Below are 230,686 nucleotides of genomic sequence, written 5' to 3' on the forward strand. Positions count from 1 at the left end.
CATATTTGTTCACGGTTGTGACCTTGTTGGGATGAGGCCAGCAAGGGATCGATAAAAATCCATTCTTGGGCCGCGCTTAGATGATCGCCCTCAATGGCAAATAAGCTGGCTCTAAGCTGACTGAACTGAAGTTGGCGGGGTAGCGGAGCATCGATGATGGCGCTTTGTACTAGAGGGTCCGAGAGTTGCTGCAAGGCTTCTTGGAATTGAGCGTGGCCTCTAAAAACCCGCGCTCTAACAAGTGAAAGGCGCACTGCTTGATTGGGGGCTAGCTCGGGTATAATTAGCTCTCTGACGATATCGTCTGCGCGGTCCAGTTCTCCTTCTCGGAGCAGAACCTCTGCGGCGCGAAGTAGCAGCTCGGCAGATTGCTCAGGCGAGGCAGATTCTGCTTCACTAATCCATTGCTCGGCCATCGCGGCATCTGCGGTAGCTGGATTAAATACCATTTTGGGTCTTGGGTGCTTGCTCGGTGCAGGCATTTTGAATATAGGCGCCGAGCCTGCGCTGTCCTGCGCTTTGGGGGTGATTTTGGCTGTTTGCTCCGGCGTGCCCGGTGTTGGAGTGGGGCCAGCACAGGCTGCCAAGAGGCTAAGGCCGAGCAGGCTTGCAAAAAGTCTTGTCTTCATTGATCCGCCGTTGTTAGTCTGCGCGAGCCTAATATAAGAGAGAGGATCGCTACCGTGGGATTATCCACCCCCAGTCTATTTGTCGTTGCCACGCCTATTGGGAACTTGGGCGATATGGTACCCCGAGCGATAGAGGTCCTACAATCTGTGTCATTGGTTGCGGCTGAAGATACTCGCCATAGCCGTCAGTTGTTAAAGCATTTTGATATCTCAGTGCGCTTGCAAGCCTATCACGACCACAGTAACGATGCTGATTTAGACGGTGTATTGGCGATATTGCGCGGAGGTGGGAGTGTGGCGCTGGTGTCAGATGCGGGGACGCCGTTAATTTCCGATCCGGGTTATCGCTTGGTAGATGCTGCGCTGAGTGAAGGCTTTGCCGTGGTACCTATTCCGGGGCCGTGTGCGATGGTGGCGGCATTGAGTGTATCGGGCTTGCCGTCTAACCGTTTTATTTTTGAAGGATTTTTAGCGGCAAAACAACATGGTCGCCTGCAGCAGCTGCAGGCTCTGCAGCGCGAACCCCGCACCTTGTTGTTTTACGAAGCCCCTCATCGTTTGCTGGCTTCTTTGCAAGATATGCAAGAAGTGTTTGGTGGTGAGCGACGGGTGACCTTGGCTAGAGAGCTCACCAAACTATTTGAAACGGTAAAGCGACTGCCGCTGGCCGAGCTTTGCGAGTGGGTTGCAGCGGACTCAAATCAGCAGCGCGGCGAGTGTGTTCTGGTGGTTGAGGGCTATGCTGGGGACGGCCAAAAAATTTCAGCAGAGGCCTTGCAGGCATTGACGGTGCTGACAGAAGAGTTGCCCTTGAAGCAGGCGGCAGCGCTGGCCGCTAAAATCAGTGGTGCAAAAAAGAACGCCTTGTATAAGTATGCGCTGGAAAATCTGCAATAAGTTCGTAGCAATGCTTGCGTTAGTTTAAACTACTGGTTATTCTTACAGTTGAGTCGGCCGGGCGACCGCGTGCAGCGCAAGCTGTGGGAGGAAAGTCCGGGCTCCGCAGGGCAAAGCGCCAGGTAACGCCTGGGAGGTGAAAGCCTACGGAAAGTGCAACAGAAAGGAAACCGCCTAAGCAGCGTGCTGCCGGTAAGGTTGAAAAGGTGCGGTAAGAGCGCACCGCGTGACTGGCAACAGTTCACGGCGATGGTAAACCCCGCTTGGAGCAAGGCCAAATAGGAATCCAATGCTGTGGCCCGCAGTGGATTCGGGTAGGCCGCTAGAGGTTTGTGGTGACGCAAATCGCAGATGAATGGTCGTCCAAGACAGAACCCGGCTTATAGGCCGACTCATTTTTTTACTTCCCCCTTCCTTTTTATCTCTATTCCCTTCTCGTCTTAAGGTTTTACTTTAAGTGCGATTTCCATCCTGTTGTTTTGGTAAATTTAATCTTCTTTTCTGAAGGTTTGGTTTCTCATGATGCCTGCAAGTTATTGGTATTTTTGAGAAAAATGCCTGCAATTCGCCGCACGTTCACCTTGACACCTTGCATGCGGTGTTCCTATAGTGTCGCCTAGTGGAGAAAAGTGGGTATTAGTGGTTTTTTGCGGTTTAACTGAGCTCTCAGGTGGGAAAACGTGTTTCTTGGCAGTCATGCAATCACAATGGACGCAAAAGGGCGTATGGCGATTCCAGCCAAAATACGCGACGCCCTGTCGTCTCTCTGTGAAGGTCGCTTGGTGATCACTGCCGACACCGAAGAGCGCTGCTTGCTTGTTTATCCAGAGCCTCAGTGGGCGGATCTTTTACCCAAAATAGAGGCGCTACCTAACTTCAACCGCAAAGCGCGGATGGCTCAACGTTTATTGTTGGGTTATGCCACGCCATTGGAAATGGATGGTAATGGTCGAGTGCTGTTGCCGCCGCCGTTGCGAGATTACGCCGGTTTGGAAAAAAAGTTGTTGTTGGTTGGGCAGGGTAAAAAATTAGAGTTGTGGAGTGAGTCCAGTTGGTTTGACTGTCTTGCTACAGCCAGCGAAAGCGATGACATGCCTGATGAAATGCTCAGCTTGTCGCTATAGAGCCATTGATAATGACTGAACACCTAACCGTGCTTAAAGATCAGGCCGTAGAGGCTCTGCTTTGGGAACCTTCCGGGTATTACGTGGATGGAACCTTTGGTCGAGGCGGCCATAGTCGCGCGGTGTTGGCGGGGCTTGGTAATCAGGGGCGGTTGCTGGGGATTGATAAAGATCCGCAGGCTATTTTGCAGGGGGTGGCGTTGATGGAAGAAGACCCACGTTTTGCCATTGCGCAAGGCTCTTTTGCAGAATTTAAAAACTTGGCCGGCGCTTCTAGGCTGGGTGATCCTGACGGTTTTTCGGGCGTGTTGCTGGACTTGGGTGTCTCTTCTCCGCAGTTGGATCAGGCTGAGCGAGGCTTTAGTTTTTTGCGCGACGGCGCCCTCGATATGCGGATGGATACCAGTCAGGGGCAAAGTGCCGCGCAATGGTTGGCTACCGCAAAAGACTCAGAAATTGCCGCAGTGCTGAAGGAATATGGCGAAGAGCGTTTTGCTAAGCGCATCGCAAGGGCCATTGTTGAAGCCCGGGAAGAGACGCCAATTACCACCACGCTGCAATTGGCAAAAATAGTGACAGAAGCGAATCCAGCTTGGGAAAAACATAAGCACCCTGCAACTAGAGCGTTTCAGGGCATTCGCATCCACATCAACAACGAGCTTGGCGATCTGGAGGATTTGTTGGCGCGAGTCGTGGACAGTCTTGCGGTTGGTGGTCGTTTGGTGGTGATCAGTTTTCACTCCCTGGAAGACCGGCTGGTAAAGCGGTTTATGCGACGTCAGGCCAAGGGTGATGACTTGCCATCTTATTTGCCAGTGACGGAGTCTCAGCGCAATTGCCGAATGAAATTGATAGGCAAAGCGATAAAAGCCAGCGCTGAAGAAGTTGCCCAAAATCCTCGCGCTCGCAGCGCGGTAATGCGGGTGGCCGAGAAAATAGCATGAGTGAGCGGCGGGCCAGAGCTAAAGCTGCTGGAGGCAGCGCCGGAAGCCAACGTTCTACTGAGTTGCCGCCTGCACCGTTGGGTGGATTATTGGTGCCGGTAACACTGTTTTTGGTGTTGGCATCGTGCATTGCGCTGGTTCAGACCTCTCATAAAGGCCGGCGGATGTTTAGTGAGCTGCAAGATTTGCGTCGGGAGGCGATGCAGTTGGAAGAGGAGTGGGGTCGCTTGTTGTTGGAGCAAAGTACGTGGGCTTCCCCTGATCGTGTACAGCGGTTGGCCGAGAAAGAATTAAATATGCAAGCACCTGATATGCGAGAAGTCATCATGGTTAAGGGATATGGCAAAGCAGATTAAAGCGCCAATCTCGCCCTGGCGGTTTCGCCTGGTCGTGGCCGGTCTCTCTGCTCTTGCGGCGGTGCTGGTATGGCGCGCCCTGACGTTACAGGTTTTGGATGTAGACCGAGGCTACCGGTTTTTGCAGGGGCAAGGTAATGCCCGTACTAATCGCACAGAAGTTATTCCCGCGCATCGGGGCATGATCTCGGACCGTAACGGCGAGCCTTTGGCGGTGAGCACTCCGGTTGCGTCTATTTGGGCCAATCCGCAAGAATTACTGCAAGCCCAAGGTCAGTGGAGCGTACTGGCAAACTCATTAAATATGAATTTGGCTGACTTAAGCAGTCGAGTGAAGCGCTACGGCAATAGCCAATTTATGTATTTGCGCAGACATGTTGCACCGGCAGAGGCTGACGCTATCTTGGCTAAGAAAGTGCCGGGTGTGTATGTGCAGCGCGAATATCGCCGCTTCTACCCGGCGGGAGAGGTAACGGCACATTTACTTGGTTTTACTAATATTGATGACCGAGGGCAGGAAGGTCTTGAGCTGGCATACAACGACTGGTTAATGGGGCACCCCGGAAAAAAACGGGTATTAAAAGATCTTTACGGCAATATCATCCGAGAGATCGATGCTGGGGAGGCAGCCCGGCCGGGCAAAGACCTTAAGTTGAGCATAGATCTTCGGCTTCAATACTTAGCCTACAGAGAACTGAAATCAGCACTTAATCGAACCGGCGCGAAAGCCGGTTCGGTGGTTATTATGGACAGCGAAACAGGTGAAGTGTTGGCGTTAGTGAACCAGCCTTCTTATAACCCGAATAACCGCAGCCAAATTAATAGCAGTGCACTACGCAACCGTGCTTTAACAGATATGTTTGAGCCCGGTTCGACCATGAAGCCGCTGACGTTGGTTGCGGCATTGGAGAGTGGTAAATATCAGCCTGATACACCAATCAACACCCATCCGGGTTACATCAAAGTAGGCTCAAAACTCCTTAAAGACCATCGTAATTACGGTGTGCTAACGGTTTCTGATGTGCTTAAAAAATCCAGTCAGGTAGGCACGACCAAAATTGCCCTTTCCCTTGATGAGCACGATGTTTGGGATGTGTTTAATCGCTTCGGCTTGGGTCGTTCCACTGGTTCAGGTTTTCCTGGTGAGAGTACCGGCGTGTTGCCTAATCGTGCAAGTTGGCGCGCAATTGAGCGAGCCACCTTTGCATTTGGTTACGGTATGACCGTCACTCCGCTGCAATTAGCGCAGGCTTATTCCGTGTTTGCCAATCACGGCGTTTTTCAGCCGGTTTCTCTGCTTAAGCGCGATGAGTCGGATGAACGCAAACAAGTGATTTCTGCCAAGATCGCTCGGCAGGTTGTCGACATGTTGGAAACGGTCACGGAAACCGGCGGCACTGCGACCAGAGCGCGAGTCGATGCTTATCGTGTTGCGGGCAAAACGGGGACTTCACATAAAGCAGAAGCGGGTGGCTATGCCGAGGATCGCTACTTCTCTATCTTTGCCGGATTAGCGCCTGCCACCAATCCTCGGGTAGTGGCCATCGTCACTATTGATGAGCCCGATGGCGATTACTTTGGTGGTTTAGTGGCCGCCCCGGTGTTTTCTAAAGTGGTGGCGGATGCCTTGCGCTTATTGAATATTGCCCCAGATGATATTGCCACAGATGGCCTGGATGGTACGCAGTCAAAAGATTCTACTGCGAAGGGTGGTGCTGCGTGATGGCAATGGAAAAAACTTACCCCTCTGCACCAAAATCTTTGGGCGATCTATTGCAAGGCTTGCCAATAGAGGTGGCCGCCATACCGGTGACGGGTTTGGCACTAAACAGTCGAGATGTTCAACCCGGTGACGTGTTTCTTGCCGTTAAAGGGTATAGCGTTGATGGCCGAGCTTACATTAATGATGCCATCAGTCGAGGGGCGATTGCTGTTATTGCCGATGCGCCGATTGATGGCTCTCTGTATTCGTTGCCGGTTGTGGAAGTGAGTGATCTCGCTTTGCGCTTAAGTGGCATTGCGGGGGAGTTTTTTGCACACCCATCGCGGGAACTGAAGTTAATTGGCGTGACCGGCACTAACGGTAAAACCAGCTGTGCCTGGACTATCGCTCAGTTATTAGAGCAGTTGGCAGAACCTTGCGGCTTAATTGGCACCTTGGGTAGTGGTCGCATTGGTCGGCTTAGCGTGGACGGCATAAACACTACACCAAATGCGGTGCTAACCCAGTCACTGCTACGCGATTGGGTTGACGGTGGCGCTCACTGGGCGGCAATGGAAGTGTCTTCTCATGGTATTGCGCAATCCCGGGTTGCGGCCCTGAAGTTTGATGCAGCGGTATTTACTAATTTAAGCCAAGATCATTTAGATTTTCATGGCAGCATGGAAAGCTATGCTGGCGAAAAGGCGAAATTGTTTTCATGGCCCGATCTCGGTCTGGCGGTCATTAATCGCGACGATTTTTATGGCCGTAAACTCTTGGCCAAATCCAGTGCCCAGAGAGTGCTGGATTACAGTCTTTCTGATCGAAAAGCGGCGGTGTTTGCTGACCAAATTGAATGCGATATCCACGGTAGTCGTGGTGTGTTGCGCAGCGAGTTTGGCGATGTCACCTTGGCATCGCCGTTACTCGGCAGTTTTAACCTTTCTAATCTGCTTGCCTCTTGTACCGTATTGCTGGGCTTGGGTGTCGAGCCTTCGCTGTTAGAAAACGCTATTCCGAAATTGCGGCCTGTTCCCGGTCGCATGGAATGCTTCCAGTCTACTGACGGCACCTTGTATGTGGTGGACTATGCCCACACGCCAGATGCTTTAGATAAGGCGCTCAGTGCGCTTAGGCCATTGGCTAAAGGACAGTTATTTTGCGTGTTTGGCTGCGGCGGTGACAGGGATCGCAGCAAGCGTTCGATTATGGGTGAGGTTGCTAGTCGACTGGCTGACCAGCTTATTATTACCAGCGACAATCCTCGCAACGAAGATCCAGAAAGCATTATTAGCGAAATTTGCAAAGGCTTACAGGGTGCTAATTATCAAGTTGAAGTGGATCGGGATCGGGCTATTCGCTTAGCGGTTGATTCGGCTAACGCAGGGGATATTGTTCTTATCGCCGGTAAAGGTCATGAAGACTATCAGGAAGTACATGGCCAGCGTTTTCCGTTTAGTGATGTGCAGTGCTTAAGGTCTGCCTTGGCGGTGGAGGATTCGCAATGACACCGCTGTCCTTGGGTCAAATCGCAGCCATAACTGGCGGCCAAATGCTCGGCGCCGACGTGACGGTAAGCGGGGTTTGTACAGACAGCCGCAAGCTGAAAACCGGCGATCTGTTTGTGGCATTGCGCGGCGAGCATTTTGATGGCAATGGTTTCGTTGCTCAAGCGGCGCAGCAAGGTGCGGTTGCCGCCATCGTTAACGAACATAACGATAGTCTACCGTGTGTGATGGTAGAGGATAGCTACCAAGCACTTGGTCTGGTCGCTCGAGAAAATCGCCGCCGTTACTCAGGACCTTTGCTGGCCATTACCGGAAGCAGTGGTAAAACCAGCACCAAAGAAATCTTGGCCAGTATTCTCAAGCAGTGCGGCAAGGTGTATTTCACTCAAGGTAATTTTAATAACGAGGTGGGCGTACCCTTAAGTTTGCTAGATATTAATAGCGAGCATCAGTACGCCGTTATCGAAATGGGCGCGGCTAAAAAAGATGATATTCGCTATCTATGTGATTTTGCCGAACCCAATGTTGCAATCCTCACCAACGCTCAAGCTGCACATCTTCAAGGCTTTAAAAGTTTGCAGGGTGTGGCCGAAACAAAGGGCGAAATTTTCCAGTCACTAAGCCACGACGGTGTTGCTGTTATCAATGCCGATGATGGCTATTGCTCCCTGTGGCAAAAAATGGCGGCAGAGGCTAAACAGCTGTTGTTTGGTTTGGAAGCGACTAATGCAGATGTTTGGGCAAAAGATATAGATCTTTCGGCCCCGGAATCCAGCCGTTTTACTTTGGTGTCGCCGCAGGGTGAGGTTGCCATTGAGTTGCCGTTACCCGGTAAACATATGATCGCCAATGCCTTGGCGGCATCAGCAGCGGCATTGGCGGTAGGCGCAAGTCTTGCTCAGGTAGCGGCGGGTCTACTTGCTGTTAAGAGCACTAGCGGTCGCTTAAATCGACAGTCGGTGAATGGCGTAACTATTATTGACGACAGCTATAACGCTAATCCAGGTTCGGTAAAGGCAGCAATAGATGTGCTGGCAGCCTACCCACAGCGTCGGGTGTTGGTGCTAGGTACCATGGCGGAGTTGGGCGATGGCGCTTGCCAGTCGCATGTCGATGTTGCTGCATACGCTAAAAGACAGGGTTTAGATGCGGTGTTTTTTAGCGGTGATTGGGCTGAAAAAATGGCCGATGCCTTCGGCGCAAGTGCAAAAAGTTTTTCTGATCGGGACGCTTTAACAATTGCCCTTGAACAATTCATTGAAAGTGGAGATACCGTTTTGATCAAGGGTTCGCGTAGCGCGGGAATGGACCACGTGGTGGCTGCTCTAGCGCAAACACTGACTGGAGAGGCTCGGTAAAATGTTGCTGCTACTTTCTGAATACCTGAGTCAACACATCAGCGGCTTTGCGGTATTCCAGTATTTAAGTTTTCGTGGGATTTTAGGTGTTCTTACTGCGATGGCTATTTCCTTGTTGGTGGGGCCGGGGATGATCCGGCGTTTGAATTTCCACCAGATTGGTCAGGCGGTAAGAGACGACGGCCCCAAGTCGCATTTGAGTAAATCCGGCACCCCAACTATGGGCGGCGCATTAATACTGGTTGCCATTTTTGCTAGTACTTTGCTCTGGGCTGATTTGCGTAATCCCTATGTGTGGACGGTATTAATTGTAACTGCAATCTTTGGTGCAGTGGGTTGGGTCGATGATTATCGCAAAGTCATTCAGCGTAACTCTCGGGGCCTGCCTGCCAAGTGGAAGTACTTCTGGCAAAGCGTTGCCGGCTTAGGTGCAGCGATTTATTTGTACAGCATTGCCGATAGTCCGGTTGATACTCAATTGTTTTTTCCCTTCTTTAAAAACCTGAGTTGGGAAATGGGCGCATTTTCTATTGTGCTGACATATTTTGTCATTGTGGGCTCTAGTAACGCGGTCAATCTCACAGACGGCTTAGACGGCTTGGCTATTTTGCCTACCGTGATGGTAGGTAGTGCATTGGGTCTAATCGCTTACTTAAGCGGCAATGTGAAGTTCGCAGATTACCTGCATATTGCTTATGTTGCGGGGGCTGGTGAACTCATTGTTATTTGTGGGGCCTTAGCCGGGGCAGGTTTGGGGTTTCTTTGGTTTAACACTTATCCCGCACAAGTATTTATGGGTGACGTTGGGGCGTTGGCACTGGGGGCTACGCTTGGCACCATCGCAGTTATCACTCGACACGAAATCGTATTTTTTATTATGGGTGGCATCTTTGTACTCGAAACGGTCTCGGTTATTTTGCAAGTGGCATCTTTCAAACTAACCGGTCGACGAATTTTTCGAATGGCACCCATTCACCATCATTTTGAATTAAAAGGCTGGCCTGAACCTCGGGTGATTGTTCGTTTTTGGATTATCACTGTCATGCTGGTTTTGTTTGGTCTAGCAACCTTGAAATTGCGTTAGGAGACGCGGCGATTGTGGCTTTGATTGCAACGGACAATAAGCGAATCGTAGTCGGTCTGGGACAGACCGGGATATCGCTCGCCCGTTTTTTTGCTCGTCAAGGGCTGCCTTTTGCCGTTGCGGATAGCCGTGCAGCACCTCCAGGGGTTGAGCTGTTTAAACAAGAATTTCCCGATGTTGAATTGGTGTTGGGTGCATTCTCCCAAGATCAATTTAGCTCTGCGGGAGAGTTGGTGTTGAGCCCAGGGATTCCCTTACGTGAACCAGCCATTGCTGCAGCCAAAGACGCGGGCGTAAAAATATCTGGGGACATCAGTTATTTTGCCGAACACGCGAAAGCGCCGATTGTTGCCATTACTGGATCAAACGGAAAAAGCACGGTGACCACCCTGTTGGGTGAAATGGCCGTTAAAGCAGGTAAAAACGTTGCGGTGGGTGGCAACCTAGGGACGCCCGCGCTGGATCTGTTGAATGATGAGGTCGAGCTTTATGTGCTTGAACTGTCGTCCTTCCAGCTGGAGCGCTGTGACAATATTGGTGCTGAAGTCGCGACAGTGTTGAATGTCAGCGAAGATCATCTGGATCATCACGGCAGTATGATTGCTTATCATCAAGCTAAGCACCGAATTTTTAGAGCGTGCAAAAAAGCGGTCATCAATCGTGATGATGCCTTGAGTTCGCCGTTGCTTCCGGATGATGTACAACGCTGGGAATTTAGATTGGGTCGTTCTGATTTTCGATGTTTTGGTCTTTTAGATGTCGACGGTCAAGAGTATATCGCCTTGGCGGGTGAAGCCGTCATGCCCGTTAAAGATGTGATGATTCCAGGGCGCCATAATCTTAGCAATGCATTGGCGGCATTAGCGCTGGGAAGTGCCGCGGGTTTGGCTTTACCACCAATGCTTGAAGCGTTGCAAAGGTTTAAAGGCTTGGCGCATCGCTGTGAATTTGTTGCTGAGTGCCGGGGGGTTACATTTTATAACGACTCGAAAGGCACCAATGTTGGAGCTGCCGAGGCGGCCATTATTGGGCTGGCAGATAAAGGCAGGGTGGTGTTGATTGCCGGAGGCCAAGGCAAAGGCGCCGATTTTAAATCTCTTGCTGAGGTGCTGGTTAAACATGGCAGAGCTGCAGTGCTTATCGGTGAAGCCGCAGATAACATCGCGCAGGCCATTGCGGGTCGAGTCCCTTCTGTACACTGCGCGGATATGGCCGAGGCAGTACAAACAGCCTTTGATATGGCTGAAAGCGGTGATGTGGTGCTGCTATCACCTGCGTGCGCCAGCTTTGATATGTTTGACGGCTATCCCCATCGTGGCCAGTTGTTTTTTGAGGCGGTGAGCCAGCTCACGAGTGAGGTGGCCAATGACTAGTATGGTCTCTCAAACGTGGCGGGAATTGCAAAGCGTTGACCGGGTTCTGCAGCTATTGCTGGTTGCCTTATTGTTTGTGGGTTTTGTGGCGATGGTCTCGGCGTCGGTAGAACATGCTGCGGGTCGTTATGGCGATGCCTTCTTTTTTGCCAAGCGTTACTTTTTTCATTTTTCCATCGCGTTGGTGGTGAGTGTAGTGATGTACCTTACCCCCATTGATGCCTGGGAGCGCAGTAGCTGGCTTTGGCTGCTTATCGGTTTTGTGTTGCTGGCATTGGTACTGGTTCCGGGTGTGGGCCGTGAGGTGAATGGCAGTCGGCGCTGGTTGGCGTTGGGACCGTTGACGCTTCAGGCTTCAGAGTTCGTTAAATTATTTGTCATCTTCTATCTGGCTGGCTATTTGGTGCGCCGAAAAGATGAGGTGCAACAACGTTGGTCGGGCTTTATTAAGCCTATGGCAGTGTTGTTTGCCGTGACGCTGTTATTGATGCTTGAGCCCGACTTTGGCGCTACGGTTGTTACCGCGGGCACCGCGTTTGTCATGATTTTTCTGGGTGGCGTTAAGCTGGGCCAGTTTATGCTCGTTATCCTCAGCTGTGTGGCTGGCGCGGTGGCTATGGTTATTTTTGAACCCTACCGCATGCAGCGCCTCACTGCTTTTACCGACCCTTGGGCCGATCAGTTTAACTCGGGTTATCAGCTTACCCAGTCACTTATTGCTTTTGGCCGCGGTGAAATTATTGGTGTTGGATTGGGTAATAGCGTTCAAAAATTATTTTATTTGCCAGAAGCCCACACCGATTTTGTGTTTGCGATTTTTGCAGAGGAATTTGGTTTTCTCGGCACCTTATTAATGCTGGGTTTGTTTGTGGGTTTGATCGGCCGGATTTTGCACATTGGTCGCCATGCAGAAATGGCTGGTAAGCATTTTCATGCCTATGTTGCTTATGGCATTGCGGTGATGATCAGCGGTCAAGCCTTTATCAATATGGGCGTCAATATCGGTTTGCTGCCAACCAAAGGCCTGACTTTACCGTTTATTAGTTACGGCGGTAGCAGCTTGATCGTGTGTCTGGCGATGGTGGCCATCGTGGCGCGAATTGAACGTGAGTGCAGGGGGAAGTATGGCCGCTGAACCCACAATATTAATTATGGCAGGCGGTACTGGCGGGCATGTGTTCCCGGCATTGGCCGTTGCTAAAGTCCTGGCTGATCGGGGTGTCGCCGTTCATTGGCTGGGAACAGATGCGGGCATTGAGGCGCGCCTGGTACCCGAGGCCGGATATCCTCTGCACAAGTTAGATATGACGGGTGTGCGAGGTAAGAACCCTTTGTTCCGTTTGTTGGCCGTGGCCAAAGCCGGCATGGCAGTACTGAAGAGCATGGCGCTGATTAGAAAGCTCAAGCCCTTCTGTGTTTTAGGTATGGGGGGCTATGCATCGGGTCCTGGTGGTTTGGCTGCCCGGCTTTTGTCAGTGCCGGTATTAATTCAAGAACAGAATGCCGTGGCCGGTACCACCAACCGTATGCTGGCTAAATTAGCCACGGTTTGCATGACTGGCTACCCCATCGAGTTGGGCGGCGCTAAAGCCAAGTTTATCGGCAACCCGGTGCGGCTTGATATCGCAACCTTGGCTGCTCCGGCACAACGCTGGCAAGCGCGGGAAGGTGGTTTACGAGTATTAGTACTGGGCGGAAGCCTGGGCGCGAAAGCCATAAACGAGGTGGTGGTTGAGTGCTGGAAAAGCTTGTCAGAAAGTCAGCGCCCCGCGCTTTGGCATCAGACCGGCAAGCTTCACGAAGAGGCTGTTCAAACGGCATATCGCGATGCCGGTGTCGATGTCAAAGCTGAGGCATTTATTGCGGATATGGCGGGCGCTTACGCCTGGGCCGATGTGGTGATTTGTCGAGCTGGTGCGCTCACCGTTGCAGAGTTGGCGGCAGCGGGTGTGCCTGCCGTGCTAATTCCGCTGCCCAATGCCATCGACGACCATCAGCGGGCCAATGCCGCTTGGTTTGCCAATGGCGGCGGTGGAGAAATTATTGATCAATCCGAGTTTACGGTGTCTAGATTAAAGAATTATTTAATGTCGCTGGAAGGGAATAGGAATCTGTTGCTGGAAAAAGCTGAGGCAGCTCGTCAGTTAGCCAAAGCCGACGCTGCAGAAGTGGCCGCAGACGAATGTATGGAGTTTGCCCATGGCCGATAAACACTCATTTGTAGTGCCAGAAATGCGCCGCGTTAAGTGCATTCACTTTGTGGGCATTGGCGGCGCAGGCATGTGCGGTATTGCTGAAGTGCTGCTTAACTTGGGCTACCGAATCAGTGGTTCTGATTTAAAAGCAGGCCCAACTACAATGCGTTTGCAGCAACTGGGTGCCAAGGTGGCTATTGGTCACAGCGGTGAGCATATTGCCGATGCTGATGTCGTTGTTACGTCGACGGCGGTCAGTGAGCAAAATCCAGAAGTCGCTGCAGCCAGAAGCAAACGGGTGCCCATTGTGCGTCGGGCAGAAATGCTGGCTGAGCTAATGCGTTATCGCCACGGTATTGCGGTGGCAGGTACCCATGGTAAAACCACCACCACTAGCTTGATTACCTCTATTTTTGCTGAGGCAGATTTAGATCCCACCTTTGTGATTGGCGGCTTGGTTAACAGTGCAGGTACTAACGCGGCATTGGGTGAAAGCCGTTATCTGGTGGCGGAGGCGGATGAGAGCGATGCTTCCTTCTTACACCTTCAGCCGATGGTGTCGGTGGTAACCAATATCGAAGCCGATCATATGGCGACTTATGACGGTGATTTCTCGAAACTGAAGCGTACCTTTATTGAGTTTTTGCACAACCTGCCATTTTACGGCGTGGCGGTGGTCTGTATTGATGACCCCGTGGTACGGGAATTGTTGCCAGACATTGGTCGGCAAACCCTGACCTATGGTTTTAGTGAAGATGCCGATTACCGCATTGATAGTTTTAGTAAACATGGCTTGAAGAGCTGCTTTAAAGTTCATCGTCCTGATAACAGTGTGCTGTCGATGTGTATCCATCAGCCGGGTGTCCACAATGTATTAAATGCTACCGCTGCAGTGGCAGTGGCCAGTGATGAAGGTTTGGACGATGGCGCCATTCAACGCGGCATTGAAAACTTTCAAGGTGTAGGGCGTCGCTTTCAACGCTATGGCGAAATGGCGATGGATGAAGGCAGCTTTATGCTGGTGGATGATTATGGTCATCATCCCACCGAAGTGGCCGCGACAATTGCGGCTACCCGTCAGGCCTGGCCAGACCGCCGTTTGGTCATGCTTTATCAGCCCCATCGTTTTACCCGCACCAAAGATTTGTACGAAGACTTTGTCAAAGTATTGTCCTCTGTCGATAAGTTGTTGTTGCTCGATGTGTATTCAGCTGGCGAAGAGGCGATTCCTGGTGCGGACAGTCGCAGTCTTTGTCGTAGCATTCGGCTGCAGGGCGGAATGGAACCGGTTTTTGTCGGGTCGCCGGAAGCCGCTGCCAGTATTTTAAAAGCGAATTTGAACAGTGACGATGTGCTGTTAACCCAGGGCGCTGGGAACATTGGCGCTCTTGCCCAGCAGTTGGCCGCAGAGAATTGGAGGTCTGCTGATGAGCAATAAACTTGACGTTAATGCCCTGCGCAATGCAATTGGCGGCAAATTGGCCGTGCTGTTAGGTGGTGAATCTTCCGAGCGTGAAATCTCCTTAAGAAGTGGGGCGGCAGTACTGGAAGCGTTTGCGCGATTAGGGCTTGAGGCCATCGCGGTTGATGTCGCTGACGCGGATTGGCAGCAACAGTTGAGCGATATATCCCATGTGTTTATTGCCTTGCACGGTCCGGGTGGAGAAGACGGTACGGTTCAGGGCGCGCTTGAATGCATGGGTAAGCGCTATACCGGCAGTGGCGTGATGGCGTCTGCTTTGGGCATGGATAAGTTGCGCTGCAAATTATTGTGGAAGGGCGCAGGTTTACCCAGTGCCACGTTTACAGAATTAACGGCCGCCAGTGATTGGCAGGGCATTATTGACGCCTTGGGGCAGGTCATTGTTAAGCCGGCTTGCGAAGGCTCCAGCATTGGTATGGCAAGGGCAAAATCTGCGGATGAGTTAGAAGCCGCTTGGCGCGCTGCCAGCGATTATGGTCGGGTATTTGCGGAGCAGTGGATTAGTGGCGGCGAGTATACCGTTGCGGTATTGGGGGATAGCGCGTTACCGGCTATCAAGCTTGAGACCGATGCTGAGTTTTACGATTTTAACGCCAAATATATTTCTAACGAGACGCGCTATCTCTGCCCTTGTGGTTTAAGCAATGAGTTGGAAGCGAGTTTAAGAGCATTGGCCTTAGAGGCATTTAACAGCGTGGGTTGTCACGGCTGGGGCCGGGTCGATGTGATGCAAAATCAGCGCGGTGAGTTTTTTCTCTTAGAGGTAAATACAGTACCGGGAATGACCGATCACAGCTTGGTGCCCATGGCTGCCCGACAGGCGGGAATGAGTTTTGACGACTTGGTGTTAAATATTTTTACCCAATGCGTGTTTGGAGATCGCTGAGTCATGAGCGCCAAACAAAACCGATTTAAACAATCAAAAAAACCGCGCCGTGGTGATGTTATGCCACGGCTGCAGTGGGGACGAATGCTGAATCGTCTGCTGTTGGTTTTGGTAGTGATGGGTTTTGTGTATGGCGTAGAGCGTTTGGGTCATCAGTTGGAATCGATTCCGGTTGAACGGGTGGTGTTTGCCGGTGACTTACTCCATGTGAGTCGTGATGTGTTGGTTGAGCGGGTAACACGGCATTTAGCCGTGGGCTATATCGGCTTGGATCTGGAGGCGATTCAAGTTGAGTTGGAAGAAGAGGCTTGGGTATACCGCGCCGAGGTTGAACGCTTATGGCCGCGGCAGCTGAAAATTACCATTGTTGAGGAGTCGCCCATTGCGATATGGGGAGAGGGTGGCTTGCTTAATCATCGCGGCAAAATCTTTGAGCCGACTGGTGCACAAGATGAAAGAACAGATTTGCCGGTATTGGAAGGCCCAGAGGGCAGCGCAATAGAAATTATGCGCCAGTACCGTTTGATGAGTCAGCTGCTGGGTGATCAGCAACTGAAGTTGGTCCGCTTGCAGATGAGCCCCAGAGGAAGCTGGACGGCAATATTAAGCGGTGGCACAGAATTGGTGATGGGGCGACAGGAACCGCTGGAAAAGTTACGGCGTTTTTTATGGGTCTATCAACGCACATTAGTGGCGGATTTTGATCGAGTTAAACGTGTCGATACCCGCTATGTAAACGGCCTCGCGGTTGCGTGGCGAGAACAGCAGGCAGACAGCAATGGTTAAAACAAATCAATGCCAGATGTATGGGCAGGCACGGAGGGGAAAGCACAATGCCTAATGCAAACTCAGGCAGGATGATCGTGGGACTGGATATTGGCACCTCGAAGGTGGTGGCAATTGTCGGCTCGGTCAATGATGAAGGTAAGTTGGATGTGGTGGGCATTGGCTCTCATCCTTCTCGTGGACTTAAGAAAGGCGTGGTGGTGAATATTGAATCCACCGTTCACTCCATTCAGCGTGCGGTGGAAGAGGCCGAGCTGATGGCGGGCTGCGAGATCCACAGCGTTTATGTGGGCATTGCTGGCAACCATATTCGCAGCCTGAACTCCCACGGCATTGTCGCGATTCGTGACCGGGAAGTGTTTCAACTGGACTTGGATCGGGTAATCGACGCGGCTCAAGCGGTAGCGATCCCGGCTGATCAGAAAGTGCTGCACATTCTTCCCCAGGAATTTGTCATCGACGATCAAGAAGGCATTAAAGAGCCGCTGGGAATGTCTGGTGTCCGGTTGGAAGCCAAGGTGCATTTAGTGACCTGTGCCGTTAACGCCGTCCAAAACATCGAAAAATGTATTCGCCGCTGTGGTCTGGAAGTGGAAGACGTCATCCTCGAACAACTGGCCTCCAGTTACTCGGTGTTGACTGACGATGAAAAAGAGCTGGGCGTGTGCATGGTGGATATTGGTGGTGGCACGACGGACATCGCCATTTTCACCGATGGTGCAATTCGTCATACCGGTGTCATCCCTATCGCCGGTGATCAGGTGACCAATGACATTGCCATGGCATTGCGCACCCCAACTCAGTACGCCGAAGAAATCAAAATTAAATACGCCTGTGCCCTGACCCAGCTGGCTGGCGAAGGCGAGACCATCAAAGTGCCCAGTGTGGGTGAACGGGCGCCTAGAGAGTTGTCCCGACAGTCTTTGGCCGAAGTGGTAGAGCCACGTTACGACGAGCTTTTCACCTTGGTGCAGGCCGAGCTTCGCCGCAGTGGGTATGAAGATTTATGCGCCGCGGGCATCGTGCTGACAGGAGGCACCTCCAAAATGGAGGGGGTGACCGAATTGGCAGAAGAGATTTTCCATATGCCTGTGCGCATTGGGGTGCCTCAAGATGTGCGCGGTTTGACAGACATTGTCCGCAACCCGATTTACTCCACCAGCGTGGGTTTGCTGCAGTACGGCATTAAGCATCAAAGCGAACATCAGGGGCACGGCAGAGTAAAGCGAGATGGCTTTTTGTCTCGGCTGACCCAATGGGTAAAAAACAATTTATAAATTTTTAACACTTCAATTTTTAACGATGTAGTAGACGGTTGCGTGTGGCCACGCAGCCTAAAATGCAAAAAGGGAGAAAACCATGTTTGAACTAGTTGATAACGTTCCACAAAATGCTGTCATTAAAGTAGTTGGAGTTGGCGGTGGCGGCGGCAACGCTGTGAAACACATGATCGCCAGTCAGGTAGATGGGGTGGATTTTATCTGCGCCAATACTGATGCTCAGGCGCTGACCGACGTGATGTCGAAAACCGTGTTGCAGCTCGGTACCTGTATTACCAAAGGCTTGGGCGCGGGTGCAAACCCTGAAGTGGGTCGCCAGGCTGCGATGGAAGACCGAGACCGAATCGCCGAGGCGCTTGAAGGTGCCGATATGGTGTTTATCACGGCCGGTATGGGCGGTGGTACTGGCACCGGGGCCGCTCCTGTGGTTGCCGAAGTCGCGAAAGAGCTGGGTATTCTGACGGTGGCGGTTGTCACCAAACCTTTCCCTTTTGAGGGTAAAAAGCGGATGGCCATTGCTGTAGAAGGCATGAAAGAGCTGCGTCAACATGTTGATTCGCTGATCACCATCCCCAATGAAAAACTGTTGCCAGTACTGGGCAAGGGCACCAGCTTGCTGGATGCGTTTAAAGCCGCCAATGACGTACTTTTGGGCGCAGTCCAAGGGATTGCTGACCTGATTATTCGTCCGGGCATGATCAACGTCGACTTTGCTGACGTACGCACGGTGATGTCTGAAATGGGTATGGCGATGATGGGTAGCGGTGTTGCCAGCGGTGATAATCGCGCTAGAGAAGCCGCCGAGGCCGCAATTCGCAGCCCACTACTAGAAGATGTGAACTTGCAAGGCGCGCGGGGCATTTTGGTTAATATTACCGCGGGTTTGGACCTTTCCCTAGGCGAGTTCAGCGAAGTGGGGGATACTATCGAGGAATTTGCATCTGAGAACGCAACAGTTGTGGTTGGCACAGTTATCGATCCCGAAATGAGTGATGAACTCCGGGTGACTGTTGTTGCCACAGGTCTTGACGGCATCGGCCAGGAAGCGCCCCTGCAAGTAGTGGAAAACAAAGTCGTCGAGCCCCGCAGTAACACGGATTATCGCAAACTGGATCGCCCGACCGTTATGCGCGGCGCTTCTCACGGAGCCGCAGCACGGGAAGTCGCTCCAGCGCCTATGGAAGATAAAGATATGGAATACTTAGATATTCCTGCTTTCTTACGGCGTCAGGCGGACTAAATACCGGCTGAGACAGGAGTGGTTTGCGGTGACGTGCTGGTTATTCCAGCGCGGCCAGCAGGGCTGACTTTGTGTTTTTGGATGCATGCCTGATCACGGCGGTTTTGGCGCCCAGAAAGTAGAGTAAACGACATGATTAAACAGCGAACTTTACGCAACACTATCCGAGCAACGGGTATTGGTTTGCATACTGGTGAAAAGGTCTACTTGACCTTGAAACCTGCGCCGGTGGATACGGGGGTGATTTTTCGCCGTACCGATTTAAATCCGGTGGTAGAGATTAAAGCGCTGGCTGAAAATGTCGGCGACACGACTCTTTCGACAACCCTTGTTAATGGGGATGTGCGGGTGTCTACAGTCGAGCATTTACTGTCGGCAATGGCGGGTCTGGGCATTGATAATGCCTATGTGGAACTCAGTTCTTCAGAAGTACCGATTATGGATGGCAGTGCCGGTCCATTCGTATTTTTGATTCAATCCGCTGGAATTGAAGAACAGAATGCAGCCAAAAAATTCATTCGTATCAAGAAACCGGTGACGGTGAAAGACGGTGACAAAATTGCCAGTTTTCTCCCATTTGATGGCTTTAAAGTCTCCTTCACCATCGATTTTGACCACCCTGTGTTCAAAGATCGCACCGGCCATGCTGAGTTGGATTTTTCCAGCACGTCTTTTGTGAAAGAGGTTAGCCGCGCGCGGACCTTCGGTTTTATGCATGAAATCGAATACCTGCGTTCTCAAGGCTTGGCTCAAGGCGGCAGTGTTGATAACGCTATCGTTGTCGATGAATACCGTATTCTTAACGAAGACGGCTTGCGCTACGAAGATGAATTTGTAAAACACAAAGTGCTAGATGCCATTGGCGATCTGTATCTTCTGGGCACCAGCCTGGTGGGTGAATTTCGCGCACACAAGTCCGGCCACGGCTTGAACAATGCATCTTTGCGTCAGCTCATTAAGGAAACCGACGCGTGGGAGTGGGTAACCTTTGAAGACCCCGCCGAAGCGCCTATTTCCTACATGGCTGCCGCTGCCAGCGCTTGATTAATATGCCTTTAACTGCCCGGTGCTGCGCCATGACCGGGCATGGTAATCTCCCCCCATCTATGCGATATTGCGCCTCGGTGTTGCACCTTGGCGGCATGGCTATTTCCGCTTTTGGCGATAGTCCTGGCAATCGTCACCCTGGCCTTTTATATCGTTTTTGGCTTGGGGAAGTAGCAACACAACGTCCGTTTGCCATAGGTCCTTCAGCAGTCGCTGGCCGATTCTCCATCGCGGCGAAGTCATTTTCCCGAACATTCGCCGGGGAGACTGTTGGCTAGCATGTTTGGCGAAGGCTCGAGGCATCTCAAATGGATATATGCTTTGTCATGATGATGGTTCTACAGAAAATCTCTAACGTTTTTTCTGTTAGCTATTGTCAGTGGTTGATTAAAGCCCAATATAATCTGGGCGGTAGCTTTCAGTTTGCCGTGTATCAAATCAAACTCTCACCATAAGCAATGAATTACGATGATATCAGCAGTTTTTAAAAAGATTGTCGGCACCAAAAATGATCGCGAACTTAAGCGTATGCGCAAGTCTGTTGCACAGATTAGCGCCCTTGAGGAAAGCTATAGCGCGCTTAGTGATGCTGAACTGCAGGCCAAAACTGGCGAGTTCAAACAGCGTTTAGAGAACGGTGAAACGCTGGATCAAATTTTGCCAGAAGCCTTTGCTACCGCTAGAGAAGCGAGTCGTCGGGTACTGGGTATGCGGCATTTTGACACCCAGCTACTGGGTGGCATTGCCCTGCATGAAGGGACGATTTCCGAGATGCGCACCGGTGAGGGTAAAACCCTGGTAGCGACCTTGGCTGTGTATCTCAATGCCCTGACGGGTAAAGGCGTGTTTCTGGTGACCGTCAACGATTACCTGGCGCACCGTGATGCGAATTGGATGCGACCGTTGTATGAGTTTTTGGGCTTGCGAGTGGGTGTGATCCGGTCGGGCCAAGATGGTGCCGAGAAGCGTGAAGCGTATAAAGCCGATATCACCTACGGTACCAATAACGAATTTGGCTTTGATTATCTCCGCGACAATATGGCCTTTGCGGTTGAAGACCGTTATCAACGCGGTTTGAACTTTGCCATTATCGATGAAGTGGACTCCATCTTGATTGATGAGGCCCGAACGCCGCTAATTATCTCCGGGCCTGCAGAAGACAGCTCGGCGTTATACAAGCAAATCAATCGCTTTATTCCCAAGTTAAAGCCTGTAGTGGTAGCTGAAGAGGGCGAAGAAGCTGCCGAGGGCGACGTTGAAGGTCACTACACTGTTGATGAAAAACAACGCCAAGCAGAGCTGAACGAAGCGGGCCACCAGTTAGTTGAAGAGTGGCTGACCCGAGAAGGCCTGTTGGAAGAGGGCGACTCCCTTTATTCTGCGGGTAATTTGAGCCTGTTGCATCACGTCCATTCGGCTTTGCGGGCCCATGTGCTGTTTAACCCCAATGTCGAGTATATCGTGCAAGATGATCAGGTCATCCTGATTGATGAACACACTGGCCGTACCATGCCGGGTCGGCGTTTATCTGAAGGCTTGCATCAGGCTATTGAGGCAAAAGAGGGCGTTACTGTCCAGGCCGAAAGCCAGACCTACGCCTCTACCACGTTCCAGAATTATTTCCGGCTGTTTGATAAGTTAGCTGGGATGACCGGCACCGCCGATACCGAGGCCTTTGAGTTTAGACAAATTTATGGTCTAGACGTGGTGGTGATTCCCACCAATAAGCCACCGGCTCGTCGTGACCACAACGATTTGGTGTATCTCACCAAAGAAGAAAAATACGACGCCATCGTCAACGATGTGTCAGAAATCGTGACCACCGGTGCACCGGTACTGGTGGGTACAGCATCGATTGAAACCTCCGAAGAAATGTCAGCGCGCTTTAAACAAGCCGGTATCGCGCACAAGGTGTTGAACGCAAAATACCATGAGCAAGAAGCCGAAATTATTGCTCAAGCGGGTCGTCCTGGGGTGATCACTATTGCCACCAACATGGCCGGTCGGGGTACGGACATCGTGTTGGGCGGCAACGTTGATGTGGAAATCGCCCAGTTAGATAACCCGTCAGAAACCGTCGTGAATGAGCTGCGAGAAGCCTGGAAGTTACGTCACGAAACCGTGATTCAAGCGGGTGGTTTACATATTATTGGTACTGAGCGTCACGAATCCCGGCGTATCGATAATCAGCTCCGTGGCCGGGCAGGCCGTCAGGGCGACCCCGGTGTGTCCCGATTTTATCTGTCTCTAGAAGACAGCTTAATGCGTATTTTTGCCTCTGATCGAATTCGAGGCATTATGCAGGCCTTGGGTTTGGAGAAGGGCGAGGCGATTGAGCACCGCATGGTATCCAACGCCATTGAAAAAGCTCAGCGTAAGGTCGAAGGCCGCAACTTTGATATTCGCAAGCAATTGCTGGAATACGATGATGTAGCCAACGACCAGCGTCAGATTATTTACCAACAACGTAATGAGCTACTTGAAGCGGATGACATCAGTGAAATGCTGCATGTGATCCGTCAGGACGTAGTTGCAGACGTTATCAGCGAATATATTCCCCCTCAAAGCATGGAAGAGCAGTGGGATATTTCCGGCTTGGAGCGTCGGGTTGAGACAGAGTTTGCAGTGAAGTTACCACTGCAAGAAATGCTCGATCAAGATGACTCTTTGCATGAAGAAGGGATCAGAGACAAAATTCTCAGTGCGGTTGAAGAGGCCTATAAAGCCAAAACTGACCGGGTTGATGTGGATATGCGTAAAATTGAGCGTCATATCATGCTGCAGGTACTGGATACGCTTTGGAAAGAGCATTTGTCCACCATGGATCATCTGCGTCACGGCATTCATTTGCGCGCCTTTGCCCAAAAGAACCCTAAACAAGAGTACAAACGCGAAGCTTTTACGATGTTCCAGCAAATGTTGGAAAGCTTGAAGCATGAAGTGGTGCGTTTCCTTTCTCATCTGCAATTACAGCAAGACGAGAGCGCAGAAGAATTGCAGCGTCAGCGTCGTGAGGAAGAAGCCAAACGGGCGATGAACTTTCAGCATGCAGAATCTTCCGCGATGGATGCCGAAGAGGAAAACGCTGAAGCCGCAGCAGCCCCGGCGCAGGCAGCAGCAACACCAGAGACCTATGTTCGGGACGGTAAAAAAGTGGGTCGTAATGAGCCTTGTCCTTGCGGTTCCGGTAAGAAATACAAGCAGTGCCACGGTACGTTAAATTAATTCAGTTAAAGCGCCTTAAGCTAGAGATCTTAATTAGCTAGGTGAGATAGAGCCCTTGAGGTAGAACAAAAAATGGCGGTTGGTTCTGGTGATTTTGGGCCATTGCACCCAGTAAGCGGAGTGCGTATTGGCATAGGCAGTGCGGGTATTAAAAAAGCCGGACGCAAAGACACGGTGGTGTTTGAGCTGTGCGAAGGCAGTGAAACTGCCGGTGTCTTTACCCTTAACGCCTTTTGCGCCGCGCCGGTAACCGTCGCCAAAGCCAATCTTGCCAAGACAGCTGCTCGGTATTTGTTGATTAATACCGGCAATGCCAATGCGGGCACGGGTGATATCGGTATGCACGATGCGCTGGAAAGTTGCCGCCATCTTGCTTCGTTGAGCCAGGTCGAGGCCGAGCAAGTCATCCCTTTTTCTACCGGTGTTATCGGTGAAAAACTCCCCATCGATAAACTCAAATCGGCGATGCCTGATGCGTTAGCCGATTTACAAAGTGACCAGTGGGAAGCTGCTGCTCGCGGCATTATGACTACCGATACCCGCCCCAAGGCGACGTCTCGGCAGTTGCTGCTAGATGGCCACACGGTAACCATTACCGGCATCTCCAAGGGCGCGGGAATGATTAAGCCCAATATGGCGACCATGCTGGGCTTTGTTGCTACCGATGCTGCTATTTCCCAAAGTGTTTTACAGACCTTAGTGTCCAGACTAGGGGATGCCTCTTTTAATCGCATTACCGTGGATGGTGACACCTCTACCAACGACGCTTGTGTATTGGTGGCAACAGCTCAGTCCTCCTTAGAAAAAATAGATTCAGAATCCCATCCTCATTACCCGGCATTAGAAGCGGCATTGCGGTCAGTGTTTATTGAGCTGGCCCAGGCCATTGTTCGAGATGGTGAAGGCGCCACAAAATTTGTCGCGGTGGAAGTGTCCGGCGCGCAATCGGTAAAAGAAGCTCTAAAAGTCGGCTATGCTGTGGCGGAATCGCCCCTGGTTAAAACCGCTCTCTTTGCCAGCGACCCCAACTGGGGACGTATTCTTGCCGCTATTGGTCGTGCGGGAATTGAAGCGTTAGATGTGAGCAAAATCAGTATTCAGCTTGATGATGTCTTAATTGCCGATAAAGGTGGTCGAGCTGCGAGCTATACCGAAGAAGCCGGTGCGGCGGTAATGAAGCAGGAAGAAATCGCTATTCGTATCAATCTGCGCCGTGGCGATGTGGCTGAAACCATCTGGACCACCGACTTCTCATACGACTACGTGAAAATTAATGCCGAGTACCGAAGCTAATAAACCCCTTCATGTCGCGGTGGCAGTAATCCGTCGTGACAATGGCGATATCCTGATTGCGCGACGTAACGCAAACGCCCATCAAGGTGGTTTATGGGAGTTTCCCGGCGGCAAGCGCGAGTCCGGTGAGGATATTCTGCAAGCACTGGCGCGCGAGTTACACGAAGAGTTGGGCATCGACATTGTCCGCTCAGCTTGTCGCCAGCTTACCCATATTCACCACGATTATTCGGACAAATCAGTGCACTTAGATGTGTGGTGGGTTGACGGTTTTACCGGCATTCCAGAAGGAAAAGAAGGTCAGCCTCTGCGCTGGGTTTCTATTGCTCAGCTGGCTGATTACTCCTTTCCTGAAGCTAACAAACCGATTCTAGACGCCATTCTGGCAGAGTGATTGGGTTCCTTTTCTTTTAGTCATACTGGCCCCGAGCTCGTGAGGCCGGGGCAGGCTTTAAGCCGGTATCCAAGGGCTGTCGTGCTGTGAACACATGCCTTGGGTGAATTCGCGCTGGGTAGCTGGATCCCGGCTCGCTAATCGCGTCCGGGATGACTAGAAGTAATGCCCTGAGTGTGAGGGAATAGCATCCGGGATGACGACAGGTTACATTAGCTTTGATCTCTGCCATTTGTCATACCGGCTTTAAGCCGGTATCCAGAAACTGCCGCGCTGTGAACACATGCCTTGGGTGAATTCGCGCAGGGTAGTTGGATCCCGGCTCGCTAATCGCGTCCGGGATGACTAGGAGTAATGTCCTGAGTGTGAGGGAATACCATCCGGGATGACGGCAGGTTTAGAGCTTTGACTTATAATTAGCTTTGATCTCTGCCATTCGTCATACCGGCCCCCGGCTCGTAGGCCGGGGCAGGCTTTGAGCCGGTATCCAGAGACTGCCGTGCTGTGAATACATGCCTTGGGCGATTTTGCGCTGGGTAGTTGGATCCCGGCTCGCTAATCGCGTCCAGGATGACGACAGGTTACATTAGCTTTGATCTCTGCCATTCGTCATACCGGCTTTGAGCCGGTATCCAGAGGCTACCGTGCTGTGAATGCATGTCTTGGGTGAATTCGCGCTGGGTAGCTGGATCCCGGCTCGCTAGTCGCGTCCGGGATGACGACAGGTTAGAGTTTTGACAGTCTCAGGTATGATGGCTTTAAAAGATTGCAATGAGAGCTCTGGGAGATAGTCAGGTAGCTTTAACGGACAAAAGTTGACGTTAAGTGGCCGTGAGTATCATTCATACGGGAGCTGCAGCTTGATGTAAACAAGGGCGAGAGCGTCAATAGCCTACGATAAAGTACCAACACGCGTTAAGAGTTTTCAATATCAGCTGTCAGTACATCATCGTAAATTGGGTTGCCAGCAATGGCATGTTCTTCGTTGGCCCAGGCCACAAAATCGTGATTTTTGCATTTGTCTGAGCAGAATGGCCGCGAGGGGTTGTTGCTGTCCCAGATGATACTGCTTTTGCAGTTTGGGCAGGCATAAACTCTGGCAGAGGGTTGCTTGTTCTCGGCAGCTTTCATTGGGCCTCCTGTTTGGCGAGTTGCAAAAATTGCAGGTGTAATTGCTCAACTTGAGTATTCAGCTGATTCAGGTCACCACTATTATCAATAATATCCGAGGCTGCGGCCAGTCGTATCTGGCGATTGATTTGGCTGGCGAGGATTTTCTCCACTAGCGCCCTGTCGTTGCCATCTCTGGACATGGTGCGCGTGATTTGCTGCTCTTCCGGGACATCGACTACGACAATACGCTGGCAAAATTGTTGCTGTCCACCATCAATCAATAAGGGCGAAACATAGATTACATAGGCGGAGTTGGCTGCCTTCAGCTGCCGGGCTGTTTCGGCATGAATCAGTGGGTGCAATAGCGCCTCCAGCCATTTTTTTTCGTCAGCATTGTTAAAGATGCGTTCGCGTAAGGCGGCTCTGTCCAGTTGTCCATCGGCTAGCAGAATGGCGTCACCAAAGTGTGCGGCGATTTTTGCAAGGGCAGGGCTGCCCGGTTCGACAACTTCGCGGGCGACTACATCAGCGTCAACGATGGTGATTCCCAGTTGTTTAAAAGCATTCGTTGCTGCGGTTTTGCCACTGCCAATGCCGCCGGTTAAGCCAACTACAAACATGGTTCTGCGTTACCTCTTTAATTTCTCAGTCCTTATTTCTCAACGCCTTAGCCCAAACCGGCAAACTGCAGATATTGATCCAGTATTTCCTGGCCCCAGAACATCGCCACCCAGCCGGCAATCGCTAAGTAGGGACCAAAAGGAATCGGTTGGCTTTTAGACTTGCCCGCCAAGCTTAGGCTTATCACGCCTAACACTGCACCGACGACCGACGACAGAATAATGACCAGTGGCAGCATTTGCCAGCCCAGCCAAGCACCAAGGGCCGCTAACAGCTTGAAGTCGCCATAACCCATACCCTCCTTTCCAGTGAGGAGTTTAAACAGCCAGAATACGGACCACAGAGAGAGGTAGCCTGCTATAGCGCCCCAAACGACATCGCTCAACGGTAATAGGCCGGTGATGCTATGGAAAAGCAGCCCCAGCCATAATAACGGCAGCGTAAGCTGGTCGGGCAATAGCTGATGATCGATGTCAATCATCGTTAAAATCAGCAAGATCCAACTAAAAATAACGACGGCAAAACCCTGTGGGCTCAGTCCAAAATGCAGCAGTGAAAATACCGCTAATGCCGAGGTCGCTATTTCAATGGCGGGATAACGTAAACCAATACTTGTTTTACAACTGGCGCAGCGACCCCGCAGCAGTAAAAAACTGACAACGGGAATGTTTTGCCAAGCTTTAACGGCAGCATTGCACTTGGGGCAGTGAGAGTGGGGTAGAGACAAACCGAAGGGCGTTTCTGCTTGCTCAGGGAGTTCTAGCAATAAGCGGCATTCTTGGTGCCAATTCCGCTCCATTATTTTGGGTAGGCGGTAGATAACCACATTAAAAAAACTGCCAAATAACAGCCCAAAACCGCCAATAATTGTGATTAGCAAAAGTGGATGGCTATCCGCCAGTTGCAGGATACTCATTTATTTCTCTCAACAGTCAGGGTTAAAAAGCGTCACATTTCGCAACGCCGAGGGTTAAATTGCGGACCCCAACATAAATATGGGCAGGTACATAGCAATCATCAAGCCGCCGACTAATACCCCAAGCACCGACATAATCAGCGGCTCTAACAGGGATGTTAGTGTATCAACGGCGTTGTCTACGGCTTCTTCATAATGGGTGGCGACCTTGTCCAGCATTTCATCCAGAGAGCCGGATTCTTCACCAATGGACACCATCTGCAACAACATCGATGGGAACAGATTGGTGAAGCGAATCGATGACGTTAGGGTTTGCCCTGTGGTTACGTCGTCTCTAATTTGCAGTATTGCCTTGTTGTATACGGCGTTGCCCGCGGCCCCCGCTACAGAGGTGAGGGCATCTACCAGCGGCACACCAGCGGCAAAGGTGGTTGCCAGGGTTCGTGAAAAGCGCGCTATTACGGCGTTGTAAACAATATCGCCAATGATGGGGATCTTCAGGGTTATTTTATCGACCCAGTCAGAAAAGGGCTTGGAACGGCGCCGTGCCTGCTTAAAGGCGAAGCCAGCAACAATCATTATCCCCAATACAATCAGCCAGTTGGCTTGTGCCCATTCCGACAGCCCCACGACAAACTTGGTAAAGGCCGGTAGGTCTGAGCCAAAACTCTCAAAGGTTTGAGCAAAAGTGGGCACCACTTTAATCAGCAAAATCGAGGTAACAATAATGGCTACGACAATAACGGCAATAGGGTAGGTGAGTGCTTTCTTGATTTTCTTTTTAAGGGCTTCGGTTTTTTCTTTATAGGTGGCCACGCGATCTAACATGATCTCCAAGGTGCCCGATTGCTCACCAGAGTCGACCAAACTGCAAAATAAATCATCGAAATATTTGGGGTGTTTGGCACAGGCTGCGGCAAAGCCGCCACCGGAGGCGACATCATTTTTTATTTCAATGACCAAGTCTTGCAGGGTAGGGTTGCTGGCACCTTCGGCAACAATATCGAAACTTTGAACCAGCGGCACACCTGCTTTCAGCATGGTGGCCATCTGGCGAGTAAAAATGGCGATATCTTCTGGTTTGATCGCCTTTTTACTGCTGAACAGCGGCTTGGGTTTGCGTTTAACCTGCTTGGCCGCAATACCCTGCTTGCGTAGCTGTGCTTTAGCTAGGGCGATTGACGAGGCACTGAGTTCTCCCCGCGTGCTTCGGCCTTGCTTGTCTACACCCTGCCAAACAAAAACCTGGGTCTTTGATGCTGTCGCCATGCCTTAGTCCTTTGTTACCCGGTTGACTTCTTCGAGGCTGGTAACCCCTTGAGCACATTTTTTAAGCGCAGATTTACGTAAATTGGCAAAGCCCTGTTCGGCCGCTTTAGCGGCAATTTCCAGAGAGTTACCATTCTCCATAATAATATGCGAAATCTCAGGGGTAATACGCACAACCTCGTAAATGCCCACCCGGCCTTTGTAGCCGTTATTACACTTATCACAACCCACTGGGGCAAGAATGCTGGCAGACTCAATTTGTTCTAGGGTAAAGCCTTCTTCCAGCAAGGTTTGTTCTGGGATGTCGGCAGGGGCCGCGCAGTCTTTACACAGGCGTCTTGCCAGGCGTTGAGCAATAATCAGGCTCACCGACGTTGCCACGTTAAAAGAAGGCACGCCCATATTCAGCAAACGGGTCAGGGTTTCGGCAGCGCTATTGGTGTGCAGGGTCGATAGCACTAAATGACCGGTTTGCGCCGCTTTAATGGCAATCTCTGCCGTCTCTAAATCGCGTATTTCCCCCACCATGATAATATCGGGGTCTTGACGCAGGAATGAGCGCAGCGCTTCTGCAAAGCCTAGACCGACTTTTGCGTTGACGTGAACCTGGTTAATCCCTTCCAGGTTGATCTCCACGGGGTCTTCGGCGGTGGAGATGTTGCGCTCCTCAGTATTTAGAATATTCAGCCCGGTGTATAGCGAGACGGTTTTACCCGAGCCGGTAGGGCCAGTGACCAATATCATCCCTTGGGGTTGATTCAGGCACTTCATATACAGGGCTTTTTGTTCTTCCTCATAGCCCAGTGCGTCAATACCCATTTGCGCCGAGCTGGGGTCCAAAATCCGTAGCACCACTTTTTCGCCCCACAACGTAGGCAGGGTGTTGACCCGAAAATCGATGGAGCGGGTTTTGGATAGCTTCATCTTAATGCGGCCATCTTGGGGAACGCGGCGCTCGGAGATATCCATTTGCGACATGACTTTTAAACGCGCTGCCAAACGATAGCCTAATGCTGCGGGCGGGCGGGCCACTTCATGAAGAATGCCGTCAGTTCGAAACCGTACCCGATAGATTTTTTCATAGGGTTCAAAGTGCACATCCGATGAGCCGCCGCGTATGGCATCCACCAACACTTTATTAATAAATTTAACGACCGGCGCCTCGTCGGCACCCTTAAGATCCACTTCGGCATTGTTATCTTCGTCGACCGCTTCTATATCGAGGTTTTCAAGGCCGATATCGTCCATGTCGCCAAAGCTGTCAGACAAAGACTCTTCTTGGGAGGCAAGGTACTTATCTATCGCTGCGTGCAGAGCCGATTCTTCAACCACCACCGGCTCGGTATTCAGACCGGTGTGAAACTTGATTTGGTCAAGGGCACCAAGATTGGTGGGGTCAGACATGCCCAGAAACAAGCGCTTGCCCCGTTTCCATAACGGTAAGGCGTGCTGGCTGCGTACCAGCTTGCTATCTACCAACTTTTGCGGTGCCAGTTCTGGGAGGTAAGCCCTGAGGTCTAAAAACGGCACCCCAAACTCATCCGCCGCGGCCTCGGCAATCTGCAGCCCGTCTGCCAGGTTTTTGCTGACAAGATAAGACACCAGCGTTTTCTTTTCTTTTTGGGCAGCCTCCATGGCTTTACGAACATCCTGTTCTTCAAGAACGCCATCGTAGACCAGGCGTCTGGCAAGACCGTTTAGCGGTGGGAGTGCTGTATTCATAAGCTTAGATGTGCCGACATTGTGTATCAAAGATAAATTCTTGCCGGTAACTCTAGCATGAGGCTGGCTTTACATATATCGCAAAATAAAAGGCACGATTTTTTAGTTGAGGGGTAGGAGTTTGGTGCGGAGCACTTTGTGACAAAAAGTGTCAGGAATTGCCAAAATCAACAAGGATAGCCGTGATGGACATAACCTTTCCGTTAAATTGTTTTCAAGGTTCCGGGTGGAAGTTGTTACCTCTGCGCGCCAGGGCAGAAAGCTTAGACTAATTAAGAGTGACGGGCTCTTAGTCTTGGGGCTAACTAGTTAGTCATGATGCGACCTATCGTCAGCACACTGGATGATTGAAAGTTGCCCTGCTTGATATCGTCATACCGGCCCCGGCTCGTAGGCCGAGGCAGTAACCAGGGCGTGAGTCGCGGTTGGCAGCAATCTCTTTAGCGAAAGCACACTTGCCGTGCGACATTTCAATATTACAACGGCAGTTAACTTAATTTGGGTGTGTCTGTGTGAATAGCGATCTAGTTTAAGTTCGGCACTATATTGTGTGATTTATCTTAAGCGCGTTCATCGTGTTGACGATAAGCGTATATCCCTGAATGGCTATTTATTCATCAAGGTTGCTGTTCTGGCATGAAAGATGCTGAACTTACTATCAGATTGTTAACCTCAATCTCAATAAGCTAATTCTTTTAAGATTTGGAGAAGGTTATGAAAAAGACCCAACAAGGTTTTACATTGATCGAACTGATGATCGTGGTTGCGATTATCGGTATTTTGGCTGCTGTGGCACTGCCTGCTTACCAGGACTACACTGTTCGAGCAAAAATGTCTGAAGTAATGGGAGCCCTTGCAGCTGCAAAAACTTCGATGTCTGAATGTTTAGCAACAGAAGGTGTAACTACTGCTTGCGATACTGCAGGGGAAGTTGGAATTGATACGGCGGATATTATTGCGTCCTCTGACTACATTACAGGTTTTGCTGTCGATACAACAACTTTAGGTTTGCAAGCAACTTTAAGCTGGGCTAACTTGGGTGTGGGGACTGCTCCGACAGGCGCGACACGTGTGACTATGGTCCCAACCTTGCAGTCTGGTGGTAGTGTTAGTTGGGCATGTGGTACTAATGCTGATACAGCATTCCAGTATTTGCCTTCAGAGTGCCGAAATACTGGCAGTTTCTAAACATTGCTGGGGTTAGAACCCAAAAGAATAAAAGCTCGCATTCACACCGCGGGCTTTTCTTTTTCTGCATTATTAGTATTAATATTATCGTCAGTCTTGTTGATTGTTGTTACGCAGCGAGCATGGACGCCAGTTTATCTTGGTCCAACAGGACATAATGCTCAACGATTCACAGAGCTGCTAATTTATACGCTCTTTGCATTACTTTTTTTTGGCAAGAAATTGCGATTTAAGGTTGAGAGGCTGCTTTCTAATAATAAAATTGAAACCCTGCTAGTGGCAGGAATTTTTTTTTCAATGCTATTTTCTACAATTTCCTCAGAATATACATATAAAAGCTTCCAGGAGGTAGGGAGAGTTGCAGGGATGGTATTGATGATCCTGGCTATTTCAACTTTCCCATCTTCTGAGTTGAAGTCATGGATTTGGTTGCCATTTATTACGCTTTCCGTATTATTGTCGCTCCACTTTTTGATGATTTATTTGGTTGCTTTTGAGTATCCAGAGGTTTTGTTTGGGAAGCCCATGATCGACGGTTTTTCTCATGTAAGATCTTTTAATCATCTTCAAGTTTTTCTCATACCAATACTGTTTTTTACCTGTGTTAAATTCAAATCTAAAAGCTTTTTTTTGTTTTTAATTATTTTCTTTCTACTTGTTTCTCAATGGGTTTTGCTTTTTTACACGAAGGGTCGTGGCGTTTTTCTTGCCTTGATTTTGGGTTATGTGGTGAGTAGTCTTTTTTGCGAAAAAGAACAAAAAAAAACATCTAACATTGTTTTTTTGATTTCGGTTGGCGTTGGTTTTCTTCTATATTGGATACCGTTTTCTTGGGTTCCGGAAAATATTTTACATGTGGATGTAAAAGACTATATTGACCGTTTTGATTATGGCTCTCCCCGGAGAATTTACTTATGGAAAGTTGGTTTTGAAGCTTTTTCTCAGAATCCATTGCTAGGTTTGGGGGGGCAAGCATTTGTCGTTGCAGATGGAGAAGCAACTGAGGGGTCTGCGCATAATTTTTATATTAATTTTTTGGCAGAGTATGGTGGAGTAGCAGCCGCCTTACTTCTTTTTTTGTGTGTAAGAGCGCTGAAGTCGATCGGCCTTAATTGGCGAAAAGATAGCAGATTATTAAACTATATATGGTGTTTTCCTCTATTTTCGGCAGTGATTTATAGTTTTGTGACAGGGATTATGCTCTCCCCTATGTCCAGCATCCTCATGGCTCTATTTTTGGGGGTTGCTATTGGTTCAATGTGTGATCAGAAATCTACGTTTATGAACGTTGCTGCTGAGGAGCGATCAATATCTGGACTGATTTTAGTTGTTTTTTTGGCAGGTATGTTTTTGATTGGTATTATATTTACTTTAGCTGATGTTGTTTATTCTTTAAAAGACCTGTCTTCATGTATTGGTGAAACGATTTGTTATCCAAGATTTTGGTTGAATGGCAATATTTCATCATTTTAATTAAGAAATTTAAATTGATTTAATTTTGAATAATAATATTTCTAGTCATTATATCGTTATCAATAAACTAATTGGGGGTGATTGTAGGGTTTGGATTTGCTCGGATATGTAGCCTCATCGACAAATCCACCGCTTTGGCATGCTTGGTCAGGGCACCAATCGAAATATAGTCCACGCCGGTTTCGGCGGTCGCGACTAGTGTTTCTTTCGTCATATTTCCTGAGGCTTCCAGCTTTGCTTTTCCCGCATTGATTGCTACGGCGTTTTCCATATCAGCCAGGCTGAAATTGTCGAGCATGATGATGTCGGCGCCGGCACTTAGGGCTTGATCGAGTTCTTGCAGGTTTTCGGTTTCGACTTCTACGGGTTTGTTTGGGGCAATCTCTCTGGCCTTTTCTACGGCTGCGGCAATGCCGCCGCAAGCAGCGATATGGTTTTCTTTAATTAAAAATGCATCGTAAAGGCCAACTCGGTGGTTGTGGCAACCGCCGCAGGTCACGGCATATTTTTGCGCGGTGCGCAGGCCGGGGATGGTTTTACGGGTGTCGAGTAGTTGGACTTGGGTATGAGCGACCAGGTTAGCGTAGTCGGCACAGACGGTTGCGGTGCCGGAGAGCAATTGCAGAAAGTTAAGGGCGGCGCGCTCGCCGGTTAACAGCGCTCTTGCGGGGCCGTTTAGTTCAAACAGCAGTTGGTCTGGTGCAACGCGTTCACCATCGGCTACGTGCCAGTGCACAGTGACCCGAGAATCGACTTGTTTAAAGACCTCGTTCACCCATGCCACGCCGCAGATGATGGCGTCTTCTCTGGTGATGATTCTGGCTTGGGCTGTACGTTCTTCTGGGATCAACATGGCAGTGATATCACCGCTGCCGATGTCTTCTTTAAGGGCGAAAGCTACCGATTGTTGGAGGTCTGCTTGGGTGGCGGCGTCGAGAGAGGGCATATTTCCATTCCAGGGGGCTAGTATTCAAATCAGTCGCTGAGTATTCTAGACTGATTATTGGTTTCAAGGCTAAGTTTTTGATTGTCTTAAAGGTAGTGCGGTTCTTGTCGCGCATTTAATGATGGTTAGAAGCAGAAACCCCAGCGTTAAGTTTGAATGGCGGAAGCAGTTTTTGTGAACTGTGTCCGTGTATCTACGTAGATTTAACACTGGTCCCGCAGGAAGCGCTCATAGTAAAAGTATAAATGTAAATGAGTGTGGTGTCGGCGATTTTTGCCGATGCTAACCGCCCCGAGGCGCAATTGCCGATTTTAGCAGCTTTTAGCTTTTTTGAGTGGCGATGGTAGTTGCGTATTCTGAGTTGCCAAGTACTGCGATGTGACATATGACTGACGAATCGAAAGCGAACACTGTGAACTTGCAAGGCTTGGCTAAAAGCGCTGCTGCCGAGCGTCCTCTGCTGCCAGTGGCTTTAGAGGCGATTAAAAGTCAAAGTCGCTCGTTTTTGTTGACGCAATTTAATCAAGTGCTGGATTTGCTGGATGACCGGCTTTTTGAGCTGGCCGACAAAGCCAATAATGCAAAAGAGCAGCAGCTCTACTTTGAGGCGATGCACGAAATCCGTGTGGGTCGGCAGGCGATCGTAGCGCGGTTTGACGAATTTTTTACAGCGGGGTTTAACTGTGCCTCTACAGGCGTGCCCTTGTCGGCGGTTGAGAGAGGACAAGCCAAACTGAAAGTGTTGGAGTCTGATGCCCTGGAAGAGCTGGTCGCTATTGAGGGGATGTCGAAGAAGACCGAAGCCAAGTATTTGAAAGAAGTTTGGTTGCTGTGCACGGCATGGCAGCATTGCTTGAATGGTCCGGTGATGGCGGCCAGAGATTTAGCGGTGGGACCGGCCGCCATCTGTCGCGCATTGGCGGCGGCGATTGAAGGTCTGTCTCTGGATATTAAGCCAAAGTTAGTACTGCTAAAGTTGTTTGAACAAAAAGTGCTAAAGAACTATGACGAACTCGTTGCAGGTTTATTGCCTGTTTTACAAGCGCATGGCTTGCCATGTGACCTTGATAATGCGGAAAAGAAACAGGCTGAGCAAACCGCTGACACAGTAAATACCTCTGGCACTACCGGCTCCACCGAGAAGCCTGTTTCTGGTAATGCCAGCGAATTGGCTAACCGACTGTTTGAATCGCTGGAGCAATTGCTGGGCAGTGCGGCGTCCAACTCCTCAGCGGGTAGCGATGAACTGGTATTGTCTAAGCCCTCGCTAATGGTTGCCTTGCAGGATATGCAAAACGAGCAGTACGCTCAGTTAAATGTTCGTGCGGTGGTGGCAGAGCGTGGTGGCCAACAAGCCGAATCTAAATTGATTCATCAGCTGATTGCTCGCTTGGAAAAAGTGAACCGTGTAGCGCCTGCCGATGCCTCTGGTCTTACCGTTCAGCGGGATCGCGACACTATTCAGTCTGTGGGCACGTTGTTTCAGTACATTTTAGATGGTGAGGGCTTGTCGAATGAATTGAAGTCTGTGATTGGCCGTTTGCAGATTCCCATTTTAAAAATGGCGATGTTGGACAAGAATTTCTTTAGCCATGATGATCATCCTGCCCGAAAATTACTCAGCAGCTTGATTAGCGCGAGCATCGGTTGGACGCCAAATGGCGAGGTCGAAAAAGACCCGCTGTTCAATAAGGTTGAAGAGATTGTCATGCGGGTGCTCAGAGACTTTGGCGTAGACACGCAAATCTTTGTTGACGCCTGCGCTGAGTTTCAACATTTTAGTGAGCGGGATCGCCGCCGAACCGCGTTGTTAACCAAACGTGCAGTGGATGCGGCAGATGGTCGGGCGATGGCAGAACAGGCTCGAGACTATATCCACGAGTATCTTCAGTTGAAATTGTCTGCGGGTGAGTTTCCACCCGTGGTAACAAATATTCTTCGCACGGCTTGGAGCAAGGTGCTGTTTATCAGCTATGTTCAGGATGGCAAAGCAAGTCAGCAGTTTGCAGATGACTTGAAAACGGCTGAACGCTTGCTGTGGAGTGTGGGTATTGTCGCAGACAGTGAGCACCGCAGTGAGCTGATTAATGCATTGCCGGGGCTGGTGGAATCATTGCGGGATGGCTTCAATAGAGCGTCGCTAAGTGCGTTTGAAACCAGTCAGTGGTTTGAGCAGCTTGAGCGTTTGCACTTGGCGAGGTTATCACGGCCGGTAGTCAATAATCAGGATGAGCCTGTTCAGGCTACTGCAGATTTAAATGATCTGGAAAGCTTGGATAAAGGCCTGGCAAAAGGCTTGGGTGAAGGTGTGGGTGAGCCGAGCCCTCGGCCCATGGCAAAACAATCCTACTTTGATGCTGAGGCGGGCGCCGACGAGGTATTTCGTCCGGCTACCGAGCCAGAGAAACCGCTGGCTGATGTCGCGTCGATTGAACAAGCCCGTGGAAAAATAGCGGCATTGCGGGTGGGTAACTGGGTAGATTACCGTCAAAATGACGGCAAGATGCTCCGCTGTCGCCTGGCGGCGGTTATTAATGGCCTTGGCAAGTATATTTTTGTTAATCGCTCTGGCATCAAGGTGGCAGAGTTAGACCGCGATGGCTTGGTTGAGGCGATTGCTGAGCAGCGTATCTTTTTGATTGAAGACGGACGGCTGTTTGATCGTGCCTTAGAGTCGGTCATTAGCAACCTCCGGAATATGAAAGACAAGCCGTTGTAGTAATTCTTACAGCAAGTTATTAACGCAAGCCGCAAGACTCCTCCTCAGCTTTGTCGCTCACTATTACGGCGCAGGATTACGGCGCAGGGTGATATGTCGATGCGCTGTTCCATACCCACCCAAGCTTTCGGTCATCAGGGCTAAAACTTTAGCGTTTTTAGCTGCCACTGCTACACTGTGGCCAGTCTGTTGATAAAGGCTCCGCATGTATTCGATTGATGACCAGGGCTGGTTATGGCCCGCTGAACATTGCCATTCTCCCAATTGCTCGGATCGTCCCGAGGGGGTTGAGGTGGATTTGTTGGTGATTCACAACATCAGTTTACCCGCCGGTGAATTTGGCGGCGGGAATGTTCAGCGTCTGTTTTGTAATACTTTGGATTGCGCCTCCCACCCTGGTTTCTCTGATCTTGATGGTCTCTGCGTATCATCCCATTTGTTTATTGATCGCCGGGGTGGCGTGACTCAGTTTGTCTCCTTTGATAAGCGCGCCTGGCATGCGGGGCTGTCGCAGTTTGAGGGACGGGATAATTGCAATGATTTTAGCGTGGGTATTGAGCTGGAGGGCAGCGATAATATTCCCTATACGCAGCAGCAATATGAGCAGCTACTGTTAGTGACAAAAACGCTACAGTGCTATTATCCGGGCATTTCCGCTTCGCGAATTACTGGCCACAGCGATATCGCTCCGGGCAGAAAAACAGACCCCGGTCCTGCATTTGACTGGGCGTATTATAAAAATGCACTCACGTAGTGTACGGCAACTGGGGTAGATCATGGAGTTTCTGGCGATTCTGGTCGCATGGGCGGCAGTACAATTTTGGGGCAGTGGCGGCAAAATTCAGCAAGACGATTGGCTGAGCCGGTTGTATCAGTTTTTTAGCTGGGTACCTACACCGGTACTGCGGTTAAGCATAACTGTCTTGCTGCCTGTGCTAGGTGTTGTGTTGGCGCTGGGCCTGTTTCACGGCATCGCTTGGGGCTTGCTGTCTTTTGCCCTCAGTGTCGCAGTGTTGTTGTATAGCTTGGGCCGGGGCGATTTTCAGATATTGCTGCGGCTGTATTTGAACAGCTGGCAGCGGGGTGATTTGGAAGGCTCGTATCGTCACGCCCAAGCGTTTAGCTGCGAGCTGGGTGAGATGAATGCCGATAACGCCTTGGAGCTGCATAACAATGTTCGGCGTGCGGTATTTTATCAGGGCTTTGAACGCTGGTTTGCCGTGGTATTTTGGTTTGTGCTGGCGGGGCCTGCCGTCGCCCTGGCGTATCGGCTATTGTTTGTTCTGCTCAGAGAGCCTGCGGTGAGTCAGGCAGAGCGAGACGCTATTGCTCGCACCCTCTATATTTTGGAATGGCTTCCGGTGCGGTTGCTGGCATTGGCCTTTTCGTTGGTGGGCAATTTTGATAAGGGCTTTGGCGCACTTAAGGCAGAAGTTTTTGAAAGCCAGACCAGCGCTGATTTCCTCGATATTGTCGGTAGCCAAGCCTTACCTGCGAGCTTGCCGGAAGGTCAACTCGATGGTGAGCAGTTTGTCGATGCGGCTGCTATCCAGTTAGAAAGCGCGCAGCATATTTTGTCCCGCAGCTTGCTTTGCTGGGTGTTTTTTATCGCCATTATTCAGCTGGTTTAACCGTGAGAATAGGCATTGACCTTGGCGGTACCAAAATAGAAGGGGTGGTGTTGGCCACAGACGGTCAGTTGTTATTTAGAGAGCGAGTGCCCACGCCGTCCCATAATTACCACGCTATTATTGGGGCGATTGCCAGCTTGGTCGCTCAATTAGAAGCCAAGTGGGGTCAGCTTTGCAGTGTCGGTGTGGGGACGCCGGGAGTCGAAGACAGTGCCAGCGGCTTAATGAAAAACTGCAATACCACCTGTCTGAATGGCAAACCCTTGCGACAGGATTTGAGCCAGCGTTTGGATCGTGAGGTGAGATTGGCCAACGATGCCAACTGCTTTGCTTTATCTGAAGCGGTAGATGGCGCTGCTGCGCCGTATCAAACGGTGTTTGCCGTTATTTTGGGCACCGGTGTTGGCGGCGGTATTGTGATTAACAAATCCCTTGTTGTTGGTGCAAATGGTATTGCGGGGGAGTGGGGGCATAATCCCGTAGTCGATGGTGAGCAGCAGCGTCCTTGTTATTGTCAGCGTTACGATTGTATAGAAACCCATTTGAGTGGTCCGGGCTTGCAGGAAAGTTATCGCCGCAGAAGTGGTGAGACCATCACTCCGGCAGTGCTGCTCACTCGCATGAACGAGGGCGACGCACTGGCCGCCGAAGTACTGGACGCTTACTGCCAGCAATTGGCCCGAGCATTGGCCGGGGTGATTAACTTGCTAGACCCAGACGCTATTGTCTTGGGTGGCGGTTTGTCCAATATGGATGTGCTGTATCAGCGCGTCCCCACATATTGGCAGCGGTGGATCTTTTCAGATAGTTGCCATACCCGTTTATTGAAAGCGCAATATGGCGATTCCAGTGGTGTTCGCGGCGCGGCCTGGCTTTGGTAGTTGAAGCTTATTGGCATTTAGCCTAGCGTTTGTCAGCCTGTAGCCAAAGCACTTCTTGACCGCCATCTTTTATGGCTAACAACCGCGCCATAACAAACAGAAAATCAGACAGTCTGTTCAGGTACTGGCGAGCATTTTCGTTAATCTCAGTTTCCCGGCTCAATCTCACCAGGTCACGCTCGGCGCGTCGGCACACCACTCGGGCTAAATGACATTGGGCTGCAGGTTTATTACCGCCGGGCAGAATAAAGTTTTTCAGGGGTGGCAAATCGGCGTTGAGCTCATCCAGGCTGGCTTCAAGTTCGCTAATGCGCTCGGCGGTAATCATGGTATAGCCGGGTACGGCGAGTTCACCGCCCAGATCGAACAGGTCGTGTTGTACCCGAGACAACAGGCTTTGATAGTCGTCGTCATCTGCCAGCTCTGCACGGAGCACACCAATATGCGAGTTGACCTCATCCACGGTGCCGATGGTTTCCATGCGGATATGGTCTTTATCAATGCGGGAGCCATCACCAAGCCCGGTGGTGCCATCATCGCCCGTGCGGGTGTATATCTTTGAAAGTCTGTGTCCCATCGTGCTTGTCCTTATCAATCCTGTTCAAACGGCGGGAAAATGGTATTCCCGCCCCGGCCTCTAGTAGAATGGGCCGATATCGCCAATAGCGTTGCTGTGGCGTTGTTTGAAAAATGTGTCAATCCGGTGGCGGTGAAAACGAAATAACGATACAAAACCGGAATAACTATACGTGAGAATGACGGGTGCTTGCAGTGAATGAGGTGGTTTTTTGCTTGAGCTTTATTTAGGTGGTGCTCGTTCTGGTAAAAGTGCTGCGGCAGAACGCCGAGCCATGAGTTTAAGTGATCGCCGTGTTTATATCGCCACAGCGACCCCCGGCGACCCGGAAATGCAGCTGCGTATTGCCCATCACCAGGCAAGCCGGGCGAAGGATGGTTGGCAGACGGTGGAGGCCCCCGAGCAGTTGTCGGCGGCGATTGCGCAACAGGCCGCCAATGGACAATGTCTGTTGGTGGACTGCTTAACCTTGTGGCTCAGTAACTGGCTTTGTAAAGACGATAGCCAGCAATGGGATGAGGTTTGCAGTGAGTTTTTGCTGACCCTGCAAAATGCCCCCGGTGACATTGTCTTGGTAAGTAATGAAGTAGGCAGCGGCATTGTTCCTATGGGGGAGTTGAGTCGCCGTTTTGTTGATGAGGCGGGTAGGTTGCACCAGCGTATAGCCGCTATTGCTGACCGTGTTGTTTTGGTAACGGCCGGTCTGGAACAAGTCTTAAAAGGAAATTGATGTGACAGCTTGGTATGAAGAAAGCGCACCAGAAGCCGATGAAGAGTTTCGCCAACAGGCCATTGCCTATCAGAATAATCTGACTAAACCTAAAGGTGCATTAGGGCGATTAGAAGATGTGGCAATTCAGTTGTCTGCGGTACAAAAAACCCTTAAGCCCCATGCAGATCGCGCTTTGATTGTGGTATTTGCAGGCGATCACGGTGTTACCACCGAAGATATCTCCGCCTATCCGCAAGCCGTGACGGCAGAAATGGTACGCAACTTTGCCAACGGTGGCGCAGCTATCTGTGTGTTGGCCAAGTCCTTAAATATCCCTTTTAAAATCGTTAATGTCGGCACTGTTTACGCGCTGGAAGATCTCCCCAATGTGGAAGATCATCGGGTGGGCGCGGGCACTCAAAATATGTGTGTGACTGAGGCCATGACCTTGGAACAGTGTGAAGAGGCCTTTATTGTTGGTCGGGATACGATTGATAACGCCGGTGATATCGATGTGTTTATTGGCGGTGAAATGGGCATAGGCAATAGCACTGCGGCGGCGGCCTTGGCCGTGGCGCATACCCGCCTGTCGGCGACGGCCATGGTTGGGCGCGGCACCGGCATCAGTGATCAAGTGTTGGCGAAAAAGGCCGCTGTTGTTACCCGGGCTATGTCCAAACATTTACCCCATATGAAAAACGGTGTGGAAGTGCTGCGCCGGATTGGCGGCTACGAAATTAATGCTTTGGCGGGGGCGTATATCCGCGCTGCACAAAAGGGCATTGCGGTGCTGGTTGACGGTTATATTTGTACCGCAGCGGCTATTTCTGCCGTTAAAATTAATCCCAGCATTCGCCCTTGGTTGTTCTTCTCTCACTGTTCGGCGGAACCCGGTCACAAGCGCTTGTTAAATAAAATGGAAGCTGAACCTCTACTCGAACTGGACTTGCGTTTGGGCGAGGGCAGTGGCGCAGCCTTGGCTTTTCCGATTATGCAGGCGGCTTGTCGATTGCAAAATGAAATGGCCAGTTTTGAAGAAGCGGGTGTCAGCCGCGGCAACGATTAATGGCAAAAATTGATGTCAGTCGAATCGATCTGCTTCGCCATGGTGCCTGTCAGGGTGGGGAGATTTTTCGGGGCAGCACCGATGTACTGTTGAGCGAGCTTGGCTGGCAGCAAATGCAGGACAAGCTTGCCAGCCTCTCTTCGCCAGGCTGGGATCATATAGTCAGTTCGCCACTGCAGCGTTGCTGGCGTTTTGCCACGGCCGTATCGGAAGAGAGAGGTTTGCCTCTTGAACACTACCGTGACTTCAGAGAAATGCACTTTGGCGACTGGGAAGGTCTCAAGCACGACGAGGCACGACAGCAGTATCCCGAAGAGTGGCGACAATTTTGGTCATCCCCCGATATGGCAAGCCCGCCTAATGGTGAAGCCATGCCGGATTTTTGTCAGCGGGTAACCACAGCCCAAGATGCTTTAGTTGAGCAATATCAAGGTAAACGTGTGTTGCTGGTGGCCCACGGTGCGGTTATCCGGGTCATGATCTGTCACTGGTTGGGCATGCCTATGGGCGCGATGACCCGTTTGTCGGTTCCCTATGCAGGTCTTAGTCGCTTTGAGATATACCATCAGCAAGGGCGTCCGCCTTGGGTGCAGTTGGTGAGCCACGGCTGAGGTTTTTGCTCGCAAGCCGATGTTTCATCCTGCTGAGGCAGTCGTCACTTCTTCCACTTAAAAAGCCCCCTTTGCTCGAAACGCGCTATCACTCAGGTTTTTTTATATCCGGTGCTGCCAGCGCTTTACTGCCAATGATGGCCCATTTGCCTTTGCGGCGAATAAAGTCGTATTGGGCATGGTGTATTTGTTTTTCTCCCGCCGCAAACTTGCCAAAACTGCTTTTAAATTGCAGGTATTTAACATTGAAGGGTTCGAGTTTGTGCAGCCCGACCACGGTGTCAAAGTCTTCGGGAAATAACAGCTCAACATCGACCTTTGCGATGCCTCTGTCACCCTCGTGTTCGCTGCTTTTAATAGCGATGTTTGTCACCTCAAAAATGGCGGGTCTGGCCATTTGGGAGAGGTTGTCCTTCAGCAGGTTTTCGATCAAATAATCGGTAAAGGGAATATCTTTTTGGCTGCAGGCCGAAAGTGCTGTCAGCAGTGCAATCAAGAACGTACTTTGAAGCAGGGCTTGTGAATATCTCAATGTTTTAAACCTTAATACAACTGTCATTTATGGGATTTAAGCTACAGGGCTATAACCTATAGCAACCTGAATGAGTCTTTCGTGCAGCGACGCCAATTTTTACATGTGCTTTCTACATCAGCTTTGGCTGTGCCAATACTGACAGCCTGCGGGGGAGGCGGCAACTCTTCTTCTGAAAGCGGCGAACCCAGTGTGAGCCGAGCAGATTTGCAGCAAACCAGTTCTGGATTGAGTTTTCAGCACGGTGTGGCCAGCGGTGATCCCCTCGATGATCGAGTTATTCTGTGGACCAGAGTCTCGCCGACAAGCCCTCAAGAGAGTGAGCTGAGCGTGATCTGCGAAGTTGCAGAAGACCGCGAGTTTCAGAACGTGGTGATGTCGGAGATGCTAAGCACCAGCGCTGCCCGAGACTACACGGTTAAGCTCGATGCCACGGGCCTGCGGCCTGACCGCCATTATTGGTACCGATTTATGTCATCGGAGGCGACGTCAGCGGTGGGCCACACGAGAACCTTACCTATGCCGGGGCAATATGCTGAGCGCCTGCGGTTTGCGGTATGTTCTTGCAGCAGCTATCCCCACGGTTATTTTTCGGTGTATCGGATGATTGCCAACCGGCCTGATTTGGATTTTGTACTGCACCTCGGCGACTATATCTACGAGTATGGTGATGGGGAGTACGGCAACAACCCCGGGCGTCCACTTGAGCCCAGTCACGAAATTATTGCACTGGACGATTACCGTCGTCGCTACGGCTTGTATCGCCAGGATACAGAGCTGCAAGCGGCTCATGCCGCCCATGCCTTTGTGACGGTGTGGGACGATCACGAGTCGGCCAACGATGCTTATCGAGATGGTGCAGAGAATCATAACGCCGGAGAAGGGGCGTGGTCTGACCGCAAGGCCGCGGCGATCCAAGCCTATTTTGAGTGGATGCCGATTCGCCCGCCCACAGAGGACGAACAGCAAATTTATCGGGGCTTTTCCTACGGGGACTTGGCTGATTTTATGATGCTGGATACCCGTCTTGAAGGCCGTGAACAGCAGCTCTCTAATCCTCTGGATCCCAGTCGTAGCCAGCCTCGAAACTTGCTGGGGCAATCGCAAAAACAATGGTTTAAACATCAGTTGGCTACGTCGCAAGGGCGTTGGAAGTTTGTGGGCCAGCAGGTGATGTTTGCCCAGCTGCAATTGTTGGAGTTACAGCGTCTGTTGCCTGCGGTGCCGACCAATGACTTTAGCCCGCTTGTTGCCATTAATATGGATCAGTGGGACGGCTACCCTGCGGAGCGAGAAGAAATTCTCGATTTTGTCGAAGCCGAAGAAATCGAAAATCTGGTGGTATTAACGGGCGATATTCATAGCAGCTGGGCTAATGAGTTGTATCAAAACCCTGCGGTATTAACGGCGGGGGTGTTGAATCGGCCGCTGGGCGTTGAATTTGTTGCCCCCAGTATTACCTCGCCGGGCTTTCCTGATGGTGCGGCGGAATTAGTGTCAGCGGTGCTGCCAGTGGTGAATCCGCATATTAAATACACGGATTTAAAAAATCACGGTTTTATTTTGATTGATGTTACTCGTCAACGCAGTCAAGCGGAGTATTACTACGCGGCCGATATCGACACGCCAGCGGGTATTGGCGTGGAGTCGCAAAAGATCAAAACACTGGCTGTTGCGCATGGAAGTCATCGCCTACAAGAAGATACTCCGGTATCTCGTCCTAAACCTTTGTTGTGAGCTGCACTGTTATGTCGTATTTATCAGTCGTTTTTAAGGCGTTTATCCTCTCTAGTATTGTTATTTTGGCTGCCTGCGGTGGCGGCAGTTCTGATGGCAGCACAACGCCCCCCGACAATGCTGATCAACCGGCTAACGGCGGTGATGATTCAGAGGGTGAGAGTGGCGCAGATGACAATAACGGGGCCGGGGGCGATGCGGGCTCTGGCGGTGACAGCGATACTGACGATGATACAAATGATGATGCCGGCGCCGGTGGTGGCACGGAAACCGGCGGTGATGAAGACACAGACGGTGACACGAATACCGATGACGGTACTGACTCGGGTGAAGACAGCGATACAGGCGGTGACTCAGATGAGGGTTCTGACACTGACGAAGAAACAGATAACGATACCGGCACGGATACAGACGAGCCCCAGCGACTGGGAATTATTTTAATTGGTGACAGTGGCAGCGGCAGTGACGGTGCCTATGCGGTGGGCCAGGCGGTGGCGCGGGTTTGTGCGGTAAAACAGTGCGATTTGGTACTTGGCTTGGGGGACAATATTTATGAGTCCGGTGTTAGCTCGGCCTTTGATCCGCAATTTGAAGAAAAATTTGAACAGCCTTTTGCGCCGGTAGATTTACCGTTTTACATGGTGTTGGGTAATCACGATAACAGCGAATTTTTTGGTGGTGATGGTGCCGGTAATTCCAATGGTGATTTCCAGGTAGACTACCATTATCGTCGCGCCAGCCAGCCAGAGGAAATGCGTCAAACCGAACGCTGGCAAATGCCTGCGCGTTACTACCGCTTTAGTAAAGGCGAAATTGATGGTCAGCCCTTTGTTGAATTTTTTGGTATAGATTCCAATCAAGTGGCGGGTGGCTTTCCCGATAGTGACGAAAACTATTCTTACAATAATTACGGCCTTGCCCAGGCTCAGTGGCTAAACGAGGCCATGGCGGCCAGCAATGCCAAATGGAAAATCGCCTTTGCCCATCATCCCTATATTTCAAATGGCAGCCACGGCAATGCGGGTAACTACGACGGTGTGCCCGCTTTTATCGCGCCAGTATTGGCCGGTGAACGTTATCAAGCCTTTTTGCAAGAAACCATTTGCGATAAAGCAGACTTTCTCTTTGCCGGTCACGACCACGATCTGCAGTGGTTAATGCCTGTAGACAGCTGCGGTAAAACCGAATTTATTGTTTCTGGCGCGGCCAGCAAAACCCGCAGTATTGAGCGTCGGGATGAGAACCCCGTGTTCTATGAAAAAGGCGATAGTTACGGTTTTGTCTGGGTTGAAATAACCGATGATGACATGCGCGGCGAAGTTTATGAGGTCGATCCCACTAGCGCCAACCTCGGTTTGGGCAGTTTGGATGACCCTCAGCCAAGCTACAGCCGGGTGATGTCACAACGCGACTCAGTAGGTTTACCTGATAACGATGGTTTTACATCACCGTTGCAACCCGAGCCGGGTTTTGATGTTGATGGGGAATCAGGCAACCTGGATCCGGTTCAACAGCAGTTTGTGGCGGCGTTTACGGGTTTGGCCAATGGGATTCCGGAGGAAAATCTGGCCGCTTTGCTAAACGCATTGAGCACCAGTGCGGTAGGTTTGTTGGAAGTGGCAGACGCCTTGGTAACCGGGGTCAGCGGTGCCGCCAGTGAGCAAAATCCCGAGCTGGCCTTGGCCGGTGCCGCCAGAGCCTCACAAGCTTTGCTTTATTCTTTGCAAAGTCTGCGGGACGGAGTGCCCGCTAATGGCGAACCCGCTTTACCGGCCCCGTTTGATCAGCTCGGTTCGGTACTGGATTTGTTCGAGCAAGATGCGGAGGCTGCAAATGGTGACCTGCGCTTGATCAGCGATGCCTTGAATGGTCTGGTGCTGAATCTGCACAACATCGTTGATGCAGCAGAAGAAGAGGGCGGTTCGGTTCCGGTGTTAGGCGGCACGCTGGGGCTGTTGTCAGAGTTGATCTTTGATGTCAGTCGCCTGCTCACCGCGGTGGGGAATGTTGACAGCAGTGAGGTGGGCCAAGTCGTTGTTTCTACCACTGACGACTTGCTAAGTAATTTATTGCTTAATGTGGTGCCGATTGAGCAGGCGGCACCTGCAGAGCTGGTTGATGCCATTGGCCTTGGACCACAGTTGCTTAGCAGTGCTTTATTGGCGGTGGTAAGAGAGGTCACTTACACCTTGGATAATACCTTGTTGGTCTTACTGTCGCCGCTGCTGGGCAATGTTGAATTGTTGCTGTTAGAGCCATTGCTAGGTGGTTTGGGCGGACTGTCCGGTGCTTGATCTTATTGGGGCAGTGGAATAGTGGATCGCTAATGATGAAAAGCCCCTAAGACGCTCAGGTTTAAGTGCGCATCAAGGCTATCTGCCAAGCGGTCCAGATTCGTTTCTATCACCTTATCATAATCCAGCGCGGTAACCGCGCTGACCCCCGCCCATTGCAGCAGCTGTTCCCTAGCCTCACTGTGATCAAAAATACCGTGTAAGTAGCTGCCGATAATTTGTTGGTCGTCAGACATAGCGCCATCGTAATGGCTGCCTAAATTGATTAACGGTTTTTCCAGCGCGGGCCCCTGACTTTGGCCTGCGTGAATTTCATAAGCTGTCACGGCACGACCACTGTCGATAAAGGTGCCGTTAACTTGGCGCAAGATTTTGTCAGCGGCCAGCACGGTATCAAAATCTAAATAGCCCAGCGCCTTACTGGAGCCTGCCTCGCCCTCTATACCTTCGGGGTCGTGCACGGCTGTGCCCAGCATTTGAAAACCGCCACAGATCCCCATAAGCTTGCCGCCATAGCGGAGGTGTTTGGCAATATCCTGGTCCCAGCCATTGTCCCTGATAAAATCCAAATCCCGACGGGTGCTTTTGCTGCCGGGTAAAATAATCAGTTCGCAGGGGGGCAGGCGCTCGCCTTTACCGACAAAGTGCAGGTTTACTTGAGGGTGTAAACGCAAGACATCAAAGTCGGTGTGATTGCTGATGCGAGACAGCACGGGCACCACAATATTTAAGGCGCCATCTTCACTTTTCTGTTGGGTGCTAATGGCGTCTTCAGCTTCTAAGTGCAGGTCGTGGATATAGGGGATGACGCCCAATACGGGTTTGCCTGTGCGAGCTTCGAGCCAATCCAGACCGGGTTGCAGTAAGCTGATATCACCCCGGAAACGATTGATAATAAATCCGGCTACTCGGGCTTGCTCTGTGGCAGAGAGTAATTCCAGCGTGCCAACCAAGTGCGCAAATACGCCGCCGCGATCAATGTCTGCCACAATAATGACAGGGCAATCCACCGCTTCCGCAAAGCCCATATTGGCAATATCGTGTTCGCGTAGATTAATTTCAGCAGGGCTGCCTGCGCCTTCAACAATGATCCAATCGTATTTTTCCTGCAATCGTTGGTGAGATTCCAACACGGCAGTCATGGCGCGTTTTTTGTAATGGTGATAATCCGCAGCCTCCATATTGGAAAGCGCCTTGCCATGAATAATCACTTGAGCGCCAGTGTCGCTATTGGGTTTGAGTAAAACCGGATTAAAATCGGTGTGGGGCGCGAGACCGCAAGCTCGGGCCTGTACCGCTTGGGCACGGCCAATTTCGCCACCATCGCTTGTGACCGCACTATTCAGCGCCATATTTTGGGGCTTAAAAGGAGCAACACCAAGGCCTCGACGTTTTAGAAGTCGACACAAACCTGCCACCATCACGCTCTTGCCTGCGTCGGAGGTACAGCCCTGGATCATCAGTGTTTTTGTCATATCGCTACCTGAAAATGGCTATTCGCGTTGGGATTGTCGGGTTCTAGTTACGTTAAATCGTTGTGCTTGTAGGAGCGGGCTCTGACCGCGATCAGCCATGTTAAAGTGCTGTGTTTGTAGGAGCGGGCGCTGACCGCGATCAACCATGCTAAAGTGTTGTGCTTGTAGGAGCGGACTCTGACCGCGATCAACCATGCTAAAGTGTTGTGTTTGTAAGAGCGGGCGCTGACCGCGATCAACCATGGTGGCCGGGTGTCGTCGTGTAGCCGGTGCGCACTGTGCTTTACCTGGGTGAACGGGTAATACCGCTACGACTGCCAACCGTTTTCCATAATCAACTCATCCAGCGGGCAGCGCTGGGCCCACTGTTCTTGCTCCAGCATGGGTTTGTCATAAAAGGCGTCCACCGGGCCAAGGCAGAGCAGGGCAATGGGGTGACTGCCTACAGGCATATTTAACACGGTTTTTAATGCGTCGGGTTCAAATAGCGACACCCAGCCAAGCCCTAAATTTTCACTGCGGGCAGCCAGCCACAGGTTCTGAATGGCGCAGGCTGCAGAGGCCAAATCCATTTCCGGCAGGGTCCGGCGTCCAAACACATGGTGTTCTCGTTTATCCATTAATGCGACGACGAGCAGTTCTGCGCAGTCTGTAATGCCTTCCACCTTGAGACGCAGAAACTCGCTTTCTCGCTCTCCTAAAGCGGCGGCAGTGCGGTCGCGTTCTTGCTGTACTAGCTGATAAATATCCTCTCGCAGTTCAGGTTTACTAATACGGATAAAGCGCCAGGGTTGCATCAAGCCAACACTGGGAGCCTGGTGTGCGGCCAGCAATAAGCGTCGCAATTGTTCAGGGGGGACGTCGCCGCCACTGAAGTGACGCATATCCCGGCGCTGGGCGATGACCCGGTAAATGGCGTCGATATCACGTTGGCTGAAATCGCTAGTCATGTTGTTCTCTAGGCAGAAAAAAACGTTGGCCGTTTGCTTCAATGGCCATCAATGGCTGGTCGTAGAGCTTTTCTAGTGCGCCGGGTACCAGCATGGTATCGGCGTCGCCCCAGCAGGCTTCGCCATTGGGATACAGTAATAGCAGTTTATCGCAGCAACGGGCGGCGATGTTTAAATCGTGCAGGCACAGCAACACGCCGCAGCCCGAGTGAGCCTGCTCGCGAATTAGCTGCATAATATGCACTTGATGCTTTAGATCAAGGTGATTACTGGGTTCGTCGGCCAATAAAATTTGTGGGGTTTGAATCAGCGCAGTGGCAATGGTCAAGCGTTGGCGTTCGCCCCCCGAAAGGGTATTCACCAAGCGGTGACTCATGTGCTCTAGCTCCATGGCGGCGAGGGCTTTTTTGGCGATAGCCACATCGTCGGCGGTATCCAACTCCCAGTGGGATAAAAAGGGATGACGGCCGATCATTGCTGTTTCCAGTACGGTGCCGGGAAAGCCGTCCTGTCGTTCTTGAAAAATCACTGCTAGCTTTTGCGCCAAGGCTTTACGGCGCCAGTGACTTAGAGCTTTGCCCTCTAATAAGACTCGACCATGTCGTGGTGCTCGCAGTCCGGCAAGGGTATGCAGTAACGTGGTTTTGCCTGCCCCATTGGGGCCGAGTACTCCCCACACTTCGCCGGGGCGGATGGTGATATTCAAGGGGGTGCCATCGGCTTTGCCGGGAATATCTACCACGAGTTGCTCGGTTGATAACACGCTCATCCCCGGCTCCGGTATAGCAAGATCAAAAAGCTAGGCACGCCGATCATAGCGGTAATGACACCAGCGGGTAGCTGTTGAGGGGCAATAATGGTTCGGGCGAGGGTGTCTGCCAAGGTGAGCAGGGTGCCACCGGCAAGGGCTGAGGCGGGCAGAATAATGCGCTGGTCATTGCCCAATACCAGGCGCAGCATGTGAGGAATGATTAGCCCGACAAAGCCAATGCTACCGGCCGTGGTAACCGCAAAGGCGGTGAGTAAACTGGCGCCGATATATACCGTCCATTCCAGTTGCCGAACCGGCACACCCAACGCGGCGGCTTGCAGCGAGCCCCGAGCCAGCACGTTGAGGCTGCGACCCAGGGGCAGTAAAAAAAGGCTGACGACAATTAAGGTGATCAATGCTGGCCAAGGTGAACGGGCATAGGCCAAGTCGCCCATTAACCAATACAACATGCCGGGGAGTTGCTCGGTGGGGCCAACTGCCAGCATAAAGGTAATCACCGCGCCCCAGCCAGAGGCGACGACCACACCCGTGAGCAGTAACCGGGTGGGCGTCCAGCTGCCGGTGCCGTGGGCAAGCCCAAACACCAGCGTTGCCGATAGCACCGCCCCGGCAAAGGCGGAGCCGGAAACAGCCGTCGCTCCCAAGCCCATCAGCATGGCCATTAACGCGCCCACCGCCGCGCCGCCAGATAAGCCCAGCACATAGGGGTCGGCCAAGGGATTGCGCAGCAAGACTTGCATCAACGCCCCGGCCACGGCTAACAGCCCACCTGTGGCGAAAGCTGCCGCAGCTCTGGGTAGCCGCAGCTCCATAATTAAAGTTTGTTGTAGGGGGGAGCCACCACCCTGCAGTACCTGCCACAAGTCGGCACTGGAGACGGATACGCTGCCGAGAGAAACCGCAATGGCAAGCGCGAGCAGAGCGCTTAGCACCAGCGTAGCCAGCGCCATTATTTTAAAATGAGAACTGGTGAAGGCAGGCTTAGCGCCGCTCACGGGCAGTCTCCAAATGCTGGCAGAGCAGCTTGGCACCGTCTAGCAAGCGAGGGGTAGGGCGCTGCAGTGTCGACGGGGGGACAAAAAACAGGTTGTTGCGACGCACGGCAGTGAGTCCGTCAAAGCGTCGCCAGTCGTCTAGCCAGCCGGGGTTTTCTTCGCCCATGCCACCCGCGACAATCGCTTCTGGATTTCTGGCGAGTACGGCTTCTTGATCGATGCGGGTAGTGAGTCCGCTTAATTCGCCAAAAATATTGTCGCCGCCGCAGAGCCGCGTGGCTTCGCTAATCATATGTTGATTGTTGACAGTCATTAAGGGATTGACCCAAATTTGCTGAAAGACCCGGACTTTGTCGGCATTGCGATAACGCTGGCGAAGCTTGGCGATGCCGTCGCTAAAGTCTGTGGCGGCCTGCTCGCTCTGTTGGTCGGTGCCTGCCAGTTTACCCAGTCGACGTATTGTTGAACTCACATCATCAAAATGACGTAGCTCGCTGTAGTAAATGGGAATGCCCAGTTTTTCCAGTTGGGCGAGTTGTTCACTGGGGTTGCCACTGACCCAGCCGATAAGCAGGTCGGGTTGCATGGCGAGGATGGCTTCCAGGTCGAAGCGGTCGTAGCTGCCCACTCGGGGCAGTGTTTTGGCGGCTTCGGGGTAGTCACTGAAGCTCACGGCGGCAATAAGCTGATCTCCTGCACCGGCGCTGTAGAGCAGTTCGGTGGCGCCGGGTGACAGGGCGATAATGCGTTGGGCGGGTTGTGCTAAGCAAAGCTGGCGCTGTTTGTCATCTTCTACGCAGACCTCGGCCCGGCTTATGCAGGCAATAAAGATGAGCGCTAAGCTCAGACAAGTTCGCATTACCATTCCACGCCTTTGCGGGCTTTGATGCCGCTGCGGAATGCGTGCTTTTTGTCGTCGATCATCGACACGGTGTCGGCCAATTCTTTGAGGGGGACGGGTGCGCCGCGACCGGTGATAATCACACTTTGTTCACGGGGACGATTGCGCAGTGCTTCGTATACTTCTTCGGCATCGATATAGCCGTATTTTAAAATATAGGTCAGTTCGTCCAGCAGAACGAGATGGATGGATTCATCTTGTAGTAAGACTTTGGTTTGCTGCCAGGCTTGCTGAGCCGCTTCGCGGTCTTGTTCTTTGTTTTGGGTTTCCCAGGTAAAGCCAGAACCCATGACGATAAAAGGAACTTCTGGGCAGCGCTGCTGAATAAAATTGCGTTCGCCGCAGTCCCAAGTGCCTTTGATAAATTGCACAATCGCGGCTTTATAGCCGTGACCGATGGCGCGAATAATAGTGCCAAAGCCGGAGCTGGATTTACCTTTGCCGGGGCCGCTTAATACGATTAACACACCGCGTTCTTCAGTGGCCTTGGCGACTTTTTCGTCGATCATGGCTTTTTTAATCTGCATTCGCTTTTGGTGCTTTTCTTCGTCATTAAGCGTCATGGAGGCTCCTGATTGCTGAGTCAAACTGCGCCGTTTTACAGCGCAGAGTGTTTGAGCGGTGAATGATACCTTTATTTTGGTGTGTAAGTGATGGTGAACATCGCCTCGCGGCCAATTGACAGGTAGTCACCAAAGCTAAAACTGCGTGCACTGACGTATTCTTTGTCGAAGATGTTTTTCAGCGCCAATTGCAGTTTTATTTCTTCGTTTACACGGTAAAACACGGTGCCGTCGACTAAGCCGTAACCGCTGAGTTCGTCGGTGTTGGCGGTGTCTTCATAGCGGCTGCTGACTAAACGCAGGCTGCCGCTTACGCCCCAGTGCTGCCATTCGCGGCTGACGTCAAGGTTGGCTTGCTTGTCGGCACGGCGACGTAGATCTAAGCCGGTTTTGGCGTCGGTGGCGTCGAGCAAGCTGGCGTTAGCGTCGATGCGCCAGTCCATAATTTCTGTCGCGACACTTATTTCCCAGCCTTTTATTTCTGCACCTTCGATTTGATCGGGGCCAAAGGTGGCGGGATTGTATTGAATGAGCTTGTCTACGTCGTTTTCAAAACGAGCCACGCTCCAGTTACCCCAGCTGTGGTTGCCGCGCAATTCTAACTCGGTGTTCTCAGAGGTTTCTGGTTCGAGTGTAGGCACGCCGTAAAAGGGGTAGTACAAATCGTTGAAGGTCGGTGCGTTAAAGCCTTCGCCGTAGGAGGCGACGACTTTCAGTGACTCGGTAATATCAAATCCGATCGAGGCGTTGCCGGTATCGTTAGTACCAAACTGTTCGTTGTCGTCATTGCGGCCGCCGATGGTTAGATCAACCGGACCGAAATCTGCCTGCCACTGCGCAAAGTAGGCTTTGTTGCCACGGCTTTGCTCGCCATAACTGAGGTTGCTTTCAACCTGGTCGAGGAAGCGTTCAAAGCCGACGGTAACGACGTGATGTTCGCCAATCGACCAATCATTTTGGATACTGTAAACACGCCGGGTGGTGTCAAAGGTATCGCCACTAACACCCACGGCGGCCGGATCGACATAGTGATAGTCGATGGTGGATTCGTCTTTGGATTCGCCAACAGAAAGGGTGAGTAACCAGTTTTCGAGGGGCTGAAACTCACCGCGAATATTGGCAATGCTGACTTCGCCATCGGTGTAGGGTGAACAGGTATACGTCACGCCGCCGGCGCGGCAGTTATTGTCGTAGTCGCTTTCGGTTTGGCTATTTTGATAGAAGGCAAATAGCTCTGCCTTGTCATTAATTTTGTGACTGAAGCTCGCGTTGACGGCGGTTTGTTCAAAGGCGTCGTCGTCGCCGGCGACTCCAGCTTTGCTAGCGGTGTTATCTACGCCGTCGGTTTCTTCGCGCAGCACGCTAATATTGACTTGGGTTTGCTCGTTGCCCCCGCTGATGGCCGCCAATGCCTTTGTTGTGCCTTGGGTGCCAGCAGTGAGTTGCAGCATAGGCTGCAGGCCGTCGGTGTCGTGGTATTTGCGGGTGATGATATTGATAACACCGCCGATGGCCTCTGAGCCGTAAAGGCTGGAGCGCGAGCCGCGCACAATTTCAACGCGCTCGATCAATTCCGGCGGCAGATTGGTGAGTGCCGGTGCGCCATTGGTGGCCGAGCCGATACGCACGCCATCGATCATCACTAGAGTGTGGTTGCTTTGGTTGCCTCGCAAAAAGAGGCTGGTGCTGGCACCGCGGCCACCGTTGCGCACAAAGCTGACGCCAACGGCGCGGGACAGTAATTCTTGCAGGTCATTGGGTTGAATGCGTTCGATATCAGCGCGCTCGAAGACCGTAACCGGGGCCAGAATATCTGCCACCGATTGCTCGGTGCGGGTCGCGGTAACGACGGTGGTTTCTATATGGGACTCATTAGCTGTAATAAGCGGTGACGTGGCAAAAGTAAAAATACCGCCAACAGCAGCAAGAAGGGTTTTGTTCATGGTGTAAACCTCAAAGCTATAAAAGGAAGCAATGAGGGAGGGGTAGGGGTTATATACAAGTATACGACCGCTGATGGAGCCCTCCGCTTCATCGGGTGAATCAGTAGAGGCCGGTTCCGGGCTTGCACAAAATGTAAATGTGCTTACCGTTGCGGGGGCAGCGTTGGCATTGCGTTCACTTAAAAAGCGGTCGCGCACCAGACTTCCCGTTTAACTCTTTGTCACTAAATACGCGACGCAGGGCACCTGTTACTTGGCGCGCACTCTAAGGCTGCGCTGGGTTTTTGTCAAACTGGGCGGCTGCGGCAAGCTGGTGGCGTTTAGTGCTGATTAGCGGCTGAAAGGCGTTTAATCTCGTCTAGTAATTGCCGATTCATCGGCACTGGAATGCGATGTTGCTCGGCGAGCTGGCAAAGATAGCCGCTGATAAACGCAATTTCGGTAGGGCGTCCCGCTTCAATATCTTGCAGCATGGAGGAACGGTTAAGGGCGGTGTTGGCGGCAACGTGACGGACGGTGGCTAACAAATCGGGGTATTCGGGGCTGGCGTCAAACTGGGCTATCTCCGCGACAACGGCTTCCAGTTCGGCCAAGGCCACCGGGTTGTCTAAGAGCTCGCCGTTGCGGCAGCGGTATTTGACGGTGAGGGGGTTAATCGCACAATTGACTGCCAGTTTTTGCCATAGCACGTCGTCGATATTGTCGCTTACGGTCATGCCTAAAGGGCCAAGGCTTAGAGACCTTGCAATGTTAGCCAATTCATCGTGATCGAGTGGCGTTTGCTGGGTTTCTGCCAGCAAGGTTTTGGATTGCCCGAGCTGGGTGTTTCCTCGTCCGGCATGCACCAGTGAAAACAGCGACTGCCGATAAGCCCCCTCTGTTGTGGAGGCTTGTAGTAGCGTTGCCTGGGGGTAGCGCTGGCTGAGCATTTCGGCAATGCCCAGACCATTTTGCAGTAACACAATCACGGCTTTTTCTGCCAGCTGGTGTTCAATCGCAGTTATGGCCGCCAGTGTTTGTTGTGCCTTGGTGGTGATTAATATGTGCTCAATAGGTTTTGTTATTAAGCTAGGACTAGTCACCGGGACGGGGAGCTGCAGGGCAAGGGCACCCAGCTTGGCCATAATGCCACCCGCCTGGCGGTAGGCCTGCAGGCGGCTGTCACTGCGGAGGATAAGGGTGGCGGGAACAGCATTTTGATAGGCATAGCAGGCCCAAAGGCTGCCGATGGCCCCTGCGCCTAAAATATGCCAATGGATTTTTTCCTGCATGTAGTTCGTCTTGATAAGCGATGAATGACGGCACTGTAGGCCAGTAAGGTGCTGCTTGCCAATATTGACAAGGGAATCTTTGTGTCTGTTGTCAGGTCTATCTCGAAACATCTGGCCGGGCAGTGCTAAACTGGCCCCGACAATCTTGACGAGTTATTTAGCCATGCCCTCTTTTGATATTGTTTCTGAAGTCGATTTGCACACGTTTACCAATGCCCTTGATCAGGCCAGCCGAATTATTGACACCCGCTTTGATTTTAAAGGTGTGGATGCCAGTTTTGAGCGAGACGGCCTTAACGCGACAATTTTTGCTGAAGCTGAATTTCAAATCACGCAAATGGAAGACATGCTGCGCAGCAGCCTGATAAAAAACAACATCGACCCTAAAGCGATGACCGTGGGTGACCCGGAAACGGCTGGTAAGCAGGTGAAAGCAGGGGTGACCATCAAGAACGGTTTGGAATCTGATTTGTGTCGCAAAATTGTCAAAATTATTAAAGACAGCAAGCTGAAAGTGCAGAGCCAGATTCAAGGCGAGCAGGTGCGAGTGACGGGCAAAAAACGGGATGATTTGCAGCAGGTCATGGCATTGCTAAAAGAGCAGTCCTTGGATCAGCCGCTGCAATTCACAAACTTTAGAGATTGACTATCGCCAGCGGGAACAACTCAATGCCCCTTGCGATAACCCCGACCAACGTTTGTCGCTTAACGGTGATGAAACCGTGAGCCATCACCGCGATGGTGTCAAGGAAACGGTCGAACTGGTCTGGTGGCGGCAGAAGCCCGTTTGGATCATGGTGCTTCTTGGTTTTTCTGCGGGTGTGCCATTGCTGCTGATTTTTTCCAGCTTATCACTCTGGTTGCGAGAAGCCGGTGTCAGCAAGGCGGATGTGACCTATTTCAGCTGGGCGGCGCTGGGATTTTCCTTCAAATTTGTCTGGGCCCCTTTAGTCGATAAACTGCCCTTGCCTTTACTTAGCGCGTTGATGGGCCGACGGCGAAGCTGGTTGCTACTGGCTCAGTTAGGTGTGATTGCCGCTATTTGTTTGATGGCCCTTACCGACCCGCGTCAGCACTTGCAAATGATGGCCATTGCGGCGGTATTGCTGGGCTTTTCTGCCGCGACCCAGGACGTGGTGATTGATGCCTTTCGGATTGAGTCAGCCGATGCTCGCTTGCAGGCGCTGCTGTCGTCTACCTATATTGCGGGGTATCGGATCGGCATGATTGCCGCCGGGGCGGGAGCGTTGTATTTAGCTCAGTTTTTTGGCAGCACCAGTGATGTTTATCACTACGATGCCTGGCGCAATACCTATCTGTGTATGGCGGCGGTAATGGGCGTGGGGGTACTGACAACCCTGCTGATTGCGGAGCCGGAGTCTGGGCGCAGTCCTTACCACTATCCCACCGCTGACTACCTGCGCTTTTTCTTTGGTTTTGCCTTCTCGCTATGTGCGTTTGTCACGGTGTTGTTTTTGCTGCCGTCGTCGCCGCAATGGTTTGCAGGGTCAATGCAGTATTTGCTTGGTTTTGTTTACGGGGCTGTGTGTTTTGTCTTGGCCGCAGGGGCGGCGTTGTTAGTTTTTCGCTTGCTGGCGGGGCTGGGTTTTGTGAATGTCCGCTTAGTTTCTGAGAGCTATACCCAACCGATTAATGATTTTATTAAACGCTACGGCAGCTTGGCCATATGGGTGTTGTTGTTGATCGGTTTCTATCGGGTGTCCGATATTATTTTGGGCGTTATCGCCAATGTGTTTTATCAGGACATGGGCTATAGCAAAGACCAGATCGCCAGCGTCACCAAAATTTTTGGCGTGATAATGACCATTGTCGGCAGTTTTTTTGGTGGTTTTTTAACGCTAAAACTGGGTGTGATGCGGGTGCTGATGCTGGGTGCCGTTCTGGTCTCGCTGACCAATTTGATGTTTATGTGGTTAGCGGGGGTGGAGGCCGATATTGTTGCCCTGACAGTGGTGATTGCTGCCGATAACTTAAGTGGCGGCTTGGCCGTGGCAGCCTTTGTGGCTTGGTTGTCCAGTCTGACCAACATCTCTTTTACCGCCACCCAATACGCCGTGTTCAGCTCCATTATGACCTTGTTTCCAAAGCTGCTGGGGGGATATTCCGGCACGGTGGTGGAGACTGTGGGGTATGGTAATTTCTTTCTGATTGCTAGCCTGCTGGGCATGCCGGTAGTAATCCTGATTGCCTTTCTGTCGAGGAAATTGCGTTTGGCAGACTAACGATACACAGCTAGGACTGCGGCGATTACGCAGATTTGCGCCGCAGGTGTCGGTTAGTTATTACCCCTGCCAGAAAAGCGGCGTCCCGACCGACATGGAAGAAGCGGCCCGAGCCCCAGGTGTTCATCCAGTTCAGACCGAGAAAGTAGAGACCCTCAATAGGGCTGACACCTCGCTGCTGTAAAGGGGCGCCTTTCTCATCTAGAGCATCCATCCTCAGGCAGTTGTAATCACTTTTGAAGCCAGTGGCCCAGACCACGGCGCTGATGTTTGAATTATTCATATTGAGTTGTTCCATCATGGGCGGTTGATAATCGCTGTGAATGTTGTCGTCAGGGGGGGCGGCAATACCGTTTTCTTGGATATAACTTTCAATGCCGTTGGTAATGCGCTTGGCCACGCTGTCGGCGTAGTCCAGGTTATCTAATAAGTCCCTGTCAAATCTCAAGGTGCCAGCTTCGGATGAACGGATGCGGCCATACAGTTTCATCCCTTGCTGAGCAAAAATTCGCAGGTTGATATCTCTGCCGCCATCGCGACCGGTCACGTAGTGATTGGTGGCATGGGGGGCATTTTTCCCTTCAGGGTGCTCGTCGATGGTAGTCTCGTAGTAGCTCATTTCTTCAAGCCAGTTGACTACGTCTTTGCCTCGATAGCGACGGTTAACTCTGGGCGCATTGCCGACGCAGAGATGAACCTGGCGGCCAGCCAGATGGAGGTCTTCGGCGATCTGGCAGCCGGACTGACCTGTTCCCACGACCATTACTTCGCCGTCGGGCAGCTGTTGGGGGTTGCGATAATCTCGGGAATGGATATGTGCCACCTTGTCCGGCATGCCTTTGGCGGCGGGCAAAATGTTAGGATGGTGATAGCCGCCGGTAGCAACCACCAAATGCTCGGCCGAGTAGTGTTGGCCACCGCACGCTACTTTGAAGCGTCCATTTTCCTTGGTCGCGCTGGTCACCGGACTATTGAAGCGCACCGGTGCTTGGCTGAAACGGTAATAACTTTCGACATAGTCGATAATTTGATCTTTGACCATAAAACCGTCGGGATCGTTACCGGCGTAGTGCATGCCCGGCAATTGGCATTGCCAATTCGGTGTGACTAGGCAGAAGCTGTCCCAGCGCTCGTTGCGCCAGTTGCTGGCCACCCGGTCGTTGCGTTCCAGTAGGATATGGTCGATGCCTTGTTGGCTCAGGCAGTAGCTCATTGATAGGCCGGCCTGGCCAGCGCCGATGATAATGCAGCTGTAATGTTCGGTTAGGGTGTTCATGATTAATCCTGTTTATGTCCGTACTTGTGTTGGAGAAGGTGCTGGGATCTGGCTGTTTGTGAAAGGGTTTATTGGCGAAATTCCAGTACTTGAATTTCGCCGCTGATTTTTTGCGTGTGGAGTTGTTTGAGCTTCGTTTCTAGAGTCGCTAGCTCGGCGCTGGCAGCGGAACAGGCGTAGCCGAAGCGCTCCTGGACCCGGTCCGATGCCCGGGTCAGTGCCTGACGAATACGCTCACCGAAGTCCCGCTGGCTGTAGCTGGTGCCCGCCTCAAGGTGCTGGTAAATCACGGTGGAGGGCGAGTAGTACTGGGCCTGCTCGCCATCGGGCCAGATCAGGGTGAAATTTACTGCGGGCATGTGCTGCCTCCCATGGCGGTGAGAGTGTTTTGTTTGAGGTCCCAGAAGGTTTCCCGGCTGCCGTAATAGTCCAGCTCGATGCAACCGCTGCCAGTAATCGTGCCAACCGGGATACAGCTCAGGTGGCTGTGTTGAAAGTAGCCGATCAGTCCTTGGACCTGGTCGGGCTCCACCGCCAGCAAAAAGCCAAAGGCCTGAAATGCCCGCAGCCAGCGAAGCAGGTCGCCGGGTGGCCGGGGAATGGCGCTGATATCCAGCGTGGCGCCGCAGCCGGTCAGTTCCAGCATCATCAGCAGGGTGCCCAGCACGCCGCCACCACTGATATCTTTGGCGGCCACAGCCAGGTCCCGTTCGGCCAGCTCGGCGGGGCACTGCCATTGCTGGCGAATCTGTTTTGGGCTTTTACCGCCCACACAACCCCAGTAGGGCTGCTTGCCGTGCCAGCTGCCGGTGAAGTCACTGAGAATGAATAGGCGTTGCCCCGGCCGCAGGTGGTGGCAGGAGAGCAGCTTGTGGGCGTGGCCAATAATGGCCACTGCCAGGTTGGCCCGGTAGTCGCTGCGGATGCTGCTGTGCCCCCCGGCAAACTGCAGGCCAAACACGTCACAGGCGCGTTTGATATGAAACAGCAGCTCCTTGCTGGCCTCGTCGTCGTGATGCCAAAAGGCATTGGCGATGGCGGTTGGGCGGCCGCCCATGGCGGCGATGTCGCTGACGTTGGCCATGACCGAGGACCAGCCAGCCGCCTTGGGGTCCTTGGCGACAAAGTCAGGCAGCATGCCTTCCATGGCCAATAGTTGATAGCCATCAGTGCAGGCAAAGGCGGCGCAGTCATCGCCCGGGGCGGCGTAGCGCTGTTGCAAGCTAAGGGACTCAGCGCTGCTCTGGGCGCTGAGCGCGGCGGCATGGCGGATAGCTGATTTACTGGCGATTTCCGGCAGCTCGCGCAACTGCTGACAAAGTTCGGCCAACTGCAATTGGCGCTCTTCTGGGCTCAGGGTAAAGCTTGGCCGCTTGTGCAGGGGGCGCATCAGCATGTCTCCCGGGTCTGTGCTGGCTCGTCAAGCAGCAGGGTTGGTGGCGGCAGCTGGGGCAGAGGATAGTGATTCAGATCGGCGACCATGCGCAAATGGGGGCGACCGCCAATGTCCAGCTCTTCGATGGTGTGCCAGTGCAGGCTGCTGAAATAGCGGCCATTCTGTTTTTGCACAAAGGCGTGGAAGTGCTGGCAGCCCAGGTGTTTTGCCCGGCTGACGGCGGTGTTGATCAGAGCCTTGCCGATGCCGGCCCGTCCCCGGTAGGGCCTGACTACGCACAGCCGTCCACCAAACCAAAGACCTGGCCAACGGGGGTCATCCACTGGAAAAATTCTCACCGCGCCGACCACGTCGTCGCTGATGCCGCACAGATTGGCGAGCGCGATAATGGCAGTGGCGCGGAAGTCTTCGCCATCCTGCTCTTGTATTGGCAGTTGCTGCTCTCCGGAGAAGACCTTTTTGCGCAGAGCAAAATAGCGGGCCCGCTCCCAGGAGGCCGTCGCTGGTCGGACACTGATTTGGGTAGTGTGAAACTCGCCGAAACTGTCGCTAGCATGGCCGCTCGCGCCCAGTTCAACCCGGCTATAGGCCTGGCTAAGAGACTCGCTGCCGCCTTGAATCTGACGACTCACGCTGGCGGTAATGGCGTAGAAATGCCGACTTGGCGTCGCTCGGTGGTGACGGCTTTGGGTGATCTCAGGCATTGACCACCTCTAATTGTCGGTTTGGAAGGGCAGTCTCATAACTTTTCAGGCTGGAGCAGGCGCCGCATTTGGCGCAGCCAGCCTTGAGGGCTTCCGATTGCATATTGCTGTTGGCCAGCGCTGGACCGAGAACGCAGAAGATACGATCGAGCATTGCAGGGTCCGGCCGTGGGTGATCTGCCAGGGGGGTGCCGGCCACCGGTACGAAGGGCACTACGAAGGGATAGACGCCCATGTCTATGAGGTTTAGGCTCATGGTGATGATTTCATCTTCGGTGTCGCCCAGCCCGGCCAGAATGTAGGTGCTGACATTACCAGCTCCGAACAGGGACACCGCTTTGGCAAAAGCCGACATATAGCGGTTCAAGGGCACGCTCGCCTTGCCCGGCATAATGGCATTGCGTACCCGCTCGCTGACTGCTTCAAGATGCATTCCCAGTGCGTCGGCGCCGGCGTCTTTGAGCCGTTCCAGCCAAATGTCCTCACTGGGCGGTTCGCATTGGGCCTGAATGGGGATGTTCACTCTGGCTTTGACGGCCTTGATCGATTCCACTAACACTGCCGCGCCCCGGTCGAGGGTTTTGGGGGTGCCTGTGGTCATGATCATCTGACTGACGCCATCCAGGGCGACGGCGGCAGCTGCGACCTCGGCCAATTGCTCCGGGCGTTTGTGGGCGATAGTTTTGCCCAACTTGAGGGATTCCTCAATGGCGCAGAATTGGCAGGAGGTGCTGCGGTTGCGGTAGCGGACGCATTCCTGCAAAACCGTTGTTGCCAGTACATCCTTGCTGTGGAGGGTGGCAATTTGGCTGTAGGGTATGCCCTCGGCTGTACATAAATTATAAAACTGGGGTTGCATGGGGACGCTGGTTTTGGCAATCAGCTGGCCGCCCTCGAATACCTCAACCTGCTGGCTGCTCGAGTCAAGTTTAGCGGAGAAGTGGGCCCCGCTGGCTGGCCGGTTGAAGACCGGAATCATAGCGGTCTGGCCGTGGAAATCCAGGGCCTTGTGGTCGGTGGGACCCGCACCGCCCCGGCGTACCAGACCGAGGTCCTCGTGTTGCCAGTGGATACCATGGCTTTGCAGGCGGGTAAGCTGTTGTGGATCTATCGTCATCACTGCTCTCCTGAATATCATTCCCGTTGCGGTTTCATCGTGGAGGGGGTGCCCGTTGAGTTCGCCGCTGTCCTCAATGGCCCGGTCCAGCGCTTGCCGCGGGCAGGTCAAGATCGCCCCGGGATTCATTCTCAGCGCTGTTGGGCTGAAAGTCGGTGTTGCTGGGTTGAAGGTCGGCTGTTGCCGATATCGCTTGGCTGTGGGGCCGGGGGCTGCGATCAATCAACAGGCTGAGCAGCTCCGGGCGGCTGTAGTGGCCCACCGAATCCATCATCCGTTTACGTTTTGCGATCAGCGCCATATCTAGCTCGGCAATACAAGCGCCCTCTCCGGATTCGCTGGTTAAGGGCTCGCCCAGCAGGCGCCCTTCCGGTGAAACAATGGCGCTAAAGCAGCCACCACTGATGGCGGCGAGGGGACCACCGGTGTCGTCCACCACCTGTTGTTGTTGCTCTGGGCTCAGCCAGCTGGTGGCGTTGACAACGAAACAGCCCGACTCCAATGCGTGGTGGCGGATGGTGACTTGAATTTGTTCGGCGAAAATTTCACCCACCAAAGAGCCGGGAAAGGTGGCAACGTGAATTTCTTCCCGGTCGACCATCAAAGCGTAGCGGGCCAGTGGGTTGTAGTGCTCCCAGCAAGCCAGCGAACCGATGCGGCCTACGGCGGAATCCACTGCGCTCAGGCCGCTGCCATCCCCTTGTCCCCAGACCATTCGTTCGTGGTAGGTGGGGGTAATTTTGCGGCGGTGCTGGATCAAACGGCCATCGGCATCAAACAACAGTTGGGCGTTGTACAGGGTTTTGCCGTCCAGTTCGTTAACCCCTACCGACACCACCATGCCGGCTTTGGCGGCGGCGGCGGCAATGTGCTGGGTGTGCCGGGATGGCACCGTCACGGCTTCGGTCATCAGTTGCAGGTGCTGCTTAGCCATGGCGTAGGGTGCCTGCACAAAGGAGAAGTAAGGGTAGTAAGGCACCACCGTTTCGGGAAACACGGCAAACTGCACCCCCTGCTGGGCCAGCTTTTCGATCCAGTCGCAAATTTTGCTAACCGTGCCTTCACAAGAGTAGAGCGAGGGGCTGCACTGCACGGCGGCGGCAAGTATCTTGGCCATAGTGTCCTCAGTTGTGGTGTGGGTGCTTGCTGCCACGTTGGCGGCAAGCGGAATATCTGCCAGGAATGGGGCGCAGCGCGCACCCACCCTGATTACGGCGTTTGTTGCTAATGGTGCATGTGTAGCGCGGCCTTAGGTGGTCCATGTGTGGACCATAAAGGCGTTATCCCTAGCCATTAGAAGTTGCAGGTCCATCACATCCAGTGGGTTTATGGGGCGAATTCCCTCAATCAGGGCTTTTTCGGTCTGACCGTAGAGTGCTTGCAGGGCAAAGCGGCAGGCATAGACTTCACCACCTTCCTCCATAAAGGCCTTGAGCTGGTTGTTGCAGGCTAGGTGGCCGGGGAATGCTTCGGCGCCGAGGGTGGGGAAGCCGCGCTGGACGCCTAGTTGTACGCCGGGTCCGTAGAGCAGCACTTTGGTTTCAAAGCCCTTTCTTAGCAGGCGCTTGGCTTGCAGCAGGTTGACCAGACCAATCGAGCCCTCAAAGGCAACGGTATGGAAGGTGATCAGGGCTTTGGCTCCGGGTGCGGCTTGGACGTCCTCAAACACTTTCTCTTCGTAATCGACCAGAAAGTCACCATCTTTGTAATGGGCTGTCTCCACAGTAGGCATAGATTTTTCCTCAGTAGCTGTGAGCGGGTTAAGGGCAGTTCGACAAGCAGTCTGCCTGACCTTGTTAGAGCGAAAGCTGTACCAGTCTGAACTGGGTAGTGAAAAAATCTTTGCTGAGGATTATAAAATCAAATAAAAACAGTGCTTTATGGGATTTATTAGTTTTGTTTTGGGCTGAATGCTGAGAATCTCGCATTAAAAAGTTATTCGCAAATGCGTAGTTCTACGAATATTCGTTTTCTATGTTACGCAAGTGCGTAGTAATATGGGGTTCTGCAAGGGGAGTCTCATATGCGCTTTGATCTGTTGGACACTAACGATGAGTGGGGAAAGCTGGCTTACTGGATGCGTCACGCTGCTTTTGAGCAATGCACTGAACCACTGATGTTACTTGACCCCCATAATAACCAGTACATCGACTGTAATATTGCGGCCTGTGATTTATTGGGCTACAGCCGCGCCGAAATTCTCCGCATGCCTATTTCCCGCATTCACGGCCGAGAGCTGGGCCAATTAATCGTTTTTACTGAACAGGTGATGGCCCAAGGACGGGCTTGGAGCTCGCGAATTTCATGTCGGCTCAAAAACAGTGAACATGTGCCCGTTGAGCTGGCGGGTGCCCGGGCGGTGATTAAGCGCAGAGAGTATTTGGTTGTTGCCATTCGAGATGTGCGCTCAGATGAGCAGAGCCGGGAGCTGGCTCAGGCCGACCGCATCGTTCGCGGTGGCCTGCTTGAGTGGAAGCATTTACAGAATATCTTCCAACAAGGCGAGCGGGAAAATCTGCTGATGTTGACCTCGGTGGGAGATGGCATTTACTGCGTTGATACTCAGGGTTTGTGCACTTTTATGAATCCGGCGGCGATGAGGCTATTTGGTCGTAGCGATCGAGATGTACTGGGTCACAATGTTCACTATGTCCACCACCACACTCATGAAGATGGTCGCCATTACCCTGTAGAGGAGTGCCCGATTTACGCGGCTATTCGCGATGGAGTGGTGCACGAAGGGGGGCAAGAGATCTTCTGGAAGCAAGACGGCACGCCTTTCCCGGTAGAGTTTACCAGCACGCCAATAATTAAAGATCGCGCCATTATTGGCGCGGTAGTGGTGTTTCGTGATATCAGCACTAGGATCGAAACCGAGCGTAAATTACGTGATGCTTTGGAGGAATTAGGTGATTTAAAATCTCGTCTGGAAGATGAAAACGCTTACTTGCAGCAGGAGATTCTGATCGAGCAGCGATACCATGGCATCCTTGGCGACAGTGAATCGGTGCGGCGACTCTTACAGCAAATAGAGATGGTGGCCGAGACTGAGGCGAACGTCTTGATTACCGGGGAGTCTGGTACCGGCAAGGAGCTGATAGCCAGAGCCATTCACGAAGCTAGCCCTCGAAAGGATAACGCTCTGATCAGGGTAAATTGCGCCGCCATTCCCCATGAGCTGTTTGAAAGCGAATTCTTTGGTCATATCCGGGGCGCATTTACTGGCGCAGTCAGAGATCGTATTGGTCGCTTTGAATTGGCAAATGGCGGCACCTTGTTTTTGGACGAGGTAGGGGAAATTCCGTTGGAGTTGCAAAGTAAATTGCTGCGGGTTTTGCAGGAAGGACAGCTGGAACGGGTGGGAGAAGAGCGTACCCGGGATGTCAATGTGCGCATCATTGCAGCAACCAACAAGGATTTAAAAGGGGAAGTGGCCCGGCAGTATTTTCGCGAGGATCTGTATTTTCGCCTCAACGTATTTCCTATTCATTCACCACCGCTGAGGGATCGGGGTGAAGATATTGGCCTTTTGGCCAGCCACTTTTTTGACCAGGCCTGTCAAAAATTCAATCAGGGCGGTGGTCGCCTGACCCAAGGAGATCTACGTCGCTTGCAGGCTTATAACTGGCCCGGCAATATCAGAGAATTACAGAATGTAATGGAGCGGGCGGCTATTACAGCCCGTAATGGCCGTGCTGCAATAGATTTGCCAGTGTCGGTGGAGCAGGCGGTAGCACCGTCGGGGGAGATGGAGGACGACTCGAAAAGCATTCTGTCTGACGATGAAATGCAGGCCTTTTTGCGACGTAATATGTTGGCAGCATTAGAGCGCTGTAATTGGAAGTTATTTGGCAGTGATGGTGCTGCGGCGCTGTTGGGTATGAAACCTACCACGCTAGCTTCGAGGATTAAGCGGATGGGTTTGCAGCGGGGGTAGGGTTTTTGGGGAGCGCTGGTAAGAGGGGTTGCGGGTCAGCACCAACGGCATTCTCGCCAGAGAATTTTGCCTTGGTGGTCGGCGCTGCCCTCTTCTATTAAATGATTCAGTTGGCGAGAATGGCTTTCGCTTCCTGGTGGAAAGCTGATTTTCCCCTGTGCGTTGATCACTCTAAACCACGGTAGTTTGCTATCTGCTGGCAGCTGGCTAAGGAGTTTGCCTACCCAGCGGGCCTTGCCGGGCAGGCCTGCCAGTTTGGCTACCTCGCCATAACTGCATAAGCGCCCCTTGGGAATGCTATGCAAAACCTGATAGATTTTTTGGCTATCGTTCATGGCTATTTCATGCAAAACGACGGTGCTTGTCGAATGGTAATTAGGGCTCGGGATTCAGTTTACGAATACGTTCCCAGTAATCCTCATAAAAGAAGTCGACTTCACCGCTTTCCAAGGAGTATTCCGCGCCGACGACCATTAACTTGCCTTCGCTGATCAAGCTTTCCAGTATCGGGGAGCCGCTGCTGAGGTGTTCAACCGAGCTGCGAACATTGGCGCGCACCGATTGGTGAATCAGCGCATCTCGATCATGACGCAGTTCGGTGGCGAGCATGCTTTCGACGGCGGGGCGTACGCGCTTGACGATGGCGTGAAGGTTAATTGACGGGACTTTGCTGCTTCCTGTTAAGGCGTCTACGGTGGCTTTAACGGCGCCGCAGTTGGAGTGTCCCAGCACAACTACCAGCGGGGTGCCAAAGTTTAACGCGGCAAATTCCACGCTGCCGATACCTGAAGGTGCAACAATATTGCCCGCCACCCGGATAACAAACAGGTCGCCCAGTCCTTGATCGAAGACGATTTCGGCGGGCACCCGTGCGTCGGAGCAGCCGAGTACAATGGCCATGGGGTTTTGAATTTCAACCAGTTCAGGCTGTTTGGCCATAACACAGTTTTCAGCGTCGCTATTCAGTCTCTCGACAAAGCGTTGGTTGCCATCTTTTAGTCTTTGCAAAGCTTCTTGAGCAGTAATCATAGTGAGGTCCTGTTGTTAATCTGATTTTTTATAGCCAGTCGCTGATCAGTACACCAATACCGATACTTTCTACGGAATGGTTGTATTCCACCAGGCTTTCGCCATAGCCATTAAAATATTTTATATAGCCTTTTACCCGAGAACTGATCGGAAAGCTCCAGCCAATTTCAACTGCGCCTTTGTTGTCGCTGCGCAGGTTATTACGCAGCATCAGACTGAGGGTTTTATTGTGCCATTGGTAGAGCCCCAGCCACTCAAAGTGACCAAGGTATTTTTCAATATCGGGGTTGTCGTCGTCATCGCCATGTTCTTTAAATCGGTACCAAGGTTTGAAGGACATGGCAAAGCGGTCACGCTCAAACACCATGTTAAACATTAGCCGGTTCCAACTTCGTGACAGCGGCTCGCCCCGGCCATTTGACTGGTGGTTGAGGATGACTTGGTTGGCAACATTGCGAATGCCCATCCACTCCCAGTCATTCTCAAAGCTGAGGATAAACTCGGGTTCGTGGTTGGTTTCCCGAAACGGCGCTGAGGCATCGCTGTTATAGGCCTGCCAAAAGGAGCGATTGGTGTAGGCGACGCTGAGATGGCCGTTGTTGTTGATAATGTCTTCCCAGACCAGCACTTTGATACTGAGCTGAAACTCCAGCTCGACATTGTCAATTTTGTCCGGGGCACTGGGCAGGCTGTCACGAAAATCTGAAATATTATCTCGATAGGAGGCGGGCAACACATAGTTGCTGCGGTGTGGGGTTAGTACAAAGGGGTTCTGGTTGGAATACCGCTCCAACGCAACCCGCTGTTCCACTACACCTATTTCAGACCGTTCAATCGCGGCATCTGGGTCGGCGGCCTGTAGCCGCTGTTCGCAGATGATGCGTAGCTCGCCAACGGTAGTCGCATCGGAGGCCGACATGGCTGCCAGTTGCAGACATTTTGCCATGTCGCGTGAATCTTGAGCATGGCTACACAGGCTGATGCAGTACAGCAGAAAAATGCTGATTATTTTTCGCATTCACAAACCTTATGGTCAGATGGGCGGCGGCTATTGTATATCAGTAGATAGCATGGAGCCTTAACTTGATTTATCTGTCAAAGCCCCAAGATACTTTGAAAGAGATTATTGCGAGAAGCTCATGCGATTGCTATTCCTGTTGTTTATTGTCATGCCGATTTTGGAAATGTGGGTGCTCATTAAGGTGGGCTCCATTATTGGTGCGGTGCCGACGATTGCCATGGTGATGTTAACAGCGGTGATTGGTGCCTCATTGCTGAAGCGCCAAGGCCTGCATACCCTGACCCGTGCTCAAAACCGACTTAATAGTGGCGAGGTCCCTGCTACCGAGATTCTGGAAGGCTTGATGCTGGCTGTGGGCGGTGCACTGCTGCTCACGCCGGGCTTTTTTACCGATGCTATCGGCTTTGCCTGTTTGATACCGGGGCTGCGGCGCAGCTTGATTGCCAATATGTTGCGCCGGGGTGTAGTGCAGATGCACGGCGGCGGTTTTATGGGCGGTGGTCCTGCGGGCGGTGCAAATAATCAAGCTGATCGTAATGCGCAACAAGGTCACGTCACCATCGAAGGTGAGTATAAAAAAGAAGAATAATTTTTAGTGGGGGGCTTGAAATGTCCCCGCGCAGCCCCATTTACCAATCAGCCCACGGAGGCTTGGCTCTTAAAGAGTTGAGTGTCACCCGCTGGGAAACTCAAGGAATCCTGACTTCGAGAGAGGGTAGGGATGCCTCCCGGCAAATTGCAGTTTCCGGGTGGTACCGGTTAAACCGGTCACAAGAAATCTAAGTCATTGATTTAATGGAGATTTAGCAAATGAAAATTCGTCCGTTGTACGACCGCGTTGTGGTTCGTCGTAAAGAAGAGGAGCAAACAAGCGCCGGTGGTATCGTGTTGCCCGGTTCTGCTAAAGAGAAGCCAAACCAGGGTGAAGTTATCGCTGTTGGTGAAGGCAAATTGCTGGAAAGCGGTGAATTGCGCCCGGTTGGTGTAAAGGCGGGTGACGTTGTGATGTTCGGCCAATACTCCGGCAACACCGTGAAGGTGGATGGCGAAGAGCTGATCGTCCTCAACGAAGCTGAAATTTTCGGTGTGGTTGAAGCTTAAGGCTTTTTCCACGGATTCATTGAAATCAACGAATTAGTGAATAAAAGGTAGAAATATCATGGCAGCAAAAGAAGTTGTGTTTGGAAACGAAGCACGTCAGCGCATGGTGGCCGGTGTCAATATTCTGGCTAACGCAGTAAAAGTAACCTTGGGCCCCAAAGGCCGCAACGTAGTATTGGATAAGTCTTTTGGCGCTCCCACAGTGACCAAAGACGGCGTGTCAGTCGCGAAAGAAATTGAGCTGGAAGACAAGCTGGAAAACATGGGCGCGCAAATGGTGAAGGAAGTGGCTTCACGCGCTTCTGACGACGCTGGTGACGGTACCACTACGGCAACCGTTTTGGCTCAAGCCATTGTCAACGAAGGCCTGAAAGCGGTTGCTGCGGGCATGAACCCAATGGACCTGAAACGTGGTATCGACAAAGCGATTGCCGCTGCTGTTGAGCAGGTTAAGAGCTTGTCTATTCCTTGTTCAGACAACAAAGCAATTTCTCAAGTGGGCACTATCTCTGCCAACAGCGATAGCCAAGTGGGCAGCATCATTGCTGAAGCCATGGAAAAAGTCGGCAAAGAAGGCGTGATCACTGTTGAAGAAGGCCAAGGCCTGGAAAACGCGCTGGAAGTGGTTGAAGGTATGCAGTTTGACCGCGGTTACCTGTCGCCTTACTTCATCAACAATTCAGAGAATATGAGCGTTGAGCACGACAGCCCGTTTGTTTTGCTGGTCGACAAAAAAATCTCCAACATTCGCGAATTGCTGCCTCTGTTAGAGCAGGTTGCTAAAGCAAGCCGTCCGTTGGTGATTGTTGCTGAAGACGTTGAAGGCGAAGCACTGGCGACACTGGTTGTTAACACCATGCGCGGTATCGTGAAGGTAGCGGCATGTAAAGCACCTGGCTTCGGTGACCGTCGCAAAGCCATGTTGCAAGACATTGCGGTATTGACTGGCGGTACTGTTATTTCTGAAGAAATTGGTATGGATCTGGAGCAAACTACTCTAGACCATTTGGGTACTGCTAAACGCATCACAATGGATAAAGAAACCACAGTGATTGTTGACGGCGCTGGTGAAGGTGCTGCCATCCAGGCACGGGTTGCTGAAATCCGCACTCAAATCGAAAACACCAGTTCTGATTATGATCGTGAAAAACTGCAAGAGCGCGTTGCTAAATTGGCTGGCGGTGTTGCGGTTATCAAGGTTGGCGCAGCCACCGAGATCGAAATGAAAGAGAAAAAAGCCCGCGTTGAAGACGCGCTGCACGCAACCCGTGCTGCCGTTGAAGAGGGTGTGGTTCCTGGTGGTGGTGTGGCGCTGGTTCGCGCTATTGCCAATATTGGTCTTGTTGAAGGCGATAACGAAGACCAAACAGCGGGTATCAACGCCGCATTGCGTGCAATGGAATCACCGCTGCGTCAAATCGTCAGCAACGCAGGTGCTGAAGCCTCTGTGGTACTGGAAAGAGTCCGCAACGGTGAAGGTAACTTTGGTTACAACGCTGGCAACGGTGAATACGGCGATATGATGGAAATGGGTATTATTGACCCTGCCAAAGTAACGCGTAGTGCTCTGCAAGCCGCTGGCTCGGTAGCGGGTCTGATCATCACCACTGAGTGTATGATTGCAGATGCGCCACAGGACGAAGCCCCTGCAATGCCTGATATGGGCGGCATGGGTGGAATGGGCGGTATGGGTGGAATGGGCGGCATGATGTAGTCCCCCGCTTAACCCAAGCTAAGCCTAAGGCCCCGCAATTGCGGGGCTTTTTTATGCCCGTTACTTTTGCTGTGCTGGTCTTTATAACGCATATGCTATGTATTGTGTTTCAGTTAGATTAATGTTTTAGTAGTCAACATTGCATCTGTCGCCGTGTAGGGACAGAGCTGACAAATATAATAAAAACATCAGGTGAGCATATGGTTTCTAAGCGCGTTCTACTGGGCTTTCTGTGTGTAACGTTGACTGCTTGTGGCGGCGGATCCGGGGGTGGCAGTAGCAATAGCGACCCGCAAATGACTGGCCAGTTAGTCGACTCCTTGGTTCAGGGTGTTTCTTACGGCGCTAGTGTCGAGGAAGCGGCTGCAGATAATGCCCCCGTTACTAACAATCAGGGCGAATTTGTCTATCGTCGAGGCAATACCCTTCATTTTTATATAGGTTCAGTGGCGTTAGGCAGTGCCACAGGTGAGCGTTTTATTACCCTGCGGGATTTGGCGGCAAGCGATACCGCCGCTATTAATATGGCGCGGTTTTTGTTGACGCTGGACGCCGATGGTAATCCCGATAACGGTATTGAAATTGTGGCTGCAGTGGCTTTGCAGGCTACTGAACAAGGGTTAATGGCGAATGATTTTGCGCTGAGTGCTGCTGAGTTTACTGACAGTGGTTTAGCCGATTTTGCCCGTAGCGCTAATGGTGCAGCTCGGACGCTGCTGCCCGCAGCGCAGGCAGAAACCCATTTGCTGGAATCCGAAGCCGATATTGCCGATGGACAATTCGACAACGACAAAGGGGGCGATACGGATAGCGACGGGGTGAGTGATGTGGCTGACCAGTGTCCAGCAAGCTCACCCGGCGCGAATGTTGACGCCGAGGGTTGCGAAATTGAACCCCCTGTAGAAGTGGCAGACGGCGATGCCGACGGGGTGGCTGATGAGCAGGATAATTGCGTCAACGATGCCAATGCCGATCAACTGGATTTTGATAGCGATGGTGCAGGGGATGTTTGTGATAACGATGACGATAATGACGAGGTTGCTGATAGCGAGGACGACTTTCCGCTAAATTCAGAAGAAACGACCGACAGTGATAGCGACGGCATTGGTGATAATGCCGACAATGATGATGACAACGACGGTGTGTTGGACGGCGATGACGAGCAGCCCACCAGCTTTAATGACATAGATGCCGACGGTGTTGGCGATGGTGTCGACAACTGCCCGGCAACGGCCAACAGTGATCAAGGCGACAGCGATGAAGACGGTGTTGGTGATGCTTGTGAGCCACCCGATGCTGATGCAGATGGTATTGCAGACGCCAATGACAATTGCCCCGCAGTGGCAAATAACGCGCAGACAGATACCGACCAAGATGGCCTGGGTGATAGCTGTGATAACAGTGATGACCGGGATAGTGACGACGATGGCGTGGGCAATGAATCAGACCTTTGCGCCAACACTGCCAGTACCGCCACCGTCGATGACCGCGGCTGCGGTCCAGATCAAACCAATGCGGCCTGTGGGGATAATTTAGCGACGGTAGCGGCCGGGCGGCATCACCAGGTCTTGCTGCAATCCAATAGTGGCGAGCGCATTAGTTTTGAAGTGTTTGAGCCTGCCGAAATTAATTGCGGCGGTCGAGGTCAGGGCGCACACCCTTTGGTGCTGCATAGCCACGGCTTTGGCGGCGCCAGAGAAAGCGACCCCGCAGCACCGAGTTTTGAGGGCAGTGGTATTGCTGAGTTGTTGGCCCAAGGCTTTGTGGTGATCAGTATTGATCAGCGGGGCTTTGGTGACAGTAGCGGTTCGGTCAGAGTCATGGACCCTGATTTTGAAGGCTTGGACCAAGTGCAAATTTTGGATTGGGCTGAGCAAAACCTTGACTATCTTGCCTGGCGCAATGAAAGCAGTGGCGAGTTTATGCCCCAGCCTGCCATGGCGAGCAGTGTTGCAATGGGCGCCAATCTGCTGGTTGGCGCTATTGGCAGCAGTTATGGTGGTGGTTATCAAATGATGACCCATGCCATTGACGAAAAACAGCGCCTGGATGCGATGGTGCCAGACATCACTTGGCATTACCTGCCTTATAGCTTGAACCAGGGTGATGTACTCAAGTCAGTCTGGGCGCTGTTGTTGGTTGGCGGCGGTGAGGCGGGGAGTTATTTGCCCGGCTTTGAGAACCAGGATTCGCCCCTGGCGAGGGGGATCGACCCCTATATTGTTGAAACCCTTACCCGCAGCTTGGCGACCAATGAAGTTCCCCGGGACGCCGAGGCTTGGTTGGGTTACCACAGTCCGCGTTACTGGTGTGGTTTGAACGATCAGGCGAGCATGCCTTACACCCTTTCCGAAAGTGAGTTGAATAATAATCTATTGGGCAGCATCGAAAATGCAGAAAGTAATACCTTCAATGGCCAGCTTGGTGTGGATGTGCTGTTTACCCAGGGTATTCGCGATACCTTATTCAACTTTAACGAAGCGTGGTGGAATTATCAGTGCATGCGAGATCGCGCAGGCGAAGGCAATACAGTCAGGCTGATGACCCATGAAAATGGCCATATTATTTCTGGCTTTATTGGTGAAACACCCGATCCGCTGTATTTTCAGGCACCGGCAGGCAACTTCGCCTGTGGTGACATTGACCAACGTCAGGCCCAGTTGGCTTTTTTAAACAGCTCGCTTCGTGACGAGCCGCTGCCAGATTATTTAGCGGACGACAGTCTCTGTTTGTCACTGGCAGATGGCGATGCCGTGCGAATTCCTGCCGATCAGTTCAAAGCCCGGCGCGGGGCATTCAGCCACTTGGCTGCGGTCGAGTTTTATAGCAGTGCTGAATTGCAGTTAAGCAATGTGGCTAACGGCGTTGAGGCCCAGGCCTTGCATCTGTTGGGACAGGCACCGCAAATTGCACCGGTGCTTACGGTTAATGATGACAGCGGTTTGATCTTGGCTGGTATTCCCCAGGTGGATATTACGGTCAGTACTTTGGCGGGGCTCAATGAGCAGGTTTGCGCATTGGGCAGTATTCCCATCATCCGCTTGGGTTGCGACAGTATTTTGTTTGTTGGTGTCGGCATTCGTAAAGGGAGTGGCGAGTGGCAGTTGCTGGATGATCAGCTCGCCCCGGTAAGAGGCTTGGGTCAACACTTAAGCGTAGATTTGGTGGGGGTTGCTGAACGTTTGCAGCCCGGCGATGAAATTGGTTTGTGGGTCAGCGGTTATCATCCTCAGTACATCAGTTCCTTTTCTCGGGACGCGACCATCCCTGCCGTGAATGTCTCTGCGCAACTGCGATTGCCGCTGTACGGGGTAACGGCCGAGGGTGAGCTGGATCTGCAAGTTCAAGGCCAGTAATCAAGTCGCTATTTATCGCGTTTGCAATGCTAACGGGGCAGCCAGCTGCCCCGAAAGTTTGCTAAGATCGCCGTCATGCCTATTCAAAACGATGACAGGGAGGGCGAAGCATGGAGCTGAAATCCGTAGTCCCCTGGGGGCGCGCTTTTGCTGAATATCAGGCAATGTTCGCGCTTAAAGAAAGCGATTTAGAACGCCGCATTCTTGGTTGTGGTGACGGTTCAGCCAGCTTTAATGCCGAACTGCATTTGCGGGGTGGCCAAGTGGTTTCTGTCGACCCGATCTATGTTTTTTCAGCGGACCAACTTCGTCAACGTCTTCGCCAAGTCTATCCCAATATCATTGCTCAAATGGCCAGAGAGCGGGGGCGGTATGTGTGGAGTAATTTTCGCGACCCGGATCACCTTGGTTCGGTCAGAATGTCGGCGATGAATCAATTTCTTGGCGACTTCAGTCTCGGCCTTGAACAAGGGCGTTATGTGCCTGCCAGTCTCCCTGAACTGCCTTTTAAAGATGGTCAATTTGATTTGGCGCTGTGTTCACACCTGTTATTTGCCTACAGTGAACAGATCACCGCAGCGCAACATATTGCCGCTATATTAGAGATGTTGCGGGTGGCTAAGGAAGTGAGGATTTACCCCTTGCTGGATATTGAAGGCTATCCTTCCACGCATTTGAGTGACGTGGTCAGCGAGCTTGCCGAGGCTGGCATACAGGTCGATAGACAAACCGTCGGTTACGAACTTCAGCGCGGTGCGACGGAAATGCTCAGTCTTTCTCGCCGGGTTTAATGCCTTTAGTGGTTTCTTAAATGGTTTCTTAAATCGTATTTTATTTTACCCAATCTTTAGCAGGGAGAGGCATTGTGCTGGGTGGACAGAATCTAAACATTAACAGCGAGAATATCCGCCTCACCGATAGCAACATACTTTACGGTAGTGCCGAAGCGCTTCCTTGTCTCGTGGTGGATACGCCGCGCTGCTCTGCAGTGGTGGCTTTGCAAGGCGCCCAGTTGCTTTCATTTAAACCCACTGGCGACAGAGACTGGCTATGGCTTAGCCCTTTGGCGACATTTCGGCCCAGTGTTGCCATTCGCGGTGGTATTCCTATTTGTGCGCCGTGGTTTGGGGTTAATCGTCGCCAAACTGAGTTACCCAAACATGGTTTTATGCGAAACCGCGAATGGCAATTAAGCGCAGCCGATGACTTGGCTGATGACCTGGTGCGTTTGCGTTTTAAATTTAAATCTGAAGCCGAGGACACGGCTGGTTTTCCGTGGCCAATTTATGCCGAGCTGGAGATGTATTTGGCAGAGGAAGTATCGCTATCCCTCCGCATTGGCAATATGGGGGATTTGCCCATGCCTTTGAGCTTTGCTTTTCATTCGTACTTTGCCGTTAATGACCTTTCCCGAGTTGAGATTCCAGAGTTGGCGGGACAGCAGTATTTAGATAATACCGATGCGTTAAGCTCTAAATTACAGCCTGCTGCGGTGCGTTTTTCTGCTGAGGTCGATCAGGTTTATAACGGTATTGCGGCAAGCCAATCACTATGTGCCGGGGATGATGTCATTTATGTCACGGCGTGGCATTGTGATACTGCAATTGTTTGGAACCCCGGAGAAGCTTTAGCCGCATCGATGAGTGACGTCGGAAGTCACTTTAACGAGTATGTTTGTTTAGAGCGAGGCATGGCTTTTCAAGATGAACAAGAACTCGCGGCAGGTCAGGAGTTTCAGGGGCACATGAGCATTGCGCGAACCCTTGAGCGGGGCATGATGATATTGCGGGGGATTAGTGCCGCTTGAATGTTCAGGATGAGTTAAGGCGCGGTGGGTACACTACGACTGTTTTCAATCATTAAATAATAACAATCTATGAATAAACATGGATTGTTAGTAAAACAGTTGAGAGGTATTTATGCGTTTGACAGTGTTATTGATTGCCGTTTTATCCATGGGCTTAGTTGCCTGCAGTAGCTCAACAAGCTATCAAGCGGCTGAGAAACGAGGCGATTACGGTTATACAGAAACTGCGCTTGGCAAAGATCGCTATCGCATTACCTTTAATGGCAACTCGGCCACAGATAAAGAAACGGTGAACGATTATGCCTTATTGCGGGCTGCTGAATTAACTCTGCAAGAAGGGTATAGCTGGTTCCATTTGGTGAACCGCGATAATGACAGCAAAAGCCGCACTAGCACGTCTGTTTCTGGTGGCACTGGATTCGGCGGTGGTACGTCGGTCTATCAGCGCTGTGGTTTGTTGAGCTGTGACACCGTGGTTTATGATTCACCAAACCGTTTCAGTGGCGGTGTTGCTTCATCAAACACCCGCACCTCATATTCTTCTTCTTTAGAGATTAAGATGGGTAAGGGTAAAATGCCTAACGATGCAGAAGCTTACAATGCTCAGGAGTTGGCATCGACAATGCGTCGCTGGATGAGCACGGGCAGCAAATAGCTTGACGCCAAAGCGTGATGTTAAAGCCGGGCGTTGCCCGGCTTTTTTGTGTCAGCTTTTTATGCTGTTGATTTATAAATGAGGTGAAGTAATGAGCGAGACTGTTGCCGTATTGGGAGCCAGCCCCAAACCTGATCGTTATTCCTGCAAAGCCGTAATGCTTCTGGATCAGTACGGTCATAAGGTCATTCCGGTGAATCCCTATCACCAAAATGTGGCCGGTATTGATTGCGTAAAAACCCTGCAGGGCTTGGACGGGATTGATACGGTGACCTTGTATCTCAATCCCGATTTATTGGAATCGCAACTGGATGAGTTGATTAGCTTAAAACCTCGGCGGGTGATATTTAATCCCGGCACCGAAAGTGCCGAGCATCAACGTCGGTTGGAAGCTGCTGGCATTACGACAGAAGAAGCCTGCACCTTAGTGTTGCTGCGAACTCATCAATTTTGAGGGCTTGCTCCAGACTGCGGCAGGCGGCAGGAAGCTTAATCGATAACCGCTTTTTTCTTGATCCTTCCCTCCCAGCGGGGCCAGAAAAGCGCCGTGGGATAGGTATTCGGGTCCCCCGTTTCCATAAAGCCTTTTAAGGCTGCGGTCATCTGTTTGTGAATTCGAACCCGGTCTTCCCGGTTGCTGGGTTGCCATACAAAGTTACCAAAGTCTTCGCTATTTTCCTCAAAATTGCCAAACAAGAAAAACAGGTCCAAGCCGTGAAACGTGCCAAAGGCTCTTCTCCAAGGGTTGGGAAAATTGTCCCACTCAAAGGTATAGCGATACAACGGCGCGCCCGTGTCGATAAAATTTTTACTGGCCTGTCGCAGTTTGTGCTGTGCGTAGACATCGCCTAACAAGCTGAACAATTGATATTGCAGCAGGTTTTCAGGGACCAAATCTCGAATATTGATGTCTGGCGCTGTTAGGGCAAGTTGACTCAGGGTTTGTAATGCTTGTTCGCTGAGTTCGGATAAAGAGAAAAACAGCAGCAGCCCCGCCTCGTCTTCTGTCGAGCCCAGCAGTAAGGGGACGGCATTGATCAGTTCCTCGGCGGGTGTATCTCCCTCCGCAGGCAGTACATAGCCATCGGCACGGTCAAACGTGTAGCCAATATTGTCATCCTTGTTGTCGGGATCGCCCACTGTCGCATCGAGAATTTCTTGGGTGGATTTGTCGTGGAGATAGGCGTAAAGCGTTTGCTTGTCCATGGCTCTTAGACGGGCATCGAATGCCTCATCGGACAGTGTTGCCCCTTCCTGATTCATCAGGTTGTGAATAAATTGCCGGCTGCGGTCTTCCAGTGCGGGCCGGTCTGTTCCCAGCGGCACCGCCGACAGAATGGCGGCGCGGGAAAACAGGCCGCTGGCCAGAGGCGAACGCAGCAGCGCCCAGACGCTGATGCCACCTGCGGATTGCCCCATCAACGTAACGTTGTTGGGGTTACCGTCAAAGGCTGCAATATTGGTTTGTACCCATTCCAGGGCCTTGATAATGTCCAGCAGGGCAAAACTGCCGGAATTGCTGGCCGGGTCGCCTTCAATATTCAACGCAGTGTTGTGCATACTGCCGAAGATGCCCAAGCGGTAGTTGATGGTGACCACTATCGCACCCGTTTCTTCGGCCAGGGCGGCACCATCGTAAAGCCCTAGTGAGGTGGCGCCCATGGTGCCACTGCCGCCGTGGACAAATACCAGCACATCTCGGGGCGCAGGCGATTTGCTGGCGGGTTGCCAGACATTGAGATAAAGACAGTCCTCTGCGCCAAAAGGTTGTTCATAGTCTGCCACATTGTCGCTGGCAAACAGGTTGCCGAATTGGGCACAGGGCTGGCCGTAGGCGTCAGCCTTTTTAACGCCAGCCCAAGAAGCTGGGTCTTGAGGGGCGACCCAGCGAAGTTCGTCCACCGGGGGTGCGGCATAGGGGATGCCTAAATAGCGAGTGGTGGCCCCTGTTTGCTCGCCTTGGATACGGCCGCTGTCGAGGCTTATCCCCTCGTTGCTATTGCTGTTGTTGCATCCCAAAAAAATGAGAAGAAGGCTTGCGAAAAAAATCGGAGTGCAAGGTTTGAGCAAGAAGTGCCTGGGCATGGTATATAAAAATCCAAATGATTTTGGTAACGCTGAAGAGTGGCCTAAGACATCTTGGCGATGAGAAAGTGTGGGCGAGGGGCTCGGCGGGCAGGTCAAAATGTGTTTTTTGTGATGGGCTGCGCTGTTTCAGAAAAATGGTGTCAGGAGGGATTTGACAGGATAGTTGCGATGCTCAGTACTTAGATTTTTAGTACTTAAATTTTCAATTCTTGTTTCTGGAATGAAGTCTGGAATAAAAAAGGGAGCCAATGGGCTCCCTTGCAGTAACTATGGTGTGTTGAGATCAGACAAATTGTAGTAGTGCCAGCATGCCCGCTGCCAGAGCGATACTGCAGTGCACAACGCCGACCACGGTGGTCATGGGGCCGGTTTTGCCAAACAGGGCGTTGAGTTCCAGCAGAATGATGATGGCGATGCAGGCCCATAAACCATTGCTGATGTTCAGGCCTTCTGCACCGCCGCCGATTACGGCAGAGGCAGCATTTCCTGAGCCGTGGAAGGATCCCATCATGCCAATCAGCATCGGTGCTGAGAACAGGGTGTTGGTGCGGGAAGCCAGGCCTGCTTTCGGCGCGGCTTTTGAGGCGTCGCCGGCTTTAATGCCGCAGACGATTTTTTGATTTGGCCAAATTATCAGCCATACATTTAAAAACATCAGTGTGCCCATTAAGGCGCCGATGATGATATAGGCATTGAGGCCGCGCTGGGCAACAAAGTGCAGCATGGCAAAGCCGGTAAGGAAGGTGAACATGGCGCCCCAGCGGAACCACCACAGTGCACGTGGCGCCAGTTTACGTACGGCATCGGCTTTGGCATTGGCCTCAGCCTCTTTGAAATATTCGGTTTGTACAAAATTGAAGTAGTACAGCAGTCCAATCCACGTCACGCCAAACAGCACGTGCAGCCAGCGTAGTAATAAGTCTATTGATATATAGGCGTCCATCTCGCTCCCCTCATCAGTCGGTATTGTTGTTAGGGCCTGTTAATCCAAGCTGAGCGAAGTATAGCAAAGGCTTATTGGGTCTGTTGGCGTTTTATTGTCTTGCTGGCGGCAATCGGAACAGAGCTAAAGTGTCAGTGTCAGAGGCTGTGCTATGTGAGCATTTGGCATTTGCACCGTGGTGGCTTTGCCCGTCTTCAGCGCAGTGTCATAATGCCGATCAAATTCCACTTACTTTTTATTTGGGCCAAATATTGTGAGCACGGACAGACAAGAACCAGAAATCTCTTTGGCGGTTGATGATGACGATATCGTTGAACGCTCTTCTAACGGTAAACGCGGTAAGTCTGCGCCACCCCCCCCTCCTAAAAATGCCGGTAATGGTGGTGGAGGCGGCGGCTTCATGGCGTTTCTCGGCACGGTGGTTATTTTGGCGCTGGCGGGTTTCTCCTATTATTTGTTCGACCAGCTAACCGCAACCAAGGCCATGTTAACCCAAAGCCAAAACCGCTTGGATGTACTTGAGCAACGCCTTTCGGTGACAGACGAAAGCGTCACCGAGTCCAGTGTGTCGCTGAAGGTGAAGATGAAAGAGTTGGATTCTGAAGTGCGCAAGCTTTGGGACAATGTGTGGAAGAAGCAGAAAGAAGAGCTGGGTCAACATGACTCTGAAATCACTAAACTACAGAAGTCTTTGGCTAGTGCTGAGGCCAAGCTTAAAAGCAATCAAGCAGAGCTAAACACCGCATTGAAGAGCTTTTCTGCCGATAAAGACAAGCTGTCTTCGCTGGCGGGTCGCTTAGATAAAGCCGCCGCCCAAGCGGAAGTTAACCGCAAGCAACTGCTGGATTACGGTAAGCAGCTCGCCGCGGGTGGTAGTCTTGATGCCCGGGTGAAAGATGTCGAGCGTCGCTTGCAACAAAACGACGATTGGCTGGAGTCGATAAACGCCTTCCGTCGCCAAGTGAACCGCGATATTGAAGCGTTGCGCACGGCAGTCAGTCAGAATCACGCTTCGAATCCTCCGCGCTAATTCCTGCCCGCTGCTACACCTGAGGGGCGCCGCTGTTGTATACTCGCCCCCGGCTAAAGCGCCTGTGGAGGGTTATAGGCGCCCACAGCAAAAGGCTTGGCTTACCTGAGGGGGTGAGCCGGTCTTATCTGAATTCAAAAAACGACTTTAAAGTGACAGCTTGCCGCTGGGAGACTGCGGCTGCCATCGCCAACTATATAGGCTTCAGGAGTCCCGATGACTGTAATCCGTCAAGACGACCTTATTCAAAGTGTGGCCGATGCGCTGCAATTCATCTCTTACTACCATCCAGTCGATTTTATTAACGCGGTTAACGAGGCGTATGAGCGGGAGCAAAACCCCGCGGCCAAAGACGCGATGGCGCAAATTTTAATTAACTCGCGGATGTGTGCCGAGGGTAAACGGCCTATTTGCCAAGACACGGGTATCGTGACGGTGTTTTTGCAGGTCGGCATGAATATTCAGTGGGACTCTGAGCTATCAGTCACCGATATGGTGAACGAAGGCGTACGTCGAGCGTATAACCTGCCTGATAATGTGTTGCGGGCGTCAATTCTGGCCGATCCCGATGGCGCCAGAGCGAACACCAAGGACAATACTCCGGCGGTGATCCACTATGAAATCGTGCCCGGCGACAAGCTGGAAGTACATGTGGCGGCCAAGGGCGGCGGTTCAGAAGCCAAGTCTAAATTTGCCATGCTAAACCCCTCCGACTCGGTGGTGGATTGGGTGCTGAAAATGGTCCCGACTATGGGGGCGGGCTGGTGTCCACCGGGCATGCTGGGTATCGGCATTGGCGGCACAGCTGAAAAGGCCATGATTTTGGCGAAAGAGGCATTGTTAGATCCCATTGATATCCATGACCTGCAAAAACGCGGTGCCAGCAATCGCGCGGAAGAGCTGCGTCTGGAATTGCACGAGAAAGTGAATCAGCTCGGTATTGGCGCTCAGGGCTTGGGCGGTCTGACCACGGTATTGGACGTAAAGGTAAAAGACTTCCCCAGTCATGCCGCCAACAAAGCGGTCGCCCTGATCCCCAACTGCGCGGCAACCCGTCATGCGCATTTCACCTTGGACGGTTCTGGCCCTGCGGCCATGAAACCACCTTCATTGGATGAGTGGCCAGAAGTGACGCGTGAAGTTGGCGGTGATGTAAAACGCCTGAATCTGGACACGGTAACGGCCGAAGACATCAAAACCCTCAAGCCCGGCGATACCGTATTGTTAAACGGTAAAATGCTCACCGGTCGCGATGCCGCCCACAAGAAAATGGTGGATATGCTCAGCAAGGGCGAAAAGCTTCCTGTTGACCTCAAAGGCCGCTTTATTTATTACGTGGGTCCGGTTGATCCAGTGCGAGACGAAGTGGTGGGGCCCGCTGGTCCAACCACCGCGACCCGAATGGATAAATTTACCCGTACCATGCTGGCCGAAACCGGCCTGATGGGCATGATTGGCAAATCTGAGCGCGGCGATGGTGCCATTGAAGCGATCAAGGAATTTGAAGCGGTTTATTTGATGGCCACCGGCGGCGCGGCGTATTTGGTGGCGCAGGCCATCAAAAAAGCGGAAGTGGTCGCCTTTCCTGAGCTGGGTATGGAAGCCATCTACGAGTTTACGGTTGAAGATATGCCAGTGACCGTGGCGGTAGATACCCAGGGCGAGTCGGTACATAAAATTGGCCCTCAAATCTGGAAGGCCAAGATTGAGGAAGAGCAGATTACCGTCGTTTAACACGCCGGGATAAAATGCCTTGTGCGGGCAGCCTTTGCGGCCCGCATTTATTCCTTCACGACTCCGCGCCGCTTATTAGTGCTTTGGCATAGACAGAAGGACTCTCCATGACGCCGAGCTTTTACTGGCACGACTACGAAACTTGGGGCGCCAATCCCGCGGTAGACCGGCCTGTGCAGTTTGCGGGTGTGCGAACGGATATGGATTTAAATATCATTGGCGACCCGCTAATGATTTTCTCCCGCCCCAGTCCCGATTTTTTACCGCATCCAGAAGCCTGTTTAATTACCGGTATTACGCCCCAGCAAGCGCTGGAAGAGGGCGTGTGCGAGGTCGAATTTATTGCCGCTGTGCACCGGGAGCTGGCGCGCCCCGGTACTTGTGGCGTGGGTTATAACAGCATTCGTTTTGACGATGAAGTGACCCGCTATACGCTCTATCGCAATTTTTATGACCCTTACGCCAGAGAATGGCAAAACGGCAACTCCCGCTGGGATTTAATTGATGTGGCCCGGCTCTGCGGTGCATTGCGGCCAGAGGGCATTAACTGGCCCAAGCGCGACGATGGCACCCCGAGCTATAAGCTGGAAACCTTATGCGCGGCCAATGGTTTAATGCATGAGTCGGCCCACGATGCCTTGTCGGATGTGTATGCGACCATCGAACTGGCCAAGCTGCTAAAACAGAAACAGCCGAAGCTGTTTGATTACGCCCTGAGCCTCCGGGATAAAAAAGTGGTTGCCAGCTTGCTGGATGTGCAAACCCAGGTGCCGCTGCTGCATGTGTCTGGCAAGTTTCCCGCCTCGCGGTATTGTTCGGCTTTGGTCATGCCCATTGCGCCACATCCGACCAATAAAAACAGCGTGATTGTCTACGATTTAAGTGTCGACCCCAGGCCGTTAATGGACCTGTCTCCAACACAGATTATGCAGCGGGTGTTTAGTAGCGCGGCGGATCTTCCCGAGGGTGAAGCGCGGATTCCTTTAAAGGAAGTGCATATCAACCGCTCGCCCATTGTCGCCACAGCACGCTTGCTGGATGAGCAAAACAGTCAGCGGCTGGGTATCGATTTGGACCAATGTCGCCAGCACTGGAAAATGCTGCGTCGCAGTGAAGGTCTTTTGCAAAAAGTACAGAAAGTCTATGAAAAGCGGGAGTTTCCCGCCTCGGACGATCCTGATACGGCGTTGTACGCGGGCTTTTTCTCGGCCCAAGATCGCAAACAAATGGACTCTCTGCGCAGAGAGTCCCCTGAGGCCTTGGCAGCAAAAAACATTGATTTTCAAGACCCGCGCTTGCCTGACCTGCTGTGGCGGTATCGGGCCAGAAACTTTCCCGAGACCTTGAGCGCTGAAGAACTGCATCAATGGCGGGATTTTTGTCGCCAACGACTCCGCAAGCCAGGTTCATTATCGCTGGGCTTTGAAGGGTTTCGTGGTCGTTTGTTTGAGCTTTCTGAGCAGGAATTATCTGACCGCGATCGACATATTCTGGAAGAGCTGAATGATTACGCCGCCGCATTGGAGCAAGAGGGGCTGTGAGTGATTGGTGGGTGTATATGGTGCGCTGCCAAAGCGGCCGACTGTATACCGGCATTACCACGGACACGGCGCGGCGATTTCGGGAGCACTGCGGAGAGGGCAAGCGCGGCGCCCGGTTTTTTCGCAGCGACCCAGCGGAAGCCTTGGTTTATGTTGAGCCCGCTGAAAACCGCTCCGAGGCCAGCAGCCGTGAGGCGGCGATTAAAAAACTGCAACGGCCAGAAAAGTTGCGTTTGATTGCCGAGGCGTTATCGACAGAGACACCCCCTTCGCAAACGACGCCCTAAGCTGTGTTAACAGGCTCTAGCACGCCCTGGCACGCGGCTGAACATCAACGCCCTTTCGCCGAGCATCGAGACAAGCGATAATGCGCGGCGAATTAAGAGGTCAACATGGCAGAGCAGCAACGCGAGCGAGAAAAAAGCAGTAATATCCGGGTACTCAGCGCAATGTTGGGGTTTATCAAACCCTATCGCTGGCAGGCTGTTTTAGCCAGTATCGCCCTGATTTGTACGGCGGGTATTACCTTGTCGATTGGTCAGGGTTTACGCTTGCTGATTGACCAGGGCTTTGCCGAGGGCGCTGATCCCAAGGCACTCAATGATGCCTTGTTATTGTTTATGTTTATGGTGCTGTTATTAGCTGCCGGTACCTTTACTCGCTTTTATTTTGTCTCCTGGATTGGCGAGCGGGTGAGCGCCGACCTGCGCAAAGCGGTGTTTAATCATATGATCACCCTGCACCCCGGTTTTTTTGAAACCAATGTCAGTGGTGAAATCCAGTCTCGCATTACCACCGATACCAGTTTGTTACAGACGGTGATTGGTTCGTCGGTGTCCATTGCCCTGCGTAATTTTTTGATGTTTTTGGGCGGCCTGGTCTTGCTGTTTGTCACCAACCCCAAACTGACGGGGATGGTGTTGCTGAGTGTGCCGCTGGTGGTGGCGCCCATTTTGATCTTTGGCCGTCGGGTCAGGCGTCTGTCCCGAGACAGTCAGGATAAAATTGCCAGTGTAGGCAGTTTTGTCGGCGAGGCCATTAAAAATATTAAACTCCTGCAAGCGTTTAATCATCAAGCCGCTGACCGCCAACGCTTTGACGACTATGTTGAGTCTGCCTTTCAGGTGGCCGAGGGGCGGATTCGCCAGCGGGCGTGGTTGTCGACGGCGGTCATTGTGCTGGTGTTGGGCGCGGTCAGTGCAATGATGTGGGTAGGTGGTCACGATGTGCTGGCCGGACGCATTAGCGGCGGTGAGTTAGCGGCGTTTATTTTTTATGCGGTAATGGTGGCAGCCTCTGTTGGGGCTATCTCTGAAGTCTTTGGTGATCTGCAGCGGGCCGCGGGTGCCAGCGAACGCCTGCTGGAATTATTGGCGGCAAAAAGCTTGGTGACGGCGCCGATTGTACCTGAGGCATTGCCTGCCGATCTTGGCGGCCGTTTGGAATTGCAGCAAATATTTTTTCATTATCCCTCCCGGCCAGACGGCTGGGCGATTAATGGCGTGAGCTTAAACATTGCCGCTGGTTCAAGTCTGGCCTTGGTGGGCAGCTCAGGGGCGGGTAAATCTACAATGATTGACTTGCTGCTGCGGTTTTACGATGTGCAGCAGGGCGCGATTTTGTTTGAAGGCGTGGATATTCGCAAGCTAGCTCCCGACGATCTTCGCAGCCATATTGCCATGGTGCCCCAGCAGCCAGTGCTGTTTACCGGCAGTGTTGGCGATAATATTCGCTACGGTAAGCCCTCTGCGTCAGATGAAGAAGTAGAGGCGGCGGCCAAGGCAGCTTATGCCGACGATTTTATTCGCACGCTGCCCAAAGGTTACGACAGCTATGTGGGCGAAGGCGGTATTCGCTTGTCAGGTGGTCAGCGCCAGCGTATTGCTATTGCCCGAGCGGTATTGGCTGATCCGCGGCTGCTATTACTGGATGAAGCCACCAGCGCACTGGATGCAGAAAGCGAATACCAAGTGCAAAAGGCGCTGGAAACCTTGATGAAGGGTCGCACCACTATTGTGATTGCTCATCGCCTCGCCACCGTGGTGAATGTGGATACCATCGCCGTTTTGGATCATGGCCAAGTTGTGGCGACCGGTAGTCATGCAGAACTCCTGCAGCGCAGCGAACTCTATGCAAGGTGGGCCAGTTTGCAATTTGATGAAGGGCAGGTCGGCCTTGGCAGCCAAGATTTGTCTGCGCCTGAAGTTCAGCCAACGGAGAACGCACAGTGAAGTTTGCCGGCAGTCATATTCTCTCTATTGAACAATTTCAGCGGCAAGACATTGATCAGCTGTTCAGTGTTGCCGATATGATGATTCCTTACGCCCATCGACAAAGAGTTACCAAAGTTTTGGATGGGGCCATTCTTGGCAATATGTTTTTTGAGCCTTCTACCCGAACGCGAGTCAGTTTTGGCTGTGCCTTTAATCTGTTGGGCGGTGAAGTCAGAGAGACCACCGGTTTTGAAAGCTCGGCCATTGCCAAGGGCGAATCGCTCTACGATACCGCCAGAGTGTTGAGTGGTTACAGCGACGTGATTGTGATGCGTCATCCCGCCTCAGGATCTGTGTCTGAGTTTGCCGCGGCAAGCCGGGTACCGGTGTTAAACGGTGGTGACGGTGCTAATGAGCATCCCAGTCAGGCTCTGCTGGATTTATATACCATCCGCAAAGAGCTGCAGCATAAAGGCCGTGGCTTGGACGGGCTGCGCATCGCCATGATCGGCGATTTAAAATATGGCCGCACGGTGCATTCGCTGTGCAAATTGCTAAGTCTTTACGACAAGGTGACGGTGACCCTGATTTCACCGCCTGAACTGGCCATGCCCGACGATATTGTGGAGCGTCTTCGGGAAGCGGGGCATACGGTATTTCTGTCCAACGTCATGGAAGACAGCTTGTCGCATATCGATATTTGCTACTCCACCCGCATTCAAGAAGAGCGTTTTACTGACCGGGCTGAGGCGGATATGTACCGGGGTCGCTATCGCTTAAACCAAGCGATTTACACTCGCTACTGCGAACCGAATACGGTGATTATGCACCCGCTGCCCAGAGACTCGCGGATGGAAGCCAACGAGCTGGACAACGACTTGAACGACAATCCTAATTTGGCGATTTTCCGTCAAGCCGACAATGGTGTGTTGGTGCGTATGGCGTTGTTTGCGATGGTGCTGGATGTGGTGGACCAGGTCGATAGAAATGCCCGCGACGTGAATTGGTATACCGAAAGGCGGTTTTGATGACGGACTTTGATCGCAACGATGTCGAGATTTTAGAAGACAAGCTGGGTTGGGCGGGTTTTTTTAAGCTGCGGGCCATTCAGTTAAGACACCGTTTATTTCAGGGTGGTTGGGGTAAGCCCATCAATCGTGAGCTAATGGAGCGGGGGCTTGCCGTTGGCGTGCTGCCTTATGACCCCGCCACTGACAGTGTATTACTCATTGAGCAGTTTCGAGTGGGTGGGCTTAACCGCGAGGCCGGTCCCTGGATGATGGAACTGGTTGCGGGTTTGATTGATAAAGAGGAAAGCCCCCAAGAGGTTGCCCGGCGAGAAGCCGAAGAAGAAGCGGGTATTACTTTGGGCGAGCTGGAGCCAGTGGCGAATTATTTTTCTTCGCCGGGTGGCAGCGATGAGTATTTTTATCTCTTTTGCGGTTGCTGCGACCTGACCGCAGCGGGTGGCTATTACGGCCTGCCAGAAGAGGGCGAAGATATTAAGGCGCAGGTGCTCAGTGTCGACGATGCCTTGGCCAACATGGCAAGGGGGCACATTGATAACGCCCATACGATTATTGCTTTGCAGTGGTTGCAATTAAATCGGTCTAGGCTGCGCCAGCAGTGGCAAGATAAATGAGCGAGCCCAGCCCGGTCGCCGCCAAACCTCAAGGCGGCTTGCTGCGTTCCAGCGCCGTGGTCAGTGTGATGACCATGCTGTCTCGGGTGTTAGGCTTGATTCGGGATGTGGTGATTGCGGCTTTTCTTGGTGCCACCGCCAATGCCGACTGTTTTTTTGTCGCCTTCAAAATCCCCAATTTTCTGCGCCGTTTGTTTGCAGAAGGGGCCTTTTCTCAGGCCTTTGTGCCGGTGCTGTCTGAGTACCGGGAAAATGGCAGTCAAGCCAGTGTTAAATTGCTGGTTGACCGGGTGGCAGGGGCGCTGGGTGGCGTACTGACCATTGTCACTGCGCTGGCGGTGATTGGCGCGCCGGTGGTGACGACAATTTTTGCACCGGGTTTTCGAGAAGATCCGCTGAAGTTTCAACTGACCAGCGACATGATCCGCATCACCTTTCCGTATTTGCTACTGATTTCCATGACCGGTTTTGCCGGTGCGGTGCTCAATAGTTTTGGCCGCTTTGCGGTGCCCGCTTTTACTCCGGTGTTGTTAAATGTTTGCCTGATTTCTGCGGCAGTATATTTATCGCCCTATTTTCCCGAGCCTGCGATGGCCTTGGCATGGGGCGTATTAATGGCAGGGGTGGTGCAGCTGGTTTTTCAAATGCCGTTTTTGCAGCGCATTCACATGCTGCCTCGACCGCGCTGGGGTTGGCAGGACGAGGGTGTTAAACGCATTGTCCATCTGATGATTCCGGCCATGTTTGGGGTGTCTGTCAGTCAGATTAATTTATTGCTGGATACCGTGCTGGCGTCTTTTCTCCCCACTGGCAGTATTTCTTGGCTGTATTACTCCGACCGTTTGGTGGAGTTGCCATTGGGGGTGTTTGCCATTGCCATTGCTACGGTGATTTTGCCCAAGCTGTCGCGCCAGAAAGCTACCGGCGATGAAGATTCTTTTGCGCGGACGCTGGACTGGGGCTTGCGTGGGGTGTTGCTGATTGCGGTTCCGGCAGCGGTTGCGTTAGTGATTCTGGCTGAATCGATTTTGGCAACGCTGTTTCAATACGGTGAGTTGGGTAGCCGGGATGTGGCCATGGCGGCCATGAGTTTGCGGGCGTATAGCCTTGGCTTGATCGCGTTTATGTTAATCAAGGTGTTGGCGCCGGGGTTTTATGCCCGCCAAGACACTAAAACCCCGGTGCGCATCGGTATCATCGCCATGGTGGCTAATATGGTGATGAATATTGCGCTGGTGATTCCCCTGCATTATTACTGGCAAATTGGTCATGTGGGCTTGGCGCTGGCCACGGCGGCGTCGGCGTGGTTAAACGCTGGGCTGTTATTTAGGGGGCTTGTTAAAACGGCGGTTTATCGCCCTAAAGCGGGCTGGGGACGATACCTGTTACAGCTGTTGCTGGCGGTATGCGCGATGGCCGCTGTGTTGGTCTGGGGCAATCAGTGGCTGGCCGAGCTGCTGCAGTGGCCTTGGTGGCAACGTGGCCTGTCCTTGTTGGCGCTATGTGCTTCAGGCGCGGGAGCCTATCTTCTGTTGTTGATTCTGAGTGGCCTGAAAGTGGCAGAATTCCGTGGTCATTAACGCCAGTCGTGACAGTCGTTTTAGTCGAGGCCGGGAGTGGGCTATAATCACGCGCTTTGCTTGGCGTATTGAACGGTCCCTATGGAGCTGATCCGCGGATTTCACAACTTTCGACCCCATCATCGTGGCTGTGTGGCTACGATTGGTGCTTTTGATGGTGTTCATCGCGGACATCAGGCGGTGTTGCGTCAGTTAATGGCGAAGGGGCAAGAGCTGGGCTTACCGACTACGGTGGTGTTGTTTGAGCCCTTGCCCAGAGAGTTTTTAGCTCCCGGCGTGGCGCCTGCCCGGTTGATGAGTTTTAGAGAAAAGTTTCTCGCCCTGAAAGCGCTGGGGATTGATCGGGTGGCGCGGATTCGTTTTACCGACGGGCTGCGCAACATGGATGCCGACGAGTTTATCTCCACCTTGTTTGTGCGTTGTCTTGGCGCCAAATACATTGTGGTCGGTGACGATTTGCGCTTTGGTCGCAACCGCAGTGGCGATTTTGATTTGTTACGTCAGTTTGGCAAGCGGGATGGCTTTGGGGTTGACGATACCTCCACCTTGGAATTAACCGGCGAGCGGGTGAGCAGCACACGCATTCGAGAGGTCTTGGATCAGGCCGATTTCGCCTTGGCCGAGCGGCTTTTGGGCCGCCCCTATAGCATCTCCGGCCGGGTAATGATGGGCAAGCAGCTGGGTAGAACCATTAATGCCCCTACCGCCAATGTGCAGCTTCGCCGCTTGCGCTCACCCTTGTCGGGGGTGTTTGCCGTTGAAGTGGACGGGATTGACCAGCAGCGACATGTTGGCGTGGCCAATGTTGGTGTGCGGCCGACCATTGGTGATTTGTCCGAAGCGATTCTTGAAGTACATTTGCTGGACTTTAATGGCGATCTTTACGGTAAAAATATCACCGTTATTTTTCGCCAAAAAATCCGTGAAGAAATGAAGTTTGATGGCATACCTGCGCTGCAAGCGCAGATTGCCGACGATATTCAACAAACCAGACAATTTTTTGCCCTTTAACCCCTATCGGCGTCTTTATTAAATCCTATGAGTGATTACAAACATACCCTGAACCTGCCCAGTACCGCCTTTGCGATGAAGGCCAACCTGGCGCAACGCGAGCCCGAAATGCTCAAACGTTGGGCCGAGCAGGATGTGTATCAGGAAATTCGCGAAGCGAGAGCGGGGCGGGAGAAGTTTATTCTTCACGATGGCCCTCCTTACGCCAACGGCGATATTCATATCGGCCACGCGGTCAACAAAATCATTAAGGATATGATTGTTAAGTCAAAAACCATGAGTGGTTTTGACTCGCCTTATATTCCCGGTTGGGATTGCCACGGGCTGCCTATTGAGCTGAACGTCGAGAAAAAAATCGGCAAGCCGGGCCAAAAGGTCGATGCCGCGACCTTCCGGGAGGAGTGTCGCAAATACGCGTATAAACAGGTGAATGGTCAGCGAGAAGACTTTAAACGCTTGGGTGTCTTTGGGGATTGGGATAATCCCTATCTGACCATGAGCTTTGATGTTGAAGCCAATATTGTTCGTGCGTTGGGTAAAATCGCTGACAATGGCCATTTGCAAAAAGGCTTTAAGCCGGTGCATTGGTGTTTGGATTGTCGCTCTGCCTTGGCAGAAGCCGAGGTGGAATACCAAGACAAAACCTCGCCGGCAATTGATGTTGCCTTTGCGGTAATTGACGCCGGTGAGGCTCGTAAACGCTGCGGCCTTGCCGAGCTTGAAGGCGAATTGAATCTGGTGATCTGGACCACGACGCCTTGGACCTTGCCCGCCAATATGGCGGTGGCATTGCACCCCGAGCTGGATTATGTGTGGGTCGCGTTTGAAAAAAATGCTCAGCGCTATATCACCCTGCTTGCCGAAGCCCTTTATGAAGGGGCGCTGGCGCGTTATGGCGTGGATGAATTTGCCGTGGCGGGTCGCTGTAAAGGCGCGGATCTGGAAAAGCTGATGCTGCAGCATCCCTTTAATGACCGCCAGGTGCCGATTATCTTAGGTGATCACGTCACCACCGACGCCGGTACCGGTGCGGTGCATACGGCGCCAGCGCATGGTCAAGATGACTTTGTGGTGGGTAAGCAGTACGGCCTTGAGGTGAATAACCCGGTTGCCGCCAATGGCACGTTTATCGAAGGTACGCCGCTGTTTGCCGGTGAGCATGTGTTTAAAGCGAACGATAGTGTATTGGCGGTGTTGGAAGAGCGCGGCCGTTTACTGGCCCATCAGAAATATCAGCACAGTTATCCTCATTGCTGGCGTCACAAGTCTCCGATTATCTTCAGAGCGACGCCCCAGTGGTTTGTCAGCATGCATCAAAATGGTCTGCTGAATACCGCACTGGAAGCGGTTGAAGGGGTGAGTTGGACGCCAGGCTGGGGGCAGGCCCGGATCGCGTCGATGATGCAGGAACGCCCGGACTGGTGTATTTCCCGGCAACGTACCTGGGGTGTCCCCATTGCGCTGTTTGTTCATAAAGACACTGCCGAGTTACACCCAAACAGTTCACAGTTGGTGGAGCAGGTCGCCCAGAAAGTTGCCGAGGGCGGTATTCAGGCTTGGTTTGATCTGGACGCCAGTGAACTATTAGGTGCCGATGCAGAGCAGTACGAGAAAGTCTCCGATACCCTCGATGTCTGGTTTGACTCTGGGGTGACGCATTTTTCTGTTCTAAAACAAGATGCCAATTTAGCCTACCCCGCAGACTTGTATTTGGAAGGTTCAGATCAACACCGGGGTTGGTTTCAGTCGTCGCTGTTGACCAGTATTGCCATTGAGGGGGTGGCTCCATACAAAGGTGTGCTTACCCACGGCTTTACTGTGGATGCTCAGGGTCGAAAAATGTCCAAGTCGGTGGGCAATGTCGTTGCACCGCAAAAAGTCATGAAGACCTTGGGCGCGGATATTTTACGGCTGTGGGTGGCAGCGACAGATTACCGCAATGAGATGACGGTATCGGACGAAATTTTTAAGCGCACCGCAGATTCGTATCGACGTATTCGCAACACAGCACGGTTTTTATTGGCGAATATGACAGGCTTTGATCCGGTTGAGCATGCCGTGGCCGAAGACGATATGCTGGCCTTGGATCGCTGGGCGGTGGCCCGAGCTGCGGCCCTGCAGGCTGAAATTATCAAGGCTTATGACAGCTACCAGTTTCATCTGATTTATCAGCGGCTGCACAATTTTTGTGTGGTGGAACTGGGTGGTTTTTATCTGGATATTATCAAAGACCGCCAGTACACCACCCAGGCAGATAGTTTGCCACGTCGCTCTGCGCAAACGGCGCTGTACCATATTGCCGAAGCATTGACTCGCTGGATCACCCCCATCTTGAGCTTTACTGCGGATGAGTTGTGGCAGCACTTGCCGGGCGAGCGCAAAGGCTCTGTGTTTGCCGCAGAGTGGTATCAGGGCGTTAATAATATCCATACTGACCGGGTCATGGATGATGCCTTTTGGCAGCAAATTCAAGCCGTTAAAACTGCGGTTAATAAAGTGCTGGAGCAGTGCCGAAAAGACGGTGTAGTGGGTGGCAGCCTGGAAGCTGAAGTCACCCTGTTTTGCGATGAGTCCTTAATGGAATCGCTAATGGCGCTGAAAGATGAGCTGCGGTTTGTGTTGATTACCTCATCAGCTCAACTGGCACCTTTGTCGGCGGCCAATGCGGCGGTTAGTACGGAATTGGAAGGTCTGCAAATTCGGGTGATCCCTAGCGACGGCGACAAGTGTGAGCGCTGTTGGCATCACCGGGAAGATGTCGGTCAGGATGTGAATCATCCTACCCTTTGCTTCCGTTGTATCGACAATGTCGAGGGCAACGGCGAGCATCGTGACTATGCCTGAGAATACTATGCCTGACAATACAGCTAAAAACCTGCTTAAAAACAGGCGTAGAAATAAGTTGGATATGTTTGGTGAACAGGACCCTGCTGCGGTGGCGGCCCAGCGTCGCAACCGGCTCATGTGGTTTATGCTGGCGCTGTTCCTGGTCGTGATAGATCAGATCAGCAAGTATTTTGCCGACACGATGTTAGCTTATGCCCAGCCCGTAGAAGTGTTGCCGGTATTGGATATTACCTTGCACTATAACCGCGGAGCGGCGTTCAGCTTTTTAAGCAATGCGGGGGGCTGGCAACGCTGGTTTTTTACCGCTATTGCGGTAGCTGTCAGTGTTTATATCGCCATCTGGCTGCTGCGTCTGCCCAGTAAACAGCGTTTGTTGTCACTGGGCTTGGCCTTGGTATTGGGTGGCGCGGTGGGCAATTTGATTGACCGTGTGATATACGGCCATGTGGTGGATTTTATTTCTGTGCACTGGCAATCGAGTTATTTCCCCACGTTTAATATTGCCGATGCCGGTATTTCTGTTGGGGCATTTTTTCTGGTTTTGGATATGCTGCTGAATCCTGACAAGGGTAATGATGCAGGCAAGGTTAACGGGCAACATTAACAGTATGACGGATGTAATGACGATCACTGAAAACTCAAAAATCACCCTGCACTTTGCTTTGCTGTTGGAAGACGGCCAGGTGGTGGACTCTACCTTTGAACGTGAAAAACCGGCCAGTTTTGTGTTTGGTGACGGTAATTTGCTGTCCTCGGTTGAGGCCCAGTTGCTGGGGCTGCGCACGGGCGACAAAGAAACCTTTAAGCTGGCGCCAGAGCAGGCGTTTGGGCAGCGTAATCCAGCCAATATTCAAAGTTTTCCTCGCAGCCAGTTCAATGCCGATATGGAATTATACGAAGGCTTGGTTATCTCCTTTGCCGATGCTGCCCGGGCTGAGTTGCCGGGGGTGGTGAGCAGCTTTGATGATGAGCGGGTAGAGGTCGATTTTAACCACCCGTTGGCGGGCCGCAGTTTATTGTTCAAAGTTGAAATTCTTGATGTGCAGGCGCAAGGTGAAATGTCCTGATGTCTGAACGCGGAGCCGATATGCAAATTGTGATGGCAAACCCCAGAGGTTTTTGTGCCGGGGTAGATCGGGCAATAGAAATCGTGAACCGGGCCCTGGAGGTTTTTGGTTCGCCTATTTTTGTGCGCCATGAGGTGGTTCACAATAAATTTGTGGTTGAGGATTTGCGTCAGCGTGGCGCGGTATTTGTCGATGAATTAGACGAAGTGCCCGATGATCGCATCGTGATCTTTAGTGCCCACGGGGTGTCCCGAGCGGTAAGAGACGAAGCGGATCGTCGCGGGCTCAAAGTATTTGACGCAACCTGCCCGTTGGTGACGAAAGTCCATATGGAAGTGCATAGCTATAGCAAACAGGGCCGGGAATGCGTGTTGATCGGCCATAAAGGCCACCCGGAAGTGGAAGGCACCATGGGGCAGTATCGTAGTGACAAGGGCGGCCAGATTTATTTGGTAGAAGACGTCGCTCAAGCTGAAAAGCTGAACGTCGCTAACCCTGAAAAACTGTCCTATGTTACCCAAACTACGCTGTCTATGGATGACACTGCGGCGGTGATTGATGCGTTGCGGACTCGGTTTCCGGCCATTGAAGGTCCACGCAAAGACGATATTTGCTACGCCACCCAGAATCGCCAAGACGCGGTAAAAACCCTATCTGCTCAGGTAGATATTGTGTTGGTGGTGGGCTCGCCCAATAGCTCCAACTCCAATCGGCTGCGAGAGCTTGCCGAGCGCAATGGCTGCCAAGCTTATTTAATTGATACCGAAGAGGATATCAATCCCGTGTGGCTAGAGGGTCAGCCGCGTATCGGGATTACGGCAGGGGCTTCGGCGCCAGAGGTGTTAGTAGAAGCTGTGGTCAAACGGCTTTGTGACTTGGGTGCGCAGTCGCCAGTAGAACTGGATGGTCGTCCCGAGAATATTACTTTTTCCCTTCCCAAGGAATTGCGCTTGGTTGAGGTGAGCTAAGCGCCTTTTGAGACTGTGTCGATTCTTCATGTGTCAGGGCGTTTTACACGCACTAGCATGCTTGATGAGTCGAATGCGGCCGCCAATACTGAGAATGAGTTTATACCCCAGCTCAAGTTCTGCTCCGCAAACAGTAATCGTCCCCACTTGAAATGCACCGGATGCGGTTTGGGCACTCCCATCCGGGTGAAAGGTGATGGATGTTGCGACCCAGCGATTGCCACTGATTTCTACGGCATTGGCCTCGTTCTGACGGTATAGAACGGCTTCGTTAGTATCCTTCTCAGCGTCAGCATTAAGATCGCTAAAAAACTCCACTCCATCTGCCCAGTTACCATCTTGATTCCAGACGGTAATCGGTATATTTCTAAATACCGCTGTCGATCGGGCACTGCTCAGGGTGTGGAATAAGGTCGAGGCGCTACTTCGCAAACGTTGTTTTTCGACTAAGGTCATCAGGCCGGGGATGGCCACCAAGCCGAGAATGGCGGCGATGGACAATGCTGACAATAATTCAATTAAGGTCATTCCTTTGTGGTTCATCACGGTGTCCCTTCCTTGGAAAATCGTGAGTATTCATTGTGCGATATCAGCGAGAAGCAATATCGCTGTCTTAATGGGTGTAGTTCAATCTGCTGTGTTTGTCTAGGGCGCCTCTGGTTAATTCGCTAATGTCTCAGCGAAGCCTCTGGCGTACGCTGGCAAGGCGCGGCACGATTAATGAGGGTCGCAACGCTGTCCAGTGTGCGCCAGAGGTCCGCCCTTCTTGGCTAAGCCTGAGGCATCACCGAATTAACCAGAGGTGCCCTAGTAATTAACCGTTTGTCGCCTGTATTAAACCGTTTGTCGCCACACACTGGTAAGACAATCGCTCGGCTTTTAGGATAACTTGAGGCAAAGTTCAGGCGGTTCGCCATTAGCTGATAAAGGAAGTACATACGTTGCTAAACCCGGTAGTAAAGACACCTATTTTTTCTGCCCAGCGGGTTCAGGGTTTTACGCTGATTGAGTTGCTGGTGGCAATGGCTATTGTCGCCATTGTGATCAGTGTGGGTGTGCCCAATTTGAATCAGTTTATTGAAAGCTCACGTGCCAGCAGTGATATTCGCTTGCTGACTAATGCTTTGGCGACAGCCCGGTCGGAAGCGATTGTGCGCTCTCAAGTGATTACGGTAAGCGCTGAGGGAGGTGCATGGGTAGATGGTTGGCGGAGTTGGCAAGATGCAGACGCTGACGGCACCATCGATAGTGGAGAAACCGTGAAGCGCTTTGCTGGGTTGGAGAGCAATGCCTCTTTAGTGGCTGACAGAAATGGCAGTGCAGTCAGTTCGCTGGCGTTTAATGGCGATGGCTTTTTAGTGGGTACTCAGGCGGTAGTGTTTGCTTATCGCACTTCGCCGGAATATTGCTCCCGAGATAGAAATATACAGATTAGCCTCAGTGGCCAAGTTAGAGTGACGGAGCGTAACTGCCCATGAAATTACAGCATTTTTGCCGACTGGGCCTACGGCGGCAGCAAATCGGCGTAACGTTAATTGAGGTGCTGGTCGCCATACTGATTACCGCAACCGGTGTGCTCGGTGCAGCCGCATTGCAGCTTAATTCAGTAAAGTTTAACCAAGTGGCCAATGTCCGTTCGGCGGCTGTTTTTTTGGCAAATGATATGTCAGACCGCATTCGCGCTAACCGGGCAGCTGCACTCAATGGTTTTTATGATCTGGCAATGGATGCGTCTGCGTCCAATGGCACAGAGGTATATCAAATTGATCAACGTGATTGGCTGACTGAGCTGGCCAACAGATTGCCAGGGGGCGATGGCTCAGTAGTCCGTAATGGCACAACATTTACTATTACAGTGCAGTGGCAGGAAGGGCGTTTGGAAAGTACTCGTTTAGCCGGTGCGGCGGATACAGAAAGTTTTGTGTTTGTGACGGAGCTGTAAACATGGAACGTAGAACCGCAAAAAGAGATATTCAGAGTGGCTTTGGACTTGTCGAACTGATGATTGCTATTACGCTGGGCCTGTTTCTCAGTGCTGCAGTCATTCAGGTCTTTGTCGCAAGCAATAGTAGCTCGCGCTTGCAAGATTCATTGGCAATGGTCCAAGAGAATGCGCGCTTTGCTATGCGTCTTCTCGGGGAAGAAGTTCGTATGTCGGGCTATATGGGCTGTACGTCGGTGGGTGCGGTGACGGTGCAAAATATTGCTGTGCCGAGTAATGAGGTGGATTTTGGCCCCCGCACGGTTTATGTGGGCCAAGATAATCTTAGTGGGGGGAATGCACTTGGCGCCTTGGCGGGAACGGATGCTATGCAAATAAAAAAGGCATCTGAGGAATTTATCCGTATTAACAGTGCAACCCTGCCTGCTGCCGATAAGCTCAATGTTGCAGATAATACTTTGGGCTTGACCAAAGGCGACTACGTCATGGTTGCCGACTGTTTAAATGCCAATGTCTTTCGGGTAAGCAACACGCCAGTAGCAGCAGGCAATGGCGCGAGCAGTTTTGAGCATGCTTCTGGCACGTACAATTCCAGTGGCAGCTTAAGCAAACTCTATGGCCCCGATGCTGAAATTTTTGCTTTTGAAACGATTAATTATTTTGTCAGAGATACGGGCAGAGACACGCCTGCGGGTAATCCTATTTACGCCCTGTTTTTTCAGCAGCGAGTTGCCGGCTCAGGTGGAACCATGAGTGCGGCCACCGAGTTGGTCGAAGGCGTTGAAGATATGCAGCTCACTTATGGTGTGGATACCAATGATGACCGCGCTGTAGACGAGTATCGCAGTGGCGCGGCGATAACTGCAGCGCAATGGGAAGATGTGCTCAGCGTGCGTATTTCTTTACAGATGGTGGGTCCGGAAGAAAATGTGGTGGGCAAATCTGGAAGTGCAGATGCGCAGACAGTAATGGATTCTAGCGGCACTGTTATTGCCAATAATGATGGCCGTTTTCGCCAAGTCTTTACCAATGTATTTGCTATCAGGAATAAATTGCCATGAAGTTAACAAGCGTGGGAATGGGCGCTCAGCGTGGCGCAGTGTTAATTGTGAGTTTGGTTTTTATGTTGATCCTTACAGTTGTCTGTGCGGCATCCATGCAGTCGGCGACGCTTCAGGAACGAATGGCGGGTAACGCTAAGGACGTCAATATGGCATTTCAGGCGGCAGAAGCTGCATTAAGAGAAGCTGAGCAGCTATTGTCAGCTGTATCGCTGGCGACATTTAATGGTAGTAATGGCTTGTATCTATCTTGTGCTAATCCTAACGATACCAAGCCCGCTTGTGCTGAGCCTGCTTGGTCAGATCCGACCTCCAGTGGCTGGTTTGCGCTGAACAATGCCGTTCCTAATGTTAGTAAGCAGCCAGAATATATTATCGAGGAGTTGAGTGTGAGTGACCCCAATGCTCCTTTGGTGTCAGATCAGCCAGTGCAAAGTATTAGTTTTTATCGAGTTACTGCTAGAGGCTTCGGCGCGAGCGATCGCAGTATGGTGGTATTGAGCACTACGTTTCGACGTGGCGAGTCCTGAGGGTTCATATAATGATTAGTTTCTTGCATCTAAACGTGTTTAATGTGAACCGAGCCGCTTACTTTTTATTAGGTATTTTACTGGTATGGGCTTCTTCTTCTTTTGCAGAAGACTGTGAGCTGGAAGTTAATACGGGTGGCTATGTTGGCGGCTTTTTTTCTGTTGACTCCCATACCTTCAGTGAGCTGGAGGAAGTAACTGACGTTGTAAATATAAATGTGGATCCCGCTACTTTTGGAAGTTTTTCCTTGTACTCCTGTCCGGCCGGGAGTTATTCCTTTAATGATAATATCCTGACTACTGAAGCTAGGTGTCGAGCTGTTTTCACTGTTGTAGGCATTAAAAAAGATTGCGAACCAGATGAAGTAGATCCCGTTGATGACAATATCGCTCAAAAGCCTTTGTTTCTGACCCAGTCGGCGCCACCAAATGTGATGTATATCCTTGATGATTCGGGGTCTATGCAGTTTGAGTTGATGCCGGATGATATTATTTACAGCAGTGCTAGGTATATTTATCCACGGGCGAACGGTGTGTATGGGGGAAATGATTACGACAATTATGTACCGACAGTCGATGACAACAACGGGTTTAATGCCCGCAGCCGTTCTCCCCAAATTAATACCGTGTATTACAACCCTTCCAAAACCTATCGACCCTGGGTAAAAGCGGATGGCAGTCATTACCCGGATGCAAAACCAAGCTGCGCTCTACACAATCCTGAGCGAACTACTAATTCATTTGATGCCTCGCGTTGTCGCAACCTCACCACAACAAACAGCAATTACAACAGTAACCGCTGGTATAGCTGTAATAGCAGTGGTAGCTGCAGTTATACCACTAATAATAAAAATTACTGGCCGGCCAAGTATTTCTGGTACAAGGGTAGTGGTAGTACTTGGAATTGGGATAATTTTAATGAAAAAGAAATTCGCTTCACCACGTTGAATTATACCGGGGAGGGGCGGGAGTTTCGCGATGATTGTCTTGCTAGGGTTTTGGCTACTTGTACTTATTTAGAAGAAATTCAAAATTTTGCTAATTGGTATACCTATTACCGATCTCGCGTACTGACGGCACGGGCTGGAAGTGGCTTTGCTTTTGCGACTCAAGGTGGAGGGCTTCGGGTAGGGTTTGGCAGTATCAATCAAGGGAGCACCAGTGTTGATGGCGTTAATAGCTCTGTTATTGTCAATGGAGTGAGAACTTTCGACGGCGCAAACCGAGCCAATTTTTTTGACGCTTTGTATGGCCGGACTATCCCTAATTCAGGGACGCCGTTGCGAAAAGCGCTTGATGCAGCCGGCAAATATTTTTCCCGTACAGATAATAAAGGACCTTGGGGTAAAACGCCGGGCACGAATGACAACACTGAACAGTTAGCTTGTCGTCGTAACTATACGGTATTAACCACAGATGGTTATTGGTCGGGTGATAGTGCTGGTGGTGATCCAGCCAAAAACAATGATGGCACCGATAACCCCACTCATAGTAGGCCAGTGGGAGATAGCTATTCTTATAAAGCCAAATCACCTTTTAGTGATAATCGTAGCGATACATTAGCTGATGTGGCTATGTATTATTGGAAAACAGATCTGCGCAGCGATATGGATAACTTGGTTTCTCAGACCAAGGGTAATCCGGCATTTTGGCAACACATGGTGACATTTGGAGTGGGAATCGGTGTAGCGGGAAGCGTTGATCCCGATACGGCTTTTGCTGCTATAAACAATGGGGCAAGTGTTTCTTGGCCTAATCCAACTAGCCAGGAACTGTATAAGATTGATGACTTACTGCATGCTGGTGTCAATTCGCGAGGGGGGTTTTTTAGCGCTTCTGAACCCGATGTGTTTGCGAATGAATTATCCGATGTTTTGCAAACAATCGCGAATGAAAGCAAGTCATCTGCATCTTCTGTTGCGGCTAACTCTACCCGTTTGGATTCGGGTACCTTAGTTTATCAAGCCAGTTTTAATAGCTTGGAATGGTCGGGTCGAATTCAAGCATTTTCGCTTAATAGCAACGGTAGTTTAAATAATATAATTTGGGATACCAATAATAATGCAATTCCTGCCCATGGTTTGCGAAATGTTTTTACTGCTGTAGGTAACCCTGGGGCGACTACAACATCGTCCGTGGCTTTCTCGGTGTCTCAGTGGGATAACCTCACGGCAAACCAAAAAGCCGCTTTGCGTAACGGCGATAGCGAGGATATAGGTAAAGCCCGAATTAATTGGTTGAGAGGTGATCAAAGCAAAGAGGGTATCTTGTTTCGACAGCGCTCTGAAATACTCGGTGATATTATTAACTCAGACCCCTTTTTCGTTGGGGCGACGGAGAATTTCGGTTACGGGAAATTGAGTGGAGCTGAAGGCAGCAGCTACCTCACTTTTTTGAATAGTAAATCCAGCCGCACGCCAATGATTTATGTTGGCGCGAATGACGGTATGCTCCATGGCTTCGATGCAGCCACCGGCAGCGAGAAAGTCGCCTTTGTTCCGGCCGGTGTCTACCCACGTCTAGCAAGTTTATCTGACCCCGATTACGAGCACCGTTATTTGGTGGATGGTTCACCGCGAGGAGTAGATGCCTATGTTAATGGTAATTGGAAAACGGTGCTTGTCGGGGCTACCGGCGCAGGTGGACGTTCGGTATTCGCGCTGGATGTCACTGATCCTAGTTCAATAGGAGCTGGAAATTTGTTGTGGGAGTTTTCTACGGCATCAAATGCGACGCATAAATTGGGTGTTGCCATGAGTCAGCCCACGATTATACGAGTCGCAGCGAGTAATAAGTGGGTTGCTATATTTGGTAATGGCTATGCATCTGGAGACAAACTTAAACTTTTTGTTGTGGATTTGGCTACAGGGACCTTGTTGAAGGCAATAAATACGGGTGTCAGTGGGGTCGATAATGGTTTGGCAACGCCAGTCCCCGTTGATATTAATAATGATCGAATTAGCGATTATGTCTATGCGGGAGATTTAAAAGGGAATTTATGGAAATTTGATCTTACCGGTGCAACCACAGGCAGTTGGTCTGTTGCGTATACAGATAGTAGTGGAATAGCCAAACCCCTGTATAAATTTGTTGATGCTTCAGGTAATACCCAGCCAGTGACCTCTAGACCCTCTGTTGGTGTGCATCCTGCGGGTGGAAACATTATTTATGTAGGAACGGGAAAATACTTTGAATTGAATGATGCTGTTGTGCCAGCTAGCCCGCAAGTTCAAGATTTTTATGGTATCAGAGATAATGGCAGCGCCTTTACCGGTAGAGACAAGCTGTTGACGCAGACTATTGAGTTTGAGGGAACTGCGACGACCAAAGATGGTTCGACTACAAGCAATAAAATCCGTGTAGTTAGTAATAACGGCACTAACTCGCCACCTGATTATGGCTGGCACTTGCGCCTGTTGCCGCCGACGAATACCGCCACAGGAGAACGGGTTGTTTCTCAGCCAGTGTTGCGTAATGGACGAATTATTTTTGCGACTATTATTCCATCAAATAATATTTGTGGTTACGGTGGCAGTAGCTTTTTGATGGAATTAGATGCGATTAATGGCGGGCGTATCACCGATCCGACCTTGGATACCAATAACGATGGCAAGGTAGATTATCTGGACGTGGTGTCCATTAATGGAAATTATTTGCCTATTAGTGGTATTGGTACGGACGAAATGATTAAAACCCCAGGTATCATTGGTGCCGGTGAATTGGAGTATAAATATACGTCGGGTAGCAGTGGATCTATCGGTGTCGTTACTGAAAGCGCTGGTGCCCAAGGCGAAGCCGGCCGTCAATCGTGGAGACAGTTGCAATGAGAAATCGGCAGGATCGCATCCAGGGCTTCACTCTGATGGAGTTGATGATTAGTGTTGCGATAGTGGGGCTTTTGGCCGGTATCGCCTACCCAAGTTATTTGTCTCAAGTTGCTAAGGCCCGGCGTAGTGAGGCAACCAGTGCACTCATGTCGGGTGCTCAAGCTTTGGAGCGTTATTACTCCACTAATGGTCGTTATACCACCACTGCAGGTGGGAGCACTTTACCTGCAGTCTTTCCCACAAAAGTGCCAGATAATGGCGCAGCGTATTATACGATTGCGGCAACCGGTACACCGGCAGCTAACAGTTTTACGCTAAGGGCGACTCGCTCGGGCAGTATGGCTGGGGATGACTGTGGCGATTTCACGATTGATGAAACAGGCGGGCTGGCCCTTGCAAGTAAACCTAGCGGTTCTACAAAGACCTTGTCGGATTGTTGGCGCCGGTAAGCGAGAGCATTTTGAATGCAGTCGCTTCTACGGTGCTGTTTTTCTTAATCCAGCTCGTATTTTTTTAACTTATATCGAAACTGCCGAAAGGTGACTCCCAGTGTTTTGGCAGATTCGGTTTTGTTCCAACGGTTGTTTTCCAGTGCTTCGCTAATAATTTCTTTTTCGATTTCAGCTAAATATTCTTCCAGGCGACCGCTGGCCCCTTGCAGATGAGAGTCACCACTTGCGTTATCGCTTGTCTGTAAAGGGCCATTAGCGCTAGGCAGGGATAAGTCTAATTCCGAAATTTTTCCGCCATCGCAAAGGGTGGCAGCCCGTTCTATGATGTTTTCCAGTTCTCGCACATTTCCCGGAAACGCATAAGATTGCAGTGCTTTAATGGCCGTCTGATCAAGGGCTGGGGCAGTCAGCCCCCATTCACGACTGATTTTTTCAAGAATAAAATCAGCCAGCAAGGGGATATCACTGGTGCGGCTGCGCAAACTTGGCACTTGTAATTCAATCACATTAATCCGGTAAAACAGGTCACTTCTGAAATTTTCGGAGGCGACGGCCCGGCTGAGGTCGCGGTGTGTGGCGCTAAGTATGCGCACGTCGACCGGTATTTCTTGATTTGAACCAATGCGTCTGACGGCTTTTTCTTGAATGGCTCTGAGCAGTTTTACCTGCATATTAAGGGGGAGGTCGGCAACTTCATCTAAGAACAAGGTACCGCCATTGGCCGCTTCAAATAAGCCTTCTTTGTGGTCGTAGGCGCCGGTAAAGCTGCCTTTTGCATGACCAAAGAATTCGCTCTCTACTAGCTCATCGGGAATGGCACCACAATTAACGGGCACAAAGGGCGCGTCTCGACGGGGACCGTTAGCATGGATAAGCCGGGCGACCACTTCTTTACCGCTACCGGATTCGCCGCTGATATAGACAGGCGCTTGGCTTCGAGCGAGTTTGTTGATCTGTTCACGTAGCGTTTTGATGGCGGGGGTTTCGCCTAACAACCGCGGATTTTTGCTGCCTTCAACAGGGGGGGGGCGATTATCCAGGCGCAGTGCAGATTTAACTAAATTACGTAATTGTTCTATCGAAACCGGTTTGTTTATAAAATCAAACGCGCCGGCTTTTAATGATTCGACTGCTAGTTCCATGCTGCCGTAAGCGGTGAGTACTGCGACCGGTGGCGGCACCTCACACGCTTGTATGGCACTGACGATATCCATACCTGAACCGTCAGGCAGTTTAATGTCGGTGAGACATAAACTGATCTCTTGGCTGCGTAAGTGCGTTAGCGCTTCGGCAACGGTAGATGCGGTGAGCGTGTTTAGTCCCATGCGACTAATGGTGATATCTAAAAGCTCGAGGATATCGGGTTCGTCGTCGACGATTAAAACGTTTTGTTGATGGCTATTCATAATGCTCGGCTTGGTAGCCCGCCTCGTGAAGGGTGAGAGAACTGCAGTCTAAAGCAGCTGTTGTGATCTTTATCTCGCCGGTAGTGAATGCTGATTTGATTGGCAAGGCAAAGCTCCCGACATAGATAGAGGCCCAAGCCATTTCCCTTATTTTCAGTGGTAAAAAATGGTTCAAAGATTTTATCTTCCTGCTCGGCTGGGATGCCAGGGCCATTATCAATAATGTCTAAAATAACGGCTTCGGAAGAGGGGTTGCTACTGAGTTGAAAGTGTATTTTAGCTATGCCGTGAGCCTCTGCTCCATAGCGAACGCCGTTCTCGGCGATATTGGCAATAATCTGTCGTAGTTGACTAAGGTCAACATTGATATTGGCTTGGGAGGCATGATTACTTATTTTAAACGCTACTCTTTCGCCTTCGGTTGGGCGCCAATCGGTGCAAAATTCGCTTAGCCACTCATTGAGATCAATATGCGTAGGCTGGGGTGACCTGCCCCGGGACATTTCAAGAATGTTTTTGATAATGCCGTTCATGCGGTGGGCATTAGATTCGATGATGTGGGTGAAGCGTTTGTCGTCATCGCTGAGTTCGGGGTTTTCTCGCAATAACTGGGCTGCGTGGCTAATGGCGCTTAAAGGATTGCGTATCTCGTGGGCGATGCTGGCAGTAAAGCGCCCCAGTGACGCCAGTTTCATATTTTGAGCGCGTTGACTAATTTTGCTGATGTTTTCTAAGTACACTAACCGGTCGCTATCGTTGTGCTCTCCCAATGTGATCATATTGGCATAAACCTCAATCTTACCTTCGCCAGCGTTAAATAAAACGCTGCCCTGCTGCTCAGATTGAGCCAAGGAAATTAATTCTTTCGGTGCAATATCTTGGCCTGCGGCGTCGGTATCGAACTTCCCCAGTAACTCTTCCGCAGCTTCATTTAGCATACGAATATGACCCTGGGGCGAAATCAACATCACACCCGTTTGCATTCGTTGGACAATCATTTGATTGATTTTGGAGAGCCGCTCAATGTCATTGCGCCGATGTTCAGCCAAGTTCTGAGCGGTGATGATTTTAATACTTAAATATCGAATTGCGATGGCAATGGAGAAATAGGCAATCCCCATTAAGCCTGCGACTACAAACTGCTGGGTGCTGGTTTTATCCGATAAACTTTGGACTGCAACCTCTGTTAGTGCCGAGATACTTGCCAGTGCGGCAATGGCCAAGCTGAGTCTGGCTGGCAGGCTGGCGCTGCTGACACTAATGGTGACGAAAATGAGTAATTGTAAGCCGGAGTCTGCCCCGCCAGAGGCATAACTCATAATAACCAGTGCGGCAACATCGACCAGCAGCTCGGCAAATATCTCGGTATGGGTGTAGCGGTGGGCAAAAATACTGTGCCGAAGAATCAAGGCAATGGCAAAGATCAGGTAAATTGGCGAGGCGTAGGTAAATAAGGGTGGCTCAACCGAACCCAGTATCAGTTGATCGGGGCCGAAGAAAAAGAGAATGAACAAGGCGCCAGCCAGGATTTGTCGGTAGCCGGCGTAAAAACGCATCACCGCCCGGCGTTGAGCAATATCTTGGCTTGCTAACATAAATTAAGCTCGTCATTCTTTTTGGGGTTTTAAGTGTGCCGCGATCTAGAGTCGCACAGCTTCTGCAGCCGCTCTCTAGTGTATATCGCTGATTAGGGGGATGCACTCAGACATATTTGCTAGAATGCCGGTTTTGGTTAACACCGCGCTTGCATTTTGCCACGCTGGTGGACTTCCTCCCGACAATATTTTGCTTTAATGGACAGACGGCCCATGACTTCGCTACGTATCGTAATGGCTCAGATTAACCCGGTTGTGGGCGATATCTCTGGAAATACCGATAAAATTATCGAAACAATTGAAAACGCACTGTCGTTGCACGACCCGCAATTGATTATGTTTCCCGAACTGGTGATCACCGGTTATCCCCCTGAAGACTTGTTGCTGCGCTCCAGTATTAGCCACCGGGTTGAACGGGCGTTGCAGCGTATTGCCCCCTATGCGCAAAATTGCTATGTGGTGGTGGGCTACCCCCGCCATGTTGATGGAAAACTTTTTAATGCTGCCGGTGTGTTCTTTGGTGGGCGCTTGGTCAACGAGTATTTTAAACAGTGTCTGCCCAATTATCGGGTCTTTGATGAGAAGCGATATTTCCAAGAAGGCAGCGAAACCTTGGTCATGGACATCTTTGGTGTGCCCACGGCAATCAGTATCTGTGAAGATGTTTGGGAAGACGCTCCTACCAGCAAGGCCCGAGCGAAGGGGGCACGGTTAATGCTCAACCTCAGTGCCTCACCGTTTCATGCAGGCAAACAGATTGAAAGGGAAGCACTGCTCGCTCAGCGGGCGTGGCAGGGGCGTATGCCATTGGTGTACTGCAATTTGGTGGGCGGGCAGGATGAGTTGGTGTTTGATGGCGCCTCTATGGTGGTGTCTGAGCAGGGCGAACTTATCGCCCGTAGCCCGGCTTATCAAGAAAGCCTGGATTGTGTTACCGCGCACTGGGATGGCAACAGTCTGCAGTTTGAAGAGGGCTTGATCACTGACTTAAAACCCGTGATGGAAGATATCTACCAGACATTAGTTCTCGGCGTGCGGGATTACGTCAATAAAAACGGTTTTAAAGGGGTTGTGCTGGGTTTGTCTGGCGGCATTGATTCAGGCTTAACATTGGCGATTGCGGTTGACGCCTTGGGCCCTGAGCGGGTTGAGGCGGTGATGATGCCTTTTCGTTATACCTCGTCTATGAGCCTTGAAGATGCTGAGGCTCAGGCAACATTGCTGAATGTGCCGTATAAAGTGATTCCCATTGAAGGGATTTATGACAGCTTTATGAGCTCGCTAGATGAAGAGTTTACCGGCTTGCCCGTGGGCAAAACTGAAGAGAATTTACAAGCCCGGTGTCGGGGTGTGTTGCTGATGGCTATTTCAAACAAGAAAGGCTATTTAGTGCTGACCACGGGTAACAAGAGTGAAGTGGCCGTGGGTTATTCCACCTTGTATGGCGATATGGCGGGGGGCTTTGATGTCCTGAAAGATGTGTCTAAAGTCCGGGTGTTTGAACTATCCCGTTATCGAAACGGCGTGTCTCCGGCCATTCCTGAGCGGGTTATTACCCGTCCGCCTTCTGCGGAGTTAGCCCCAGACCAAAAAGACGAAGACAGCCTGCCGCCCTACAGCGTGCTGGACCAGATTTTGGAGCGCTACATTGAACAAGACGAAAGCGCTGAGACGATTATTGCAGCGGGCTATCATCGGGAAACGGTCTACCATGTGCTGCGACTGGTTGACTTAAACGAGTATAAACGTCGCCAAGCGCCCATTGGAACGCGGATTACTGAACGCGGTTTTGGCCGCGACCGACGTTATCCCATTACTCAAAAATGGCCGATTGGCGATTAATTGGCTTAACGCCAGACATAAAAAAACCGGCTCATGCGGCCGGTTTTTTTATGTGGAAGCGCTTTTAGTCTTCTCGGTTATCGAACTCGGGTGGATCGTAGCGATCCAACAAACCCATGGTGGCTTGGTTGATAATGGAGCGCTCGCCATCTAAACCCACTTGGCTGACAAAGTTGCCGTTTTTGTCCAAAGAGGGATGGTCCGGAAAATTCTGACGTAAGACCATTAGCGGTTGGTCTGCCAAATCTTTCATACCCAATAAGAGGTAAGCCTGAACCATAACTGCCAAGGCATCGGGCACGGCTTTGGTCTGGGGCATGTTCTCTACCACGTAGCGGCCACGGTTGGCGGCAGCCAAATAAGCCTTACGCTTAAAGTAGTAGTTGGCAACATTGATTTCGTAACGGGCTAAGCGGTTACGAAGATGAATCATCCGTGCTCGGGCGTCATCTGCATAGGGGCTGTTGGGAAAGCGCTGCAGCAGTTGACGAAAATCGTCAAAGGATTCCGTCGCTGCTCCGGGATCACGGGTGGTGGTATCGGTGGGAATAAAACGATCCAGAATGCCCTCGCCACGGGTATAGTTGGCAAGGCCGCGCATATAATAGGCGTAGTCTACGCTGCCATGGCGGGGATGCAGGCGAATAAAACGGTCTGCTGCGGCAACTGCGGCCTCATTGTCGCCACTGCGGTAGTGGGCGTAAATGATTTCCAGCTGGGCCTGATCTGCGTAGGGACCAAAGGGAAACCGGCTTTCTAGCAGCTGAAGGTTTTGCACAGCAAGTGTAAAGTTTTTGCTTTTGATGTAGCCTTGCGCGGTTTCGTATAACTCACGCTCCGAACTGTCGGGTTTATCCTGCTCACCCGCACACCCGGCGAGTACAGCGCCCAGCGTAATTAATGCGATGATTTTAAACACAGCTTTCATTTATTGTTTCCAAATAGCGGAATTGATCCCCGTAACCGCGAGGGCCTGCTATTTAACCACAGCGACGGAGTGGTATAAAGAAGCCTATGGCGGATATCATACAGCGACAGGAAACTGTCCCCCAGACCCTAAGCGGCGCCCGATTTGACCAGGCGGCCAGTGACTTGTTCCCGGAGTTCTCCCGGTCGCGCCTGCAAACGTGGATCAAAAGCGGCGAGTTAACCCTCAATGGCACCAGCGCCCGGTCTAGAGACAAGGTTTTGGTGGACGATGAGTTGGTGTTAAAAGCCACTCTTAAGGCCGAAGGCAACTGGCAGGCCGAAGATATTCCTCTGAATATTGTCTTTGAAGATGAGCATATTCTGGTAATTAACAAGCCAGCTGGTTTGGTGGTGCACCCCGGTGCAGGCAACCCGGCTGGGACTTTGTTGAATGCCTTGCTCAATCACAACCCCGATCAGGAAACGATTCCCCGGGCTGGAATTGTTCATCGCCTGGACCGGGAGACGACCGGTTTAATGGTGGTGGCAAAGACTCTCAGCGCCCACAGCAACTTGGTTGAACAACTCCAGGCCCGAGATGTGCACCGCGAATATGACGCCGTGGTCTTGGGTAATATGACCGGTGGTGGTCGGGTTGAAGAACCCATTGGGCGACATCCTCGCCAGCGAACCAAAATGGCAGTGTTACAGCACGGCGGCAAAGAGGCCATTACCCATTACCGTATAGCCAAAAAATTTACCGATCACACCCACATTCGTTGTTTTCTGGAAACGGGGCGCACCCATCAAATTCGGGTCCATATGGCGCATATCCGTTATCCGCTGATTGGTGACCCCCTTTATGCTGGGCGTCCTCGCATCCCTAAAGGTGCCAGCGAAACCTTAATTAATACCCTGCGGAGTTTTCCCCGTCAGGCGCTTCATGCCCGAAAGCTTGAGCTGGAACACCCCATTAATAGAGATACCTTGAGCTGGGAAGTGCCGCTGCCAGAGGACATGAAAACCTTACTCGCCATATTGGCAGAGGAGGATAAACGCTAGTGTTGCTGACACCTGATTGGCCTGCTCCAGACAATATTGTTGCACTGAGTACCAGTCGGCTTGCGCCCGAAGGCTGTATTGGGGCAAGCGCGGGGGTATTTGCAGGCTTTAATTTGGGTGACCATGTTGGCGACGATGCCGATGCTGTTGCTCGCAATCGGCAGAGTTTGCTTGATCATTGCCCAAACTTGAGTCGCATTGCGTGGTTGGAGCAGGTACACGGTACGGCAGTGGTGACGGTAGATGAACAGGATCAACATATTGCCCGAGCAGACGCAGCCATAACGCAACGCCATGGTGTGGCCTGCGCGGTGATGACGGCAGATTGTCTGCCGGTCTTGCTATGCAGCCGCGATGGCAGCGAAGTGGCGGCCGCTCATGCCGGATGGCGTGGCTTATGCCAAGGTGTATTGGTCCGTGCAGTTGAAGCGATGAATGCGGCACCAACGGAGATTATGGCGTGGGTCGGACCGGGGATTTCCCAGCGGTTTTTTGAGGTTGGGGCCGAGGTAAGAACCGCCTTCCTTGAGCAATTTGCCGAGCTGAGTCATAAGGAAATTGAACGTGGCTTTCGAGAATCTTCCCAATCTTCAGCACATTTTTATGCCGACTTGCCTGGACTTGCCGTAGCCCAGCTGCAAGCCTTGGGTTTGCCGTGGGTGGATGCGAGCCAGCAATGCACCTATCAACAACAAGATCATTATTTTTCTTTTCGTCGTGATGGCCGCTGTGGCCGTCAGGCCAGTCTTATTTATATCCGTTATTAATATGTAGTTGTGCTTATCTGCACTCTGTGACTCTTGAAAGCAATGCACTCGCCCCCATTTTATAGCTATAGATTGGCGAGCCCCGTGTTCTGGTGCTCGCCGTAGCAGATGGGGAGAGTATCCAATGCGATTAGATCGTTTTACCAATTCCTTGCAGACCGCAATTGCCGATGCACAATCTTTGGCGGTAGGCAAAGACCATCAGTATATTGAACCACAGCATTTGCTGGCGGCCATGCTTAAGCAGCAGGGTGGTAGCGTTAAGCCATTGCTCTCACAAGCTGGCGCCAATATTCCTGTTTTAGAGCAAAGTTTGACTGCTGCACTGGACGCTCTACCCACGGTGCAGGGCACGAGTGGCGATGTGCATGTGTCTCAAAATTTGGGCCGGGTGTTTAATATCGCCGACAAGCTTTCTCAGCAACACCAAGACAGCTATGTGTCCAGCGAGTTGATCCTGCTCGCCATGCTTGAACAAGGCGGCGACTTAGAAAAACTCGTTAAGCAGGCCGGTGTCGATCGCAAACGTCTTGAAGCCGCTATCGATAAAGTGCGTGGGGGGCAGACGGTGCAAGACGCTGGTGCGGAAGAATCCCGTCAGGCGCTAAATAAATACACCATAGATCTGACCGAAAGAGCGGAGAGTGGCAAGCTCGACCCCGTAATTGGCCGCGATGATGAAATTCGTCGCACCATTCAAGTGCTGCAGCGTCGGACCAAAAACAATCCGGTGCTAATTGGCGAACCGGGAGTGGGTAAAACCGCGATAGCCGAAGGTTTGGCACAACGTATTATTAATGGCGAAGTGCCCGAAGGTTTAAAAGACAAGCGCGTATTGTCATTGGACTTGGGGGCGTTGTTGGCCGGTGCGAAATTCCGCGGCGATTTTGAAGAGCGCTTAAAAGCCGTGCTCAATGAACTGGCCAAGGAAGAAGGTCGGGTGATTTTATTTATTGATGAACTGCATACCATGGTCGGCGCGGGTAAGGCAGAAGGCGCGATGGATGCGGGCAATATGCTTAAACCCGCCCTGGCTCGGGGTGAGCTTCATTGCGTTGGCGCGACCACGCTTAATGAGTATCGCCAATTCATCGAAAAAGATGCCGCACTCGAGCGTCGCTTTCAAAAAGTCTTGGTAGATGAGCCTTCGGAGGAGGACACCATTGCGATATTGCGGGGGCTGAAAGAGCGCTATGAGGTGCATCATGGTGTAGACATTACGGATGCGGCTATTATCGCGGCCACCCGATTGTCGCAGCGCTATATTACTGACCGTCAACTTCCCGATAAAGCGATAGATCTTATCGATGAGGCGGCCAGCCGCATTCGCATGGAAATTGATTCCAAACCTGAGGTCATGGACAAGCTTGAGCGTCGCTTGATTCAACTGAAAATTCAGCGTGAAGCCGTCAAAAAAGATGAGGACGAAGGCGCTAAAAAACAGTTGGCAAAACTTAACAGCGATATCCACCTCGTTGAGAAAGAGTTTGCCGATCTGGAAGAAATCTGGAAAGCGGAGAAAGCGGCGCTGCATGGTTCTGCCCAGATTAAAAGTGAGCTGGAGCACGTTAAGCTGGACCTCGAAGCGGCACGGCGTGTTGGCGATTTAAGCAAAATGTCAGAACTGCAGTACGGCGTGATTCCCGATTTGGAAAAGCGTCTGGCGTCGGCGGATGCTGCTGATCTGCAGGGGGAGATGCAACTGCTGAGAAACAAAGTCTCAGACGAAGAAGTTGCAGAAGTGGTGTCGCGCTGGACCGGTATCCCCATTAATAAAATGCTGGAAGGGGAGAAAGATAAACTTTTGCGGATGGAAGATGAACTTCATAAGCGGGTAATTGGTCAGTCAGAAGCGGTAGAGGCTGTCTCCAATACTGTGCGCCGTAGTCGAGCGGGGCTCAGTGACCCCAATCGTCCCAATGGTTCTTTCTTGTTTCTTGGCCCTACTGGCGTAGGTAAAACCGAGCTATGCAAGACCTTGGCAACATTCTTGTATGACAGTGAAGACGCCATGGTGCGGATTGATATGTCTGAGTTTATGGAGAAGCACTCCGTTGCCCGTTTGATTGGTGCGCCTCCCGGTTATGTAGGCTATGAAGAGGGTGGCTACTTAACAGAAGCCGTACGACGTCGCCCATACTCGTTACTGCTGTTGGATGAGGTAGAGAAGGCTCATCCCGAAGTGTTTAATATTCTGTTACAGGTTTTGGATGACGGACGTCTAACCGATGGCCAAGGCAGAACGGTGGATTTTCGTAATACTGTCATAGTCATGACCTCGAATCTTGGTTCCGACGTGATTCAGGATATGACCAAGGCCGGTAGAGACTATAGCGAGGTGCGTTCGGCTGTGTTGGATGTGGTCTCAGGTCACTTCCGGCCCGAGTTTATTAACCGGGTTGATGAGCTCGTGGTTTTTGAGCCGCTGGGTAAATCGGCTGTGAGAGATATTGCCGGTATCCAGCTGGGTATTCTTAACCGTCGCTTGGCGGATAAGGATATGCATTTGGATGTGAGTGACGAGGCAATGGCACGGTTGGCTGAGGTTGGCTTTGATCCGGTGTTCGGGGCTCGGCCATTGAAGCGAGCCATTCAACAACAGTTTGAAAACCCTCTTGCGCAGGCGATTTTGAAAGGGGAGTTTGTCGCTGGTTCTGTTATTTCAGCGAAGCTGAACGGAGATAAGATCGTTTTTGCGTTGTCGACTTTGCAGTAATCCCTTCTTGTATTCCCACCCAAGCCTCCGAGCGTGTTGCCGGGGGCTTTTTTTATTTTCTTTTTTGCGACTGTGTCCTGATCCAGTTGGTCTGTGTTTGGCGTAGCACTAACTCTGAAACAGAAATAACAAGTAACGTCCGCGGAAAATTATGGGGAAGATTATGAAGAAGCCAGCAACCGGGCGAGTGCTCCTCTCGTCCGCTATTACCTTATGTGTCTTTAGCAGCATGAGCTTTGCCTCAAGCCACCGGGAAGCGCCTTTTATTGCAGGCTCACCCAAAGTAGACGGAACAGACTTTTATATGTTCCGCAGCTACGAGCAAAATCGTGATGATTTTGTCACGCTGATCGCAAACTACCAGCCCCTCCAAGATGCTTACGGCGGTCCAAACTATTTCACCATGGACCCCAATGCCCTCTACGAAATCCATATCGATAATGATGGCGATGCTGTAGAGGACCTTACCTTCCAGTTCAGATTTAACAATCAATACGGCCAAGCCAACATACCGGGTGTTGTCACCAACGGTGAAGTTGATACGGGTGCTGGCGGGGTGCAAGTGCCACTGGCGGCAGTCGGCGGGGGAAGCAACACCACACCGGGCGCACTGAATGTGGTTGAAAACTACACGGTCAGTGTTGTGACTGGGGACCGGCGCTCAGGTTCTGCTCAACCGATAACCGCTGCGGGTGGGAACACCTCTACCTTTACCAAGCCGGTAGATAATATGGGTGAAAAAACCATTCCCGATTACGCCGGTTATGCCCAGCAATTTACTTATAATATTGATGTCCCAGGTTGCAATGCTACAGGCGCAAAATTGTTTGTAGGCCAGCGCCGCGAAGGCTTTGTGGTTAATTTGGGTGAAGTTTTTGACCAAATTAGTTTAAATCCATTGGGTGCTCGGAACTCGCGCAGCAATACCATTGGCGATAAAAACGTCACCAGCTTGGCGTTGGAGTTACCGGTAGAGTGTTTGACCAATGGCAGCGATCCCGTTATTGGCGCGTGGACAACCGCCAGCAAGCCCCAGGGTCGAGTGTTAAACCCCAGCCCTGCTGGTCCAACGGATAACGATATGGGCAAAGGCCCTGCTGTCGAGTCTGGAGCATGGACACAGGTTTCGCGCTTGGGTAATCCTTTGGTGAACGAAGTGGTTATTGGCATTACGGATAAAGACAAATTTAATGCCAGCGAGCCTAAAGATGATGTAGAAAATTTTGGCAGCTATGTGCTGTACCCAACGCTCCCTGCCTTAGTAGAAGTGTTGTTTGGTGTGCCCGCTCCCGCGCCAGAAGGCGGTCGGGCTGACTTGTTAGCCGTATTTGTGACCGGTGTTACCACTGGCCCCAATGATACCCCTGCTGATTTTAAATTTACCGCGCCTGCAAACCTGACCACACCGGGTGAGATGCTGCGTTTAAACACAGCTATTGATCCTGTTATCCCCGGTTCACAGGGCTACAGCGATCTTGGCTTTTTGGGCTGTGACTTAGCTGGTTTCCCCAATGGCCGTCGGGTAACAGACGATGTGGTTGATATTGCCTTAACCGTTGCTGAGGGTGCATTACTGGGCGAAAACAATTTGCAGACCTGTGACCTGAGTGGCGATTCGCCGGCTGTTGCCAATGGTGGTGCGGTTGTGAACGACGGTGCTTTGCCAGATAACAGTGATTACTCGGTGAGCTTCCCCTATTTGGCTACGCCAATTCCTGGGTCGCCCAATGAGTCAGCTGCTACCGCTGTTTCTGTATCATCCAACTTATAAGGTAGGAGGATCTATGAAAACGCTATTTAAGCTAGCGATACCCGTAGCTGCTACCTTGTTGTTATCGGCCTGTTTTGATGGCGATGATGACAACAACAATGGTAACGGTGGCGGCGGGGGAGACCCCCAGGCCACGACATCTGGCGAGTTGCTGAGCCGGGCATTAGCACAAAATGCCAATGCCGAGCCTATCCAAGTGAATGACTTGGATATTGAGGCTGGTGGCGACGATGCTGCTGCAACCTCTGCGTTGGCGAACTGATTTGCCGATGTTGTTGAAGCACGTAAAAAGGCGCGACAGTGTTGCTAAAAGGCTGTCGCGCCTTTTTTTGTTACTGCTATGCAGTTTTCCGGTAATGAGCTGGGCGCAACCCCCGTTGTGGTCTCCTGAAAAGGCTGACGCGGTGCTGATATCCGTGCCTGATAATGTGATCACTGCTGACGATGAAGCAACAGCGACTAAATCACCGTTAGTGCGAGCGAAAGCGGCATTAGCGCGATTCTCCGAGACGACAGACCCGCGTTATCTGGGTGATGCCCAGCGGGCGTTGCTGACGGTCAGTCCTGAGAAACAGAACGTTGAATTCTTTTTGTACCGGGCCTCCATGTATCAAAGCCTGCATCAATTTGATGAGGCTTCGACGGATTTACAAGCAGCTTTGAACGAGGAACCTGCCAATCGCCAAGCTCAATTGATGCAGTTTAATATTGCCTTTGTGCAGGGGGATTATGCCCATGCTGATCGCGCTTGCAAAAAACTGTCGGCCTCGGCAGATTTATACGCCGCCAGCTGTGAGGCTCATCTTCGTGCCGCGTCAGGGCAGGCAGGCCCGAAGGAAGCAAAGGCAGCCTTTACTGATTTAAAGCGGAGTTTAGCGTCTCGATTGCTGGGGGAGTCTCTGCAAGCCCAGCATTGGACTGTATCGACGCTGGCCGATATTGCTGAGCGGGCAACAATGTACGCTGAGGCAGAGGCGATGTGGCGACTGGCCATGACGATGCAGGCGAATGACCTCTACGCCCGAGATCGACTTTGTGAGCTGCAGTTAATACGAGGAAATATTCAATCGGCGCTTAAGGTGAGTGAAGGCTTTGAGAAACTTGATGCCTTGGCTGTCTGCCGGGCGACGGCACTTAAGGCCAGTGGCGATGCTGAACTATTGTTGGCGGATTTGACCCAGCGTTTTAATGAGGCCCAGTGGCGGGGTGAACTGCTGCACAAGCGGGCTTACGCTCAGTATCTACTGCTGATGCCTAACCAAGAACAAAACGCCTTGAGCATGGCAAAACGAAATTGGCAGAATCAACGTGAGCTACCGGATGAAAGACTATTGAGCGCTGCCAGCAACAAGGTTCATGGAGAGCAGCCTTGATTAAAGTGATTGCCGTACTTGTGTTTGCGTTGCTATCTAATGGCGCCTGGGCCCATAAAGCCAGTGATAGTTTTTTGTATTTTAATGGTGATAACCAGGAGCTGCGGTTGGATTTGGCGCTGCGGGATATGCTGCGTCTACAAGACATGGACCTGGACGGCGACGGTGCACTGCGCTGGGCGGAGCTTCAGGCTAGCGAGACGGCGTTTAAACGTTATATTAAGCAAGGCTTGAAGGTGCAGCAGCAGGGGCGTGATAAACATTGCCCCATCACGATGCGGCTAGCGGGGATCACTCAATATAGCGATGGGCCTTATGCCAGTTGGCTGATTCGCTCGCCTTGTTTTGCTGAGTCAAGCGGGCTGTCCTTAGACTATCAATTGCTGTTCGACAGAGACCCTTTACACCGGGCCTTGTACCGTCTTGCCGATGGCGAGAGTGAAAGTATTGGTGTGCTCTCACCCAGTCAGCATCGTTTATCCCTTGATGTTACTGACGGCTCTGCTTGGCAAACAATAAGCAATTTCTTTTATCAAGGTGTGATTCATCTCCTTCTAGGTTACGACCATTTGTTGTTTTTGCTGGTGCTGTTGCTCCCTGTTTTGAACAACAAGGAGGGGATATCAACACCGATGGCGGCAGTGAAAGAATTGAGCTGGATTGTCACCATGTTCACCCTGTCCCACAGCATTACCTTGGTACTGGCAACCTTGGGCTGGTTAGTGCTGCCGAGTGGGCCGGTAGAAGTGACCATTGCCTTGTCGATTAGCTTGGCGGCTTTGTTAGCATTTTGGCCGCATCGACGCTTTCAGCGTTATCTTGCGCTGGGTTTTGGTTTAATTCACGGCTTGGGTTTTGCGGGCGTGTTGGCCGGGTTGCTGTCTCAAAGTGCCTCCACGCCACTGGCGTTGGCGAGCTTTAATATCGGTATTGAAACGGCGCAAATTGCCTTGGTGATTATGGCAGTAATGCTGCTATACCCCATCCGGCACACGATGTTTTTTCAGCGTGTGCTGGTTCCCGGAAGCTTGGGGATAACGGCGATGGCAGGACTGTTCTGGGCGGTCAACCGGCTCTAATGCATCAGCGGTGTTTTTCTCGACCTCGCTTAAGAGTCGCAGTGTATTTTAACGGCTTCTTTCGCTCTGGCACGCTGAACCTCAATGTCTTTGGGGCTGAGTAGCTGACTGCTGCCGTCGGCATTGGTTACTCTGATTCGGGCATTGGCCTGCATCGATTGCAGGTTCCGTTTTGCCTTCTGGCAAATGGCGGGATCTTTTGGCGGGAGAATCTCCATTTTCTCTGGTTGCTTGTCGGAATCAGTTGGGCTTGAATTGCCGTTTTGTTGATTGGCAAATTCTGGCGCAGTGTAAGGCGTGTTACTACCGGTACTAATAAATTCATAGCGTTGGCCATGAGGCGGTTGTTGACTAAAATGCACCTCACCCCCTTCATCCTGCCAGCGATAATAACCTTGTTTACCAGCATGTGCGGTCGCGCAAATTCCCAAGCTTAGTAGCAAAAGTGCATTTACCAGAATAATTGTTTTCATGTGGCTGTCTATCGTTCCGCAAGTTTGTATTTGATTGTATCAGACCAGGTAAAGTTAGAGTCGGGCTGATTCTGAAGGGATTCGCCGTCAGTAATGCTATTTACCTACATTTCTGGTTGACATCTTAGGCGTCAGGCTAAAAAATACGCGGTCTGCCCTGATAGGGTAGCAATGGCTGTGTTCCGCGCCGCTTACCTGCGGCCACGTACAGAGTTCGGCTCATCTCGCCGGGCTGCTACAATTTTTTGTAGTTCCATTCACTCTGCAAACACATGACCTGTGTTGCGAGATTGCCCGCTTCGCTTATCCGGCGAGGCAAAAGAAAAGCCGTTAATCGGCATTTTTGGCATTTCGCCCGAGCCTGGCAGCGTGCCCGCTCGGTGGTAATGTGTTTCGTATCTTGTTTAGTCCCAGCGTTTTGTTGCGGCACACAAACAGATTTTTGCATTTTTGACTGAATGAGGGTCTTTCAGTGGAGTTGTTATCCGGCGGCGAAATGATCGCGCGTGCCTTGGAAGACGAAGGTGTTGAATTCATCTTCGGCTATCCTGGTGGTGCGGTTTTACATATTTATGATGCCTTATTTAATAAGTGTAAGGTGCCTCATATTCTGGTTCGACACGAGCAGGCAGCGACGCATGCAGCTGATGGTTATGCTCGTGCCACCGGCAAGCCGGGGGTGGTGTTAGTGACATCGGGTCCTGGGGCGACTAACGCCATAACGGGTATAGCAACGGCTTACATGGACTCCATTCCCATGGTCGTATTATCTGGTCAAGTGGCATCTCACTTGATTGGTGAAGATGCCTTTCAGGAAACCGATATGATGGGGATTTCCCGTCCTATTGTGAAACATAGCTTTCAAGTCAAATCGACGGCTGAAATTCCTGAAATCATCAAGAAAGCATTTTATATCGCTAGCACGGGGCGTCCTGGTCCGGTGGTTGTAGACCTGCCCAAGGATTTAACCAATCCCCATGACAAGTTTGAGTACCACTACCCCAAGAAAGTTAAAATGCGGTCGTATACGCCTGCTGCCCGAGGCCATTCTGGTCAAATCAAAAAAGCGGCAAGCTTGTTGTTGGCTGCCCGGCGTCCGGTGATTTATGCCGGGGGAGGTGTGGTGCAGGGCAATGCGTCTAAGCAACTGACTGAGCTGGCCAAGTCGTTGAACTTCCCGGTTACCAATACCTTGATGGGACTGGGCGCTTACCCCGGCAATGATCGTCAATTCTTGGGCATGCTGGGTATGCACGGCTTTTACGAGGCCAATAATGCCATGCATCACAGTGATGTGATTTTGGCTGTGGGCGCCCGTTTTGATGACCGGGTGACCAACACCACGTCTAAGTTTTGTCCCGGCGCGAAAATTATCCATATCGATATCGACCCTGCATCGATTTCTAAAACCATCGCTGCCGACGTGCCGATTGTTGGCCCGGTAGATGCGGTATTAACGGATCTGATTGCTGTGTTGGCAGAGCTGCGTGCACAGGAAAACAATCTTCCTGACCAAAAAGCGCTAGGCCTGTGGTGGGATCAAATTGAAGAGTGGCGCGATGCCCACGGTCTTTGGACCAAGCCGCGTTACGAACTGGATACGCCTTACATCAAGCCCCAACAGGTTATTGAAACCCTGTACAAGGTGACCAAAGGCGAGGCCTATGTCACCTCAGATGTAGGTCAGCACCAAATGTTTGCGGCTCAGTATTATCGTTTTCATGAGCCTCGCCGTTGGATCAATTCCGGAGGCTTAGGCACCATGGGCTTTGGTTTGCCTGCGGCAATGGGTGCTAAGTTGGCGTTTCCTGATTCCGATGTTGCCTGTGTCACCGGTGAAGGCAGTATTCAGATGAATATTCAGGAGCTGTCTACCTGCGCCCAGTACAAGATTCCGATCAAGATTATTAATCTTTACAACGGTTATTTGGGCATGGTGAAACAGTGGCAAGACATGCAGTACGAGGGACGCTATTCCCAGAGTGTGTATGAAGATTCCTTGCCGGATTTCATCAAGCTAACTGAGGCTTATCAGCACGTGGGTATTAAGGTAACTCAGTTGTCAGACCTTGAAGACGCGATGACAGAAGCCTTTGCTCGTAAAGATGAGTTGGTGTTTATGGATATCCACGTTGACCCCCACGAGCATGTTTACCCCATGCTGGTTGCGCCTAACGGCAACATGCGGGATATGTGGTTGAGCAAGACGGAGCGGACCTGATGAGACGTATAATTTCAGTTTTGTTGGAAAATGAACCCGGTGCCTTGTCGCGGGTTGTCGGTCTGTTTTCTCAGCGTGGCTATAACATTGAAACCCTCAATGTGGCGCCGACCGAAGACGTTACGATGTCGCGTCTTACCCTCACTACGATTGGTGACGATCATAAGATTGAGCAAATTACCAAACACCTTAATCGCTTAGTGGATGTGGTGAAATTGGTGGATTTGTCTGAAGGTGCACATATCGAGCGTGAGCTGATGTTGGTTAAGGTCCGGGCAACCGGTGCCCAGCGTGCCGAGATCAAGCGTTGCACGGATATCTTCCGGGGCCAAATTGTTGATGTGGGCCCCAGTGTTTACACCATTCAAATCACTGGCGCGGCTGATAAGCTGGATTCCTTTTTGGAAGCCGTAGGCGAAACCGCCATTATTGAAGTGGTGCGGAGTGGGGTATCGGGCATTGCCCGGGGTGAAAAGGTGCTTAGCCTTTAAACGGCTTGTTCAGTCTGATTTTGATGGGGCCTTCGGGCCCTTTTTTGTTGCGGGATGTTCTTCCTTCGACCTCGTTTTCAGGTTTTATTTTTTGCAAAATAAAAGTTAAAACGAATTCAAATCAATGCAGCAGTGTGTCCAAAATACGTTTCAGAAACTAAAAAGGGCCGTTAAGGCCCTTTACAAAAAAACAGTGTTGAAATAGCAGAAAACAGCGATCAGCGTGTTCCGTGCACCACCATTGTTTTACCTTTCACCTGTACCAATCCCTGTTCCTCAAGGGTTTTTAGGACCCGGCCAACCATCTCTCGAGAACAGCCAACAATGCGGCCAATTTCTTGGCGGGTAATTTTAATTTGCATACCGTCGGGGTGTGTCATCGCGTCGGGTTGTTTGCAAAGGTCGAGTAAGGTGCGGGCAACCCGGCCGGTGACATCCAAAAAAGCGAGGTCGCCAACTTTTCGGGTAGTCAGGCGTAAGCGCTTGGCCATTTGCCTGCCTAAGGCTGCAAGAATGTCGGGATATTGATCGCGAATTTCCTGAAATTTACTGTAGCTGATTTCAGCGATTTCACATTCGGTGCGACTCTTCACCCATGCGCTGCGGCTGGGGGGGATGTCGGAATCAAAGACTCCCATCTCGCCAAAGAAATCGCCTTTGTTGAGATAGGCGACAATCATTTCGCGACCTTCATCATCTTCAATAATGACGGTGACGGAGCCCTCGATAATATAGTAGAGCGCGTCGCTGTCATCACCAGCATAAATCAGAGTACTTTTAGTAGGGTAACGACGCCGATGGCATTGCTTGAGGAAATTTTCCAGACTTGGTATATCGTGATTCAAGGTGTTGAACACAGGCGGTGTCTCTTTAATAGCGAAGCGAGGTATCTATCTTTGTTATCTGTTAAGTATGCCGTGCTTGGCGGCGAATGGCGAGCTTGAATATTTGGGCTGTGATAAGCTCCCCATTTTGTCACAACAGCACGGAGATGCAATGAAGGCGACAGTTAAATGGGTTGACGGAGCGATGTTTCTTGGGGAGTCTGGAAGTGGCCACTCGGTGGTGATGGACGGTCCTGAAGATCACGGTGGCCGCAATATGGGTGTGCGCCCTATGGAAATGTTATTGCTGGGAATGGGAGGCTGTGCTTCATTTGATGTGATGAGCATGTTGAAAAAGTCCCGCCAAGACGTTGCTGATTGTCGCTGTGAACTCGATGCGCAACGTGCCGATGCGGTGCCAGCAGTGTTTACCGAAATTCATCTCAAATTTATTGTCAGCGGCAAGGGGCTTAAAGAAAATCACGTTAAGCGCGCTGTTGAGCTGTCGGCTGAAAAATATTGTTCTGCCTCTATTATGATGGAAAAGGCAGGGGTGGTTGTGAGTCACAGCTATGAGATGGTAGAAGCGGAGTAGAAATATGCAGCGTCCTAAGCCCCACGGTGGAATGCGACATATAGCACTGTTTGTTGAAGCCTTTGATAAAACACTGTGGTTTTACACTGCATTGCTGGGTATGGCGGTAGAGTGGCAGCCAGACGAAGATAATATTTATTTATGTTCCGGTTGCGACAACCTTGCACTGCATCGTTATCAAGGTGAGGCGCGCCCCTTGGCAGGTCAGCGTTTGGATCATATTGGTTTTATTCTCAATGCCGCCGAAGATGTCGATGGCTGGTATGACTTTTTGCAAGCAAACGGGGTGACTTGCCAATCTGAACCGAGAACGCATCGGGATGGCGCCCGCAGTTTTTACTGCTTAGATCCCGATGGAAATATGGTACAGATGATTCACCATCCGCCGATTGCGGGTAAGTGTTAGCCGTTGTCGGGGGGCTGTTGCTGGGAGATATTCGCTTTAAACGTGGTAGGTGGTTTTGGTCATGACTTTGGACATTAAGGTCATGACTTTTTTTACCGGTAGCGGAAAGGCCAAGCCTCCAGCGGACATGGCTTTGCTTGCGTGTTCTGCTTCGTCTTCAAGCATTTGACTCAACACTACGCGGGTTTTCTCATCTTCTTTCGGCAGCGCCGCTAAATGTTCTTTCAGGTGTTCACAAACCTGGTCTTCGGTGGCGGCGACAAAGCCCAAACTCACCGAGTCGCCAATGGCGCCAGCGACGGCACCAATGGTGAAAGAGGCTGCATAGAATAAGGGATTTAAATGGCTGGTGTGTGCCCCGAGTTCTTTTAGGCGGGTTTCACACCATGCCAAATGATCCACTTCTTCTATTGCCGATTGGGCCATGGCCTCTCTGACTTGGGCTGATTTGGCGGTGAGGGCCTGACCTTGGTAAAGGGCCTGGGCGCACACTTCGCCGGTATGGTTGATACGCATTAAGCCTGCGGTATGACGACGCTGGGCTTCACTCTGCCGTGCCGCAGCTGTGCCGTCTGCCTGGCTTGGCTTTGCTTGAGGCATGGCTCTTGCGGCCTTAGCACTACCTTTAATTAAGGTTTTGAGCCCCCGGTCGGCACCAATGAGTGCTTGATCGAGAAATGAAAATTGTCTGGTCATACGCCCTCCTGTCTGCCGGTAGTATACCTGATATTGATAACGACTAATGATGTGCAGAGCTGCCTTAGCTATCTTTGGGGTTAAAGTGAGTCCAGCGTTTGATGGCTTCGCGCAGCTCCCATAGCCGGATGGGTTTTATTAAATGCAGGTCCATCCCGGCCTCAAGGTTAATACCTTGTTGTTCGTCTAAAGCATTGGCGGTAAGACCAAAAATAGGGATGCGACCAGGGCGTTGGTCTAATTCAAAGCTGCGAATTTGCCGGGTAGCTTCTACGCCATCCATAATGGGCATTTCAATATCCATAATAATCAGGTCAAATTCTTCACGCATAAAACTATTCATTGCCTGCTGGCCATTACCCACCAGGGTGACCGTAATGCCGAGCTTTTCCAGCATGCGAGTTAAGACTTGGGCATTGGTTTCATTGTCTTCGGCAACGAGGCAGCGTAATACGTTTTTTGTAGTGGTGGGCTTTTGCTTTTCCTTCGCGGCATCGTAATGTAATTCAGCCGTCAGTACGTGGCGAAGGGTCAAGCCGCTAAGGGGCTTGTTTAATATTTTGCGTACCCCAGCTGCCGCTAGTTCTTGTTGGGGTAGATTAATATTAGTGTGGGCGAGCAGCAGCATGAGTGGTGCTTTGTTCTCGGCCGATTCTTTATAGACCCGCTGCGCAAAGGCAAGGCCAGTGCTGGTGGGCAGGTTGTAATCGATAAGCAAAATATCAATATTTTGCCCCAGTAGTTTTTGATTATGTAGCAAGGCCAAGGCATTTGGCTCGTTGAGGGCGCTGTGTGCCACCATCCCCCAGTGCTCACATTGCTTGCAGATGATGTCGCAAAAGGTCTGGTTTTTATCAATCACCAGCAAGCGGCGGTTCTGTAGTTCAGGCATTTTGCTAGGTTGTGGCGACGGCAGTTGCTTGGGCACGCTGAGGCGCAAAGAAAAGTGCAGCTTGTTGATGCCTTCTGGTGAGGTGCGGGCGTTGATGCGCCCGCCCATTAGTGAGACGAGTTGGCCGATAATGGCGAAACGGGGATTAATTCGGCTGTCTTGGTTTGGCGCATTGTGATCCAGCGCGTTTTTTTCTTGCTGGGTAAAAGGTCTACCCAAGTGCGAGAGCTGAAAGTTAATTTCATTAAGAGAGGCGTCACCACCTGAAACCCGTAGCAGAAGATGTCCGGCCTCACTGCGTTCAAAGGCACTATTCATCGCGTGACTAAGTAACTGCGTGATTCGGGATGGATCGCCTAGCACCCATTCATTTGTCTTGTGTTCAATGTCGCAGATCAGCTCCAGGTTTCGCTCGGCGGCGATATTACGAAAGCTGGATAAGGTGTCGGTGATCAGTTCCGGCAAGTTAATGAGCTGTGTGCTCAACTCAATATCGTTTTCGTTAAAGCGGGCGGTTTGGCCGGCCTCTTCCAAAAATTGCAGTAGTTCTTGGCTGGAGCGCTGCAACGTTCGCACATAATCTTTTTGTGCGCCGCTGAGCTGGGTCTCTTGCATTAGCTCAGAGGCACCCAGCATAGCGCTCAGGGGCGTGCGAATATCGTGGGTGATGCGGGCAACAATATCGGTTTTGGCGCGACTGACTTCACCTAGTACGGCAATGCGCTGGTTTTCGTCAGCCCGTTGATGTTGTTTTTGACGATGACGGGCCAGCACCAGTGCAGAATGTATCAATACCGTTGTGCAAGATATCAACATAAAAATGCTATTGACGGTTTCGGGGCTGGCCAGGTCTCGATAATAGGCTAGTAGGGCGACTAAATAGATCAGCACCGTAAATGTGCGGGTGATCAAATACACCAGGATAAGACGGCTATAGGTGGATAAAAAGCAACAGAGGGCCGAGATGTTAAGCAAGATAATAGTGGTTGAGACGGTCGTATTAACAAGGATTGTGCTAATGACGTTCTGGCCGAAGAAAACGGTGACCATTGCGAAAACCAAGGCAGCCGTCATGAGGTTAAAGAGTTTGGGCCATACGCCGGGCTTATCTTGGGAGAAGACCGGAAAGCTTTTGCCATAACAGAGCTCGGCCATAGCCAGCAGTAAAAGAATAACGGCCATAAGAGGCCGGTCCCAAGGTGGTAAGAGGCCTTGAGCGTCACCGAAATATCCCCATGCAAAACCATGGTAAGCAATGGTAAGCAAGGTATAGGCGGAGACGGTTAGAAATAGTTTATCGTGAAAGATAAAGGCCCTGGCGGTGGTGAAAATCACCACGACCAGTAGCATTCCCATAAAAACAGCACTGACTAATTCCTGCTGGCCGACTTGCTGGGCCAGGCTGGCATAGTCCAAAAGCTGTAAAAAAACCGGCTGTTCTACCGGGCTTGCTAAATGCAGATGGTATTTGACGCTTGCACTTGCCGGGGTCGTAATGGAAAACAACTGATGACTGCGCATCATTAACCCCGTTGGCAGTGGGGTCATATCAAGACGCTGGCTGCCGCGATAAAGTTCTGCGCGGTTTAAATTGGCCGGCGAGACTTCAAGAATATGCAGTGTGGGCTCTGCAGTGGGGTTGTGGATAGTGAATCGAAGCCAGAGGTTGTGGTTGTTGGCGGGGGCTTTTAAGTCGCCATTTTCGACCGGACGAAATTGCTGGGCAAACGGCGGGCTCAGGATATCTGTTATTGAATGCTGGTCTTCTGGGGCAAGCAATAATAAATCGGTAAAAGCGGCGAGGGAGCGTGATTCGTAGTCTTCATCCAGCACTAAGGTTGGCGCGGCGAAGGCACTGACGGTTAGCAGCAGGCCGATGAGACCTGCTGCTAATAATAGCGCGACCCGGGGCAGGAGTTTATTCCCGGGCGATGGCGCGGTAGGCAATGTCGCTACGGTAAAAGGCATCTTGCCACTTTATCTGCTTGGTAATCTCATAGGCAAGCTGCTGTGCACTGCTGACTTTTTCACCCATTGCGGTGGCGCAGAGCACACGACCGCCATTGGTGCAAAGTTTGCCATCTTGCAAAGTAGTGCCAGCATGAAATACTTTGCTGTCTGCAGTTTCAGCGGGAATATTAGTGATCTCATCGCCTTTGTTATAGCTACCGGGGTAGCCGCCAGCGGCCAACACGATACCGACGGCGGGACGGGGGTCCCAATCAGCGGTAACGCTGTCCAATTTTCCGGCAAGAGCGGACTGACACAATGCGACCAGGTCCGACTGCAGACGCAGCATAATGGGCTGGGTTTCTGGATCGCCAAAGCGGCAGTTGTACTCAATGACTTTGGGTTCACCCGCGTCGTTAATCATGAGTCCCGCGTATAAAAAACCCGTATAGTCATTGCCCTCGGCCGCCATGCCCTCAACGGTGGGTTTGATAACCTCGGCCATAATGCGGTTATGAACATCGGCAGTGACTACCGGCGCGGGAGAGTAAGCCCCCATGCCACCGGTGTTGGGGCCGGTATCGCCATCGCCAACCCGTTTATGATCTTGGCTTGTAGCCATCGGTAAAATATTTTTACCGTCGACCATGACGATAAAGCTTGCTTCTTCGCCAGTGAGAAATTCTTCGATCACTACCCGGCAACCGGCATCGCCAAAGGCATTGCCAGACAGCATGTCTTTTACTGCGGCTTCTGCCTGCTCCAGGGTTTCGGCAACAATCACGCCTTTGCCTGCGGCCAAGCCGTCGGCTTTCACGACGATGGGAGCACCTTGCTCACGGAGGTAAGCCAGTGCAGGCTCAAGCTCGGTAAAGTTTTGATAGGCTGCGGTGGGAATGTTGTGGCGGGCAAGAAAGTCTTTGGTGAACGCTTTGGAACCTTCCAGCTGGGCGGCTCCTTTTGAGGGGCCAAAGCAGGGCAGGTTTCTTGTCTGAAAATAATCAACAACACCGTCAACCAAAGGAGCTTCAGGGCCGACAATTGTCAGGCCGACATTATTCGTTTCGGCAAATTCAGCAAGCCCGGCAAAATCATTGACCGCGATATCGATGTTTTCAATATTATTATCCAGCGCGGTGCCCGCATTGCCTGGGGCAACATACACCGTTTGGACTTGCGGTGATTGTGCTGCCTTCCACGCCAGCGCATGCTCGCGGCCGCCATTGCCAATAATCAGTACGTTCATAAAATTCTGTCTCTATTTTTTCAGTGGTATCAGACCGGGAAGTTTGTGGGAAGGACAAGACAAAAATGCGCGCAGGGTGGGAGTGTCGTGTTAATACACAAAGACACTGAGCGCATTTTGAACGTCGCCTATCGTCACAAAAGACCGGCCTGTGGCCGCTTAATGGCGGAAGTGACGCATTCCTGTGAATACCATTGCCATACCCGCCTCGTCGGCGGCGGCGATCACTTCCTCATCACGAATAGAACCGCCGGGTTGAATCACACAGCGAATATCCGCCTGAGCGGCATTGTCGATACCGTCCCGAAAGGGGAAAAAGGCATCGGATGCCATCACCGCGCCAGCGACTTGCAGGCCTGCGTGCTCGGCTTTAATGCCAGCAATGCGTGCGGAGTTGATACGGCTCATTTGGCCAGCACCCACCCCAATGGTCTGACGGTTTTTGGCGTAAACAATAGCGTTAGACTTAACAAACTTGGCGACCTTCCACGCAAAAATCATGTCGTCAATTTCGCTTTGCTCGGGCTGACGCTTGCTAACCACTTTTAACTCGCCAGCGGTGATCATGCCCAAATCTCTATCCTGTATCAGCATGCCACCATTAACGCGTTTAAAGTCCAGTGCCGCTTGGCTTTGATCCCATTGGCCACAGCTGAGCAGGCGCACATTCTTTTTCGCAGCAACAATCGCCTGGGCTTCTTCGCTCACGCTGGGGGCAATAATCACTTCGACAAATTGACGATCGCAGATGGCTTTTGCCGTGTCGGCATCCAGCTCGCGGTTAAAGGCGATGATGCCGCCAAATGCAGATTCATTGTCGGTAGCAAAAGCCAGTTCGTAGGCTTCGCCAATGCCGTTTAATGAAACAGCGACACCGCAGGGATTCGCGTGTTTTACAATGACGCAAGCGGGTTTAACAAAGGATTTGACGCACTCTAATGCGGCGTCGGTATCGGCGATATTGTTGTGGGACAGTTCCTTACCCTGTAGTTGGGTTGCCGTCGCAATGGACGCTTCGGCTGGGTGACGCTCTACATAAAAGGCTGAATCTTGGTGCGGATTTTCGCCGTAGCGCATTTCCTGTGCTTTAACAAACTGACTGTTAAAGGTGCGGGGAAACTTGTCGCTGCCGCCGGGTACCAAGCGGCCAAAGTAATTAGCGATGGCACCATCGTAAGCGGCGGTGTGCTCATAGGCTTTAATGGCCAGGTCAAAACGGGTGGCATGGGTGGTGCTGCCGTTATTGGCGCGCATTTCATCCAGTACGGTCTGGTAGTCATCGGCGTTGACCACGATGGCCACGTCGCGATGGTTTTTTGCTGCGGCGCGAACCATGGTGGGGCCGCCAATGTCGATGTTCTCGATGGCATCTTCCAGGCTGCAGTTTTCTTTGGCGACGGTGGCTTCAAAGGGGTAAAGGTTTACTACCACCATGTCGATGGTATCAATGCCGTGCTCGGCCATAATGGCATCATCGGTACCCCGGCGGCCCAGGATGCCACCGTGTACTTTGGGGTGCAGGGTTTTGACCCGGCCGTCCATCATTTCGGGAAAGTGGGTGTAGTCAGACACTTCGGTGACGGCGATGCCATTTTCTTGCAGCAGGCGAAAGGTGCCGCCGGTTGAAAGAAGTGCCACGCCCATATCGGTCAGTTCGCGGGCAAAGTCGACAATGCCGGATTTGTCTGACACGCTGATGAGTGCGCGTTTTACTGGACGGCCTGCTTGCTCAGTAGTCATGCCTTGTTGCTTACCCCTGTGAGTAATGAAAGAAAAATAGCGTGAATGTGCTTATAGCAAATCGTATTGCTTGAGTTTTTTGCGCAACGTACCGCGATTCAGTCCCAGCAGCTGAGAGGCGCGGGTCTGGTTGTTGCGGGTGTATTTCATCACCTCTTCTAAAAGTGGGGCTTCCACTTCACTGAGCACCATGTTGTAAACATCACAAACATCTTGACCGTCCAAGCTGGACAGGTAGGCATTTAAGGCAATGGCAACACTGTCGCGCAGTGTTTTTGCCTTGGCGATATCAGCGTTGCTGGGTTCTGGGCTGGCGCCGATAACCTCGGCATCAATGGCGTGTAAGTTCATGCTGCAGCTTCCTGTAAGATTTGGGCGTGCTGTTCAAAAAAATCATGCACAGCATCTAGTTGTCCGCTGGCTGAGTCGATGCCGTTAAACAGGCGTCGAAAGTCAGCGTCGTTGCCTAGGTTTTGCAAATACCACGCGACATGCTTGCGTGCGATCCGCAGTCCCTGAAATTCACCGTAAAACTGGTGTAAATCGCTGATGTGAGTCAGCATGGTTTGTTTTATTTCTGTACCGCTAAGTGGCGTTTTGCTGGTGCTGCCGCTGAGTCGTTCATTAATCTCTCTGAACAACCAAGGGCGGCCTTGGGCACCTCGACCGATCATCACCCCATCTGCGCCAGTGCGCTGCAATATGTATTCGGCTTTTTCGGCTGAATCAATATCCCCGTTGGCAAATACCGGGATGGAGATGGCCTGTTTAATGGCGGCAATGGTGTCGTACTCGGCTTCACCTTTAAAACGACAGGCGCGGGTACGGCCATGAACAGCCAATGAAGCGATGCCACAATCCTCAGCTAGCTTTGCAATTTCTACACCGTTACGGTGCTCGGGTGACCAGCCAGTGCGAATTTTTAGGGTGACCGGAACGGACACCGCAGAAACCACGGCGTCCAGAATCTGTTTCACCAGTTCGGGCTCTTTAAGCAAGGCCGAGCCTGCAGCTTTTTTGCACACTTTTTTGGCCGGGCAGCCCATATTGATATCAATGATATCTGCCCCCAGTGCTTCACAGCCCTGAGCGGCATCGGCCATCATCTCTGGGTCGGCACCAGCAATTTGCACTGCATTGATGTCGCCCTCCGCTTGGGCTAACCGCAGATAACTTTTGCGGGTATGCCAGAGCTGGCGGTCACTAATCAGCATTTCTGCCACCGCCAATCCTGCACCATAGCCCCGGCAGAGCTTGCGGAAGGGCAGGTCAGTGGTGCCGGCCATCGGCGCCAAAACGGCCCGGGACTGCAAGTTGTGAGGACCAATTTTGATCATCGATCAATGCCCCGAGCTGGACGGTTAAGTGACAAAAAGCGGGCGGCTATGATACTCGTTCAAGGCAGACTTCGGAAGACTTGCGCTCAGAAAATAACCAATTATCGACTGCGGTTTTGGCCTTTAGCCGCGACCAGGCGCATTTGATAGTTTACGGCTTGGCTGCCGGGATCACGGATCTCCAGCACGACATGAATGGGTTGCTGGCTGGCCATGGATTTTAGCGAGCTTAGCTCTCCTTGCAAATACTCCCTTGGTTGGAATATTCGGCTGGCTAGAGTACGGCCATTGATGTCACTGAAACGCAACAACAAACCTGGAAAATCTCGGCTTTCTGTGCCGGTATTGACCAGCAGGGTGTCGACAATAACCGCATCGCTGTGTTCGGGGTGTTTACGTACCACCAATTTGCGGGTGGTTAAATTTTCGAGTGATTGGGTTGTCGCTGGGGGCGTGGGGCGGCAATCCAGCTGCCAGCTAGCACAAAATGATTCGACATAGGGCGCTACCGGGCTGGCCAGGAGCTGGGGCATTTGCCACCATGCCAATTGCCATAGCAGCAATGTAAAAACGATGAGATTACCCAGTGCCCAAGTCCAGCGTCGGGGTTTTGCTGGTGGCATATGGTGTTCAAAATCGTGGTTGACGGTGCTCAGAGAATTTAACAGTGTGAGTGGATCGTTAAGGTCTGCCTGGGCCTCGGCATTGTGTTCGGCGCTATTTTCGAGCGGCGCATTTTTGCTGTCTTCAGTGTTATCGGCATCGCTGAGCTCCGCGGAGGGAGGGTCACTTTGCGCTGATGAGGGACTGGTATCGAGTTGCGTTTCCAGGGTCGGCAGCGCGGTGTTTTGAGCGGCATTAAATATCTGCTGACAACGGCCACAGCGCACTAATCCTTCGGCAACCTTGAACAGCTCTGGGTTCACCCGAAAACGGGTGTGGCAGGCGGGGCATTGGGTCGTGTCTGTCTGCATAGCGTTGTCGTTGTCTGAGCTTGGCCTGTTTTAAGGTGGTAGTTGCTGGTGGTCGTCAACTACATAGCGCCTTCTTATGGCACCTTCTTATAGCACCTTAGTTTGTTTTTATGCCGCTTATCCTAACCCATTCTTCTTTAGAGGTCAGGCTCAGCTCACGAAAGCCATTGCCATAGCATTCAAGTAGCTGTTCGCCTTGGGTATCAAGAATGCCAGAAAGGCAAATTAAACCGTCGTTTTTGACTAGCCCGGTGAGTCGGGGTGCGAGCTGTAATAGGGGTCCGGCAAGGATATTTGCCAGCAGCACATCAGCCTGTACATTGTTGTCGAATTCGTCGGGCAGCAGGCACTGAATTTTGGTTTCGTCAATATCGTTGCGCCGGGCATTCTCGCGGGTTGCCAGCAATGCCTGCGGGTCACTGTCGATACAGATTAATCTGTTGGCACCGAGTAACAAGGCGGCGATCCCTAAAATCCCAGAGCCACAGCCATAGTCGATAACGGTTTTTCCGGCGATGGCCTGGCTGTCTAACCATTGTAAGCACAGCCACGTGGTGGGGTGAGTGCCAGTACCAAAGGCCAGGCCGGGGTCGAGTAAGACATTGACGGCATCGGGATCGACCGGCTCTCGCCAGCTGGGGCAAATCCACAAATTGTTGCCGCATTGTAAGGGCTGGTAGCTGTCCATCCACTCTCTAATCCAGTCTCGGTCTTCAAGGATTTCGGTGCGATGGGGTGGCAGTGCCTGGCCGTAAAAAGCCGCCAGTGCGGGTAGCAGGCTTTCCATGTCGGTGTCTGCAGGGAAGAGACCTGTGACTCGGGTATGCTGCCAAACAGGTGTTTCGCCGATGGGTGGCTCATACAGTGGTTGATCGGCGTCGTCTTCCATGGTGACGGCAGATGCGCCAATTTCCATTAAGGCATCTTCAAGTTCAGAGGCGGAGCTGGGGTCGGCGTCGAGGCGCAATTGCAACCAGGTCATAAGTCGTGCGTCCTTATCTGCTGAAAAGATACCGGCTAAGAGGCTAGGCGGAAATGTCAGGGAAAATACTTGATAGGCAGTAGGCGGGAGTTTGGCTCCCGCCGTTGAAGATTAAAGCTTCAGCTTTTTCTCAAGGTAGTGAATGCTGACCCCGCCTTTGCGGAATGCGCTGTCCCGAACCAGGTCGCGTTGCAGATCGGTGTTGGTGCGGATACCGTCCACAATCAATTCGTCCAAGGCATTGCGCATGCGGTTAAGCGCGATTTCCCGATCCTCGCCCCAGGTGATGATCTTGGCAATCATGGAGTCGTAGTTGGGGGGGACGGTGTAACCACTGTATAGGTGAGAGTCCACCCGAACCCCTAAACCACCGGGAGCATGGTAATGCTTTACCTTGCCGGGGCAGGGCATAAAGGTTTTGGGATCTTCGGCGTTGATCCGGCATTCAAAAGCGTGACCGCTGATCTTGATGTCATCCTGAGTCAGAGACAGTTTTTCGCCGCCAGCAATTCTCAGCTGCTCTTTGATGAGGTCAACGCCGGTGACCATTTCACTGACAGGGTGCTCTACCTGAATCCGGGTGTTCATCTCGATAAAGAAGAATTCCCCGTTTTCATACAGAAACTCAAAGGTCCCTGCACCGCGATAGTTGATGGTATTACAGGCCTTCACACAGGACATGGCCACTTGTTGGCGAATGTCGTCGGGAATGCCGGGGGCCGGTGCTTCTTCCAGTACTTTTTGATGACGACGCTGGAGGGAGCAGTCCCGATCACCCAGATGAATCGCATTGCCTTGGCCATCGGCCAATACCTGGATTTCTACGTGGCGGGGGTTTTCTAAGAATTTCTCGATGTAGACGGTATCGTCACCAAAGGCCGCCTTCGCCTCAGACTGGGTGACGTAGACAGCGTTGAGCAGGGCAGCTTCGCTGTGTACAACCCGCATACCGCGACCACCACCACCGGCGGCAGCTTTGATAATCACCGGGTAGCCTATGCGTTTGGCAACGGCCAGAGTGTGGTCGTTATCGCTGGTAATGGGACCGTCAGAGCCGGGAACCGTGGGAACACCGGCTTTTTTCATGGCTTGAATAGCCGACACTTTGTCGCCCATCAGGCGAATCACGTGGGGTTCTGGGCCAATAAAGACAAAACCGCTGTTTTCCACTTGCTCAGCAAAGTCGGCATTTTCTGCCAAAAAACCATAGCCGGGGTGAATGCCCACCGCGTCAGTGACTTCTGCGGCACTGATAATGGCGGGAATATTCAGGTAACTCTGGGGTGACGGGGCGGGACCAATGCACACGGATTCGTCGGCTAAACGAACATGCATAAGGTCTCGATCTGCTGTGGAGTGCACAGCCACCGTTTTAATACCGAGCTCTTTACAGGCCCGAAGAATACGCAGCGCAATCTCGCCGCGGTTTGCGATGACAACTTTTTTAAGCATGTCGAATCAATCCCTCTTATATGAAAAATCGTGGTGTGGTTGGCTTACACGATTGTGATAAGAGGTTGGTCGAATTCAACAGGCTCGGCGTCGTCTACCAAAATGGCTTCAATCACGCCGGATTTGTCCGCTTCGATTTGGTTCATCATTTTCATGGCTTCAACAATGCAGATCACGTCGCCCGCTTTCACATGTTGACCGACTTCAGCAAAAGAAGGTGAGCCGGGCGAGGGCGCGCGATAGAAAGTGCCGACCATGGGTGACTTGATCACATGGCCATTGATGGCTTTTTCAGCTGGGGCAGGCTCTGCTGCTGGCGCGGCAGTTGCGGCTGCAGGAGCAGCGGCGGCAACAGGTGCGGGTTGCGAGTAATACTGAGGAGCTGGCATGGCGGCGTTGGCACTGTTGCGGCTGATGCGCACAGACTCTTCGCCTTCTTTGATCTCCAACTCGTCGATGTTGGATTCTTCAAGTAGCTCAATCAGTTTTTTAACTTTTCTGATGTCCATAGTTGATCTCTTAGTTCTTCTTAAAGGTCAGTGATAAGGTTTAGTTGGGAAACTTTTTTATGGCCGCACGTAGCGCCATTTCGTAGCTGTCGGCGCCGAGGCCGCAGATTACAGCCTCGGCGATATCTGAAAAATAGGAGTGCTGTCGAAAGTGCTCACGGCGATGAACATTGGAAAGGTGGACTTCCATAAAAGGAATGTCTACGCCCAGCAAGGCGTCCCGGAGTGCCACGCTGGTATGGGTGAAGGCAGCGGGGTTGATAATAATGAAGTTGATTCCTTCGGGCCGGGCTTGGTGCACTCTTTCTATTAATTCGTATTCGGCATTGCTTTGCAGGCTCTGCAGGTGATGGCCGTGCTCAGTGGCAATTTTCTGTAAATTGGCGTCGATATCGGCCAGGGTCTCGTTACCGTAAACCTCGGGCTCGCGGCTGCCGAGAAGGTTAAGGTTTGGGCCGTGTAATACTAAAAACGAAGCCATTGTTGTGCCATTTCGGTGCAAAGTTTAATTATCGCCAGATTGTGCCTTATTTGTTTTCTTGAGTCCAACGACTAAGCTGTGAAAATTAAAGATAGCCGCCAGTTTCCAGCAAGTTTGCAGGAGTTAAGCGGTTTTTGCCGAAAGCATTGTTTTCGGTGTTAACACTCGGTCTAGCTCTCGAATAGCTTGAGGACCAGCGATTTGCTCAGTATTTGCGGAAGAATTTGCACTGCTTGTTTGGGGTCTGCTGAGTAATAGATATAGAGGGGAATACCGTTGCGCTCATACTGGGCGAGAAGTGTGGTAATCGCGGGGTCGTAGCGTGTCCAATCCGCCACCAGATAGTGAACATTATTGTCTTTAAAAGCCTGTTCAATTTCCGGCGTATGCAACACTAACTTCTCATTGGCTTTGCAGGTGATGCACCAATCTGCAGTAACGTCCAAAAAGACATTGCTGCCAGCGGCACGAATTTTTTCAATTTGAGCCGGATCAAATTGCCCCGAGTTTTGGGAGTTGTTTGGTAAATGGTTGCCTGCCATCGCGGTATACACGGCAAGTAGCAAACTGATTATGCTGAGAATTTTACCTTTGCTGCCCAGCTTCCAAAGCCAAAGGGCAAAGGCGATAAGCAACCATGCAATAAGCAGGGTCGCCATGCTGTTGGCGCCCAGTTGGCGGCCATATACCCAAAGTAGCCAAATGGCCGAGGCGAGCAAGGGAAACGCCAGCAATTGGCGCAAACGTTCCATCCATGCACCGGGCTTGGGTAAAGCCTCCAACCAGCCGGGAAATAGACTGAGCAGCAAAACGGGCAGGGCCATGCCCGCGCCCAAACTGGCAAACACCAGTAATGCGATGGCCGGGGGCTGGGTGGCGGCGTAACCCACGGCGGTTCCCATAAAGGGGGCTGTACAAGGGCTGGCGACCAGTGTGGCCAGTACGCCGGTAAAGAAACTGCCGCTGTGACCACGTTCTTGGCTGAGGCTGCTGCCGGTATTCATCCAGCGGCCCGCTATTTCGAAGTAACCGAGCAAGTTTAGCGATAAGACAAAAAACAGGCTGGCCATGACCGCGACAAAGCCCGGTTGCTGCAGCTGGAAGCCCCAGCCTACGGCTTGCCCGGCTTGCTGTAGGCCAATGAGTACGGCGGCGACCACAATAAAGCTGATGATTACGCCCAAACTGTAGATCACGCCGTGGCTGCTGGTTTTTCCATCCTCGGCTTGGCTAAAACTGAGCACTTTTAAACTGAGCACCGGAAAAACACAGGGCATTAAGTTAAGTATGGCCCCGCCTAAAATGGCGAAGGTGATAACCCAAGCCAGGCTGGGTGCGCTGTTTTGTTCTGTCGAGATGACCTTTGCGGGTGCTGTCGCAGTGCTACCGGTGGCATCTGCCTGAACAAATTCATGACTTTGAGGCTTGTATTGATAGCGTTGAATTTGCGGCGGATAGCACAATCCTGCATCGGCGCAGCCTTGGGAGCGTACCGTTAAGACAAAAGGCTGATCCTTGGGCAAGCCGCTAATGCTGAGGCTGGTGTTGTAATAAAAGACTTCGGTACGCCCAAAATAGGGGTCGTCTTTTATTTTGCCGGGTTCAAAGCGGATGCTGGGCGACAGGGCGTCACCGTTTAATTCCGCACTGATAGCAAAGCGTTCTTTATAAAGGTAATAGCCGCTGGTGATGGTCCATTGCAGCAGCAAGGTATCGTCGTCCCAGCTGAGAAGTGATTGATAGGCTTGGTTTACGGGCAAAAAACCGGCACTGTCTGCCGTGGCCATTTGCTCGGAGGGGGCGCTGCCAGATTGGGCAAAAGGGTCTTGTGCCCAGCTTGGATAAGCTGAGATCAAGAGCATGATTACAAATAAAACCGACTTCATAAATACAATCACCACTGTGCTGACGGTATGATAGTGTCAGCGGAACGTTGCGACTCGAAGTATACGTGCACACGGGACGGGAGTGTACGACCTGAGACGTGGGTTGGATAAAAAATACTGCACTTGGGTAGACTGCTCCTGAGTAGAAATAGCTTGCAGGCTTACAGGAGGACGAGTGAATAGACTGTTTGTTACGTTATTGTGCTTAATGTTATCCCTACCGGCGACGGCATTGAGCGTCAGTGACGCCTATGTAAGGGGTTTGCCGCCGGGACAAAAAAATACCGCTGCCTTCTTTGTGTTAAAAAATGATGGCGACAAGAATATTGTGCTTAGTCCCGGTCGCAGTGATGCAGTGGCTGCACTGGAAATTCACGGTCACGAGCAGTTGAGCGGCATGATGCGCATGCGCAAGAAAGAACAGCTGGAAATCGCCCCCGGAGAAACCTTAAGTTTTTCCCCTGGCGGCCTTCACTTAATGATGATCGGTTTAAAAAAACCGTTAAAAGACGGGGATACGGTCAGTTTTTCTTTGCGCTTAAATGATAAAGAAGAATTGACAATTACGGCGCCGGTGATCAGCGTATTAAAAATGGATCATTCCAAACACCAGCATAATGGGGAGCATTAATGGCCTTAGCGAAAGTAAGCGCTTTTTTTCAAGGTATTCGCGAGAGTCTTCACGACCGCTTCGGCGATGCCCTGCCGAAAGTTATCGGCGGTGTGTTGCTGGTGTATTTACTGGTCATTAGCATCTTGGGTATTTACTGGAGTTTTACCCCAGACCCGCCTGAGACTCAGTATTTCCAACAAGATACTCACAGCCGTGTTGTTGGGGCCGCTACTACTTCAGCGTTGATTGATGTGGCAGAAACCATGTTGAACAAACCGGGCGGCTTTATTAGCAACGACATAACGCCCCCCGGTTTGTTTATGGATAACATGCCCGCTTGGGAATATGGCGTGTTGATTCAGGTGCGTGACTTGAGCCGGGCTATGCGAGAAAGTTTTAGTCGCTCCCAGTCACAGTCCCAGGAAGATGTGGACCTGGCCAAGGCCGAACCCCGCTTTAACTTTTCCAATAACAGTTGGGCAATTCCCGCCTCTGAGTCGGAATATCGCCAAGCGATTAAGCATCTTAAGTCGTATCGCGATCGTTTAAATGATGCGAAAGACCCAGACGCACAGTTTTATTCCCGAGCCGATAACTTGCGGTATTGGTTAACGGTGGTGGAATCGCGGATGGGCAGCTTATCCCAACGTCTTAGTGCCAGTGTGGGTCGGCCTAGGCTTAATACGGATTTGGCCAATGACCCCAATGCGCGGCAATCGACACCGGCGTCGTCTGAAAAACGGGTGAAAACCCCGTGGTTGAAAATTGACGATGTGTTTTATGAAGCAAAAGGCAGCTCCTGGGCGTTAATGCATTTCTTAAAAGCGGTTGAAGTGGATTTTGCCGACGTGCTTAAAAACAAAAATGCCACAGTGAGTCTGCGACAAATCATTCGGGAGCTGGAGGGAACCCAGCAAAGTATGTACAGCCCAATGATCTTAAATGGTACTGGCTTTGGGCTTTTGGCCAACCACTCGCTGGTGATGGGCTCGTATATTTCCCGGGCTAATGCTGCAATCATCGACTTACGCGATCTTTTGTCTCAAGGATAAATCATGAATAGCCATCGTATTCTTCAGTTTTTTGTACTCGGCGGGGCCTTGTTGCTGGCGGCTTGTGCGCAAAGCCCCCAAACCATTCAGGTGGCGCCGGTATTCCCTGAAGCAGATAAGCAAGTGGGCCAAAACCAGCCGGTGCATGTCCGGGTCAGTGATCAGCGCGACAATAAAGTGCTGGGTAGCCGTGGTGGTGTTTACCGAGAAACCGCCACCTTTAGTCTGGCTAACGACCTTTCTTTAGCGGTGCAGCCTGAGCTAGAAAAATACATGGCGGCAATGGGCTTTGATGTGGGTAGCCTCAGCGCTAACACCACCGATTTGCACGTAATTTTTGAGTCACTGGTTTACGATCACCCTAAAGACAGCGGTATAGGTCACGATATGAAAATGTCGGCAGGGGTAAAAGTTGAGGCGTCTAAGCAAGACGGTAGCCGCTACGATGGCCGTTATCGTGTGAATAAACAGCAGAAGTTTTTCAACGCCCCCAGCAGTTCACAGAATAAAGACTTGGTGAACGAACTGGTGGTAGAAGTGATACAGAATATGCTGGCAGATCCCAAGCTAATGCGGTTTATTCAGCAGTGATGCTTGTTGAAATGATATGAAAATGGCGCCTGAAGGCGCCATTTTCATATCTGCCTATTCTGCTCAGCGGAGGTCCTAACCAAATACCGCTTTCAGGGCATCTTGGTGGGAGTCGCCGGGTAAACGCGGGCCGTATTGCGTGACCACCATTGCCGCCGCGTAGGTAGCTAACTGGCCTGCTTGTTGGTAGCCAAAGCCGTTGGTAATGCCATATAAAAAGGCACCCGCAAACATATCGCCTGCACCGTTGGTATCTACAGCCTGAACGGGCACAGCGGGAATGCTGTGTAATGACTGACCATCGTAAATCAGTGCACCATTTGCGCCTAGGGTAATGGCGAAGGTCTTGGCGACCTGTTTCAAGGCCTCTGCGGCTTCGTCCAAGTGTTCAGTTTTGGCCCAGCCCAGTGCTTCGGCTTCATTGCAAAACAGCAAGTCCACGCCGTTGTCACCGAGCATTTCTTGTAAACCCTCGCGGAAAAATTCCACCATGCCGGGGTCAGAAAAGCTCAGTGCTGTTTTGCCGCCATTGCGCTCGGCTATTTCCCGGCCACGAATGGCGGCGGCTCTGCCAGTATCCGAGGTAACCAGGTAGCCTTCCATATAGTAATAATCTGATAGGGCAACGGCTTCTTCATTCAATTCTTTCAGTGACAGCTCGGCGCTAATACCCAAATGGGTGTTCATGCTGCGCTCGGCATCGGGACTTACCAAGACCAAACACTTGCCAGTCACACCGGGATCTTTAGGGCTATCGAATTCGCTGTTCACCCCGGCTTGACGAATATCATTCATAAACAAGTTGCCAAACTCGTCATTGGCAACCTTGCCTGAAAAATAGGTTTTGGCGCCAAAATAACTCGCCGCGCAAACTGAGTTGCAGGCCGAGCCGCCACTGGCTTGTTTGGAGTGAACCAAATGTCCTTGCAGTTGGTCCAACAGCTCTTGCTGGCGGGCCTCGTCCACTAAGGTCATCAGGCCTTTGTCTACACCCATGGTTTGCAATTCGGTATCGCTGACCTGGATTTCTGTGTCCACCAACGCTGCGCCGATGCCATAGAGGTGATATTTTTTCATCTTATTTGCCAGTTACTTGCGGTAAAGTGGCGCTATTATCCGGTTTGACGGGGGTTTTGCAATTTTGTTGGTTTTACTAAATGGCTAAGAAACGCACCAAGAAGCCCGTAAAGGGCCGTAAGCTCTCACTATGGGGCGGCTTATTTCTCAAGCTATCGCTGGTCGGCGTGGTGCTGATGTTGATTGTGTTTGCGTACTTCGATGCTCAGGTGCGTGGAGCGTTTGACCATCAGCAATATGATAAGCCCGCCAAGGTCTATGCTCGGCCCTTGGTATTGGCCAGCGGTGCGATACTCACAGCGTACGAGCTGGAATCGGAGCTGGAAACCTTAGGTTATCAACGATCGCGGTTATTCAGTCAGCCCGGTAGTTATTACCGGGAAGGCGACCACTTTAATATTCATCTGCGGCCTTTTGATTTTGCCGATGGTGTTCGGGACGCCAAAATCATTGAAGTAGAAATGGGGCCGACCACCGTCTCCGTGGTCAGAGACAAGCTGGGTCGTCGGCTTGCCGAAGCGCAGCTTGATCCGATGGTCATCGGTGGGGTTTATCCCGGCCGTCACGAAGACCGGCTGATGCTGGGCTTAGATGAAGTGCCCAGCATGTTAATAGAAACCCTGTTGCAGGTTGAAGATAGCGGTTTTTATCAGCATTTTGGTATCTCGCCCCGCAGCATCGCCCGTGCTTTTGTGGCAAATATAAAAGCAGGCCGTACGGTACAGGGTGGCAGTACGCTGACCCAACAGCTGGTTAAAAACACGATTTTGAGTAATGAGCGCAGTCTTTGGCGTAAGGCCAAAGAAGCGGTCATGTCGATACTGACCGAGATTCATTACAGCAAAGACCGGATTCTCGAAGCTTATATCAATGAAGTTTATCTTGGTCAGGAGGGCAATCGGGCCATCCACGGTTTTGGGCTTGCGGCGCGGCATTATTACAATCGCCCCCTTCATGAGCTAAACCTGTCTCAAACGGCTATGTTGGTGGGGCTGGTCAAAGGTCCTTCTTATTACGATCCCTGGCGTCATCCCGAGCGGGCCAAACGGCGCCGCAATATTGTGTTGGCAGAGCTGGCAGAACGTAACTGGCTGACTTCTGAGCAGTTGGCGGGGTGGAAGGCCCAGCCACTGGGCTTGGCAAAAAGCTCTGCACTGGAAGGCTTTTATCCCGCTTATGTTGATCTGGTAAGACGCCAGTTGAGTCGGGATTATCAACGACAGGACTTGCAAACCAAGGGCCTGAGAATTTTTACCCCGTTTGACCCCGTGCTGCAGCGCCGGGCAGAAAATGCTACCGAGAAAGCGTTAAAGAGTTTGTCTGAGCGGGTAAAAGACCTGCAGGTGGCGATGGTGGTCACCCGGGTCGATAGCGGCGATGTGGTGGCGGTAATCGGGGGCGGTCAGCCCCGTTACGCTGGTTTTAATCGCGCCCTGGACGCATTGCGGCCCATTGGCTCGCTGGCTAAACCGGCTGTTTATCTGGCGGCCTTGGCGCAACCCGAACGCTTTAATCTGGTGTCGCCACTGCGAGATCAGCCCATATCGGTACCGTTGCCCAATGGCGATGTGTGGCGGCCTTCAAATTACGATAATAAAAGTCACGGTATTGTGCCTTTGCACGAAGCCTTGTCTCACTCCTATAACTTAGCTACCGCGCACCTGGGGATGTCAGTGGGCGTAGACAAAGTGATGGAGACCTTTAAAACCCTGGGCATCCAGCGACCGTTACTGGAAGTGCCGTCGATGTTTTTAGGGGCCGCTGCCTTGGCGCCGATAGAAGTAGCGGGCATGTATCAGACCATTGCAGCCAATGGGCGCTTTACACCGCTAAGAACCATTTACGCCATCTCTGACGATGAGGGTAAGTTGTTGGCGCGATACCCGCAAAAGCCTAAGCAGGTTATTAATCCCGCGCCGGTGCACGCCTTGCAATACGCCATGTTGGAAACCGTACGCGAGGGCACGGGGAGAAGTGTTTACCAAATGCTCCCCAAAGATTATCGGGTGGCAGGTAAAACCGGCACCAGTAATAAAACCCGTGACTCGTGGTTTGCCGGTTTTGCCGGTGATTATATGGCCGTGGTTTGGATGGGTAAGGACGACAATTCCTCAACCGGCTTAACCGGAGCCAGCGGTGCGCTGCGTGTATGGCGACAATTTATGGCTGAAGCCAGTACCGAACAAATGCCTTTCTCGCCAGTGCGGGCATTGAATATCAATGGGTGGATAGCCTGAGCGGCAAGCTCACCCAGTCATGGTGTGACAATGCCCGTTACATGCCCTTTATTAAAGGTAGCGAACCCCGTGAAACCAGTGGCTGTGTGCCCGATGGCGAAAAAGCCTGGTCGTGGTTTAAGGGTATTTTTGATTAGTCTGAACTGTCCAGACAGGATTTGAAGAGAGAGGTCAGGCATTAATGGCACTGACTTTGTACTCTTAAGCTCGTCATCCCCGCGTAGGTGGGAATGACTAAAATTGCCGAGGCCTTAAGTCAGCGGCATTCCCTTCTGGTACAAGTCGTTTCTGACACCGCTGCTGTTTGGCGGTGAAGGTGGTGGGTGAGGGGTGTTATCAAGCCGTCAGTCTCATTTCGCGCTAGCGTCAATACTGACGAATAAGCAGCTGACCGTCTTTTTGAATAAGCTCTAAGTCTTTTAAAAATGACATTCCCAGCAGAACCTCGTCGATACCGTGGTTGTCATCGCTGATGGATGCGGCCACATTTCTTACCTCAATATTGCCTAGTCGCACGCTGTTAAGGCGGCTGTAGCTGACAGGAATAATGCCTCCCGCCGTGCGGGCTTGGCCCCGGCCGGTTACATCCAGCTGGAGCTGCTCTGCAAGAGAGCGCGAAAGCGCCACCAAAGTTGCACCGGTGTCGACGATAAAGGTCACCTCCTGACCGTTGATGCTGCCTCTGGCGATATAGTGGCTGCCCTGGGATCGGGTCAGCGCCACTTCGCGGTAATTCTGACCGTCGCGAATGGTGGGCTCAGTTTGACCTTGCAGGTAATCGTTGAATCCCCAGATCAGCAAAGCAAACAACACCAGCCAGAATAAGATCAGCATGGTGGCCGCAGGTTTTTTATTTGCTGGCTCGGTCATCGTCGCGTTTAGCTTGTGCGAATGGCGGCGGTGTAGCCGCCCTTATCGGATGGCACCAAATCTAAAAACTGATTGATACATTCTGGCACTTCTTCGCTGCGGTGGCTGACGAAGAGAATGCGGGTATGACCGGCGGCGGCAATTTGGTCTACGGCGCCTAATAAGCGATTTTTCTGTTCATTATCCAGACCGATGCAGGGCTCGTCTAATATCAGAATTTCAGGTGATTTCACCATTGCCCGTAACAGCAATATCATACGCTGCTCGCCAAAAGATAATCGGTCGAAGCGTTGGTCTCGGCAGTGTAGCAATTCCAGTGCATCCAGCCATGCCAGCAATCGCTGTCGTTCGGCGTCGCCGTAGTCGTTATAGAGTCCGACTGAATCGAATAAACCGGATGCCACCACATCAATGACTTTGCTGCGTTTTAAGTTGCTGAGCTGCATGCTGGTGTTGAGCAGGCCGAAGTGCGATTTCACGTCCCAAACACTTTCACCACTGCCGCGCTGCTTGCCAAACAACACGACCGTTTGGCCGTAGGCTTTGTCGTTTTCGCCGCAGAGCAAGCCGAGCAGGGTGGACTTGCCCGCGCCGTTGGGACCGCTGATACAGCAGTGCTGGTCTGGCATTAGCGTCCAGTTTACGTCGCTGAGTACCTGCTTGCCCCGGAAGTTCACGTTCACATCTTTTAGCTCAATCAGTGCTTGGCCAGCGGGGTAATCCGGGGCCGGTTCGATGGGCAGTGCTTTGCTGAAATGGTGGCGGCGGGCAGATTTTTGCTTGGCTTCAGCGGCGCTGCATTCGCCAGTAATGGCGCCCTCTTCCATCAAAAATACTGTGTCGATGGCGTTGGGAATATCGTTGGCGTCTTTGGTCAACAGCAGCAGTGGCGTTGGCGCTTGCACTAACTCATCGAGCAAATTAGTCATTTGCTGTTGGGCATTTTTGTCTAGCCCTTCAAAGGGATTGTCTAAAATCAGCGCCTTGGGCTTGGCGAGCATGGCTCTGGCCAACAAGGTTTTACGGCTCTCGCCTGTGGAAATAAAGCGAATGCCCTGTTCCAGAATATGCTCTATGCCCAAGCGGCTGCAGAGCTGGGTAAAGGTGTCTGACTCCGGTTGGCCCTGCAAAATAGCGTTGCGTACGGTGGTGCCAACATCAAAGGCATCGGCGCGGGTTTCGCTGTCGTCAAAGCGGCGGTCTTTCTCCATTAATTCCTTGTGCAAATCAAAGGAGATATGGGCAATGTCTTTGGCTTGAATACCGTCACCGTAAATGACCTCGCCATGATTGGGGCGAAGGTTGTCGATGATCAGTTTGGCCAAAGTGGTTTTACCGGCACCATTGCCGCCGAGTATGGCGATATGGCTGCCCGCAGGCCAAGCCCAGTTGATATGGTCAAAGGTGAGCTCAAGCTGGTAGGCAAAGCGCACATCGCGCAATTCGATCAAAGAGGTAGACATAATTGAATTCAAGGCTGGAAAAACGAGCCGGCAATCATACCTGTTTTGCCGGCATTTTTCTGCTGATTTGATGCTTGGCCGTTAGACCTTAGTGGCTCGGAGTTGGTGTTAACACGCGTTGCTCCGGCCGGTGTTTAAATCATAAAACTCCACAATGCTTTGCCAGGCTTGCTCGGCGGAGTCCACTACGCTAATCATATTGACGTCTTCTGGGCTAATTACCCCTTCGTCGCGCAGAAACTCCAGGTTAATCGCCTGCCGCCAAAATTCATGGCCCAACAAAATCACCGGAACCCGTTTGGATCGACCGGTTTGAATAAGGGTTAGGGCTTCAAAGAGCTCGTCCATGGTGCCAAAACCGCCGGGACAAACCACCAGTGCTTTGGCCCTGAGCATAAAATGCATCTTGCGAATGCCAAAATAATGAAAGCGAAAGCAGAACTCGGGGCTGATATAGGGATTGGGAAACTGTTCGTGGGGTAGCACAATATTTAAGCCGATGGACTTGCCTTTGGCATCCATTGCGCCGCGATTGGCCGCTTCCATAATGCCGGGGCCGCCGCCAGTCATCACATATAAGCGCTCTTTTTCTTCACAGTGGCTTGAGTGTTCCGTAACCAGCTGGCCTATGCGCCGGGCTTCTTCATAATAGTGGCTGTTACGCTCATCCCGTTTGGCGGCCCGAATCGCCGCTGGGTCGCCCGCTTCTTGAGCAATCTTTAGCGCCTCGGCGGCATCTTCAGGAGCAAGGAAACGAGCACTGCCAAATACCACAATGGTGGATTGCACGCCGTGTTCCTTTAGGATCATCTCCGGCTTTTGCAGCTCCAGATGAAAACGCACACCGCGCAATTCCTCTTTTAATAAAAAGTCCTGGTCGCTAAAAGCCAAGCGGTAGGCAGGGGGCATGTCCATTTCATTTTCGAACATATCCTCTCTGGCAGAGGGAAAGTTAGCGTCTGTCAGGCTGGAGGGTTTTCTCATAAACTCGGTCTCTCTTATCGCTATTTATACTGTGAGTTAAGCTGGTGTAGGGTGCGAATGCCAGTGTTATATCGCAGGCGTTTTCTAAAAGTTACGGTTGCTATCATGTTAAGGATCATCGTTTTGTGTGTCAGCGACGTAACAACGCTAAATACCGGGTAGAGGTAAGATGATGAATAAATGGCCCTCGCTTGCTGCCGTGCTGGTAGTGGTTTTAATTGCAGCGCTAATAGCGACATTGGCTGGGCAAAATCTAAGCTTGGCGCTGGGTGTGAATAGTTTGTTGTTACTGGCGGGCTGGATTTTTTTGATTCAGTGGTTGGGCTTTTTGCATGCCTGGTTTACTCAGACCGAGCGCTATTACGACCTGTTGGGCAGTCTGACGTATATCTCTGCTACGGTGTTGGCGTTGGGGTTTGCCGAGTCGCTGGATGTTCGTCGGATTATTTTAGCCGCTGTTGTGCTGGCGTGGGCGGGACGGTTAGGAATGTTCTTATTCAAGCGCATTGTGGCCGCGGGTAAAGACAGCCGTTTTGATGATATTAAACCCTATTGGTATCGTTTTTTAATGGCGTGGACGTTGCAGGGCTTGTGGGTGTTTTTAACCTTGAGCGGAGTGCTGATTTGTCTGTTGGCAAAAACATCGCTGGCAATAGGCTATTTAGGCGTGCTGGGGCTGTTGGTTTGGCTGGCGGGTTTTGTTATTGAAGTGTTTGCCGATGCCCAAAAACAGGAATTCCGTAAGAACCCCGCCAATCGCCAGCAATTTATACACTCGGGACTTTGGGCTTGGTCGCGACACCCCAACTATTTTGGTGAGATTGTCATGTGGCTGGGAGTGGCACTTATGGCGCTGCCAGTCTTTGCGGGTTGGCAGTATTTGGGCTTGGTCTCACCGCTGTTTGTGTACCTGGTGTTGACCAAAATCAGCGGCATACCCATGCTGGAAAAATCCGCAGAATCCCGCTGGGGCGATGACCCCGCATATCAAGCCTATGTCCGCGACACCCCGGTGTTGTGGCCAAAGGCACCGCGTTCTTCTCAGTGAGATTGTGGGGTCCGGACTTTGAATCACCGCCAGTGTTAAAACGTTTCTCCGAGCAACTGGATCCCGGCTCGCTATCGCGTCCGGGATGACGGGGCGGTGTTGTCGTCATACCGGCCCCCGGCTCGTAGGCCGGGGCAGGCTTTGAGCTTGTATCCAGTAAGCCACCGTAGTTTGAGCTACAGCCAGTGCTAAAACGTTTCTCTGAGCAGCTGGATCCCGGCTCGCTATCGCGTCCGGGATGACGGGGCGGTGTTGTCGTCATACCGGCCCTGAGCCGGTATCCAGTAAGCCACCGTAGTTGGAGCCACTGCCAGTGTTAAAACGTTTCTCCGAGCAACTGGATCCCGGCTCGCTATCGCGTCCGGGATGACGAAGTGGGGGAATCATCTGGCTGTGTCCAGCATGACTGGGCGGTATCATCCCTCTCTGCCTGAAATGGCAGAGGGGCGTCGTGCTGTGTTCGGGATGACGAAGTGAGGGGTATCGTTGATCTCCCCATGCCGTTATACCGGCCCCCGGCTCGTAGGCCGGGGCAGGCTTTGAGCCGGTATCCAGTAATCCGCCGTAGCTTGAGTCACCGCCAGTGCTAAAACGTTCCACCGAGCAACTGGAGCCCGGCTCGCTATCGCGTCCGGGATGACGGGGAGGAGGATCATCCTGCTACGTTCTGGGTGATGGAAGTAGGATCAGTATGTGCGATTCTGGTCTGAGCCTGTTTTAATAGTCTTTCTGTTTATTGTGGCTAACGAGTCAGACGCCGCGGTCTTCGATAACAAGGAATTGCGTTGATGATAGAACCCTTACTTGTCGCTATGGCTTTTCTGATCGGATTGCTATTCCGGCGAATAGGGACGCCGCCTTTGCTGGGGTATCTGGCGGCGGGTTTTTTTGCCGGTGCGTTGAATATCGGCGATGCGGTGCAAATTAATAAGCTCGCAGATTTGGGCATTGTACTGTTGTTGTTCACCATCGGGCTCAAACTGAATCCTCGGCAGCTGATGGCACCGCAGGTCTGGGCGGTGGCGGGTTTGCATACGGCGATTGTGGTGCCGCTGACCGCAGCGGTGCTGATGTTGCTGCATTTTCTTATTCCGGGTTTGGCGCAGCTTGAGCCTAAGTTAGCTTGGACCTTGGCTTTTGCCTTGTCGTTTTCTAGCACGGTGTTTGCGGTCAAGATATTTGATGAGCGGGGCGAGGGCGCTGCGCTTCACGCCAAAATCGCCATCGGTATTTTAATTATCCAAGATATTATGGCGGTGATTTATTTGGTGGCCACCGCCGAGCACCCACCGTCGCCCTGGGCTGTTGGCTTGTTAGCTTTGCCCCTGCTGCGGCCGGTGATGATTTATTTCATGCGCCAAGCGGGCCACGGTGAGCTGCTGGTGTTGTTTGGTTTCTCTGTGGCGCTCGGCAGTGCGGCGTTGTTTGAAGTGCTGCATTTAAAGGCGGGTTTGGGCGCGCTTATTTTTGGGGTGTTGCTATCAAACGCCAGCAAAAGTGCCGAGTTGTACAAAGAGCTGATTAATTTTAAAGATATTTTCTTAACTGCATTTTTTCTCAGTGTTGGCTATTACGGCCTGCCAAGCGGGCAAATGTTGGTGGTGGCGGTTTTACTGTCATTGTTAATCTTCTTACGGCCGATGATTTATTTTGGTCTGCTGCTGTTATTCCGTCTGCGGGCGCGCACCTCCATGCTCACGGGATTATCTTTGTTTAACTACAGTGAGTTTGGCCTCATTGTGGCAGCCTTGGCTGTGCAAGGGGGTGTGTTACCCGCCCAGTGGTTAACAACACTGGCCGTGGCAATGGCCTTATCACTCTTTGTTGCTGTGCCTTTCAATACCCATATCCACCGACTCTATGCGCAAATGGCGCCGCGCTTACAGCGGCTTGAGCGCAAGCAGCTGTTAATGCAGGAGCGGGGTGTCGATTTGGGTGACGCTGAAATTGTGATATTGGGAATGGGGCGGATTGGCTCCGGCGCTTACGCTTATCTTAATGAGCATTTTCCCGGCACGATTGTTGGTGTAGAAGAGAGTGCCGAGAAGGCGCTTAAGCATGAAGCAGAGGGGCTGCGTTGCGTGTTTGGTGACGCCAGCGATAGAGACTTTTTGGAGCGGGCAGAGCTGCACCGACGCAAAATGTTGTTGATTAGTCTGACCAATCATTCTGAAAATATCGATGTGGTTAAATTACTACAACAGCTAAATTACCGCGGTAAAATTGCGGTGGTATCGCGGTTTCCAGACCAAGCCAAAGAGCTGGAAGATATGGGTTGTATTACGTTTAACCTCTATGCAGAAGCGGGTCATGGTTTTGCAGAGCGAGCGATGGAGGAGATTGCTTAAGGAGCCGTAGCTGGCAAGGCGGTATGGCAAGGGGCTCCCTAGAGGACATGTCTGGCCGCCAGATGCTCAAGCACTATACTTCAGGAATTAGCGCACAAATCCGATTTATTTTTCATGGCAGACTCGCCGTAAGATGGGTAAATGGCCCATGATGACGACTTGATATAAGCGCGACAGGATGTGGATCGTAGTATGGAGAACAACAACGCGTGGTTGCAGGCTGAGCTTGCTCAGTGGGTGCGAGAAGGGCTGATTAGCGACGAGCAAGCTCGACGGCTTTACGCCCGTTATCCCATCATGCAAGACAGCGCCAGGCGTCGTAGCCAGCCTTGGGGCAAGCTTATCTTCTCGGCTTTGGGCGTGTTGGTATTTGGCCTTGGCATTATTCTTTTATTTGCCTATAACTGGGATGCTATGCACCGCTATGCCAAATTGGCCGTGATTGGTCTCTCCCTTGTTATCGCCCACAGTGCCGGGTTTTACTTACAAACACGTAAAAAACAAGCTCGTCTTGCTGACTGTTTCCACTTATTGGGTACGATGTTGTTTGGTGCCGGGATCTGGCTGGTTTCCCAGATTTACCATATCAGTGGCCATTACCCCGATGCCTTTATGCTCTGGGCAGGCGGTGCTGTCATTATGGCGTGGGTTTTACCCTCGGCGGCGCAGGGTATGTTGGCTGCCGTATTAATTGTGCTGTGGAGTGGTTTGGAGATTTTTGAATTCCAGACATTTCACCAGTTGGGAACATGGGGCTTGGTGCTGACAATACTGCCCTTGGCGTGGCTGCAGCGCTCACTGCCGTTATTTGGTCTCAGTCTACTGCTGTTGCCGTTAAGCTATTGCTTCACGGTGAGCGCGCTAAACGACGTTCTGGTGTTGTTATCGCTGTGGTGGATCGCCGGGGCATACTTGGCACTTTCTCGCTTGTCTTCCGCTTCGCCCTTTCCGGAAAGCAGTAAGCCGCTGCGAAAAATCGCTTTACTTATATTGCTGCCGCTCTTGTTTCTGAGCAGTTTTATGGATATTGCCGATACCAGTTTGGTGGCCGTATTTTCAAATGCTTATCAGACCGCGTATTACACGCTTCCCTTATTAGCGTTTATTGCAAGCTGGAGCGTGGTCATACTTCGGGAACAAAGTCGGCCCCAGCATCTTCGTGATTGGTTTGAATCCGCGATGGTTATTCTTAGTGGCATACTGGTGCTTGGCTTGAGCCTGGGGCTGAATATCGCTGTCCTTGCCTGTGTGATGGCCAACTTTTTTGTGCTGGGGTTTGCGCTGTTATTTATTTGGCGGGGGACCGAATCGGTGCACTGGCGGCTCACCACCTTGGGGTGCTTATTGTTGGCAGCACTAGTTTTTGCCCGGTTTAACGATTTGTTTGAAAGCCTGTTGGCAAGGGCGGTGGTGTTTTTGCTATTAGGCGCGGTGATGTTTGTGGTGGGGCTGCGTTACTCCCGTCAAAGCGAGCGGCAAAAAATCATGAGGTCACGGCATGCGTAGCGCATTGATTATTGCCGCAGTGGTGGCGCAGCTATTGGTGCTGGTGATAATGGCTGGCCAGCGAGAGTGGATTTTGCAAAAGGGTGAGCGGGTGTATATCCGAACGGCACCCGTCGATCCACGGGACCCTATGCGGGGCGACTATGTTCGCCTGAGCTACGCACTTAACTCTCAAAGTCTTTCTGCGTTTAAAGGGGGTTCTACTGAGAAGCTCCAGCGCGGCAGCCGGGTTTATGCGGTGTTGCGCAAGCATTATGACGACCTCTATGAATTGGATTACCTAAGCCAGCAACGCCCCACAAAAATGCCGTTTATCACAGGCCGGGTGCGCTACGTTTATGACGACGTGCTACAAGGTTATGTCGATATTGATTACGGTATTGAACAGTTATTTGTGCAGCAGGGCAAAGGTCTCGATATTGAAAAACGTCGGGGCCAGCGCGACAGCTTGCAGGTGCCAATGGAGGTCGAGCTTGCCATAGGTGATGCAGGCCAGGCACAGATTACCAATTATCGCTGGAGCCCATTGGGTATTCAATTACGGCGATTGGACAGAGACAATACTGGCGCTGCAACAAATGACGGCCCCCGCAGCCCAGTGCTGGAATTTAGCCTGCAGAATGTTTCTGATGAGGTACTGAGTATTGTCGATGGCGACAGTCACTGTGCGCTGCAGCTGCAAATGCTGTCCGGCCGGGGCGGTTTTGCAAAACCCCGCTACCAGTTATGTGGCCCCACCGAGCTAGATAAGGAGCAGACCATTACCTTGGCACCGGGGCAGTCCCACACCGTGGTCGTCGATTTAAATCAGCCCCGTTGGTATATGCAGTCTAGCCGCGACGGCGATCGTTGGGGCAGTATTGCTGAACTGGCAGCAACACAGCGGTTCCGTTTATTGTATAAACCACATAGTGTCTCAGAACTTAAGACCGGGCTACAGAACGTATGGCCAGGCAGTATTGTCAGCTCAGCCTTTAATGCAAGAGGACAAATTGATTAGTTAGTGGAATCTTTTACACCTATAACTAATCAAAAAACGTGGTTGTCCCTTCAAACCAAAAAGGGGTAAACACAAGTATATTTTTTTCAGGGAAAAGGGGGACAGATTTATTTTTGTTTAAACCTTGACCACTACAAATTGAAAACCGCGTGAAAATAAATCTGTCCCCTTTTTATGAAAAACGGCGCCGTGAAATGGACCGGCACCCGGGTAGACCTGGTGTTTGGCTCCAACTCCCAACTGCTGGCCCTGAGTGAAGCTTATGCCCAGAACGACGCCAAAGAAAAGTTTGTAAACGACTTTGTCGCCGCCTGGACCAAGGTGATGAACGCAGACCGGTTTGACCTGGCCTGACGGTCTGGCTGCAACGCACTCGCTAAGGCCCCGTGCGGGGCCTTTTTTGTTCTCTCTCGGGCAGCATGCGATGCTGCTATTTCGTCTTGGCCCCGGTAACCAACAGCGCGCTCAAGGGGCTGCGTACACCGTGGGCGCCCTGTTTCAACACATGGGTGTAAATTTCGGTTGTCTTTACATCACTGTGCCCCAACTGCTGCTGCACCGTGCGAATGTCGGCGCCGGACTGTAGCAGGTGAGTGGCAAAGGAATGGCGCAAAGTATGGCTACCGACCTGCTTCTCAATACCGGCGGCACTGGCCGCCTGGCGAAGTACCTTGTTGATTCCGGTTTCATCAATGTGATGACGGCGTAAATTGCTTGTTCCAGGTTCGATACTCAAGCGCGTAGCCGGGAATAGGTATTGCCAGGGGAGTTGCTTATTAGCCTTGGGATTTTTGCGGGCCAGCGCATCTGGCATCCATACGCCAGAAAATTCGGGATGCGCCAAATCCTCCTGCAACAACAACGCAACGCGCTGCTTTTGGGTTAGCAAGGCCGGAACCAGCTCAGGTGCAAGTGTAGTCAAGCGGTGCTTGTTACCCTTGCCATTCCAGACCTGCAATTGCAACAGGTTTGGCTCTACATCTTTAACCCGCAGCCGCACAAGCTCGATGCGGCGCAGCCCCGATCCGTAAAGCAACGCGACCATTAACTTATGGACACCTGTCAGCGCGCCTAAAAGCCGCATCACCTCGTCATGGGTCAACACGGTTGGCAGCTTCGCCTGACGGGAGGCTCGGCGGAACTGTGATACATCGCCGATGGGTTGCTGCAAAAATTTATCGTAAAGAAACACCAGCGCATTTAAAGCAATTGCCTGGGTAGCCGCAGACACATTGCGTTCGGTCGCCAGGAAAGTGAGAAACTCCTCCACCGCTGAAGGCGCAAGCGCTGTCGGGTGTTTCTTGTCGTGAAAGACTATGAAATACTTGATCCAGTACAGATACGAGTCCACGGTTCGGCGACTGTAACGACGAACCAGCATATATTTTTGAATGGAATCGAGAAAAGGTGAAGACGACATGGATGAATACTCCTCCCTGAGTGCTACTTATCAATGGCCATTCCTTGGCCGACAGTCTCATTATCGTGAACGTTTCACGATTTCGCCAGTCATGTGGTTGGCTGGCGAAATTTCATGTTGATTTTCAGCAGGTTACAAGACCACAAAATAAAGCGTGAAAATTATGATGACTTCACGCTAATAATTATTATGAGGCCGTTGGCCTCATTAACATGCTGTTAACTGTCATGAGGAAAAGAGCATATTTTCGGTTGTATAAAATATCCCACTTTATTGGCTTCTTTTGCTTGGCAGTGGCTCTGGCCGACCATTTTTTTATACCATTTCTGGGTATGCAATTGCAGGTTGTGTTGTTATATGTCGTTGCTATATTTGTTGGCTTAACTGGGGTTTTTGGTTTTCTATCCGGCCAACCGTTTACATTTGCGCTTGCTCCAGAATTACGCTACCCGAAGGAGGGTACCGAAAAGGATGATGAATCACGGGCTTTTGGCTTGGCCTTTACAATAGTCTATTTGCTAGCTTTCGGTATATTTATATTAATCAAGTTCAACAGTTAACAAGGCAGTGTTGTCGCCTTCGGCTGGGACTGTCATTCCGCTGGCGCTCCATGCCAGCCCCAAACTGCGGCGTTAGAGGTTTTGATGGATTTCGACTTCGAGTCAATGGATCGGATAGAGAAGGATTTCTCTGGTCTATTCGTCACTCTCTCCATGACGCAGCGAAAAATCAGAGAGCTGCTCATAGAGCACTCTGATGGGAAGGTGTTAAAAGGCGATGAGCTGGTAGGATGGCTCGGCGAAATTTATACGAAGATTGCCGTAGGTGGCTACCTCGTAGATGACAGCTTTGAACATGATGTTGAAACAGCTACCGGAATGGCTATATCAGTCAAAGCTCGGCGCGGCACGAATAGCGGCTGGACTAGGACTAGTGCAATCCCAAAAATTGAAGGGGAGGATATCCCTACACATTTAATGTTTGTACATCTAAATGAAGATTATGTTGTTTCAGATATGTGGCTATATCCGTGGAATGATTTGATCTCGCAGGAGCGTTTTCGGAAGCACATAGTTCGCGGCAATTTTCGTTCTTACTATATGTCGGTAAATCCAACTCGGGACCAAAGGTACAGGGTCTATGCCAGCAACCTCTAACAAGTGGCGGCAATATGCTCCCTGCGGTCGCCGGACACCCAAAACGCTGCGCTTATTTGGGCGCCGTTGCGCCGGGCGTTAAATGTACAAGCAGATGACCGACATTGACCTAAAGTCCGCAACAATAATGGTTTCTGTATGCTTCCTGGTTGGTGGGGGTATCCAGTATTTCACGGGCTTTTACTGGCTAACAGCAGCGTTGCTGGTAATGGTCGTTGTTTTGGTCAATGGCCTCATCATATTCAATGAAGATCTTGATGAGAAAGGGTTCGATCATCAAGAGGGGATAACTGATACTCCTGAAGCTAGAGCAGGGCAAAGTAGAGCAAACAAAGTTCAAGTGGCAATAATTGTTTTGCTTATTATAGGTGCGGCATGGTCATACATTTAACAAGTCAATCAACTTCGCGCCTTCGGCGCCGGACGCAGCATAGCTGCGCCGGTTATTGAGGCGTTAGATGAGTCGCGCCATCAAATATCGAGGAATAATGAAAATAGAAGCCGAAATTGAAAACCTTAAAAAGATACTCGTCGATGATGAGAAATTTTATCAAATTCCAGACTATCAAAGACCTTATTCTTGGGATAAAGATAATCTATCTGACTTGATAGATGATTTAGTCTCGGCCTACCTTGAGAATAAACAAGAAACGTATTTTTGCGGTTCTTTAGTTTTAGTCAATAATGAATCGGATTCTAGATTTGACATTATTGATGGCCAGCAAAGAACAACTACATTCACGATAATCTCATGTGTATTTAGAGATGTGTACTTGTCAGAACTAGGTCCTAAAGCAAAAGACTTCATAAGCTCTTCAATTCAAGATAAATATGAAGACACCAAAAGGAAGTTGAAATTTTTGACAAATGAACAGTATCAAATTGACTTTGAAGAGACTGTTTTAAAGGGTATTGATTTTAAATCGACAAAACATATAGAAAAAGATTTTCCTAATAATAAGTATCTTCAAAATGCGCATTACGTCAAAGGTTTTCTGGAAGAAAAATTTACCGAACATAAAATTAAACCAGATGACTTCGTCATCTGGTTCTTTGAGAGCGTGGTCTTAACGGTTATAACCTGCCCGTCTCAAGATAGTGCAATTCAAATATTTAATGTTCTAAATGACAGAGGGATGCCTCTTAGTTCTATTGATATATTAAAGTCAACTTTGATGCAAAAATTAGACGGAAAAGAAGATCGTAATGCTTTTAAGGCAAAGTGGGAGTCTATTAATTCAAATCTAAAGTTTTCTGATTTTGATTTAGATAGCATGCTGAACACATACTTGTATTATAAGTTATCAGCTAACCCTAAAAATAGACTGGATAAAGAGCTTATAAGTATTTTTTCCAAAGAAGGAAAAAGTGCTCTAGAAATAATTAAAGAAATAGGTGATTTCTCCCAAGCCTATGTAAAAACTTTGAATGAAGAAAATAAGTATCTTTATTGCCTGAAATATTTAAAGCACAGAATATACTGGGTCAGCATTATGTCTACGGCCTTGTTTACAAATTACCCTAATATTGAAGAGCTAAAAAAACTTTTAGTCGCCTACTACTATCAAAATTGGATTGCAGGGGCTACGGTAGCTAGGATTAAGCAAGCTAGCTTTAATATATTGAAGCTAATAAAGTCTAATGCTCCAGTATCTGCTATATCAACAGAAATGCAGGATGGTTTAAAGAAATACTCAACAACTAAAACATTCAAAGAGGAATTAGAGGGGAGTTGGGTATACGGTCGAAAATGGGATAGAGCTGTTTTATTGTTAGTCGAATATTTTTCTAGTGACGACAGCAAGCAGAGCTATATTCCTATCGGAAGCAAATTGCATTTAGAGCATATTTTGCCTCAAAACCCAGATGACGTGGCTGGCTGGAAAAGCACCTTTAGCGCCGAAGAACGTGAGAAGTGGACTAACTCCCTAGCCAACTTAACATTGCTTTCTATGAGAAAAAATATCCAAGCACAGAATTATTCCTACGATAAAAAAATGGAAACTTATCAAGATAAGGATAATGTGGTTACACCATTCTTAATAACACAATATGTTATTAAGTGCGGAAAATGGAATATTGAAGAGCTAGAAAAAAGAGACAAGTACTTACGCACCAGAATCATGGAAAAACTGGATGTATTCTGAAAAATCATCTAACAAATCAAAGCACGCGGACGTGGTAAAGCTGTCACCTTTTGTGCAAAAAAAGCACAAAAATCGCCAACTTCACCAAGCCGGTGTTTGAGGCGTTATATTTCAAGGAAGATATGTCGTACGGAATAATATTAGCAAAAATCCTTCCTCAGAAATTCTTAAATGATTTTCTTGATGGAAATTTGCATTTAAATAGTGACAACTATTTTGCTAAAGCTGAATCAGATGGTTTTCTTCGTTCAGACCCTGATGAAGGGGCTGATGAAGCTATTCAATTTAGAGAAATAGCAATAAAAGATGGCGATGGAAAACGGGTTCCAATTGGAGGGGCTAAAAGCCCTTTAATCCATAGATATGGTAATAAACAGTCTCGTAATATCCTATGCCTTTTTATGTTTACAGATAAAGATAATTTTGAGTTCGATATTCGAAATTTGAACTTTGGTGAAGTTGCAGTTGTTATAACAGATTTGAAAGAATTTATTAAACGTATAAAGACTGCATCAATTAACAAAGGCAAAGAACTATTTCATGGTCCTGTGGAATACATTGATAAAAGCAATCATCATGGAAGAATGGGTCCATTTAGGAAATTTTTAGATTATGAATATCAAAGTGAATTTAGGTTTGTTCTAACTGAAGATGGTCATAAAGCAGAGCAAGCTATAAAGTTATCTATTGGTGACATCAGAGATATAGCTTTAGTTTGCTCTAGTGATAAATTATCAGAATTACCGAGCAAGGTTAATAAAAATGAAATATAACAAGTTAAATCATCGGAAAACCACTCGCTACGCTCGCGTTTTCCGCTGTTTAAAGCGTTAGGCTTCCAAGATAAGCAGAGAGGCATTATGGAAAACCTAGAATGGATCATTGCAGCAGCGACGCTATTAGGGCCTGTACTGGCGGTTCAAGCCCAAAAAGCGATCGAGCGTGCTCGTGAAAGCCGTAATCGCAAGTCTTGGGTATTCCATAATCTGATGGCAACCCGTGCGGCGCGAGTTTCAGCCGACCATGTTCAAGCCCTAAATATGATTGACCTGGTTTTCTACGGCACTCGTTTATTAGGCATTCATCGGCGTAAAAAATCAGAGCAAGGGGTTCTCGATGCATGGCGAGAGTACCATGATCACCTCGGAGATCGAGCTGATGATAAGTCGATGGAGTTATGGCACACGAAGGGAGATGAGCTTTTTGTAAATCTGCTTTACGCCATGGCGGAGGATGTCGGATACAAATTTGACCGAGTACAGCTAAAGAAAGGGGCCTACTCACCTATCGCACACGGCCAGTTTGAAGAAGAGCAAGCATTGGTCAGAAGGGGAGCAATAAAAGTTCTTTCAGGTGAGACGCCTCTCAAAATGGATATCTCTGCTTTTCCAATCAATCAAGAAGCATTGCAGGCCCAAGTGGAGCTTCAGCGTAACCTGAATGATGCACTTTCTGGGGATCGTGCTCTGAGGGTAGAAGTCACCGGCGGGAAGAGCGATCAAGCCTAACCATGTGGTCAACGGGACGCCAACTACGCTGCGCTTCGTTGTCGCCCATTACCACTGGCGTTAGAAGGCATTAGATATTATGCAGTCGTCACCGTATTTACTAAAGAATAAGCCCTTGCTAATTGTGTTTGGGCTGTGGATGCTCGTCGGCACATTGATCGTTTACGGCGGCATGAAATGGTTGACACCACTTATGTATATCATCTTCCCAGTGCTTGCGTACCTTTTCTGGAAAGGCTGGCGAGCAGCAGCAAAACATATTTCTGAGGGGTTTAATCGTGATCATTAGAAAGACTGGCGATGTGCCTTCTAACAAGTACGCGCAGTTGCCGCTGAAAAGCGCGGCGGGACAGCCAAAACTCCGCGCCTTTTTGTGCATTCGCTCCGCTCAGTGTCGCACAAAAACGCGCTCCATCTTGCCTGCCCCTGGCGTAGGGCGTTAGGCCTCCAAGAACATTACCGGGTAACATGAAGAGATGAAGTACTTGCAGTATTTTGTGATCGATCACTCAACTGGTGACGGCGTGAAGAGGCTCGAGTGGATTCTTTCTCTCGCGAGGATGGAAGACGTTGCGGTACATGTGGAAACCCATGAAACGTATACAACAATCCATGTTGAAACAGCGTCGGACGTTCGCGCTATAGCGCTAAAACTTGCGTTGGCACCATTTTCAGAATTTGAGGGGCGAATCTGATGGGCTCAGGGGGTGAATGATGAATAATTCTCCGCGCCAAATTGCTTGTTTTGGGCTAGGCCTTCTGGTCTACGCGTGTGAAGCACACGCCAGAGGAAGGGGATGCAGCCCAGATGGCTGCAGCCCCTTTATAAGCGTCTTAAGCACTGCGGCTGTTCTATATTGGTTATATTTTATTTCTAGGGGACGCAAAATCCCGTGGTTAGGTCTTGTGCCTCATGCGGTTATTATAGCAGCAACCGTTTACGCATCGGCGTCGACTCGGGGTGCGGGAGCAGCGTTTGCTGCGCTTATCATCATGCTTACAATTATTCATGGTGGATATAAGATCGTTGGTGCTCGGAAAATTGAATAGAGTCAGCGATGCCTAACAAGCGCATGTTGTCGCAGCGCAGAAAAACCAGCGCTGCTGGGACGGCTTACGCTTTGCTCCAGCCGCCCCAAATGCGGACGTTAGCATTCAAGGAGATTTTCGTGCAGCTTGACGAGCGAATGAAGGTTACGCGAGATCTGATATGGCAGGTAAATACCTATCAGGATATTCTAGAGTATCTGTCTTATGACCTTCACGATTCGGCAAGTCCCATAAGCCAAAATGAAGGTTTATTCTTTGTTTGGCATTCTTTAATGGGGCTACAAATATTAGCCTTAAGTAAACTGATTAAGGACGATGGCGCTTTTTCCTTAAAGAAACTCATCAATATGGGTGGCGCAAAAGTTAAGGGCTTTGATAAATCGGGCCTTCTGGAAGATTTTGACTATATTCATAGCGAGTACCAGCGACACAAACTAGATTCCGTAAGAGATCAATTTATAGCGCATTTGGATATGTCTGATGATGAAATTAAGACTGACATCCACATGCTATGTGTCGCTAAGAATCAAGTGACTTCGCTTTATGATCGAATATCCCTGGCCACTGGTGGTGAAGAGTATCAGCACGACGAGAGATGCGTTAAAGGTATTCGAGGCCTCTTCGATGAAATTGATGAATATGAGAAGATAAAGGCAATCATTGTGGCTGCACAAATTAAAGGTTTAAAACAGGTAAATGTTTCAGATTTTCTCGCAATTAAATGCTAACAAGGTAAGGCAGCGCGACGTAAAAACCTACGCTTCGCTCCAGTTTTTCCGCGCCTGCTTACGGCGTTAGCGAAAATCGTTACCGGCGGTTTTCTTGAACTTCTTTGGCGAGCCAAGCCTTGATGAGAGATTGATACGGCATGTCCCTTTTATTGGCCTCAACCTTGATGCTATCCAGCAAGCCTTCAGGGAGCCGTAATGAGATGGTCTTCGTTGAGGGCTTCAGGTTCGGAAGAATCGCTCGCTCAGCTTTGCTCAAATCCAAGTATTCGCTTGAATCATGGTTTTCCCAAAACTCGCGCTCTTCCTGCTCTGATTTAAAATCGGGTATTTTCTTAAGCTTGGTCATAAATCATTCTCTCCTTCCGGTGCATGTCCCGGGCGGAAATTACACGTATCAGTGTATCGCCTCCCCTGAGGGTAAAGGTAATGTGCAGCTTTCTGCCATCATTGGTTTTGCCGTAGGCGTGGTATCTTGTTTCTTTCCGGCTATGCTTATCGTCAAGCAACAGCAGAAGCGGATCGTTAAAAAACACCTGCTCGGCCTCGGCCTGGCTAACATCATGTTTTTCCGCGCTTTTTCTGGAGTTTCCATCATCCCAGTCAAAGCCGGTTACCTTGTTTAAGTTGAGCATGGATGTATATTTCCATAATATACAAATTCAGTCAAGGCGCTAACAAGGCCAAGCACCGCGACGGCTTTTTCGTTCCGCCTGCGGCTCCACTACAAAGCCGCACGTGTTGGCGGCGTTAAATGGCTTTCAGGGTTCACAGCATTTGTGAAGGTAAAAAACATGGAAGCATGTTGCGATTCAATGAAATACTTCAGTACTTTAAATTGCTCGGAGCATACGAGCATTTATGAGTGCCCTGATGTTCTGATATATATAAGCAACGAAAGCTATGGGCTTATCATCCATGATGGAGGCAGAAGCCAAATTCAAATTAAATATTGCCCTTGGTGTGGCTCAAAATTAGGTAAGCTTAGTGATTGAAATGCGACAGCCACTTAACAAGCACGAGCAGTTAGCCGCTGAAAAGCGCGGCGGGACAGCCAAAACGCTGCGCTTTTTTGCCTGCCCCTGCCGCAGGGCGTTATAGGGCCTCTAGAGTGCTATGAGCAAACTTGCTGGAATGACTCTCAATGAACGCCTGTTCCACGTCGGAATCATAGATGAGTTTGATGCCGCCATCTTGTCTCGGGATCAAGAAACAGCGATTGCTCTATTACAGCGTGTAGAACTACACAAGCAAGAGGCAGTGGAAACAGTGGCGACAATTTTTAAGAATCCTGGCAAGTATGGCTACACCGAGCGGTAGGCTAATTACAAGGCAGCCCAATAACAAGGCCAAGCGCGTGTGTTGGCAGCGTTATGAGCAATTAGCCCCTAGCAGAAGTCAACAGGATTGAAGCGTGTCTTAGGATCATCGGTGAGGACCTTGTTCCAAATGACCTCACGAATCGACTTGGCGGTTTCCAATATTTTGTCAGTCGAAAAGGGAAGTCATAATCGGAAAAGGAGGGGTGGGGGCGTAGCAACATTGGATTTGTTTCAGCGGGATGAGACTAAGCTCCCCGCTGTTGTTACATCTTTTGGGTAGGAGATAGCCCCCAGTTTTTAAGGGGGGTTGTGGATCAGGCCATTTGTACCGTCAGGAGTTGCAGGCGTTTGCGCTGCATTTTCATGGCGTATTCCAGCTCTTTCAGGCGACTGCGGATGGTGGCGTGCTCCCAGGCTTCCTGTAGGGCTTCTTTGTGTTCAGCCAAATTTTGCTGCAGGGCGTCTTTTTGCGCGGCGAGTTTTTCGCGTTTGGCGCTCATCCACTGGCCGCTGACTTCGTTCCAGTCGTTCAACAATTGTTTAAATTGCTGGTATTCCGCTTCTAGAAATTCTTGCAGGTGAGAGGCTTCTGCGCCTTTGGCATTTAGAGATTGCTCTGCACGTTTGAATTGCATGGCGACCACGGCCCGTTGAATTTTGAAATCGGGGATTTTCTTTAAATCCCATGTAAGGCCGATCCAAGAGGCAGATTTAATCAGCCATTTGGTGGGATCGTATTGAAACCAACGCACGCCGTTGCGGTAGTCGTTTTGAAAAATATGGTGGTAATTGTGATAACCCTCGCCATAGGTGAGAAACGCCAGGAGGTCGTTGTCTCGGGCAGAGTTTTCGTCGGTATAGGGACGACGGCCCCAGTAGTGAGCCAGCGAGTTAATAAAGAAGGTGGTGTGATGGCTGACGACCAGACGCAGCACACCTGCCAGCAAAAAGTGCTCAAGGTAATGGCCGGTGGCCAAACCTAATAACAACGGGGGCAGTATGTTCATGCCCAGCACCAAGGCCAGGTAGTGACGGTGTTGCCACATCACGATTTTGTCACGCTTGAGATCATTGGCATTGGAGAAGTCTTCAAGGCTGGCGGGATAGTCCCTGAGCATCCAGCCCATATGCGAAAACCACAGACCGCGTTTGGCTGAGTAGGGGTCATCGTCAATATGGTCAACATGACGGTGATGACGGCGGTGTCCCGAAGCCCAGATAAGGATGCTGTTTTGGGTTGCCGCAGCGCCAAACAGGGCGAAGAACAGCTTTAAGCTCCAATGGGCTTTATAGGTGTTGTGGGCCCAAAGACGGTGGTAGCCAGCGGTAATGGACATGCCATTGGCCCCCAGTACCAACACAAAGGCGATCCAGCCCGTGGCGGTAAAGCCATGGACGATTCCGTACCAAGGCACGCCGATTAAGGCAATTAGCAGGGTGCTGGAGAACAGAATGCTCTGCATCATCAGCAATGGGGGTTTCTTTTCGGACATTGATTCAGGTGCCTCTCGGTGCAACAACATGTGGTTTGGTACGTGTGGTTCTACTGTCAGTTTGCTTCTGTGGAGCTATAGGGGGATTCTATCGAATGCCGCCTTACTAGGACAGTGACCATTGGGTGACAGTTCTGTCACGTTTGCCAAAATTCCCCTAAGAGTAACGGCTTAGCTGGCGTCAGGACTATAGGGATTTATTCGGGGGTCTATCGGTGAATCTATTGGTGAGTGGATGCGAATTGCTCATAGCTAGAAATTATCAATAGATACGAAAAATAGCCAATACTTGATGATGTTGAGAAATCGACTATCGTTTGGTTTATAGCTTATTGAGGAAGAGCACGTGACATTACGAGTTGCCATTGTGGGGGCGGGCAGCATTGGTTGCTACTTGGGCGGCGTATTGCTGATGGCCGGGGGCTGTGTTCGTTTTCATGGCCGCCCACGTTTGGCGGCGGAGCTAGAGCAATTTGGTTTGCGCATTAGCGATTATCGGGGGTTGAATTATCATGTGCCGCCGGTTGCGCTGGATTACCGCTGCGGGCTGGATGCGTTGGATGAAGTCACCACGGTTTTTGTCACCGTAAAATGCAGTGATACCGAGGCAGTGGGGCAGGCATTGGCGCAGCAGCTCAAGCCTGATGCGGTGGTGGTGAGCTTGCAAAACGGCGTAGGCAATGGCGATATTTTGCGAGCTTGTCTGCCAAACCATACCGTGTTGGCGGGAATGGTGTCGTTTAATGTGCTGCAGCAGGGCCAGGGTCGCTTTCATGCTGGCACACAAGGCAATATCACCATTGAAGATGCGCCCCTGAGTCGAGAGCTGGCACCGCTGTTTAGGGTGTCGGGTACCCAGTATCAAACGTCAGATAATATGTCCGGAGTGCTGTGGTCCAAACTGTTGCTTAATCTCAATAACCCCATTAATGCCTTGGCGAATATCCCCTTAAAAGAACAGCTGAAGCAGCGCAGTTACCGCCGTAGCTTGGCGATTCTGCAAGAGGAGGCGTTGCGGGCCTTGGCGTTATCGGATATTGATTTACCCCGCCTGAATGCCTTGCCGCCCCGCTGGATACCACGGGTGTTACGCCTGCCCAGTGTTTTGTTTCGTCTTATTGCGCAACGAATGTTGGCGATAGACCCCCTGGCGAGGTCGTCTATGTGGGAAGACTTGCAACGAGGTCGTAGCACCGAGATCGATGCCTTAAGCGGTGAGGTGTTGCGTCTGGCCCAGCGGGTGGGCACCGCTGCACCCGCCAATCGCAAAATAGTGGCATTGATTAAAGAGGCTGAGTCCAGCAAGGGGCTGCAATACGGTGGCGCTGAGCTTTTAGGCTTGTTGCGGAGTTAAGATCTTAGCGCCGTAAGCTTCAATCAAATAAACCTTTGGCTTGCTCGATTCGCCAGCCCTGTTCGGTTTTGATGTAGGTGATTTTGGCGTCTTGTACAACTTCGTCGCCTTTTTCAAATTCGCCGTACTGCAGCTGCATTGCCATTAAGCTTAAACCTGCGCCAAAGGCCTGTAGAGGCTGGTCTTTGCTGGTGGTCTTTAATTCTTCTGTCCACTCATCCAGGCCTTTTTTAAAGGTCAGTGTGTAGCGCAGGTCTGCGATATAAACCCGGTCACTTTTTTGGTAGCCATTCAGTTTTTCAAAATCGGATAGGCTGAAGAGTTCTTCCATGCCGTCTTTTTGAAGGCTCGCCCAAAATTGCGTTTTCATTTCGCCGGTGCTGGGTTTCCCTGAGCAGGCGGTGAGCGTCAGGACGAGGCAGCTGACGAGGGTGGCTAAAACAAGGCGCATTGTTGATCTCTTGGTTTGCATCGTAGTGGAGACGAGATAATAACAAAATGCGCCTGTTAGGGTTATTTCCTGCGTTGCTTTAGCATTGAAAATGCTTTTCAGAAAAATCGTCCGGATCAAGGTATTCGACGTTGGCGGTTTTAAAGTTGAGATCCACAAACAGACGGCAATAGTGCTCGCCGTGACGCCAAGCCATGCTGACACTGGATTTATTGGAGTAATTTAATTCAAAGTGACCGTCAAAGGCGGGGTGCTGGGTGCGAAAGCGCATCAGCGTTAGCAGCCGTTGTACCACGGGTTGCTGGATGGCTTCGTCAACTTCATCCAGGCTGTAGTAGTGGCGGTTAATGTCTCTAAGCTCGCCGGTTTCTTCCATCAAGTCATTGTCGTTGCAGCCCGCCAATAGGCCGACGTAGTACACCTGCGGAATGCCAGGGCAAAAAAACTGTATGGCTCTGGCGGCGATGTAAGCATCGTCGTTTTGCATCAGGGCGTCATAGAAGGTGCAGGTTAGCTGATAGATGGCGCCAACACTGTGAATATTGGCCGCAGAGCGCCGTAGAATAGGGTCGGCACTGCGGGCAGAGATATTGTCGATCAGGGCGCGAATTTTATCGTCGGGTAACACGCCTTCAACATCGGGAATGCAAATGCCGTCGTGGGTGTCCAGCACCGTCACCATATTGCGGGGACACATGCGCAGCCAGTTTTTAAGGTAGACGCTGTTGTTGTCCAGCAGCGAGTACAGCAGCAGCGGTGGCAGGGCGAAACCATAGGGATGCATATTGCGGCGGCTAATGGCGTATTGATAACTGCTGTGGTCGTGCACTTCGGGTAAGCATTCGGCACCGTGGAGATGGGCCACCCCATTTATCCAGTCCAGGTTGCGGTACACGTCTGGCTCAACCAGAAAGCAGCTGGTGCCGATGATTTTAGTGGTGTAGCCAAAGGCGTCCAGGCGAAACAGCTTTACCCCTCGCTGGCTGAGAAAACCAATATAGTTTTCCATTAATTGATGGGTGAGGGGGGACTCCCAGTTCAAATCAACCTGATGCTCCGTAAAGGTGCACCACACTCGACCCTTTTGACCATTGGCAAATTCCACTTCTCGGAAGGGTTCTTTTTCTTTACGAATATGGATCTTGGCCAAGTCGTCGGGGGTGATCTCGCCATATTTGTCGACATGAACAAATAGCTCGGCATACTCAGAAGCATAGCCATTTTGGATGAAATCTTTGAACTCAAGGGATTCGTCAGAAATATGGTTAACCGTCAGGTCACAACAGAGGTCGTATTTGCTGGAAATGCGCTCTATGTCGTCCCAATCGCCAAATGCGGGGTCGACTTCTTTATGGCTAAGTGGCGAGAACCCACCGTCGGCATTAGAGGGAAAAAACGGCAGGATATGCACGCCGCCGATAGCATCGCTAAGGTGTTTTTCAATGACGGTATTGAGGTCTTCCAGATTGTTTCCCAGTCTGTTCGGGTAGCAGATTAACTGCACCGCATTTCGTAATCCCATTCGCTTTTCTCCCCGGCAGCGTCATTTAAAAATAGGTAGATGACTAAAGCCATGCAAATACCGTGCAGGGCTGGATGCTTTAAATTTTCGCTGAATAGCTGCGATCATCAGGAATTGCTCTGCAGTGCCAAGAGAATTAGCGCTGATTGCGCCATACTGACGTATACGGTTTTGCGCTGGCGGCTACGTGCTCAAATGAGTGCTAAGCTAAAAAGGCGTTATTGATAAATAGTTTTATGGGGGAATTATGAAGCGGCTTTGGCAATCTCTATTTTTGGTGATCTGTCTTTTTCCAATGCTGGCCTCAGCGCAGGACGAAGAGAGTGGGGTACTTAAAGTCGGGGTGAAAGCAGTTGCACCCTTTGTTGTGAAGAGCGCAACTGGCTGGAGCGGCTTGAGTGTTGAACTGTGGGAAAGCATTGCCCTGCAACAGGGCTGGCAAACTGAGTGGGTAGAGCTGGATAGCGCCCAATCTCAAATTGACGCCCTGGCCGCTGGCGAGGTCGACGTGGCGGTGGGGGCCTTGTCGATGACCTCTGAACGAGAAGCGGTGATGGATTTTAGTCATCCTTTTTTCACCACCGGTCTTGGCATTGCCACCTCAGTGGAAAGCAGCGGCTGGTGGGCTCTCTTGGCGCAACTGGTATCACCGGCGTTTTTGAGTGCGGTGGGGATATTGGCGGTGTTGCTTTTTGCAGTAGGCGGTTTGCTTTGGTTGGTGGAGCATAAGCGCAATCCCGAGCAGTTTGGCGGAAGCTTGTCGCAAGGAATAGGCAATGGTTTTTGGTGGTCTGCGGTCACCATGACTACTGTTGGCTATGGCGATAAAGCCCCTGTTACCAAGGCAGGACGTTTGTTGGCCACCATTTGGATGTTTGTGTCGGTTATTACTATTTCCAGCTTTACCGCCGCGATTGCGTCATCAGTCACGGTGAACTCCATGACTACAGCAGTGACGGGGTTGCAGGATTTAAATCGGGTTAAGACATTAGTGGTTGCGGGGTCTACGGCTCAGCAGGCGTTAACCTTGCGGGGCATTAAATCGATAGAGGTGACGACAGCGGAAGAAGGTTTGGAGGCCTTGCGTAATGGCACTGCAGATGCACTGGTGTATGACGAAGCCGTGCTGCGGTATTTATTGAAAGATGGCGATGCGCAGCTGGAAGTGATTGAGTTTGCCGGAAGCCAGCAAGAATATGCACTGGGTCTGCGAGAAGACTTCCCTCAGCGTGAGGCGCTGAATCAAAGTTTGTTAGCGGAGACCCAGGCTGCCAGTTGGCAGATGACTTTGCAGCGATACTTAGGACAGCAATAAGCAGGCTTTTAACGTGATGTGGTCAGCGCCGGTGGATACTGTCCGTTAAACGATACTGTCCGTTAAACATTGGATGAGTAGCTCGGCGCAGCGTTGCCCAGCCAAAGTGTGTTTGCCAAACCAGCGCTGTGGTTTACCGCTGCCACCAATGACCGCAATGCTGTCTGTGCCTGTTCCTGTTGCCAGTTCCCCTGATACTGGGCTGCGAATATTGGCTTTGTGTAAGACATGGGCTTTTGCTTCTGTGAGCAGGGTGATGATCTCGGTCATGCTGGCAACGGAAAGCTGCATATTGCTAATACAGACAATGTTAATTGTGCCTGGTGGCAGTGTGACAGGATTCTGCCAATCTGCAGGGTCGCCGGCGCAACGGGCGTTACTTAAACCGCTGGTCAGGTAAATAGCGAGTCGTTCGCCTTCAATGGTCGTCTCCGCCCAGCGCAATGAATCCATCGACGCTGCCGTCATCATGCCTACAGTTGTAGCTGTCCAGCCTTGACTGTCAGCGTATTGTTGCAGTGTTTGCTCGGGTGGTTGCTGGCTATCTGCGCCGCTTACCTTAAGATTTAATAGTCGGTTTGCCTCGCATACGCCACCATTTAATGCGGCGGAGCTGAGGCACCGGCGAGTGCCCTGCCAATGCAGAGCGAAGTGCTGATCCGCCGGTGTCCAGTGCCAGTCTTGGTCATTCATTGATATTCATCGGCATCAGTTGTTATTGCAGCCATTAAACCAAGCACAAATGGTGTCCGGGTCGGATGAGAAATACCAGTGAACAAAGGATGCCACGGTGTTGCGGTAACGGAAAATGCCTTCACCCACCCGGCCATCGGCAAACTCGCTGCGTTCTTCCTGCTGGTCATTTTCCAGCTTGGCGTAATGGAAGGTGTGGCCCCGTAACGACGTGCCGGGAAGATGCTGATAACCCAGTGCGGCTAAGCGCGGTTGAACGACGGCTTGTTCATTGAACACCCCGAGCATCTCAAATTCTTGTTCGTCGTGTTGCAGAGATTGTTGCAGGTAGAGCATGCCACCACATTCGGCAACACAGATTTTGCCATCGTGAATGTGAGCGGCGACTGATTCACGCATACTTGTGTTATCGCTCAAGATTTTTGCATGTAACTCGGGGTAGCCGCCGGGTAGATACAGCGCGTCGCAGTCTGGAATTTGGCTATCATTTAAAATTGAAAAGAAGCTAACTTCCGCGCCCTGCCGTTGCAGAAAATCGATGTTGGCGTGGTATAAAAAATTTAAGGCTGGGTCTCTGGCAATGGCAATGCGCTTACCTTTTAGACGTTGTTCGAGGTCTGGTTTTACTGACTCCAGTAACAGGTCTAATGTTTTCCACGGCAGTTTTTCCAGTGCCGGTGCGAGCTTTTCTGCCATCGCTGCAGCGGCGGGGCCGCCCGTGTCTTTGCCGCCATCAATACCTAGGTGACGTTCGTGTACTGCCAGTGCCGGATCGCGATGAATGGCGGTGATCCAGCGAGTAGGGGGACGAATGCTTTCTTCAAGCATACTCGCATGGCGAGGGCTGCCCACTTTATTGGCCAGCACTGCGACAACATCTACGTCTTCGTCGTATAGGCTTAGGCCGTAAATAAGCGCACCAAAGGTTTGTGCTTGGGCAGAGGCGTCGGCGACCATTAATACCGGCAGTGCAAAGTCTTTGGCCAATTTGGCTACCGAGTGTTCACCGTCGAATAAGCCCATTACGCCTTCAATGAGGATATGGTCGACTTCTCTCGCTCCTCGGGCTAGCTCGCGTTGAATTTCTTCCCGGCTTTGCATCCAGTAGTCCAGCTGTCGCACTTGTAGACCTGTGGCATGCTCCAAAAAAGCAGGGTCTAAGTAATCGGGCCCCATCTTAAATATACGAACCGTTTTGCCCGAGTCTAATAAGGCCTTTGCCAAGCCGGCAGTTACCAAGGTTTTACCGTGGCCGCTGCCGGGTGCCGCGACGATTAATGCACTGCCGGTCATGAGCTGTCCTCGTTGTTAATAAAAATGTGCTGACAGCTATGCTGCCTGCATTAAAAATGTGTGTTTGCTTGCGGTGACGTTACATTGACGCATACATATTGTGTTGCGACGTTGATAGTGAGCAGGTTGGAGGCGCAGGAACAAACGCAGCCAAAATCTGCTGAAAAGCTCACAAAAAAGCGAAAAGGAAGGGCGGGATAGATTGCGGTATGCACTCTGCCCGGCCTGTTGCCCACCGCAACGCCATCGGCTGTAGCAGGCAGGTATTCGGACTTGTGAAGCGGTGTGTTAAACACTGGTTCACTTACCGTTGCGGGGGCAGTACCGGCCTTGCTGAGTGCGCACCGGTTTCCCGTTTAATTTGCCACCGTGGGTGGACAAAACCTGTTACGGCCCGGACTGTAAACGAAATCTTAAGGCTTTGGCAAGAAGGACGATTTATAGTGGTAGCCGACCGGTGAGTAAATCTTTTGCCATTACCCAGTCGCCTATAAAGCTGTAAAGCGGATGACTAAAGGTGGCAGGGCGGTTTTTTTCAAAAAAGAAATGTCCTACCCAGGCAAAGCCGTAGCCAATAAGCGGTAGTAGCATTAGCAGTAACCAAGCGCCGCTGAATATGGCTGTTAAGAGTACGACTATTACCAAACAACTGCCGATAAGATGCAGTCGTCGACAAACAAGGTTTTGATGTTCAGCTAAATAATAGGGATAAAACTCGGCAAAGCTGTTAAAGGTCATTTGATTATTATCGTTATTCATACTGCCTCCATTAACGAGCAGATATAACACATGACGACTATATATACCCGGGGCTGGCTAGCTTGCAAGATGTTGGCTTGTGGTTTTACAGGCTAATTGAGTGACGTGACTGAATTAGTGCTTATGAACAGCAAAGGCGCCCTTAAGCGCCTTTGCTACATCACTGTGCTCAAAGCTTAGAAACTATAAACCAGGGTAACGGCTGTTTGACGATCCAGATGTACTGTTTCTTGGGGAACGGTTTCGTTGTATTCCAATATATAACTGATACTGAGACCAAAGCCGCCAACGATTTTTGTTTTTAGTGAGGTGGTTGATTTACTTACGGTGTTTTGGTCACCGCTTTCTACCGTGAGTAGCTGACTCAGGCTAGCGGTTTCAGACAAGGAATATACGAGTTCGGTGGATAAGCGCAGAATAGCTTCGCTAATTTGCCCGTCGCCTTCGTCACTCGGTGCTTCAAATTCGCTCACTCGTACACCGGGACCGACTTCTGCGTCCCATGTGAATTGGGTGGTTTTGAAAATTCTGCGGCCATAACCGGCTGACACGGTGGCCTGATAGCGATAACCACTAAACAGGTCTTTGTCTACGCCGCCGTAAAGAAAGGTGTAGTTAAACTGGCTGAAGTCATAGGCAAGACGGTTAGATAAAAAATAGGCTTCGGCGGAGCGGGTGCCATCGCTTTCGTTGTTTTGACCGTTTGCTGTTATGTCGTAGGTCCAACTACCGCGTTGGCGTTTGGCGTTGATTCTACCTAGCACGCTTTTTTCATCGGTGTTGCCCTCGGTCTGGTTGTAGCCAAACTGTACGTCACCTTTCCATAGTTTTGGCGGCTCCTGGGCCAGTGCATTCGCGGATGCAAACACTGCGATTGCCGCTGCCATATGCTTCTTCATGTTTTCCCCTTTAAGTCTTGGGTGAATGTAATGCGTATAAATTGGATTTGCGGCAGATGCTTAGCCGTCGGATTTGTGAAAATGTACGTCCATTTGCGGGAAGGGGATTTCTATACCTTCGGCATCAAAGCTGTTTTTGATGTCTTCCACAAGCTGCCAGCGCGTGGGCCAGTAGTCACCGGTGGCAACCCAGGGGCGACAAATTAAGTCAATGGAGGACTGGGCCATTTCATTCACTTTAATGGTGGGGGCTGGGTCTTTCATGATGCGTGTGTCGGCATCGACCAAGCGTTGGAGTATGTCTTTTGCTTTTTGCATATCGGCGCTGTAAGAAATGCTGACGACGAGATCGATACGGCGGCGGGGCATGACGCTGTAATTGGTAATTGCGCCAGACATCATTTTTGCATTGGGGATCATAATGCGTTTGTAATCGCCGGTGAGTAAGGTGGTAGAGAATAAGCTAATGCTTTCTACGGTACCGGAACAACCGCCGCCCTCTATCCAGTCGCCAACTCGGCAGGGACGAAATGCGATAAGCAGTACCCCAGCGGCAAAATTGGATAACGACCCCTGCAGTGCTAAACCAATGGCTAAACCGGCTGCGCCTAACGCGGCAATAACGGAAGCGGTTTGCACTCCTACATGAGCTAGTGCCGGAATAATCGTTACTGCCAGCAGCAAGGTAAAGGTGAGCTTGCTCATGAAGTTAGTGAGGGTTGGGTCAAAGCCGCGATTATTCAGGGTCTTGCGAAGCAAGCCGGAGAAAACCTTGGCGAGCCAATAGCCGATAAGGACGATGGCCAGTGCACCCGCAATTCGTATTCCTATCGCGCTGGCCTCAGGGCCGTATTGCTCAATAAATCCCTGCAAGTCCATTTAGTACTTCCTCGTTAATTTGATGAGGCTGCAATTATAAACAGCCCCCGTGGGGGCTTTACAGTAATCAGCTGATAAAACTGAAATAACTGGGCGATTGATTTCAATCAGGGCAAATCTGCAGGCGCTAATATGCATTTTTTGCGGTGTGTGACAGCGTTAGGTAACGCAGCTCACATTTCTAATAAGCCCTGAAACTGGTGTTGAACCGTTAATTGAGAGTTGGGTCAGTAACTCAGGCGCAAGCCGATTAGAAACGCTGATTTTCAGAGAGTATTTTAATAAAAACTTTACAAATGATAATCATTATCATTAAATGCATGTTGAGGATCATCTCCGGTCGAGTGAAATAGCACATTGGCTCATCGCCTGTATTTGTTATTTCGTTCATTTTTGTCACCGTGAATACCGTGAAAGGAACGCAAAATGTCATTTCAATTTCTATGTGCGGCCCATCGTCAGCAACTAAGCAGCAACGCCTCAGCGGCAGAACTTCGCTGGGAGGAATGGATGGAAACGGGGCGCCGTGCTTTTGCTGACCGGGACTGGCGACATGCGGTACGTTTTTTGGGGTGTAGCTTTGAATTAAGTGAGTTGTTATTGGCTTGTGACTCGCAACCTAATTTGGATGCCTTGGATAGATTTATGGTGTCGGGGCATTTTTTAGCCGAGTGCTTTGCCAATACCGGCAATAGAGACTTACAGCAGCATTGCTTGCTGGCGGTCCACCACCGCTTGTTAAAAGTGTTGCGCACCCCTGAAGGACGCAGCCTGCCATTGAAGCGTAATATTGAGTTTTCGCTGCAAATGCTGTCTCGCTATTACGAGGCAGAGGGAAATCGCGACGCCTTTGATCATTGCCAGCGAGAAAGCCAGCGCTTGTTAAACCGTTGCTATCATTAGGGCCTGTTAACGCTAATTTGATTGTCACTGCTGGGGGCAAAAATGGCCCCAGCCCCGTTTTCTACAAAGAAAGGGGTTGTGGCTAAAAATGCGCCACTCTTCGTTGCTCGTCTCTCATTGGGAACCACCAAACCACGCTCCTCGCGTCTCGATTGGCACATTTTCAGTCACAACAGTGGTAATCCAATTAGTGTTAACAGACCCTGGTAAGGCTATTGGCCATTTACCAATCAGTGCTAAGCTGTAGATTAAGTCACTGAGGGAGAGCAGGTAATGGACCCTAAGCAATTACATGAGCAGCTGCAGCGTTTGCAGACAGAAGTCGATACCTTGTCGGCCAATGATGAGAATCGCGCCAAGCTTCACGCTTTGATTGACGATATCGATAGAGAGCTGGGTACCAGCCCTCAGTTTGTGTTGGAAGACACCAGCTTGCAGGATCGAGTCGATGAGCTGGTTTCCAGCTTTGAAGCGGAACATCCCACCACCGCGGGCATCTTAAAAGACATTATGGTTAAACTTGCCAGCATTGGTGTGTGACATAAACGTTTGCGTTTTCCCCTCCGGGTCAGGTCGATAAGCATTTGGTCTGGCGCCGGGATAGCTCGCTACAAGCGGGCTAAGCTTGTGGGGCGTGGAACTTATGGGATAATTGGCTGCCTGTGTAGGCACCTCAGTTAGCCGATTACCTCTATGATCACCTCAATAACTGCCCATAAGCGTTACTTTTCCTTTGTGTTTTTGTCGTTTAGCCTCATGTTGGCTGGCTGTGCCAGCACGGATTCGCTCAATGGTTCGTCCTCGGTGTTTGAGGTCGGTAAGGCCTCGTTCTATCACCAAAAATATCACGGCCGAACCACCGCCAGTGGTGAGCGGTTTGATCAATCTGCGATGACCGCTTCTCACCGCACCTTAGCGTTTGGTACCCGGGTTCGGGTTACCCATCAGCAAACCGGCCGCAGCGTGATTGTGACCATTAATGACCGTGGTCCTTTTATACGAGGCCGAGTAATAGACCTGTCCACCGCTGCATTTCAGAAAATTGCCGAGCTGCGTAGCGGGGTGGTGCCGGTGCGTTTAGAGATTGTCGGGGAGTGAGTGGCTGCTCGATAGCGTATTTGCTAAATAAGACGCCTTGCGTGGGGATAGTGCAGGATGGTTCTGTTGCTATGCGGCCGTTATCTTAAAGGGTGATCTAGCCTCATTTTATTGCTAGAGTTGCGCCGCGTTGCGATTTGATGTCAGCAGAGGCCAGAAATACACGATGCAATTACCGGGATTTTTAGTGACCAAAATGCGCAGTTATGCGGATCAGGTCTGTCGCGGTGTCCCCGCTAAAATTATTGGTACAGATTACCTTACCCGCTGGTATGTGATTCCTCGCAACCGCCTTTTCAATGTGTATTTGCATCATGTGGTGGGCAATGATCCCGATGAGAATCTGCATGATCATCCCTGGCTTTTTAATATCTCGGTGGTGTTGCGAGGTGAGATATTTGAAGAGATGACGGCGCGTTCTCGCATACTGCGTTCCGGCAGTTTCACTTCTCGGCTGGGGCGTTCGCCGCATCGTTTGTTGCTGCGTAGCGATGACAGTCTGACGCTTTTCATTACCGGCCCCAAGGTACGGCGTTGGGGCTTTTATACTGACAAAGGTTGGGTTGACAGCAAGGATTATCTACACCCCGAAGGCGATGGTCGTGGGGTGAGAGAGGATTTTAAAACCTCGACAAATTCCTGAAGTTTTTGTTTTGACATCGCATTACTGACTTTTTATTGTCGCTGCCCGTTTTGCTATAGCCTCTTTGTTCTAGCCTCTTGGTATATCCCATTTGCTATAGCCTTAGCGGCATAGCTTCACTGCAATCCCGCTATACCAATATCCCCGTTATAAACGTATATATTGCGCTGCCATAAACCGGCCTTAATCTTACCGCCAAGCTTGCTATGCACCGCTATTTTGGGCAGCGTAGTGGGGGCAAGTCAGGTCGATTTTGATCAGTGATATCACTGCCGTATTCCAAGTCTTTTTGGTGATAGAGCGGGAATGGAGTATACGATGAAGCGGATTTTATGGTTTATGACGGCGCTGTTGTTAGCGAGCAATTGCAGTTATGCAGCGCAGCCGGCGTTATTACAAGTTGCCTCAGGTCTGGAGCATCCCTGGGGTATGGCTTTTTTGGATGATGGTCGTATCGTGGTCTCTGAGCGGCCGGGACGTTTGCGGATTATTGATAATGGCCGCGTCGGCGCACCGCTAAAAGGCCTGCCTGATATTGCGGCAGGCGGGCAGGGCGGCTTGTTGGATGTGGCGGTAAACGATGATTGGCTCTATTTTAGTTATTCGGAACCGGGCAACACGGCTAAAGAGAATTCCACCGCTGTCGCCCGAGCTAAATTAGAGGGCGATACCTTAACTGAGGTGGACGTCATTTTTCGCCAATCGCCCAAATTTCCTTCCCGTGGTCACTTTGGCTCCCGCTTAGCCTTCGCCCCTGATGGCAGCCTGTTTATCACCTTGGGTGATCGCCAGCGGGCCAGTGACGATGCCCAAACCTTAAACAACCATCATGGCAAAGTGGTGCGAATCTGGCCTGATGGTCGCATTCCCGAGGATAACCCTTTTGTGGACAAGGACGGGGCGCTAGCAGAAATCTGGTCGCTGGGGCATCGCAATGTGCAAGGGGCTGCGATTCATCCCGATACCGGCGAGCTTTGGACCCATGAGCACGGCCCTCAAGGCGGTGATGAGGTGAATATTACCCGAGCAGCTAACAACTATGGCTGGCCGGTGATTACCTATGGTGAGCAATACGGTGGCGGCAAAATTGGTGTTGGTACCCAAAAAGAGGGTATGCAGCAGCCAGTGCATTATTGGGTGCCTTCTATCGCCCCATCGGGAGTGCGCTTTTATACCGGCGATGCCTACCCGCAATGGCAGGGCGACCTGTTTGTAGGGTCGTTAAAATTTATGTTTTTGGCGCGTTTAACCCTAGATGGCAACAAGGTAGTAAAAGAAGAGCGCTTATACGAAGGTGAGCTGGGGCAGCGACTGCGAGATGTGGTACAGGGCCCAGATGGCTTGTTGTATTTATTGACCGACCACCGCCGCGGAAAATTATATCAACTGCAGCCACGCTAGGGTTTTAATAGACTGCGCTGGGTCATCGAAGGTGGCCGACTCGGGCTCGGCAGTATCGCCAATCAGTATCGCCAATAGTGACGGCAGCCAAAGGCTCGCTGCCGTTTTGATAGCAAGTCTCACATTAAGAACGGCTGATTTTCTCCTTAAAATTGAATTAATTGATCGCGTTGTTATCGAATAAAAACAGTGGGATTTGTTTAAGGAGTTTCTACTCGACGCTGTGATACCTCAGGCTATTCAGCGAATTTGTCAGCTAAAAGAACTTGTGCTGCCTGTGGACAAGCTCTTGCGCCGAAATGTGGGTTGCCTGCCAAAGGTCTGCAATAAAGCAGACAAATTCGATGAGCGTCCCCAGAGGGCGAGTTTCTATCTTCTTTTGGTATGAACGCCGGTTTCAAGGCAAGCCGCCTTTATTCTAGCGTCTTGGTCATTGCCAATGGAAAGTAGCGACCATGTTGAGGCATTGCGTGTGGAGTAGAGGCTTCTTAAACCCCGATATTGGGTAGTAGGGGAGGCTCTAGGAGCATGGATATTTCAGTGCAGTTACGTTCAAAAAAAGGAGCGTCTCGGCGAAAAAGTCTTTTTGCGCTGTTACTGGCGATTCCGCTTGTTTCATGGGCTCAAAATCAGACACCTTCAGAAACCAATGCGACGGTATTGTTCGACAGCGTCACGGCTCAGGCCAAGGCGCTTGCACAACAAGAGTATAAGGCGCCGGTGGCGGTGCCACCCGGGTTGGCGGAACTGAGTTTTGATCAATATCGAGCCATTCGCTTCAAGAAGGAAAAAGCCCTATGGCGAGGCCAAGCACTGTTTGAGATTCAGCCGCTGCATCCGGGGTTTTTATATCGTGAACCGGTGAATGTTCACCTGATAGACCGGGGGGGCAGCCGCAAAGAATTACAGTTTAATCCCGAATTGTTTACCTACGAAGCAGAGGGAATGCCTGAGCCGGCGGCGTTGGCCGCTGAGTTGGGGTTTGCGGGATTTCGAGTGCATTACCCCTTAAATACGCCATCGTATAAAGACGAGTTTTTGGTTTTTCAGGGGGCGTCTTATTTTCGTCTCATTGGTCCAAATCAGGTATACGGTTTATCTGCCAGAGGGCTGGCGGTGAATACCGCCGATAGTGCAGGTGAAGAGTTTCCGGCGTTTCGGGAGTTTTGGCTAATTCAGCCGGATAAAAACGAAACGAAGTTAACCGTTATCGCCTTGCTCGATAGCCCCTCGGTGAGTGGTGTATACCGCTTTGATGTGTATCCCGGCAGCCCGGCGCACATGGATGTTCAGCTTAAATTGTTCGCCCGACAAGACATTACTAAATTGGGCGTCGCACCGCTGACCAGCATGTTTCACCACGGCGAAAATGGCAGCCGTTTTGTCGATGATTTTAGGCCAGAGGTTCACGACTCTGATGGCCTGCTGATGGCGACTGCCAATAATGAGTGGATTTGGCGGCCCCTGAGTAACCCTAAGGCGCTGCGGATAGTGTCTTTTCAAGATGAAAACCCCGTGGGTTTTGGCTTGATGCAACGGGATCGGGACTTTGAACATTATCAGGATGTGGGCCTTGAGTACCATCGTCGTCCTGGTTATTGGGTTCAGCCCACCAAGCCTTTGGGCAAGGGCCGGGTGGAGCTGGTGGAAATTCCGACGGATTCCGAAACCAATGACAATATTGTGGCTTACTGGGTGCCAGCCAAGGCTATGAAGGCTGGTGAAGAACGCGAGTTTTCCTATCAATTGTTTAGCTTGAATTCCGCTCCGGCTAAACACGATCTGGCCAAAGTTATAGGCAGTCGTGTGGGTCGAGCGCATTACCATGAAGGCGATTCATTTAGTCTTTCTGCTAAGCGTCAGTTTGTGGTGGATTTTAGTGGTTTAGCGTTGGCGAATTTATCGGCGGATATGCCGGTCTCGGCCACGTTGCAAACTTCCAGTGGGGAATATCGGGAACTCACGGTCACAAAGCTGCCCAATGGCAAGGATTGGCGGGTCGCTTTCAAATTGTATCCCGATGCGGAGATTCCCGCCGATATGCGATTGTTTCTTTCATGGCGTGGTCAACGTCTTAGCGAGGTATGGAATTATGTCTGGTACCCCGAAAGCAAGTAATACCCCGCCGCGACCGCCAGAGCTTGGCGGTCGGTTTCCGGCAAGTGCGCTGCGCTTGTCGGTGTTTGCGTTATTAAGTTCTGGCACCACGGTGGTGGGTGTCTGGATGATGTTTGATATTCTCCGGGCGAATGGCAGCTCGGCCCTTGAGATGAGTTTGTTGCTATTGTTCAGCATTACCTTTGCTTGGATTGTGACTTCTTTTTGGAGCGGCTTGGCAGGATTTTTTTTAACGCTATTCAATCTTGACCCATTGAGCTTGCGTCGCCTTAAACCACGCTCAAGCGAACTGCCTGACGGGGTGGGTCGAACCGCCGTCGTTATGCCGGTTTACAATGAGGATACCCAGCGGGTGATGGCGGGCTTTGAGGCCAATTTACGCTCATTGGCTGCCGAAGGCGCTTTGGAGCACTACGATTTCTGGCTGCTGAGTGACAGCCGTGAGCCCGATATTATTAAGGCAGAAAACCGGGCTTGGCGGCACTTGCTGACACGTTTGGACAGCACTTTAGCGAGGCATGTTTTTTATCGACGCCGGGAAAAAAATGAAGGCCGTAAAGTTGGCAATCTCAAGGAATTTTGTCAGCGTTGGGGAAGCCGGTACGAGGCGATGATTGTGCTAGACGCCGACAGTGTGATGAGCGGTAAATGCATGCTTCAACTCACCCGGGCGCTGGCAGATCAGCCTCAAGCGGGGTTGATCCAGACAGTACCGATTCCTGTGCGTCAAGAAACCTATTTTGGCCGGTTTTTGCAGTTTGCCTCGGTGTTATACAGCCCGATGCTGGCCGCCGGTCAGGCGTTTTGGCAGACCGAAGGCGCCAACTACTGGGGCCACAATGCGATTGTTCGGGTGCAGGCTTTTATGGACCACTGTGGCCTTCCGGCTAAACCCGGTGGTGCGCCCTTTGGTGGCGAAATACTCAGCCACGATTTTGTTGAGGCCGCGCTACTCAGACGAGCAGGCTGGCAGGTTATTTTGCTCAGTGAGTTGGGGGGCAGTTTTGAAGAAGTCCCCAGCAATTTGCTCGATTATGCCACCCGTGATCGACGCTGGGCTCAGGGCAATATTCAGCATTTGGGTTTGCTCGGTACAGCGGGTCTTAAAGGCGTGAGCAAAATGCATTTTATCTTTGGTGCGGTTGCTTATATTTCCTCCTTGATTTGGTTGGTCATGCTGGGCTTGAGCACGGTTGATGCCATTATGCGCTCAGTGAGTAGCGATCAGTTTTTTCTCAGTGGCCATCAGCTCTTTCCGAATTGGCCTATTGCCAAAACCGGGCTGATATTTTCCTTAATCAGTTTGACCCTGTTAATGCTTTTGTTGCCCAAGCTATTGGGATTAATTGTGGCTTTGTTTCGTCGCCGCCGGGCTTTTGGTGGTGCGCCAAGTCTATTGCTGGGCAGTCTGCTCGAGGCCGTATTTGCGATTATTGTGGCACCGTTAATGATGGTGTTTCACGCGTATTTTGTGGTTTGTGTATTTCTGGGCAGAGAAGTGAAATGGGACGCCCAGGCCAGAGAAGGCCGGATGGTGAGCTGGTCCGAGGCCTGGCGTCGAACCAGCATTGCTTGTATTGCCGCGGTGATTTGGGGTGGAGTAACGTATTATTACACCCCGGTGTTTTTTTGGTGGTTGTCGCCAGTGTTATTCGGTTTGGTGTTAGCGGCGCCCATTGTTCGCTACAGCAGTAGTCTGTCGCTGGGGCGAGGGCTACGCCGGGTTGGGGTGTTTTTAATCCCCAGCGAGACCGCATTGCCCCCGGTGCTGAAGCTCATTGCCGAGATTGAAGTGGAGTTGGCTGAAAGCAAGCAAGATACTGGAACAAGCGGTGATGCCGAATTGCCACTATTACCTGCTGACCAGTGGCGAGATATGCCAATGCAACGCTTCGACTCTTGTGAGGGCGTTATCCGCAAGCGACCTCTTCGGCGTCTGCAGCAAAAATTAGCCACGGGCTTTCGCAGTCTGTAAGTGGTGACAAGTCATAGAGTCGAGGGAAGTTATGAGCCGGATTCTAGCGCTGCGTGGTGATATTACAGACCTAAAGGTCGATGCCATCGTCAATGCCGCTAACGAAAGTTTACTGGGTGGCGGTGGTGTTGATGGTGCCATTCATCGGGCTGCGGGTGCTGAGCTGCTGGAGTATTGTCGGCAGCTAAATGGCTGCGCCACTGGCGATGCCAAGCTTTCTCCCGGTTTTAAGCTGCCTGCCAAAGCGATCATTCATACGGTAGGCCCCATCTGGCGGGGCGGAGAGCATGGCGAGGCCGAATTATTGGCAAGCTGTTATCGCCGTTGTATTGATATTGCCAATAGTGAAGGGTTTCGCCGGGTGGCTTTTCCAGCAATTAGCTGTGGTGTGTACGGTTACCCCAAACCTGCGGCGGCAGAACAGTCTGTTGATTGTTTGCGGCAGGCTTTACGCGACAGCTGTGTGCAGGAGGTGTTATTGATCGCGTTTGACGATGAGATGTTAGGGCTATGGCAGCAAGCCTTGGCCACGTACTAGCTAAGGCAAGTATTAGCTAGTCAAGCAAGCCCCAAGCCGAATAAGCCCCCACCTAAGCCTCTCAAAAAACTGTTACTGCTTGGCTTGGGCGGTGGCGATGGCGGTATTCAAACTGCTGGTGGTTTGAGGACCGGTTAAAATCTCAACAAGCTTGCCCTTGGGGCTAATTAAGAAAGTGCTGGGTAATACCCGGGGTCTGTCTACACCTAGCAGTGGGGCCGGGTCTTGCAGCATCGATTGAAACTCAATACCCATTTCCGTGATCGCGGAGTTTAATGGCTCATCGACCAAACCGTCGTAATTGATGCCATACACCACCACATCGTCGCGAGCTTTGTCGAACTCATTCAGGTCTGGAATTTCTTCACGACAGGGACCGCACCATGTTGCCCAATAGTTTAATAGTAACCACTTACCTTGTTTAAATTCAGCCGCGTCACCGCCGTGGACGTCAAAGTCGCTTTTGCCACAGCCGCCCAGCACGGCAGCGCTCAGTAGTACCCAGAAAAAAATGCGATATTTGCTAAAAATCTTGTTGTTCATTTCAGGTCCTGTGACTAAGACAGGCTGTGTATAATGCCTGCTGCTTGTATTTTGTTTTAGCTAAAGCGGTTAGCGTGCCCTTGCCGAATTTAGCCAATATTAACGTCGGAGTTTTATGCCAGTGTATACCATCTACCACAATCCCCGCTGCTCAAAATCTCGCCAAACCTTACAACTGCTCAAGGACAATGGTATTGAGCCAGAGGTGGTGCTTTACCTGGAGACGCCGCCAAACGCGAACCAGTTGAAAAACCTTCTTAAAAAATTAGATATCCCTGCCAGACAATTACTGCGAAAGGGTGAGCAAGACTATAAAGATTTAGGGCTGGCGGATCAAAACCTGACCGACGAGCAGCTTATCGATGCCATGTTAAAAGCGCCTAAGCTAATAGAGCGTCCGATTGTTGAAAAGGGCGATAAAGCGATATTAGGACGCCCCCCTGAAAACGCACTTGAGTTAATTTAACAATGGCAGATCATAATCGCTATATCCTGGTGCTGTATTACAGCCACCAAGGGGCTACCCGACGGCTTGCCCAGCAGGTTGCCAGAGGCGTGGAGCAAGCGGGTGTCGAAGCGCGCTTGCGTACGGTGCCTAAAGTCTCCAGTGTGTGCGAGTCGACGGAGACCGATATTCCCGACGAGGGCGATGTATATGCCAGCTACGACGACTTGCGAGGCTGCTCGGGGTTGCTGCTAGGTAGCCCAACCCGTTTTGGCAATATGGCCGCGCCGATGAAGTATTTTTTTGACGGGAGCGCCGCGCTTTGGGCCAATGGCGCGCTGATTGGTAAGCCAGCGGGGGTTTTTACCTCCAGCGCCAGCTTGCACGGTGGTCAAGAAAGTACATTGCTGACCATGATGCTGCCGCTGTTACATCATGGCATGGTGGTGGCGGGCTTACCCTATAGCGAGGCAGAGTTAACTCAAACAACCAGCGGCGGTACGCCTTATGGTGCCTCTCATGTTGCGGGCCAAAATGGCCGTGACGTCGACGATAACGAACTGGCACTAGCCACAGCATTGGGCAAACGCATTGCTGAATTAAGCCTGAAATTACAGGCATGAGGAATAAATGAGTACATTGGAAACCAAGGCTGTGCGTATTGCACCGCTGATGAAATTTAGTTATTTCGCGCTGATGTTAGCGTTGTCGCTCAGTACTTGGGTGTGGGTTCAGGAAGGTCGTGTGCCCAGTATTACTATCTGGCTTATCCGTGTGGTGCCGCTGTTAATTTTTGTCAAAGGTATTATGAATGAAGATCTACGCAGCATTGCATGGTTGTGCTTTGTGGTGCTGTTGTATTTTGTGATGGCGGTTACTGAATCGATGTCACCGTTTGTACTTTGGATTAACTATGTTGAATTGGCTCTAACGGTAATTTTCTTTTGCAGTGCTACCATTTTTATTCGTTGGCGAGGACGAGCGAATACCCAGCGTCGAGAAGAGCTGGCCGCAGCTGCCGCTGAGGAGAACCCACAATGAGCAATACAAAGAAACGAGGTTTCTTTTCTCGTGTTGGCGGTTTTATTGAGGGCCTGCGCCGTTGGACACTCAATCTGTTATTTCTGTTTATTATTGGCGCCATCATTTTTACGTTTATTGAAGTGCGGCCCAGTGTGCCCGAGGGCGGCGTGCTGGTTTTGGCCCCAGAAGGCAGTGTTGTCGATGAGCTGAGTGCGGTGGATCTTATCACCGAGTTTACTGGTCCGGCAGTGCCCGCAGAGACACGCCTGCAAGACCTGATTAAATCGGTAGATCTAGCGGCGCAAGACAGCCGAATTAAAGTCCTGTTGCTGCAATTGGATGATTTAAGCCATATCGGCATGAGTAAAACCATGGAGTTAAGCTCGGCTATTGCGCGGTTTCGCGACAGCGGCAAGCTGGTGATGGCTATTGCCAATGACTATGACCAAGACAGCTATTTACTGGCAGCCCAAGCGGATAAAGTCTACGTACACAATATGGGCGGCGTGCGGCTAGAAGGCTTTGCGGTAGTGCGTAATTACTTTAGTGACGCCATAGAAAAACTGAAAATTAACTTTCATGTTTTTAAAGTTGGTAATTTTAAATCCGCACTTGAACCCTTTATGCGCAACGATATGTCGCCAGCCGCAAAAGAGGCGAATCAGGCTTGGCTGGATCAACTGTGGGATGTGTACCGCGATATTGTTGTTGAGCGTCGTCAACTGAACCCGAAAGAGCTGGAGTTCTACGTTAATCACATTGATGAAGTTCTTGGTCAACACCAAGGCGATGCAGCCGAAGCCGCATTAAGCTACCGTTTTGTGGATGCTGTCGTCAGCCGTCCCGAGCTGCGCAGGATGATGTTGGAGCAGGTTGGCGAAGATGAGGACGGCCACTTTAAACAGATTTACTACCGTGACTATCTGGCTATGACCGAAGACTTGCCACCACTACCGGGTGAGCCTGTTGTCGGGGTGATTTACGCCAGCGGCAATATCGTTGATGGCGAACAACCACCGGGTATGATTGGCGGCGATAGTTTGGCGAGACTGTTAAACCAGGCGCGTAGAGACGAAGATGTTAAATCCGTGGTGCTACGGATAGATAGCGGGGGTGGTTCGGCCTTTGCCTCGGAAATTATTCGCGCCGAACTTGCCGAGCTAAAAGCGGCGGGTAAACCTGTAGTGGTGTCTATGGGGAGTATGGCTGCGTCGGGGGGCTACTGGATTGCTGCCGGTGCTGATGAAATCTGGGCAACGCCAGCAACCCTAACCGGTTCAATTGGTATCTTTGGTGCTTTCCCTACCTTTGAACGGTTGATGGAGCAGCTTGGGGTCTCTACTGACGGGGTTGGCACAACCACCATTGCTGGAAAAATGCGTGTAGACCGACCATTGGATCCGGTTTTAGCGAAGGCTATTCAAAGTAGCATCAACTATGGATACCAGCGTTTTATTCGTGTTGTGGCAGAGGGGCGTGAGAAGCTGCCCGAGCAAGTAGAGTCTGTTGCCGAAGGGCGAGTCTGGAGCGGTATCGACGCTCTGCAAATTGGCTTGGTGGACAAGCTTGGCGGCTTGAATGACGCCGTACATTCAGCATCTGACTTGGCGGGGCTCGACACCTTAAAGTACCGGGAGTTAAGTTTACCCAAGTCACCAAAAGAAGAGTTTTTAAGCATGCTTAGCGGAGTAAGGCTGGCACATGTGGTCAAGCTACCTGAGCCAGTATCGTCATTGCTTAATAGCATGCTGCCTGCGTGGCAGTCTTTTGCAGAGCTGGAAGATCCCAAAGGCTTGTACGCCTATTGCCTACCCTGTGTGGCACCTTGAAGCATAAGTCGATTTATAGCACAGGCGTTGCATTTGCGACGCCTAACTTAAGGCACCTCTGATTAATTCGGTGATATCTCAAGCTTAGCCAAAAGCGGCTCAACAAGGCGCCGACATGAAGGAATGCTGGTTGCCTTTCAAGTGGCGGCAACGCAGTTGAGCCGCTTTTGGCTAAGCCCCGAAGGGCGGGCCTCTGGCGCACACTGGACTGCGTTGCCATGCTCATTAAGGACAACCAGCCTTAATCTCGGCAACTGCTCCTGCGTTGCGCTAACTCCTGCATCCATGCAGTCGTTCGCATCGCGCCTTGCCAGTGCGCGCCAGAGACGCCGTTGAAACATTACCGAATTAATAAGAGGTGCCTTAATAATAACGCCATGCTCGATAGTGCCAGGCAAGGTATTGGTATTGTCGTGAGTTTTGCTCTAACACTATCGTTATATTGTGTTCGTTTAGCCCAGTTGTAACCAGGCTTTAAGGCTGTTTCCAATATCGACAATTTCTTCTACGCAGACTTCGTGCTGCATAGGGTAGCTGCGATACTTAGGGTTGAAGCCCATGCTCTGCAAAATTTGATTGGCCGTGTGCCCCATGGTTTCTGGCACCATGGGATCTTGGCTGCCATGAAAAATATGAATCGCTAAGGTCTTGCTTGCTTCAGAGAGTGTCACTTCTTTGGCGGTGGCAAAATACGTAGACAGGGTCAGCAAACCCGCTAAAGGTTTAGGGTAAGAAAGTGCCGTGTGGTAAGCCACGGCACCACCCTGACTGAAGCCGGCTAAGACGATGCGTTCGCTAGCAATTCCTGCATCGAGTTCGCGCTGAATTAATTCCCGTACTGCGGCAGAAGAAGATTCTATTTGCACTAGATCAATTTCGCGCTCTATCGACATGGCAAATATGTCGTACCAGGCGGGCATCACCATGCCGCCATTAATTGTAACGGGTATTTCTGGGGCGTGGGGAAACACAAAGCGAACGCCATGATTTTCGGGCAAACCAAGATGGGGAATTACCGGAACAAAATCGTGACCACTGGCACCCAAGCCATGTAGCCAAATCACTGCAGCATCTGCCGCGCCTTTCGGTTCTACTACTTCACAATTAAGCAAGGTCTAGCTCCTGAGCGGTTATAAATTGCAACAGCATAATATCATGACTCGCTAGCTTCATTTCTGTTGAAAACCGAGTACCCGCACACGGTCATTCCAGAGTTGCCATAAGGGCCTGTTTACACTAATTGGATTATTACTGCTGGCGGTCATTTTGGCCTCAACAGTGACAATCCAATTAGTGTGCAGGCCCTTAGGTAATATAGCTTTACAAGCCATAGTTGAATTTGTACAAGCAACGAGTGAAGAGATCAGGGTATGGTGTTCATTTAATAGACTTCCAGCATTAGCTGAAATTGGTCCATTGTAGCTTTCACAATATTTGCTAATCTTTACTGCAGCCTATCAAAAGCTCTCAGGTGCTGTCGTAGTACTGTGCCAGCGCTATTTACTAACAATAAGGAAGGTCTTTATGAACCGAAGATTTACCACCGATATCTCAACCCTAGACCCTATTCACGATAACCGCCATAAACTGGGTGACGGCCCTTATGCGAGGGAATCCTTAGCGTATGTGTTCCAGCTGCCGGAAGAGGAGATTGGCGGCATTATCTACACTTGGGTTAACGGTGCCGGTTTAGCTGGCTGCGCAGTGACTTTGTTTGGTCCGGGCATTGGTCCCGAGCCCTTGGTAGATAAGCTGGATGGTATTCCTGTTGCTGACGATATGGATTTCTTCGACTGGCGAGTTGAGCGGTTGCATTTGCGCATCGGTAGTTTATTAGAAACGGCACATATTCTGTATAAGTCTGACGATTTTGAAATTGATTACACCTTTACTGCGAGTCAGCCTGCGTATGCTTACAGCTCACATAAAGGCGGCTGCCCACAGTGGATAGCTCACGACCGATTTGAGCAACAGGGCACCCAATCTGGGCATATTATTTTTAAAGGCCGGGAGATACCGCTACGTGGCTATACCCAGCGGGATCATTCTTGGGGGACACGTGATTGGGGGGTGAACCAGCACTGGAAGTGGATACATGCGCAGGCGGGCCCTGAGTTAAGCGTGCATTTCTGGAAACTGGAGTCCATGGGCCAAACCCTCACCCGGGGTTATGTCGATAAAGACGGGCATATTGCGATGGTGGTGGATGTCGATATTGAATTTGAGATGAATGAGGATATGACTACCCGCGTGGTGAACGCCGATATTATCGATACGGCGGGTCGTGTTACCCGGTTTCAAGGCATCCCTTACGCGACTTTTTATCTCGGCCCCGACCCGATGATAACCCTGTTTGAATCACCTATTACCGCCTATATTGATGGCCAAGCTGGTGGCGGTTGCTGCGAAGTGATGTGGACTAACAGCCTGCTTGACTATGTTAAATCGAAAAATGAGGTGGCGTCATGAGTGCAGAAACAGTCGTCACTGAGTTTGTGCCCGGCACCGATATCGAGCCCAGTATTGCAGAAATGCTCAAGCTTTCTGTTCAACAGCGAGATAAACCCGCCTACCAGTCGGTTAGTGAGAAGGACCTGGTTCCTAAAGTTGTCGCTTTTCTTGAAGCTCAAGGTCTAACCGCGGTATCGGTTAATGGCTTGAAGCGAATGGGCGGGGGTGCTTCAAAAGAGCAGTTTGTTTTTGATTTGGAGAGTGATGGCCAAGCGAGTTTGCGTTGCGTGCTTCGTTTAGACCCTCTAGAGAGTGCGGTGGTGTCGGATCGTCGCAAAGAGGTTTCGGTTATGAATCGCATGAAAGAGGTTATGCCGGTGCCGCCTGTTTTGTGGGTCGACTACTCGGGTGAATACCTGGGGCGTCCGGCATTGATTAACGGTTTTATTGGCGGTGTGACGAAACCAGCAACTGACTCGGGCAATGTGTCAGGTCTGGGTACATTGATCCCTGAGGCTTATCGAGAGCCCCTGTCAGTGCAGTTTTTAGACTACCTCGCGGCAATGCATGCGGTGGATCCGAGCTTTGATACAGAGGTGTTTCAGGTTCCCGATGCCGATGAATACCAAGCTGCCCGCTGGCAAGTCAATTGGTGGTCTAGCGTATGGCGGGATGATGCTATTGAGGGCTCGCCATTAATGGGGCTTGCTGAGCGCTGGTTGCGAGACAATCTACCCAAGAGCCGTGATTTGGTGGTGGTTCATGCGGATTATCGCACGGGCAATTATTTATTTGACGATGCCAGCAAGCAGTTTACAGCTGTACTGGACTGGGAGCTGGCCCATATCGGTGATTACCACGAAGATCTGGGCTGGATTATCTGTCACAAAGGCGTGACCGCTGACGGCCAAGTAATGGCATCGGGCCTGATGACACCCGATGAACTTTGTCAGCGTTATACCGAGCTTACTGGTCGGGTAGTGGATCAAGATACGCTGTTTTTCTATCGTCTACTCAGTGTCTATAAGTGTGTCGCTATTTGTCTTGCGACTTCGGCGCAAACGGCGGGGCGGCAGCACAGTCATCAAGATATTTTATTAAGTTGGCTCACTGCGGGTGGCCATGCTTTTTCTGCTGAATTGCTCAGTTTGCTGAAGGAGGTTGGCGCATGAATCCCTCAAATCAATTACGCATTTCGACTATGATTCGGGCGTTACAAGAAAGCATTTTGCCGGCTATTCGTGACGATGCGCCTTTGGCCAAAGAGCAGGCGGGGTTAATGATGGGGCACCTGGCTGCAATGGCCCAGCAAGATGGCCGAGAGCGGGATGTCCAGGCTAGAGAGATTGTATTGCTTAGTGATTTAGGCAATGCATTGATGACAGCAAGCGCGACAGAAAACCGTTTAACAGCACAGAGAGAGGCGCTTCAGCAGGCGCTTAATACAGGCGATAAAGTGGCATTATCGTTTGCCATTGAGCGGCTTATGGCTGTCACCGATTGCTCAAAAGAGTTTAAGCAAGCCTCAGCTAGTTTAGTGCTAGCATTTTCTGAAGCCCACACTAACTTGGGGCGGTCTTGGTTTTTGCCGATGGGCTTTGATCCTGCTGATTGTGACTTGGCTACTGTGGAGCAGCAGTTAAGCAGCGGCAATTGATGGTGACAGTTAAGATTTAACGTTAGAGTCAATGTTAGCCATAAAAAAGCCCGGCGGATAATGCCGGGCTTTTGGGTTTTGCAGGAAGCGTGTTGAATTATGCTTCGGTGTTCTCGATCAATAATGCAGAACCTTGACCACCACCAACACAAGCGGAGGCGATACCGTAGCGAACGCCACGACGCTTCATTTCCTTGGCCAGTGTTGTGGTGCAGCGAACCCCTGTTGCTGCCAGTGGGTGGCCGTAGGCCGTTGCACCGCCGTTGACATTCAGCTTTTCTAAATCAATGCCCATATCTTTGGCAACGGCTAAACACTGTGCAGAGAAAGCCTCATTGATTTCAAATAAGCCGATATCGCTTAGGCTTAGGCCTGTGGCCTCCAAAATATCATTGATCGCTGGAACTGGACCAATCCCCATAATGTGTGGATCTACTGCAGCAGCAGCCGAGGCTCTGATTTGCGCCAATGGCTTAATGCCTTTTTTATCTGCGTAGGCTTTGCTGGCGACGATAGCGGCTGCAGCTCCGTCTACGATGCCGGAGCTGTTACCCCCAGTTTGAACGCCATCTTTAGCAAAAGAGGGACGCAGTTTTGCCAGTGTTTCCAGCGTAGTGGGGCGTACATGCTCATCGGTGTTAAAGCTATCGACACCACGAGGCAGACGGAAGTTGCGAGTTTTTAAATTTTCGCATTCAAAGGTTTGTGAGGTCAGCTCAAGAATTTCATCGCTGAGTACGCCGGACTCTTTTGCCGCCAGCGCACGCTGGAAGCTTTCATAGGCAAAGGCATCGACTTCTTCACGGCTAAGCTTGTACTTTTTAGCCAGGTTTTCTGCCGTGCAGCCCATGGGAATATCAGCGGCGGCGTCATATAAGAGTTCCATAAGGTAGTCGCGGAAATCGACCTGACCTAGTTTAAAGCCGCCGCGCGCTGTGAAATTACACATAGGCATACGCGACATGGACTCTGCGCCGACACACATCATCACTTCGGCTTTGTTTAACTGGCGGTAATCGGCAGCAGAAGCAATCAGCTCAAAGCCAGAACCACAAAGGCGTTGCAGCATGAGTGCGGGCATCGTTTGAGGAAGACCAGAATAAAGACCGATATGGCGGGGCAGGTAGCCGGCGTCAAAATCGGAAGGCGCCAAGTTGGCAGCAAACAGGCATTGAAAATCGTCAGCTTGGTAATCACCCGTGGCCAGCAAGCCTTTCACGGCCGCGATGCCTAGATCAGTGGCGGAAAGTTGAGAAAGGCTGCCATTGAGGGAGCCAAAGCCGGTACGACGCCCATCAATTAACCATGCGTCATCATATGTTGTTGCCATTTTACTCTCCTGTCTGAAAATACAGCGATCTTGCGAGGTCAGTATTGTAGTGCAGAAACCGCGAAAAAAAAGCCAGCACTAAATAAGCGCTGGCTCAAAAATACACAAACAAGTCTAGCTTAGCCTATGCCGCGCTCAACGCCCACCCAGTAAGGGGCACGCAAGTCCTTTTTAGAGACTTTGCCGGCGCCGGTACGCGGGAAATCGTCAACAAACTCAACAGACTTGGGACACTTGTAGGGTGCCAGTTTTTGTTTGCTGAAATTGATGAGTTCTTCTGCTGCGGGTGTGCAGCCGGCTTTGGGGACCACAAAGGCTTTCACTTCTTCACCCCATTTTTCACTGGGTACGCCGATGATGGCGACGGCGGCCACTTCCGGGTGTAGTGACAGGCAATTTTCAACCTCTGAGGAGTAGATGTTTTCGCCGCCAGAGACAATCATGTCTTTTGCGCGATCGACCAGGTAATAGTATCCGTTGTCATCAAAGTAACCCACATCGCCTGAGCGGTACCAACCGTTTTCATAGACTTCAGCCCATGCATCAGGTTTTTTCCAGTAGCCTTTGGTGATAGATGGCAGCTTGATCAACATTTCGCCGGGTTCATTAGCGCCTAAAATGTTGCCTTCAGCATCTACGATTCTGATTTCCATCAGGGGTAAGGGCTTGCCGCAAGAGGTCAAGCGCTTCTCATTGTTTAAATCGTGATCGTCTGGACGAAGCAGAGTGATGGCGCCACCAGATTCTGTTGAGCCGTAGAACTGCATAAATTTGCAGGGAATTCGTTCCATGGCTTGTTTGAGTAGGCCCATGGAAATCGGTGAACCCGCATACATGATTTCACGAATACAGCTGAAATCGGTGTTGTCAGTGTTGGGGTTTTCAAGAAGCATTTGAATCATCACTGGAGCCAAGCCAGCCAGGGTTGGCTTGTAGTCATTGATGAGTGTGAGTACTTCTGAGGGGTCAAAACGTGGCGCAACAATGATGCTGGCGCCGTTGTACATGGCTTGCATTGACAGACCCAGGCCCAGGAGGTGGAAGCTCGGTACACAGAACAGGTAGCGGTCTTCCGGGCCCCAAGTATAAGCTGGCTCCAGGTGTTCGCAAAGGCGTTGATTCATAATGCCGCCGTGGGTCATCTGCACACCCTTGGGAACACCGGTGGTGCCAGAGGTATAGATTTGCCAGGCGGTGCTGTCGAGTGGACAAAAGACGTTAGGGTCAGTGCTCTCGGCGTTGGCGTACCATTGCCACAGGGGATTGTCGTCACCTTTGCCTAATTCTATATCAACAGTGGGAATATCCCGGCCCAGTTCTTGGCAAGCGCCTTCCCACACGGATTTAAAGGTGTCTTCCACCAGTGCGATGGCGGGGTCGGCATCTGCCACAATGGTGGCAATTTCTGCTGCAACCATACGCCAGTTCATCGGTACAAAGACCGCATTGATTTTGGCACAGGCGTATATGGTCAGAAAATAATCATCGGCATTGCCCGCGTAGTAGAGTACGCGATCGCCAACGCCTACTCCGGACGCAGACAAGGCATTAGCCATTTTGCTGGACATGTCGTCCATCTGTTGCCAGCTGAGCGCGCGGCCAGCAAATTGAGTGGCAGTTTTGTCGCTGTAGTTTTTTGCGTTAAAGCGGACAATGTCTGCGACATTGCGAATTTCTGGATAAGCCCACATAGCTAAAAGCTCCTCGTACTTCTCTTTTTGTTTTAATTACTTGTATTTAAACTCTGGTTTTTTCTTATTGGCAACGGCCAGAACCGCTTCCCAAGTGTCTTCGGTGCGCGCACATTCGGCGAGTGAGCGAGACTCTAGCTCCATATGCGTTTCAAGCGTGTTGGAATAGCTTTCCAGAATCAAGTGTTTCATTTTACCAAAAGTAAAAGTTGGGCCGCTGGCAATTTGTTTGGCCAGAGCCAGTGCTTTGTCAGCTAATTCTTCGGAGGGGTGGATCTCACTGACTAAGCCATTTTCCAGGGCTTGTTCGGCAGTCCAGGTTTCATTTTTGACAAAGAACGAAAAGGCCTTTCTGGTGCCAACCCGGCGAGGCAAAAAGTAAGATGAGCCGCAGTCGCAAGAGAAGCCAATGCCGGTAAAGGCACCATAAAATTTCGCCTTAGGGCCTACCAGTAAGAAATCGCAGGCTGCGGCAATCGCCACTGCGCCACCGGCCATCAGGGCATCCGCTTGCACAATTAACGGTGCGTCCATTCTGGCGAAGCGAGATACGCCCATGTGCATAACCGAGGTGGCGTCTTTAACAAAACGAGCCACGCCTTCACGTTCGCCAGTTGCCAAGGTTTTTAAATCACCACCAACGCTGAAAAATGGGCCTTCCGCATCGATCAATACGGCGCGCACTTCTTTATTGCTGTCGTCGCACTCAATGGCAATCCGATTAAACTCTTCACAGAAGGTCATATCAAAAGGATTGCCTCTAGCACCCTGTTTCAGGGTGATAAACGCAATATTGTCTTCAATTTTGAAGTCGAAAGCGGTCAGCTCCATTGTTATTGTTCCTCAGTAGTCATTGGTGGCGATAATGCGATTTAGCCTACGCTGCGGCTTGATTTTTCTTTCTCTGCAGAAGCTTTCAATGATTCGCGGATAGATGTCCAATCATCGTCCGTCAAATCGCTTAAGCTTGCAAAGGTGCTTGGCGCGGCAAGATGGTGGCCACCGTCAATAGCAATGGTTTGACCGGTTAGGTAATCACAGCCATCGGCCTGCAGGAATGTCATTAGATTAGCCAGCTCGGGCATTTCACCGTAGCGTTTCATTGGGACACTGTCAGAATCCGTGGCACCTGTAGATTTGCCGGTGGGGTTCAGTTTTTCCCATGCGCCTTCGGTGGGGAATGGGCCGGGAGCCAAGGCGTTTAGGCGAATACCGTACTGTCCCCACTCAACGGCTAAAGACTTGGTCATTGAATCAATAGCGGTTTTAGACATGGCTGAAGGAACAACATAGGCCGAGCCTGTGAATACCCAAGTTACCAGGTTGCTGACGATGCTGCCTTTCAATCCCGCTTTAATCCAGCGCTTACCAACGGCCAGGGTGGTCATGAACGCGCCGTCCATTACTGTGGAGCGAATAGCTTCGTAACCGCGTGGCGACAGGTCTTTGGTGGGGGCAATAAAATTTGCTGCGGCATTGTTGACCAGGCCGGTCAACGGGCCTTCTTCAAAGATGGAGTCGATCATCTGGTCGATCGATTCTGCAGAGCGGATATCGCAGGTACGGTAGTGGATCTTGCCGGGGTTAGCCGAGTCCAGTTCTTTGCAAGTTTCTTGTAATACGCTTTCACGGCGTCCGCAGATATAGACCTCAGCGCCATTGGCTAAAAAACCACGACTGATCTCCTTGCCAAGTCCGGTGCCGCCACCAGTAACGAGGATGCGCTTACCTTGAAGAGTGCTGGGAGTGAACATGGGTAACCCCTTATATTAATGTGGCCAGTTTGCTTAATATCTGGCTGTCGCTAAATTAGCCAATAATAGTACGCGTGCGAAGTGAATTAGTAAACATCAATTACTAATTGCCAGGCGGTGTGAAATAGACGCTCGGTTTTTTTGGGGAGAGTCTTTGATAGAACCGCTATAGTGACTATTGTAGACTGTATTGCGCCCCCTGTATTGGTGGAAAGGGGGAAGTCGGTTGTGAAGGCTTGACTTTGAATGTTCGCATGCTTAATTTATATTTTGATAACTAAAATTCGAATCACCTTCAGGGTGGCGTTCAGGAGTTCCAGTGTCCCTATTTTCTTTTTTAAAACCCTCAAGTAAAACCGTCACGATTGAGCCCGCAGGCGTCAGTTTTGAAGTAAAGCCCGGTCAGTCTATCTTGGAGGCTGGCTTGGCAGCTGGCTATGCCATGCCTCATAGCTGCACCGTTGGCACCTGTGGTACTTGTAAGTGTAACTTATCGGAAGGTCGCGTTAGAGAGCTGACTAATTTCGCCTATGTCCTTGAGGCAGATGAGTTGCAAAGCGACGTGATTCTCACTTGTCAGGCCGCGCTCAAGTCAGACGTTACCCTAAATATCCCGAGCTTTGAGCTGAAAAACCTCACGCCGCCAGAAGATTTTGACGGGCAGATTGTTGCCACTGAGGATCTGACCCACGATACCAAGCGTGTCACCATTAAGCTTGACCGTCCCATGCATTTTGATGCGGGCCAATATGTTCAAGTTCATCACGATGATATTTACGGTGCGCGTTCTTACTCTTTTGCGCTGCCGCCTGCTGAAGAAGGCTGCAGAGAGATTGATTTATTTATCCGCCAGGTTCCCGGTGGTGAATTCACCGCCATGTTGTTTGACGGTAAGCTGGATCAAGCAAAGGTGGGGATTCACGGCCCCGCTGGTAACTTCTGGTTGCGGGATGGTCGTGGCCCCATTATTTGTGTTGGGGGAGGGAGCGGTCTAGCGCCTATAGTGAGTTTGCTGGAACATGCTGCGAAAGAGGATCATGGTCGGCCTTGCGTCATGTTTTTTGGTGCTCGTACGCAAGATGATTTGTACTGTCTTGATCGTATCGCAAAAATTGGCGAAGCGTGGGACGGTGCGTTTCAGTTTGTTCCTGTGTTATCTCACGAGCCAGAAGACAGTGATTGGAAGGGGATGCGAGGATTTGTTAATACGGCTATCGAGCCTGCGGCGGGTCAATATTTAAGCTCGGATACTCAGGTTTATCTATGTGGGCCTCCGCCAATGATTGATGCGGTGACAGAAACAGTTATGGCGCTGGATATTGAAGAGAAAAATATTCACGCCGATAAGTTTTTGGATGCTAGTCACGGGCTTTCTCGCCAAGACTGATGGGCAAGCTGCATTGCCTGGATGCTTAAAGATAGGGCTGATGTTGTCCCATTCTGCGGAGTGGGGCTGCTAATCAAAACAGCAAGTTTATAAACGATAAAACAGGAAAATATCATGCAAGTTACTGCTGCGGTAAGCCGCGAAGCTGGCGCTGATTTCAGTGTGGAAAAACTCGAACTTGAAGACCCTAGAGATAATGAAGTTCTGGTTCGTATTGTTGGTGTGGGTGTTTGTCACACAGATATCGCTGCAAGAGATCAAGCCTTGCCGACGGGGTTGCCTGCAGTGCTGGGGCATGAAGGTGCTGGCGTTGTTGAAAAGGTGGGAGCGGCGGTGACGTCTGTTAAGGCTGGTGACCATGTTGTGTTGTCATACACCTTTTGTGAGCAGTGTGCGCCCTGCGAGCATGATCATCATAATTACTGCCAGCAATTTGTTCCGCTGAATATGGTTGGCGTGCGGGCCGATGGTACCAAGGCTTATAAAAGCGCCGATGGTGAGGCTGTGAGCAGTCACTTTTTCGGTCAATCCTCATTTTCTTCTTATGCCTTGGCTAGCGAAAATAACGTTGTAAAAGTACGGAATGATGCACCTCTGGAGCTTTTGGGGCCGCTGGGTTGTGGCATTCAGACTGGCGCCGGCACGTTTATGCGCTCCATGGCTTGCGAAGCAGGTTCTGCGGTCGCCGTTACTGGTGGCGGTGCAGTTGGTTTGGCGGCCGTACTGGGTGCGGTGGCTCAAGGTTGCAGTACGATTATTGTGGTTGAGCCCCATGCTAACCGTCGCGAATTGGCGTTGGAAGTGGGCGCTACTCATGTTATCGACCCCTTTGCAGGTGACGTGACTGAGCAGATTCGCGCCATTGTGCCCAATGGTTTGAATTATGCCTTAGATACTACCGCCAAAAATGTGGTGATTAGCGCGTTGGTTTCTTCTATGGCCGCTGGTGGCGTGATTGGCGCGGTAGGTGTTCCTGCCTCTGAAGATGATGCGGTTATTAAGTTGGATGTCATGACGCTGTTAACGGTTGGTGTTCAGTTTAAAGGGATTTGTGAAGGCGATGCCGACCCTGCGGAGTTTATTCCAGTGATGGTTGACCTCTTTATGGAAGGGCGCTTCCCCTTCGATAAGCTGTGTAATTTCTATGAGTTTGATCAAATTAATGCCGCTGTTGCAGATCAGCATAGTGGCAAAAGCATTAAGGCTATCTTAAAACTGTGAGCCTCCAGAAGCTCTTCGCTAGCGTAATATCTTTAACGCTGGCGGAGGGTTTTCTAGCTGTGGTGATGGTGAACTAAAAAAATGCCAGTAAAAACGAAATAATTAAAATGCGTTTTTTAATTGTATAAATATAAAAAATCTATAAATATCAGATAGATGCATATTTAGTTTTGGTCAGCGGGTAAAACTTTCCACTAAGTAACATGAAAAGTGTGACGCGAGCTGAATAAATGGAACTTTCTTTAATAGTTAACAAGCAAACATATTGCGCGTTTTGTGCATCTGTGGCAGCATTGCGCCTGTATAAAATTAAGTCGGTGTTGGTATCGTAGTATCAAAAAACCAACAACCTCTACTTAGAATGAGAGGAAAATCGACAATATAAAATTTAATTGAAAGTTTAATTAAAAAGTGCAACAACAAGAGTAAGGGTGGAACCAATAATGAAGAAACATGTGCTCGCTTTGGCGATTGCATCCGTTCCCCTGTGGTCGCTAAGTGTGGCGGCTCAGGATGATGGAGGCGAAGTAAAGAAAAAAAGGTCTAATCGATTGCTCGAAGAAGTCACGGTTACGGCCCAGAAGCGTGAGGAGAATTCCCAGGATGTTCCCATTACGATTCAGGCTTTCTCCGCTGAAAAGCTCGATGCTTTCAACGTTGAAAGTACCGCTGACCTGCAAAAAATCACCCCGGGGCTGACCTTCACCAAAACCCTTGGCTATACGCTTATTTACTTGCGCGGTGTGGGCAGTGAGGCATTTCTTCCCAATGCCGATCCCAGTGTCGCCACCTATATCGACGGCATTAATATCCCCGCCCTTCAGGGCAAGCAAGATGCTTTGGGGCCGGTAAAGCGGGTGGAAGTGCTTAAGGGTCCGCAAGGCACCCTGTTTGGTCGCAACGCCACCGCTGGCGCCATCAGTATCATCACTGAAGATCCACCGGTTGATGAAATCGTGGGTAATATCAAATATAACCGGGGCAACTACGATAGCCATGAATACCAGGCTTATTTAGGTGCGCCGGTCCCGGGTGTTGAGGGCTTGGGTTTCACCCTTGCTGCTTTTAAAGACACCCATGAAAACTACGGTACCAATTTCAGTAATGGCGAGCCCCGGCCCTGGCGGGAAACATTTTCCGAAGGCGCCCGGGTCAAGATCAAGTGGGATTTCCTCGATGATTTCACCCTGACCTTCATGGGTTCCTATATCAACCAGTTCAATGCCAACATGGTGCAGGAAAACACCCGGCCCTCACTGATTCTTGGTGCTGGCGCCGAACCCGATGTGGCGGATCGCGATAGCAGCACCAACTTCGAGAGCGGCGTCGGCTCGATTAACACCCTATACGGTCTCACATTCGAGTGGCGTCCGGGTCCGGTGGATATCAAGATGATCTACTCCGACCAGTTGGCCGACGCTGACTGGGGGCAATTTGACTATGATTCCACCGACGAGGATCGCTCCGGCTTCTTTGTCTACGATCAGTATAACGATCAGGAGACCTTCGAGATCCAGGTGCAATCCAATGCCGATACACCGCTCTCCGACAAATTTGAATGGACCGCGGGTTACTATCGTTTGAAATCAATCGGCGGCTTCGGGCGCCTGTTCTTCTTTTTGAACAACGGTTTTGCTGCCGGCTTGGTGCCTACCGGTTTGCTCGATACCATTCTTGATCCCCTATTGGGCTTGAACCTGGGCAACACCCTGGCGGATTTGCCCCGGGTCACACTGGAGTCCGGCGGCTTGCTGAGCACTGAATCCGACTCGGTGTACTTCCAGGGCACCTGGAGCTTCAATGAGGCATGGAATCTCACCTTGGGTGGCCGTTACCAGGAGGAGACCCGCACCATCAGCAACACTCGTCTGTTCTTAGTCGATAACCTGACACCTGGCTTTGATGAGTCTTACTACGAGGGCAATGACTATTCCCGTAATACGCTGATTTCGAATTTTGGTGGTCCACCGCTGGAAGAAACCACGTTCTCACCCAAAGTCTCTCTGCAGTGGTTCCCGGATGAAACCACGCAAATCTACGCCTCTTGGCAGCGCGGCTATAAAAGCCCTACCTACAATATCGTTAACTTCTTCGGCGACCCCTCGGCGGTGGACGGCGAAGAGGCCACGGCGGTTGAATTGGGTATCAAGTCGGAGTGGCTGGACGGCACCCTGCAGCTTAACGGCGCGCTGTTCGCCTCCCGCACCAAGAATATCCTGACGGGTTTGGTGTCCCTCACCTCTGGCGCCATCGTTAACTACGGCAATGCCGGCGGAGCTGAAGCCAAAGGTGTAGAAATGGACATGCAATGGCAGCCCATGCCGATGATGAACCCCGGGCTGGCCATTACTGGTGGCGCCACCTACGTAGAGACTGAGTATACTGACTACACAAACGGCGAAGGTTTTGACGACACCACCGGCCTGTATTTTGGCAACGGTAACCTGGAAGGTATCGCCTTGGATTTATTGGGTTTGGAGCTACCCATTTCCTCAACCGACCTGGTGAATGGCCCCAGGGACTTCACCGGTAATGAGGTACCCCGTTCGCCCAAGTTGACCTCAACGATATCCGCTAACCAATATCTTGATGCTGGCGACTTGGGCGCTTTTGAAATTGGTGTGGATTACTCCTACAAGAGCGAGTACTTCACCACGTCGCAAAATTCGCCCTTCTACGTTCAGGATCAGTACGAGCTGTGGTCTGCTCGGGCAAGCTGGTTTTATGATGACTGGGGTATTCAGTTGACCGCCTTTGTGGATAACGCCAAGGACGAGGAATACTTCAGTTCCCTCCTGCAGCAGGACTTTGGCCGCACGGTTACCCTGGCGCCGCCTCGCTTGTACGGCATGAAGATCAAATGGGACTTTGATGTGTTCTTAAACTAAGGCTGTAAAGGCGTTGTAAGCAGGCGTCTACAGATCCTTTATGAAGCGGCGGCTCAGTGAGAACTGAGCCGCCGTTTTTCGTTTTGGCAGCGGGACAATGCGCTTATCTTTGCAGCTAATCTCATTGTGAGTGCGCTTTTGATGGGGGCTCTTGCTAAATCCGTGTTAAGGGGTTTTTGTAAATTATTATATTTATCATATAGATAGCTTGGTTGTTTGGCTTTCTGCAGCTTGCGTGCTTGGCGATAAAAGGTAGCTAGCGAACTTTACATTTGCAAACTGTTGGTTATACTTACTGTTGTCATAATTCTTGAAAGCAGAGAGTGAAATAGTCAAATATTGTCTCTCTGAGATCAGTTTCCGTTGCCAGAGTTGGGTATCTATTCGCCTCTCGGTACTATCCAAGAAATGAATTAAAGAAGTGAATCAAACCATGAAAAATATCACGATAAAAACCGAAGCCGACGGCTTTATCGTTGCGGTATTAGATATGCCGGGCAGGCCCTTTAATGTCTTTTCAGAAGACATGATGGCGGATTTAGAAACGCTGATTGAGCAAGTGTTGACGGATTGTAATGCTGGAAATGCGCCAAAGGGACTTGTTCTTACTTCGGGTAAATCCAGTTTTGTGGCGGGCGCCGATTTAGGCATGATCCAAGATTTTGGTGCTATGCGTTTTACGGCCAACTGGCAGCAAATGCGTGATCGCTACAGTAACCTGGGCAAGCTGTTTCGTCGCTTAGAGACTTTGCCAGTACCTGTTGTCGCCGCGGTTAATGGTTTGGCGTTGGGCGGTGGCTTTGAGTTGGCAATGGCGTGCCATGGCCGAGTTTGTGTTGATGCGCCCCATGCTCAGCTAGGCTTACCAGAAGTTGTACTTGGCTTGCTGCCGGGTGCCGGCGGTACGCAACGCTTACCGCGTTATATCGGTTTGGCGCCAGGTTTAGAAATGTTATTGGGCGGCGCGTCTTTGTCACCAAGTGCCGCGCTTGAGCGGGGCGTAGTGGACAAACTGGCCTCCCAGGAAGACTTGATTTCCAGTGCAATTTCTCTGGCGGGAGAAATCTCTGCCGGCGCGCGTTGGGATAAAGAAGGGTTTGAACTTGATTCAGACGATTTGGCAAAAATTGGCGACGGTTTTAATGACTGGGCATTAGCGCTTTGTGGCATAGATAAAAACACGGCTGATCTTTATCCGGCTATTCCTGCTATTTTGAAATGTGTCGGCGATGGCTTTGCTAAAGATATTGATGCCGGTAGTGATGTTGAGTGGGATGTATTCGTCGATTTGATGAGCGACCCTGTTGCATCAAATATGGTAACAACCTGCTTTTTAGCCAAAACAGCGGCGACTAAGTTGTCTTTAGCTCAGTTGCCTAAGGTTGAGCCGGTTGCTTCTTATGCCGCCTTAGATGGCGTGGAGCTTAATCCAAAAGTCTTTAGAAAAGTCACTCAGCTTGCCTCCGGCGAAGCTGAGCTTAATGTGGGGCCAGTAGGTGACGAGGCGGCAGATGTTTTCTTAGCTGCGCAAAGCGCTTCAACTCCAGCTTCTGGGGCAACACCGGAATTCAGATTTGTCGGTGATTTTACGAAGAGCGAAGTGCTAGAGCTTTATGTTGGCACTGATCTTGAAAAAGCGGCAAAAGCCATGAGTTTGGCACAGACATCAGGCAAGTCTGTGGTACTTAGCCGCTCCGCCGAAAGCGTCAATAAAGTGTTATTAGCAACATGCGGGGCTATTGCGGCCAATAGTGATGCACAGGCTTTGACCAGAGCCGTTGCCGCAGTAGGTTTAAGCAAGCAAATGGCAGAGGCATTATCGGTAGATTATGCGCCGACCCTAGAAGTGCAAGCCGCTGACAAGCAATTTGGCTTAGATATTTTGGCTGAGCTGAGTTTGGCCGTTGCGACTTTTGCCGCTGCCGCCTTAACCGGTGACGAAGATAAAGACGCAACGTTGTTAGCTGGAATTGATCTTTTGAGTGTCTACGGTACTGGCTTTCCGAAGTGGTCTGGTGGGCCGCTCTCTTGCCTGACTATGTTTCAGCGCGGTGAGTTAAGTTCTTCAAAAATGAATATTGCTGACCTTGAGTGGACTTTCAAAAGTCCGTGGGGATATAAGGCAAGCAAGGCGAGCTAAGCTTCGGCTATAAATGTCAGCCTGTTCTTTAAAAAATTTAGCAGTAGCAAAGCTGTTCTAAAGTTTAGAAACCAATTTAAGGTGATCGATAATGATTGAAAGAAACTTATTTAGCGCAGACCACGAGATGTTCCGCACCATGGTGCGGAAGTTTATTGAGAAAGAAATTGCTCCTTATCACGAGCAGTGGGAAAAAGACGGTATTGTGCCTAAAGAGCTTTGGTTGAAAGCCGGTGAGGCGGGCATTCTTTGCTGTACTATTCCTGAAGAGTACGGCGGCGTTGGTGCAGATTATCTCTATGATGTTATCGTGTTTGAAGAGCTGTTCCGTTCAGGTTTCTCTGGCCCAGGCTTTTTGATTCACACCGATTTGGTTGCCACCTATATCAATTCCTTCGGCACCGAAGAGCAAAAGAAACGCATTCTGCCTAAAATGGTAGCGGGTGAGTGGATTGGCTCTTTGGGTATGACAGAGCCTCACGCTGGTAGTGACTTAAAAGCGATTCGCACGAAAGCTGTTCGTGATGGCGATGATTTTGTCATTAACGGACAAAAGGTGTTTATCTCTAATGGTCAGATGTGCGATATCTTGGTTTGTGCAACTAAAACTGACTCCGAAGCCGGTGCTAATGGCGTAACGCTGTTTATCGTCGAAGGCGACATGGATGGCTTTGTTCGAGGTCAGAACCTCGATAAGCTGGGTATGAAAGCCCAGGATACTTCTGAGCTGTTTTTTGAGAACGTACGCGTACCTGCCACCAATATGCTGGGTGAGGAAGGTAAGGGCTTTAAAATCATGATGCAGAAGCTGGCTCAGGAGCGTTTGGCCCAAACGATTCGTAGCGCGACTGTAACGGAAACCGTTATCGAGTGGACCCTTGAGTACACTGCGCAGCGCGAAGCTTTTGGTCAAACTATAGCTGACTTCCAAAACACGCAGTTTAAGTTGGCTGAGCTGAAAGCTGAAGCGGTTGTTGGCCGTGTCTTTACCGATAAATGTATTGAGCTGTTTATGGAAGGTAAGCTGGATTCAGTGACAGCGGCAATTGCAAAAATGCAGTTGAGTAACCTGCATTGTAAAGCGGTAGATGAGTGTCTGCAGTTATTCGGTGGTTGGGGTTATATGTGGGAATACCCAATCTGTCGTGCCTACGCGGATGCGCGGATTGTGAAGATTGCCGGTGGCTCTATCGAAGTGATGAAAACGATCATTGCCAAAGATATGCTGAAAAAGCTGAGAGGCTAAGCCCTGGAACTCAGCTCAGGGCCGACCTGAGCTGATAAGTGGAAGTAAGAAAAACCTGCTGCAATTTTTGTAGCAGGTTTTTTTTATGCCTGATGGATCGATCGTGTTGGCGCGCCGAACTTGATTAAATGAGTGGCTGTGGCCAGTTTGTAATCGAAGGGAAGGGCTGGAATAAAAGGGAAAGTAAGCCGAACAAAAGTCTTTTGTTTTTATTCGGCTTACTTGGTTTTACATTAGGCGATATCAGATCTTTAAGTATAAGCCATTACAGATTCGAGTTTGTTGCGTTCAGAAATACGCTTGGCTTCACTCAGTGATGCGAGGTATCGGATATTGGCGGTGATTTGTCGAAGCTCGTCAAGCCACTGCTGACGGCGTATCAAAATATCTTCGGAAACCTCCAAGAGATTATTGTTTTCAGCAATCTTTATTGCGTTCTCAAAGTAGTTTGCCGATACCGATTCTTCACAATGAATACGTTGTTGTAGAACCCGTTGCTTGCCAAGGGTTAAGGCTCGATCAATAAGCGCACGTTTATCGGCAATGGCGAGGGTGTTTTCCATTCGCAATGCCCGTGCTAGAAGCAAGTAAGCTTCAATAAATGGTCGCAGGGTTCCGTGTCCGATCACGGGGCGTATTTTGGTGAGTATTGATCTCGCGCTAGCCTGGCCTTTGCGGACTTTATCCTGCCAGTTGGGGTAGCGCTGCTCCATTTCGTTTTCCAGGCTTTTTAGGAATTCTTCAGAACCCTCGAAGAAAAATTCGTACTTTAAAATATCCCGAATTCGCAGTGCTTCGTTTCTGAACTCCTCCAGGGCCGCATCACCTTCGGAGCCAACCGCCATAAGCGCCAGCTCGGCAATGGCGCTGGTGGTGAGGAAATGCAAAATACCATTACGATAGTAAGCGGCCATTCGACCGCTACCGTGGGGGATCATGTAGACGGACTCAATGCCATCGTTGAAAATTTTAATGACCCCGGTATCACCCAGCTGGGTAAGGTTCCGCCGCACCGAGGCTTCATCGATATTTTGGGCTTCGGTGCTGAGCACAAAGTTTAAGTCTTTAGCAAGTTGCCACAAACTACAAATGCCCTCAGATAATTCTTTGTAGTTAATAGCTCGGTGGCCATTTTCCAGCATGACATAGCAAATTAAGCCATTGAGGGTAATCGGTGTTGCCCTATTGACGTCTACGGCAAGGTCAAAGGCCATTTTTTGAATGGCACGACTATCCACCACCGGGTTGGTTTTGTCGATATGTCTGCTGAGCGGAACCCCTTCGCCAAAGCGCACATGAATTTTGCCATGAGGGTGTTTTAAGCCGCTTAAATATTCCATAAACCACGATGCCGATTCCGGGCGCTTTGTGCCCCCAGCTTGTAAAGCATCGTAGTCAGCAATTTCGGGTACCTGGTCGTAGCAGATGGAAATGGGCATCATGACCAAGTCTTGAGCATCATCTCTGGCGTAGGCGCTGGCGACGTAGTTAATGAGGCCGTAGCGAGGTGGCATCAGCTTGCCGGTTCGAGAACGTGTGCCTTCGAGGGCCCACATAACAGGAAAGCGTTTTTCGCCTAAATAATCGATGTAGTTTTTGAATACGGCTTTGTAGACATCATCGTTGCCAAAGCTTCGGCGAATAAAAATGGCGCCAGAATTTCTCAGCAATGTTCCCAAGCCCGGCAGGCTCATATTGATACCGCCAAATACATGGGCGGGGGGGAGGTTATATTGGTGGAACAACCAAATTAATAGGAAGCCATCGATATGAGATTTATGGGTAAACAAAAAAGCGACAGGCTTTTCTTTAAGCAACTGTTGGATGCGTTCAATGTCGCCTTCGGCAAAATCAATATCAGCATCGAAGCCCCGGGTATACATAAACCGGCCCAGCGCTGCGGCCATATCATTGCCGACGGGAGTTGGCGTTGCGGCCATTTCCTTTAAGCACGCTTTAGCGTAGCGGCTTAGTCTATCAACACTGCGGCCCGTCTTGTCACTGATGTCGCGGAGGGCATCTTGCATGGCTGGCCGGTTCAGCACTTCTCGATCAAGCATTCTAGGAATGCGGTATCTGGCGCCACTGATATCGCGCTCTGCTTTCTCTAGGGCGAGCAAGGCCGAACGCTCAATAAAGGACTCTAGGTTTTTGTACTCGTAGCCTCGTTGGCGGTATTTGTCATAGTCGGCATTTAGCTGGCCTAGCGTGGCGCCCCGGCCTTGCACAACGCGATTTTCAAGCTTACCTAATACCCCGGACACCATTTGGTGAAAGCTGTTGGGGTGGGTGGTGTTGCCTGACAGCATGTCCAGTAGGGTGATGTCGCTGCCTTTTTCCTTGGCTTTTGGGATCCAGTTCAGGCGTAGAGGGATGAAAAAACTGTCGGGGTTTTTCTCTACTATCGATTTTAAATCGCCTTTATATAGACGGCGCTTTTTGTTTTTACGGAAACAGCGAAAAACCACATCGTAGCTGCTGTCCCCTGGGGGATTATTTTCAATATATTCCCGAAGCAGTGTTGCTTCCCGTTGGCTGGTGCAGTCGGCAATAAAAACAAAATGGCCGCTGTTGGTTTCTGGCCAAGGGTTCCCTGCAGTCGATGTCATTAGTATTTCCTACAAAACTGGATTAATTATTGGTTTGGCAGTGGTTGTCCAACCAGTTTGTTACTGTGTCATAAATATCACGTTTGCTGTCTTCGTTAAATATTTCATGAAATAGTTCTGGGTAAATGATGATGTCTTTATCTTCGGAGCTAATGCCAGCAAACATGGCTTGGGAGCCTTTTACGCTGGCTAGACCATCCTCTTCGCCGTGTAGCATTAGCATCGGCAAGGTGATCTCTGCGGCGCGTTGTAATGCCCGCTCTCCCGCACCGACAATTTCAATCAACAGCCGGGCACGAATTTTACCTGAGTAAACTAAGGGGTCGTTTAAATACTCTTCTACCACGGCCGGGTTGCGACAAATAAGATTCGCATCCAGTTGGAACACAGGTAGTTTGGGAAAAAATTTGGCGATCAATTTCAGAATAAAAGTTTGCACGGGTCCCACGGCTTCATCGGTTGCGAGTGCGGGGCCGGATAAGATCGCGCCAGCGACTAGCGATGGGTGGTCTATGAGTAAGTTGCTAGTAATGACGCCGCCCATACTATGGCCAATAATATAACTAGGCAGCTCATCGTTTTGGCTTTGAATGCGTTTAATAAAATCGTTGACGGTCTCGGTGAAAATACTGAAGTCATCAATATAGGCACGCAGCCCATCGGATTTACCATGTCCGGGGTGATCTAGCGCATGTGCGCGGTAGCCACGCTCGACCAAAAAATGGGCGATTTCGCTGTATCGGCCGCTGTGTTCACCCAGGCCGTGAATAATGAAAACATCTGCTTTTGCGGGGCCATCTGGAAGCCAGCTTTGTTGAAAAATCTTGTCGCCTTGCGCGTTATGAAATTCTGATGATTCGTGAATCATAGCGTCTCCTATCCCTGCTTTATGGGCGAGCGGTAACCGGGCTTGTGGTTGTTGTGCAAAACCTGATGGTCGAGATCATCAAGAATACCGTCTAGTACCCGACTGATTTGAGTTTGAATCCGAATTCGCTCTATGTGGGGCCATGTTGATCGTTCGCCAGCAATAATCAAATCCATTATCTGATTGGTGTCGCGGTGAGTCAGTAGATTAATAGGGTTGTGCAAGCGTTTTGGGGGCAGGATGTTGATATCCCCCGTATAGGTTTGTGAGAGAACGCGCCCCAGCATATTGGTGAGTTTATTGACTGCAGAGTGACTGGTTGCAGAGTGCCCTAGCAGTTTGTTTCCTGCGAGTAGCCATTCTCTCGCACTGCTTTTAAATGCGCCACCGACAATGCCAAAGCCCCCTGGTGTTGTGTTGCGGGCGATAAAGGGCAGTGCCGCAGGGTTTGTCTGGCTAACAATAAAGTGATTTGCACCATAGAGGCGGGTGATGCGCTTGATGGGCATATCGTCACTGATAGAACCGTCGATCCATTTTCGATCCTTTAAATAGGGTCGAATATTGCCGTACTCGTCTTTGGCTTGCAGTGTGACCGGTGGGAAAAAGCCTGGGAAGGCGCAGGAAGCCATAATGGCTTCACGCATCAAGACATTGGGTGAGGCGATTGAATTGAGCAAGCGAGACGACTGGTGCTTTTCTGCTGGAGCCACCGACACGTTAATCTGGTAACCAGTTAAGGCCTCGGCTTCTTCAAAGGTCATTTCTGGGATAAGGCGGGAATACAAATTTCTCACCGAACTTGTTGAAACAGGTTTGCTGCCCAGTACGCCAAGTCGTCCTAAAATACCTTTACCTTGTTCAACTTCAAAGCGGATGTAATCCGGTTGAAAAATGTTTTCCAGCTCTTTGTGCGAGTGGGTTCCTACTAAGGTTCCGACCAGGGCACCGCCACTTGAACCACAAATAATTTTAGGCAGTAAATCTTGTTCCCATAGGGCCTTTACAACCCCAAGATGAAAATATAGCAGGTTGCCTGAGCCGCTGAGCATTAATGCAGAACGGCCAAAACAATGACTGGCGCGGTGAAAAAAATTGTATTTTTCTTCTAGGCTAATGTTATTAACGCTATCACTGGCTAAATATTTTAGGGATTCTGTGATTTCGGTAGTGTATTCCTCAATCAGTGATTTGGTCCCAAAAGTGGCTTTTTTATAGAGGGCATCTTTACCCATGCCCCCCATATTGCCGTGAATACCCTCATTAAGCGCGAACAATAATCCGCGTTGATCGCCGCTGGCGCGTTTTTCACCAAGGCGAGTCAGTCTACTGCGAATGGATTTGTAATCATAAAGACTGCTGCGATCAAGCTGCTTCCAGTAATCTGCGCCCAATGCCCGGTCTTTGTTAATGGCTGCTGCTTGCCACTGTTCGTAGTTTTCGGCTTGCTCAAGTTCATCTTCGGGGGTATTCAGAAGTTTACTCATGTTTTCAAAATTCATGGAAGAAAAGGGCACGTCAACTTACTCCTTTACACTGCTGTCGACAGCGCGTACAGCACTGGCTTTTTTCGCTGCGGGTTTTTTGGGAGTATTTTTTTTGACCGCGCCTTGTTTTGAACTTGTGCCAGGGATTTTGCCAAGCAAGCTGTCAAACTCTTGCTGTAGACATTCGGTAAAAAAGTCGATGTCGGGCAATATAGTGGCAGTGCTTGTGACGCTTAAGCTCATATAACCATCGTAACTCATGGCAACAATAAATAGGCCCATGCCGTCGCTTAAAGGCACCATGCCATATTGCTGCTGGCATTTAGCGCCGTGCATAAATAACGGAAAGTTGGGGCCGGGAACATTAGATATGGCTAGGTTGCACATTTTGCTGGTCATGCTGGAACCGAGAATTAACCGGGTCATGACGGCCATGCCCGCGGCGGGCATATGCTGGGTGAGGTCGGTGACAATTCTTGCCGTGCGACCAGAGCGGCCAGACTTAGCGTCGTAGGTGGCATAGCAAATTTTTTGCAAACGCTCGATAGGATCATTTATCTGGCTGGCTATTTTAATAGCCATTGCCGAGATGTTGTTGCCCTCAATGTCACTGGCATCTTTGCTTCGGGCGTTGATGGGCACCCACGCAGCTAATGGTGTGTTAGGTAGTTCACCATGCTTGTCGAGATAGTGGTGGAGTGCGCCGCTGCAGATGGCAAGAATAACGTCGTTTAAGGTTGCACCATTGGCGAGGCCGCGTATGGACTTTAAGTCGGCTAAGGGAAAACGAACGCCTGAAAATGTTTTTTGTGCGCCGACACTTTGGTTAAAACGGGTTGAGGGAACCGGGCTTTTTGAGGTTTTGTCGTTACTCAGTTTGGCTTCTCGGCTCTCTGCTGCAGCCTTCGCTTGTAGCAATAATTTGCTCAGTGTTTTAACGGGGGAGAGCGCGATATTTTTTGCTGCATTGCCAAGAAGGGTGCGGCGCCCAGGTGCTTCATATTGCAGTGCTTCGGCTGGGTTTTGAGTCGCCTTTTTAACAGTTTTGCTGCTGTTGTGCAGGGCTTGAAAAAAACGCATGGCGGCGGTGCCATCGATCGCCGCATGATGAATTTTGATGACCAGCGCAAAACATGTACCGGGGCTATCGGGGAGGTCTTTTAGTCCTGTTACAACATGAATTTCCCAGGGTGGTCGGCGCAGATCTAAAGCCGTGGAGTGAATGTCGGCATAGATTTTGGTTAGGCTGTGCCAGTCACCGGGTGAAGGCGCAGTGACACTAAAAATATGATTTTTGAGTTGGAAGTAAGGATCAATAACCCAATAAGGGTAGTCCAGATTACCGGGCAGCTGCTTGATATGATGGGTGAAAATAGTACTTAAATGCAGCTGAGAATCCAGTTGCTGACTGATAACCTCAACGGGGTCAAAGTTGGTGTTACCAGGCTGCTCGTATATGCAAAGCATGGTTGCATTAGAGAGATTGTTTTCTGTCTCCATGTATAGAAACTGTGCATCTTGCGGTTTTAATTGTTTCATCAGCTGAATCTCCCCTTTGCTGGATGCGGTTATCGCCGCGATTGTTGACGCTATAACAACTTACAGTGCCGTGGTTTCCAGCAAATTGCTTTGCCCTTTGTTTATCGTGTCGATAAAACGTTGTCTAACATCTTGAATATGGGTGTCAAGATCGGCGCGTTGCCAATTGGCCGTGCTCACTGGCGGCAGTATTTCTACCCGCACGGTAGCGGGGTGAAACAGCAGGTCACCTTTGGCCTGCACGTCTGCGCTATTGTGAAATACCACGGGTAGAATTTCGACACCGGCATCTAAGGCCAGGTGAAAAGCGCCTTTCTTAAAGGGGCCGGGCAATACCGATGTGCTACGTGTGCCTTCTGGGGCAATCGCCACGCTGCGGCCTTCTTTTTTGATAGCGTCTATTAATGGCTTCATGCTCTCGATGGCACTTTTGCCGTCACTGCGATCAATAGGGATGATACCGACGTAGCTGTAAGCGTTAGAAAGAGGGTTGCGTTTGCCAAAAGCATCTTTGCCAATGGCGGCAAAATGCTCGCCCAAGAGCTTCATGACAATCAAGCCATCGGCCTGACTTTGGTGATTAAAAATCACCACTCGCGGCTTGTAGTCGTGGAGATATTGAGCGCCCTTCAATTCGATTTTAATGCCAGTTATGGCGCAAATGGTGTTGGTGAAACTGGCCACCATAAAGCGCCGACCCTCGGTCTCATCTTTGGCGAGGCGGGCAACAGTTTTGGCTGCGACATAGCTACTAAATAATGAGCTGTATAAACCCAGGCTGCGGAGGACTTCGGACCAGCCTGAGCGTCGACTTGAAAATGTAAATGTTGCCCAGCCCGCTTCCGCTGCGGCGTTTTGCAGGCCGTGGTTGGGGTTGACCGGGACCGGATTGCCGACGCTTTCTAATAACGGCAGGTCATCGTCGCTGTCGCTGTAAAAAAAGGCTTTTTTCAGACTGGCACCGGTTTGTTCTGCGAGTCGCTCCACCGCCAGACGTTTACCATAACCCCAGCAGACGGGCATAGCGACTTCGCCGTTAAAGACGCCTTCTTCGGCGATGTAGGTGGAGCTAAGAATGGTGTCTACGCCCAGCTCTTTGGCAGAGGCGGTGAGAATTTGTCGGGGAGAAGATGAGGCAATAACCACATGATGGCCGCGTTGTTGATGGGCGGCAATTAATTTGCGCATTTCCGGATAAATTCGTCGGAACAGGTGCTTACGGTAAATATCGTCGCAGAGGGACTCAAAGTGTGCTTCTGGCTCGCCTTTTAATAAGCCCGCTCCAAGCTCCATTAAACTGTGGTCATCAATCAAACCTGAGCGGTGGGCGGCTAGTTGTAAGATGATGTTCCACAAGGTTTTTTTGTCGATGTCGCCGCGAGAAAACTGTTCTTTTAACGTGAACAAGGGGGAGTAACCGGAGATGATTGTGCCGTCAAAATCAAAAACGGCGAGTGTTTTTGGCCCTTTGGGGGTTTTTGCAATTGATTGGAGTAAGTCGTCGATATTAGACATTCCGGCGTCCATGGTTGAAGGATTTTCGCAAAAGCGCTTTTAATGCGTGTTTATAACGTCTGGGGCCTATCTTCTCCCGGTATTGCGGGTGGCATAGTGGCATAAGGCCGTCGCTGTATTAATAACATAATCACATGATTTTTAATAACTTTACTGCGGCCCACGCGGTGGCCTTATTAAGGCATGGTCAAAAAGGCCATGATAATTGTTCCGTGCCTGATATTAAGCAAGCAAACCAAAAGGAAGCATATTGTATGTATGGTTAGCCTGCGGCTATAATGTTCGCTTGCTAATTCATATTGGCGCTAACGAATCTTGGGTGATTGTACGCTTCAAGTGGGAAGGATAGGCGCCGGTATGCTTAATCGCTGTCTTGGAATGATATAGCAGAGAGAGGTGTATCTTGAAAGGTTTGACCGGAAAAGTAGCCATCGTAACAGGTGGTGCCAGCGGCATTGGCGAGGCCATTGTCCTTCGCTTGGCAGAAGAGGGCTGCAAAGTAGCGCTTTTTGATATTAACCTTGAAGCCGCCCAAGGCGTTGCTAAAAAGGCTGAAGACGCAGGGTTTGCAGGCTCAGTTTCTCCTTATGTTACTGACATTACTAGCCTGGATGCTGTAGAAGCCTCTGTTGATAAGACAGAATCAGAGCTTGGTCCTATCTGGATGTTGGTAAACAATGCAGGTTGGGATAAGCCAGCGCCTTTCTTGAGCACAGGTCCTGATCTTTGGCAGAAAATTGTAAGCCTGAACTTGATGGGCCCTATTAACCTGCACGCTGCTGTTTGCAAGCGTATGGCAGAGCGCAAAGAAGGCCGTGTTATCAACGTTGCTTCTGATGCTGGTCGTGTTGGTACAAGCAACGAAGCCGTTTACTCAGCATGTAAAGGCGGCACTATCGCATTTACCAAATCTATGGCTCGTGAGCTGGCGCGTAACAACGTGCTGGTTAATGCTGTTTGTCCCGGACCTACCGACACTCCTGCAATGGCAGCGGTAGTGGGTACTGGCCCAGAAGCTGAAAAATGGAAAGAATCTATGGCTCGCGGTATTCCGCTGCGTCGTATGGCCCAAGCTTCTGATTACCCCGGTTTGATTGCTTTCTTGGGTACAGAAGATGCTTCTTACATGACTGGCCAGGCGATTTCTATCTCCGGCGGTCTGACTATGAGCTAAGTGCTCTGACACTTATTGAAACGATAAGGATTTGATTATGTTTGCTTCAACTCCATACGAAGATATCACTTACGAAAATCGCAATGGTGCCGCTTGGATTACCATTGATCGCCCAAAGGTTTACAACGCTTTTCGTGGCCAGACTATTGAAGAGCTTATCCACGCTTTTCTGACAGCAGCCAGCGACAAAGAAGTGGGTGTTGTTGTGTTAACCGGTGCTGGTGAGAAAGCATTTTGTACTGGTGGTGATCAGTCGAACCACGATGGCGATTACGATGGTCGTGGTGTTGTTGGTTTGCCTATTGATGAACTGCAGTCTGCTATTCGTGATATTCCCAAGCCTGTTATTGCAGCAGTCAATGGTTATGCAATCGGCGGTGGCCACGTACTGGCAACGCTGTGCGATATGACGATTGCTGCTGATACCGCTCAAATGGGACAAGTAGGCCCTAAAGTTGGCTCTGTTGATGCAGGCTGGGGTACGGCTTACCTGTCACGCATTGTCGGTGAGAAGAAAGCTCGTGAAATCTGGTATATGTGTAAGCGTTACACTGCCCAGGAAATGTGCGATATGGGTCTGGTCAACAAGGTAGTACCTGCTGCTGAGCTAGAGGCAGAGGTCACTAGCTGGTGCGAGACAATGATGCAGCACAGCCCAACGGCAATGGCACTGGCCAAGCGTTCTTTCAATGCGGATAGCGAGTCTATTCGTGGTGTAAGCATGCTGTCGTTGAATGCGGTGAAAATGTACTACGACACTGATGAGTCTCAAGAAGGTGTTAATGCGTTCAACGAGAAGCGCAAGCCTGACTTCCGCAAATTTGTAAAATAATTTGCCTCCGCCCCGAGAGTCTTCTCGGGGCGAATCTTTCCCACTGTTCTTATCTCCTTTTTATTTCAGTATTCCGCATTGCTACTTTGTTTTTAAATAATCCTGGTTTTTAAAATAATCCCGCGCGCTGTTTCTTTTCTTGCGCTAGCTTGTGGTGATACATTGTTGCTATGTTTGGCTCGAAAAAGCGTTGCGCCAAGCTCTGGGTGAATAGCCGGTCCAGCTTTTAAAACTTCGACTAAACACTGCAATATCCGCAAATCCTAAATGTAGTGCCAAATCTGTAATGGGCATCTTACCGTTGATGAGACTTTCTTCAGCGATGGCTTGGCGGGTTTCTTTGAGCAGGGTTTGGTAGCTGGTTTGTTCGGCCTTTAATTTGATTTGCAGCATTCTGGGGTGCATATCCAGGTTGGCGGCAATCGCCTCAATACGACACTCTCCCGCTGCAAGCAGTTGAGACATAATCGCCCTTACTTGGCTGGGTAAGCCGTTGGGGTGCAAGGCTTGGAGGTCCCTGAGACGTTCGTGGAAGTGATACTGAATAGCGGCTTCATCAATAACCGGTTTTTTTTCTAGCGTGGTGGCTGGGACGAGTAAGCCATCGAAGCTGCTGTTGAAATGGGTCGCATTATAAAAGCTGCAGTTGTGAGTGTGGTCCAGTGTTGGCAGGGGTTGTTGCAGGTGCAATGACAGGGAAAAGCGATCAACCCCCATTAGCCTGGAGGCAATATTGGCTAAATGCGCCACAGACAGTTGCAGCAGCTGGGCAGTGCCAAGAGGGCTTTTAAAATCAAAGCTTAATTGGACGAGGGTATTTTTACCCAAAGTAGATTGGGTAATGTGTACCCCTCGGGCGACTAGATAAATATGACGACTCAGCTCGGCTAGAGCTCGACTGACGGTCGCTTCGTGGGAGACCGTTGTGGGCAGGTCTCCAAGCACACCAGGTGAATTATGGCTGCCCAGTATTAAACCAAATAATGGCGTTGTACATTGGAGGGCCGCTTTTTCCAATAGTAGAGCCATTTTGATATACGAAATATAGGTGTTTGGGCTACGAAACTGAGCGTCACTAAGGCCCGCATCCTGGATCAGTCGAATTGGATTTGCGCCTAATTGGGCTACCAAGGGCTTAAATCCAGTGAGGGCACCGCTTCTGACTAGGTTCATGTGTGGGGCATTTATTTTGTTGAGTTTCGTATAATATCAAATTTATTTCGCAAATAATCAAGTTATGTCACGGCATGGCGTTTAGTATTTGTCTTGAAAACATTGTCCGTATGCTAACGAGCTAACAATAATAGGAAGATAAAATGTCTGATGATATTAAGTTAAGTAGACCTGATTTGGCGCTGGATCCTATTCATGATGATCGCCATGATTTGGCCGACAACCCTTTTTCCAGAGAGTCGATTCCCTACACGATTGTGTTGCCAGAAGAAGGTATCGCCGCCTTTACCTATACCTGGGTGAACAAGGCGGGGGAGGCCGGTGCTGCCTTAGCCATTTTTGGCCCTGGTGCTGGGGATGAACCGATCCAGCAGCGCCTGCCAGACCGCAAAGTGCCGGATGATATGAACTTTGCCAACTGGCAAATCGAAAATTTTTCCATGCGGCAGGATTTAAAATTTAAACATGCCGATGTGCGTTGGGAGACTGAGTTGGCAACGATTGAATTCAGCTTTGATGCGCTGCATCCTCCCTATGCTTACGGCTCTCATAAAGATGGCTGCCCGCAATATACGGCCATTAACCGTATTGAGCAGTCGGGCAAGACCAAAGGCAAAATCAGCTTTAAAGACCGCGTGATTGAATTTGACAGTTTTGCTCACCGAGATCATAGCTGGGGCTCCAGAGTGTGGGAGGCTTTCCATACTTACAATTGGTACGAAGGGCAGTCTGCCGATGGCAGCATTGTTGTTCACTATTGGCGGTATTTTGCGCTGGGACGAGAGAACCTGCGGGGCTATGTGGTGAAAGACGGTGTGATGGCCGAGGTGAGCGCGATACAAACAGATGTTCAATTTAATGATGATCTTTGGCACCAAAGCGTATCAACGGTGCTGACGGATGAGTTGGGTAGAAAAACCACCATCGAAGCTGCGTTTTATGCCCATCATGCGCTACCGCCTGCCGAGTCCTGTGTGTTGCGTGAAGGTGCAGCACGAGCAAGTTACGATGGTCAGGAGGGCATTGGCTGGATGGAAGTATACTGGTCTACTGAGTATTTGAACTTCTTTAAAAAGAATGGCCCGATAAAATAGCGATAGCTAAAAATAAAAAGGTAATGTTTATGCAGAGTGATTTGAATGCCGACGACCTTCGGCAGCATCCCAGTGATGCGTTTATAGAAGAGCTGCGCCGGCGATTTCCCACCGATAAAGAAGTAGATGTCGTGCTTACGCGGAAAATGCAAAACCGCGCAAAGCGCAAACAAGGCTATACGCCTGTGACCTTGGATGAGTTGGTTGCCGGTGTTTCCAAGCTTCTTGAAGCCAAAATCTCCGGCTCATTTTCGATTGCCAAGCCACGTTGGTTATCAGGTGGCGCCTCAATGCTTCAGATGGCATTTGAGCTGACATGGCAGGGTGAAAGTGGTCAGGAAGCTGAGCACGTTACACCAATGGTGCTGCGTATGAGCCCAATGGAACCCGTGGTGGAAAGCAGCTTCTTGCGCGAGGCTGAAATCGTCAAGTTTATTGCTGATTCTGGCATTATGCCTGTGGCGCCAAGCTATTGGATTGATGAAGAGGGGGTATACCTTCCTTATCCAGCCATTATTTATGGTTTTGTAACTGGGGTGGCTAAGCCAACGAATATCCCTTCTACGCAAGTGACAGGAGTTGGCCTTAACTTTGGCCCGGAACTGCGTGAAAAGCTAGCTCCACAGGTTGTTGAGCATATTGCTAAGCTGCATGCCTTTGATGCCAGTGCCGTGGACTTACCCGGTTTCGATAAAATCACGGCTGGAAGTAATGATAGTGTTATTAAAGAAATTAACTGGTGGCACCGAGTATGGGAAGAAGACCGGGGCGAAGATGAACCCTTGATACAGATTGCCGCAAACTGGCTGAAACGCAATGCGCCGGTGGTGGATCATGTGTCGATTATTCATAACGACATGCGTAGCGGAAATTTTCTTTTTGATGAAAGCAAAGCTGAAGTTACTGCTTGGTTAGACTGGGAATTAGTTACCCTGGGAGATCGCCACCAGGATCTTGGCTGGCTGACGGCCCACCAGTTTGGCCATTTTGCCGAAGATGGCAAAACCTTTTTGGCCAGCGGTCTTATGCCTAAAGATGAGATGCTCGCTGCCTACGAAAAGGCGACGGGCTTGCCTGTTGACCCGGTGCGGATGAAATACTACGACGTGATGAATACCTGGAAGGCGGCCATTATTGTGATGGGAACGGGTTATCGTGTCGCCAATGGAGGTAAGAGCCATCAGGATATCGTGGTGAGTTGGTTATCTGCGATTGGCTACCTCTTGCTGGCCGGGTTGACGCAAACTTTAAAGGAGGCCAAGGCATGATTCCCGATATTCAGCTTCAACTTAAAGCAGCTGTTAAGTCTTTGAAAGATAATGTACTGCCTGCTATTGATAGTGACAACGAGCTAGCGCAGCAACAAATGCAGCTGTCTATGGCGACAATTGAGATTGCATTGGCTAATTTGCCAAGTTTGCATGGCGTGTTACGCAAAGATATTGAGCAGCATGCGGGGATGGCTAAAGATATGGCTAACTTGCTTGAAGCCGGTGAGAGCAAGCAACAATTGACTGAGTTAATTGAGCAGGCTGATAGCGTTTTAGCGAACCCTGAATTGGGGATGACACAGCTGCAGCTTGAAGCACGGGCTATACGCAGCAGGATTGGTGATGTAATTACGGCCAATCTTGATGAGCCCGCCTTGGATGATATTGTTCTGCAGCACTCGGAAGCGAGCTTGGCTTTGGGGCGTGCCTTGAACAAGCCGATGGGCTTTGAGCCCTCGCCAGACGATGTTGCTGATGTGGCAAGCTTGTTGAGCTAAAAACCGTATTTTGGATTTAACCCCGGATATACCCCATTCGGGTCTTTTGGGCCGCTGCGGCTTTGGTTGCAGTGGCCTTTTTTATTGGCAACGGTGCTTATTTACGCTTCCCTCTTCTGTTAATCAGCAATGTAAGACGGTAGCTCATCACTGGTTGTTCAAGCTGGTTATATGCCGCAAACGCAAAGGTCACAATCCCTTGGTGGGGACGGCTGCGGGATTCTTTAACATCAAAAATACTGAGTTTTAAGGTGAGTTTGTCGCCACCGAAGACCGGTCGCGGAGTGCGCATTTCATCTACCCCAAATCCGGCAACCATCGCAATATTATAAAAACCGTTGGCGTGGGCCAGCTTGTTGGTAATGGCTTGAGTGTGGAGGGCAGAGGCAAAGATTTTGCCTATTTCGGTTTTGGCTGCTGCTTGGGAATCAATATGAAACGCTTGAGGATCCCATTCGCGAGCATAATCAATAATCTCTTGTTCGGTAATGGTGTAGATCGCGTCGCCGATAAAAGTTTGGCCTGTTTTAAAATCTTCAAAGTACTTCATTCTCTTTGACCTGTGTATGCCGCCGGGTCGGGCTATTGAGTAGCGTTGTTAGCACCTGACTTTATAGAGTCCGACACTGTTGCTTCACATGATTGTGAGGGGCGATTTAGGCAAAAAAAAGCCGACCCGGGGGTCGGCAAAAAAACGGCTTGGAGATGTTTAAACTGGATCCCAGGTGAACACGTCCATAGAGCGGTCCAGATCGTAGAAATCGTCTTTAAACATGGGAAACACTCTTTCTACAATAGCTTCTGCCGAGATACCGTCTGCATCGCCGATATGGGCAGTGCGTACTGGGCGAGGCTGGCTGAAAAAGTACACTTCATTAGCACGAGCACCAAAGATTTGACCAGTGATATGAGATGCTGAGTCAGACAGCAGTGCAGCAACCAGTGGTGCAACCTTGCGGGGCTCCATGCGCTCGATAATTTTCCAGCGGGCTTTTTCTTCTTCGGTCTCTTTTGGGATGCCGTTCATGACCATAGGGGTCATGGCGAAGGGGGCTATACAGTTAGAACGAACACCAAAACGCTGCATATCCAATGCGATGGATTTGGATAAGCCAACCACGCCCATTTTGCTGGCAGAATAATTAGATTGGCCGAAGTTGCCGACCAAGCCTGATGATGACGTCATGTGAACAATAGAACCGCTGCCTTGTTCTTTTAAATAAGGTGCAGCAACCCGAGCCGTATTAAAACAGCCTTTCAGGTTAACGTTAATCACCTGATCCCATTCTTCTTCAGACATTTTGTGAAAAATGCGATCGCGGAGAATGCCAGCGTTGTTCACAATGCCGTCAACTTTGCCCCAGGTATCCATGGCGGCTTGAATCAGTTTTTCGGCACCGGACCAGTCTGCAATATTGTCTTTGGAGACAATGGCTTCGCCACCGTTTTCTTTGATAGCCGCAACAACGCCATCTGCAGTGCTGTTGCCTTGCTCATCTTTGCCAAGGTCGTTGACGACAACTTTTGCGCCTTTTTCTGCGCAGTAGTGGGCGATGCATTCACCGACACCGCGTCCAGAACCGGTCACGATGATAACTTTGTCTTCTAGAAGGGTGGACATCAAGCATTCTCCGTTGATTGTGTGACGAGATAAAAACGGCGGTTTGAAATGCCAGGAATTTATCTTACCTATCTAATAGTAACGAAGCATACGATAAGTAGTGATCGTCTGTCCAGACGTCTTTGCGGCTGTATTGATTTTCTGGTTCATGTAGATAAATCCGCTGTATTTCCTATTAAGATGGCGCAACGAGAGCTGTTCAAGTGTGCTTAATTTACAGGGAAAGTGCTGGATAAAAAATGGTATCCTTGCGTATAATAAAGCATTGAAAATAGAGCGAAATAACTCAAATGATCGATAAGTCATCTTCATCTTCCCGCAGCAAGAAAGATGAAAACAAGCGTCATCTTCGCGTGGGTTTTTTGATCCACGATGTTTCAAGGCTACGGCGCACTGTTTATGACCAGCATCTTAAGCCTCTTGGCATCACTCGTTCACAATGGTGGGTGCTGAGTAATTTGTCCCGCCACGACGGTGAAGGCTATATGCAGGTGGAATTAGCGCGCTTGTTGGATGTGGGCAAGGTGACGTTAGGCGGTTTGATTGATCGTCTAGAAGATAGCGGTTTTGTTATTCGAGTGCCTGACAAGCATGATCGTCGCTCTAAGAGAGTGCTGATTTCGCCAAAGGGCGCTGAGGTATTAAAGCAAATCGAGTCGGTTTCCCGTCGTTTAAATGAAGAAATTCTTAAAGGCATCGAAGAAGACGACGAAGAAAAATTTGCTGATTTGCTGGCGATGATGAAATCGAACCTGATTGAAATGGAAACGCTGCCTATTTCTGGTGCTGCCAATAAGAAAACCCCAGAAAAATAGAGTTTATCCGGTATTGGTTAATACAACGTTTATGTGCTGATGAGGGCTGCCATTGAGCAGCCTTTTTTTATTGGTCATTGAAAACCGCATCCTGAGGATGTGCTCCTCTATGCTCAGTTCTCTTGCGTAAGTAAGGGCTGTTCAAGCGTAACCTTGCTCCCTCTCTTCAACAATAGAAAAGTGCATGCGCAAAATTAAAACGATGTCGTGTGTATTGCGACATTGTCAAAATCATATCGTTTGGATGCCAGAAATATTGCTATCGAGTATTAACTGGGAATATGTGCCGAGTGGAGACATGGTTTGGTGTTGATGCGGACGGAGTGGATTCAGAGGTGGTGTGCAAGTACCTAAGGCAGCAGCAGAATCAAGAAGCTAAAGCAGACTTGGATTTGTTGCAGCAGTAATATCGAAGTGAGTTTGCTGAGGGGGTTTTTCTGGGGGATAAGATTGCCCCCTTTTTTGGGGGCTTGGCAATGCCGCGTTCTATTATAGAACGCGGCTATTTATTGCCTATGCAGCAGTAGTGATCAAGAGAAAGCCTTGATGATATTGCTGAGCATTTCTTTTGCATCACCGAACAGCATCCGCGTGTTGTCTTTAAAGAACAGCGGGTTGTCGATACCGGCAAAGCCAGAAGCCATAGAGCGTTTTAGTACAAATACATTGCGCGCCATGTCTACGTTGATCACGGGCATGCCGTAGATCGGGCTGCCTTCCATTTCGCGAGCGGCAGGGTTAACAACGTCGTTGGCGCCGATAACGATCGCCACGTCGAAGGTATCCATCCGTGGGTTGACGGCGTCCATTTCCAGCAATAGGTCGTAGGACACATCCGCTTCAGCCAGTAGCACGTTCATATGGCCAGGCATACGACCCGCAACCGGGTGGATGGCGTAAACGACTTCTGCGCCATTTTTTTCCAGAATTTCCTGAAGCTCTTTTACAACGTGCTGGGCCTGGGCGACGGCCATACCGTAACCGGGCACAATCACTACGCTAGTGGCTGCTTCCAATACATAGTAAGCATCGTCGGCGGACATGGGTTTAGCTTCGCCTTCGATTTTTTCGGCAGGACCACCGGCTGCGACAGCGCTGAAGCCGCTGAACAACACATTGCTCAAGGAGCGGTTCATTGCCTTACACATGATTTGGGTCAGGATGATACCTGAGGCACCCACCAATGCACCGGCAACAATCAAGATGATGTTGTTGATGGCAAAACCGGCGGCACAGGCAGCCAGACCGGAGTAGCTGTTAAGCAGAGAGATAACCACTGGCATATCGGCGCCGCCAATGGGAATAACCAGCATAATACCCAGTACAAAAGACAGTGCGATCACAATATAAAGATACGCGCTAACTTCAGGGGAAATAGCGAACAGCACCGAGCACACGATAATGGCGATGATCAGGGCGATATTGAAAAACCGCTGACCCACAAAGACCAGAGGCCGACCGGGCATTTTCTCGCTCAGCTTGCCATAAGCAATCAAAGAGCCTGTAAAGGTCACGCCACCAATCAAGATCGATAAGATAATCGTGATCAGTTCAAAGGTGTTTGCTTCAAAACCATAAAGAGCAGCCCAGCCAACCAGCAGGCTGGCGATACCGCCAGTGCCGTTGAATAGTGCGACCATTTCAGGCATGGAGGTCATTGCCACCGAGCGAGCAACAACAGCACCGATAATGCCGCCAAGTACAATGCCTAGAGCAATGAATTTGTAGTCAATGATGCTGTGGTGTAGCAATGTGACCACAACAGCCACAAACATACCCAGTGCAGAGACGAGGTTACCTTTTCGTGCTGTGGCAGGGGAGCCCAGCATTTTGAGGCCGAAGATAAACAGTACGGCCGATGCCACATAGGACATGTTGACCAGAAGATCGATACCCATTACTTAGATGCTCCCTCTTTTTTCTTGAACATGGCCAGCATGCGATCAGTCACCATATAGCCACCAATAACGTTGATAGTGGCCATGGTAACGGCGATCGTGCCGAGTACGGTTGCCAGCACAGTGTGCTCGGCGCCCGCAGAGGTAAGTGCACCTACCAGAGTGATACCAGAGATGGCGTTAGAGCCTGACATCAATGGTGTATGCAAGGTGGCTGGCACCTTGTTAATCAGTTCGAAGCCCAAAAATATGGACAGCATCAGGATGAAGGCCAGAAAAACAATATCCATCTTCGTCTCCTAGTTAATTAGATTTTTGATGGTTTCATTTACGATCTCGCCGCCATGGGTAATGACACAGCCCTGCAGGATATCGTTCTCGAAGTCGACGATCATGGCTTTTTGCTCACCATCCCAGCCTTCATCCACCAAGTTAAAGAGGTTTGCAGAATACATCTGGCTAGCATCCCGGGCCACGTAGTTCGCCCAGTTGCCATTACCAATAATGGTCACGCCATCAACATCTACGGTCTCGCCTGCAACAGAGCCTTCGACGTTACCGCCAGTTTCTGCTGCCATATCGACAATCACGCTACCGGGCTGCATGCCTGCAACCATGTCTTTTGTCACCAGCACTGGCGGCTTACGGCCAAATACTTGTGCGGTTGTGATGACAATGTCAGATTCAGCGATTTGTTTCTTTTGGCCTTCCAGCTGTAATTGGCGCTGCTCTTCAGTCAGCTCCATGGCGTAGCCATCCTTGGTCTGGCCGGTTTCGCCCAAATCAATTTCCAAAAACTTACCGCCCAGTGAGCGAACTTGTTCAGCGACAACTGAGCGCGTATCGAAGGCAACGACTTTCGCACCCATGCGCTTGGCGGTAGCAATAGCCTGCAGGCCTGCCACACCGGCACCGATAATAAACACGGTAGCGGGCTTCAGTGTTCCAGCAGGGGTCATCATCATGGGCAGAATGCGTGGCAATTTTGTGGTTGCCAGCAACACCATGACATAACCTGCCAGCGAGGCCTGAGAGCTCAGCGCATCCATTTTTTGGCTGCGAGTAGAGCGAGGGATCATCTCCATGCTGATAGCGGTAACGCCTTGATCGCGAAACGCTTTGATCAAGCCATGCTCATTGAAAGGGTCGAGGTAGCTGACGTGAATCGCGCCTTTCTTGAGTTTGCTGATTTCATCTTCGCTGGGTTTGGTGATTCGAAGGATGATATCTGCTGAGCCTAGAATGCTGTCGCGACTCTCGCCTATCGTGACGCCAGCTTCTTTATATTCTTCGTCACTGAAACCCGAGCCGGCGCCAAGGCCTGCCTCAATTTGAATCTCAGCGCCAGCTCTAATGAGCTTCTTGGCGTCCGAGGGGATGATCGCGACGCGATTTTCCCCTGCAGCGAGTTCTTTGGGAATTCCTATGAGCATTTTTAATGATCCGTTGTTGTTAAAAATGTGCAGTGACTGCGGTATTTTCATCTAACTCGGTACTGCGATTTCAAGCAATTCGGATAAACCGCCCCCATTGCTGTGATCGCCGATGCTAGTTGAAACTGACCGCTTAGCCTCCAGTCAAAGCCGCGTAGGATAGTACATTACGCTCAAATAAGCGACATTTCTTGCTGATATTGTCGCCGTGAGAGGACTGAGAAACCCCTTATAAATTAGGGTGATAGCGTCTATATCTGCTGCTTATGGCGGGGTTGTGTGGCAGTCAATATCGACCTTAGACTACTGTTAAACATAGTAATTTTGTTGTTATTGCTTTTACCTTTAGTGCTTAATTTGGGCGTCTAGCCCTGATATAGATTGCCAGCTTTTAAGGAGCCGCTTCCACGCTGAGAGAACAGAAAATCCTGTTTCAAAATGCCATTAATTTGCTCTTTTAGTGCTCTCTGGTAGCAGTAGTAGCCCTCCGTTATATAAAGAGGGGTTAAAGTTACGTCAAGTGTTGACTGAATGCTTATGAAGCCAGCCGAGGACGGTGTTTCTACCTTGGGTCAGGGGGGACGGCCGTTGGGCTTATTTGTGGTAAGTTCGCTTATTTCAGGACGGGACAGAGCAATAAAAAAGGCGACCCAAAGGCCGCCCCAGTCATTCTTATTGTTATTTGGCTGTTATCTGTTGATTGTTTTTAGATGCCGACTTCACCGCCGTCATCTTTTGTAATAACAACGGTGGCTGCTCGAGGGCGTATTTCCGTTCCAGTGGGGGTTTCTTCCGCGGCATTAGCACTGAATGGCCAGTTGCCTGGGTGCTGGATATTGGCGAAGAAGTTTTTATGGTCTGGCGTAAACGCAAGGCCAGTGACTTCACAACCGTTGGGGCCCACAAAGAAGCGGCGCAGCTCCATTTGGTTTTCGGCGGTTACCACGTCCAGGTTGTTGTTTTCGTCTACCAATTTGGAGGGTATTACCGCCAACATCTGATCGTTGGTATATTCTTCGACTTCGTCGGCACCGTTATCGGTTTGAACCCACAAAATACCGCGCCTGTCAAAAACCAAGCCATCGGGGCTGGCAAATTGATTCGACTCAGTCAGGCCGGAGCGGTTAACCGAGGCGGGACTGGCATCATCAGAACCAAATACAAAGATATCCCAATCAAAGCTGGTTGCGTCACTGCCTTCCATCCAGCGAATGATGTGACCAAAAGCGTTGTTTAAGCGGGGGTTGGCCGGGTTGGTTTCATTTTCACGGTCTGTGTTGTTAGTCAGGGCTAAATACACGACACCATTTTTAGGATCGACGGCAATCCATTCGGGGCGGTCCATTGGGGTTGCACCCACCATGTCAGCGGCACGAATGGTATCCAGAATCAGGGCTTCTTGGGTGGCGAAGGTATCGCCCAGAGTGCCACCATCCGTAGTTGCAGTGCTGCTTTCCAGTGGAAGCCAGCTACCCACACCACCTTCACTGAATTTAGCCACGTATAAGGTGCCTTCATTTAAATATTTATCGCCCACGGCTAAACGGTCACTGGGGTTGGCGTCGGCGGCATCCCATACTGCTGTCGAGACGAACTTATACAAGTATTCAAAGCGACCATCGTGGCCAGAGTAGAAGGTGACAGGTTGGCCTGCGACCAACTTACCGTAGACCACGCTCTCGTGACGGAAACGGCCAAGGGCGGTGCGCTTAACTGCACGGGATTCAGCCGTGTATGGGTCAATTTCTACCACATAGCCGTGACCGTGGGTCTCATTGCGGTAGTCACCGGCGGCAGTTTCTGCACTGGGTGTGGCATCAAAACGGCTAAATTCGTCATCCACTTCGGCAATATTGCCAGCTAGTGTTTCCCACGCGTATCGGGTGCCCTCATCCTCAATACCAACTCGGTCATCTCCTGTACTGCGTCCACTTGCTTTTGTGAAGTAACCGGGCCAGTTTTCTTCACAGGTCAGGAAGGTCCCCCAAGGCGACTCACCGCTACCGCAGTTATTTAAGGTACCGCGTGCGACATTGCCGTTTGGTGCATATTTGGTAATAAGAAATTCCGAGCCAGCCAACGGCCCGGCAACGTCCATTTCGGTCGCGCCAGTGTAGCGACGGTTTAGCGGGTCGTTCTCAACCACGCTCCAAGTCCCGTTGGCTTTTTGTACCCGCACCACGCTAACACCGTGAGCGTTGATCTCTTTACGAACCTCATCAACAACGGTGCGCATGTCGTCGATTGCAGTAGGACCATTCGGGTGTAGAGCTGTTGCGTCAATATATTCATGGTTAATACATAGTAAACCGTCGGTGGTGCTGTCATTGATGGGGAAAAAGCTCATGCCATCGTGGTGCATGCCCACGGCATTAGCCTGATCTTCAGCGGTATTGCTGCCATCATCTTTCCAGGTGTTAGCGCTGCTATTGAGAGGGGTGCCCCAGGGTGCGAGAACTTGTGCAGAGTAGCCTTGGGGGATGGCAACGGCATTAGTTCTTGAACCCGCGATAGATTCAAAACCCAGTGTTGTTTCTGAGTTGCCACCATTGTTGTCATCATCATCGGAGCAGCCGAAGAGGCCAACACCGCTAAACATCGTCAATGCGGCCATGCCGGCGCTGGATTTTAAAACCCGGCGACGAGAAATCTCTTTATCCAGAACGCGTGAAAAAGGCTCGTTACTGCTGTGGTTGTAGCGAGTGGGGTCAAAGGTTGCTTCGCTCATTTTGTTTGTCTCTCCAATACTACATAGTTATAGAATGTCGACGACAGAGCTTAATGATGCCAAGTAATGCTTTGGTGACAGCAGGGTTTCACTTCCATTAAAGTTAAGCGGTGTAGCCACTGAAAAGGGGTAAAGTGAAATATTGGTGTCATGTATGTGCTGTTCTATATATTAAAAATATCCTGTAGAGATGAGGGGCAAAGTGTTGATGATACGAGAGGGATGCTTAATAAAAACGGCTTTTTTAGCGGGGCTATTTCTATTGCTAGCAGCATGTGCCAGTCGGGAGTCCATTGAATATTCACCGGGGTTCAGCTTTGCTGATTACCGCTATGTGGTGATTGAGCGGGGTAAAAACAGTGGCGTTTATGGTTTGGACTTAAAGCTGGTGGACGCCTTCAACAGCAATCAATTACAGGTGGTTGGTGATAAAGAAGTGCGAAACCTGCCCTATGCAGACCAAAAGCGAACCCTTGGAGCGCAGTTGAGTGTTGATGGTAATGATGATCGAGTGTTGCTGGGATTGTCTTTGCAAAACTTTTTAACTGGCCGCGTGATCGCGACAATTGGTTGGGCAGATGACGGCGATTTGTTTGATAAGTCGGATCGCAATAAGGCCTTTGCCAAACTGCTTGAAGAATTGAGCGCGGCCATTCGTAAAGATCGACAACCATTGCCTGGAGCTGGAACAGCGAAAGGGGTAGCCCCCAAGCCGGCAGCTAAGCCAGTGCCCGCTGAGGCCCCCGCTTCCAGCGTTCATCGTGAAAGTCCTGAAGATAGACCCTATACCTTAAAGCCTGATTTTTCTGAATGAGGCGTTTGCAATAGCAAGCTAAGGCTGTCAGGAAAGAAATTTAATCATTATCCTGACAGTTCGGCTTTTGCTGTCGTCTATCCAGTGAACCCTCATCACTGGAGCATTACCATGAACAAACTTCTTACAAGTCCTGTTTTGGCCCTGGGCCTGGCTTTAGCTGTTTCTGCGTGTCAGCCAATGCAGGATGATGTCAGTCAGGAAGGCCGGCAGGAAAGTGGACAAGCGGCAGCGTTACGGCAGGCCGAACATGTCAGCTCTATGGCTGATGAGTCCTACAGTCAGCCTCGTTTATCAGCAAGCGTTAGCCCACAATCTAAAATGGCGATGGGCTATGCTCAAACACGGAACATGGCGCCACAAATTGCTCCTGTGCCAAGCAGTAACCGCTACGAAACCCGTTTTGAGGAGGGCTACTTAGACCCCCAGCTATCTCCTCTGTCCACCTTTGCATTGGATGTGGATACGGCCTCATACAGCAATTTACGACGGTATATTAATGCGGGCCGTTTGCCGCCAACAGACGCAGTGCGTATTGAGGAGCTGCTAAATTATTTTGATTATCAAACCACGGTGTCGGATGACGGCCAACCGGTCAGCATTTATTCTGAGTTGGGCGTTGCTCCTTGGGATAAAAGCAAGCAGCTTGCCTTGGTACAGCTGAGTGCAAAAGAGTTATCGGCTAATGAAAATCGGCCTAACCGTCTGGTGTTTTTAATCGATACCTCGGGGTCAATGCAGGGGCCAGATCGTTTACCGTTGTTGAAAAAAGCGTTTCAGGGGCTAGTGGAAAACCTTGGAAAAAATGATCGGGTGGCCATTGTGACTTACGCTGGTAGCGCCGGTGTGGCTTTGCCAAGTGTCAATGGTGGCGAAAAAGACAAAATTTATCAGGCCTTGCAGTCTCTTCGTCCTGCGGGATCTACGGCGGGTGCCGCAGGGATCGAGCAAGCCTATCAAATTGCGCGGAGTCAGTTTGATGACGATGCTAATAACCGGGTGATACTGGCGACTGACGGCGATTTTAATGTGGGGCAGCGCAGCAGCACTGATTTGGTTAAGCTAATAGAGACCCAGAGAGACATGGGAATCTTTCTCACGATTTTAGGTTTTGGCCAAGGGAACCTAGGGGACGGACCTATGAACCGAATGGCCCAGCATGGCGATGGTAACTATTATTACATCGACAGTGAACTGGAGGCCCGTCGAGTGCTGGTAGATAAACTTCAACGCAGCTTGGTAACCGTGGCGAAGGATGTGAAGCTACAAGTGGAGTTTAATCCCGCTCAGGTCGCAAAATACCGCTTGCTAGGATATGAAACCCGACGGATGGCAGCAGAAGATTTTAAAGACGATAAAAAAGATGCAGGGGAGCTTGGTGCGGGCCAAGTGGTAACGGCTATCTATGAAATTGAACCTCGATACGCGACGGACAAAAATGACATTGAGCTCCGTTATCAGCAGCGCCAGGGTAAAACGTCAAACCGAGATGAGCTTATGTTGATTAAATTGAGATATCGCAGTCCTGCTGGCGGCCCCGCAAAAGAAATTGCGCAGGCATTGAATACGCATCAAAGTAAGGCGTCTTCAAGAAATTTTCAGTGGGCTGCCGCGGTAGCGGAGTTTGGTTTATTAATGAGTGACTCGGATTATCGCGGTAACGCCAGTTTTACATCACTCGTGAGTCGGACAGAGTCACTTGCCCAGCAAGGCAATAATATTGAACGGGAGTTTGTGAGTTTAGCCAGATTGGCGTCACTCATTAAAAACAAAACTAAGATAGAGCAAAATCAAGACGCATCCATGAAACACGATTTATCTATGAATGGAGCGTATCGCTAATGGCCGATGCCATTGATGGGTGGTTAGATGAGCTTGCCGGGCGACAGCCCGGTGATGCCATGACGGCGGCACTGCGACAACATTTGCTAGAGCAGCAACCGCAAAATAACGATATTGCCTTTCAGAAGCTGCTCACGCGTCTTGATGCCGAAGGTTTGCTGAAGGACGACACGCCGAAAGCGTCAGGCTTGTCGGAGCGTAAAAAATGGTCGGCGCCCCTCGCTGCTGCGGCCAGTGTTTTGCTACTGGTCAGTGTGTTGTTACCCCTTGTTTTAAAAGAGAACGCACCATTGTCATCGGCAAGTTACAGAGAGCTTCCTGCAACGGTGATGCAGAAATCCGCCGCCCCAGACGCCTTGCTACGCGATTCGATGCCAGAGAGCGCCAAGCCTGTAATGTCTGCACCGGGTTTTCAAGCGCAGCGTCAAATAATGGCAGAAACGAAGAGCGAAGCAGCGTCTTCGATTTGCCGTCGTCAAGGCACTTCGGAGCAGGCCGAATTACAAATAGTCGCCTTAAACCTAGATGAAGTAAGGCAGCTTTATGCTGAGTTAGCTGGCATTAACGGCTTAATGTTCCACTATGAATCAGCAAATCGTACGACACGAATAGAATTTACCTCTGCGACTCAACGTCAGCGTTTCAAGCTCATGTTAATGAGTTTTGCTGATGGCGATTGTGACCTCTCGGGCATCAAGGTATTGCATTTATCCTTGCCTATTGGGGAGGTTCAATGACGACAGCAGCGATAGATGAAGCGGCATTGCTTAAGCAAATAGCAATGGGGGGCCATGATGCCCGTGAGGCGTTAAAGCCGCTCTATCATTATTATGCGCCGAGGTTTAGGGCGTTCTATCTACGAAGGGGTTTAGCTCATGCCGATGCGGATGAGTTGTGTCAGGAAGCCTTTATAAAAATTGCGCGTAGCACTGGGGCGGCGGGAATAATTCGTTCACCTCGAGCATGGTTGTGGCGTGTGGCGCGGTCGGTAATGTTGGATTTTTTTAAACGTTCCAATGTTGAACAAAGCGTTGATGATTGGTCTGAGCTGGTTGAGCCGGAAGACCAGCAAGCTCGATTTGATGAGCAATTAGGACTTAAGCGCTGTGTTGAAAAACAATTTGCTGAATTCTCCCGTCGTCATACAGAAGGTTCGCAAGTGGTGTCTTGGGCGGTGGTGGAGGGTTTTACGGCCGTAGAGATTGCGGAACTCATTGGTCGCAGTCACGGCGCAACCCGGGAGTTTCTTTCGCAAATGAAAAAGCATCTCCGTGCTTTGCTACGTGTTTGCGATGACTATCTTCGTTAAATGTACCTAAGTAATACCTTTATATAGCGTTTGTGCGCTCTCGCAAGGTAAGTGTTTAGCGGCATCGATACACTTCTGTCATTGAGTTCAGAGTGTCTCTTTGAATTCGTCAAAAAAATAAACTAGAGCGAGTTCCCAGAACGGCTCATCAAGCGCGATTCATCGATGTAACTACCTAGGGGCTACCGCCAACTACGTATTCGCGGGGGTTTCTCACGTCTTTATTATGTCTCAGTCACGCTGCTTGTTGTCATTTCTAATTAAAAATATAGGGGTAGGTATGCGAATTGACTCGAGTCGTTTGCTCTTTGTGGCATTTTTTTTAGTGTTAACCGCCTGTGGAGGTAGCAATAACGGCGGAACAAGCGCCAATGAAAATGCCGATAATACAGAGCAAGAGTCGGATATGGTGGTTTCAGAGACGGATACTGATACGGCTAGCGAGAATACCGATGATAACAACAGCTCTAACGACGATAACTCGGGTGCTGTGTCTGAACCGTCGGTGTCGGATGGTTTAGCTGCGGGCCAGCCCATAGACGGCCAGTACATTGTGCTGCTCAATAAACTCGATAGTGTTGGCGTTTTGGGTGACTTGGGCTTGTTAAACTTGCCCTTGGTCGATCAACTAATAGGTTTGCTTGACACTGTAGGGGGGACCTTACTTGGCACCTTCAGTCAGGTGCTTTCTGGTTTTGTGGCCGAGCTATCACCTGAAGCTGCTGCCTTGCTGGCAGCAAACCCGTTGGTGGCCTTGGTCGAGCAAGATCAGACAGCAGCTATTGCAGCCACACAGCTGTCACCACCGTGGGGGCTAGATAGAATAGATCAAGCTGCACTGCCGTTAGACAATAGCTATCAATACACTGGTGATGGTACTGGTACCCACCTTTATATTATTGATACCGGTATCCGAAGCAGTCACAGCGATTTTAGTGGTTGAGTTGGGCAAAGCCGTAATTTTGTGTCTTCGGGGTTTCTTTTTAGCTCCGTTGATCCAGAAGATTTTGAAGATTGTAATGGCCATGGAACACATGTTGCCGGAACGGCAGCTGGAACAACATGGGGCGTGGCGAAAGGGGCAACGATCCATGCCTTGAGAGTGCTGGGCTGTGGTGGTTCAGGAAGTACCTCGGGCATTATTGCGTCGCTGGATTGGTTAGTGGCGAATCATCAGTCACCGGCGGTTGCCAATATGAGCTTGGGGGCAGGTAGTAGCGAAGCTCTCGATATTGCTGTGCGCAACGCTGTAGCGGCAGGAATCAGTGTGGTTGTGGCCGCGGGCAACGATAACAGAGATGCCTGTCTTGGTTCACCCAACCGCGTTGCCGAGGCGGTGACTGTCGGGGCGACGACTATTTCGGATAGCCGCTCGTCATTTTCTAATCGGGGGAGCTGCGTTGATTTGTTTGCGCCTGGTTCCGATATTCGTTCAGCTTGGTATACCGGCGACAGCGCGGTGGCAAATTTAAGTGGCACGTCAATGGCGTCGCCGCATGTGGCTGGTGCCGCTGCTATTTTGCTGGGAGATGATCCCGGTGCTTCACCCGCAGAGATTTTTCAACAGCTGCTGGATGTGGCGAGTACGGGCAAGGTGAGCAATGTTGCGGGTTCGCCCAACCTTTTACTACAGGCGGTGCCCGGGGAGGCTGGTGGTGATCGCTTACCGGTGGCCAGTTTTGAAGTGAATTGCAGCGATTTAAGCTGTGACTTTGATGCTGCGGCCTCCAGTGATGATGTTGCTATCAGCAGTTACGCCTGGCAATTTGGTGACGGCACGAGTGGCAATGGCGTAACAATCAGCCATTCCTATGCCGATTACGGCACTTACACGGCGACGCTGACGGTGACTGACTCGGCAGCTCAAAGCCGTCAACAACAATCAAGCCTTGTACTTGAGGCGCCAAATAGCAGCCCT

208 protein-coding genes, 1 other RNA gene and 2 riboswitches (2 of these 211 running past the window's edge) are annotated in these 230,686 nt (G+C 50.8%); of the genes, 127 read left to right on the forward strand and 82 right to left on the reverse strand.

What is annotated here, in order from left to right; genetic code table 11:
* Positions 1-629, reverse strand: partial view of a penicillin-binding protein activator gene (locus IMCC21906_RS05920; RefSeq protein ID WP_052763391.1) — the start only. Its footprint begins 1,318 nt before the window's first position; only the first 629 of its 1,947 coding nucleotides appear in the window; it begins with the start codon at positions 627-629; its stop codon lies beyond the left edge, outside the window.
* Between the two features lie 54 nt (positions 630-683).
* Here IMCC21906_RS05920 and rsmI point away from each other — a divergent pair, with 54 nt between their 5' ends.
* The 22 genes from rsmI (at position 684) to mutT (ending at position 24,804) form a co-directional block, all read left to right on the forward strand.
* Positions 684-1,526: a 16S rRNA (cytidine(1402)-2'-O)-methyltransferase gene (gene rsmI, locus IMCC21906_RS05925; protein ID WP_047011396.1), complete on the forward strand. Its 843-nt coding sequence runs from the start codon at positions 684-686 to the stop codon at positions 1,524-1,526.
* 49 nt (positions 1,527-1,575) lie between these two features.
* Positions 1,576-1,925: RNase P RNA component class A (rnpB, locus tag IMCC21906_RS16500), an RNA gene on the forward strand.
* Positions 1,926-2,206: 281 nt separating this feature from the next.
* Positions 2,207-2,650, forward strand: coding sequence for a division/cell wall cluster transcriptional repressor MraZ (gene mraZ / locus IMCC21906_RS05930; protein WP_047011397.1), 444 nt, complete (start codon positions 2,207-2,209; stop codon positions 2,648-2,650).
* A gap of 11 nt (positions 2,651-2,661) precedes the next feature.
* Positions 2,662-3,594: a 16S rRNA (cytosine(1402)-N(4))-methyltransferase RsmH gene (rsmH, locus tag IMCC21906_RS05935; protein WP_047011398.1), complete on the forward strand. Its 933-nt coding sequence runs from the start codon at positions 2,662-2,664 to the stop codon at positions 3,592-3,594.
* Positions 3,591-3,950, forward strand: a complete 360-nt coding sequence (gene ftsL, locus IMCC21906_RS05940) for a cell division protein FtsL (RefSeq protein ID WP_082117376.1) — start codon at positions 3,591-3,593, stop codon at positions 3,948-3,950. Before rsmH ends, ftsL begins: the two co-directional genes overlap by 4 nt.
* Positions 3,934-5,673: a penicillin-binding protein 2 gene (locus IMCC21906_RS05945; protein WP_047011399.1), complete on the forward strand. Its 1,740-nt coding sequence runs from the start codon at positions 3,934-3,936 to the stop codon at positions 5,671-5,673. The genes ftsL and IMCC21906_RS05945 overlap by 17 nt, the downstream gene beginning before the upstream one ends.
* Positions 5,673-7,160, forward strand: coding sequence for a UDP-N-acetylmuramoyl-L-alanyl-D-glutamate--2,6-diaminopimelate ligase (locus IMCC21906_RS05950; protein ID WP_082117377.1), 1,488 nt, complete (start codon positions 5,673-5,675; stop codon positions 7,158-7,160). Before IMCC21906_RS05945 ends, IMCC21906_RS05950 begins: the two co-directional genes overlap by 1 nt.
* Positions 7,157-8,518, forward strand: coding sequence for a UDP-N-acetylmuramoyl-tripeptide--D-alanyl-D-alanine ligase (gene murF / locus IMCC21906_RS05955; protein ID WP_047011400.1), 1,362 nt, complete (start codon positions 7,157-7,159; stop codon positions 8,516-8,518). Before IMCC21906_RS05950 ends, murF begins: the two co-directional genes overlap by 4 nt.
* Before the next feature lies 1 nt (position 8,519).
* Positions 8,520-9,602 (forward strand): phospho-N-acetylmuramoyl-pentapeptide-transferase, encoded by a 1,083-nt coding sequence (mraY, locus tag IMCC21906_RS05960; RefSeq protein WP_047011401.1) that lies wholly within the window; start codon positions 8,520-8,522, stop codon positions 9,600-9,602.
* Between the two features lie 14 nt (positions 9,603-9,616).
* Positions 9,617-10,975, forward strand: a complete 1,359-nt coding sequence (gene murD / locus IMCC21906_RS05965) for a UDP-N-acetylmuramoyl-L-alanine--D-glutamate ligase (protein WP_047011402.1) — start codon at positions 9,617-9,619, stop codon at positions 10,973-10,975.
* Entirely contained in the window at positions 10,968-12,110 is a 1,143-nt protein-coding gene (gene ftsW / locus IMCC21906_RS05970; RefSeq protein ID WP_052763392.1) for a putative lipid II flippase FtsW, read from the forward strand. The genes murD and ftsW overlap by 8 nt, the downstream gene beginning before the upstream one ends.
* Complete coding sequence (gene murG, locus IMCC21906_RS05975; protein WP_047011403.1) at positions 12,100-13,185, forward strand: undecaprenyldiphospho-muramoylpentapeptide beta-N-acetylglucosaminyltransferase; 1,086 nt, start codon at positions 12,100-12,102, stop codon at positions 13,183-13,185. The genes ftsW and murG overlap by 11 nt, the downstream gene beginning before the upstream one ends.
* Positions 13,175-14,608, forward strand: a complete 1,434-nt coding sequence (murC, locus tag IMCC21906_RS05980; RefSeq protein ID WP_047011404.1) for a UDP-N-acetylmuramate--L-alanine ligase — start codon at positions 13,175-13,177, stop codon at positions 14,606-14,608. The genes murG and murC overlap by 11 nt, the downstream gene beginning before the upstream one ends.
* Entirely contained in the window at positions 14,598-15,539 is a 942-nt protein-coding gene (locus tag IMCC21906_RS05985; RefSeq protein WP_047011405.1) for a D-alanine--D-alanine ligase, read from the forward strand. Before murC ends, IMCC21906_RS05985 begins: the two co-directional genes overlap by 11 nt.
* 3 nt (positions 15,540-15,542) lie before the next feature.
* A complete protein-coding gene (locus IMCC21906_RS05990; RefSeq protein ID WP_047011406.1) occupies positions 15,543-16,325 on the forward strand; it encodes a cell division protein FtsQ/DivIB in 783 nt (260 codons plus the stop codon).
* A 47-nt stretch (positions 16,326-16,372) separates the two neighbouring features.
* Entirely contained in the window at positions 16,373-17,602 is a 1,230-nt protein-coding gene (ftsA, locus tag IMCC21906_RS05995) for a cell division protein FtsA (protein WP_047011407.1), read from the forward strand.
* 82 nt (positions 17,603-17,684) lie between these two features.
* Positions 17,685-18,845 carry a cell division protein FtsZ gene (gene ftsZ / locus IMCC21906_RS06000; protein WP_047011408.1) on the forward strand — a complete coding sequence of 387 codons (1,161 nt, stop codon included), beginning with the start codon at positions 17,685-17,687 and terminating at the stop codon, positions 18,843-18,845.
* Between the two features lie 132 nt (positions 18,846-18,977).
* Entirely contained in the window at positions 18,978-19,889 is a 912-nt protein-coding gene (lpxC, locus tag IMCC21906_RS06005) for a UDP-3-O-acyl-N-acetylglucosamine deacetylase (protein WP_047011409.1), read from the forward strand.
* A gap of 311 nt (positions 19,890-20,200) precedes the next feature.
* Positions 20,201-20,347, forward strand: a complete 147-nt coding sequence (locus tag IMCC21906_RS16805) for a hypothetical protein (protein WP_156166000.1) — start codon at positions 20,201-20,203, stop codon at positions 20,345-20,347.
* 13 nt (positions 20,348-20,360) lie between these two features.
* Entirely contained in the window at positions 20,361-23,117 is a 2,757-nt protein-coding gene (gene secA, locus IMCC21906_RS06010; protein WP_047011410.1) for a preprotein translocase subunit SecA, read from the forward strand.
* Positions 23,118-23,189: 72 nt separating this feature from the next.
* A complete protein-coding gene (argJ, locus tag IMCC21906_RS06015) occupies positions 23,190-24,410 on the forward strand; it encodes a bifunctional glutamate N-acetyltransferase/amino-acid acetyltransferase ArgJ (protein WP_047011411.1) in 1,221 nt (406 codons plus the stop codon).
* Entirely contained in the window at positions 24,391-24,804 is a 414-nt protein-coding gene (gene mutT / locus IMCC21906_RS06020; RefSeq protein WP_047011412.1) for an 8-oxo-dGTP diphosphatase MutT, read from the forward strand. The genes argJ and mutT overlap by 20 nt, the downstream gene beginning before the upstream one ends.
* A 915-nt stretch (positions 24,805-25,719) precedes the next feature.
* On the opposite strand, the gene IMCC21906_RS06025 is transcribed toward mutT, so the two are convergent.
* The 5 genes from IMCC21906_RS06025 to pilB are packed head-to-tail and all read right to left on the reverse strand — an operon-like array spanning position 25,720 to position 30,445.
* Positions 25,720-25,935, reverse strand: coding sequence for a DNA gyrase inhibitor YacG (locus IMCC21906_RS06025; RefSeq protein ID WP_047011413.1), 216 nt, complete (start codon positions 25,933-25,935; stop codon positions 25,720-25,722).
* Positions 25,932-26,537 carry a dephospho-CoA kinase gene (gene coaE / locus IMCC21906_RS06030; protein ID WP_047011414.1) on the reverse strand — a complete coding sequence of 202 codons (606 nt, stop codon included), beginning with the start codon at positions 26,535-26,537 and terminating at the stop codon, positions 25,932-25,934. Before coaE ends, IMCC21906_RS06025 begins: the two co-directional genes overlap by 4 nt.
* Positions 26,538-26,584: 47 nt before the next feature.
* The gene (locus tag IMCC21906_RS06035; RefSeq protein ID WP_047011415.1) at positions 26,585-27,454 is read right to left on the reverse strand and encodes an A24 family peptidase; all 870 of its coding nucleotides are present in this window, start codon (positions 27,452-27,454) and stop codon (positions 26,585-26,587) included.
* Between the two features lie 54 nt (positions 27,455-27,508).
* Positions 27,509-28,723, reverse strand: a complete 1,215-nt coding sequence (locus tag IMCC21906_RS06040; protein ID WP_047011416.1) for a type II secretion system F family protein — start codon at positions 28,721-28,723, stop codon at positions 27,509-27,511.
* A gap of 3 nt (positions 28,724-28,726) precedes the next feature.
* On the reverse strand, positions 28,727-30,445 hold the full coding sequence (pilB, locus tag IMCC21906_RS06045) for a type IV-A pilus assembly ATPase PilB (protein WP_047011417.1): 1,719 nt from the start codon (positions 30,443-30,445) through the stop codon (positions 28,727-28,729).
* Positions 30,446-31,159: 714 nt separating this feature from the next.
* Here pilB and IMCC21906_RS06050 point away from each other — a divergent pair.
* Positions 31,160-31,633, forward strand: coding sequence for a pilin (locus IMCC21906_RS06050; protein WP_047011418.1), 474 nt, complete (start codon positions 31,160-31,162; stop codon positions 31,631-31,633).
* A 3-nt stretch (positions 31,634-31,636) separates the two neighbouring features.
* Complete coding sequence (locus IMCC21906_RS06055) at positions 31,637-33,106, forward strand: O-antigen ligase (RefSeq protein WP_082117378.1); 1,470 nt, start codon at positions 31,637-31,639, stop codon at positions 33,104-33,106.
* A 67-nt stretch (positions 33,107-33,173) separates the two neighbouring features.
* Here IMCC21906_RS06055 and nadC read toward each other — a convergent pair whose 3' ends face one another.
* The gene (gene nadC, locus IMCC21906_RS06060; RefSeq protein WP_047011420.1) at positions 33,174-34,052 is read right to left on the reverse strand and encodes a carboxylating nicotinate-nucleotide diphosphorylase; all 879 of its coding nucleotides are present in this window, start codon (positions 34,050-34,052) and stop codon (positions 33,174-33,176) included.
* A 385-nt stretch (positions 34,053-34,437) separates the two neighbouring features.
* Between nadC and IMCC21906_RS06065 the strand changes: the two genes are divergently transcribed.
* The 4 genes from IMCC21906_RS06065 (at position 34,438) to IMCC21906_RS06080 (ending at position 39,283) form a co-directional block, all read left to right on the forward strand.
* On the forward strand, positions 34,438-36,771 hold the full coding sequence (locus IMCC21906_RS06065) for a DUF1631 family protein (protein WP_082117379.1): 2,334 nt from the start codon (positions 34,438-34,440) through the stop codon (positions 36,769-36,771).
* Between the two features lie 205 nt (positions 36,772-36,976).
* Positions 36,977-37,525 carry a 1,6-anhydro-N-acetylmuramyl-L-alanine amidase AmpD gene (gene ampD, locus IMCC21906_RS06070; RefSeq protein WP_047011422.1) on the forward strand — a complete coding sequence of 183 codons (549 nt, stop codon included), beginning with the start codon at positions 36,977-36,979 and terminating at the stop codon, positions 37,523-37,525.
* A 22-nt stretch (positions 37,526-37,547) separates the two neighbouring features.
* Positions 37,548-38,402 carry a regulatory signaling modulator protein AmpE gene (gene ampE / locus IMCC21906_RS06075; protein WP_052763394.1) on the forward strand — a complete coding sequence of 285 codons (855 nt, stop codon included), beginning with the start codon at positions 37,548-37,550 and terminating at the stop codon, positions 38,400-38,402.
* Between the two features lie 2 nt (positions 38,403-38,404).
* Positions 38,405-39,283, forward strand: a complete 879-nt coding sequence (locus IMCC21906_RS06080) for an ROK family protein (protein ID WP_047011423.1) — start codon at positions 38,405-38,407, stop codon at positions 39,281-39,283.
* Between the two features lie 22 nt (positions 39,284-39,305).
* On the opposite strand, the gene IMCC21906_RS06085 is transcribed toward IMCC21906_RS06080, so the two are convergent.
* Positions 39,306-39,860 (reverse strand): cob(I)yrinic acid a,c-diamide adenosyltransferase, encoded by a 555-nt coding sequence (locus IMCC21906_RS06085; RefSeq protein ID WP_047011424.1) that lies wholly within the window; start codon positions 39,858-39,860, stop codon positions 39,306-39,308.
* 211 nt (positions 39,861-40,071) lie between these two features.
* Here IMCC21906_RS06085 and cobU point away from each other — a divergent pair, with 211 nt between their 5' ends.
* From cobU to IMCC21906_RS06100, 3 genes are read left to right on the forward strand one after another with little or no spacing between them, the layout of a single operon-like run.
* Positions 40,072-40,590, forward strand: a complete 519-nt coding sequence (gene cobU / locus IMCC21906_RS06090) for a bifunctional adenosylcobinamide kinase/adenosylcobinamide-phosphate guanylyltransferase (protein ID WP_047011425.1) — start codon at positions 40,072-40,074, stop codon at positions 40,588-40,590.
* Position 40,591: 1 nt separating this feature from the next.
* On the forward strand, positions 40,592-41,638 hold the full coding sequence (cobT, locus tag IMCC21906_RS06095; protein WP_047011426.1) for a nicotinate-nucleotide--dimethylbenzimidazole phosphoribosyltransferase: 1,047 nt from the start codon (positions 40,592-40,594) through the stop codon (positions 41,636-41,638).
* On the forward strand, positions 41,638-42,249 hold the full coding sequence (locus IMCC21906_RS06100; RefSeq protein ID WP_047011427.1) for a histidine phosphatase family protein: 612 nt from the start codon (positions 41,638-41,640) through the stop codon (positions 42,247-42,249). Before cobT ends, IMCC21906_RS06100 begins: the two co-directional genes overlap by 1 nt.
* Positions 42,250-42,337: 88 nt before the next feature.
* Here the strand turns inward: IMCC21906_RS06100 and IMCC21906_RS06105 are convergent, their stop codons facing one another.
* Complete coding sequence (locus tag IMCC21906_RS06105; RefSeq protein ID WP_156166001.1) at positions 42,338-42,781, reverse strand: hypothetical protein; 444 nt, start codon at positions 42,779-42,781, stop codon at positions 42,338-42,340.
* Positions 42,782-42,862: 81 nt separating this feature from the next.
* Here IMCC21906_RS06105 and IMCC21906_RS06110 point away from each other — a divergent pair, with 81 nt between their 5' ends.
* Both IMCC21906_RS06110 and IMCC21906_RS06115 read left to right on the forward strand, forming a co-directional pair.
* Positions 42,863-44,518 (forward strand): alkaline phosphatase, encoded by a 1,656-nt coding sequence (locus tag IMCC21906_RS06110; protein WP_047011429.1) that lies wholly within the window; start codon positions 42,863-42,865, stop codon positions 44,516-44,518.
* A gap of 11 nt (positions 44,519-44,529) precedes the next feature.
* The gene (locus IMCC21906_RS06115; protein WP_052763395.1) at positions 44,530-46,812 is read left to right on the forward strand and encodes a metallophosphoesterase; all 2,283 of its coding nucleotides are present in this window, start codon (positions 44,530-44,532) and stop codon (positions 46,810-46,812) included.
* Positions 46,813-46,841: 29 nt separating this feature from the next.
* On the opposite strand, the gene IMCC21906_RS06120 is transcribed toward IMCC21906_RS06115, so the two are convergent.
* The 8 genes from IMCC21906_RS06120 to IMCC21906_RS06155 all read right to left on the reverse strand — a co-directional run bounded on the left by IMCC21906_RS06120 (position 46,842) and on the right by IMCC21906_RS06155 (position 55,682).
* Positions 46,842-48,287, reverse strand: coding sequence for a cobyric acid synthase (locus IMCC21906_RS06120; protein ID WP_047011430.1), 1,446 nt, complete (start codon positions 48,285-48,287; stop codon positions 46,842-46,844).
* 308 nt (positions 48,288-48,595) lie between these two features.
* Positions 48,596-49,237, reverse strand: a complete 642-nt coding sequence (gene bluB / locus IMCC21906_RS06125; RefSeq protein WP_047011431.1) for a 5,6-dimethylbenzimidazole synthase — start codon at positions 49,235-49,237, stop codon at positions 48,596-48,598.
* On the reverse strand, positions 49,230-50,006 hold the full coding sequence (locus IMCC21906_RS06130) for an ABC transporter ATP-binding protein (RefSeq protein WP_047011432.1): 777 nt from the start codon (positions 50,004-50,006) through the stop codon (positions 49,230-49,232). The genes bluB and IMCC21906_RS06130 overlap by 8 nt, the downstream gene beginning before the upstream one ends.
* Entirely contained in the window at positions 50,003-51,004 is a 1,002-nt protein-coding gene (locus tag IMCC21906_RS06135) for an iron ABC transporter permease (RefSeq protein WP_231580327.1), read from the reverse strand. Before IMCC21906_RS06135 ends, IMCC21906_RS06130 begins: the two co-directional genes overlap by 4 nt.
* A complete protein-coding gene (locus IMCC21906_RS06140) occupies positions 50,991-51,863 on the reverse strand; it encodes a cobalamin-binding protein (protein WP_047011433.1) in 873 nt (290 codons plus the stop codon). The genes IMCC21906_RS06135 and IMCC21906_RS06140 overlap by 14 nt, the downstream gene beginning before the upstream one ends.
* Positions 51,863-52,468, reverse strand: a complete 606-nt coding sequence (gene cobO / locus IMCC21906_RS06145) for a cob(I)yrinic acid a,c-diamide adenosyltransferase (RefSeq protein ID WP_047011434.1) — start codon at positions 52,466-52,468, stop codon at positions 51,863-51,865. The genes IMCC21906_RS06140 and cobO overlap by 1 nt, the downstream gene beginning before the upstream one ends.
* A gap of 71 nt (positions 52,469-52,539) precedes the next feature.
* Positions 52,540-54,411 carry a TonB-dependent receptor domain-containing protein gene (locus IMCC21906_RS06150; protein ID WP_156166002.1) on the reverse strand — a complete coding sequence of 624 codons (1,872 nt, stop codon included), beginning with the start codon at positions 54,409-54,411 and terminating at the stop codon, positions 52,540-52,542.
* Between the two features lie 90 nt (positions 54,412-54,501).
* A riboswitch (cobalamin riboswitch) is annotated at positions 54,502-54,676 on the reverse strand.
* A 55-nt stretch (positions 54,677-54,731) separates the two neighbouring features.
* On the reverse strand, positions 54,732-55,682 hold the full coding sequence (locus IMCC21906_RS06155; RefSeq protein ID WP_052763397.1) for a 2-dehydropantoate 2-reductase: 951 nt from the start codon (positions 55,680-55,682) through the stop codon (positions 54,732-54,734).
* A gap of 163 nt (positions 55,683-55,845) precedes the next feature.
* On the opposite strand from IMCC21906_RS06155, the gene IMCC21906_RS06160 reads away from it, so the two are divergent.
* Both IMCC21906_RS06160 and IMCC21906_RS06165 read left to right on the forward strand, forming a co-directional pair.
* The gene (locus IMCC21906_RS06160) at positions 55,846-56,328 is read left to right on the forward strand and encodes a YajQ family cyclic di-GMP-binding protein (protein WP_047011435.1); all 483 of its coding nucleotides are present in this window, start codon (positions 55,846-55,848) and stop codon (positions 56,326-56,328) included.
* 76 nt (positions 56,329-56,404) lie between these two features.
* Positions 56,405-57,925, forward strand: a complete 1,521-nt coding sequence (locus IMCC21906_RS06165) for an MFS transporter (RefSeq protein ID WP_052763398.1) — start codon at positions 56,405-56,407, stop codon at positions 57,923-57,925.
* Between the two features lie 25 nt (positions 57,926-57,950).
* Here IMCC21906_RS06165 and IMCC21906_RS06170 read toward each other — a convergent pair whose 3' ends face one another.
* The 7 genes from IMCC21906_RS06170 to IMCC21906_RS06200 all read right to left on the reverse strand — a co-directional run bounded on the left by IMCC21906_RS06170 (position 57,951) and on the right by IMCC21906_RS06200 (position 64,150).
* Positions 57,951-59,201: an MSMEG_0569 family flavin-dependent oxidoreductase gene (locus tag IMCC21906_RS06170; RefSeq protein ID WP_047011436.1), complete on the reverse strand. Its 1,251-nt coding sequence runs from the start codon at positions 59,199-59,201 to the stop codon at positions 57,951-57,953.
* 68 nt (positions 59,202-59,269) lie between these two features.
* Entirely contained in the window at positions 59,270-59,560 is a 291-nt protein-coding gene (locus IMCC21906_RS06175; RefSeq protein ID WP_047011437.1) for an MSMEG_0570 family nitrogen starvation response protein, read from the reverse strand.
* A complete protein-coding gene (locus IMCC21906_RS06180) occupies positions 59,548-60,591 on the reverse strand; it encodes a sll0787 family AIR synthase-like protein (protein WP_082117382.1) in 1,044 nt (347 codons plus the stop codon). The genes IMCC21906_RS06175 and IMCC21906_RS06180 overlap by 13 nt, the downstream gene beginning before the upstream one ends.
* Complete coding sequence (locus IMCC21906_RS06185) at positions 60,591-61,301, reverse strand: MSMEG_0567/Sll0786 family nitrogen starvation N-acetyltransferase (RefSeq protein ID WP_082117383.1); 711 nt, start codon at positions 61,299-61,301, stop codon at positions 60,591-60,593. Before IMCC21906_RS06185 ends, IMCC21906_RS06180 begins: the two co-directional genes overlap by 1 nt.
* Entirely contained in the window at positions 61,294-62,418 is a 1,125-nt protein-coding gene (locus tag IMCC21906_RS06190) for an MSMEG_0568 family radical SAM protein (RefSeq protein WP_047011438.1), read from the reverse strand. The genes IMCC21906_RS06185 and IMCC21906_RS06190 overlap by 8 nt, the downstream gene beginning before the upstream one ends.
* A 73-nt stretch (positions 62,419-62,491) precedes the next feature.
* Entirely contained in the window at positions 62,492-63,535 is a 1,044-nt protein-coding gene (locus IMCC21906_RS06195) for a Nit6803 family nitrilase (protein ID WP_047013192.1), read from the reverse strand.
* Between the two features lie 132 nt (positions 63,536-63,667).
* Positions 63,668-64,150, reverse strand: coding sequence for an MSMEG_0572/Sll0783 family nitrogen starvation response protein (locus IMCC21906_RS06200; protein ID WP_047011439.1), 483 nt, complete (start codon positions 64,148-64,150; stop codon positions 63,668-63,670).
* Positions 64,151-64,441: 291 nt separating this feature from the next.
* Between IMCC21906_RS06200 and IMCC21906_RS06205 the strand changes: the two genes are divergently transcribed.
* Positions 64,442-66,355, forward strand: a complete 1,914-nt coding sequence (locus IMCC21906_RS06205) for a sigma 54-interacting transcriptional regulator (RefSeq protein ID WP_047011440.1) — start codon at positions 64,442-64,444, stop codon at positions 66,353-66,355.
* Between the two features lie 35 nt (positions 66,356-66,390).
* On the opposite strand, the gene IMCC21906_RS17180 is transcribed toward IMCC21906_RS06205, so the two are convergent.
* From IMCC21906_RS17180 to IMCC21906_RS06220, 3 genes are read right to left on the reverse strand one after another with little or no spacing between them, the layout of a single operon-like run.
* A complete protein-coding gene (locus IMCC21906_RS17180; protein ID WP_047011441.1) occupies positions 66,391-66,690 on the reverse strand; it encodes an MGMT family protein in 300 nt (99 codons plus the stop codon).
* 40 nt (positions 66,691-66,730) lie between these two features.
* Entirely contained in the window at positions 66,731-67,384 is a 654-nt protein-coding gene (locus IMCC21906_RS06215) for a carbonic anhydrase (protein WP_047011442.1), read from the reverse strand.
* Between the two features lie 28 nt (positions 67,385-67,412).
* Entirely contained in the window at positions 67,413-68,402 is a 990-nt protein-coding gene (locus IMCC21906_RS06220; RefSeq protein ID WP_047011443.1) for a phospholipase A, read from the reverse strand.
* A gap of 121 nt (positions 68,403-68,523) precedes the next feature.
* Between IMCC21906_RS06220 and IMCC21906_RS06225 the strand changes: the two genes are divergently transcribed.
* The 8 genes from IMCC21906_RS06225 to IMCC21906_RS06260 all read left to right on the forward strand — a co-directional run bounded on the left by IMCC21906_RS06225 (position 68,524) and on the right by IMCC21906_RS06260 (position 77,492).
* Complete coding sequence (locus IMCC21906_RS06225) at positions 68,524-68,994, forward strand: FxsA family protein (RefSeq protein WP_047011444.1); 471 nt, start codon at positions 68,524-68,526, stop codon at positions 68,992-68,994.
* Positions 68,995-69,215: 221 nt separating this feature from the next.
* On the forward strand, positions 69,216-69,506 hold the full coding sequence (locus tag IMCC21906_RS06230; protein WP_047011445.1) for a co-chaperone GroES: 291 nt from the start codon (positions 69,216-69,218) through the stop codon (positions 69,504-69,506).
* A 58-nt stretch (positions 69,507-69,564) separates the two neighbouring features.
* Complete coding sequence (groL, locus tag IMCC21906_RS06235) at positions 69,565-71,220, forward strand: chaperonin GroEL (RefSeq protein ID WP_047011446.1); 1,656 nt, start codon at positions 69,565-69,567, stop codon at positions 71,218-71,220.
* A gap of 200 nt (positions 71,221-71,420) precedes the next feature.
* On the forward strand, positions 71,421-74,576 hold the full coding sequence (locus tag IMCC21906_RS16265) for an alpha/beta hydrolase (RefSeq protein WP_052763399.1): 3,156 nt from the start codon (positions 71,421-71,423) through the stop codon (positions 74,574-74,576).
* A gap of 110 nt (positions 74,577-74,686) precedes the next feature.
* The gene (locus IMCC21906_RS06245; protein ID WP_047011447.1) at positions 74,687-75,367 is read left to right on the forward strand and encodes a class I SAM-dependent methyltransferase; all 681 of its coding nucleotides are present in this window, start codon (positions 74,687-74,689) and stop codon (positions 75,365-75,367) included.
* A 74-nt stretch (positions 75,368-75,441) separates the two neighbouring features.
* The gene (locus tag IMCC21906_RS06250; RefSeq protein WP_052763400.1) at positions 75,442-76,383 is read left to right on the forward strand and encodes a D-hexose-6-phosphate mutarotase; all 942 of its coding nucleotides are present in this window, start codon (positions 75,442-75,444) and stop codon (positions 76,381-76,383) included.
* 112 nt (positions 76,384-76,495) lie between these two features.
* Positions 76,496-77,038, forward strand: coding sequence for a hypothetical protein (locus tag IMCC21906_RS06255; protein ID WP_047011448.1), 543 nt, complete (start codon positions 76,496-76,498; stop codon positions 77,036-77,038).
* Positions 77,039-77,129: 91 nt separating this feature from the next.
* Complete coding sequence (locus IMCC21906_RS06260; protein WP_047011449.1) at positions 77,130-77,492, forward strand: CoA-binding protein; 363 nt, start codon at positions 77,130-77,132, stop codon at positions 77,490-77,492.
* A 35-nt stretch (positions 77,493-77,527) separates the two neighbouring features.
* Here IMCC21906_RS06260 and IMCC21906_RS06265 read toward each other — a convergent pair whose 3' ends face one another.
* Positions 77,528-79,123 carry a carboxylesterase/lipase family protein gene (locus tag IMCC21906_RS06265; RefSeq protein WP_047011450.1) on the reverse strand — a complete coding sequence of 532 codons (1,596 nt, stop codon included), beginning with the start codon at positions 79,121-79,123 and terminating at the stop codon, positions 77,528-77,530.
* Positions 79,124-79,409: 286 nt separating this feature from the next.
* Positions 79,410-80,069, reverse strand: a complete 660-nt coding sequence (locus IMCC21906_RS06270; protein WP_047011451.1) for a urate hydroxylase PuuD — start codon at positions 80,067-80,069, stop codon at positions 79,410-79,412.
* Positions 80,070-80,322: 253 nt separating this feature from the next.
* Between IMCC21906_RS06270 and IMCC21906_RS06275 the strand changes: the two genes are divergently transcribed.
* The 13 genes from IMCC21906_RS06275 to ispH all read left to right on the forward strand — a co-directional run bounded on the left by IMCC21906_RS06275 (position 80,323) and on the right by ispH (position 95,702).
* A complete protein-coding gene (locus IMCC21906_RS06275; protein ID WP_047011452.1) occupies positions 80,323-81,099 on the forward strand; it encodes a hypothetical protein in 777 nt (258 codons plus the stop codon).
* 216 nt (positions 81,100-81,315) lie between these two features.
* Positions 81,316-82,833: a fumarate hydratase gene (locus tag IMCC21906_RS06280; protein WP_047011453.1), complete on the forward strand. Its 1,518-nt coding sequence runs from the start codon at positions 81,316-81,318 to the stop codon at positions 82,831-82,833.
* Positions 82,834-82,940: 107 nt separating this feature from the next.
* Positions 82,941-84,374: an exodeoxyribonuclease I gene (sbcB, locus tag IMCC21906_RS06285; protein WP_047011454.1), complete on the forward strand. Its 1,434-nt coding sequence runs from the start codon at positions 82,941-82,943 to the stop codon at positions 84,372-84,374.
* On the forward strand, positions 84,371-84,661 hold the full coding sequence (locus tag IMCC21906_RS06290; RefSeq protein WP_231580328.1) for a GIY-YIG nuclease family protein: 291 nt from the start codon (positions 84,371-84,373) through the stop codon (positions 84,659-84,661). Before sbcB ends, IMCC21906_RS06290 begins: the two co-directional genes overlap by 4 nt.
* Positions 84,662-84,766: 105 nt before the next feature.
* Positions 84,767-86,605, forward strand: a complete 1,839-nt coding sequence (locus tag IMCC21906_RS06295; protein WP_047011455.1) for an ABC transporter transmembrane domain-containing protein — start codon at positions 84,767-84,769, stop codon at positions 86,603-86,605.
* Positions 86,602-87,615 carry an aspartate carbamoyltransferase gene (locus IMCC21906_RS06300; RefSeq protein ID WP_047011456.1) on the forward strand — a complete coding sequence of 338 codons (1,014 nt, stop codon included), beginning with the start codon at positions 86,602-86,604 and terminating at the stop codon, positions 87,613-87,615. Before IMCC21906_RS06295 ends, IMCC21906_RS06300 begins: the two co-directional genes overlap by 4 nt.
* A complete protein-coding gene (locus IMCC21906_RS06305; RefSeq protein ID WP_047011457.1) occupies positions 87,615-88,229 on the forward strand; it encodes an NUDIX domain-containing protein in 615 nt (204 codons plus the stop codon). Before IMCC21906_RS06300 ends, IMCC21906_RS06305 begins: the two co-directional genes overlap by 1 nt.
* Complete coding sequence (gene murJ / locus IMCC21906_RS06310) at positions 88,226-89,809, forward strand: murein biosynthesis integral membrane protein MurJ (RefSeq protein WP_047011458.1); 1,584 nt, start codon at positions 88,226-88,228, stop codon at positions 89,807-89,809. Before IMCC21906_RS06305 ends, murJ begins: the two co-directional genes overlap by 4 nt.
* Before the next feature lie 81 nt (positions 89,810-89,890).
* Positions 89,891-90,820 carry a bifunctional riboflavin kinase/FAD synthetase gene (gene ribF, locus IMCC21906_RS06315; RefSeq protein ID WP_047011459.1) on the forward strand — a complete coding sequence of 310 codons (930 nt, stop codon included), beginning with the start codon at positions 89,891-89,893 and terminating at the stop codon, positions 90,818-90,820.
* Between the two features lie 27 nt (positions 90,821-90,847).
* Positions 90,848-93,664 carry an isoleucine--tRNA ligase gene (ileS, locus tag IMCC21906_RS06320; protein WP_047011460.1) on the forward strand — a complete coding sequence of 939 codons (2,817 nt, stop codon included), beginning with the start codon at positions 90,848-90,850 and terminating at the stop codon, positions 93,662-93,664.
* Positions 93,665-93,728: 64 nt separating this feature from the next.
* Positions 93,729-94,271: a signal peptidase II gene (gene lspA / locus IMCC21906_RS06325; RefSeq protein ID WP_047013196.1), complete on the forward strand. Its 543-nt coding sequence runs from the start codon at positions 93,729-93,731 to the stop codon at positions 94,269-94,271.
* A 16-nt stretch (positions 94,272-94,287) separates the two neighbouring features.
* Positions 94,288-94,734, forward strand: a complete 447-nt coding sequence (fkpB, locus tag IMCC21906_RS06330; protein WP_231580329.1) for an FKBP-type peptidyl-prolyl cis-trans isomerase — start codon at positions 94,288-94,290, stop codon at positions 94,732-94,734.
* Positions 94,735-94,754: 20 nt separating this feature from the next.
* Positions 94,755-95,702 (forward strand): 4-hydroxy-3-methylbut-2-enyl diphosphate reductase, encoded by a 948-nt coding sequence (gene ispH, locus IMCC21906_RS06335; RefSeq protein ID WP_047013197.1) that lies wholly within the window; start codon positions 94,755-94,757, stop codon positions 95,700-95,702.
* 33 nt (positions 95,703-95,735) lie between these two features.
* Here ispH and IMCC21906_RS06340 read toward each other — a convergent pair whose 3' ends face one another.
* Positions 95,736-96,245, reverse strand: a complete 510-nt coding sequence (locus tag IMCC21906_RS06340) for a GspH/FimT family pseudopilin (protein ID WP_047011462.1) — start codon at positions 96,243-96,245, stop codon at positions 95,736-95,738.
* A 398-nt stretch (positions 96,246-96,643) separates the two neighbouring features.
* Between IMCC21906_RS06340 and IMCC21906_RS06345 the strand changes: the two genes are divergently transcribed.
* From IMCC21906_RS06345 to IMCC21906_RS06370, 6 genes are read left to right on the forward strand one after another with little or no spacing between them, the layout of a single operon-like run.
* Complete coding sequence (locus IMCC21906_RS06345) at positions 96,644-97,180, forward strand: GspH/FimT family pseudopilin (protein ID WP_052763401.1); 537 nt, start codon at positions 96,644-96,646, stop codon at positions 97,178-97,180.
* Positions 97,177-97,644 (forward strand): type IV pilus modification protein PilV, encoded by a 468-nt coding sequence (pilV, locus tag IMCC21906_RS06350; protein WP_047011463.1) that lies wholly within the window; start codon positions 97,177-97,179, stop codon positions 97,642-97,644. Before IMCC21906_RS06345 ends, pilV begins: the two co-directional genes overlap by 4 nt.
* 2 nt (positions 97,645-97,646) lie before the next feature.
* Positions 97,647-98,705 (forward strand): PilW family protein, encoded by a 1,059-nt coding sequence (locus tag IMCC21906_RS06355; protein ID WP_047011464.1) that lies wholly within the window; start codon positions 97,647-97,649, stop codon positions 98,703-98,705.
* Positions 98,702-99,235, forward strand: coding sequence for a PilX N-terminal domain-containing pilus assembly protein (locus IMCC21906_RS06360; RefSeq protein WP_052763402.1), 534 nt, complete (start codon positions 98,702-98,704; stop codon positions 99,233-99,235). Before IMCC21906_RS06355 ends, IMCC21906_RS06360 begins: the two co-directional genes overlap by 4 nt.
* An 11-nt stretch (positions 99,236-99,246) precedes the next feature.
* Positions 99,247-103,062, forward strand: coding sequence for a pilus assembly protein (locus IMCC21906_RS06365; protein ID WP_052763403.1), 3,816 nt, complete (start codon positions 99,247-99,249; stop codon positions 103,060-103,062).
* Complete coding sequence (locus tag IMCC21906_RS06370) at positions 103,059-103,511, forward strand: type IV pilin protein (protein WP_047011465.1); 453 nt, start codon at positions 103,059-103,061, stop codon at positions 103,509-103,511. The genes IMCC21906_RS06365 and IMCC21906_RS06370 overlap by 4 nt, the downstream gene beginning before the upstream one ends.
* 44 nt (positions 103,512-103,555) lie before the next feature.
* On the opposite strand, the gene IMCC21906_RS06375 is transcribed toward IMCC21906_RS06370, so the two are convergent.
* Together IMCC21906_RS06375 and IMCC21906_RS06380 are read right to left on the reverse strand one after the other, a co-directional pair.
* Positions 103,556-104,920, reverse strand: a complete 1,365-nt coding sequence (locus tag IMCC21906_RS06375) for a sigma-54 dependent transcriptional regulator (RefSeq protein WP_047011466.1) — start codon at positions 104,918-104,920, stop codon at positions 103,556-103,558.
* Complete coding sequence (locus tag IMCC21906_RS06380) at positions 104,917-106,515, reverse strand: PAS domain-containing sensor histidine kinase (RefSeq protein WP_047011467.1); 1,599 nt, start codon at positions 106,513-106,515, stop codon at positions 104,917-104,919. Before IMCC21906_RS06380 ends, IMCC21906_RS06375 begins: the two co-directional genes overlap by 4 nt.
* Positions 106,516-106,728: 213 nt before the next feature.
* On the opposite strand from IMCC21906_RS06380, the gene IMCC21906_RS06385 reads away from it, so the two are divergent.
* On the forward strand, positions 106,729-108,357 hold the full coding sequence (locus IMCC21906_RS06385; protein ID WP_047011468.1) for an NAD+ synthase: 1,629 nt from the start codon (positions 106,729-106,731) through the stop codon (positions 108,355-108,357).
* Positions 108,358-108,421: 64 nt separating this feature from the next.
* On the opposite strand, the gene IMCC21906_RS06390 is transcribed toward IMCC21906_RS06385, so the two are convergent.
* Positions 108,422-109,285 carry an outer membrane protein assembly factor BamD gene (locus tag IMCC21906_RS06390; RefSeq protein WP_047011469.1) on the reverse strand — a complete coding sequence of 288 codons (864 nt, stop codon included), beginning with the start codon at positions 109,283-109,285 and terminating at the stop codon, positions 108,422-108,424.
* An 86-nt stretch (positions 109,286-109,371) separates the two neighbouring features.
* Here IMCC21906_RS06390 and rluD point away from each other — a divergent pair, with 86 nt between their 5' ends.
* The 7 genes from rluD to IMCC21906_RS06425 all read left to right on the forward strand — a co-directional run bounded on the left by rluD (position 109,372) and on the right by IMCC21906_RS06425 (position 118,034).
* Positions 109,372-110,328 (forward strand): 23S rRNA pseudouridine(1911/1915/1917) synthase RluD, encoded by a 957-nt coding sequence (rluD, locus tag IMCC21906_RS06395; RefSeq protein ID WP_047011470.1) that lies wholly within the window; start codon positions 109,372-109,374, stop codon positions 110,326-110,328.
* Complete coding sequence (gene pgeF, locus IMCC21906_RS06400; protein WP_047011471.1) at positions 110,328-111,095, forward strand: peptidoglycan editing factor PgeF; 768 nt, start codon at positions 110,328-110,330, stop codon at positions 111,093-111,095. Before rluD ends, pgeF begins: the two co-directional genes overlap by 1 nt.
* Before the next feature lie 124 nt (positions 111,096-111,219).
* The gene (clpB, locus tag IMCC21906_RS06405) at positions 111,220-113,811 is read left to right on the forward strand and encodes an ATP-dependent chaperone ClpB (RefSeq protein WP_047011472.1); all 2,592 of its coding nucleotides are present in this window, start codon (positions 111,220-111,222) and stop codon (positions 113,809-113,811) included.
* A 163-nt stretch (positions 113,812-113,974) separates the two neighbouring features.
* Entirely contained in the window at positions 113,975-115,582 is a 1,608-nt protein-coding gene (locus tag IMCC21906_RS06410) for a DUF4331 domain-containing protein (RefSeq protein ID WP_231580330.1), read from the forward strand.
* Between the two features lie 13 nt (positions 115,583-115,595).
* Complete coding sequence (locus IMCC21906_RS06415) at positions 115,596-115,844, forward strand: hypothetical protein (protein ID WP_047011474.1); 249 nt, start codon at positions 115,596-115,598, stop codon at positions 115,842-115,844.
* A gap of 94 nt (positions 115,845-115,938) precedes the next feature.
* Positions 115,939-116,955, forward strand: a complete 1,017-nt coding sequence (locus IMCC21906_RS06420) for a lipopolysaccharide assembly protein LapB (protein ID WP_156166004.1) — start codon at positions 115,939-115,941, stop codon at positions 116,953-116,955.
* A gap of 5 nt (positions 116,956-116,960) precedes the next feature.
* Complete coding sequence (locus tag IMCC21906_RS06425) at positions 116,961-118,034, forward strand: HupE/UreJ family protein (RefSeq protein WP_231580346.1); 1,074 nt, start codon at positions 116,961-116,963, stop codon at positions 118,032-118,034.
* Positions 118,035-118,063: 29 nt separating this feature from the next.
* Here the strand turns inward: IMCC21906_RS06425 and IMCC21906_RS06430 are convergent, their stop codons facing one another.
* The gene (locus tag IMCC21906_RS06430) at positions 118,064-118,507 is read right to left on the reverse strand and encodes a DUF4124 domain-containing protein (RefSeq protein ID WP_047011477.1); all 444 of its coding nucleotides are present in this window, start codon (positions 118,505-118,507) and stop codon (positions 118,064-118,066) included.
* Positions 118,508-118,979: 472 nt separating this feature from the next.
* Here IMCC21906_RS06430 and IMCC21906_RS06435 point away from each other — a divergent pair, with 472 nt between their 5' ends.
* Positions 118,980-120,728 carry an acetolactate synthase 3 large subunit gene (locus tag IMCC21906_RS06435; RefSeq protein ID WP_047011478.1) on the forward strand — a complete coding sequence of 583 codons (1,749 nt, stop codon included), beginning with the start codon at positions 118,980-118,982 and terminating at the stop codon, positions 120,726-120,728.
* Entirely contained in the window at positions 120,728-121,219 is a 492-nt protein-coding gene (ilvN, locus tag IMCC21906_RS06440) for an acetolactate synthase small subunit (RefSeq protein WP_047011479.1), read from the forward strand. The genes IMCC21906_RS06435 and ilvN overlap by 1 nt, the downstream gene beginning before the upstream one ends.
* 218 nt (positions 121,220-121,437) lie before the next feature.
* Here ilvN and crp read toward each other — a convergent pair whose 3' ends face one another.
* Positions 121,438-122,076 (reverse strand): cAMP-activated global transcriptional regulator CRP, encoded by a 639-nt coding sequence (gene crp / locus IMCC21906_RS06445; protein ID WP_047011480.1) that lies wholly within the window; start codon positions 122,074-122,076, stop codon positions 121,438-121,440.
* A 139-nt stretch (positions 122,077-122,215) separates the two neighbouring features.
* On the opposite strand from crp, the gene IMCC21906_RS06450 reads away from it, so the two are divergent.
* Both IMCC21906_RS06450 and IMCC21906_RS06455 read left to right on the forward strand, forming a co-directional pair.
* On the forward strand, positions 122,216-122,638 hold the full coding sequence (locus IMCC21906_RS06450; protein WP_047013201.1) for an OsmC family protein: 423 nt from the start codon (positions 122,216-122,218) through the stop codon (positions 122,636-122,638).
* A gap of 4 nt (positions 122,639-122,642) precedes the next feature.
* Entirely contained in the window at positions 122,643-123,044 is a 402-nt protein-coding gene (locus IMCC21906_RS06455; RefSeq protein WP_047011481.1) for a VOC family protein, read from the forward strand.
* Positions 123,045-123,080: 36 nt separating this feature from the next.
* Here the strand turns inward: IMCC21906_RS06455 and coq7 are convergent, their stop codons facing one another.
* From coq7 to IMCC21906_RS06515, 12 genes are all read right to left on the reverse strand, one after another.
* Complete coding sequence (gene coq7 / locus IMCC21906_RS06460; RefSeq protein WP_047011482.1) at positions 123,081-123,740, reverse strand: 2-polyprenyl-3-methyl-6-methoxy-1,4-benzoquinone monooxygenase; 660 nt, start codon at positions 123,738-123,740, stop codon at positions 123,081-123,083.
* 64 nt (positions 123,741-123,804) lie between these two features.
* On the reverse strand, positions 123,805-126,600 hold the full coding sequence (locus IMCC21906_RS06465) for a response regulator (RefSeq protein WP_047011483.1): 2,796 nt from the start codon (positions 126,598-126,600) through the stop codon (positions 123,805-123,807).
* On the reverse strand, positions 126,551-127,828 hold the full coding sequence (purD, locus tag IMCC21906_RS06470; protein WP_047011484.1) for a phosphoribosylamine--glycine ligase: 1,278 nt from the start codon (positions 127,826-127,828) through the stop codon (positions 126,551-126,553). Before purD ends, IMCC21906_RS06465 begins: the two co-directional genes overlap by 50 nt.
* A 159-nt stretch (positions 127,829-127,987) precedes the next feature.
* Positions 127,988-129,568, reverse strand: coding sequence for a bifunctional phosphoribosylaminoimidazolecarboxamide formyltransferase/IMP cyclohydrolase (gene purH, locus IMCC21906_RS06475; protein ID WP_047011485.1), 1,581 nt, complete (start codon positions 129,566-129,568; stop codon positions 127,988-127,990).
* A gap of 51 nt (positions 129,569-129,619) precedes the next feature.
* Positions 129,620-129,919, reverse strand: coding sequence for a DNA-binding transcriptional regulator Fis (gene fis / locus IMCC21906_RS06480; protein ID WP_082117385.1), 300 nt, complete (start codon positions 129,917-129,919; stop codon positions 129,620-129,622).
* Complete coding sequence (dusB, locus tag IMCC21906_RS06485; RefSeq protein WP_197085962.1) at positions 129,916-130,905, reverse strand: tRNA dihydrouridine synthase DusB; 990 nt, start codon at positions 130,903-130,905, stop codon at positions 129,916-129,918. The genes fis and dusB overlap by 4 nt, the downstream gene beginning before the upstream one ends.
* Before the next feature lie 101 nt (positions 130,906-131,006).
* The gene (locus IMCC21906_RS06490; protein WP_047011486.1) at positions 131,007-131,879 is read right to left on the reverse strand and encodes a zinc-ribbon and DUF3426 domain-containing protein; all 873 of its coding nucleotides are present in this window, start codon (positions 131,877-131,879) and stop codon (positions 131,007-131,009) included.
* Positions 131,880-131,976: 97 nt separating this feature from the next.
* Positions 131,977-132,861, reverse strand: a complete 885-nt coding sequence (prmA, locus tag IMCC21906_RS06495; RefSeq protein WP_047011487.1) for a 50S ribosomal protein L11 methyltransferase — start codon at positions 132,859-132,861, stop codon at positions 131,977-131,979.
* A 111-nt stretch (positions 132,862-132,972) separates the two neighbouring features.
* Positions 132,973-134,313, reverse strand: a complete 1,341-nt coding sequence (gene accC / locus IMCC21906_RS06500; protein ID WP_047011488.1) for an acetyl-CoA carboxylase biotin carboxylase subunit — start codon at positions 134,311-134,313, stop codon at positions 132,973-132,975.
* A gap of 44 nt (positions 134,314-134,357) precedes the next feature.
* Positions 134,358-134,822 carry an acetyl-CoA carboxylase biotin carboxyl carrier protein gene (gene accB, locus IMCC21906_RS06505; RefSeq protein WP_047011489.1) on the reverse strand — a complete coding sequence of 155 codons (465 nt, stop codon included), beginning with the start codon at positions 134,820-134,822 and terminating at the stop codon, positions 134,358-134,360.
* A 40-nt stretch (positions 134,823-134,862) separates the two neighbouring features.
* Positions 134,863-135,303: a type II 3-dehydroquinate dehydratase gene (aroQ, locus tag IMCC21906_RS06510; RefSeq protein WP_047011490.1), complete on the reverse strand. Its 441-nt coding sequence runs from the start codon at positions 135,301-135,303 to the stop codon at positions 134,863-134,865.
* A gap of 170 nt (positions 135,304-135,473) precedes the next feature.
* Positions 135,474-137,189 (reverse strand): protein-disulfide reductase DsbD, encoded by a 1,716-nt coding sequence (locus IMCC21906_RS06515; protein ID WP_047011491.1) that lies wholly within the window; start codon positions 137,187-137,189, stop codon positions 135,474-135,476.
* A gap of 175 nt (positions 137,190-137,364) precedes the next feature.
* On the opposite strand from IMCC21906_RS06515, the gene IMCC21906_RS06520 reads away from it, so the two are divergent.
* The 3 genes from IMCC21906_RS06520 to IMCC21906_RS16270 are packed head-to-tail and all read left to right on the forward strand — an operon-like array spanning position 137,365 to position 139,445.
* A complete protein-coding gene (locus IMCC21906_RS06520) occupies positions 137,365-137,820 on the forward strand; it encodes a copper chaperone PCu(A)C (protein WP_052763404.1) in 456 nt (151 codons plus the stop codon).
* The gene (locus IMCC21906_RS06525; protein ID WP_047011492.1) at positions 137,820-138,854 is read left to right on the forward strand and encodes a DUF2333 family protein; all 1,035 of its coding nucleotides are present in this window, start codon (positions 137,820-137,822) and stop codon (positions 138,852-138,854) included. Before IMCC21906_RS06520 ends, IMCC21906_RS06525 begins: the two co-directional genes overlap by 1 nt.
* Positions 138,855-138,857: 3 nt before the next feature.
* Positions 138,858-139,445 carry a YajG family lipoprotein gene (locus tag IMCC21906_RS16270; protein WP_052763405.1) on the forward strand — a complete coding sequence of 196 codons (588 nt, stop codon included), beginning with the start codon at positions 138,858-138,860 and terminating at the stop codon, positions 139,443-139,445.
* A 75-nt stretch (positions 139,446-139,520) separates the two neighbouring features.
* Here the strand turns inward: IMCC21906_RS16270 and IMCC21906_RS06535 are convergent, their stop codons facing one another.
* Positions 139,521-140,522, reverse strand: a complete 1,002-nt coding sequence (locus IMCC21906_RS06535) for an adenosine kinase (RefSeq protein WP_047011493.1) — start codon at positions 140,520-140,522, stop codon at positions 139,521-139,523.
* 80 nt (positions 140,523-140,602) lie between these two features.
* On the opposite strand from IMCC21906_RS06535, the gene mrcB reads away from it, so the two are divergent.
* Together mrcB and IMCC21906_RS16970 are read left to right on the forward strand one after the other, a co-directional pair.
* Positions 140,603-142,759 carry a penicillin-binding protein 1B gene (mrcB, locus tag IMCC21906_RS06540; RefSeq protein WP_197085963.1) on the forward strand — a complete coding sequence of 719 codons (2,157 nt, stop codon included), beginning with the start codon at positions 140,603-140,605 and terminating at the stop codon, positions 142,757-142,759.
* A complete protein-coding gene (locus IMCC21906_RS16970) occupies positions 142,747-142,896 on the forward strand; it encodes a hypothetical protein (protein ID WP_197085964.1) in 150 nt (49 codons plus the stop codon). The genes mrcB and IMCC21906_RS16970 overlap by 13 nt, the downstream gene beginning before the upstream one ends.
* A gap of 229 nt (positions 142,897-143,125) precedes the next feature.
* On the opposite strand, the gene IMCC21906_RS06545 is transcribed toward IMCC21906_RS16970, so the two are convergent.
* The 3 genes from IMCC21906_RS06545 to IMCC21906_RS06555 form a co-directional block, all read right to left on the reverse strand.
* On the reverse strand, positions 143,126-143,629 hold the full coding sequence (locus IMCC21906_RS06545; RefSeq protein ID WP_047011494.1) for a TIGR02281 family clan AA aspartic protease: 504 nt from the start codon (positions 143,627-143,629) through the stop codon (positions 143,126-143,128).
* Positions 143,630-143,637: 8 nt separating this feature from the next.
* Positions 143,638-145,092 carry an ATP-binding cassette domain-containing protein gene (locus IMCC21906_RS06550; RefSeq protein ID WP_047011495.1) on the reverse strand — a complete coding sequence of 485 codons (1,455 nt, stop codon included), beginning with the start codon at positions 145,090-145,092 and terminating at the stop codon, positions 143,638-143,640.
* 108 nt (positions 145,093-145,200) lie between these two features.
* The gene (locus IMCC21906_RS06555) at positions 145,201-146,076 is read right to left on the reverse strand and encodes an LOG family protein (protein WP_047011496.1); all 876 of its coding nucleotides are present in this window, start codon (positions 146,074-146,076) and stop codon (positions 145,201-145,203) included.
* A 169-nt stretch (positions 146,077-146,245) separates the two neighbouring features.
* On the opposite strand from IMCC21906_RS06555, the gene IMCC21906_RS06560 reads away from it, so the two are divergent.
* Complete coding sequence (locus IMCC21906_RS06560; protein ID WP_156166005.1) at positions 146,246-147,124, forward strand: DUF1295 domain-containing protein; 879 nt, start codon at positions 146,246-146,248, stop codon at positions 147,122-147,124.
* Positions 147,125-147,382: 258 nt separating this feature from the next.
* Here IMCC21906_RS06560 and IMCC21906_RS16810 read toward each other — a convergent pair whose 3' ends face one another.
* Positions 147,383-147,724 carry a hypothetical protein gene (locus IMCC21906_RS16810; RefSeq protein WP_156166006.1) on the reverse strand — a complete coding sequence of 114 codons (342 nt, stop codon included), beginning with the start codon at positions 147,722-147,724 and terminating at the stop codon, positions 147,383-147,385.
* A gap of 188 nt (positions 147,725-147,912) precedes the next feature.
* Here IMCC21906_RS16810 and IMCC21906_RS06565 point away from each other — a divergent pair, with 188 nt between their 5' ends.
* The 4 genes from IMCC21906_RS06565 (at position 147,913) to IMCC21906_RS06580 (ending at position 152,332) form a co-directional block, all read left to right on the forward strand.
* Positions 147,913-149,472: a cation:proton antiporter family protein gene (locus IMCC21906_RS06565; RefSeq protein WP_052763406.1), complete on the forward strand. Its 1,560-nt coding sequence runs from the start codon at positions 147,913-147,915 to the stop codon at positions 149,470-149,472.
* A gap of 192 nt (positions 149,473-149,664) precedes the next feature.
* Complete coding sequence (locus IMCC21906_RS06570) at positions 149,665-150,978, forward strand: DUF2157 domain-containing protein (protein WP_047011498.1); 1,314 nt, start codon at positions 149,665-149,667, stop codon at positions 150,976-150,978.
* Complete coding sequence (locus tag IMCC21906_RS06575; RefSeq protein ID WP_047011499.1) at positions 150,971-151,978, forward strand: GDYXXLXY domain-containing protein; 1,008 nt, start codon at positions 150,971-150,973, stop codon at positions 151,976-151,978. The genes IMCC21906_RS06570 and IMCC21906_RS06575 overlap by 8 nt, the downstream gene beginning before the upstream one ends.
* A gap of 189 nt (positions 151,979-152,167) precedes the next feature.
* Positions 152,168-152,332: a hypothetical protein gene (locus IMCC21906_RS06580; protein WP_197086012.1), complete on the forward strand. Its 165-nt coding sequence runs from the start codon at positions 152,168-152,170 to the stop codon at positions 152,330-152,332.
* 76 nt (positions 152,333-152,408) lie between these two features.
* On the opposite strand, the gene IMCC21906_RS06585 is transcribed toward IMCC21906_RS06580, so the two are convergent.
* Positions 152,409-153,398: an integron integrase gene (locus tag IMCC21906_RS06585; RefSeq protein WP_047011501.1), complete on the reverse strand. Its 990-nt coding sequence runs from the start codon at positions 153,396-153,398 to the stop codon at positions 152,409-152,411.
* Positions 153,399-153,610: 212 nt separating this feature from the next.
* Here IMCC21906_RS06585 and IMCC21906_RS06590 point away from each other — a divergent pair, with 212 nt between their 5' ends.
* From IMCC21906_RS06590 to IMCC21906_RS06635, 7 genes are all read left to right on the forward strand, one after another.
* A complete protein-coding gene (locus IMCC21906_RS06590) occupies positions 153,611-153,958 on the forward strand; it encodes a hypothetical protein (RefSeq protein WP_156166007.1) in 348 nt (115 codons plus the stop codon).
* 84 nt (positions 153,959-154,042) lie between these two features.
* Positions 154,043-154,555: a hypothetical protein gene (locus IMCC21906_RS06595; protein WP_047011503.1), complete on the forward strand. Its 513-nt coding sequence runs from the start codon at positions 154,043-154,045 to the stop codon at positions 154,553-154,555.
* A gap of 82 nt (positions 154,556-154,637) precedes the next feature.
* Positions 154,638-154,946: a hypothetical protein gene (locus tag IMCC21906_RS06600; protein ID WP_047011504.1), complete on the forward strand. Its 309-nt coding sequence runs from the start codon at positions 154,638-154,640 to the stop codon at positions 154,944-154,946.
* 97 nt (positions 154,947-155,043) lie between these two features.
* Entirely contained in the window at positions 155,044-156,702 is a 1,659-nt protein-coding gene (locus IMCC21906_RS06605; RefSeq protein ID WP_052763407.1) for a DUF262 domain-containing protein, read from the forward strand.
* 50 nt (positions 156,703-156,752) lie between these two features.
* Entirely contained in the window at positions 156,753-157,475 is a 723-nt protein-coding gene (locus IMCC21906_RS06610) for a hypothetical protein (RefSeq protein ID WP_156166008.1), read from the forward strand.
* Positions 157,476-157,562: 87 nt separating this feature from the next.
* Entirely contained in the window at positions 157,563-158,210 is a 648-nt protein-coding gene (locus tag IMCC21906_RS06615) for a DUF6680 family protein (protein WP_197085965.1), read from the forward strand.
* A gap of 1,058 nt (positions 158,211-159,268) precedes the next feature.
* A complete protein-coding gene (locus IMCC21906_RS06635) occupies positions 159,269-159,988 on the forward strand; it encodes a hypothetical protein (protein ID WP_047011509.1) in 720 nt (239 codons plus the stop codon).
* 79 nt (positions 159,989-160,067) lie between these two features.
* Here the strand turns inward: IMCC21906_RS06635 and IMCC21906_RS06640 are convergent, their stop codons facing one another.
* Together IMCC21906_RS06640 and IMCC21906_RS06645 are read right to left on the reverse strand one after the other, a co-directional pair.
* Positions 160,068-160,337: a BrnA antitoxin family protein gene (locus IMCC21906_RS06640; RefSeq protein ID WP_047011510.1), complete on the reverse strand. Its 270-nt coding sequence runs from the start codon at positions 160,335-160,337 to the stop codon at positions 160,068-160,070.
* Entirely contained in the window at positions 160,324-160,623 is a 300-nt protein-coding gene (locus tag IMCC21906_RS06645; protein WP_047011511.1) for a BrnT family toxin, read from the reverse strand. Before IMCC21906_RS06645 ends, IMCC21906_RS06640 begins: the two co-directional genes overlap by 14 nt.
* 499 nt (positions 160,624-161,122) lie before the next feature.
* On the opposite strand from IMCC21906_RS06645, the gene IMCC21906_RS06650 reads away from it, so the two are divergent.
* On the forward strand, positions 161,123-161,308 hold the full coding sequence (locus IMCC21906_RS06650; RefSeq protein ID WP_197085966.1) for a hypothetical protein: 186 nt from the start codon (positions 161,123-161,125) through the stop codon (positions 161,306-161,308).
* A 316-nt stretch (positions 161,309-161,624) separates the two neighbouring features.
* Here the strand turns inward: IMCC21906_RS06650 and IMCC21906_RS06655 are convergent, their stop codons facing one another.
* A complete protein-coding gene (locus IMCC21906_RS06655) occupies positions 161,625-162,803 on the reverse strand; it encodes a fatty acid desaturase (RefSeq protein WP_197085967.1) in 1,179 nt (392 codons plus the stop codon).
* A gap of 346 nt (positions 162,804-163,149) precedes the next feature.
* Between IMCC21906_RS06655 and IMCC21906_RS06660 the strand changes: the two genes are divergently transcribed.
* The gene (locus IMCC21906_RS06660) at positions 163,150-164,157 is read left to right on the forward strand and encodes a 2-dehydropantoate 2-reductase (protein ID WP_052763408.1); all 1,008 of its coding nucleotides are present in this window, start codon (positions 163,150-163,152) and stop codon (positions 164,155-164,157) included.
* A gap of 19 nt (positions 164,158-164,176) precedes the next feature.
* On the opposite strand, the gene IMCC21906_RS06665 is transcribed toward IMCC21906_RS06660, so the two are convergent.
* Together IMCC21906_RS06665 and gtfA are read right to left on the reverse strand one after the other, a co-directional pair.
* A complete protein-coding gene (locus tag IMCC21906_RS06665; protein ID WP_047011515.1) occupies positions 164,177-164,608 on the reverse strand; it encodes a hypothetical protein in 432 nt (143 codons plus the stop codon).
* 79 nt (positions 164,609-164,687) lie between these two features.
* Entirely contained in the window at positions 164,688-166,130 is a 1,443-nt protein-coding gene (gene gtfA / locus IMCC21906_RS06670) for a sucrose phosphorylase (protein ID WP_047011516.1), read from the reverse strand.
* Positions 166,131-166,377: 247 nt separating this feature from the next.
* Between gtfA and IMCC21906_RS06675 the strand changes: the two genes are divergently transcribed.
* Entirely contained in the window at positions 166,378-167,445 is a 1,068-nt protein-coding gene (locus IMCC21906_RS06675) for a transporter substrate-binding domain-containing protein (RefSeq protein WP_052763409.1), read from the forward strand.
* A gap of 45 nt (positions 167,446-167,490) precedes the next feature.
* Here IMCC21906_RS06675 and IMCC21906_RS06680 read toward each other — a convergent pair whose 3' ends face one another.
* The 5 genes from IMCC21906_RS06680 to IMCC21906_RS06700 all read right to left on the reverse strand — a co-directional run bounded on the left by IMCC21906_RS06680 (position 167,491) and on the right by IMCC21906_RS06700 (position 171,968).
* Complete coding sequence (locus tag IMCC21906_RS06680; RefSeq protein ID WP_047011517.1) at positions 167,491-168,138, reverse strand: adenosylcobinamide amidohydrolase; 648 nt, start codon at positions 168,136-168,138, stop codon at positions 167,491-167,493.
* Between the two features lie 15 nt (positions 168,139-168,153).
* The gene (locus tag IMCC21906_RS06685; protein WP_047011518.1) at positions 168,154-169,431 is read right to left on the reverse strand and encodes a cobyrinate a,c-diamide synthase; all 1,278 of its coding nucleotides are present in this window, start codon (positions 169,429-169,431) and stop codon (positions 168,154-168,156) included.
* Positions 169,432-169,671: 240 nt separating this feature from the next.
* Positions 169,672-169,834: riboswitch (cobalamin riboswitch) on the reverse strand.
* Positions 169,835-169,869: 35 nt separating this feature from the next.
* Positions 169,870-170,190 carry an Mpo1-like protein gene (locus tag IMCC21906_RS06690; protein ID WP_047011519.1) on the reverse strand — a complete coding sequence of 107 codons (321 nt, stop codon included), beginning with the start codon at positions 170,188-170,190 and terminating at the stop codon, positions 169,870-169,872.
* Between the two features lie 176 nt (positions 170,191-170,366).
* Entirely contained in the window at positions 170,367-171,089 is a 723-nt protein-coding gene (locus tag IMCC21906_RS06695; RefSeq protein ID WP_047011520.1) for a YdiY family protein, read from the reverse strand.
* Between the two features lie 60 nt (positions 171,090-171,149).
* On the reverse strand, positions 171,150-171,968 hold the full coding sequence (locus IMCC21906_RS06700) for a mechanosensitive ion channel family protein (RefSeq protein WP_047011521.1): 819 nt from the start codon (positions 171,966-171,968) through the stop codon (positions 171,150-171,152).
* Between the two features lie 426 nt (positions 171,969-172,394).
* Here IMCC21906_RS06700 and IMCC21906_RS06705 point away from each other — a divergent pair, with 426 nt between their 5' ends.
* From IMCC21906_RS06705 to IMCC21906_RS06725, 5 genes are all read left to right on the forward strand, one after another.
* On the forward strand, positions 172,395-172,871 hold the full coding sequence (locus IMCC21906_RS06705; protein WP_047011522.1) for a hypothetical protein: 477 nt from the start codon (positions 172,395-172,397) through the stop codon (positions 172,869-172,871).
* Between the two features lie 273 nt (positions 172,872-173,144).
* On the forward strand, positions 173,145-173,411 hold the full coding sequence (locus IMCC21906_RS06710; RefSeq protein ID WP_047011523.1) for a DUF4404 family protein: 267 nt from the start codon (positions 173,145-173,147) through the stop codon (positions 173,409-173,411).
* A 153-nt stretch (positions 173,412-173,564) separates the two neighbouring features.
* Positions 173,565-173,969, forward strand: a complete 405-nt coding sequence (locus IMCC21906_RS06715) for a septal ring lytic transglycosylase RlpA family protein (RefSeq protein WP_052763410.1) — start codon at positions 173,565-173,567, stop codon at positions 173,967-173,969.
* 166 nt (positions 173,970-174,135) lie between these two features.
* Entirely contained in the window at positions 174,136-174,612 is a 477-nt protein-coding gene (locus IMCC21906_RS06720) for a hypothetical protein (protein ID WP_052763411.1), read from the forward strand.
* Positions 174,613-174,930: 318 nt separating this feature from the next.
* On the forward strand, positions 174,931-176,013 hold the full coding sequence (locus IMCC21906_RS06725) for a PQQ-dependent sugar dehydrogenase (RefSeq protein WP_047011524.1): 1,083 nt from the start codon (positions 174,931-174,933) through the stop codon (positions 176,011-176,013).
* Here IMCC21906_RS06725 and IMCC21906_RS16815 read toward each other — a convergent pair.
* On the reverse strand, positions 175,990-176,136 hold the full coding sequence (locus IMCC21906_RS16815) for a hypothetical protein (RefSeq protein ID WP_156166010.1): 147 nt from the start codon (positions 176,134-176,136) through the stop codon (positions 175,990-175,992). The genes IMCC21906_RS06725 and IMCC21906_RS16815 overlap by 24 nt on opposite strands.
* Positions 176,137-176,541: 405 nt before the next feature.
* Between IMCC21906_RS16815 and IMCC21906_RS06730 the strand changes: the two genes are divergently transcribed.
* Genes IMCC21906_RS06730 through IMCC21906_RS06740 form a run of 3 tightly spaced genes read left to right on the forward strand, consistent with a single transcriptional unit; the run spans position 176,542 to position 180,644 of the window.
* Positions 176,542-178,131 (forward strand): glucan biosynthesis protein, encoded by a 1,590-nt coding sequence (locus tag IMCC21906_RS06730; protein ID WP_047011525.1) that lies wholly within the window; start codon positions 176,542-176,544, stop codon positions 178,129-178,131.
* Complete coding sequence (mdoH, locus tag IMCC21906_RS06735) at positions 178,106-180,106, forward strand: glucans biosynthesis glucosyltransferase MdoH (RefSeq protein WP_082117388.1); 2,001 nt, start codon at positions 178,106-178,108, stop codon at positions 180,104-180,106. The genes IMCC21906_RS06730 and mdoH overlap by 26 nt, the downstream gene beginning before the upstream one ends.
* A gap of 31 nt (positions 180,107-180,137) precedes the next feature.
* A complete protein-coding gene (locus IMCC21906_RS06740; protein ID WP_047011526.1) occupies positions 180,138-180,644 on the forward strand; it encodes an O-acetyl-ADP-ribose deacetylase in 507 nt (168 codons plus the stop codon).
* A 72-nt stretch (positions 180,645-180,716) separates the two neighbouring features.
* On the opposite strand, the gene IMCC21906_RS06745 is transcribed toward IMCC21906_RS06740, so the two are convergent.
* Entirely contained in the window at positions 180,717-181,187 is a 471-nt protein-coding gene (locus IMCC21906_RS06745; RefSeq protein WP_047011527.1) for a TlpA disulfide reductase family protein, read from the reverse strand.
* A 115-nt stretch (positions 181,188-181,302) separates the two neighbouring features.
* On the opposite strand from IMCC21906_RS06745, the gene arsC reads away from it, so the two are divergent.
* Genes arsC through sppA form a run of 4 tightly spaced genes read left to right on the forward strand, consistent with a single transcriptional unit; the run spans position 181,303 to position 184,484 of the window.
* Positions 181,303-181,653 (forward strand): arsenate reductase (glutaredoxin), encoded by a 351-nt coding sequence (arsC, locus tag IMCC21906_RS06750; RefSeq protein ID WP_047011528.1) that lies wholly within the window; start codon positions 181,303-181,305, stop codon positions 181,651-181,653.
* A gap of 2 nt (positions 181,654-181,655) precedes the next feature.
* Positions 181,656-182,255 carry an NAD(P)H:quinone oxidoreductase gene (wrbA, locus tag IMCC21906_RS06755; RefSeq protein ID WP_047011529.1) on the forward strand — a complete coding sequence of 200 codons (600 nt, stop codon included), beginning with the start codon at positions 181,656-181,658 and terminating at the stop codon, positions 182,253-182,255.
* Between the two features lie 7 nt (positions 182,256-182,262).
* Positions 182,263-182,673 (forward strand): DUF2069 domain-containing protein, encoded by a 411-nt coding sequence (locus IMCC21906_RS16275; RefSeq protein ID WP_052763412.1) that lies wholly within the window; start codon positions 182,263-182,265, stop codon positions 182,671-182,673.
* On the forward strand, positions 182,670-184,484 hold the full coding sequence (sppA, locus tag IMCC21906_RS06765; RefSeq protein ID WP_047011530.1) for a signal peptide peptidase SppA: 1,815 nt from the start codon (positions 182,670-182,672) through the stop codon (positions 184,482-184,484). Before IMCC21906_RS16275 ends, sppA begins: the two co-directional genes overlap by 4 nt.
* Before the next feature lie 452 nt (positions 184,485-184,936).
* On the opposite strand, the gene IMCC21906_RS06770 is transcribed toward sppA, so the two are convergent.
* Entirely contained in the window at positions 184,937-185,596 is a 660-nt protein-coding gene (locus IMCC21906_RS06770; protein ID WP_047011531.1) for an alpha/beta hydrolase, read from the reverse strand.
* A gap of 412 nt (positions 185,597-186,008) precedes the next feature.
* Here IMCC21906_RS06770 and IMCC21906_RS06775 point away from each other — a divergent pair, with 412 nt between their 5' ends.
* Genes IMCC21906_RS06775 through IMCC21906_RS06785 form a run of 3 tightly spaced genes read left to right on the forward strand, consistent with a single transcriptional unit; the run spans position 186,009 to position 188,592 of the window.
* Positions 186,009-186,953 (forward strand): hypothetical protein, encoded by a 945-nt coding sequence (locus tag IMCC21906_RS06775; protein WP_047011532.1) that lies wholly within the window; start codon positions 186,009-186,011, stop codon positions 186,951-186,953.
* The gene (locus IMCC21906_RS06780) at positions 186,950-188,107 is read left to right on the forward strand and encodes a phosphotransferase family protein (protein WP_052763413.1); all 1,158 of its coding nucleotides are present in this window, start codon (positions 186,950-186,952) and stop codon (positions 188,105-188,107) included. The genes IMCC21906_RS06775 and IMCC21906_RS06780 overlap by 4 nt, the downstream gene beginning before the upstream one ends.
* Positions 188,104-188,592, forward strand: a complete 489-nt coding sequence (locus IMCC21906_RS06785; RefSeq protein ID WP_047011533.1) for a hypothetical protein — start codon at positions 188,104-188,106, stop codon at positions 188,590-188,592. The genes IMCC21906_RS06780 and IMCC21906_RS06785 overlap by 4 nt, the downstream gene beginning before the upstream one ends.
* A gap of 97 nt (positions 188,593-188,689) precedes the next feature.
* On the opposite strand, the gene IMCC21906_RS06790 is transcribed toward IMCC21906_RS06785, so the two are convergent.
* The 4 genes from IMCC21906_RS06790 to IMCC21906_RS06805 all read right to left on the reverse strand — a co-directional run bounded on the left by IMCC21906_RS06790 (position 188,690) and on the right by IMCC21906_RS06805 (position 193,367).
* Positions 188,690-189,922, reverse strand: coding sequence for a thiolase family protein (locus IMCC21906_RS06790; protein ID WP_047011534.1), 1,233 nt, complete (start codon positions 189,920-189,922; stop codon positions 188,690-188,692).
* A 119-nt stretch (positions 189,923-190,041) separates the two neighbouring features.
* The gene (locus IMCC21906_RS06795; protein WP_047011535.1) at positions 190,042-191,613 is read right to left on the reverse strand and encodes a long-chain-fatty-acid--CoA ligase; all 1,572 of its coding nucleotides are present in this window, start codon (positions 191,611-191,613) and stop codon (positions 190,042-190,044) included.
* A gap of 36 nt (positions 191,614-191,649) precedes the next feature.
* Positions 191,650-192,444, reverse strand: coding sequence for an enoyl-CoA hydratase/isomerase family protein (locus IMCC21906_RS06800; RefSeq protein WP_052763414.1), 795 nt, complete (start codon positions 192,442-192,444; stop codon positions 191,650-191,652).
* Positions 192,445-192,485: 41 nt separating this feature from the next.
* Complete coding sequence (locus IMCC21906_RS06805; protein ID WP_047011536.1) at positions 192,486-193,367, reverse strand: SDR family oxidoreductase; 882 nt, start codon at positions 193,365-193,367, stop codon at positions 192,486-192,488.
* A gap of 319 nt (positions 193,368-193,686) precedes the next feature.
* Between IMCC21906_RS06805 and IMCC21906_RS06810 the strand changes: the two genes are divergently transcribed.
* The 5 genes from IMCC21906_RS06810 (at position 193,687) to IMCC21906_RS06830 (ending at position 202,249) form a co-directional block, all read left to right on the forward strand.
* Positions 193,687-194,754, forward strand: a complete 1,068-nt coding sequence (locus IMCC21906_RS06810) for an NADH:ubiquinone reductase (Na(+)-transporting) subunit F (RefSeq protein WP_047011537.1) — start codon at positions 193,687-193,689, stop codon at positions 194,752-194,754.
* Positions 194,755-194,868: 114 nt separating this feature from the next.
* On the forward strand, positions 194,869-195,975 hold the full coding sequence (locus IMCC21906_RS06815) for an NAD(P)-dependent alcohol dehydrogenase (protein WP_047011538.1): 1,107 nt from the start codon (positions 194,869-194,871) through the stop codon (positions 195,973-195,975).
* A 443-nt stretch (positions 195,976-196,418) separates the two neighbouring features.
* Complete coding sequence (locus tag IMCC21906_RS06820) at positions 196,419-198,863, forward strand: TonB-dependent receptor (RefSeq protein ID WP_047011539.1); 2,445 nt, start codon at positions 196,419-196,421, stop codon at positions 198,861-198,863.
* A gap of 433 nt (positions 198,864-199,296) precedes the next feature.
* Positions 199,297-201,003 carry an enoyl-CoA hydratase-related protein gene (locus IMCC21906_RS16280; RefSeq protein WP_052763415.1) on the forward strand — a complete coding sequence of 569 codons (1,707 nt, stop codon included), beginning with the start codon at positions 199,297-199,299 and terminating at the stop codon, positions 201,001-201,003.
* A gap of 91 nt (positions 201,004-201,094) precedes the next feature.
* Positions 201,095-202,249 carry an acyl-CoA dehydrogenase family protein gene (locus IMCC21906_RS06830; protein ID WP_047011540.1) on the forward strand — a complete coding sequence of 385 codons (1,155 nt, stop codon included), beginning with the start codon at positions 201,095-201,097 and terminating at the stop codon, positions 202,247-202,249.
* A 251-nt stretch (positions 202,250-202,500) separates the two neighbouring features.
* Here the strand turns inward: IMCC21906_RS06830 and IMCC21906_RS06835 are convergent, their stop codons facing one another.
* Genes IMCC21906_RS06835 through IMCC21906_RS06855 form a run of 5 tightly spaced genes read right to left on the reverse strand, consistent with a single transcriptional unit; the run spans position 202,501 to position 210,267 of the window.
* Complete coding sequence (locus tag IMCC21906_RS06835) at positions 202,501-204,858, reverse strand: 1-acyl-sn-glycerol-3-phosphate acyltransferase (RefSeq protein WP_047011541.1); 2,358 nt, start codon at positions 204,856-204,858, stop codon at positions 202,501-202,503.
* Between the two features lie 22 nt (positions 204,859-204,880).
* The gene (locus IMCC21906_RS06840) at positions 204,881-205,726 is read right to left on the reverse strand and encodes an alpha/beta hydrolase (protein WP_047011542.1); all 846 of its coding nucleotides are present in this window, start codon (positions 205,724-205,726) and stop codon (positions 204,881-204,883) included.
* Positions 205,727-205,734: 8 nt separating this feature from the next.
* A complete protein-coding gene (locus tag IMCC21906_RS06845) occupies positions 205,735-207,213 on the reverse strand; it encodes a DUF3336 domain-containing protein (RefSeq protein WP_047013217.1) in 1,479 nt (492 codons plus the stop codon).
* 36 nt (positions 207,214-207,249) lie between these two features.
* The gene (locus tag IMCC21906_RS06850) at positions 207,250-208,752 is read right to left on the reverse strand and encodes a wax ester/triacylglycerol synthase family O-acyltransferase (RefSeq protein WP_052763416.1); all 1,503 of its coding nucleotides are present in this window, start codon (positions 208,750-208,752) and stop codon (positions 207,250-207,252) included.
* A gap of 60 nt (positions 208,753-208,812) precedes the next feature.
* Positions 208,813-210,267 (reverse strand): HAD-IB family hydrolase, encoded by a 1,455-nt coding sequence (locus IMCC21906_RS06855; protein WP_052763417.1) that lies wholly within the window; start codon positions 210,265-210,267, stop codon positions 208,813-208,815.
* Between the two features lie 403 nt (positions 210,268-210,670).
* Here IMCC21906_RS06855 and IMCC21906_RS06860 point away from each other — a divergent pair, with 403 nt between their 5' ends.
* Both IMCC21906_RS06860 and IMCC21906_RS06865 read left to right on the forward strand, forming a co-directional pair.
* On the forward strand, positions 210,671-211,441 hold the full coding sequence (locus tag IMCC21906_RS06860) for an SDR family NAD(P)-dependent oxidoreductase (RefSeq protein ID WP_047011543.1): 771 nt from the start codon (positions 210,671-210,673) through the stop codon (positions 211,439-211,441).
* Between the two features lie 37 nt (positions 211,442-211,478).
* Positions 211,479-212,273, forward strand: a complete 795-nt coding sequence (locus IMCC21906_RS06865; protein WP_047011544.1) for an enoyl-CoA hydratase-related protein — start codon at positions 211,479-211,481, stop codon at positions 212,271-212,273.
* 168 nt (positions 212,274-212,441) lie between these two features.
* Here the strand turns inward: IMCC21906_RS06865 and IMCC21906_RS06870 are convergent, their stop codons facing one another.
* Entirely contained in the window at positions 212,442-213,446 is a 1,005-nt protein-coding gene (locus IMCC21906_RS06870) for an AraC family transcriptional regulator (RefSeq protein ID WP_047011545.1), read from the reverse strand.
* A 143-nt stretch (positions 213,447-213,589) separates the two neighbouring features.
* Here IMCC21906_RS06870 and IMCC21906_RS06875 point away from each other — a divergent pair, with 143 nt between their 5' ends.
* From IMCC21906_RS06875 to IMCC21906_RS06885, 3 genes are read left to right on the forward strand one after another with little or no spacing between them, the layout of a single operon-like run.
* Positions 213,590-214,540, forward strand: coding sequence for a hypothetical protein (locus IMCC21906_RS06875; protein WP_047011546.1), 951 nt, complete (start codon positions 213,590-213,592; stop codon positions 214,538-214,540).
* A 29-nt stretch (positions 214,541-214,569) separates the two neighbouring features.
* Positions 214,570-215,808 (forward strand): phosphotransferase family protein, encoded by a 1,239-nt coding sequence (locus tag IMCC21906_RS06880; RefSeq protein ID WP_047011547.1) that lies wholly within the window; start codon positions 214,570-214,572, stop codon positions 215,806-215,808.
* Positions 215,805-216,308, forward strand: a complete 504-nt coding sequence (locus tag IMCC21906_RS06885) for a hypothetical protein (RefSeq protein WP_047011548.1) — start codon at positions 215,805-215,807, stop codon at positions 216,306-216,308. The genes IMCC21906_RS06880 and IMCC21906_RS06885 overlap by 4 nt, the downstream gene beginning before the upstream one ends.
* A 97-nt stretch (positions 216,309-216,405) precedes the next feature.
* Here the strand turns inward: IMCC21906_RS06885 and IMCC21906_RS06890 are convergent, their stop codons facing one another.
* On the reverse strand, positions 216,406-216,858 hold the full coding sequence (locus tag IMCC21906_RS06890) for a MaoC/PaaZ C-terminal domain-containing protein (RefSeq protein WP_047011549.1): 453 nt from the start codon (positions 216,856-216,858) through the stop codon (positions 216,406-216,408).
* 159 nt (positions 216,859-217,017) lie between these two features.
* Positions 217,018-217,929 carry an SDR family NAD(P)-dependent oxidoreductase gene (locus IMCC21906_RS06895; protein WP_047011550.1) on the reverse strand — a complete coding sequence of 304 codons (912 nt, stop codon included), beginning with the start codon at positions 217,927-217,929 and terminating at the stop codon, positions 217,018-217,020.
* A 290-nt stretch (positions 217,930-218,219) separates the two neighbouring features.
* On the opposite strand from IMCC21906_RS06895, the gene IMCC21906_RS06900 reads away from it, so the two are divergent.
* Complete coding sequence (locus IMCC21906_RS06900; protein WP_047011551.1) at positions 218,220-218,744, forward strand: MarR family winged helix-turn-helix transcriptional regulator; 525 nt, start codon at positions 218,220-218,222, stop codon at positions 218,742-218,744.
* A gap of 530 nt (positions 218,745-219,274) precedes the next feature.
* On the opposite strand, the gene IMCC21906_RS06905 is transcribed toward IMCC21906_RS06900, so the two are convergent.
* The 4 genes from IMCC21906_RS06905 to IMCC21906_RS06920 form a co-directional block, all read right to left on the reverse strand.
* On the reverse strand, positions 219,275-220,642 hold the full coding sequence (locus IMCC21906_RS06905) for an NAD(P)(+) transhydrogenase (Re/Si-specific) subunit beta (RefSeq protein ID WP_047011552.1): 1,368 nt from the start codon (positions 220,640-220,642) through the stop codon (positions 219,275-219,277).
* Positions 220,642-220,932: an NAD(P) transhydrogenase subunit alpha gene (locus tag IMCC21906_RS06910; protein ID WP_047011553.1), complete on the reverse strand. Its 291-nt coding sequence runs from the start codon at positions 220,930-220,932 to the stop codon at positions 220,642-220,644. The genes IMCC21906_RS06905 and IMCC21906_RS06910 overlap by 1 nt, the downstream gene beginning before the upstream one ends.
* 9 nt (positions 220,933-220,941) lie before the next feature.
* Entirely contained in the window at positions 220,942-222,075 is a 1,134-nt protein-coding gene (locus IMCC21906_RS06915) for an NAD(P) transhydrogenase subunit alpha (RefSeq protein WP_047013220.1), read from the reverse strand.
* A 706-nt stretch (positions 222,076-222,781) separates the two neighbouring features.
* Positions 222,782-224,803: a PhoX family phosphatase gene (locus IMCC21906_RS06920; RefSeq protein WP_047011554.1), complete on the reverse strand. Its 2,022-nt coding sequence runs from the start codon at positions 224,801-224,803 to the stop codon at positions 222,782-222,784.
* A 208-nt stretch (positions 224,804-225,011) separates the two neighbouring features.
* Here IMCC21906_RS06920 and IMCC21906_RS06925 point away from each other — a divergent pair, with 208 nt between their 5' ends.
* From IMCC21906_RS06925 to IMCC21906_RS17060, 6 genes are all read left to right on the forward strand, one after another.
* On the forward strand, positions 225,012-225,617 hold the full coding sequence (locus tag IMCC21906_RS06925) for a hypothetical protein (RefSeq protein ID WP_047011555.1): 606 nt from the start codon (positions 225,012-225,014) through the stop codon (positions 225,615-225,617).
* A gap of 111 nt (positions 225,618-225,728) precedes the next feature.
* Positions 225,729-227,459, forward strand: coding sequence for a VWA domain-containing protein (locus IMCC21906_RS06930; protein WP_047011556.1), 1,731 nt, complete (start codon positions 225,729-225,731; stop codon positions 227,457-227,459).
* The gene (locus tag IMCC21906_RS06935; protein ID WP_047011557.1) at positions 227,459-228,196 is read left to right on the forward strand and encodes a hypothetical protein; all 738 of its coding nucleotides are present in this window, start codon (positions 227,459-227,461) and stop codon (positions 228,194-228,196) included. The genes IMCC21906_RS06930 and IMCC21906_RS06935 overlap by 1 nt, the downstream gene beginning before the upstream one ends.
* Positions 228,193-228,768, forward strand: coding sequence for an RNA polymerase sigma factor (locus IMCC21906_RS06940; protein ID WP_047011558.1), 576 nt, complete (start codon positions 228,193-228,195; stop codon positions 228,766-228,768). The genes IMCC21906_RS06935 and IMCC21906_RS06940 overlap by 4 nt, the downstream gene beginning before the upstream one ends.
* A 280-nt stretch (positions 228,769-229,048) precedes the next feature.
* Entirely contained in the window at positions 229,049-229,711 is a 663-nt protein-coding gene (locus tag IMCC21906_RS16285; protein ID WP_052763418.1) for a protease inhibitor I9 family protein, read from the forward strand.
* Positions 229,712-229,732: 21 nt separating this feature from the next.
* A protein-coding gene (locus IMCC21906_RS17060) for a S8 family serine peptidase (RefSeq protein ID WP_082117390.1) crosses the window boundary here: on the forward strand, positions 229,733-230,686 show its 5' portion. 315 nt of this gene lie beyond the right edge of the window; the window shows 954 of its 1,269 coding nt (coding positions 1-954); the start codon lies at positions 229,733-229,735; the stop codon falls past the right edge of the window.

Source organism: Spongiibacter sp. IMCC21906, assembly GCF_001010805.1.
Lineage (GTDB): Bacteria > Pseudomonadota > Gammaproteobacteria > Pseudomonadales > Spongiibacteraceae > Spongiibacter.

Coding starts and splice junctions, on each gene's coding strand:
- rsmH (WP_047011398.1), top strand. CDS start 2,662: ATGACTGAACACCTAACCGTGCTTAAAGATCAGGCCGTAGAGGCTCTG.
- ftsL (WP_082117376.1), top strand. CDS start 3,591: ATGAGTGAGCGGCGGGCCAGAGCTAAAGCTGCTGGAGGCAGCGCCGGA.
- IMCC21906_RS05945 (WP_047011399.1), top strand. CDS start 3,934: ATGGCAAAGCAGATTAAAGCGCCAATCTCGCCCTGGCGGTTTCGCCTG.
- IMCC21906_RS05950 (WP_082117377.1), top strand. CDS start 5,673: ATGGCAATGGAAAAAACTTACCCCTCTGCACCAAAATCTTTGGGCGAT.
- murF (WP_047011400.1), top strand. CDS start 7,157: ATGACACCGCTGTCCTTGGGTCAAATCGCAGCCATAACTGGCGGCCAA.
- mraY (WP_047011401.1), top strand. CDS start 8,520: ATGTTGCTGCTACTTTCTGAATACCTGAGTCAACACATCAGCGGCTTT.
- ftsW (WP_052763392.1), top strand. CDS start 10,968: ATGACTAGTATGGTCTCTCAAACGTGGCGGGAATTGCAAAGCGTTGAC.
- murG (WP_047011403.1), top strand. CDS start 12,100: ATGGCCGCTGAACCCACAATATTAATTATGGCAGGCGGTACTGGCGGG.
- murC (WP_047011404.1), top strand. CDS start 13,175: ATGGCCGATAAACACTCATTTGTAGTGCCAGAAATGCGCCGCGTTAAG.
- IMCC21906_RS05985 (WP_047011405.1), top strand. CDS start 14,598: ATGAGCAATAAACTTGACGTTAATGCCCTGCGCAATGCAATTGGCGGC.
- IMCC21906_RS05990 (WP_047011406.1), top strand. CDS start 15,543: ATGAGCGCCAAACAAAACCGATTTAAACAATCAAAAAAACCGCGCCGT.
- ftsA (WP_047011407.1), top strand. CDS start 16,373: ATGCCTAATGCAAACTCAGGCAGGATGATCGTGGGACTGGATATTGGC.
- ftsZ (WP_047011408.1), top strand. CDS start 17,685: ATGTTTGAACTAGTTGATAACGTTCCACAAAATGCTGTCATTAAAGTA.
- lpxC (WP_047011409.1), top strand. CDS start 18,978: ATGATTAAACAGCGAACTTTACGCAACACTATCCGAGCAACGGGTATT.
- IMCC21906_RS16805 (WP_156166000.1), top strand. CDS start 20,201: ATGGATATATGCTTTGTCATGATGATGGTTCTACAGAAAATCTCTAAC.
- secA (WP_047011410.1), top strand. CDS start 20,361: ATGATATCAGCAGTTTTTAAAAAGATTGTCGGCACCAAAAATGATCGC.
- argJ (WP_047011411.1), top strand. CDS start 23,190: ATGGCGGTTGGTTCTGGTGATTTTGGGCCATTGCACCCAGTAAGCGGA.
- mutT (WP_047011412.1), top strand. CDS start 24,391: ATGCCGAGTACCGAAGCTAATAAACCCCTTCATGTCGCGGTGGCAGTA.
- IMCC21906_RS06025 (WP_047011413.1), bottom strand. CDS start 25,935: ATGAAAGCTGCCGAGAACAAGCAACCCTCTGCCAGAGTTTATGCCTGC.
- coaE (WP_047011414.1), bottom strand. CDS start 26,537: ATGTTTGTAGTTGGCTTAACCGGCGGCATTGGCAGTGGCAAAACCGCA.
- IMCC21906_RS06035 (WP_047011415.1), bottom strand. CDS start 27,454: ATGAGTATCCTGCAACTGGCGGATAGCCATCCACTTTTGCTAATCACA.
- IMCC21906_RS06040 (WP_047011416.1), bottom strand. CDS start 28,723: ATGGCGACAGCATCAAAGACCCAGGTTTTTGTTTGGCAGGGTGTAGAC.
- pilB (WP_047011417.1), bottom strand. CDS start 30,445: ATGAATACAGCACTCCCACCGCTAAACGGTCTTGCCAGACGCCTGGTC.
- IMCC21906_RS06050 (WP_047011418.1), top strand. CDS start 31,160: ATGAAAAAGACCCAACAAGGTTTTACATTGATCGAACTGATGATCGTG.
- nadC (WP_047011420.1), bottom strand. CDS start 34,052: ATGCCCTCTCTCGACGCCGCCACCCAAGCAGACCTCCAACAATCGGTA.
- IMCC21906_RS06065 (WP_082117379.1), top strand. CDS start 34,438: ATGACTGACGAATCGAAAGCGAACACTGTGAACTTGCAAGGCTTGGCT.
- ampD (WP_047011422.1), top strand. CDS start 36,977: ATGTATTCGATTGATGACCAGGGCTGGTTATGGCCCGCTGAACATTGC.
- ampE (WP_052763394.1), top strand. CDS start 37,548: ATGGAGTTTCTGGCGATTCTGGTCGCATGGGCGGCAGTACAATTTTGG.
- IMCC21906_RS06085 (WP_047011424.1), bottom strand. CDS start 39,860: ATGGGACACAGACTTTCAAAGATATACACCCGCACGGGCGATGATGGC.
- IMCC21906_RS06100 (WP_047011427.1), top strand. CDS start 41,638: ATGGCAAAAATTGATGTCAGTCGAATCGATCTGCTTCGCCATGGTGCC.
- IMCC21906_RS06115 (WP_052763395.1), top strand. CDS start 44,530: ATGTCGTATTTATCAGTCGTTTTTAAGGCGTTTATCCTCTCTAGTATT.
- IMCC21906_RS06120 (WP_047011430.1), bottom strand. CDS start 48,287: ATGACAAAAACACTGATGATCCAGGGCTGTACCTCCGACGCAGGCAAG.
- bluB (WP_047011431.1), bottom strand. CDS start 49,237: ATGACTAGCGATTTCAGCCAACGTGATATCGACGCCATTTACCGGGTC.
- IMCC21906_RS06130 (WP_047011432.1), bottom strand. CDS start 50,006: ATGAGCGTGTTATCAACCGAGCAACTCGTGGTAGATATTCCCGGCAAA.
- IMCC21906_RS06140 (WP_047011433.1), bottom strand. CDS start 51,863: ATGCGAACTTGTCTGAGCTTAGCGCTCATCTTTATTGCCTGCATAAGC.
- cobO (WP_047011434.1), bottom strand. CDS start 52,468: ATGACGCTTAATGACGAAGAAAAGCACCAAAAGCGAATGCAGATTAAA.
- IMCC21906_RS06150 (WP_156166002.1), bottom strand. CDS start 54,411: ATGAACAAAACCCTTCTTGCTGCTGTTGGCGGTATTTTTACTTTTGCC.
- IMCC21906_RS06155 (WP_052763397.1), bottom strand. CDS start 55,682: ATGCAGGAAAAAATCCATTGGCATATTTTAGGCGCAGGGGCCATCGGC.
- IMCC21906_RS06160 (WP_047011435.1), top strand. CDS start 55,846: ATGCCCTCTTTTGATATTGTTTCTGAAGTCGATTTGCACACGTTTACC.
- IMCC21906_RS06170 (WP_047011436.1), bottom strand. CDS start 59,201: ATGAACACCCTAACCGAACATTACAGCTGCATTATCATCGGCGCTGGC.
- IMCC21906_RS06175 (WP_047011437.1), bottom strand. CDS start 59,560: ATGCCCGCAGTAAATTTCACCCTGATCTGGCCCGATGGCGAGCAGGCC.
- IMCC21906_RS06180 (WP_082117382.1), bottom strand. CDS start 60,591: ATGCGCCCCCTGCACAAGCGGCCAAGCTTTACCCTGAGCCCAGAAGAG.
- IMCC21906_RS06185 (WP_082117383.1), bottom strand. CDS start 61,301: ATGCCTGAGATCACCCAAAGCCGTCACCACCGAGCGACGCCAAGTCGG.
- IMCC21906_RS06190 (WP_047011438.1), bottom strand. CDS start 62,418: ATGACGATAGATCCACAACAGCTTACCCGCCTGCAAAGCCATGGTATC.
- IMCC21906_RS06195 (WP_047013192.1), bottom strand. CDS start 63,535: ATGGCCAAGATACTTGCCGCCGCCGTGCAGTGCAGCCCCTCGCTCTAC.
- IMCC21906_RS06200 (WP_047011439.1), bottom strand. CDS start 64,150: ATGCCTACTGTGGAGACAGCCCATTACAAAGATGGTGACTTTCTGGTC.
- IMCC21906_RS06205 (WP_047011440.1), top strand. CDS start 64,442: ATGCGCTTTGATCTGTTGGACACTAACGATGAGTGGGGAAAGCTGGCT.
- IMCC21906_RS17180 (WP_047011441.1), bottom strand. CDS start 66,690: ATGAACGATAGCCAAAAAATCTATCAGGTTTTGCATAGCATTCCCAAG.
- IMCC21906_RS06215 (WP_047011442.1), bottom strand. CDS start 67,384: ATGATTACTGCTCAAGAAGCTTTGCAAAGACTAAAAGATGGCAACCAA.
- IMCC21906_RS06220 (WP_047011443.1), bottom strand. CDS start 68,402: ATGCGAAAAATAATCAGCATTTTTCTGCTGTACTGCATCAGCCTGTGT.
- IMCC21906_RS06225 (WP_047011444.1), top strand. CDS start 68,524: ATGCGATTGCTATTCCTGTTGTTTATTGTCATGCCGATTTTGGAAATG.
- IMCC21906_RS06230 (WP_047011445.1), top strand. CDS start 69,216: ATGAAAATTCGTCCGTTGTACGACCGCGTTGTGGTTCGTCGTAAAGAA.
- groL (WP_047011446.1), top strand. CDS start 69,565: ATGGCAGCAAAAGAAGTTGTGTTTGGAAACGAAGCACGTCAGCGCATG.
- IMCC21906_RS16265 (WP_052763399.1), top strand. CDS start 71,421: ATGGTTTCTAAGCGCGTTCTACTGGGCTTTCTGTGTGTAACGTTGACT.
- IMCC21906_RS06245 (WP_047011447.1), top strand. CDS start 74,687: ATGGAGCTGAAATCCGTAGTCCCCTGGGGGCGCGCTTTTGCTGAATAT.
- IMCC21906_RS06255 (WP_047011448.1), top strand. CDS start 76,496: ATGCGTTTGACAGTGTTATTGATTGCCGTTTTATCCATGGGCTTAGTT.
- IMCC21906_RS06260 (WP_047011449.1), top strand. CDS start 77,130: ATGAGCGAGACTGTTGCCGTATTGGGAGCCAGCCCCAAACCTGATCGT.
- IMCC21906_RS06265 (WP_047011450.1), bottom strand. CDS start 79,123: ATGCCCAGGCACTTCTTGCTCAAACCTTGCACTCCGATTTTTTTCGCA.
- IMCC21906_RS06270 (WP_047011451.1), bottom strand. CDS start 80,069: ATGGACGCCTATATATCAATAGACTTATTACTACGCTGGCTGCACGTG.
- IMCC21906_RS06280 (WP_047011453.1), top strand. CDS start 81,316: ATGACTGTAATCCGTCAAGACGACCTTATTCAAAGTGTGGCCGATGCG.
- sbcB (WP_047011454.1), top strand. CDS start 82,941: ATGACGCCGAGCTTTTACTGGCACGACTACGAAACTTGGGGCGCCAAT.
- IMCC21906_RS06295 (WP_047011455.1), top strand. CDS start 84,767: ATGGCAGAGCAGCAACGCGAGCGAGAAAAAAGCAGTAATATCCGGGTA.
- IMCC21906_RS06305 (WP_047011457.1), top strand. CDS start 87,615: ATGACGGACTTTGATCGCAACGATGTCGAGATTTTAGAAGACAAGCTG.
- murJ (WP_047011458.1), top strand. CDS start 88,226: ATGAGCGAGCCCAGCCCGGTCGCCGCCAAACCTCAAGGCGGCTTGCTG.
- ribF (WP_047011459.1), top strand. CDS start 89,891: ATGGAGCTGATCCGCGGATTTCACAACTTTCGACCCCATCATCGTGGC.
- ileS (WP_047011460.1), top strand. CDS start 90,848: ATGAGTGATTACAAACATACCCTGAACCTGCCCAGTACCGCCTTTGCG.
- lspA (WP_047013196.1), top strand. CDS start 93,729: ATGTTTGGTGAACAGGACCCTGCTGCGGTGGCGGCCCAGCGTCGCAAC.
- fkpB (WP_231580329.1), top strand. CDS start 94,288: ATGACGATCACTGAAAACTCAAAAATCACCCTGCACTTTGCTTTGCTG.
- ispH (WP_047013197.1), top strand. CDS start 94,755: ATGCAAATTGTGATGGCAAACCCCAGAGGTTTTTGTGCCGGGGTAGAT.
- IMCC21906_RS06340 (WP_047011462.1), bottom strand. CDS start 96,245: ATGAACCACAAAGGAATGACCTTAATTGAATTATTGTCAGCATTGTCC.
- pilV (WP_047011463.1), top strand. CDS start 97,177: ATGAAATTACAGCATTTTTGCCGACTGGGCCTACGGCGGCAGCAAATC.
- IMCC21906_RS06355 (WP_047011464.1), top strand. CDS start 97,647: ATGGAACGTAGAACCGCAAAAAGAGATATTCAGAGTGGCTTTGGACTT.
- IMCC21906_RS06360 (WP_052763402.1), top strand. CDS start 98,702: ATGAAGTTAACAAGCGTGGGAATGGGCGCTCAGCGTGGCGCAGTGTTA.
- IMCC21906_RS06365 (WP_052763403.1), top strand. CDS start 99,247: ATGATTAGTTTCTTGCATCTAAACGTGTTTAATGTGAACCGAGCCGCT.
- IMCC21906_RS06370 (WP_047011465.1), top strand. CDS start 103,059: ATGAGAAATCGGCAGGATCGCATCCAGGGCTTCACTCTGATGGAGTTG.
- IMCC21906_RS06375 (WP_047011466.1), bottom strand. CDS start 104,920: ATGAATAGCCATCAACAAAACGTTTTAATCGTCGACGACGAACCCGAT.
- IMCC21906_RS06380 (WP_047011467.1), bottom strand. CDS start 106,515: ATGTTAGCAAGCCAAGATATTGCTCAACGCCGGGCGGTGATGCGTTTT.
- IMCC21906_RS06385 (WP_047011468.1), top strand. CDS start 106,729: ATGACTTCGCTACGTATCGTAATGGCTCAGATTAACCCGGTTGTGGGC.
- IMCC21906_RS06390 (WP_047011469.1), bottom strand. CDS start 109,285: ATGAAAGCTGTGTTTAAAATCATCGCATTAATTACGCTGGGCGCTGTA.
- rluD (WP_047011470.1), top strand. CDS start 109,372: ATGGCGGATATCATACAGCGACAGGAAACTGTCCCCCAGACCCTAAGC.
- clpB (WP_047011472.1), top strand. CDS start 111,220: ATGCGATTAGATCGTTTTACCAATTCCTTGCAGACCGCAATTGCCGAT.
- IMCC21906_RS06410 (WP_231580330.1), top strand. CDS start 113,975: ATGAAGAAGCCAGCAACCGGGCGAGTGCTCCTCTCGTCCGCTATTACC.
- IMCC21906_RS06415 (WP_047011474.1), top strand. CDS start 115,596: ATGAAAACGCTATTTAAGCTAGCGATACCCGTAGCTGCTACCTTGTTG.
- IMCC21906_RS06420 (WP_156166004.1), top strand. CDS start 115,939: ATGAGCTGGGCGCAACCCCCGTTGTGGTCTCCTGAAAAGGCTGACGCG.
- IMCC21906_RS06430 (WP_047011477.1), bottom strand. CDS start 118,507: ATGAAAACAATTATTCTGGTAAATGCACTTTTGCTACTAAGCTTGGGA.
- ilvN (WP_047011479.1), top strand. CDS start 120,728: ATGAGACGTATAATTTCAGTTTTGTTGGAAAATGAACCCGGTGCCTTG.
- IMCC21906_RS06450 (WP_047013201.1), top strand. CDS start 122,216: ATGAAGGCGACAGTTAAATGGGTTGACGGAGCGATGTTTCTTGGGGAG.
- IMCC21906_RS06455 (WP_047011481.1), top strand. CDS start 122,643: ATGCAGCGTCCTAAGCCCCACGGTGGAATGCGACATATAGCACTGTTT.
- coq7 (WP_047011482.1), bottom strand. CDS start 123,740: ATGACCAGACAATTTTCATTTCTCGATCAAGCACTCATTGGTGCCGAC.
- IMCC21906_RS06465 (WP_047011483.1), bottom strand. CDS start 126,600: ATGCCTTTTACCGTAGCGACATTGCCTACCGCGCCATCGCCCGGGAAT.
- purD (WP_047011484.1), bottom strand. CDS start 127,828: ATGAACGTACTGATTATTGGCAATGGCGGCCGCGAGCATGCGCTGGCG.
- purH (WP_047011485.1), bottom strand. CDS start 129,568: ATGACTACTGAGCAAGCAGGCCGTCCAGTAAAACGCGCACTCATCAGC.
- fis (WP_082117385.1), bottom strand. CDS start 129,919: ATGAACTTACACGCCATTGATGCCGAGGTTATCGGCGCCAGCCCAGAA.
- dusB (WP_197085962.1), bottom strand. CDS start 130,905: ATGATCAAAATTGGTCCTCACAACTTGCAGTCCCGGGCCGTTTTGGCG.
- IMCC21906_RS06490 (WP_047011486.1), bottom strand. CDS start 131,879: ATGCAGACAGACACGACCCAATGCCCCGCCTGCCACACCCGTTTTCGG.
- prmA (WP_047011487.1), bottom strand. CDS start 132,861: ATGACCTGGTTGCAATTGCGCCTCGACGCCGACCCCAGCTCCGCCTCT.
- accC (WP_047011488.1), bottom strand. CDS start 134,313: ATGCTTAAAAAAGTTGTCATCGCAAACCGCGGCGAGATTGCGCTGCGT.
- accB (WP_047011489.1), bottom strand. CDS start 134,822: ATGGACATCAGAAAAGTTAAAAAACTGATTGAGCTACTTGAAGAATCC.
- aroQ (WP_047011490.1), bottom strand. CDS start 135,303: ATGGCTTCGTTTTTAGTATTACACGGCCCAAACCTTAACCTTCTCGGC.
- IMCC21906_RS06515 (WP_047011491.1), bottom strand. CDS start 137,189: ATGAAGTCGGTTTTATTTGTAATCATGCTCTTGATCTCAGCTTATCCA.
- IMCC21906_RS06525 (WP_047011492.1), top strand. CDS start 137,820: ATGGCCTTAGCGAAAGTAAGCGCTTTTTTTCAAGGTATTCGCGAGAGT.
- IMCC21906_RS16270 (WP_052763405.1), top strand. CDS start 138,858: ATGAATAGCCATCGTATTCTTCAGTTTTTTGTACTCGGCGGGGCCTTG.
- IMCC21906_RS06535 (WP_047011493.1), bottom strand. CDS start 140,522: ATGAAAAAATATCACCTCTATGGCATCGGCGCAGCGTTGGTGGACACA.
- mrcB (WP_197085963.1), top strand. CDS start 140,603: ATGGCTAAGAAACGCACCAAGAAGCCCGTAAAGGGCCGTAAGCTCTCA.
- IMCC21906_RS06545 (WP_047011494.1), bottom strand. CDS start 143,629: ATGACCGAGCCAGCAAATAAAAAACCTGCGGCCACCATGCTGATCTTA.
- IMCC21906_RS06550 (WP_047011495.1), bottom strand. CDS start 145,092: ATGTCTACCTCTTTGATCGAATTGCGCGATGTGCGCTTTGCCTACCAG.
- IMCC21906_RS06555 (WP_047011496.1), bottom strand. CDS start 146,076: ATGAGAAAACCCTCCAGCCTGACAGACGCTAACTTTCCCTCTGCCAGA.
- IMCC21906_RS06560 (WP_156166005.1), top strand. CDS start 146,246: ATGATGAATAAATGGCCCTCGCTTGCTGCCGTGCTGGTAGTGGTTTTA.
- IMCC21906_RS06565 (WP_052763406.1), top strand. CDS start 147,913: ATGATAGAACCCTTACTTGTCGCTATGGCTTTTCTGATCGGATTGCTA.
- IMCC21906_RS06570 (WP_047011498.1), top strand. CDS start 149,665: ATGGAGAACAACAACGCGTGGTTGCAGGCTGAGCTTGCTCAGTGGGTG.
- IMCC21906_RS06575 (WP_047011499.1), top strand. CDS start 150,971: ATGCGTAGCGCATTGATTATTGCCGCAGTGGTGGCGCAGCTATTGGTG.
- IMCC21906_RS06585 (WP_047011501.1), bottom strand. CDS start 153,398: ATGTCGTCTTCACCTTTTCTCGATTCCATTCAAAAATATATGCTGGTT.
- IMCC21906_RS06590 (WP_156166007.1), top strand. CDS start 153,611: ATGCTGTTAACTGTCATGAGGAAAAGAGCATATTTTCGGTTGTATAAA.
- IMCC21906_RS06595 (WP_047011503.1), top strand. CDS start 154,043: ATGGATTTCGACTTCGAGTCAATGGATCGGATAGAGAAGGATTTCTCT.
- IMCC21906_RS06600 (WP_047011504.1), top strand. CDS start 154,638: ATGTACAAGCAGATGACCGACATTGACCTAAAGTCCGCAACAATAATG.
- IMCC21906_RS06605 (WP_052763407.1), top strand. CDS start 155,044: ATGAAAATAGAAGCCGAAATTGAAAACCTTAAAAAGATACTCGTCGAT.
- IMCC21906_RS06615 (WP_197085965.1), top strand. CDS start 157,563: ATGGAAAACCTAGAATGGATCATTGCAGCAGCGACGCTATTAGGGCCT.
- IMCC21906_RS06635 (WP_047011509.1), top strand. CDS start 159,269: ATGCCTAACAAGCGCATGTTGTCGCAGCGCAGAAAAACCAGCGCTGCT.
- IMCC21906_RS06640 (WP_047011510.1), bottom strand. CDS start 160,337: ATGACCAAGCTTAAGAAAATACCCGATTTTAAATCAGAGCAGGAAGAG.
- IMCC21906_RS06645 (WP_047011511.1), bottom strand. CDS start 160,623: ATGCTCAACTTAAACAAGGTAACCGGCTTTGACTGGGATGATGGAAAC.
- IMCC21906_RS06650 (WP_197085966.1), top strand. CDS start 161,123: ATGACTCTCAATGAACGCCTGTTCCACGTCGGAATCATAGATGAGTTT.
- IMCC21906_RS06655 (WP_197085967.1), bottom strand. CDS start 162,803: ATGTCCGAAAAGAAACCCCCATTGCTGATGATGCAGAGCATTCTGTTC.
- IMCC21906_RS06665 (WP_047011515.1), bottom strand. CDS start 164,608: ATGCGCCTTGTTTTAGCCACCCTCGTCAGCTGCCTCGTCCTGACGCTC.
- gtfA (WP_047011516.1), bottom strand. CDS start 166,130: ATGGGATTACGAAATGCGGTGCAGTTAATCTGCTACCCGAACAGACTG.
- IMCC21906_RS06675 (WP_052763409.1), top strand. CDS start 166,378: ATGAAGCGGCTTTGGCAATCTCTATTTTTGGTGATCTGTCTTTTTCCA.
- IMCC21906_RS06680 (WP_047011517.1), bottom strand. CDS start 168,138: ATGAATGACCAAGACTGGCACTGGACACCGGCGGATCAGCACTTCGCT.
- IMCC21906_RS06685 (WP_047011518.1), bottom strand. CDS start 169,431: ATGACCGGCAGTGCATTAATCGTCGCGGCACCCGGCAGCGGCCACGGT.
- IMCC21906_RS06690 (WP_047011519.1), bottom strand. CDS start 170,190: ATGAATAACGATAATAATCAAATGACCTTTAACAGCTTTGCCGAGTTT.
- IMCC21906_RS06695 (WP_047011520.1), bottom strand. CDS start 171,089: ATGAAGAAGCATATGGCAGCGGCAATCGCAGTGTTTGCATCCGCGAAT.
- IMCC21906_RS06700 (WP_047011521.1), bottom strand. CDS start 171,968: ATGGACTTGCAGGGATTTATTGAGCAATACGGCCCTGAGGCCAGCGCG.
- IMCC21906_RS06705 (WP_047011522.1), top strand. CDS start 172,395: ATGTCATTTCAATTTCTATGTGCGGCCCATCGTCAGCAACTAAGCAGC.
- IMCC21906_RS06710 (WP_047011523.1), top strand. CDS start 173,145: ATGGACCCTAAGCAATTACATGAGCAGCTGCAGCGTTTGCAGACAGAA.
- IMCC21906_RS06715 (WP_052763410.1), top strand. CDS start 173,565: ATGATCACCTCAATAACTGCCCATAAGCGTTACTTTTCCTTTGTGTTT.
- IMCC21906_RS06720 (WP_052763411.1), top strand. CDS start 174,136: ATGCAATTACCGGGATTTTTAGTGACCAAAATGCGCAGTTATGCGGAT.
- IMCC21906_RS06725 (WP_047011524.1), top strand. CDS start 174,931: ATGAAGCGGATTTTATGGTTTATGACGGCGCTGTTGTTAGCGAGCAAT.
- IMCC21906_RS06730 (WP_047011525.1), top strand. CDS start 176,542: ATGGATATTTCAGTGCAGTTACGTTCAAAAAAAGGAGCGTCTCGGCGA.
- mdoH (WP_082117388.1), top strand. CDS start 178,106: ATGTCTGGTACCCCGAAAGCAAGTAATACCCCGCCGCGACCGCCAGAG.
- IMCC21906_RS06740 (WP_047011526.1), top strand. CDS start 180,138: ATGAGCCGGATTCTAGCGCTGCGTGGTGATATTACAGACCTAAAGGTC.
- IMCC21906_RS06745 (WP_047011527.1), bottom strand. CDS start 181,187: ATGAACAACAAGATTTTTAGCAAATATCGCATTTTTTTCTGGGTACTA.
- arsC (WP_047011528.1), top strand. CDS start 181,303: ATGCCAGTGTATACCATCTACCACAATCCCCGCTGCTCAAAATCTCGC.
- wrbA (WP_047011529.1), top strand. CDS start 181,656: ATGGCAGATCATAATCGCTATATCCTGGTGCTGTATTACAGCCACCAA.
- IMCC21906_RS16275 (WP_052763412.1), top strand. CDS start 182,263: ATGAGTACATTGGAAACCAAGGCTGTGCGTATTGCACCGCTGATGAAA.
- sppA (WP_047011530.1), top strand. CDS start 182,670: ATGAGCAATACAAAGAAACGAGGTTTCTTTTCTCGTGTTGGCGGTTTT.
- IMCC21906_RS06775 (WP_047011532.1), top strand. CDS start 186,009: ATGAACCGAAGATTTACCACCGATATCTCAACCCTAGACCCTATTCAC.
- IMCC21906_RS06780 (WP_052763413.1), top strand. CDS start 186,950: ATGAGTGCAGAAACAGTCGTCACTGAGTTTGTGCCCGGCACCGATATC.
- IMCC21906_RS06785 (WP_047011533.1), top strand. CDS start 188,104: ATGAATCCCTCAAATCAATTACGCATTTCGACTATGATTCGGGCGTTA.
- IMCC21906_RS06790 (WP_047011534.1), bottom strand. CDS start 189,922: ATGGCAACAACATATGATGACGCATGGTTAATTGATGGGCGTCGTACC.
- IMCC21906_RS06795 (WP_047011535.1), bottom strand. CDS start 191,613: ATGTGGGCTTATCCAGAAATTCGCAATGTCGCAGACATTGTCCGCTTT.
- IMCC21906_RS06800 (WP_052763414.1), bottom strand. CDS start 192,444: ATGGAGCTGACCGCTTTCGACTTCAAAATTGAAGACAATATTGCGTTT.
- IMCC21906_RS06805 (WP_047011536.1), bottom strand. CDS start 193,367: ATGTTCACTCCCAGCACTCTTCAAGGTAAGCGCATCCTCGTTACTGGT.
- IMCC21906_RS06815 (WP_047011538.1), top strand. CDS start 194,869: ATGCAAGTTACTGCTGCGGTAAGCCGCGAAGCTGGCGCTGATTTCAGT.
- IMCC21906_RS06820 (WP_047011539.1), top strand. CDS start 196,419: ATGAAGAAACATGTGCTCGCTTTGGCGATTGCATCCGTTCCCCTGTGG.
- IMCC21906_RS16280 (WP_052763415.1), top strand. CDS start 199,297: ATGAAAAATATCACGATAAAAACCGAAGCCGACGGCTTTATCGTTGCG.
- IMCC21906_RS06830 (WP_047011540.1), top strand. CDS start 201,095: ATGATTGAAAGAAACTTATTTAGCGCAGACCACGAGATGTTCCGCACC.
- IMCC21906_RS06835 (WP_047011541.1), bottom strand. CDS start 204,858: ATGACATCGACTGCAGGGAACCCTTGGCCAGAAACCAACAGCGGCCAT.
- IMCC21906_RS06840 (WP_047011542.1), bottom strand. CDS start 205,726: ATGATTCACGAATCATCAGAATTTCATAACGCGCAAGGCGACAAGATT.
- IMCC21906_RS06845 (WP_047013217.1), bottom strand. CDS start 207,213: ATGAGTAAACTTCTGAATACCCCCGAAGATGAACTTGAGCAAGCCGAA.
- IMCC21906_RS06850 (WP_052763416.1), bottom strand. CDS start 208,752: ATGAAACAATTAAAACCGCAAGATGCACAGTTTCTATACATGGAGACA.
- IMCC21906_RS06855 (WP_052763417.1), bottom strand. CDS start 210,267: ATGTCTAATATCGACGACTTACTCCAATCAATTGCAAAAACCCCCAAA.
- IMCC21906_RS06865 (WP_047011544.1), top strand. CDS start 211,479: ATGTTTGCTTCAACTCCATACGAAGATATCACTTACGAAAATCGCAAT.
- IMCC21906_RS06870 (WP_047011545.1), bottom strand. CDS start 213,446: ATGAACCTAGTCAGAAGCGGTGCCCTCACTGGATTTAAGCCCTTGGTA.
- IMCC21906_RS06875 (WP_047011546.1), top strand. CDS start 213,590: ATGTCTGATGATATTAAGTTAAGTAGACCTGATTTGGCGCTGGATCCT.
- IMCC21906_RS06880 (WP_047011547.1), top strand. CDS start 214,570: ATGCAGAGTGATTTGAATGCCGACGACCTTCGGCAGCATCCCAGTGAT.
- IMCC21906_RS06885 (WP_047011548.1), top strand. CDS start 215,805: ATGATTCCCGATATTCAGCTTCAACTTAAAGCAGCTGTTAAGTCTTTG.
- IMCC21906_RS06890 (WP_047011549.1), bottom strand. CDS start 216,858: ATGAAGTACTTTGAAGATTTTAAAACAGGCCAAACTTTTATCGGCGAC.
- IMCC21906_RS06895 (WP_047011550.1), bottom strand. CDS start 217,929: ATGTCCACCCTTCTAGAAGACAAAGTTATCATCGTGACCGGTTCTGGA.
- IMCC21906_RS06900 (WP_047011551.1), top strand. CDS start 218,220: ATGATCGATAAGTCATCTTCATCTTCCCGCAGCAAGAAAGATGAAAAC.
- IMCC21906_RS06905 (WP_047011552.1), bottom strand. CDS start 220,642: ATGGGTATCGATCTTCTGGTCAACATGTCCTATGTGGCATCGGCCGTA.
- IMCC21906_RS06910 (WP_047011553.1), bottom strand. CDS start 220,932: ATGGATATTGTTTTTCTGGCCTTCATCCTGATGCTGTCCATATTTTTG.
- IMCC21906_RS06915 (WP_047013220.1), bottom strand. CDS start 222,075: ATGCTCATAGGAATTCCCAAAGAACTCGCTGCAGGGGAAAATCGCGTC.
- IMCC21906_RS06920 (WP_047011554.1), bottom strand. CDS start 224,803: ATGAGCGAAGCAACCTTTGACCCCACTCGCTACAACCACAGCAGTAAC.
- IMCC21906_RS06925 (WP_047011555.1), top strand. CDS start 225,012: ATGATACGAGAGGGATGCTTAATAAAAACGGCTTTTTTAGCGGGGCTA.
- IMCC21906_RS06930 (WP_047011556.1), top strand. CDS start 225,729: ATGAACAAACTTCTTACAAGTCCTGTTTTGGCCCTGGGCCTGGCTTTA.
- IMCC21906_RS06935 (WP_047011557.1), top strand. CDS start 227,459: ATGGCCGATGCCATTGATGGGTGGTTAGATGAGCTTGCCGGGCGACAG.
- IMCC21906_RS06940 (WP_047011558.1), top strand. CDS start 228,193: ATGACGACAGCAGCGATAGATGAAGCGGCATTGCTTAAGCAAATAGCA.
- IMCC21906_RS16285 (WP_052763418.1), top strand. CDS start 229,049: ATGCGAATTGACTCGAGTCGTTTGCTCTTTGTGGCATTTTTTTTAGTG.